General features: G+C 71.2%; 209 protein-coding genes, 3 tRNA genes, 2 rRNA genes and 1 pseudogene (2 of these 215 running past the window's edge). 151 read left to right on the top strand and 64 right to left on the bottom strand.

Going from position 1 to position 228,043, the window contains the following annotated elements; genetic code table 11:
* Together K8F61_RS01850 and rrf are read left to right on the top strand one after the other, a co-directional pair.
* Positions 1-1,489 (top strand): 23S ribosomal RNA (locus tag K8F61_RS01850) (it extends 1,614 nt beyond the left edge of the window).
* Between the two features lie 108 nt (positions 1,490-1,597).
* Positions 1,598-1,714 (top strand): 5S ribosomal RNA (rrf, locus tag K8F61_RS01855).
* A gap of 48 nt (positions 1,715-1,762) precedes the next feature.
* Here rrf and K8F61_RS01860 read toward each other — a convergent pair.
* Positions 1,763-2,602, bottom strand: coding sequence for a hypothetical protein (locus tag K8F61_RS01860; protein ID WP_231820495.1), 840 nt, complete (start codon positions 2,600-2,602; stop codon positions 1,763-1,765).
* Positions 2,603-2,608: 6 nt separating this feature from the next.
* On the opposite strand from K8F61_RS01860, the gene K8F61_RS01865 reads away from it, so the two are divergent.
* The 19 genes from K8F61_RS01865 to K8F61_RS01955 all read left to right on the top strand — a co-directional run bounded on the left by K8F61_RS01865 (position 2,609) and on the right by K8F61_RS01955 (position 21,550).
* A complete protein-coding gene (locus K8F61_RS01865; RefSeq protein ID WP_231820496.1) occupies positions 2,609-3,337 on the top strand; it encodes a tetratricopeptide repeat protein in 729 nt (242 codons plus the stop codon).
* A complete protein-coding gene (locus K8F61_RS01870; RefSeq protein ID WP_067243661.1) occupies positions 3,334-4,365 on the top strand; it encodes an HAD-IIA family hydrolase in 1,032 nt (343 codons plus the stop codon). The genes K8F61_RS01865 and K8F61_RS01870 overlap by 4 nt, the downstream gene beginning before the upstream one ends.
* A 62-nt stretch (positions 4,366-4,427) precedes the next feature.
* Positions 4,428-4,616: a hypothetical protein gene (locus tag K8F61_RS01875; RefSeq protein WP_067243663.1), complete on the top strand. Its 189-nt coding sequence runs from the start codon at positions 4,428-4,430 to the stop codon at positions 4,614-4,616.
* A complete protein-coding gene (locus tag K8F61_RS01880) occupies positions 4,613-5,413 on the top strand; it encodes a TlyA family RNA methyltransferase (protein ID WP_231820497.1) in 801 nt (266 codons plus the stop codon). The genes K8F61_RS01875 and K8F61_RS01880 overlap by 4 nt, the downstream gene beginning before the upstream one ends.
* Positions 5,414-5,513: 100 nt before the next feature.
* Complete coding sequence (locus tag K8F61_RS01885; RefSeq protein WP_231820498.1) at positions 5,514-6,422, top strand: NAD kinase; 909 nt, start codon at positions 5,514-5,516, stop codon at positions 6,420-6,422.
* On the top strand, positions 6,419-8,101 hold the full coding sequence (recN, locus tag K8F61_RS01890; RefSeq protein ID WP_219086337.1) for a DNA repair protein RecN: 1,683 nt from the start codon (positions 6,419-6,421) through the stop codon (positions 8,099-8,101). The genes K8F61_RS01885 and recN overlap by 4 nt, the downstream gene beginning before the upstream one ends.
* 82 nt (positions 8,102-8,183) lie before the next feature.
* Entirely contained in the window at positions 8,184-9,104 is a 921-nt protein-coding gene (locus K8F61_RS01895; RefSeq protein WP_231820499.1) for a PfkB family carbohydrate kinase, read from the top strand.
* Positions 9,105-9,121: 17 nt separating this feature from the next.
* Positions 9,122-10,825 (top strand): CTP synthase, encoded by a 1,704-nt coding sequence (locus K8F61_RS01900; protein ID WP_219086336.1) that lies wholly within the window; start codon positions 9,122-9,124, stop codon positions 10,823-10,825.
* A gap of 4 nt (positions 10,826-10,829) precedes the next feature.
* Positions 10,830-11,447, top strand: coding sequence for an NUDIX domain-containing protein (locus K8F61_RS01905; protein WP_067243674.1), 618 nt, complete (start codon positions 10,830-10,832; stop codon positions 11,445-11,447).
* A gap of 1 nt (position 11,448) precedes the next feature.
* Complete coding sequence (gene xerD, locus K8F61_RS01910; RefSeq protein WP_231820500.1) at positions 11,449-12,351, top strand: site-specific tyrosine recombinase XerD; 903 nt, start codon at positions 11,449-11,451, stop codon at positions 12,349-12,351.
* 78 nt (positions 12,352-12,429) lie between these two features.
* A complete protein-coding gene (locus K8F61_RS01915; protein WP_157517908.1) occupies positions 12,430-13,293 on the top strand; it encodes a ParA family protein in 864 nt (287 codons plus the stop codon).
* Positions 13,277-14,149, top strand: a complete 873-nt coding sequence (locus K8F61_RS01920) for a segregation and condensation protein A (RefSeq protein WP_271062411.1) — start codon at positions 13,277-13,279, stop codon at positions 14,147-14,149. The genes K8F61_RS01915 and K8F61_RS01920 overlap by 17 nt, the downstream gene beginning before the upstream one ends.
* Before the next feature lie 67 nt (positions 14,150-14,216).
* On the top strand, positions 14,217-14,828 hold the full coding sequence (gene scpB, locus K8F61_RS01925) for an SMC-Scp complex subunit ScpB (protein WP_231821497.1): 612 nt from the start codon (positions 14,217-14,219) through the stop codon (positions 14,826-14,828).
* Positions 14,828-15,667: a pseudouridine synthase gene (locus K8F61_RS01930; protein ID WP_231820501.1), complete on the top strand. Its 840-nt coding sequence runs from the start codon at positions 14,828-14,830 to the stop codon at positions 15,665-15,667. The genes scpB and K8F61_RS01930 overlap by 1 nt, the downstream gene beginning before the upstream one ends.
* A gap of 4 nt (positions 15,668-15,671) precedes the next feature.
* A complete protein-coding gene (locus tag K8F61_RS01935; RefSeq protein ID WP_219086325.1) occupies positions 15,672-16,775 on the top strand; it encodes a prephenate dehydrogenase in 1,104 nt (367 codons plus the stop codon).
* The gene (gene cmk, locus K8F61_RS01940; RefSeq protein WP_231820502.1) at positions 16,768-17,475 is read left to right on the top strand and encodes a (d)CMP kinase; all 708 of its coding nucleotides are present in this window, start codon (positions 16,768-16,770) and stop codon (positions 17,473-17,475) included. The genes K8F61_RS01935 and cmk overlap by 8 nt, the downstream gene beginning before the upstream one ends.
* Entirely contained in the window at positions 17,468-19,006 is a 1,539-nt protein-coding gene (gene der, locus K8F61_RS01945; RefSeq protein WP_067243686.1) for a ribosome biogenesis GTPase Der, read from the top strand. The genes cmk and der overlap by 8 nt, the downstream gene beginning before the upstream one ends.
* A gap of 131 nt (positions 19,007-19,137) precedes the next feature.
* Positions 19,138-20,205: a Glu/Leu/Phe/Val dehydrogenase family protein gene (locus K8F61_RS01950; RefSeq protein ID WP_231820503.1), complete on the top strand. Its 1,068-nt coding sequence runs from the start codon at positions 19,138-19,140 to the stop codon at positions 20,203-20,205.
* A gap of 280 nt (positions 20,206-20,485) precedes the next feature.
* The gene (locus K8F61_RS01955; protein ID WP_231820504.1) at positions 20,486-21,550 is read left to right on the top strand and encodes an NUDIX hydrolase; all 1,065 of its coding nucleotides are present in this window, start codon (positions 20,486-20,488) and stop codon (positions 21,548-21,550) included.
* A 165-nt stretch (positions 21,551-21,715) separates the two neighbouring features.
* Here K8F61_RS01955 and K8F61_RS01960 read toward each other — a convergent pair whose 3' ends face one another.
* Both K8F61_RS01960 and K8F61_RS01965 read right to left on the bottom strand, forming a co-directional pair.
* Positions 21,716-22,096, bottom strand: coding sequence for an RNA-binding S4 domain-containing protein (locus K8F61_RS01960; protein ID WP_067243694.1), 381 nt, complete (start codon positions 22,094-22,096; stop codon positions 21,716-21,718).
* Entirely contained in the window at positions 22,093-22,800 is a 708-nt protein-coding gene (locus K8F61_RS01965; RefSeq protein ID WP_231820505.1) for a lysoplasmalogenase family protein, read from the bottom strand. The genes K8F61_RS01960 and K8F61_RS01965 overlap by 4 nt, the downstream gene beginning before the upstream one ends.
* A 173-nt stretch (positions 22,801-22,973) precedes the next feature.
* On the opposite strand from K8F61_RS01965, the gene trpS reads away from it, so the two are divergent.
* Positions 22,974-24,041, top strand: a complete 1,068-nt coding sequence (gene trpS / locus K8F61_RS01970) for a tryptophan--tRNA ligase (protein ID WP_231820506.1) — start codon at positions 22,974-22,976, stop codon at positions 24,039-24,041.
* Positions 24,042-24,088: 47 nt separating this feature from the next.
* On the opposite strand, the gene K8F61_RS01975 is transcribed toward trpS, so the two are convergent.
* Positions 24,089-24,745: a pyridoxine/pyridoxamine 5'-phosphate oxidase gene (locus K8F61_RS01975; protein WP_231820507.1), complete on the bottom strand. Its 657-nt coding sequence runs from the start codon at positions 24,743-24,745 to the stop codon at positions 24,089-24,091.
* Between the two features lie 141 nt (positions 24,746-24,886).
* Between K8F61_RS01975 and K8F61_RS01980 the strand changes: the two genes are divergently transcribed.
* Positions 24,887-25,462 carry a GNAT family N-acetyltransferase gene (locus K8F61_RS01980; protein WP_231820508.1) on the top strand — a complete coding sequence of 192 codons (576 nt, stop codon included), beginning with the start codon at positions 24,887-24,889 and terminating at the stop codon, positions 25,460-25,462.
* A 13-nt stretch (positions 25,463-25,475) separates the two neighbouring features.
* Here K8F61_RS01980 and K8F61_RS01985 read toward each other — a convergent pair whose 3' ends face one another.
* Entirely contained in the window at positions 25,476-26,057 is a 582-nt protein-coding gene (locus K8F61_RS01985; protein WP_231820509.1) for a GNAT family N-acetyltransferase, read from the bottom strand.
* A 168-nt stretch (positions 26,058-26,225) separates the two neighbouring features.
* Between K8F61_RS01985 and K8F61_RS01990 the strand changes: the two genes are divergently transcribed.
* A tRNA-Pro gene (locus K8F61_RS01990) sits at positions 26,226-26,299 on the top strand.
* Positions 26,300-26,539: 240 nt separating this feature from the next.
* A complete protein-coding gene (locus tag K8F61_RS01995; protein ID WP_231820510.1) occupies positions 26,540-27,151 on the top strand; it encodes a DUF1444 domain-containing protein in 612 nt (203 codons plus the stop codon).
* A gap of 100 nt (positions 27,152-27,251) precedes the next feature.
* Here K8F61_RS01995 and K8F61_RS02000 read toward each other — a convergent pair whose 3' ends face one another.
* The 7 genes from K8F61_RS02000 to K8F61_RS02030 form a co-directional block, all read right to left on the bottom strand.
* Positions 27,252-28,559, bottom strand: a complete 1,308-nt coding sequence (locus tag K8F61_RS02000) for a hypothetical protein (RefSeq protein ID WP_231820511.1) — start codon at positions 28,557-28,559, stop codon at positions 27,252-27,254.
* 729 nt (positions 28,560-29,288) lie between these two features.
* Positions 29,289-30,275: a glycoside hydrolase family 130 protein gene (locus K8F61_RS02005; RefSeq protein WP_231820512.1), complete on the bottom strand. Its 987-nt coding sequence runs from the start codon at positions 30,273-30,275 to the stop codon at positions 29,289-29,291.
* A 15-nt stretch (positions 30,276-30,290) separates the two neighbouring features.
* A complete protein-coding gene (locus K8F61_RS02010; protein WP_231821498.1) occupies positions 30,291-31,133 on the bottom strand; it encodes a carbohydrate ABC transporter permease in 843 nt (280 codons plus the stop codon).
* Positions 31,133-32,029, bottom strand: coding sequence for a carbohydrate ABC transporter permease (locus tag K8F61_RS02015; protein WP_231820513.1), 897 nt, complete (start codon positions 32,027-32,029; stop codon positions 31,133-31,135). Before K8F61_RS02015 ends, K8F61_RS02010 begins: the two co-directional genes overlap by 1 nt.
* 4 nt (positions 32,030-32,033) lie before the next feature.
* Positions 32,034-33,299 (bottom strand): extracellular solute-binding protein, encoded by a 1,266-nt coding sequence (locus K8F61_RS02020; protein ID WP_231820514.1) that lies wholly within the window; start codon positions 33,297-33,299, stop codon positions 32,034-32,036.
* A 33-nt stretch (positions 33,300-33,332) separates the two neighbouring features.
* Positions 33,333-34,325, bottom strand: coding sequence for a LacI family DNA-binding transcriptional regulator (locus K8F61_RS02025; protein ID WP_231820515.1), 993 nt, complete (start codon positions 34,323-34,325; stop codon positions 33,333-33,335).
* Positions 34,326-34,454: 129 nt separating this feature from the next.
* A complete protein-coding gene (locus K8F61_RS02030) occupies positions 34,455-35,906 on the bottom strand; it encodes a helix-turn-helix domain-containing protein (RefSeq protein WP_231820516.1) in 1,452 nt (483 codons plus the stop codon).
* A gap of 148 nt (positions 35,907-36,054) precedes the next feature.
* Here K8F61_RS02030 and fepB point away from each other — a divergent pair, with 148 nt between their 5' ends.
* From fepB to K8F61_RS02060, 6 genes are all read left to right on the top strand, one after another.
* Positions 36,055-37,050, top strand: coding sequence for a Fe2+-enterobactin ABC transporter substrate-binding protein (gene fepB / locus K8F61_RS02035; RefSeq protein WP_231820517.1), 996 nt, complete (start codon positions 36,055-36,057; stop codon positions 37,048-37,050).
* A 52-nt stretch (positions 37,051-37,102) separates the two neighbouring features.
* Positions 37,103-38,155 carry a FecCD family ABC transporter permease gene (locus K8F61_RS02040; protein WP_231820518.1) on the top strand — a complete coding sequence of 351 codons (1,053 nt, stop codon included), beginning with the start codon at positions 37,103-37,105 and terminating at the stop codon, positions 38,153-38,155.
* Positions 38,152-39,231, top strand: coding sequence for a FecCD family ABC transporter permease (locus K8F61_RS02045; RefSeq protein ID WP_231820519.1), 1,080 nt, complete (start codon positions 38,152-38,154; stop codon positions 39,229-39,231). Before K8F61_RS02040 ends, K8F61_RS02045 begins: the two co-directional genes overlap by 4 nt.
* Positions 39,231-40,043, top strand: a complete 813-nt coding sequence (locus K8F61_RS02050; protein WP_231820520.1) for an ABC transporter ATP-binding protein — start codon at positions 39,231-39,233, stop codon at positions 40,041-40,043. The genes K8F61_RS02045 and K8F61_RS02050 overlap by 1 nt, the downstream gene beginning before the upstream one ends.
* Positions 40,040-41,128, top strand: coding sequence for an LLM class flavin-dependent oxidoreductase (locus tag K8F61_RS02055; RefSeq protein WP_231820521.1), 1,089 nt, complete (start codon positions 40,040-40,042; stop codon positions 41,126-41,128). The genes K8F61_RS02050 and K8F61_RS02055 overlap by 4 nt, the downstream gene beginning before the upstream one ends.
* Before the next feature lie 134 nt (positions 41,129-41,262).
* Complete coding sequence (locus tag K8F61_RS02060; protein ID WP_217996176.1) at positions 41,263-41,541, top strand: GlsB/YeaQ/YmgE family stress response membrane protein; 279 nt, start codon at positions 41,263-41,265, stop codon at positions 41,539-41,541.
* A 148-nt stretch (positions 41,542-41,689) separates the two neighbouring features.
* Here K8F61_RS02060 and K8F61_RS02065 read toward each other — a convergent pair whose 3' ends face one another.
* The 7 genes and pseudogenes from K8F61_RS02065 to K8F61_RS02090 all read right to left on the bottom strand — a co-directional run bounded on the left by K8F61_RS02065 (position 41,690) and on the right by K8F61_RS02090 (position 48,296).
* Positions 41,690-42,718: a hypothetical protein gene (locus tag K8F61_RS02065; RefSeq protein ID WP_231820522.1), complete on the bottom strand. Its 1,029-nt coding sequence runs from the start codon at positions 42,716-42,718 to the stop codon at positions 41,690-41,692.
* Positions 42,719-42,757: 39 nt separating this feature from the next.
* Positions 42,758-43,501 (bottom strand): glucose 1-dehydrogenase, encoded by a 744-nt coding sequence (locus K8F61_RS02070; protein ID WP_231820523.1) that lies wholly within the window; start codon positions 43,499-43,501, stop codon positions 42,758-42,760.
* Between the two features lie 81 nt (positions 43,502-43,582).
* A complete protein-coding gene (locus tag K8F61_RS19180) occupies positions 43,583-44,245 on the bottom strand; it encodes a hypothetical protein (RefSeq protein ID WP_231820524.1) in 663 nt (220 codons plus the stop codon).
* Between the two features lie 241 nt (positions 44,246-44,486).
* Positions 44,487-45,137 (bottom strand): annotated as a pseudogene (locus K8F61_RS19120) (hypothetical protein); the annotation flags it as partial.
* Positions 45,138-45,444: 307 nt separating this feature from the next.
* A complete protein-coding gene (locus K8F61_RS02080) occupies positions 45,445-46,506 on the bottom strand; it encodes a phosphotriesterase family protein (protein ID WP_231820525.1) in 1,062 nt (353 codons plus the stop codon).
* Positions 46,499-47,506, bottom strand: coding sequence for a DMT family transporter (locus tag K8F61_RS02085; protein WP_231820526.1), 1,008 nt, complete (start codon positions 47,504-47,506; stop codon positions 46,499-46,501). The genes K8F61_RS02080 and K8F61_RS02085 overlap by 8 nt, the downstream gene beginning before the upstream one ends.
* 40 nt (positions 47,507-47,546) lie before the next feature.
* Positions 47,547-48,296, bottom strand: coding sequence for a glutamine amidotransferase (locus K8F61_RS02090; RefSeq protein ID WP_231820527.1), 750 nt, complete (start codon positions 48,294-48,296; stop codon positions 47,547-47,549).
* Between the two features lie 120 nt (positions 48,297-48,416).
* Here K8F61_RS02090 and K8F61_RS02095 point away from each other — a divergent pair, with 120 nt between their 5' ends.
* Entirely contained in the window at positions 48,417-49,403 is a 987-nt protein-coding gene (locus K8F61_RS02095; RefSeq protein WP_231820528.1) for a LacI family DNA-binding transcriptional regulator, read from the top strand.
* Positions 49,404-49,650: 247 nt separating this feature from the next.
* Here K8F61_RS02095 and K8F61_RS02100 read toward each other — a convergent pair whose 3' ends face one another.
* Positions 49,651-51,411: a sulfatase gene (locus K8F61_RS02100; RefSeq protein ID WP_231820529.1), complete on the bottom strand. Its 1,761-nt coding sequence runs from the start codon at positions 51,409-51,411 to the stop codon at positions 49,651-49,653.
* An 8-nt stretch (positions 51,412-51,419) separates the two neighbouring features.
* Positions 51,420-52,061 carry a PadR family transcriptional regulator gene (locus tag K8F61_RS02105; RefSeq protein WP_231820530.1) on the bottom strand — a complete coding sequence of 214 codons (642 nt, stop codon included), beginning with the start codon at positions 52,059-52,061 and terminating at the stop codon, positions 51,420-51,422.
* 224 nt (positions 52,062-52,285) lie between these two features.
* On the opposite strand from K8F61_RS02105, the gene K8F61_RS02110 reads away from it, so the two are divergent.
* Positions 52,286-53,614, top strand: coding sequence for an MFS transporter (locus K8F61_RS02110; RefSeq protein WP_231820531.1), 1,329 nt, complete (start codon positions 52,286-52,288; stop codon positions 53,612-53,614).
* A 31-nt stretch (positions 53,615-53,645) separates the two neighbouring features.
* On the opposite strand, the gene K8F61_RS02115 is transcribed toward K8F61_RS02110, so the two are convergent.
* Complete coding sequence (locus K8F61_RS02115) at positions 53,646-54,557, bottom strand: LysR family transcriptional regulator (RefSeq protein ID WP_231820532.1); 912 nt, start codon at positions 54,555-54,557, stop codon at positions 53,646-53,648.
* A 123-nt stretch (positions 54,558-54,680) separates the two neighbouring features.
* Here K8F61_RS02115 and K8F61_RS02120 point away from each other — a divergent pair, with 123 nt between their 5' ends.
* Positions 54,681-55,703: an MBL fold metallo-hydrolase gene (locus K8F61_RS02120; protein ID WP_231820533.1), complete on the top strand. Its 1,023-nt coding sequence runs from the start codon at positions 54,681-54,683 to the stop codon at positions 55,701-55,703.
* A gap of 109 nt (positions 55,704-55,812) precedes the next feature.
* On the top strand, positions 55,813-57,159 hold the full coding sequence (locus K8F61_RS02125) for an MFS transporter (RefSeq protein WP_231820534.1): 1,347 nt from the start codon (positions 55,813-55,815) through the stop codon (positions 57,157-57,159).
* On the opposite strand, the gene K8F61_RS02130 is transcribed toward K8F61_RS02125, so the two are convergent.
* Positions 57,154-58,584 carry an aminotransferase-like domain-containing protein gene (locus K8F61_RS02130; RefSeq protein WP_231820535.1) on the bottom strand — a complete coding sequence of 477 codons (1,431 nt, stop codon included), beginning with the start codon at positions 58,582-58,584 and terminating at the stop codon, positions 57,154-57,156. The genes K8F61_RS02125 and K8F61_RS02130 overlap by 6 nt on opposite strands.
* Here K8F61_RS02130 and K8F61_RS02135 point away from each other — a divergent pair.
* Positions 58,583-59,542: a DMT family transporter gene (locus tag K8F61_RS02135; protein ID WP_231820536.1), complete on the top strand. Its 960-nt coding sequence runs from the start codon at positions 58,583-58,585 to the stop codon at positions 59,540-59,542. The genes K8F61_RS02130 and K8F61_RS02135 overlap by 2 nt on opposite strands.
* Before the next feature lie 36 nt (positions 59,543-59,578).
* Here K8F61_RS02135 and K8F61_RS02140 read toward each other — a convergent pair whose 3' ends face one another.
* Positions 59,579-60,679, bottom strand: coding sequence for a serine hydrolase domain-containing protein (locus tag K8F61_RS02140; protein ID WP_231820537.1), 1,101 nt, complete (start codon positions 60,677-60,679; stop codon positions 59,579-59,581).
* A gap of 59 nt (positions 60,680-60,738) precedes the next feature.
* Entirely contained in the window at positions 60,739-61,398 is a 660-nt protein-coding gene (locus K8F61_RS02145; protein WP_231820538.1) for a TetR/AcrR family transcriptional regulator, read from the bottom strand.
* 79 nt (positions 61,399-61,477) lie between these two features.
* On the opposite strand from K8F61_RS02145, the gene K8F61_RS02150 reads away from it, so the two are divergent.
* The gene (locus K8F61_RS02150) at positions 61,478-62,845 is read left to right on the top strand and encodes an MFS transporter (protein ID WP_231820539.1); all 1,368 of its coding nucleotides are present in this window, start codon (positions 61,478-61,480) and stop codon (positions 62,843-62,845) included.
* Here K8F61_RS02150 and K8F61_RS02155 read toward each other — a convergent pair.
* Complete coding sequence (locus K8F61_RS02155) at positions 62,842-63,792, bottom strand: EamA family transporter (protein WP_231820540.1); 951 nt, start codon at positions 63,790-63,792, stop codon at positions 62,842-62,844. The two genes, K8F61_RS02150 and K8F61_RS02155, sit on opposite strands and share 4 nt — an antisense overlap.
* A gap of 78 nt (positions 63,793-63,870) precedes the next feature.
* On the opposite strand from K8F61_RS02155, the gene K8F61_RS02160 reads away from it, so the two are divergent.
* On the top strand, positions 63,871-64,740 hold the full coding sequence (locus K8F61_RS02160; RefSeq protein WP_231820541.1) for a LysR family transcriptional regulator: 870 nt from the start codon (positions 63,871-63,873) through the stop codon (positions 64,738-64,740).
* A 224-nt stretch (positions 64,741-64,964) separates the two neighbouring features.
* Here K8F61_RS02160 and K8F61_RS02165 read toward each other — a convergent pair whose 3' ends face one another.
* From K8F61_RS02165 to K8F61_RS02180, 4 genes are read right to left on the bottom strand one after another with little or no spacing between them, the layout of a single operon-like run.
* A complete protein-coding gene (locus K8F61_RS02165) occupies positions 64,965-65,897 on the bottom strand; it encodes a PfkB family carbohydrate kinase (protein ID WP_231820542.1) in 933 nt (310 codons plus the stop codon).
* Complete coding sequence (locus K8F61_RS02170; protein WP_231820543.1) at positions 65,894-67,375, bottom strand: purine-cytosine permease family protein; 1,482 nt, start codon at positions 67,373-67,375, stop codon at positions 65,894-65,896. Before K8F61_RS02170 ends, K8F61_RS02165 begins: the two co-directional genes overlap by 4 nt.
* Positions 67,376-67,433: 58 nt before the next feature.
* Positions 67,434-68,432 carry an ADP-ribosylglycohydrolase family protein gene (locus K8F61_RS02175; protein WP_269456631.1) on the bottom strand — a complete coding sequence of 333 codons (999 nt, stop codon included), beginning with the start codon at positions 68,430-68,432 and terminating at the stop codon, positions 67,434-67,436.
* Entirely contained in the window at positions 68,429-69,136 is a 708-nt protein-coding gene (locus K8F61_RS02180) for a GntR family transcriptional regulator (protein ID WP_231820544.1), read from the bottom strand. The genes K8F61_RS02175 and K8F61_RS02180 overlap by 4 nt, the downstream gene beginning before the upstream one ends.
* A gap of 318 nt (positions 69,137-69,454) precedes the next feature.
* Between K8F61_RS02180 and K8F61_RS02185 the strand changes: the two genes are divergently transcribed.
* The 11 genes from K8F61_RS02185 (at position 69,455) to K8F61_RS02235 (ending at position 81,364) form a co-directional block, all read left to right on the top strand.
* A complete protein-coding gene (locus K8F61_RS02185; protein ID WP_231820545.1) occupies positions 69,455-70,738 on the top strand; it encodes a SufS family cysteine desulfurase in 1,284 nt (427 codons plus the stop codon).
* Complete coding sequence (gene sufU, locus K8F61_RS02190) at positions 70,735-71,178, top strand: Fe-S cluster assembly sulfur transfer protein SufU (protein ID WP_067243446.1); 444 nt, start codon at positions 70,735-70,737, stop codon at positions 71,176-71,178. The genes K8F61_RS02185 and sufU overlap by 4 nt, the downstream gene beginning before the upstream one ends.
* Positions 71,179-71,383: 205 nt before the next feature.
* Positions 71,384-72,751: an MFS transporter gene (locus tag K8F61_RS02195; protein WP_231820546.1), complete on the top strand. Its 1,368-nt coding sequence runs from the start codon at positions 71,384-71,386 to the stop codon at positions 72,749-72,751.
* A complete protein-coding gene (locus tag K8F61_RS02200) occupies positions 72,748-74,001 on the top strand; it encodes an alpha/beta fold hydrolase (RefSeq protein ID WP_231820547.1) in 1,254 nt (417 codons plus the stop codon). The genes K8F61_RS02195 and K8F61_RS02200 overlap by 4 nt, the downstream gene beginning before the upstream one ends.
* Positions 73,994-75,487, top strand: a complete 1,494-nt coding sequence (locus K8F61_RS02205; RefSeq protein ID WP_231820548.1) for an aldehyde dehydrogenase — start codon at positions 73,994-73,996, stop codon at positions 75,485-75,487. Before K8F61_RS02200 ends, K8F61_RS02205 begins: the two co-directional genes overlap by 8 nt.
* Before the next feature lie 22 nt (positions 75,488-75,509).
* Positions 75,510-76,412, top strand: a complete 903-nt coding sequence (locus tag K8F61_RS02210; RefSeq protein WP_231820549.1) for an NAD(P)-dependent oxidoreductase — start codon at positions 75,510-75,512, stop codon at positions 76,410-76,412.
* Positions 76,409-77,203, top strand: coding sequence for an N-acyl homoserine lactonase family protein (locus K8F61_RS02215; protein WP_231820550.1), 795 nt, complete (start codon positions 76,409-76,411; stop codon positions 77,201-77,203). Before K8F61_RS02210 ends, K8F61_RS02215 begins: the two co-directional genes overlap by 4 nt.
* A gap of 88 nt (positions 77,204-77,291) precedes the next feature.
* Positions 77,292-78,770: an FAD-dependent tricarballylate dehydrogenase TcuA gene (gene tcuA / locus K8F61_RS02220; RefSeq protein ID WP_219086789.1), complete on the top strand. Its 1,479-nt coding sequence runs from the start codon at positions 77,292-77,294 to the stop codon at positions 78,768-78,770.
* Between the two features lie 68 nt (positions 78,771-78,838).
* Complete coding sequence (locus tag K8F61_RS02225; RefSeq protein ID WP_231820551.1) at positions 78,839-79,468, top strand: GntR family transcriptional regulator; 630 nt, start codon at positions 78,839-78,841, stop codon at positions 79,466-79,468.
* Positions 79,469-79,613: 145 nt separating this feature from the next.
* Positions 79,614-81,206 (top strand): sodium-dependent transporter, encoded by a 1,593-nt coding sequence (locus tag K8F61_RS02230; RefSeq protein WP_231820552.1) that lies wholly within the window; start codon positions 79,614-79,616, stop codon positions 81,204-81,206.
* Entirely contained in the window at positions 81,203-81,364 is a 162-nt protein-coding gene (locus tag K8F61_RS02235; protein ID WP_157517896.1) for a methionine/alanine import family NSS transporter small subunit, read from the top strand. The genes K8F61_RS02230 and K8F61_RS02235 overlap by 4 nt, the downstream gene beginning before the upstream one ends.
* A gap of 54 nt (positions 81,365-81,418) precedes the next feature.
* On the opposite strand, the gene K8F61_RS02240 is transcribed toward K8F61_RS02235, so the two are convergent.
* The gene (locus tag K8F61_RS02240; protein WP_231820553.1) at positions 81,419-82,198 is read right to left on the bottom strand and encodes an alpha/beta fold hydrolase; all 780 of its coding nucleotides are present in this window, start codon (positions 82,196-82,198) and stop codon (positions 81,419-81,421) included.
* 102 nt (positions 82,199-82,300) lie between these two features.
* Positions 82,301-82,942: a TetR/AcrR family transcriptional regulator gene (locus K8F61_RS02245; RefSeq protein ID WP_231820554.1), complete on the bottom strand. Its 642-nt coding sequence runs from the start codon at positions 82,940-82,942 to the stop codon at positions 82,301-82,303.
* A gap of 161 nt (positions 82,943-83,103) precedes the next feature.
* Here K8F61_RS02245 and K8F61_RS02250 point away from each other — a divergent pair, with 161 nt between their 5' ends.
* The 4 genes from K8F61_RS02250 (at position 83,104) to K8F61_RS02265 (ending at position 88,355) form a co-directional block, all read left to right on the top strand.
* The gene (locus tag K8F61_RS02250) at positions 83,104-84,006 is read left to right on the top strand and encodes an IS982 family transposase (RefSeq protein ID WP_231820555.1); all 903 of its coding nucleotides are present in this window, start codon (positions 83,104-83,106) and stop codon (positions 84,004-84,006) included.
* 1,621 nt (positions 84,007-85,627) lie between these two features.
* Complete coding sequence (locus tag K8F61_RS02255; protein WP_231820556.1) at positions 85,628-86,833, top strand: sensor histidine kinase; 1,206 nt, start codon at positions 85,628-85,630, stop codon at positions 86,831-86,833.
* Positions 86,830-87,456, top strand: a complete 627-nt coding sequence (locus K8F61_RS02260) for a response regulator (protein WP_231820557.1) — start codon at positions 86,830-86,832, stop codon at positions 87,454-87,456. Before K8F61_RS02255 ends, K8F61_RS02260 begins: the two co-directional genes overlap by 4 nt.
* Positions 87,457-87,608: 152 nt before the next feature.
* Positions 87,609-88,355 carry a DUF4822 domain-containing protein gene (locus K8F61_RS02265; RefSeq protein ID WP_231820558.1) on the top strand — a complete coding sequence of 249 codons (747 nt, stop codon included), beginning with the start codon at positions 87,609-87,611 and terminating at the stop codon, positions 88,353-88,355.
* Between the two features lie 51 nt (positions 88,356-88,406).
* Here K8F61_RS02265 and K8F61_RS02270 read toward each other — a convergent pair whose 3' ends face one another.
* Both K8F61_RS02270 and K8F61_RS02275 read right to left on the bottom strand, forming a co-directional pair.
* On the bottom strand, positions 88,407-88,670 hold the full coding sequence (locus tag K8F61_RS02270) for a hypothetical protein (RefSeq protein ID WP_231820559.1): 264 nt from the start codon (positions 88,668-88,670) through the stop codon (positions 88,407-88,409).
* A 219-nt stretch (positions 88,671-88,889) separates the two neighbouring features.
* Positions 88,890-89,111 carry a hypothetical protein gene (locus K8F61_RS02275; RefSeq protein WP_231820560.1) on the bottom strand — a complete coding sequence of 74 codons (222 nt, stop codon included), beginning with the start codon at positions 89,109-89,111 and terminating at the stop codon, positions 88,890-88,892.
* A 233-nt stretch (positions 89,112-89,344) separates the two neighbouring features.
* Here K8F61_RS02275 and K8F61_RS02280 point away from each other — a divergent pair, with 233 nt between their 5' ends.
* The gene (locus tag K8F61_RS02280; RefSeq protein WP_067243461.1) at positions 89,345-89,854 is read left to right on the top strand and encodes a flavin reductase family protein; all 510 of its coding nucleotides are present in this window, start codon (positions 89,345-89,347) and stop codon (positions 89,852-89,854) included.
* 58 nt (positions 89,855-89,912) lie between these two features.
* The gene (locus tag K8F61_RS02285; RefSeq protein WP_231820561.1) at positions 89,913-90,335 is read left to right on the top strand and encodes a hypothetical protein; all 423 of its coding nucleotides are present in this window, start codon (positions 89,913-89,915) and stop codon (positions 90,333-90,335) included.
* Positions 90,336-90,365: 30 nt separating this feature from the next.
* Here K8F61_RS02285 and K8F61_RS02290 read toward each other — a convergent pair whose 3' ends face one another.
* From K8F61_RS02290 to K8F61_RS02300, 3 genes are read right to left on the bottom strand one after another with little or no spacing between them, the layout of a single operon-like run.
* Entirely contained in the window at positions 90,366-93,764 is a 3,399-nt protein-coding gene (locus K8F61_RS02290) for an error-prone DNA polymerase (protein ID WP_231820562.1), read from the bottom strand.
* Positions 93,764-95,311 carry a Y-family DNA polymerase gene (locus K8F61_RS02295; protein WP_231820563.1) on the bottom strand — a complete coding sequence of 516 codons (1,548 nt, stop codon included), beginning with the start codon at positions 95,309-95,311 and terminating at the stop codon, positions 93,764-93,766. Before K8F61_RS02295 ends, K8F61_RS02290 begins: the two co-directional genes overlap by 1 nt.
* Positions 95,308-96,129, bottom strand: coding sequence for a hypothetical protein (locus K8F61_RS02300; RefSeq protein WP_231820564.1), 822 nt, complete (start codon positions 96,127-96,129; stop codon positions 95,308-95,310). Before K8F61_RS02300 ends, K8F61_RS02295 begins: the two co-directional genes overlap by 4 nt.
* A gap of 124 nt (positions 96,130-96,253) precedes the next feature.
* Here K8F61_RS02300 and K8F61_RS02305 point away from each other — a divergent pair, with 124 nt between their 5' ends.
* Together K8F61_RS02305 and K8F61_RS02310 are read left to right on the top strand one after the other, a co-directional pair.
* The gene (locus tag K8F61_RS02305; RefSeq protein WP_067243465.1) at positions 96,254-96,544 is read left to right on the top strand and encodes a DUF1905 domain-containing protein; all 291 of its coding nucleotides are present in this window, start codon (positions 96,254-96,256) and stop codon (positions 96,542-96,544) included.
* A 48-nt stretch (positions 96,545-96,592) separates the two neighbouring features.
* Positions 96,593-97,240: a UdgX family uracil-DNA binding protein gene (locus K8F61_RS02310; RefSeq protein WP_231820565.1), complete on the top strand. Its 648-nt coding sequence runs from the start codon at positions 96,593-96,595 to the stop codon at positions 97,238-97,240.
* Between the two features lie 13 nt (positions 97,241-97,253).
* Here K8F61_RS02310 and K8F61_RS02315 read toward each other — a convergent pair whose 3' ends face one another.
* The gene (locus K8F61_RS02315; protein ID WP_231820566.1) at positions 97,254-98,141 is read right to left on the bottom strand and encodes a DUF72 domain-containing protein; all 888 of its coding nucleotides are present in this window, start codon (positions 98,139-98,141) and stop codon (positions 97,254-97,256) included.
* A gap of 136 nt (positions 98,142-98,277) precedes the next feature.
* Between K8F61_RS02315 and K8F61_RS02320 the strand changes: the two genes are divergently transcribed.
* The 6 genes from K8F61_RS02320 (at position 98,278) to K8F61_RS02345 (ending at position 102,767) form a co-directional block, all read left to right on the top strand.
* On the top strand, positions 98,278-98,745 hold the full coding sequence (locus tag K8F61_RS02320; RefSeq protein ID WP_231820567.1) for a prepilin peptidase: 468 nt from the start codon (positions 98,278-98,280) through the stop codon (positions 98,743-98,745).
* A gap of 145 nt (positions 98,746-98,890) precedes the next feature.
* Positions 98,891-99,106 carry a response regulator gene (locus K8F61_RS02325; protein WP_067243469.1) on the top strand — a complete coding sequence of 72 codons (216 nt, stop codon included), beginning with the start codon at positions 98,891-98,893 and terminating at the stop codon, positions 99,104-99,106.
* Positions 99,099-99,713 carry a CYTH domain-containing protein gene (locus K8F61_RS02330; RefSeq protein ID WP_067243470.1) on the top strand — a complete coding sequence of 205 codons (615 nt, stop codon included), beginning with the start codon at positions 99,099-99,101 and terminating at the stop codon, positions 99,711-99,713. Before K8F61_RS02325 ends, K8F61_RS02330 begins: the two co-directional genes overlap by 8 nt.
* 55 nt (positions 99,714-99,768) lie before the next feature.
* Positions 99,769-100,932: a type III polyketide synthase gene (locus K8F61_RS02335; protein WP_231820568.1), complete on the top strand. Its 1,164-nt coding sequence runs from the start codon at positions 99,769-99,771 to the stop codon at positions 100,930-100,932.
* The gene (locus tag K8F61_RS02340) at positions 100,922-101,644 is read left to right on the top strand and encodes a methyltransferase domain-containing protein (protein ID WP_231820569.1); all 723 of its coding nucleotides are present in this window, start codon (positions 100,922-100,924) and stop codon (positions 101,642-101,644) included. Before K8F61_RS02335 ends, K8F61_RS02340 begins: the two co-directional genes overlap by 11 nt.
* Entirely contained in the window at positions 101,634-102,767 is a 1,134-nt protein-coding gene (locus tag K8F61_RS02345; protein ID WP_231820570.1) for an FAD-dependent oxidoreductase, read from the top strand. The genes K8F61_RS02340 and K8F61_RS02345 overlap by 11 nt, the downstream gene beginning before the upstream one ends.
* 112 nt (positions 102,768-102,879) lie before the next feature.
* Here K8F61_RS02345 and lpdA read toward each other — a convergent pair whose 3' ends face one another.
* Positions 102,880-104,277 (bottom strand): dihydrolipoyl dehydrogenase, encoded by a 1,398-nt coding sequence (gene lpdA / locus K8F61_RS02350; RefSeq protein WP_231820571.1) that lies wholly within the window; start codon positions 104,275-104,277, stop codon positions 102,880-102,882.
* 92 nt (positions 104,278-104,369) lie between these two features.
* On the opposite strand from lpdA, the gene K8F61_RS02355 reads away from it, so the two are divergent.
* The 3 genes from K8F61_RS02355 to K8F61_RS02365 all read left to right on the top strand — a co-directional run bounded on the left by K8F61_RS02355 (position 104,370) and on the right by K8F61_RS02365 (position 106,186).
* Positions 104,370-104,852 carry an FHA domain-containing protein gene (locus tag K8F61_RS02355; protein ID WP_084344371.1) on the top strand — a complete coding sequence of 161 codons (483 nt, stop codon included), beginning with the start codon at positions 104,370-104,372 and terminating at the stop codon, positions 104,850-104,852.
* On the top strand, positions 104,852-105,538 hold the full coding sequence (gene ftsR, locus K8F61_RS02360; protein WP_219084537.1) for a transcriptional regulator FtsR: 687 nt from the start codon (positions 104,852-104,854) through the stop codon (positions 105,536-105,538). Before K8F61_RS02355 ends, ftsR begins: the two co-directional genes overlap by 1 nt.
* Positions 105,539-105,640: 102 nt before the next feature.
* On the top strand, positions 105,641-106,186 hold the full coding sequence (locus K8F61_RS02365) for a MerR family transcriptional regulator (RefSeq protein WP_067243478.1): 546 nt from the start codon (positions 105,641-105,643) through the stop codon (positions 106,184-106,186).
* 77 nt (positions 106,187-106,263) lie between these two features.
* Here the strand turns inward: K8F61_RS02365 and K8F61_RS02370 are convergent, their stop codons facing one another.
* Positions 106,264-107,073, bottom strand: a complete 810-nt coding sequence (locus tag K8F61_RS02370; protein ID WP_067243479.1) for a ParA family protein — start codon at positions 107,071-107,073, stop codon at positions 106,264-106,266.
* A gap of 92 nt (positions 107,074-107,165) precedes the next feature.
* Here K8F61_RS02370 and K8F61_RS02375 point away from each other — a divergent pair, with 92 nt between their 5' ends.
* Genes K8F61_RS02375 through def form a run of 3 tightly spaced genes read left to right on the top strand, consistent with a single transcriptional unit; the run spans position 107,166 to position 113,288 of the window.
* Complete coding sequence (locus tag K8F61_RS02375) at positions 107,166-110,573, top strand: pyruvate carboxylase (protein WP_231820572.1); 3,408 nt, start codon at positions 107,166-107,168, stop codon at positions 110,571-110,573.
* A gap of 49 nt (positions 110,574-110,622) precedes the next feature.
* Positions 110,623-112,797 carry a MinD/ParA family ATP-binding protein gene (locus tag K8F61_RS19125; RefSeq protein WP_418888066.1) on the top strand — a complete coding sequence of 725 codons (2,175 nt, stop codon included), beginning with the start codon at positions 110,623-110,625 and terminating at the stop codon, positions 112,795-112,797.
* Entirely contained in the window at positions 112,797-113,288 is a 492-nt protein-coding gene (gene def, locus K8F61_RS02385; protein WP_067250501.1) for a peptide deformylase, read from the top strand. The genes K8F61_RS19125 and def overlap by 1 nt, the downstream gene beginning before the upstream one ends.
* A 76-nt stretch (positions 113,289-113,364) precedes the next feature.
* Here the strand turns inward: def and K8F61_RS02390 are convergent, their stop codons facing one another.
* Positions 113,365-115,191, bottom strand: a complete 1,827-nt coding sequence (locus K8F61_RS02390; protein ID WP_219084540.1) for an AMP-dependent synthetase/ligase — start codon at positions 115,189-115,191, stop codon at positions 113,365-113,367.
* A 158-nt stretch (positions 115,192-115,349) separates the two neighbouring features.
* On the opposite strand from K8F61_RS02390, the gene K8F61_RS02395 reads away from it, so the two are divergent.
* Together K8F61_RS02395 and K8F61_RS02400 are read left to right on the top strand one after the other, a co-directional pair.
* A complete protein-coding gene (locus K8F61_RS02395; RefSeq protein ID WP_067250494.1) occupies positions 115,350-116,048 on the top strand; it encodes a lysophospholipid acyltransferase family protein in 699 nt (232 codons plus the stop codon).
* Between the two features lie 38 nt (positions 116,049-116,086).
* Positions 116,087-117,424: a class II 3-deoxy-7-phosphoheptulonate synthase gene (locus tag K8F61_RS02400; RefSeq protein WP_067250490.1), complete on the top strand. Its 1,338-nt coding sequence runs from the start codon at positions 116,087-116,089 to the stop codon at positions 117,422-117,424.
* A 225-nt stretch (positions 117,425-117,649) separates the two neighbouring features.
* Here the strand turns inward: K8F61_RS02400 and K8F61_RS02405 are convergent, their stop codons facing one another.
* The 3 genes from K8F61_RS02405 to K8F61_RS02415 form a co-directional block, all read right to left on the bottom strand.
* Positions 117,650-120,250 (bottom strand): esterase-like activity of phytase family protein, encoded by a 2,601-nt coding sequence (locus K8F61_RS02405; protein ID WP_231820573.1) that lies wholly within the window; start codon positions 120,248-120,250, stop codon positions 117,650-117,652.
* 127 nt (positions 120,251-120,377) lie between these two features.
* Complete coding sequence (gene pknB / locus K8F61_RS02410) at positions 120,378-122,318, bottom strand: Stk1 family PASTA domain-containing Ser/Thr kinase (RefSeq protein ID WP_219084542.1); 1,941 nt, start codon at positions 122,316-122,318, stop codon at positions 120,378-120,380.
* 104 nt (positions 122,319-122,422) lie between these two features.
* Positions 122,423-123,559, bottom strand: coding sequence for a LysM peptidoglycan-binding domain-containing protein (locus tag K8F61_RS02415; RefSeq protein WP_231820574.1), 1,137 nt, complete (start codon positions 123,557-123,559; stop codon positions 122,423-122,425).
* Positions 123,560-123,751: 192 nt separating this feature from the next.
* On the opposite strand from K8F61_RS02415, the gene K8F61_RS02420 reads away from it, so the two are divergent.
* Entirely contained in the window at positions 123,752-124,102 is a 351-nt protein-coding gene (locus tag K8F61_RS02420; RefSeq protein ID WP_231820575.1) for an Rv2175c family DNA-binding protein, read from the top strand.
* A gap of 277 nt (positions 124,103-124,379) precedes the next feature.
* Here K8F61_RS02420 and K8F61_RS02425 read toward each other — a convergent pair whose 3' ends face one another.
* Positions 124,380-125,468, bottom strand: coding sequence for a polyprenyl synthetase family protein (locus tag K8F61_RS02425; protein ID WP_418888067.1), 1,089 nt, complete (start codon positions 125,466-125,468; stop codon positions 124,380-124,382).
* A gap of 89 nt (positions 125,469-125,557) precedes the next feature.
* Between K8F61_RS02425 and K8F61_RS02430 the strand changes: the two genes are divergently transcribed.
* The 27 genes from K8F61_RS02430 (at position 125,558) to K8F61_RS02560 (ending at position 154,457) form a co-directional block, all read left to right on the top strand.
* Positions 125,558-125,932 (top strand): DUF3040 domain-containing protein, encoded by a 375-nt coding sequence (locus K8F61_RS02430; protein WP_231820577.1) that lies wholly within the window; start codon positions 125,558-125,560, stop codon positions 125,930-125,932.
* A 267-nt stretch (positions 125,933-126,199) separates the two neighbouring features.
* Entirely contained in the window at positions 126,200-126,631 is a 432-nt protein-coding gene (gene mraZ / locus K8F61_RS02435; RefSeq protein WP_067249391.1) for a division/cell wall cluster transcriptional repressor MraZ, read from the top strand.
* A 98-nt stretch (positions 126,632-126,729) separates the two neighbouring features.
* Positions 126,730-127,716, top strand: a complete 987-nt coding sequence (gene rsmH / locus K8F61_RS02440; RefSeq protein WP_157518314.1) for a 16S rRNA (cytosine(1402)-N(4))-methyltransferase RsmH — start codon at positions 126,730-126,732, stop codon at positions 127,714-127,716.
* Positions 127,713-128,288 (top strand): cell division protein FtsL, encoded by a 576-nt coding sequence (ftsL, locus tag K8F61_RS02445; protein ID WP_231820578.1) that lies wholly within the window; start codon positions 127,713-127,715, stop codon positions 128,286-128,288. Before rsmH ends, ftsL begins: the two co-directional genes overlap by 4 nt.
* A gap of 79 nt (positions 128,289-128,367) precedes the next feature.
* The gene (locus K8F61_RS02450) at positions 128,368-130,152 is read left to right on the top strand and encodes a peptidoglycan D,D-transpeptidase FtsI family protein (protein ID WP_067249400.1); all 1,785 of its coding nucleotides are present in this window, start codon (positions 128,368-128,370) and stop codon (positions 130,150-130,152) included.
* A 34-nt stretch (positions 130,153-130,186) separates the two neighbouring features.
* Positions 130,187-131,611: a UDP-N-acetylmuramoyl-tripeptide--D-alanyl-D-alanine ligase gene (locus K8F61_RS02455; RefSeq protein WP_231820579.1), complete on the top strand. Its 1,425-nt coding sequence runs from the start codon at positions 130,187-130,189 to the stop codon at positions 131,609-131,611.
* On the top strand, positions 131,608-132,717 hold the full coding sequence (gene mraY, locus K8F61_RS02460; RefSeq protein WP_067244259.1) for a phospho-N-acetylmuramoyl-pentapeptide-transferase: 1,110 nt from the start codon (positions 131,608-131,610) through the stop codon (positions 132,715-132,717). Before K8F61_RS02455 ends, mraY begins: the two co-directional genes overlap by 4 nt.
* Positions 132,714-134,261 (top strand): UDP-N-acetylmuramoyl-L-alanine--D-glutamate ligase, encoded by a 1,548-nt coding sequence (gene murD / locus K8F61_RS02465; RefSeq protein WP_231820580.1) that lies wholly within the window; start codon positions 132,714-132,716, stop codon positions 134,259-134,261. Before mraY ends, murD begins: the two co-directional genes overlap by 4 nt.
* Positions 134,215-135,483 carry a putative lipid II flippase FtsW gene (ftsW, locus tag K8F61_RS02470; RefSeq protein WP_067244254.1) on the top strand — a complete coding sequence of 423 codons (1,269 nt, stop codon included), beginning with the start codon at positions 134,215-134,217 and terminating at the stop codon, positions 135,481-135,483. The genes murD and ftsW overlap by 47 nt, the downstream gene beginning before the upstream one ends.
* Positions 135,480-136,553: a UDP-N-acetylglucosamine--N-acetylmuramyl-(pentapeptide) pyrophosphoryl-undecaprenol N-acetylglucosamine transferase gene (locus tag K8F61_RS02475; RefSeq protein WP_231820581.1), complete on the top strand. Its 1,074-nt coding sequence runs from the start codon at positions 135,480-135,482 to the stop codon at positions 136,551-136,553. The genes ftsW and K8F61_RS02475 overlap by 4 nt, the downstream gene beginning before the upstream one ends.
* A 98-nt stretch (positions 136,554-136,651) precedes the next feature.
* Positions 136,652-138,049, top strand: coding sequence for a UDP-N-acetylmuramate--L-alanine ligase (murC, locus tag K8F61_RS02480; protein ID WP_067244250.1), 1,398 nt, complete (start codon positions 136,652-136,654; stop codon positions 138,047-138,049).
* Between the two features lie 3 nt (positions 138,050-138,052).
* Positions 138,053-139,039, top strand: coding sequence for a cell division protein FtsQ/DivIB (locus K8F61_RS02485; protein WP_231820582.1), 987 nt, complete (start codon positions 138,053-138,055; stop codon positions 139,037-139,039).
* 200 nt (positions 139,040-139,239) lie between these two features.
* Positions 139,240-140,409, top strand: coding sequence for a cell division protein FtsZ (gene ftsZ / locus K8F61_RS02490; RefSeq protein WP_219084548.1), 1,170 nt, complete (start codon positions 139,240-139,242; stop codon positions 140,407-140,409).
* Positions 140,406-141,086 carry a YggS family pyridoxal phosphate-dependent enzyme gene (locus K8F61_RS02495; protein WP_067244242.1) on the top strand — a complete coding sequence of 227 codons (681 nt, stop codon included), beginning with the start codon at positions 140,406-140,408 and terminating at the stop codon, positions 141,084-141,086. The genes ftsZ and K8F61_RS02495 overlap by 4 nt, the downstream gene beginning before the upstream one ends.
* Before the next feature lie 42 nt (positions 141,087-141,128).
* The gene (locus K8F61_RS02500) at positions 141,129-141,623 is read left to right on the top strand and encodes a cell division protein SepF (RefSeq protein ID WP_067244239.1); all 495 of its coding nucleotides are present in this window, start codon (positions 141,129-141,131) and stop codon (positions 141,621-141,623) included.
* Positions 141,624-141,626: 3 nt separating this feature from the next.
* The gene (locus K8F61_RS02505; protein ID WP_067244236.1) at positions 141,627-141,929 is read left to right on the top strand and encodes a YggT family protein; all 303 of its coding nucleotides are present in this window, start codon (positions 141,627-141,629) and stop codon (positions 141,927-141,929) included.
* Positions 141,930-142,054: 125 nt separating this feature from the next.
* Entirely contained in the window at positions 142,055-142,639 is a 585-nt protein-coding gene (locus tag K8F61_RS02510; RefSeq protein WP_067244234.1) for a DivIVA domain-containing protein, read from the top strand.
* Positions 142,640-142,648: 9 nt separating this feature from the next.
* Complete coding sequence (lspA, locus tag K8F61_RS02515) at positions 142,649-143,221, top strand: signal peptidase II (RefSeq protein ID WP_418888068.1); 573 nt, start codon at positions 142,649-142,651, stop codon at positions 143,219-143,221.
* Position 143,222: 1 nt separating this feature from the next.
* Positions 143,223-144,143, top strand: coding sequence for an RluA family pseudouridine synthase (locus K8F61_RS02520; protein ID WP_219084549.1), 921 nt, complete (start codon positions 143,223-143,225; stop codon positions 144,141-144,143).
* A 36-nt stretch (positions 144,144-144,179) separates the two neighbouring features.
* The gene (locus tag K8F61_RS02525; RefSeq protein ID WP_067244227.1) at positions 144,180-144,752 is read left to right on the top strand and encodes a GNAT family N-acetyltransferase; all 573 of its coding nucleotides are present in this window, start codon (positions 144,180-144,182) and stop codon (positions 144,750-144,752) included.
* Between the two features lie 42 nt (positions 144,753-144,794).
* Positions 144,795-145,373, top strand: a complete 579-nt coding sequence (locus tag K8F61_RS02530) for an RNA polymerase sigma factor (RefSeq protein ID WP_231820583.1) — start codon at positions 144,795-144,797, stop codon at positions 145,371-145,373.
* The gene (locus K8F61_RS02535) at positions 145,357-146,493 is read left to right on the top strand and encodes a hypothetical protein (protein ID WP_231820584.1); all 1,137 of its coding nucleotides are present in this window, start codon (positions 145,357-145,359) and stop codon (positions 146,491-146,493) included. The genes K8F61_RS02530 and K8F61_RS02535 overlap by 17 nt, the downstream gene beginning before the upstream one ends.
* Before the next feature lie 43 nt (positions 146,494-146,536).
* A complete protein-coding gene (dnaE, locus tag K8F61_RS02540) occupies positions 146,537-150,055 on the top strand; it encodes a DNA polymerase III subunit alpha (RefSeq protein WP_067244224.1) in 3,519 nt (1,172 codons plus the stop codon).
* 142 nt (positions 150,056-150,197) lie between these two features.
* Positions 150,198-151,604, top strand: coding sequence for a prolipoprotein diacylglyceryl transferase (locus K8F61_RS02545; protein ID WP_231820585.1), 1,407 nt, complete (start codon positions 150,198-150,200; stop codon positions 151,602-151,604).
* Between the two features lie 6 nt (positions 151,605-151,610).
* On the top strand, positions 151,611-152,939 hold the full coding sequence (gene hisD / locus K8F61_RS02550; protein ID WP_231820586.1) for a histidinol dehydrogenase: 1,329 nt from the start codon (positions 151,611-151,613) through the stop codon (positions 152,937-152,939).
* An 11-nt stretch (positions 152,940-152,950) separates the two neighbouring features.
* The gene (nrdR, locus tag K8F61_RS02555) at positions 152,951-153,427 is read left to right on the top strand and encodes a transcriptional regulator NrdR (RefSeq protein WP_067244216.1); all 477 of its coding nucleotides are present in this window, start codon (positions 152,951-152,953) and stop codon (positions 153,425-153,427) included.
* Between the two features lie 10 nt (positions 153,428-153,437).
* Positions 153,438-154,457, top strand: a complete 1,020-nt coding sequence (locus K8F61_RS02560; protein WP_231820587.1) for a quinone-dependent dihydroorotate dehydrogenase — start codon at positions 153,438-153,440, stop codon at positions 154,455-154,457.
* A 64-nt stretch (positions 154,458-154,521) separates the two neighbouring features.
* Here K8F61_RS02560 and K8F61_RS02565 read toward each other — a convergent pair whose 3' ends face one another.
* Positions 154,522-155,088, bottom strand: a complete 567-nt coding sequence (locus tag K8F61_RS02565; protein ID WP_067244212.1) for a DUF3043 domain-containing protein — start codon at positions 155,086-155,088, stop codon at positions 154,522-154,524.
* Positions 155,089-155,134: 46 nt separating this feature from the next.
* Here K8F61_RS02565 and K8F61_RS02570 point away from each other — a divergent pair, with 46 nt between their 5' ends.
* The 5 genes from K8F61_RS02570 to K8F61_RS02590 all read left to right on the top strand — a co-directional run bounded on the left by K8F61_RS02570 (position 155,135) and on the right by K8F61_RS02590 (position 160,203).
* On the top strand, positions 155,135-156,550 hold the full coding sequence (locus K8F61_RS02570; protein ID WP_231820588.1) for a dipeptidase: 1,416 nt from the start codon (positions 155,135-155,137) through the stop codon (positions 156,548-156,550).
* Between the two features lie 91 nt (positions 156,551-156,641).
* The gene (erpA, locus tag K8F61_RS02575; protein WP_067244207.1) at positions 156,642-157,007 is read left to right on the top strand and encodes an iron-sulfur cluster insertion protein ErpA; all 366 of its coding nucleotides are present in this window, start codon (positions 156,642-156,644) and stop codon (positions 157,005-157,007) included.
* Positions 157,008-157,129: 122 nt separating this feature from the next.
* Positions 157,130-158,029 (top strand): aa3-type cytochrome oxidase subunit II, encoded by a 900-nt coding sequence (ctaC, locus tag K8F61_RS02580; RefSeq protein ID WP_067244205.1) that lies wholly within the window; start codon positions 157,130-157,132, stop codon positions 158,027-158,029.
* Positions 158,030-158,034: 5 nt separating this feature from the next.
* The gene (gene ctaD / locus K8F61_RS02585; RefSeq protein ID WP_067244203.1) at positions 158,035-159,765 is read left to right on the top strand and encodes an aa3-type cytochrome oxidase subunit I; all 1,731 of its coding nucleotides are present in this window, start codon (positions 158,035-158,037) and stop codon (positions 159,763-159,765) included.
* A 3-nt stretch (positions 159,766-159,768) separates the two neighbouring features.
* Positions 159,769-160,203: a cytochrome c oxidase subunit 4 gene (locus K8F61_RS02590; RefSeq protein ID WP_067244200.1), complete on the top strand. Its 435-nt coding sequence runs from the start codon at positions 159,769-159,771 to the stop codon at positions 160,201-160,203.
* Between the two features lie 70 nt (positions 160,204-160,273).
* Here the strand turns inward: K8F61_RS02590 and thrS are convergent, their stop codons facing one another.
* From thrS to ctaE, 6 genes are all read right to left on the bottom strand, one after another.
* On the bottom strand, positions 160,274-161,482 hold the full coding sequence (thrS, locus tag K8F61_RS02595; RefSeq protein WP_231820589.1) for a threonine--tRNA ligase: 1,209 nt from the start codon (positions 161,480-161,482) through the stop codon (positions 160,274-160,276).
* 199 nt (positions 161,483-161,681) lie between these two features.
* Positions 161,682-162,101: a rhodanese-like domain-containing protein gene (locus tag K8F61_RS02600; protein WP_067244195.1), complete on the bottom strand. Its 420-nt coding sequence runs from the start codon at positions 162,099-162,101 to the stop codon at positions 161,682-161,684.
* Positions 162,102-162,195: 94 nt separating this feature from the next.
* Positions 162,196-164,022, bottom strand: coding sequence for a cytochrome bc1 complex cytochrome b subunit (gene qcrB, locus K8F61_RS02605; RefSeq protein ID WP_067244192.1), 1,827 nt, complete (start codon positions 164,020-164,022; stop codon positions 162,196-162,198).
* On the bottom strand, positions 164,019-165,092 hold the full coding sequence (gene qcrA, locus K8F61_RS02610) for a cytochrome bc1 complex Rieske iron-sulfur subunit (protein WP_067244190.1): 1,074 nt from the start codon (positions 165,090-165,092) through the stop codon (positions 164,019-164,021). The genes qcrB and qcrA overlap by 4 nt, the downstream gene beginning before the upstream one ends.
* Before the next feature lie 33 nt (positions 165,093-165,125).
* Positions 165,126-165,926, bottom strand: a complete 801-nt coding sequence (qcrC, locus tag K8F61_RS02615) for a cytochrome bc1 complex diheme cytochrome c subunit (protein ID WP_067244188.1) — start codon at positions 165,924-165,926, stop codon at positions 165,126-165,128.
* 23 nt (positions 165,927-165,949) lie between these two features.
* The gene (gene ctaE / locus K8F61_RS02620; RefSeq protein WP_157517926.1) at positions 165,950-166,582 is read right to left on the bottom strand and encodes an aa3-type cytochrome oxidase subunit III; all 633 of its coding nucleotides are present in this window, start codon (positions 166,580-166,582) and stop codon (positions 165,950-165,952) included.
* A 180-nt stretch (positions 166,583-166,762) separates the two neighbouring features.
* Here ctaE and trpD point away from each other — a divergent pair, with 180 nt between their 5' ends.
* Both trpD and K8F61_RS02630 read left to right on the top strand, forming a co-directional pair.
* The gene (trpD, locus tag K8F61_RS02625) at positions 166,763-167,824 is read left to right on the top strand and encodes an anthranilate phosphoribosyltransferase (protein ID WP_219084556.1); all 1,062 of its coding nucleotides are present in this window, start codon (positions 166,763-166,765) and stop codon (positions 167,822-167,824) included.
* 9 nt (positions 167,825-167,833) lie between these two features.
* The gene (locus tag K8F61_RS02630) at positions 167,834-168,820 is read left to right on the top strand and encodes a PHP domain-containing protein (RefSeq protein ID WP_231820590.1); all 987 of its coding nucleotides are present in this window, start codon (positions 167,834-167,836) and stop codon (positions 168,818-168,820) included.
* Between the two features lies 1 nt (position 168,821).
* Here K8F61_RS02630 and K8F61_RS02635 read toward each other — a convergent pair whose 3' ends face one another.
* From K8F61_RS02635 to K8F61_RS02645, 3 genes are all read right to left on the bottom strand, one after another.
* On the bottom strand, positions 168,822-169,757 hold the full coding sequence (locus K8F61_RS02635) for a 5'-3' exonuclease (RefSeq protein ID WP_231820591.1): 936 nt from the start codon (positions 169,755-169,757) through the stop codon (positions 168,822-168,824).
* A gap of 38 nt (positions 169,758-169,795) precedes the next feature.
* Entirely contained in the window at positions 169,796-170,617 is an 822-nt protein-coding gene (locus tag K8F61_RS02640) for a hypothetical protein (protein ID WP_231820592.1), read from the bottom strand.
* A 65-nt stretch (positions 170,618-170,682) separates the two neighbouring features.
* Positions 170,683-171,240 (bottom strand): hypothetical protein, encoded by a 558-nt coding sequence (locus tag K8F61_RS02645; protein ID WP_231820593.1) that lies wholly within the window; start codon positions 171,238-171,240, stop codon positions 170,683-170,685.
* Positions 171,241-171,488: 248 nt separating this feature from the next.
* Here K8F61_RS02645 and rpsA point away from each other — a divergent pair, with 248 nt between their 5' ends.
* The 11 genes from rpsA to coaE all read left to right on the top strand — a co-directional run bounded on the left by rpsA (position 171,489) and on the right by coaE (position 183,415).
* Positions 171,489-172,943, top strand: a complete 1,455-nt coding sequence (gene rpsA, locus K8F61_RS02650) for a 30S ribosomal protein S1 (protein ID WP_067244173.1) — start codon at positions 171,489-171,491, stop codon at positions 172,941-172,943.
* 264 nt (positions 172,944-173,207) lie between these two features.
* A complete protein-coding gene (locus K8F61_RS02655; protein WP_231820594.1) occupies positions 173,208-174,857 on the top strand; it encodes a TIGR04028 family ABC transporter substrate-binding protein in 1,650 nt (549 codons plus the stop codon).
* Between the two features lie 19 nt (positions 174,858-174,876).
* The gene (locus K8F61_RS02660; protein ID WP_231820595.1) at positions 174,877-175,881 is read left to right on the top strand and encodes an ABC transporter permease; all 1,005 of its coding nucleotides are present in this window, start codon (positions 174,877-174,879) and stop codon (positions 175,879-175,881) included.
* Positions 175,878-176,747 (top strand): ABC transporter permease, encoded by an 870-nt coding sequence (locus K8F61_RS02665; protein WP_231820596.1) that lies wholly within the window; start codon positions 175,878-175,880, stop codon positions 176,745-176,747. Before K8F61_RS02660 ends, K8F61_RS02665 begins: the two co-directional genes overlap by 4 nt.
* The gene (locus K8F61_RS02670; protein ID WP_231820597.1) at positions 176,744-178,432 is read left to right on the top strand and encodes a dipeptide ABC transporter ATP-binding protein; all 1,689 of its coding nucleotides are present in this window, start codon (positions 176,744-176,746) and stop codon (positions 178,430-178,432) included. The genes K8F61_RS02665 and K8F61_RS02670 overlap by 4 nt, the downstream gene beginning before the upstream one ends.
* Positions 178,429-179,493, top strand: a complete 1,065-nt coding sequence (locus K8F61_RS02675; protein WP_231820598.1) for a putative FMN-dependent luciferase-like monooxygenase — start codon at positions 178,429-178,431, stop codon at positions 179,491-179,493. The genes K8F61_RS02670 and K8F61_RS02675 overlap by 4 nt, the downstream gene beginning before the upstream one ends.
* A complete protein-coding gene (locus tag K8F61_RS02680; RefSeq protein ID WP_231820599.1) occupies positions 179,490-180,113 on the top strand; it encodes a CMD domain protein in 624 nt (207 codons plus the stop codon). Before K8F61_RS02675 ends, K8F61_RS02680 begins: the two co-directional genes overlap by 4 nt.
* Positions 180,110-180,778 carry an alkylhydroperoxidase domain protein gene (locus K8F61_RS02685; RefSeq protein ID WP_067244159.1) on the top strand — a complete coding sequence of 223 codons (669 nt, stop codon included), beginning with the start codon at positions 180,110-180,112 and terminating at the stop codon, positions 180,776-180,778. The genes K8F61_RS02680 and K8F61_RS02685 overlap by 4 nt, the downstream gene beginning before the upstream one ends.
* A complete protein-coding gene (locus K8F61_RS02690) occupies positions 180,775-181,428 on the top strand; it encodes a VOC family protein (RefSeq protein WP_231820600.1) in 654 nt (217 codons plus the stop codon). Before K8F61_RS02685 ends, K8F61_RS02690 begins: the two co-directional genes overlap by 4 nt.
* Positions 181,425-182,774, top strand: a complete 1,350-nt coding sequence (locus K8F61_RS02695) for an amidohydrolase (RefSeq protein WP_231820601.1) — start codon at positions 181,425-181,427, stop codon at positions 182,772-182,774. Before K8F61_RS02690 ends, K8F61_RS02695 begins: the two co-directional genes overlap by 4 nt.
* A gap of 41 nt (positions 182,775-182,815) precedes the next feature.
* Positions 182,816-183,415, top strand: a complete 600-nt coding sequence (gene coaE / locus K8F61_RS02700) for a dephospho-CoA kinase (RefSeq protein WP_219084563.1) — start codon at positions 182,816-182,818, stop codon at positions 183,413-183,415.
* Here the strand turns inward: coaE and K8F61_RS02705 are convergent.
* On the bottom strand, positions 183,402-184,019 hold the full coding sequence (locus K8F61_RS02705; RefSeq protein WP_231820602.1) for a DUF4126 domain-containing protein: 618 nt from the start codon (positions 184,017-184,019) through the stop codon (positions 183,402-183,404). The genes coaE and K8F61_RS02705 overlap by 14 nt on opposite strands.
* A 99-nt stretch (positions 184,020-184,118) precedes the next feature.
* Here K8F61_RS02705 and uvrB point away from each other — a divergent pair, with 99 nt between their 5' ends.
* Both uvrB and K8F61_RS02715 read left to right on the top strand, forming a co-directional pair.
* Positions 184,119-186,200, top strand: coding sequence for an excinuclease ABC subunit UvrB (gene uvrB, locus K8F61_RS02710; RefSeq protein ID WP_067244153.1), 2,082 nt, complete (start codon positions 184,119-184,121; stop codon positions 186,198-186,200).
* Between the two features lie 28 nt (positions 186,201-186,228).
* A complete protein-coding gene (locus K8F61_RS02715) occupies positions 186,229-186,591 on the top strand; it encodes a TfoX/Sxy family protein (protein ID WP_067244151.1) in 363 nt (120 codons plus the stop codon).
* A gap of 15 nt (positions 186,592-186,606) precedes the next feature.
* Here K8F61_RS02715 and K8F61_RS02720 read toward each other — a convergent pair whose 3' ends face one another.
* Positions 186,607-186,864 carry a hypothetical protein gene (locus tag K8F61_RS02720; RefSeq protein WP_231820603.1) on the bottom strand — a complete coding sequence of 86 codons (258 nt, stop codon included), beginning with the start codon at positions 186,862-186,864 and terminating at the stop codon, positions 186,607-186,609.
* A gap of 46 nt (positions 186,865-186,910) precedes the next feature.
* On the opposite strand from K8F61_RS02720, the gene K8F61_RS02725 reads away from it, so the two are divergent.
* From K8F61_RS02725 to K8F61_RS02800, 16 genes are all read left to right on the top strand, one after another.
* On the top strand, positions 186,911-187,354 hold the full coding sequence (locus K8F61_RS02725) for a MarR family winged helix-turn-helix transcriptional regulator (protein ID WP_067244147.1): 444 nt from the start codon (positions 186,911-186,913) through the stop codon (positions 187,352-187,354).
* A gap of 75 nt (positions 187,355-187,429) precedes the next feature.
* Complete coding sequence (locus K8F61_RS02730) at positions 187,430-188,158, top strand: DUF4129 domain-containing protein (RefSeq protein ID WP_231820604.1); 729 nt, start codon at positions 187,430-187,432, stop codon at positions 188,156-188,158.
* Positions 188,155-188,664, top strand: coding sequence for a hypothetical protein (locus tag K8F61_RS02735; RefSeq protein WP_231820605.1), 510 nt, complete (start codon positions 188,155-188,157; stop codon positions 188,662-188,664). Before K8F61_RS02730 ends, K8F61_RS02735 begins: the two co-directional genes overlap by 4 nt.
* Positions 188,648-189,637 (top strand): AAA family ATPase, encoded by a 990-nt coding sequence (locus K8F61_RS02740; RefSeq protein ID WP_231820606.1) that lies wholly within the window; start codon positions 188,648-188,650, stop codon positions 189,635-189,637. Before K8F61_RS02735 ends, K8F61_RS02740 begins: the two co-directional genes overlap by 17 nt.
* A complete protein-coding gene (locus tag K8F61_RS02745; protein WP_231820607.1) occupies positions 189,634-191,004 on the top strand; it encodes a DUF58 domain-containing protein in 1,371 nt (456 codons plus the stop codon). Before K8F61_RS02740 ends, K8F61_RS02745 begins: the two co-directional genes overlap by 4 nt.
* Positions 191,001-191,546: a hypothetical protein gene (locus K8F61_RS02750; protein ID WP_231820608.1), complete on the top strand. Its 546-nt coding sequence runs from the start codon at positions 191,001-191,003 to the stop codon at positions 191,544-191,546. The genes K8F61_RS02745 and K8F61_RS02750 overlap by 4 nt, the downstream gene beginning before the upstream one ends.
* A gap of 9 nt (positions 191,547-191,555) precedes the next feature.
* Positions 191,556-194,495, top strand: coding sequence for an excinuclease ABC subunit UvrA (gene uvrA / locus K8F61_RS02755; protein ID WP_067244735.1), 2,940 nt, complete (start codon positions 191,556-191,558; stop codon positions 194,493-194,495).
* Complete coding sequence (gene uvrC / locus K8F61_RS02760; protein WP_219084570.1) at positions 194,495-196,522, top strand: excinuclease ABC subunit UvrC; 2,028 nt, start codon at positions 194,495-194,497, stop codon at positions 196,520-196,522. The genes uvrA and uvrC overlap by 1 nt, the downstream gene beginning before the upstream one ends.
* A 25-nt stretch (positions 196,523-196,547) precedes the next feature.
* Complete coding sequence (rapZ, locus tag K8F61_RS02765; protein WP_067244737.1) at positions 196,548-197,420, top strand: RNase adapter RapZ; 873 nt, start codon at positions 196,548-196,550, stop codon at positions 197,418-197,420.
* 97 nt (positions 197,421-197,517) lie between these two features.
* Complete coding sequence (whiA, locus tag K8F61_RS02770; RefSeq protein ID WP_067244740.1) at positions 197,518-198,495, top strand: DNA-binding protein WhiA; 978 nt, start codon at positions 197,518-197,520, stop codon at positions 198,493-198,495.
* 151 nt (positions 198,496-198,646) lie between these two features.
* Positions 198,647-199,273 carry a superoxide dismutase gene (locus tag K8F61_RS02775; protein ID WP_067244742.1) on the top strand — a complete coding sequence of 209 codons (627 nt, stop codon included), beginning with the start codon at positions 198,647-198,649 and terminating at the stop codon, positions 199,271-199,273.
* Between the two features lie 100 nt (positions 199,274-199,373).
* Positions 199,374-200,384 (top strand): type I glyceraldehyde-3-phosphate dehydrogenase, encoded by a 1,011-nt coding sequence (gene gap / locus K8F61_RS02780; RefSeq protein ID WP_067244744.1) that lies wholly within the window; start codon positions 199,374-199,376, stop codon positions 200,382-200,384.
* A 9-nt stretch (positions 200,385-200,393) separates the two neighbouring features.
* The gene (locus tag K8F61_RS02785; protein WP_231820609.1) at positions 200,394-201,620 is read left to right on the top strand and encodes a phosphoglycerate kinase; all 1,227 of its coding nucleotides are present in this window, start codon (positions 200,394-200,396) and stop codon (positions 201,618-201,620) included.
* Positions 201,611-202,402, top strand: a complete 792-nt coding sequence (gene tpiA, locus K8F61_RS02790) for a triose-phosphate isomerase (protein WP_231820610.1) — start codon at positions 201,611-201,613, stop codon at positions 202,400-202,402. Before K8F61_RS02785 ends, tpiA begins: the two co-directional genes overlap by 10 nt.
* Before the next feature lie 108 nt (positions 202,403-202,510).
* Complete coding sequence (secG, locus tag K8F61_RS02795; RefSeq protein WP_067244751.1) at positions 202,511-202,759, top strand: preprotein translocase subunit SecG; 249 nt, start codon at positions 202,511-202,513, stop codon at positions 202,757-202,759.
* Positions 202,759-203,115 carry an RNA polymerase-binding protein RbpA gene (locus tag K8F61_RS02800; protein ID WP_067244753.1) on the top strand — a complete coding sequence of 119 codons (357 nt, stop codon included), beginning with the start codon at positions 202,759-202,761 and terminating at the stop codon, positions 203,113-203,115. The genes secG and K8F61_RS02800 overlap by 1 nt, the downstream gene beginning before the upstream one ends.
* Positions 203,116-203,218: 103 nt before the next feature.
* On the opposite strand, the gene K8F61_RS02805 is transcribed toward K8F61_RS02800, so the two are convergent.
* Both K8F61_RS02805 and K8F61_RS02810 read right to left on the bottom strand, forming a co-directional pair.
* Positions 203,219-204,406, bottom strand: a complete 1,188-nt coding sequence (locus K8F61_RS02805) for a hypothetical protein (RefSeq protein WP_231820611.1) — start codon at positions 204,404-204,406, stop codon at positions 203,219-203,221.
* 68 nt (positions 204,407-204,474) lie between these two features.
* Positions 204,475-204,545, bottom strand: a tRNA-Gly gene (locus tag K8F61_RS02810).
* Between the two features lie 135 nt (positions 204,546-204,680).
* Here K8F61_RS02810 and K8F61_RS02815 point away from each other — a divergent pair.
* From K8F61_RS02815 to clpX, 10 genes are all read left to right on the top strand, one after another.
* A tRNA-Pro gene (locus K8F61_RS02815) sits at positions 204,681-204,754 on the top strand.
* Between the two features lie 68 nt (positions 204,755-204,822).
* On the top strand, positions 204,823-206,343 hold the full coding sequence (tig, locus tag K8F61_RS02820; protein ID WP_219084573.1) for a trigger factor: 1,521 nt from the start codon (positions 204,823-204,825) through the stop codon (positions 206,341-206,343).
* A gap of 69 nt (positions 206,344-206,412) precedes the next feature.
* A complete protein-coding gene (locus tag K8F61_RS02825; RefSeq protein ID WP_219084574.1) occupies positions 206,413-206,907 on the top strand; it encodes a tetratricopeptide repeat protein in 495 nt (164 codons plus the stop codon).
* Between the two features lie 80 nt (positions 206,908-206,987).
* Complete coding sequence (locus tag K8F61_RS02830) at positions 206,988-207,578, top strand: ATP-dependent Clp protease proteolytic subunit (protein WP_067244762.1); 591 nt, start codon at positions 206,988-206,990, stop codon at positions 207,576-207,578.
* 17 nt (positions 207,579-207,595) lie between these two features.
* Complete coding sequence (locus K8F61_RS02835) at positions 207,596-208,246, top strand: ATP-dependent Clp protease proteolytic subunit (RefSeq protein WP_231820612.1); 651 nt, start codon at positions 207,596-207,598, stop codon at positions 208,244-208,246.
* 138 nt (positions 208,247-208,384) lie between these two features.
* Entirely contained in the window at positions 208,385-209,338 is a 954-nt protein-coding gene (locus K8F61_RS02840) for a sugar-binding transcriptional regulator (protein ID WP_231820613.1), read from the top strand.
* Positions 209,339-209,367: 29 nt separating this feature from the next.
* Complete coding sequence (gene deoC / locus K8F61_RS02845) at positions 209,368-210,336, top strand: deoxyribose-phosphate aldolase (RefSeq protein ID WP_067244769.1); 969 nt, start codon at positions 209,368-209,370, stop codon at positions 210,334-210,336.
* 8 nt (positions 210,337-210,344) lie between these two features.
* Positions 210,345-211,787: an aldehyde dehydrogenase family protein gene (locus K8F61_RS02850; RefSeq protein ID WP_231820614.1), complete on the top strand. Its 1,443-nt coding sequence runs from the start codon at positions 210,345-210,347 to the stop codon at positions 211,785-211,787.
* A complete protein-coding gene (locus K8F61_RS02855) occupies positions 211,784-212,647 on the top strand; it encodes an aldehyde dehydrogenase family protein (protein ID WP_219084576.1) in 864 nt (287 codons plus the stop codon). Before K8F61_RS02850 ends, K8F61_RS02855 begins: the two co-directional genes overlap by 4 nt.
* Positions 212,648-212,870: 223 nt before the next feature.
* The gene (gene clpX / locus K8F61_RS02860) at positions 212,871-214,139 is read left to right on the top strand and encodes an ATP-dependent Clp protease ATP-binding subunit ClpX (protein WP_067244775.1); all 1,269 of its coding nucleotides are present in this window, start codon (positions 212,871-212,873) and stop codon (positions 214,137-214,139) included.
* 17 nt (positions 214,140-214,156) lie between these two features.
* Here clpX and K8F61_RS02865 read toward each other — a convergent pair whose 3' ends face one another.
* The 3 genes from K8F61_RS02865 to K8F61_RS02875 form a co-directional block, all read right to left on the bottom strand.
* Entirely contained in the window at positions 214,157-214,654 is a 498-nt protein-coding gene (locus K8F61_RS02865; protein WP_231820615.1) for a GyrI-like domain-containing protein, read from the bottom strand.
* Positions 214,655-214,739: 85 nt separating this feature from the next.
* Entirely contained in the window at positions 214,740-216,794 is a 2,055-nt protein-coding gene (locus tag K8F61_RS02870; RefSeq protein ID WP_231820616.1) for a M3 family metallopeptidase, read from the bottom strand.
* 39 nt (positions 216,795-216,833) lie between these two features.
* A complete protein-coding gene (locus tag K8F61_RS02875) occupies positions 216,834-217,739 on the bottom strand; it encodes a LysR family transcriptional regulator (protein WP_231820617.1) in 906 nt (301 codons plus the stop codon).
* Positions 217,740-217,842: 103 nt separating this feature from the next.
* On the opposite strand from K8F61_RS02875, the gene tdh reads away from it, so the two are divergent.
* Together tdh and K8F61_RS02885 are read left to right on the top strand one after the other, a co-directional pair.
* Entirely contained in the window at positions 217,843-218,886 is a 1,044-nt protein-coding gene (gene tdh, locus K8F61_RS02880; protein ID WP_231820618.1) for an L-threonine 3-dehydrogenase, read from the top strand.
* A gap of 23 nt (positions 218,887-218,909) precedes the next feature.
* Positions 218,910-220,088 carry a glycine C-acetyltransferase gene (locus K8F61_RS02885; protein WP_219084581.1) on the top strand — a complete coding sequence of 393 codons (1,179 nt, stop codon included), beginning with the start codon at positions 218,910-218,912 and terminating at the stop codon, positions 220,086-220,088.
* A gap of 133 nt (positions 220,089-220,221) precedes the next feature.
* Here K8F61_RS02885 and K8F61_RS02890 read toward each other — a convergent pair whose 3' ends face one another.
* Complete coding sequence (locus tag K8F61_RS02890; protein ID WP_271062558.1) at positions 220,222-220,485, bottom strand: hypothetical protein; 264 nt, start codon at positions 220,483-220,485, stop codon at positions 220,222-220,224.
* Positions 220,482-223,088: a valine--tRNA ligase gene (valS, locus tag K8F61_RS02895; RefSeq protein WP_231820619.1), complete on the bottom strand. Its 2,607-nt coding sequence runs from the start codon at positions 223,086-223,088 to the stop codon at positions 220,482-220,484. The genes K8F61_RS02890 and valS overlap by 4 nt, the downstream gene beginning before the upstream one ends.
* 217 nt (positions 223,089-223,305) lie before the next feature.
* Here valS and K8F61_RS02900 point away from each other — a divergent pair, with 217 nt between their 5' ends.
* The 4 genes in view from K8F61_RS02900 to K8F61_RS02915 are tightly spaced (at most 49 nt apart) and all read left to right on the top strand, a layout consistent with a single transcriptional unit that may run on beyond the window.
* Positions 223,306-224,922 (top strand): ABC transporter substrate-binding protein, encoded by a 1,617-nt coding sequence (locus K8F61_RS02900; protein WP_231820620.1) that lies wholly within the window; start codon positions 223,306-223,308, stop codon positions 224,920-224,922.
* 49 nt (positions 224,923-224,971) lie between these two features.
* On the top strand, positions 224,972-225,973 hold the full coding sequence (locus tag K8F61_RS02905; protein ID WP_231820621.1) for an ABC transporter permease: 1,002 nt from the start codon (positions 224,972-224,974) through the stop codon (positions 225,971-225,973).
* The gene (locus K8F61_RS02910) at positions 225,970-226,782 is read left to right on the top strand and encodes an ABC transporter permease (protein ID WP_231820622.1); all 813 of its coding nucleotides are present in this window, start codon (positions 225,970-225,972) and stop codon (positions 226,780-226,782) included. The genes K8F61_RS02905 and K8F61_RS02910 overlap by 4 nt, the downstream gene beginning before the upstream one ends.
* Positions 226,779-228,043 carry the 5' portion of an ATP-binding cassette domain-containing protein gene (locus K8F61_RS02915; RefSeq protein WP_231820623.1) on the top strand. It continues 292 nt past the right edge of the window, so the window shows 1,265 of its 1,557 coding nt (coding positions 1-1,265); the start codon lies at positions 226,779-226,781; the stop codon falls past the right edge of the window. Before K8F61_RS02910 ends, K8F61_RS02915 begins: the two co-directional genes overlap by 4 nt.

Here is a 228,043-nt window from a genome sequence, read left to right on the forward strand (position 1 = left end):
TGCTGGGGCGGCTAGCGTATTAACAGGTGTGACGCAGGAAGGTAGCCCAAGCCAGGCGATGGTTGTCCTGGTGCAAGTGCGTAGGCCGAGTCATAGGCAAATCCGTGACTCATTGAGGCTGAGACACGATGCGGATGAAAAGTGGGTGATCCTATGCTGCCGAGAAAAGCATCGACGCGAGGTTCTAGCTGCCCGTACCCCAAACCGACTCAGGTGGTCAGGTAGAGAATACCAAGGAGATCGAGAGAATCGTGGTTAAGGAACTCGGCAAAATGCCCCCGTAACTTCGGGAGAAGGGGGGCCATCCACTTATACCGCCTTGCGCGGGAAAGGGTGTGGTGGCCGCAGAGACTAGTGGGTAGCGACTGTTTACTAAAAACACAGGTCCGTGCGAAGTCGCAAGACGATGTATACGGACTGACGCCTGCCCGGTGCTGGAAGGTTAAGAGGACGGGTTAGCTTCGGCGAAGCTCAGAATTTAAGCCCCAGTAAACGGCGGTGGTAACTATAACCATCCTAAGGTAGCGAAATTCCTTGTCGGGTAAGTTCCGACCTGCACGAATGGCGTAACGACTTCCCAACTGTCTCAACCGCGAACTCGGCGAAATTGCATTACGAGTAAAGATGCTCGTTACGCGCAGCAGGACGGAAAGACCCCGTGACCTTTACTACAGCTTGGTATTGGTGTTCGGTGTGGCTTGTGTAGGATAGGTGGGAGACTGTGAAGCGGACACGCCAGTGTTCGTGGAGTCATTGTTGAAATACCACTCTGGTCACTCTGGATATCTAACTTCGAACCGTGATCCGGTTCAGGGACAGTGCCTGGTGGGTAGTTTAACTGGGGCGGTTGCCTCCCAAAGAGTAACGGAGGCGCCCAAAGGTTCCCTCAACCTGGTTGGCAATCAGGTGGCGAGTGTAAGTGCACAAGGGAGCTTGACTGTGAGACTGACAGGTCGAGCAGGGACGAAAGTCGGGACTAGTGATCCGGCAGTGGCTTGTGGAAGCGCTGTCGCTCAACGGATAAAAGGTACCTCGGGGATAACAGGCTGATCTTGCCCAAGAGTCCATATCGACGGCATGGTTTGGCACCTCGATGTCGGCTCGTCGCATCCTGGGGCTGGAGTAGGTCCCAAGGGTTGGGCTGTTCGCCCATTAAAGCGGTACGCGAGCTGGGTTTAGAACGTCGTGAGACAGTTCGGTCCCTATCCGCTGCGCGCGTAGGAAGTTTGAGAGGATCTGACCCTAGTACGAGAGGACCGGGTTGGACGAACCTCTGGTGTGCCAGTTGTTCCGCCAGGAGCACCGCTGGTTAGCTACGTTCGGGATGGATAACCGCTGAAAGCATCTAAGCGGGAAGCCGGCCTCAAGATGAGACTTCCATACCTTCGGGTGAGAGGCTCCCAGCTAGACTACTGGGTTGATAGGCCAGATGTGGAAGCACGGCAACGTGTGTAGCTGACTGGTACTAATAAGCCGATGACTTGATAACACACCGTTCTAGGTGTTCGCGTCCACTGAGTGGTTCTCGATGTACGGTCGAGAACCCCAAGAACATGACTCGTCATGTTCTTGGTTTTGATTGAAACATCAATAGTGTTTCGGCGGCCATAGCGTGAGGGAAACGCCCGGTTACATTCCGAACCCGGAAGCTAAGCCTCACAGCGCCGATGGTACTGCAGGGGGGACCCTGTGGGAGAGTAGGACACCGCCGGACTCCTTTTAGACGAAAGAGGCCACCCAACGCAGGGTGGCCTCTTTCGCGTTAACAGGACCACCGTGAGAGGATCGCGCCATGCCGGAAGAAGAAGACCGCCGTTCGGCGTCCCGAGACGCATCGCAGCGGCCCAACCGCCGCTTCGTCGACGGTGAGTCCCGACGCGGGTTCCGCGCTCCTCGGGATAACGGTGACCGACCCGCCGAGCGACCGCGCCCGGCGGGGAACGAACGCGGTACGCGCTCCGATTCCTCCTCCCGGGCGAATGCGCCTCGTCGTGAGGGTGATCGTCGTGAGGGCGGGTATCAGCGTCGTGACGGTGCTCCTCGTCGTGAGGGCGGGTATCAGCGTCGTGACGGTGCTCCTCGTCGTGAGGGTGATCGTCGTGAGGGCGGGTATCAGCGTCGCGAGGGTGCTCCTCGTCGTGAGGGTGATCGTCGTGAGGGCGGGTATCAGCGTCGCGAGGGTGCTCCTCGTCGTGAGGGCGATCGTCGTGAGGGCGGGTATCAGCGTCGCGAGGGTGCTCCTCGTCGTGAGGGCGATCGTCGTGAGGGCGGGTATCAGCGTCGTGACGGTGCTCCTCGTCGTGAGGGCGATCGTCGTGAGGGCGGGTATCAGCGTCGTGACGGTGCTCCTCGTCGTGAGGGCGACCGTCGGGACGGCGGCTTCTCGCGTCGTGACGGCGGACAGCGCGACGGCGGGCACCCCCGTCGGGACGGCGGCCGCACGCCGTATCGTTCCGAGCGGCCTCGGCGGGACCTGCGCGCTGCCGATCGGCCGCGGGACCCGGAGCTTCCCGACGAGGTCACCGCGAAGGATCTGCACCCGTCTGCGCGCAACGAGCTCAAGACCCTGAGCAAGGAGAATGCGGACGCCGTCGCCCGGCATCTGGCGATGTCGGCGATGCTGATCGACGAGGATCCCGCCCGCGCACACGAGCACGCCCTGGCGGCGTCGCGTCGCGCGGGCCGCGTCGCCGTCGTCCGGGAGTCCGTCGCGATCACCGCCTACGCCGTGGGCGATTTCGCGCTGGCGCTGCGGGAGCTGCGCACCTACCGCCGCATCTCCGGTCGCGACGATCAGATCGCGCTGATCGTCGACAGCGAGCGCGGGATGGGGCGTCCGGACCGTGCCCTGGAGGAGGGGCGGTCAGTGGATCGCGCTGCGCTGCCGACACCGGCGCGTGTCGCTCTGGCGATCGCGATGTCGGGCGCGCGCCTGGACCGCGGTGAGACGGAACTCGCTCTCGGCGAGCTCGAGATCCCCGAGCTCGACCCCGACCGGGCCTTCGAGTGGAGCCCTGCGCTCTTCAGCGCCCGGGCTGCGGTCCTCGAAGACCTCGGGCGCCACGAGGAGGCGGCCTTCTGGCAGCAGCGCGCCGACGTCGCCGCCGAGGCGCTCGGCCACGGCACCGACGACGAGCTGCTCATCGAGGACGCCCTCGTCGAGGACGCCGACGACGTCGATGGCGCGGAGGACGCGTCTCCTTCCGAGCCGGCAGAGCCTTCCGAGCCGGCAGAGCCTTCCGAGCCGGCAGAGCCTTCCGAGCCGGCAGAGCCGGCAGAGCCTTCCGTGCCCACGAAGCCGGCTGAGTCCGCCGAGCCCGGCGAGTCCTCGCTGTGAGCCTGTTCGGCCGGTCCCGGCGATCGCCGCTGACGGACGTGGATGTGGTCCTCGCCGACCTGGACGGGGTCGTCTACGCAGGACCCGGGGCGATCCCGCACGCGGTGGAGAGCCTCCGCGAGGTGGAGCGCACGCGCCGGATGGGGTACATCACGAACAACGCCTCGCGGACGGACGCCTCGGTCGCCGCGCACCTCACGTCCCTCGGGCTGCGCGTGTCCGCCGACGAGGTCGTGACGAGTCCCCAGGCGGCGATGCGTCTGCTCTCGACGATGGTCCCGGCGGGGGAGACGATCCTCGTGGTCGGCGGGGAAGGCCTCGTCGTCGAGGCGGAGAAGGCCGGCTACCGGGTCACGCGCAGCGCCGAGGACGCACCGCGCGCGGTGGTCCAGGGCTTCGCGCCCGAGGTGGGCTGGACGGATCTCGCCGAGGCCGCGTTCGCGCTCTCGCTCCCCGAGGAGGAGGGCGGCATCCCCTGGATCGCGACGAACACGGACTGGACCATCCCGCAGGCGCGGGGCATCGCTCCGGGCAACGGCACGCTCGTGTCCGCCGTGCACACCGCGGTCGGCCGCCTCGCGACCGTCGCAGGCAAGCCCGAGACGCCGATCTTCGAGGAGGCCGTCGCGCGGTTCGGCGCGACGAGCCCCCTGTTCCTGGGCGACCGGATGGACACCGACATCCTCGGCGCGAACCGGGCGGGGATCCCGTCGGCTCTGGTCCTCACCGGGATCGACCGGCCCAAGCATGTCCTCGCCGCGTCCGAGGGATCCCGCCCGACCTACCTGCTGAGTGATCTGCGAGAGCTTCACGAGCCGTACCCGGAGACCGTCGTCAAGGGCGACGTGACCTCCGTCCGCGACGCGGCGGTCCGCATCGACGGTCCCGATATCACCATCCTCCGGGAGGGGGACCGCCCCATCGACCTGCTGCGCGCCGGGGCGGCTGCGATCTGGGCGACGGGTCGTCAGATCTTCGGTTTTCGGGTGCCGGAGCGCCTGTACGCGGACCCGTTCCACCGGCCGTAGCGATTCCCGTTCCTCCGGCGTCGCTCTGCCGTCGTCCGGGGCGCCGCGTCTAGGCTGGATCCGTGAGCGACGAGAGCAGCGCGGAGCCCGCCGACGGGCTGTGGAGCAGACTGCGGCTGATCGAGGGACAGCCGCTGCAGAGTCGCGCCGAGGCGTATTCGGCCCTGCACGACGAGCTCTCCCGGCGCCTGGAGAGCGCTCCTCGCGACGACCAGGGCTCCCGTGCGCGGGACGCGTCCGAGCCCGGATGACCATGCGGCTGGACGCCGCCCTCGCCGCGCGAGGGCTCGCTCGGTCGCGCAGCCACGCGGCGACGCTCATCGCCGACGGCCTGGTGCGGGTCGACGGGAAGCCGGTCGTGAAGGCATCGACCCGGATCGAGGACGACGCCGACCTCGCCGTCGCGGAGGCCGACCACTATGTCGGACGCGCCGCGCACAAGCTGATCGCGGCGCTCGACGGGTTCGGCATCCCGGTCGACGGGCGCCTGGCGCTCGACATGGGCGCATCCACCGGGGGCTTCACGCAGGTCCTCCGCGAGCGCGGGGCCCGACGCGTCCTCGCCGTGGACGTCGGTCACGGACAGCTCGCCCCGGCGGTCGCCGCGGATCCCGGCGTCGCCGCCGTCGAGGGATACAACGTGCGGCACATGACCGCGGAGAGCCTGGCCGCTGCGACGGGCGAGCCGGACGCGCCCGATCTCATCGTCGGCGACCTCTCGTTCATCTCCCTGGAACTGGTGCTCCCGGCCGTCGCCACGGTCGCGCCCGAGGGCGCCGACGTCATCCTCCTCGTCAAACCGCAGTTCGAGGTCGGCCGGACCGCCGTGCGCGGCGGACTGGTCACAGACCCCGCGACCCGTGCGGACGCCGTGGCACGGGTCCTGTGGTCCGCGTGGGACCAGGGGTTCGGCGTGCTCGGGATCCTGCCCTCGCCGATCCTGGGCACGCACGGCAACGCGGAGTACCTGGCGCACCTCGCGCCCGGCCGCGGGACCAATCCGACAGAATGGTTGAGCACGATCGATCGGATCGCAGGAGGACGATGAACGAGCGCAGCCACGCGACGGCGCGGAACGCCGGACACGGCGTCCCCGACCGCCGGACCGCCGCCCCCTCGGCCGCCGACACCCGCGCGAGGGGGACCCGATGACGGAGCGCACGATCCTCGTCGTCGCCCATGCTCATCGCGACGACACCGTCGAGGCGGCGCGTCGCGTCATCGCCGCGCTGCGCGCGGCCGGCGCTCGTCCTGTGCTGTCCGCGGACGATCGGGTCGACCTCGCCGCGGTGGACCCGGCCTTCGCCGAGGTCCCCGTCCTGGGCGCCGACGCCTCCGAGCAGGAGCTCGAGCTGGCGATCGTGCTCGGCGGCGACGGGACGATCCTGCGTGCGGCCGAGCTCGTCCGTCCCGGATCCGCCCCTGTCCTCGGCATCAACATGGGGCACGTCGGCTTCCTCGCCGAGATCGAGCGCGACGACATGGACGCCGCCGTCGCCCGCATCATCGACCGGGACTACGACGTCGAGGAGCGCATGGCCCTGTCCGTCCGGGTGAAGGACGCGGCGGGCGCCGTCGTCTACGAGACCTGGGCGCTGAACGAGGCCACGGTCGAGAAGGCCAGCCGGGAGCGGATGATCGAGGTCGTCCTGGAGATCGACGGACGACCGCTGTCCACCTTCGGGTGCGACGGGATGGTCGTATCGACGCCCACGGGCTCGACCGCATACAACTTCTCCGCCGGAGGGCCGGTGATCTGGCCCGGGGTGGAGGCCATCGCCGTCGTGCCGCTGTCGGCGCACGCCCTGTTCGCGCGCCCGCTCGTCGTCGCGCCCGACGCACCCATCGCGATCGAGCTGCTGGAGCGCACGGACGGCACCGGGATCCTCTGGTGCGACGGACGTCGCTCGCACGAGCTCCCTCCCGGGGCGCGGGTGATCGTCCGCCGCTCGTCCCGTCCGGTGCGCCTGGCGCGGCTTCACCCGAGCGCGTTCACGGACCGGCTGGTGCGGAAGTTCCAGCTCCCCGTCGAGGGATGGCGGGGGGCGGCGTCGTGATCGAGGAGATGCGTCTGCGCGATCTCGGGGTGATCGCCGAGGCCGTGCTGCCGATCGGTCCGGGCTTCACCGCGATCACCGGTGAGACCGGCGCGGGCAAGACCATGGTGGTGACCGGGCTCGGGCTCCTGCTCGGCGCTCGCGCCGACTCCGGCGCCGTCCGAGCGGGGGCGTCCCAGGCGTCCGTGGCCGGGGTCTGGGTCGTGCCGAACACCGGCCGCGTGGCCGAGACGGTCGCCGACGCCGGCGGAGAGCTGGAGCCGCTCGACGATCGCCGCGGTGAGCTGTATCTCTCCCGAACGCTCACCGCGGAGGGGCGGAGCCGAGCCAGCGTCGGCGGTCGCGCCGCGCCGGCGGGCGTGCTCGCCGACCTCGCCGAGGAGCTGGTCGTCGTCCACGGCCAGTCCGAGCAGCTGCGGCTGCGCTCCGCGGCCGCCCAACGCGACGCGCTCGACCGGTTCGGCGGCTCCGCGATCGCGGAGGCCCGCTCGGCGTATGCGGAGGCATGGGAGCGGTGGCGCGCGCTCGACGCACAGTTGGAGGAGATCACCGCCAATCGCGAACGACGACAGGCCGAGGCGGAGGACCTGCGCGCCGCGCTGGCGCTCATCGAGGCGACGGACCCGCAGCCGGGGGAGGACGAGGCGCTCACGGAGCGCGCGGAGCGTCTCGCCAATGCGGAGGAGCTTCGCCTGGCGGCCTCTCTCGCCCGCGCCGCGTTGTCCGACGAGGAGGGCGAGAACGACATCTCCTCGCTCGCGGCGGAGGCCCGCCGTGCGCTGGAGCGCGCCGCGGACCCCCAGCTCGCCGCGCTCGCCGAGGGGATCGCGGAGCTCGGGTACCGGGCGACGGACATCGCCGGCCAGCTCTCCGCCTACCTCGCCGATCTCGACGAGTCGGGTCCGCACGAGCTCGCCGCGGTGGAGGAGCGACGGGCGGCGCTGGGCGCCCTGATCCGCGCGCACGGATCACTGGATGCGGCGCTCGAGCTCTGGAACACCGGATCGGCGCGCCTGGCCGAGCTGGACGACGACGGCGAACGCGTCGAGCGCCTGACGACGGAGCGCGACGAGGCGCGCGCGGCCCTGGACGAGGCCGCGACCGTGCTCACCCGGCGGCGGACCGACGCCGCCGAGCGACTGGGCGCCGCGGTGACCGAGGAGCTGCACGCCCTGGCCATGCCCGACGCCCGTCTGGAGGTGTCCGTCTCGCCCGGGGCCGAGAGCGCCCACGGGCGGGACGACGTCGCCATCCTGCTCGCGCCGCACCCGGGGGCCGAGCCCCGCTCCGTCTCGCGCGGCGCGTCCGGCGGCGAGCTGTCGCGGGTGATGCTCGCCATCGAGGTCGTCATCTCGGCGACCGATCCCGTCCCGACCTTCGTGTTCGACGAGGTCGACGCCGGCATCGGAGGCGCCGCGGCGATCGAGGTCGGGCGCCGCCTGGCGCGTCTGGCCCGCACGTCCCAGGTGATCGCGGTCACCCACCTCGCCCAGGTCGCGGCGTTCGCCGGCAACCACCTCACGGTCGTGAAATCGAACGACGGACAGGTCACCGCCTCGAGCGTGCGACGGCTGGAGGGCGCGGAGCGGGAGGCGGAGATGGCGCGCCTGCTGTCGGGACTGGCCGACTCCGACGCCGCGCTGGAGCACGCGCGGGAGCTTCTCGCCCTCGCCGACTGAGCGTCCCTGTTCCGGATCCCCGGCGTTCCTCGCGGAGCGCCGGGGAGATAGCGTGGGCACACCGAGACGAGGAGGATCCGCGATGCGCGGGACAGCGGTGATCGGCGAGGCGCTCGTCGACGTGGTGGGCGGCGAGGAGCATCCCGGGGGTTCGCCCATGAATGTCGCGGTCGGCCTGGCCCGACTCGGCGAGCCGGTGGTGCTGCACACCCTGTTGGGCGCCGACGCGCGGGGGGACCGGATCCGCGACCACCTCGACCGTGCCGGCGTCGTGCTGGGGCCGGAGTCGTCGGGCGACGGCGCGACGTGGACGGCCACGGCGACGCTCGACGACGAGGGGCGCGCGAGCTATCGGTTCGCGCTCGACGGCGTCATCCCCGTGCCCGCTCTCGACGGGCTGCGTCTCGCCCACGCCGGATCCATCGGCGCCCTGAGGGCGCAGGAGGCGGGCGCGGTGCGCGCGGCGTTCCAGGGCGCCGACGCGGCGACCCTGCGCAGCCTCGACCCGAACATCCGCGCCGACGTCATGGGGGAGCACGTGAGAGAGCGCATGCTCGCGCTGGCTCGTGCGTGCCACGTCGTGAAGCTCAGCGACGAGGACGCCCTCGCCCTCTTCCCGGGAGCGACCGTGCGCGAGGCCGCCGACCGGATCGCGGAGGCAGGGGCCCGGCTCGTCGTGGTGACGCGGGGCGGAGAAGGCTGCGCGGCGCTCGCCGACGGCGTCTGGTCCGAGCGCCGGGCCGCGCCCGTGACCGTGGTCGACACGATCGGTGCGGGGGACGCGTTCATGTCGGGGCTGCTGTTCGCTCTCCTCCGGGACGGCACGGACCGCCTGCTGGTCGACGGCTCCGCCCTTCCGGCAGCCGCGGTGGAATCCGCCCTCACGACGGCGTCGGCCAGCGCCTCCATCGCCGTGTCCCGCGCCGGGGCGAACCCGCCCGACGCGGCGGAGCTCGACGCCGCGCTCGGAGCGTCGCTCGGTGACGCCACGGAGACGGGCTGATAGGATCGAAGTCCGTGATGCAGACTTCAGGCGCGCGGGCAGCGGACGACACCAACCGGACTCCTTTCACCACGAAGCACATCTTCGTGACGGGCGGTGTCGTTTCTTCGTTGGGCAAGGGACTCACCGCGGCGAGCCTGGGGAACCTCCTCACGGCGCGCGGACTGCGCGTGGTCATGCAGAAGCTGGATCCGTATCTGAACGTCGATCCCGGCACCATGAACCCCTTCCAGCACGGCGAGGTGTTCGTGACCGACGACGGGGCCGAGACCGACCTCGACATCGGGCACTACGAGCGCTTCCTGGACATCGAGCTGAGCCAGGCCGCCAACGTCACGACCGGCCAGATCTACTCCCAGGTGATCGCCAAGGAGCGGCGCGGCGAGTACCTCGGCGACACCGTGCAGGTCATCCCGCACATCACGGACGAGATCAAGCGGCGCATGCGCCTGCAGGCGGACGAGACGCCGCAGCCGGACGTCATCATCACCGAGATCGGCGGCACCGTCGGCGACATCGAGTCGCAGCCGTTCATCGAGTCGGCCCGGCAGATCCGCCACGAGCTCGGCCGTAAGAACGTCTTCTTCGTGCACGTCTCGCTCGTGCCGTTCATGGGGGCGTCCGGGGAGCAGAAGACCAAGCCGACCCAGCACTCCGTCGCGGCCCTGCGCTCCATCGGCATCCAACCGGACGCCCTGGTGCTGCGCAGCGACCGGCCCGTCACCGAGTCCAACAAGCGCAAGATCGCCCTGATGTGCGACGTGGACGAGGATGCGGTCGTCAACGCCGTGGATGTCCCGAGCATCTACGACATCCCGACGATGCTGCACGATCAGGGCCTGGACGACTACATCGTCGAGGCGCTGGGCATGGAGCGCGCGGCGGACGTGGACTGGTCCCGCTGGCAGAAGGTCCTCCAGGCCGTGCACAACCCGAAGCACGAGGTGACGATCGGCCTCGTCGGCAAGTACATCGATCTGCCGGACGCCTACCTCTCGGTCACCGAGGCGCTCAAGGCGGGCGGCTTCGCGCACGAGGTCGCGGTGAAGATCCGCTGGATCCCCTCGGACTCCTGCGAGACACCCGAGGGCGCGGCCAAGGCGCTGGCCGACGTGGACGGCATCTGCGTGCCCGGAGGCTTCGGCATCCGCGGCATCGAGGGCAAGCTCGGCGCGCTGCGCTTCGCCCGCGAGCAGGGCATCCCTGCGCTCGGGCTGTGCCTGGGTCTGCAGTGCATGGTGATCGAGTACGCGCGGCACGTCGCGGGCATCGAGGGCGCGTCCTCGAGCGAGTTCGACCCGGAGACCCCGGAGCCGGTGATCGCGACGATGGCCGAGCAGGTCGAGATCCTCGACGGCGGGGACCTCGGCGGGACCATGCGTCTGGGCCTCTATAAGGCCGCGCTCGGCGAGGGCACCCTCGCGGCGGAGCTGTACGGCGCCGACGAGGCCTCCGAGCGCCACCGCCACCGGTACGAGGTGAACAACGCCTACCGCGACCGGCTGGCCGAGGCCGGGCTGGTGTTCTCGGGCCTGAACCCGGAGCTGGACCTGGTCGAGTACGTCGAGCTGCCGCGGGACGTGCACCCGTTCTACATCGCCACGCAGGCGCACCCCGAGCTGCGGTCGCGCCCGACCGCCCCGCACCCCCTGTTCCGGGGGCTCGTCGGCGCCGCGATCGAGCGTCACCGCGCGAGCGAGCTGTTCGACGACGAGGCCTGAGGCCATGACCGAGCCCCGGACGGACCCGTCGGGCACGGCGGAGGTCTCGGACCTGCGCGACGAGCCGTTCCGCCCCGAGGTGGTCTCCAGCGAGGAGGTCTACCGCGGGGCGGTCTGGAGCATCCGCGAGGACCGTGTCCGCTACGGTGACGGCGAGATCGTGCGGCAGTACACGGACCACACCGGCGCCGTGGCGGTGGTCGCGCTGGACGACGAGGGCCGCGTCCTGCTGATCCAGCAGTACCGGCACCCGATCCGGCACCGCGACTGGGAGCTTCCGGCGGGACTGCTCGACGTGGAGGGTGAGGACCCGCTGGCCGCCGCACGTCGCGAGCTCGCCGAGGAGGCGGACCTGGTCGCCTCCGGCTGGGAGCCGCTCGTGAGCACGTTCGTCACCCCCGGCGGCAGCGACGAGGTGATCCACCTGTTCTTGGCGACGGAGCTCTCCGCGGCGCCGCATCCGCACCCCCGCGAGGACGAGGAGGCCGACATCCGACTCGCCTGGGTGCCGCTGGCGGAGGCGGCCGACGCCGTGCTCGAGGGCCGGTTCCGCAACGCGATCCTCGCCGTCGGCGTGCTGGCGGCCGAGCGTCGGGTCCGGAGCGGGGACGAACGGCGCTGACGTGCAGGTGGACCGTGCTCTGGACGCGTACCTGCGGCACGTGACGGTCGAGCGCGGGCTCGCCGCGCACACCCTCGCCGCGTACCGCCGCGACCTCGGCGGCTACGTGTCGTGGCTGACCGCGCAGGGGATCTCCGACACGGACGACATCGACCCGGCCGCGGTGGGACGGTTCGTCGCCGACCGTGCGGCCGCGGATCCGCCGCCCGCGGCCAGCAGCCTCGCCCGTCTCCAGTCCTCGGTGCGCGGCTGGCACCGCTTCCTGGCGCGGGAGGGGATCGCGACGGACGACCCGGCGGCGCGGCTGCGGCCGCCGAAACTGGGGCGCCGCCTCCCCAAGGCCCTGACGATCGACCAGGTCGAGCGCCTCCTGGCCGCGCCGTCGGCGGACGAGCCCCTGGGGATCCGCGACCGGGCCCTGCTCGAGCTGCTCTATGCGACCGGCGCCCGCGTCTCGGAGGCGACCGCGCTCGACGTGGACGACCTCTCGCACGGCGAGGTGCTGCGCCTGCGGGGCAAGGGATCCAAAGAGCGGATCGTTCCGGTGGGCTCCTACGCCCGGCGGGCCGTGGACGCCTACCTCACCCGCGTCCGTCCCGCCCTGGCGGCGCACGGGCGGGCCTCGGCGCGCCTGTTCCTCGGCGCGCGCGGGGCTCCGCTGTCCCGCCAGAGCGCGTGGCTGATCATCCGCGCGGCCGCCGAGCGCGCGCAGCTGGGCGTCGAGGTCTCGCCGCACACCCTGCGGCACTCGTTCGCCACCCATCTGCTGCAGGGCGGCGCGGACGTGCGCGTCGTGCAGGAGCTCCTCGGGCACGCCTCCGTCGCCACGACGCAGATCTACACGCACGTCTCGGCCGACGCCCTGCGCGACGTGTACATCACCGCGCACCCGCGCGCCCGCTGAGTCCGGCATCGCCGCGCGCCGGGGCCGGGCACGCCCGCCCTGCCGCTACAATCGAGCGAGCACGAGGAAGCAGGAGAACTGGTGGCGAAGACGAAGGACGACACACCGATCGGACCGACCGGGCGTCCCTATCAGGGGTTCGCCATCCCCAAACCGCTCGCCTCGCACGGGCCCGCCCGCATCATCGCCCTGTGCAACCAGAAGGGCGGCGTGGGAAAGACCACGACGTCGATCAACCTCGCCGCGTCACTCGCGGAGTACGGGCGCAAGGTGCTCGCGGTCGACTTCGACCCGCAGGGCGCGCTGTCGGCGGGTCTGGGGATCGCGACGCACGACATCCCCACGATCTACGACCTCCTGTTGGACACGAAGCGCGACGTCCACGAGGTCATCATCCCGTCCGCCGTCGACGGCCTCGACGTCCTCCCCGCGAACATCGACCTGTCCGCCGCCGAGGTGCACCTCGTCAACGAGGTCGCGCGCGAGACGATCCTCTCCCGCGTGCTCCGTCAGGTCTCGGGGGAGTACGACGTCATCCTCATCGACTGCCAGCCGTCGCTGGGCCTGCTCACGGTGAACGCCCTCACGGCGGCGCACGGCGTGCTGATCCCCCTGGAGTGCGAGTTCTTCGCCCTGCGCGGCGTGGCCCTGCTCATCGAGACCATCGACAAGGTGCGCGACCGGCTGAACCCCTCGATCACGCTCGACGGCCTGCTCGCCACGATGTACGACGCGCGCACGCTCCACTCGCGCGAGGTGCTGGAGCGGGTCGTGGAGGCGTTCGGCGACGACGTGCTGGAGACCGTCATCGGACGCACCGTGAAGTTCCCCGACGCGTCGGTGTCGGGGGTCCCGATCACCGAGTTCGCGCCGGAGCACCCCGCCGCACAGGCGTACCTGCGACTGGCCCGGGAGCTGGTCGCCCGTGGCGCCGTCGCCTGATTCCGAGCAGTCCACCGCCCCGGAGACGGCGACCGGGCCCGTGCCCGATGCGGGCGCCCCGGTCGTCGAGGCCGGCGAGGGCTTCCGGGTGTCCCTGTCGAACTTCGACGGCCCGTTCGATCTGCTGCTGACGCTGATCTCCAAGCACGAGCTCGACATCACCGAGGTGTCGCTGAGCCGCGTCACGGACGAGTTCATCTCGTACCTCCGCGAGCTCGGGCCCGAGGAGGATCTCGACGAGGCCTCGGAGTTCCTCGTCGTGGCCGCGACGCTGTTGGACATGAAGGTCGCCGGACTCCTCCCGCAGGGCGAGCTCGTGGACGCGGAGGCCGTCGCGCTGCTGGAGGCGCGCGACCTCCTGTTCGCCCGGCTGCTGCAGTACCGCGCCTTCAAGGAGGTCTCGGTCTGGTTCGCCCGCAGCCTCCAGTACGAGGACCGTCGGCACGCCCGGGCGGTGCGGCTCGACGAGAAGCACCGCGCGCGCACCCCCGAGCTCGTGTGGACGCTGAGCGCCGACGACTTCGCCGCGCTGGCCCTGCTCGCGTTCGCACCGAAGGAGATCCCCACGGTCGGGCTGGACCACCTGCACGCGCCGCTGGTGAGCATCCGGGAGCAGGCCGCCATCGTGGTCACCCTGCTGCGCGGCGCCGAGTCGGTGTCGTTCCGGGAGCTGGTGGCCGGCGTCTCCGAGCCGGGGATCGTGGTGGCGCGGTTCCTGTCCGTGCTGGAGCTGTACCGCCACGCGGCGCTGTCCTTCGAGCAGCTCGAGCCGCTGGGCGAGCTGACGCTGCGTTGGTCGGCGGAGAGCTGGTCCGACGAGATGCTGGCGACGCTGGGAGCCGACTATGACCGCTGAGCCCGACCCGACCCCGCCCCGCGTATCCGAGGCGATGCCGTACGCCGACCCGAACCCGAAGGACGACATGACCGAACCCGCGACCGAGGAGCAGGAGCCGCGGCCCGTCGGCGCGCCCGTGCCGGAGGGGCCGCTGACCGAGCGGCTGGAAGCGATCCTGCTCATCATCGAGGAGCCGCACAGCCTGGTGTCGCTCGCCGCGGCCGTCGGCGCGCCCGTGCCGGCCGTCCGCCAGGCGATCGAGACGCTCGTGGAGGAGTACGAGGGACGGGGCAAGGGACCGCGCCGCGGGTTCGAGCTGCGCGAGATCGGCGGCGGCTGGCGTCTGTACGTGCGGGAGGAGTACGACGACCTCGTCGCGGACTTCGTCGGCGGACAGGCCCCCTCCCGGCTCTCGCAGGCGGCGTTGGAGACCCTGGCCGTGATCGCGTACAAGCAGCCGGTCACGCGCAGCCAGGTCGCCTCGATCCGCGCGGTCAACGTCGACTCGGTCGTGCGGACCCTGCTGGCCCGCGGACTCATCACGGAGCTGTTCCAGGACTCCGAGACCGGCGCCATCAACTACGGCACGACGGATGCGCTCCTGCAGAACCTCGGCATCAACTCGCTCGACGAGCTGCCGCCGATCTCCCCGCTGCTGGACGACGGCGCCGACGGCTTCGACGAGAGGACGATCTGATGACCGCGCCCACCGAACGGGACAACGGCGCCGCGCCGGTGAGCGAGGGCGTGCGGCTGCAGAAGGTGCTCGCGAACGCGGGCGTCGCGTCGCGCCGGGTGATCGAGCAGTACATCGTCGAGGGACGGATCCGCGTCAACGGCGTGACCGTGACCGAGCTGGGATCCCGGATCGATCCCGAGCACGACAAGGTCGACGTCGACGGCACGGCGGTGCAGCTCGACGCCACCAAGCGGTACGTGATGCTCAACAAGCCCACCGGCGTCGTGAGCTCCATGAAGGACGAGCGCGGGCGCCCTGACCTCCGCCGCTACACGAAGGACTGGCCCGAGCGGCTGTACAACGTCGGCAGGCTCGACGCCGAGACCAGCGGCCTGCTCGTCCTCACCAACGACGGCGAACTGGCGCACGTGCTGGCTCACCCCTCGTTCGGCGTGACGAAGGTGTACATCGCCAAGGTGGAGGGACGGGTGACGCCGCAGACGATCGCGCGTCTCACGCGGGGGATCGAGCTGGAGGACGGCCCGATCGCCGCCGACCGGGCCCGGCTGCTGGACACCTCGTCCGCCTCCCGCTCCCGGGGCGCGGAGAAGGGCGGATCCAGTCTGGTCGAGCTCACGCTGCACTCGGGGCGCAACCGGATCGTGCGGCGGATGATGGCCGCCGTGGGGCATCCGGTGACCGAGCTCGTCCGTCGCCAGTTCGGCCCGCTGCACCTGGGCACGCTCCCGGTGGGGCAGGCCCGGGAACTCAGTAGAATCGAACTCGGCGCGCTGCTGACTCTCGCGCGCCAGGACGCCTCCGCGGAGGACCGATCGGACTCAGACCAGCAGGGGTGACGCAGTGAATGAGACCGTTGCCGTGCGGCTTTCGGGCACGGTCCGCATCGTCGGCGCCGGCCTCCTCGGGGCCAGCATCGGCCACGCGCTGACCGCCAAGGGCGTCGACGTGGCGCTCGCCGACACCTCCCCGGCCCAGCTCCGCCTGGCCGTGGACTACGGCGCAGGGCGGCTCGCCGCCGACGACGATCGGCCTGTCCTCGTCGTCGTCGCCGTCCCGCCGGACGTGACGGCGGACGTCGTCCAGGCCGAGCTCGCCCGGCACCCCGAGGCCGTGGTCACCGACGTCGCGAGCGTGAAGCTCGAGCCCTATCGGACGCTGCGCGACCGAGGCGTCGACCTCACCCGCTACATCGGCTCGCATCCGCTCGCCGGCCGTGAGCGCGGGGGCGCCATCTCCGCCCGCGCCGACATCTTCATCGGCCGCCCGTGGGTCGTGTGCCGCGACGCCGAGACCCGTCCCGCCGACCTCGCGCTCGTCGAGTCCCTCGCGCTGGAGCTCGGGGCCATGCCCCTGGAGATGACGCCCGAGGAGCACGACCGGGCCGTCGCGCTGACCTCGCACGTGCCGCAGGTCGTCGCCAGCCTCCTCGCCGGGCGTCTCGCCGACGCCGACGACGGCGCGCTGCGCCTCGCCGGGCAGGGGGTGCGCGACACCACCCGCATCGCCGCCTCCGCGCCCGAGCTGTGGGTGCAGATCCTCGGCGCCAACGCCGCCCCGGTCGTGGAGGTGCTGGATGCGCTCGCCGCGGATCTCGCCCAGGTCGCCGACGCGCTGCGGGATCCGGACAGGATGGGGGCCCGTCGCGTCATGGCGGAGGCGATCCGCCACGGCAACGAGGGCGTCGAGCGCCTGCCAGGCAAGCACGGCCAGAACCGGCGCTTCGAACAGTTCGTCGTCATGGTCGACGACACCGCGGGGCAGCTCGGGCGCCTGTTCGGCGAGCTCGGCGAGCTCGGCGTCAACGTGGAGGACCTGCGCCTGGAGCATTCGCCCGGCGCGCAGTTCGGTCTCGCCGAGATCAGCGTCGCTCCGGCGACCCTGCGCGGCGCGATCGAGGGGCTGGAGGCCAGGGGATGGCGGATTGCGAGCACGACCAATGACTGACGCCTCGACGGTTCCGTTCATCATCGCCGTGGACGGCCCGGCCGGATCCGGCAAGTCCAGCGTGTCCAAGGCGGTCGCCCGGCGCCGCGGCTACGGCTACCTCGACACCGGCGCCGCGTATCGCGCGCTCGCCTGGCACGTGCTCGAACGCGGCGCGGACACGGCCGACGAGGCCGCCGTGCTCGCGGCGGCCGCGGACTTCGCGCTGCGTCAGGGGCTCGACGCCGACGATCGGCGGGTGTTCGTCGGGGACGCCGACGTCACCGACGCGATCCGCGAGCCCCGGGTCTCCGGTGCCGTCAGCGGCGTCGCGCGCGTGCTTCCCGTGCGGGCGCAGGTGAACGACATGTTCCGCCGGATCGTGGCCGAGTCCGGGTATCCGGCGGTGGTGGTCGAGGGGCGCGACATCACGACGGTGGTCGCCCCCGATGCACCGGTGCGCATCCTGCTGACCGCCGCCCCCGAGGTGCGGGCGGCCCGCCGGGCGGGCGAGCTCGCGGGCGAGGACGCCGCCGCGGTCGCCGCGGCCCTGCACTCGCGCGATGCCAAGGACAGCGCCGTGGTGGACTTCCTCACCGCGGCACCCGGGGTCGAGGTGGTGGACTCCACCGCCCTGGACTTCGATCAGACCATCGACGCCGTTCTCGCGGTGATCGACCGACGCGCGTCCGACGTGCAGCGAGGAGCCGACCATGGCTGACGACGACTACGACCCCTCGACCGGCTCCGGGATCGGCGACGACCGTCTCGCGGAGAAGCTGGAGGCGCTGGACGACGAGCTCGTCGAGGCGCGTGCGGCCGCCCTGCGCGCCAGCCTCGACGACTACGAGCTGGACGAGGAGGACACCGGCCTGCTCGCCGGCGTCGAGGTCGGCGAGGACGGCATCGAGTACCTCCCGGCGCTGCCCGTCGTCGCGATCGTCGGTCGTCCGAACGTCGGCAAGTCGGCGCTCGTGAACCGCATCCTCGGCCGTCGCGAGGCCGTGGTGGAGGACACCCCCGGCGTCACGCGCGACCGGGTGACGTACAAGGCCGAGTGGATGGAGCGCCGCTTCTCGCTCGTGGACACGGGCGGCTGGGAGCCGGACGCCAAGGGCATCGACCGCTCCGTCGCCGCACAGGCGGAGGTGGCGATCGACCTCTCCGACGTCGTGCTGTTCGTCGTCGACGCCATGGTCGGCGCGACCTCGACCGACGAGCACGTCGTGCGCCTGCTGCGCAAGAGCGGCAAGCCGGTGTTCCTCGTCGCGAACAAGATCGACGACGCGCGGCAGGAGCCCGAGGCCGCGGCACTGTGGAACCTGGGCCTGGGCGAGCCGCACACCGTGTCCGCGATCCACGGCCGCGGCGTGGCCGACCTCCTCGACACCGTGGTGAAGGCGCTCCCGGAGGTCTCCGCCGTCGCCAAGCACGAGATCGGCGGGCCTCGCCGCGTCGCGATCCTCGGCCGGCCGAACGTCGGCAAGTCCTCGCTGCTGAACAAGGCCGCGGGGGAGGAGCGCGTCGTCGTGAACGACCTCGCCGGCACGACGCGGGATCCGGTGGACGAGATCGTCGAGCTCGGCGGGAAGCTCTGGCGCTTCGTCGACACGGCGGGCATCCGCCGGCGCGTCCACCTCCAGCAGGGGGCCGACTTCTACGCGTCGCTGCGGACCTCCGCGGCGTTGGAGAAGAGCGAGGTCGCGGTGGTGGTGCTGGACGTGACCCAGCCCATCAGCGTGCAGGATCTCAACATCATCGACCTGGTGCTGGAATCCGGTCGCGCGCTCGTCCTGGCGTTCAACAAGTGGGACCGCCTCAGCGACGACGATCTGGAGAACCAGGACCGCCGCCGGTACCTGGAGCGTGAGATCGAGAAGGACCTCGCGCACGTCGCCTGGGCGCCGCGCGTGAACATCTCCGCGCGGACCGGACGCCACCTGGACAAGCTCGTCCCGGCGCTGGAGCTGGCGCTGGAGAACTGGGACCGCCGGATCCCGACCGGGAAGTTCAACGCCTTCCTCACCGAGCTCGTGGCCGCCCACCCGCACCCGCTGCGGGGCGGCAAGCAGCCGCGCATCCTGTTCGGCACCCAGGCGTCGACGCGTCCGCCCACTTTCGTGCTGTTCACGACCGGGTTCCTCGACCCGGGCTACCGGCGCTTCATCCAGCGCCGGCTGCGCGAGCTGTACGACTTCGAGGGCACTCCGATCGTCATCAACATGCGGGTCAGGGAGCGCCGCCAGAGGTAGTCCGCTGCCCGGTCCGGGGAGGGCGCCGCTCCTCGCCCGGCGCGGGGACGTGCGGCAGAATGGTCTCGTCCGCCGCACAGCCGCGGCGGACGCAGAGCACAGCCCACAAGGCTTCGCCGAAAGAGGACCCGATGAACCGTCTGCCCCTGCCCGAATTCGCCCACGAGCGCGTGGAGGTGGTGAGCGGCCGGCGAAGCGGGCTGTTCATCGCCGTCGCCCTGCACTCGTCCGTGCTCGGATCCGCCCTCGGCGGCGCACGGCTGTGGACCTATCCGCACTGGAGCGACGCCCTCGGCGACGCGCTGCGGTTGTCCGCCGCGATGACGCTGAAGAACGCCGCAGCCGGTCTGGACGCGGGCGGCGGGAAGTCCGTGATCGCCCTGATGCCCGGTGAGGAGCTGGACGCCGGGCGACGCCGGGATGCGTTCCTCGACCTCGGCGACGCCGTGGAGAGCCTCGGCGGCCTGTACCGGACGGCGGAGGACGTCGGCAGCACCACCGACGACATGCTCGTGGTCAGCGAGCGGACGGCGCACGTCGTCGGGCTCCCGGACGCCGTCGGCGGGTCGGGGGAGCCTGCCGGGCCGACGAGCCTGGGCGTCTACTCGTCGCTGCGCGCGGTGCTGGAGCGGATCGCGGGCTCGCCGGACGTGGCCGGCCGGCGCATCACCGTGTCGGGACTGGGGCAGGTCGGCGGACGCCTCGCCCGCCGGCTGGCGGCGGAGGGCGCGGTCCTCACCGTCACCGACGTCGTCCCCGCGCGTCGCGAGCTCGTCGAGGACCTGGGTGCCGCCTGGGCGGAGCCGGGCACCGAGCACCTCGTCGACGCGGACGTCTTCGTGCCCGCGGGAATCGGCGGCGTCCTCACCGACGAGGTGATCGACGCGCTCACGGCCCGCGCCGTCTGCGGCCCGGCGAACAACCCCCTCGCGGACCACTCCGGCGCCGAGCGGCTCGCCGGACGCGGCATCCTGTACGCGCCCGACTTCGTCGTGAACGCCGGCGGCGTGATCTACCTCGACCTGGAGGCCAAGCGGATCGGGAGCAGCGACGAGATCATGGCGCGCGTCGCGGGCATCGGCGACACCGTGCGACGAATCCTGGATGACGCGGAGCGTCGCGGGATCACGCCGCTCGCGGCCGCCGAGGAGCTCGCCGCCGCCCGGCTCGCCGGCGGGGTCGCGCAGGCCCGGTCCTGACACCCGTGGTGAATCTCGGTCGTTGAGCGAGGAGCGAGGCACCGAGACGAAACGTGGTGACCTGATGCGCCTGTTGGGTCCGGGCAGGTCTCCGTGGGTCGGGCCGCGGGTCGGGTCTCGGTCGTTGAGCGAGGAGCGGAGCACCGAGACGAAACGCGGTGACGTGATGCGCTTGTTCGGTTCGGGCAGGTCGTGGGTCGGGACGCGGATCGGGCCGGAGTTGTTGCGGATCGGGTCGGGGACGGCGCGCGGGGTCGGTGAGCTGTGAAAGGCTGAACGGGTGACGATCGTCCCGCCCGAACCCGGTGAACCGCGCCGCCCCCTGGGCCCGCTGGACAGCGGTGACGCCTGGGTGATCGCGCCCACCGGGGAGCGGTACTGGGGGCCGTACGGGGCCGCGGGGCTCCTCGCGTACGACGCCGCGCGCGGGGTGCTGCTGCAGCATCGGGTCGGATGGAGCCACTTCGGCGGGACCTGGGCGCTGCCCGGCGGCGCCCTGCACGAGGGCGAGTCGGCGATCGCGGGGGCCCGTCGAGAGGCGCAGGAAGAGGCCGGCGTGCCCGACGGCGCGGTCCGAGCCCGCTTCGCGAGCGTGTTCGACCTCGGCTACTGGTCCTACACGACGGTCGTCGCGGATGTGAGCGTGCCCTTCTCGCCGGTGATCAGCGACCCGGAGAGCGTCGCCCTGGAATGGGTGCCCGTGGACGAGGTCGGCGAGCGGCCGCTGCATCCGGGCTTCGCCGCGGCCTGGCCCGCGCTCCGCGAGCTGCTCACCGTGCGTCCCGTCGTCGTGGTGGACGCCGCGAACGTCGTGGGCTCGGTGCCCGACGGCTGGTGGAAGGACCGCGCCGGTGCCGCAGGACGGCTGCGGGACCGCCTCGACGCCTGGCGCGCCAGCGGTGTGCCGGGCGCAGCTCTGGGCGTCGCCGGAAGCGAGTGGCACGGGGACGACGGGGGACAGGGCGGCGCCCCTGAGGTCTCCGACACCGCGCATGACGACCGGACCCGCATCGTGTGGTTCCCCGAGATCGATCTCGTGGTGGAGGGCGCGGCGCGGGACGTCGCGGAGCGGAGCGAACCGGCGGGTGGCGGGGACCCGTTCCCCCGCACGGAACCGCTGGCCGACGCGGGGGTGGAGGCCGGCAGGACAGGCGCGGTCGGCGTCTCCGTGGTCCGCGCGGCCGGCCATGGCGACGATGCGATCGTCGAGCGGGTCGCGGAACGGGTGGCGTCCGGGGCGCTGGTCACCGCGGTGACGAGCGACCGAGAACTCCGCGAGAGGGTCGAGACGGAGGGCGCATCCGTCCTGTCGGCCGGACGACTCCGCGCACTCCTCGACGCCTAGCCCGAGGGGAGGTGCGACACCCGGACGGGGTCGTGGGCAGCGACGGTGACCGATCGCGAGACGGGTGAGCACGTTTCGGCTCGCTGCGCTCGCTCAACGACCGGGGGTGTGCGCGGAGGGCGGGGGCGTTTCGGCTCGCTGCGCTCGCTCAACGACCAGCGGGGGTCAGTGCTCGTCGCGGCCGCGGAGGCGGTCGATCTCGCGACGCTCGCGCTTCGTCGGCCGCCCGGCGCCGCGGTCCCGGAGCCCCGCCGCTGCCACGGGTTCGCGGGGCGGCGTGCGATCCTCTGCGGCCGCTGCGGCGAGCGGGGCGCCGACGCGCTTCGAGATCGGTTGGCGGACGACGAGGATCCGATCGAAGCCCGAGATCCGCACGCGCAGCTCGTCCCCGACCCGCAGCGTCTGCGCGGCCTTGACGCGCTCCCCGTTGACGCGGACGTGACCGGCGCGGCACGCGGTGGTGGCGGCCGAGCGCGTCTTGTACACGCGGACGGCCCAGAGCCAGCTGTCCACGCGGACGGTTCTCGTCGGATCGACCTCGCTCATCGGACGACCTCCTCGGAGGCGGCGGCCGGGTTCGAGGAGGGGGAGACGCGCAGAACCCTCAGGGCGCCCCACACGAGCAGCCCCTGGCCGAGGGTGTAGGTCAGCATCACGGCGGGGCTCGTCCAGGCCGGCATGGCGTCGGGCAGGAAGAGGCGGAAGGCGAGGATCGAGTCGCTGAGCAGGAAGAACGCTCCGCCCAGGGCGATGATCGGGGTGCAGCGCGCGGCCGTCGCCGCGGTTCCCGCGAGGACGAGGCCGTACGCGCCGACGCCGACGAGGAGCGGTCCGGTGTGCGGGCCGAGCGTCACCAGCATCAGCATCCACCAGACGGCGTACACGACCGTCCAGAAGGGCAGTCGGCGCACCCGGAGGAACAGGACGATGTACGCCACGTGTGCGATGCCGAAGAAGCCGAGCATGAGCGGCAGTTCCGGCGCGAACGGGAAGAAGAGCCCCGCTTCGTCGCCCAGCCAGGAGAAGAACAGCGCGCCGAGCAGGAGCATCACCGGCGTGCGGGAGCGAAGGGCGATGATCCGGCGGGCGTCGAGGATCACGGGGACCGCGAGGAGCGGCATGAGGAGCGCTTTCGTCGGCACCGCCAGGGGGCTCTCGGCCGCGAGTGCCGCCACGTGAACGATCGAGACCACCACGAACGGCAGGAACGCGCCCAGGGTGCGCATGCGGGTCGACGGCGGGGTCTGCATCCGTCCATCGTATTCAGCGCGGACGAGTAGAGTCGTGGGCATGTTCTCGTCGTCTTCCGCCGGGTGGTGGCTGCTCTCGCAGCCGTAGACGACGTGTCTCGTCGGGGGCTGCATGGTGCAGCCCCGCCGCGGGAGCGATCCGTGCAGTCCCTTCGTTCAGAAGGGAATCGGAGATGGACTCATTCGAGGCGACCCGGGCGCGCATGCCCGAGCTGGAGCGACGGATCGATCAGGATCCCGGGGCGTTCCGCGTGCTCACGGGGGAGCGGCCGACCGGGCCGCTGCACCTCGGGCACTACTTCGGCACGCTGCGCGAGCGCGTGCGGCTGCAGGAGCGGGGGATCGAGACGTTCGTCGTGCTCGCGGACTACCAGGTCATCACGGATCGCGAGGTCGCCGGAGACGTCGGCCGGTTCGTGCGCGAGGCGGTACTCGACTATCTGGCGACCGGATTGGATCCCGAGCGCACGACGATCTTCACGCACTCGGCCGTTCCCGAGCTGAACCAGCTCCTGCTGCCGTTCCTGAGCCTCGTGTCGGAGGCCGAGCTGCACCGGAACCCGACGGTCAAGGCGGAGCTCGCGGCCTCGGGGCGGGCGCTCAGCGGACTCCTGCTCACGTACCCCGTGCACCAGGCCGCGGACATCCTGTTCTGCAAGGGGAATCTCGTGCCGGTGGGCAAGGACAACCTGCCGCACGTGGAGATCACCCGGACGATCGCGCGGCGCTTCGCCGAGCGGTACGGAACGTTGTTCCCGGAGCCCGAGGGCCTGGTGACCGACGCGCCCGAGCTGCCGGGACTCGACGGCGGCAAGATGTCGAAGAGCCGCGGCAACGCGATCGCGCTCTCGATGACGGCCGACGAGACGGCCGCGCTGATCCGTCGTGCGCGGACCGACAGCACGCGAACGATCACGTTCGACCCCGTCTCGCGCCCGGAGGTGTCCGGACTGCTCTCCGTGGCCGCCGTGTGCTGCGGCCGGGTGCCGGAGGATCTCGCGGCGGACATCGGGTCGGCGGGCGGCGCGGCGTTGAAGGCGACGGTGACCGAGGCGGTGAACGAGTTCCTCGCTCCGTTCCGCGCGCGTCGGGCGGAGCTGGCGGCGGATCCGCGGATCGTCGACGACGTCCTCGCCGCGGGGAACGACCGTGCGCGAGCGATCGCGGCCGAGACTCTGCGGGAGGTCCGTGAGGCGATGGGGATGGGATACGCGAATCCGCCGCGGGGGTTCGCGGCCTGAGGGCTGGTGCGGGTGGCGGGTCGGCCCGGAGGCGCGCGGGCCCCGCGCTAGGCCCAGAGGCGTTCGCGGATCCAGGCGTCGGCGTCGCGACGGTAGCGGAGCCGCTGGTGCGCTCGGTCCGGGGACCCCTGCCAGAACTCGACCCACTCCGGACGGATCCGCCAGACGGTCCACTCGGGCGAGACCGTGGCGGCATCCTGCTCCAGCCGTGCGGCGGACGCGGCGATGAGCGCCGCCGGATCCTCGTCGTCGCAGATCACGTCGCCCTGGCGTCCGAGGAGGGCGATGGCCTTGGCGCCCGCGGCACGGGCGCGGAAGTCGGCGGCGGACTCCTCCGGTGACGCCGTCATGGCGACGCCCCGGATCCGGATGGCGCGGGCGAGCGGGGTCCAGTAGAAGGAGAGCGCGCAGGCCGGGTTGGCGGTCAACTGTGCGCCCTTGGCGGACTCGCCGCCCGAGGCGATCTCGAAGGAGCCGTCGGCCGTCACGTCCTTGAGAGTGAGGACCCGGGCGTCCGGCGACCCGGCGGCATCGACCGTCGAGAGCGTCGCGGCGTGCGGCTCGGGAACGCCGGCCGTGATCGCGGCGTCGAGCCAGTCGAGGAACAGGCGGTGCGGATCCGCCGGTGCCGAGGCCGGGTCGAACGGCGGGGGAGAGCCGACGATCGCGGGCAGGGCGCGGAGACGGTCGCGGATGCTCGGCATGGCTCCAGTATCCCGTGGGGGTGGGACAGGCGCCCTCGGATGGGGTGGGACCTCGGACGGGATGCGGCAGGCAGGTCCGTGCGGTCTGGCGGATCCGGGATCTGCGATGCGGATCAGCGGGCCGGGACGCATACTGGTGACGTGGAACCGGTGCGGCGAATCGAGGTGCCCGAGATCGTGGGCGCGACCGTGACGCTTCGTCGGTTCGCGCTGACGGACGTCGACGCGGTCCTGGACGCGTCGACGGATCCGATGATCCCTCTCGTCACGACGGTTCCGGCTGTGGCGGACCGGGCGCTCGCCGCGGCGTTCATCGCGCGTCAGCACGATCGTGCGGCCGCGGGCGCCGGCTACTCCTTCGCGATCGATGCCGAATCGGGCTGCGTCGGCCAGATCGGCCTCTGGCTCCGCGACATCGACCGAGGCCGCGCGACGATCGGCTACTGGATCCGGCCCGGTGCTCGTCGGCGCGGTTACGCGTCCGCCGCGCTGGCCACCCTGGTCGACTGGGCGTTCACGAAGCAGGAGATCCCGCGGCTTCAGCTGTACGTGGAGCCGAACAACGTCGGTTCTTGTCGGACCGCTGAGCGGGCGGGCTTCGAGCGGGAGGGACTGCTTCGCTCCTGGGAGCTCGTCGGCGAGGAGCGGCGCGACATGTACTCCTACGGACTCACGCGTGCACGGTGGTCGAGCGCGACGCGGGGTCCGGTGTCGTAGCCGGACGACTCGGTTAGCCCGCGGTGGACAGCGTCACGAGGGGTCGGCCGGGCTTGAGCTCTCCGGTGGCGGAGAATCCCGCGGCGAGGAACGTCGAGAGGGCGCCGTGGAAGAGGTCGTTGGAGCGGACGTTGCCGCCGGACGTGTCGATGGGGTAGCCCTCGATGACCCGGGCGCCGGCCTCGCGGGCGTAGATGACCGCGGCGTCTAGGAGCACGCGGTTGATCCCCATCCCGCGGAACTCCCGGCGCACGCTGAAGCAGCTCACCGCCCAGACGCTCTCGTCGTCCAGCGGCTCCGCCGTCGCCGCCTTGATCGCGCGAGTCCGTCCGAGGCGCTGCTGCGCCGGTCGCGGGCCGATCCGGATCCACCCCGCCGCCTCGTCGTCGACGTACGCCACGATGCCCGGCGGAGGACCCTCCAACTCGGCGCGCAGCATGTCTCGGCGGGTCTCCACGGTCGTGGACTCCCACTCCTTGTTGCTGATCATGGGCCAGATGCACTGGCAGCTGCGTCCGTCGCCGCCGCCGGAGAGCGCGCTCTGCACGTCCTCCCATTGCGCGGGCGTCGCCAGGGCCGTGGTGATGGTGGGCATGCCCGCACGTTACGCCGCACCTCCGACATCGGCAACGGTTCCCGGGATTGGTGGTGTGCTCGGCTGGGGGATCGGGGACTGCGGCGCGCCCGGTGCCCCGTTGGTTCGCGGTGCCCTCGCCGGTCGGCTACGATGGGGGAGTTGCCCGCGCTTCGGCGCGGTCGTCCACGGGCTGTGGCGCAGCTTGGTAGCGCACTTGACTGGGGGTCAAGGGGTCGCAGGTTCAAATCCTGTCAGCCCGACGGAGAACGCCCTGATGAGGAACCTCTCATCAGGGCTTCGTCGTGTTGCGGTGCTGAGCGACACGAGCGCATGGCTGCAACCGATTGGGACCCCTGCACGGCACGAGGTATGTCGCTCAGATCACTACGATGACGGGAGGCGGACGTACGTCCTCGAGACGAGGGGCGGGGCACGCGTACCCCGGCTGGTGCGTTCGCGGCGCTCCCAGCACGCCCCGTGGCGCGGCAGAAGGAGATCAGTTGAAGCGCTTGTTTTCCCGGAACAAGAAGACTCAGCCTGCGCCGCACCTGACGGCGGAGACGGACATCGTCGTGCCACTACTCTCCGGCCAGGCGTGGGTGGACGCGAACGCGGAGAAGCTGGCGCGGATCCCGGACTTCCCACCCGGGAACCACCCGTTCAGCCGCCAGATCGCAGAGGGGCTGTACGCGGCCTACGCCGTGGATCCGGGACCCAGCTGGGAGATCGTCGACATGGACTCCGTCGAGCGCTTCGGCGGCGCCGACGCACTGCACCGCGTCGCTCTGACGAACCTGCGACGGCGCGGCGACATCCGGCTCGAAGGCGAGAACGGGCGGTACGCGCTCACGGTGCCCGACAACCTGGATCTGACCGCATCGATCCTGCTGGACCCCGCCCGATGGCGCGCGGCCATCCCCACCGCGGGAGACCTCGTGGTCGCTGCCCCGACCCGCCTCTCCGTGTGGGTGTGCAGCATCGACGATCGTGACTCCGTCGAGAAGCTCGTCTCTGCGGCGGCCCACGGATTCGAGAACGGCGAGGGGAAGCCGGTCTCACCGGACTTGTTCCGCCTCTCCGACACGTCGTTGTCCCGATACGCCGTCGCGTAGGTCCTCGGACCCCACGCCAAGCGTCGCGGGGCCGAGGCGCCGGGCGCCCGCCCGACTCACCGCGTCCGGCACGACCCCAACGTACCCACCGCCCCGCACGTCACCCGCGGGTGATGGAGAACCCTCCGCGGCGGACGCGGACCCGCCCGCCCTGGGCGGCCTGCCCGCGCTGCGAGCCGTCGCCCGCGTACGTCCGGCCGGATCCGGGCGCCAGGGGATCGACGCGGACGTCGGCGTCCGTGGCGTTGGCGTAGAGGACGGCGGATCCGGTCGTCGTCGCATAGACGGCCGTCGCCACGCGCGGCTGGATCAGGAGGGCGTCCAGCCGGACGTCGCCCCGACTCGTGCACCGCACGGTCACCGGACCGTCGGGCAGGTCTCCGCCGAGCCGCTCGGGGACCAACATGCCGTCCGCCTCCGTGAGCCCGCGGTCGCCCGCGCCACCGGCCGCGGTGCGCGTGCTCCAGACCAGACGATCGCCCGCGAAGACCTCCCACTCGGCCTCGCCCGCATCCGCGGCCTGCCGCCAGACCAGTCCGTGCAGGATGCCGCCCGGCTCCGTCACGTCGAACTCCACGCTCTCCCCGGCCGGGACCTGTACGTAGGCGCCGCCGGACAGGTTGCCCTCGCCGGTCCACGCTCCGCCGTCCGGCCGGACCACCGCGCAGCCGGGGGAGAGGCGGGCGGACTCGGCGTCGATCGCCCGCAGCCCGGAGAAGGCGCGCAGCCCCGTGATCGACGTGGCGAGCTCCGCGATGTCGGGGTGAGCGTCGAGCAACTGCATCGTCAGCAGGCCGTGGATCGTCGACTCCGCTCCGGAGTTGCGGTTGACCCGCCCGTCGGTCTCCACGCCGTCGAAGGTCACACCGGTCGCGGGGTCGTACACGGGGATGCCGGCGGTGTTCGCGCCGAAGAACCACCCCGCGGCGAGCCCCGCCAGCACCCGGAACCCCTCTCCGGCGACGGCGGCGGCCTGCACGGCCCCGGCGACGCGACCGTGCGCACCGTAGGCGATCTGCGCCTCGGCGGGGAGCGGCGCCCAGGCGTTGTGCGGACCGCCCGAGGCCAGCACCTGCGGCGTGAAGCGCCCGGCATCGGCGACGGAGGCCGCGATCCAGTCCTGTCGTCCGAGCACGGCGCCCGCGCGACCGAGCGCCTCGGGAGCGGCGGCGCCCCAGGCATGCCAGAACCCCCGCGACCCGGTCCACGGCAGCACCGCGCCGAACGGCCAGCCCTGACCGGGATCCGTCGCCATCGCCGCGACCGCCTCGCCGTACGTCTCCAGCGCCGCGCGGCTGCGGACGTCGCCGGCCTCGGCCGCCGCGGTGAGGCCGAGCATCGCCTCGGCCGTGGCATCCGCCCCGCCGGCGATGAGCCACGCGGGGAGGTCCCGACCGTCGCTGCGCACCCACTGCCCGGCGCGGAGAGCGACTCGCGGCCGAGGGCGTCGAGGGCGAGATGCAGCCGGTCGAGCAGGAACGATGCGAAGCCCGGATCCGCCTCGCGGAAGACCGCATAGCCCTCGCCGAACGCCCACACGGAACGGGCGAGCCAGTACGACTCGCCCGAGTCGGACGGATCGGGCAGCTCCACGGGGATCGCGCTCGGGTTCAGCGCGCCGTCCTCCTGCTGCCACAGCACCACGCGTCCGGCGTTCTCCCCGGACGTCGTCTGGAGGTAGGCCAGGGCGCGGAGCACGTCGCGGGCGTCGTCCCGGCTCTGCGGGTCTCCCGTCGCGACCGCGTCCCGCAGGAACACGACCGCGGCACGTGCGATGTCGTCGGCGTTGTACGCGCCCTGGCTCCAGTGCCCGGTGGCGGCGTCCCGGGTCCCTCCGCCGACCCGGCGGTAGCCGCCCGCGCCGTCGGCATCCGCGTAGGTCCACGGCGCCCGGACGACCGCACGCGCACCGATCTCGTACGTCGTGTGCGCGGACGTCTCCGCGACCGGCACGTCGGCGAGCAGGAACCGCAGGTGGGCGAGGTTCGTCAGCCGGGCGCCGGGGGCCGCGGACCCCGCGCGGACGGCGCCGGAGAGCGCCGGCGTCCGGGCCTGCGCGGCCTCCGCAGGCATCAGCGCGAGCGCGGAGGCCCCGGCGGCGAGCAGAAGGAACGAGCGGCGGGTGGTGTCCATGGCGTCACCGCTCCTCGTCGGCGACGCGCAGCGCGCGTCCCCACGGCTGCGCGGGGTCGTGGATCGCGACGGCCAGTGTGGTGTCGGACTGCCCGTAGTAGGCGAACCACTTGCCCCGGAACTTCACCAGCCCCTCCACGAAGGTGACGTTCGACACGAGCCCGTTGAGGTCCTCGAAGGTCTGCGGGCGCAGCCACGGCTCCTGCATGCGGGCGATCACGGTCGTCGGGTCGTCCGGATCGATCGCGATCTGGCCGCACCGGTAGTCCACGTCGACCGTGCCGTCCTCGTGCACCTCCCGGGTGGCGCCGTTCGTGAGCATGACGAGCAGGCCGTTGTCGGTGACGACGGGGGAGGTTCCGATCTCCACGAGCGCCTCGTCCCAGGTCCCCGGGGTCGGCGCGTACATCGGCTCGGTGTCCGGCGCGCCCGGCGTCCAGTGGAGGAGGTCGTCGCTGGTCGCCCAGTAGATCCCGCCCTCGCCGAAGTACATCCACCACTTCCCGTGCATCCTCTGCGGCACGATGACTCCCGCCTTCGACCAGTTGAAGCCGCGCGGATCCATGGTCTTGAACGTGTCGAAGTCCTCGAAGAGGGGGCCGTGCTTGGTCCAGGTGCGAAGGTCGGGGGAGGTGGCCAGACACAGCTGCGCGCTCCGGCGATCCCACCCCGTGTACGTGAGGTAGTAGGTGCCGTCGATCAGCGCGATCCGCGGATCCTCGCAGCCGTAGCGCTCGTAGTCCTCGGAGGGGGAGAGGATCGGCGCGTCCTCGCGCGTGAACGTCACGCCGTCCCGAGAGCGGGCGAGCCCGATGTGCGACACGATGTCATCGGCGTGCGCGCGGTAGAGGAGCACGACCTCGTCGCCGTCGACCAGCGCCGCCGGGTTGTACAGATTCGCCGACTCCCAGCTGTCGCCGCGAGGACGCAGGATCGGGTTGCCCTCGTACGGAGTGAACGGACCGAGGGGGAAGGATGCTCCGGTGAACATGGATGCCCTTTCTGGCTAGCCCTTGACGGCCGCGCCGAGGTCGGTGGCGGTGAAGAAGCGCTGGAACACGATGAACAGGATGACGACGGGGAACGCGAGCGCCGTCGCGCCCGCGAGGATCGCGCCGTTGGGGTTCGCCGTCGACTGCGCCACGTTGGAGATGTAGTTGGCGAGGGAGACGGCCAGCGGCTGCAGGCTCGCGTCCTTGGTGATGAGGAACGGCCAGAGGAACTCGTTCCACGGCCCGATGAAGGTCACGAGCACGACGGTGACGAGCACCGGCCGGATCAGCGGCAGCGCGACCGAGGTGAGCAGGCGGATCTCTCCGGCGCCGTCGATCCGAGCCGCCTCGAAGATCTCCGCCGGGAGCGCCTTGAAGAACTGCGTGAAGATGAACACCGCCGTGGTGTTGATGAGGAACGGCAGGATCATCCCGAGGTACGAGTCGCCGAGGCCGTAGTTGCGGGTGATCTGGACGTACAGCGGGATCATCAGCAGCTGGAACGGCACCATCTGCACGAGCAGCATGAGCACCCAGATCACCCCGCGCCCGCGGAAGTCGAGACGGGCCATCGCGTATCCGGCGAGCAGCCCGAACACGACCGTCCCCAGCAGCACGCCGGCGGTGAAGACGAGCGAGTTCAGCAGGGAGCCGACGAGGTCGATCCGCGCGTCGATGGCGGCGAAGTTGTCGAGCGTCCACCCGGTGGTCGGCACCAGCGACGCGGGGGAGTTGGTCGGGCTCTTCTGGAAGGCCCCGACCACCATGAAGTAGAACGGGAAGGCGAAGGCGATCGCCGCAAGGGACAGCAGGATGGTGCTGAGGATGCGCGGCAGCGGCCGGCGTCGGCGGGTCATCATCGCTCCCTCGTGGCGCGGTTGGCGAACAGCGACAGCAGCCCCACGAGCACGACGAGGACCATGCCGATCGCCGCCGCGGTGTCGGGGTTCTGCTGCTGGATGCCCAGCTGGTAGATGAGCAGGACCGGGGTCGTGGACGCTCCGTCCGGACCGCCGCCGTTCGTGAGCAGGTAGGGCTCGGTGAAGAGGTTCGCCCCGGTGATGATCGACAGGATGAGCACGAGCGTGGTCGCGCTGCGCACCCCGGGCACGGTGACGTTCCAGAAGCGGGCGAGGGCGCCCGCGCCGTCGGTCTCCGCCGACTCGTAGAGCTCCTTCGGGACGTTCTGCAGCGCGGCGAGGTACAGCAGGATGTAGAACCCGAGCTGCTTCCACGTCACGTACAGGGCGATCATCGGCATGGCGAGGCCGCTGTTCACCAGCCACGACGGATCCGGGGCGAGCGGGCCGAGGATCGTGTTCACGAGCCCGCCGCGCGAGAACAGCAGCATCCACACGCCCACCAGCGAGACGCTCGCGGTCAGGTACGGCACGTAGAACGCGACGCGGTAGGCGGACGCCCAGCGGATGCCGGTGTTCAGCGCCGCCGCGAGCACCAGCGCCAGGACGGCGGTCAGGGGCACGTTGATCACGAGGAACACGAGCGTGTTGCGGAACGAGCCGAGCACCCGCGGATCCGTGAGCACGGTGACGAAGTTCTCGAAGCCGACGAACGGTCGGTCGACCACCGCGCCCGGCGCGGTGAAGAAGTAGTCGTGGAAGGCGATGTAGACCGCGAATCCGAGCGGATAGGCGAAGATCGCCAGCACGAAGACGAAGTACGGCAGCGCGAAGAGGCCGCCGATCGGTTGCGCACCCAGCAGGCGGGCGCGCAACCGTCGGTTCTCGGTCATGGCGTCACTCGGCGACGAGCTCGTCGATCTTCTTCGCGGTGGAGGCGAGGAAGTCGTCGATCGAGGTCTTCCCGAAGATCACCGCCGACGAGTAGCCGTCACGGAACGCCTGCCAGGCCTCGACGGAGTTCGGGATGCTCGGCACGTCCGCCGTCGCCTCCGCCTGCGTCGCGAACGCGACGTAGTCCGGGTTCGCCGCGAAGTAGTCCGCGTACGTGCTCTCCAGGTCCGTCCGCATCGGCATCTGGCCGGTCTCCTCGAGGAGCTGCCCGTCGCTGTCGACGCTGGTGGAGTACTTCAAGAACTCCCACGCCGTGCCCTGGTTCTTGCAGGCCGTGAACATCGACACGCTCTTCGAGTCGGCGAAGGTCGTCGGGTTCTCACGCCCGTCCTTCGTCGGCACCGGCATGAAGCCGACGTCGACGGTGTCGGCGTAGGAGGGGATGGCCCACGGGCCGGCGAGCTGCATCGCCGTGGTGCCCGCCGACATCGCATCGTCGGTCGACGCCTCGTTGGGGGCGAGCCTGTCGTCGTACACCGTCTTCCAGAACTCGGCCACCGTACGACCGGCGTCCGAGTCGAACGTGGCCTTGCCGTCCTCGACGAGCATCGTGCCGTCGGTCTCGGCGAGGTAGAGCGGATAGAAGTCGAACCAGGGCTGGTAGAACTCGCTGGTCGGCGCCGGCCAGATCGCGCTCTGCACGCCGGAGGCCACGATCTTGCGCGAGCCGTCCAGGAACGCGTCGTACGTGTTCATCTGCGGGTTCTCGGGATCGAGGCCTGCCGCCTGGAAGAGCTTCTTGTTGTACATCACCATGACCGGGTTCGACTTCCACGGGAGCTGGTAGAAGTCGCCGTCGGTCGCATAGGCGTCCACGTCGCCGCCGCGCTCGCCGATGTAGTCGGCGCCGCCGTCGATCCCGCTGAGGTTCACGAGACCGCCCTGCTTGACCCAGCCGGACACCGCGGCAGGGGCGACGTTGTAGACGAGGCACGGTGCCGTCCCCGCGGTGATCGCGGCGGTGATGGCCTCCTCGGACGAGGAGCCGGCGGGGATCTCCTGCGCGGTGACCTTCTCGTCGGGGTGCTCCTTGTTCCAGGCCTCGACCACGGCGGTGCCCCAGGCGAGCTCCTGCTCGTTGTTCGAGAGCCAGATCTTGATCGGCCCGGTCTGGTCGGCGGATCCGGAGGCGCCTCCTCCGCCTCCTGCGCATCCGGTCGCGGCGATCGCGACGAGGCCGATGACTGCTGTTGCGGCGATCTTCTTCATGGTGTCCTCCTCGACACGATGGGGGCGGTGACCTCAGGCCGACGTGCTCTCACGGAAGTGCACGACGTTGCAGTCGACGACCTCGGTGCGCGGCTCCGCACCGCCGACGGCGGCCTGCAGGAGCCGTGCGGCGGCCCGTCCGCGGGCGGCGGGGTCCGTCGAGACGCTGCTGAGCGCCGGGGTCAAGTGCGCGGAGAGGTGGTCGTCGTCGAACCCGGAGATGGCGAGGTCGGCGGGGATCGACAGCCCCTGCGCGCGGGCGAACGACAGCCCCGCGATGGCCATCGTGTCGTTGGAGTAGACGATGGCGGTAGGGCGCTCCGGCAGGGCGAGGAGCTCGGCGGTGAGGGCGCGCCCGCTCGCCGCGGTGAAGTCGCCCTCGCGCAGCAGCGCGTCGTCGCCGATCTCGGCGACGTACGCGTCCGCACGGGCGCGCGAGTGCACGTACCGGAGGGGCCCGGACACGTGCGCGATGCGCTCGTGCCCGGCGTCGCGCAGGTGCGCGATGATCTCGCGGATGGGCGCGGCGTCGTCCGTCCGCACGCACGAGAACGGATGGGGCCCGTCGTAGGCGCCGACCAGCACGGTCGGCAGGTCCAGCTCTTCCAGGAACGGCACGCGCCAGTCGTCGTCGCGCAGGTCGAGCAGGAGGGCGCCGTCGGCGCGGCCGTGGGCGAGGGAGCGATAGGCCCGCTCCTCGGCATCGCGGTCGGGGACCACCTGGAGCAGCAGCGCCGTCTCGGTCTCCGCGAGCACGGACTCGACTCCGGCGATGAAGGCGGGGAAGAACGAGTCGTTCGCGATGACGTCGGGGTTTCGGGCCAGGACGACGGCGATCGCGTTCGCGCGGCGGTTGGCGAGCGCCCGCGCGTTCTGGCTCGGCACCCATCCGAGCCGCTCGGCGGCCGCGAGGACCTTCGCGCGCGTCTCCTCGGAGATGGGCCGATTGCCGGTCAGCGCGTGCGACACCGTCGCCTTCGCCACGCCGGCCTCGCGGGCCACGTCGGCGATCGTCGTGCGGCTCATCGTCACCTCCTCGTCACCTCGTCGTGCACCGGCGCACGGCGTGAACCGGTTTGACGAGATCAATGTAAACCGGTTTGACGAGAGGTGTCAAGGGGTGGGCGCCACGGGTGCTCCGCATCCGGATCGGCCTCACGGCGTGCGGTGAGACTGGGCCGCGAGGAATCGGCTGGGGGAATGGCCGTGAGCGCGGCGGAAGGCTCGGCTGAAGGCAGCGGCATCGGCGTATCCGACGCGTCGCGCGACCTGGGACGGATGCAGGCCGTCGCGCAGCAGCCGTCGGGCCCAGGTCATCCGTGTGCGTGCGCGCCAGGTCGCCAGCGTCGTGCCGGTGAGCGCCTCCACGGCATCGCGCAGCTCCGCCGGCGTCAGAGCGGACTGGGTCGCGAGCTCCGCCGATGATCGCCCGTCCTCGGGGTGCTCCGCCAGGCGTTCCAGGAGCACGTAGACGGCGTCGGCGACGGAACCGCGCACGCCGCCGGGCTCCCGGAGGCCGAGGATCCCCTGCAGCGCGGTGCGCGGGTCGCCCCCGCTGACGGGCTCGACGCCCCCGTACGCCCAGGCGGCGAGGCGCAGCAGCGGGGTGCGCAGCTCGTCGTCCGCCCGCGCGATGAGCCCGGCCGGGACGTCCATGCCGCCGGGAAGCCAGCCCAGCGGAAGCGCGGCCGCCTCGGGGCCGGCGCGGAACCCCGTCGAGGTCCCTGCCGGGAGACAGGCCAGATCGCCGGCGCGCAGCGTGATCGCCTGTCCGTCGATCCCGAGGACGGCGTCGCCCGCGGCGACCCAGACCACGATGTGGTACCCGTTGCACTGCGGACCGAGCTCGTCGCCTCGGTGACCACCGGCGGCCGTCGTCATCGTCTCCCCGCTTGCGAGGGTCGACGGCGCCACGCCCCACTCCCGGCGGAACGCGCGGGCGAACGCCTGGGGGCTGCCGTACCCGGCGTCGGCGGCGACGCCCGAGACTCCGCGACCGGCGCGGAGCCCCTCGGCAGCGCGGCCGAGCACGTGCCGGGTGCGCCACCGCACCGGGGTCCAGCCGGTCTCGGCGCGGAACCGTCTCGCGAGGACGCTGTGACCCAGCCCGTGTGCCGCGCCCACGACTGACGGCGCGCGGGCGGGGTCTGCCAGAAGCGCCTCCGCGACGCGGCGCAGGTCGGGCGAGGACGGCATCGGCGGGGTTGCGATCGCGGCCGCCGGATGCCCGATGCCGCCGAGGAGGGCCGCGGCGCGGACCCCTCCGCCGTGCAGCACGCCGAGGCTGCGCGTGAAGGCCGCGAGAAGCAGGGGGACCGCGTCTGAGGGCGGGGAGGCGACGAACGGCGCCGACGGGCCGGCCGCGCGGTCCTCGTCGCGGATCCGGATCGGCAGCGCCGCCGACTCGGCAGACCCTCGCAGCAGAGCTCCGTGCCCGCCTGGGATCCACAGCGCCTGCCCCGGGCCGAGCGACCACCGCGACGAGCCGAGCGTCACCGTCATGCGCCCGGCGATCACCCACACCAGCACCGGCGCACCGGCGCGGATCTCGGCGCGTGTCGACGAGGAGGGGATGCGCCGGGGGTCGAACGGAGGGGGAGAGGACAAGGATGCGCCGATCTGGGTGCAATGACTGAGGTAAGGCAATCCTAATCTCGATCGAGGAGCGCCCGAGCTCCGCGCCGACGTCGACGCACGTACCCGCACCCGCGGACGACTGCCCCACGGCCACCGGCCCGGGGCCACGGAAGGAATCATGACCATCTACGCATCCGCGCGCCGCCGCGCGACCGCCCTGATCGGCCTCGCCGTGGCGAGCGCCCTCGCTCTCGTCGGCTGCGCCGGCGCCGCCGAGAAGCCCGCCGCCGAGGAGGCCGCCGCGACCACGGCGGCCGCCGAGTGGCCTCGTGTCTTCGAGAACGCCGACGGCACGACCACCGAGATCCCGGAGCAGCCCGAGCGGATCCTGTCGACGGCGGTCTCCGTGACCGGGACCCTGCTGGCGATCGACGCCCCGGTCGTGGCCAGCGGGTCGCAGGTGGGCGGCGTCTGGTTCGACCAGTGGGCCGACATCGCCGACGAGCGGGACGTGACCAACCTCTGGAGCGTCGGGGAGTTCGACCTCGAGGCGGTCATGGCGAACGAGCCCGATCTGATCGTGGTCGCCACCAGCGGACGGGATGCCCTGACCGATCAGGTCGCCGACCTGCAGTCGATCGCGCCGACGATCGTCGTGGACTACGGAGCGCAGACCTGGCAGGATCTGGCGGTCGAGCTCGGCGAGGCGACCGGTCTCGAGGAGCAGGCGGAGAAGACGATCTCCGACTTCGACGCCCTGGTGCGCGAGACGGCCGGCGCGATCATCGTTCCGAAGGGCACCGCCGACGTCATCTCGTTCAACGGGCCCGGTCAGGACAACCCGATCGCCCGCGTCGGCGGGTCCCACGCAAACCTGCTGGAGGCGCTCGGCTTCACGGTCGAGGACCCGGACCCCGCGTGGCATACGCAGGCACAGGAGCGCGCCGACTTCGTGTGGGCGACGTACGAGAACCTGCTGCAGCTGACCAGCGAGACGACGTTCATCCTGTCCGCCGACGACGAGAAGGCCCAGGGATTCGCTCAGGATCCGGTACTTGCGAACCTCCCCTCCGTCGCGGCGGGACAGGTGTACGGCCTGGGAGTGAACTCGTTCCGGATGGACCTCTACAGCTCGACCGAGATCGTCGAGCACATCAAGGACCTGTTCTCCTGAGACGGTTCGACCGGCCGCGCGGGGGAGCGCGGCCGGTCGATCGGGGACCATCATGATCGACACCACCTCGACGCCCGTCGAGGCGCCGGACGCTCCGCCGCGCATCGGCCGCGGGCGTCTGCTCCTCGTCCTCGGCGGCACCACCGTCGTCGTCGCCGCCCTCGTCGTGACCAGCGCGATCGTCGGCACGCGCATGCTCGCCCCCGCCGACCTGTGGGACGCGGTGCTGGCCTACGACCCGTCCGACGACGCGCACCTGCTCCTGAGGAACCGCCGTCTGCCGAGGGCTGCGCTCGCGCTCCTCGTAGGCGCGGCGCTCGGGGCCGCGGGGGTCGTGATGCAGTCGCTCACTCGCAATCCCATCGCAGAGCCGGGCCTCCTCGGCGTGAACGCGGGGGCGGCGGTCGCGGTCGCCGTGGCGGTCGCCGTGGCCGGGATCGTGGCTCCGATCGCCTACTTCGGGGCCGCCCTCATCGGGGCTGCGGTCGCCGGCGGGCTCGTCATGCTCCTGGGCGGCGTGCGCCGGGGATCGGATCCGGTGCGCCTCGTCCTCGCCGGGGCGGCCCTCTCCGTCGTCCTCGGCGCTTTGGCGCAGATCGTGATCGTGAACGGCGACGACCTGGTCTTCGACCAGTATCGCGCGTGGGCGGTCGGGTCCCTCGCCGGCCGCGACGGGGACGTGCTCCCGCCCGCGGCGCTGCTGATCGGGATCGGACTGACCCTCGCGCTCCTGCTCTCTCGTGCGCTGGACGCGGCCTCCCTCGGCCCCGAGACCGCGCGCGCACTGGGTGTGCGTCCCGCCGTCGTCTGGGCCGTGGCGGGGCTCGCGGTCGTCGTCCTCGCCGGAGGCGCCACCGCGGCCGCCGGCCCGATCGCGTTCGTCGGACTCACCGCGCCTCACGTGGCGCGGCTGATGGTCGGCTCCGATCACCGTCGGATGCTGCCGACCGCGATGGCGCTGGGCGCCGCTCTCGTCCTCGTCGCGGACGTGCTGGGGCGCGTGGTCGCACCCCCGGGCGAGGTGGGAGTCGGCATCATGGTCGCGATCCTCGGCGGCCCGTTCTTCGTCGCTCTCGTCCGCCGTCGTCGACTGGCACCGCTGTGACCCGCGTGACGGCCACGGACGCGCCGGGCGGCCGGCGGGTGCTGCGGATGGGACGCCTCGCCCTCCTCGTGCGGCCCCGGACGATCGCGGTCACGGTCGTGCTCACCGTTGTCGCGCTGATCGCGGGAGCCGTCGCGATGACGGTCGGCAGCCTGCCGGTGCCGCTGCACGCCGTTCCCGGCGCCGTGCTGGGCATCGCCGACGACCCGACCGCGATCCGCGCCGTCCAGGGGGTGCGTCTGCCGCGGGTGCTGAGCGCGATCGGCGCGGGGGCGGCGCTGGGCGTGTCCGGATCCGTCTTCCAGTCGCTCGCCCGAAACGCGCTCGGATCCCCGGACGTGATCGGATTCACCACGGGAGCCGCCACCGGCGCCCTCGTCCAGATCGTCCTCCTCGGCGCGCAGCCGACGCAGGTGGCGCTCGGCACCATCCTCGGCGGACTCGTCACGGCGGGGACGGTGCTCCTCCTGGCCCGGCGCGGGGGAGGGATCGCGGGGCGCCAGCTCATCCTCGTCGGCATCGGCGTCGGCGCGATCGCCTCGGCCCTCAACGGCCTGCTGCTGGTGCGCGGCACCATCGACGCATCGAGCCAGGCCAACCTCTGGCTGTCCGGCTCGCTGGACGCGCGCCAGTGGAGCCACGCGCTGCCGGTCCTCGCCGGAGTCGCCATCGTGATCCCCCTCGTGCTCGTGCTGTCGCGCCGGGCGGGTCTGATGGAGCTCGGCGACGACATCGCGCAGCAGCTGGGGGTGCGGGTCGAGCGCACCCGGCTCCTGCTCGTGGCGTGCGCGGTGGCACTGGCGGCGCTCGCGACGGCCGCGGTCGGACCGATCGCGTTCGTCGCGCTGGCGGCACCGCAACTGGTGCGGCGACTGCTGCGCGCCGACGCCCCTCCGATCGTCGGCGCCGCGGCGATGGGGGCGGCGCTGCTGGTCGTCGCCGACCTCGTGACCCAACTGCTCCCGGTGACCTTCGCCGTCCCCGTGGGCAGGATGACCGGCGTGGTGGGGGGACTGTACCTGTTGTGGCTGCTGTTGCCGAGCCGAGGCTCGACCGAAGGAAAGGGGTGGCGCTGATGCCGGACACGCTCGTCGCGGAGGGGCTGACGCTGCGGTATGACGACCGCACGATCCTGGAGGACCTGCATGCGACGCTTCCCGAGGGGCGGATCACCGTGATCCTGGGAGCGAACGCCTGCGGGAAGTCGACGCTGCTGCGGGGGCTGGCCCGTCTGCTCGCCCCGGCGTCGGGGCGGGTTCTGCTGGGCGGCGAGGACGTCCGCTCCCTGGGGCCGAAGGCTCTCGCGCGCCGGGTCGGGTTCCTTCCGCAGGCGGCGACCGCTCCCGGCGGGGTGACGGTCGCCGAGCTCGTCGCCCGCGGCCGGTACCCGCACCAGCGGCTGCTCCAGCAGTGGTCGCCGGAGGACGCGGACGCGGTGAACCGCGCGATGCGGTCGACCGGAGTGGCGCCCCTTGCCGGCAGATCCGTCGACGAGCTCTCGGGCGGGCAGCGGCAACGCGCCTGGATCGCGATGCTCCTGGCGCAGGAGACCAGGGTGATGCTGCTCGACGAACCGACGACGTACCTGGACGTCGCCCATCAGCTGGAGGTCCTGGAGCTGTGCCGGCGTCTCAACCGGGAAGAGGGGCGCACGGTCGTGCTCGTGCTGCACGATCTCGATCAGGCCTGCCGCTATGCCGACCATCTCGTGGTCATGCGAGAGGGGCGGGTGCTGGCCACCGGCGCACCGGAGGCGGTGATGACGGCCGAGCTGATCGCCGTGGCCTTCGGGCTGGAGGCACTGGTCCAGCCGCACCCGGTCACGGGCACGCCGATGATCGTCCCGATCGCGCCGCTGGCGCCCGTCGGCGACGAGGTGGTCGCATGACGCTGACGACCGGGTTCTCGATCGCCCCGACCTGGCTGCGGGGACAGGCATGGCGACGGGAGGACTCGCGGGCCGAGGAGATCCTGTCCGGAGGCCCGATCGTCGACGCGGTCGTCCGGGCCGAGAGCGCCGGGTTCGATCTGGCCTTCCGGCCGGATGCGCTCACACTGCCGATGGGAACGATCGGGCGCGATCCCGCCCATCTGGGCCTGGACCCCCTGGTGCAGGCCGCGCAGTTGGCCGGGGCGACCCGGCGGATCGGGCTGGTCGTGACGGTGTCGGCCACGTTCACCGAACCGTATCCGGTCGCCCGGCAGCTCGCGTCGCTGGAGCACCTGGCTCCGGGGCGCGTCGGATGGAACGTGGTGACGTCGCGCTCGGGGGACGAGCAGTTCTCGGTCGATCGGCTGCCGGACTCGTCGGCGCGCTGGCGCCGGGCCGAGGAGCTCGTCGACGTCGTCGAGTCCCTGCGCGCCGGCTTCCCCGCCGCCGCGATGCGTGTCGACCGGGGAGCGGGCGTGTTCGTGGACGTCGAGAGGGTGCGTCGCAGCGACCACGCGGGGGAGAACTTCCGGGTGGCGGGTCCGCTGCCGCTCCCGGCGCCGACCCCGGGACGCCTGCCGCTCATGGTCGCGGGCGGGGGCGCGGCGACGGTGTCCCTGGCCGGGCGACGCGCCGACGCGATGTTCGCCTCCGCGATCGAGGCCGACGCGGGCACGCAGCAGCGGGCCGCGATCAGGGCCGCTGCGGCGGAGGCCGGCCGGGAGGAACCGCCGCTGCTGCTCCCGGGGCTGTCGCTTCTGCTGGCCGACACCCGGGCGGAAGCGGCGGCGATCGAACAGGCGACCTATCCTCCGTCCCTGGGGTGGCGGCGCACCGGGCCGCACTGGTCGGTCGTGGGGACGCCGGACGACGCCGTGGCGGCGATCGCGGCCCGCGCCGACGCCGGTGCCCTCGACGGCTTCATCGCGTTCCCGGTGGGATCCTGGCGTTCCGTCGAGCTGCTGTGCGACGAGGTCATGCCGCGGCTACGCGCCCTCCGCCTCGTCGGGGATCCGGGGGGAGGGTGGTCGAGCGGACGCTGACGCGGCGTGCCGGGGCGCGATGACCCTCCCATACCAGTCCGGAGGCCTCCGGCCAACCCCTCTGGTGAAGCGGCCTTCGTATGGGAACAATGTCGAGAGCACGGCAACGTGTCTCTCGTATGAAGGAGTTCAGCATGGTTGTCATCGGATGGATCATCGTCGGCCTTCTCGCCGGCGCACTGGCGAAGCTCATTCTGCCCGGCAAGCAGGAGGGCGGCTGGTTCAGCACCCTTCTCCTCGGCCTGATCGGCGCGTTCGCCGGCGGCCTCCTGTTCGGCCTGATCGGCGGCAAGGGCATCGGCGCGGTGTTCAGCGATCCCTGGTCGTGGGGCTCCTTCTTCATCGCGGTCATCGGCGCCCTCGTCTTCTCGTTCGTCTGGGGGCTCATCACGAAGAACCGGGCCCGCGACTGAGTCGGCATTCCGACTCACGGTCGCCCGGCGGCGGGATCGCACAGGATCCCGCCGCCGGGTCCGTCTGGGCAAGAGGACGCTGCCCCGCGGCCCGGTGAGGGCGGCGGGGCAGCGTCACGTCCGGATGTCTCGACCATCGGCCGTGCGGTCAGTGCCAGGAGAGCTCCAGATCCAGGCGTCCGACGCGAAGGCGCAGGACCGTCCTCTTTCCGCCGGGCGCCGAACCGGGGGTGTGCTGGCGGAGGTAATCGTCGGCCCTCGTCAGGACCCGTTGCATCCGCGCATCCTCTTCGACGACCACCGCTCGGGCCTGCTCGGCCTGCCGGATCGCGTCGCGTGCGTCGATGAGCGCGCGGCGATTGACGCGATGCCAGAGACGTGCGCGGTTACCGCGTGCGACACCGTAGAGGGCCGTGACGAGCGCGCCGATCCCGATCATGATGCCGCTGGCGAGGAGGGGCGCCCACGGATTCCGGGTCTCGAAGTCTGCGAAGGCGAAGGCGTACCACAGGACCCCGATGCAGAACACCGTCAGCCCCAGCGTCGGCCATCCGAAGCGGAACGGAAACCGCGAAAGCGCGGCCACGTACACGCGGAACGAGGGCCAGATCGACCGGACGCCGGTCGCGTCCGCGGCGCGATCCAGCGCCTCGGTCAGACGATGTGACTCGACATTGGCCGACACGTTGAGGGACCGCGCCGGGATCTGCGCCGCCCACTCCGCGAGTTGCGTCGTCAGGACCGGCGGCGTCAAGAGCGCTTCGCGAGGTTGAGTGACGTACTCGTCGGCGGCAGCGCGGATGGTGAAGGGGTCCTTCGCGAGCGCTGCCGGCTCGCCCACCCCCTTGAGAGCGGAGCGAAGGGTCAGCGCAAGCGCGACGGCCCCCGCGATGAACGTCAGCCCTCCTGCCGCTTGCCGCCAGTCCTCCGTCTCCCGGGTGAAACCCTCATAGAAGAAGGACGCGGAGATGCTGATGAAAAGGCCGGAGAGGAGCGCGCCCATCGCGGGAGCCACAATGGTCTGGAACTGCGTTTCGGCGAGCCTGATATACGTGAATGTGCGCCGCTCCGGAGCTCGGATGATGCGGACGGTGGCGAATTCCACGAGGCTGAGGACCAGGCACGCGACCACGCTGAGTCCGCCGAATCCGATCAGTATCGTCGTGAGGTCTTCCATGGCGCTCCTCTCCGGGGCCCGCTTCGCGTCGCGGACGTCTCAGCCGTACACCTTCCCGGCACTGATGCCGCCGTCGATCACGAACTCCGCACCGGTCGCGAACGAGGACTCGTCGCTGGCGAGGAAGACGACGACCGCGGACACCTCCGCGGGATCCGCCGCGCGGGTCAGGAGATTGGTGTCCTCGTCCTCCGCCGTCAGCATCGCCGCCGTCATCGGGGTACGGATGTTCCCCGGATGCACCGAGTTGACCCGCACGCCCTGCCCCGCCAGTTCGAGCGCGGCCGACTTCGTGACGCCGCGCACGGCGAACTTGCTGGCGGTGTAGGCGTGCATGCCCGCGATCCCCTCGAGGCCGGCGACCGAGGAGATGTTGATGATCGATGCGGGCGTCGCCCGCTTGAGCGCGGGCAGGGCGGCACGCATCCCCAGGAAGACGCTCTTCGCGTTCACCGCCATCACGGTGTCCCAGGACTGCTCGGTGGTCTCCTCCAGCGGCGCTCCCGTGAGGATCCCGGCATTGTTGACGAGGACGTTCAGGGAGCCGAAGGCGGACTCCGTCGCCGCGACCGCGTCCTTCCATTGAGCGGCGTCCGTCACGTCCAGGTGGAGGGAGATCGCCCGCGGGCCCAGCTCCGCGGCCAGGTCGGCAGCCGCCTCGTCGGAGATGTCCGCGAGGGCCACCCTGCCTCCCTCCGCGACGATCGCGCGTGCGTGTGCGGCGCCCATGCCGGATGCGCCCCCTGTGACGAGGGCGACCTTGCCCTCGAGTCGTCGTCCCATGACGGTGAACCTCTCTCATAGATGCCTGACGCATTTGTGACGTCAGTAACCCGCACTATAGCTGCCTCGACGCGAGGCGCGTCAAGAGCGACTCAGCGGTCCGTGCAGACGGTCCCGTCCGCGGGCAGCTCCCCGCGGATGAGGTAGGCGAGCGCCGCTCTGGTGGAGCACGTCGACTGCGACAGGACGGAGGTGTGGCCGTCCGGCCTCGACGCCGAGGAGGACCGCGTCGAGCTGGTCTGCGAGCGTCGCGGCATCGGTGAACGGCGTGGCGGGATCCTGTGTCGTCGACGTCACGAGGAAGCGGCCGGAGCCCGACGCGGCGATCTCCGGATCCAGATGCGCCGGGCGGCCGGTCTCGCAGGTCAGCGCCTCCGCGGCATCCGCTGCGGCGTTCCCCGAATCGCGGATGAAGAAGTAGTCGTCGCCGTGCAGCGGTTCCAGGTCTGCGCGATCCAGCGGGGTGGTCGCCTCCGGCATCGCGCACAGGACGGCGTGCGCGAAGCCGCCGGAGATCGCGGTGTCCCCGGCCTCCTCCTCGCGGGGCGCGGCCGCACGGGGCGCGGCGCTCTGCCCATCGGCCGGCGTTGCGGACGGCGGCGCAGGCAGGGAAGCGGAAGCGAACGCCTCCGAGAGCCACGTGGCGGTACGCGGCCAGGATGACCGTGGCTGATACATCGCCGAGAGGAGTTCCCCGGTCATCCGGGCGCCGTCGAGCGTGATCTCGATGCCGTCGACCGGCACCTGCTGCGGATGCGCCGTCAGCGCGCTGCGCAGCTCGATGAGTTGAGCCTTCGCCGCAGCGCCCGTCGCCGGACATGGGGCAGGGGCCGAGCTCGCCGGCCAGGCAGGCGTCGATGAAGCGGTCCAGGCTCTCCTCGAACGCGATGGACTGACGCTCCGTCCCCAGCGCGGTGAACCCGATCGACGGGGCGGCGCCGTCGAGGACGAGCCGTCGCGCCTGCGCCGGGAAGAGCGTGGCGTAGACGCCGCCGACGTAGGTGCCGTAGGAGTAGGCGACGGCGTCGAGCGGCGTGTCGCCGAGGGCGCGGCGCAAGGCCTCGAGGTCCAGCGCGACGTCCGTGGTGCTCGCGAAGCGGGCGAGCTCGTCCGACGGCGTGCAGCCGTCGGCGGACCCAGGGCAGGCCAGGGGAGCGTCTGCGCCCTGCAGGCCCCAGACCCCCCGCGGATCGAAGCCGACGAGCGTGAACCCCTCCCTCAGGGACGGCACCCGCTCAACCGTGTCGTGGACGAGCTCGGTGCCGGAGCCCCCGGGACCACCCTGGATGACGAAGAGGGTGGGAGCCTCGTCCTCCGTCGAGGGATAGCGGCGTACCGGGATCTCGATCGTCGCGTCGGCGGGATCAGCCCAGTTCCGGGGAACGGCGAGGCGCCCGCACTCGGCGTCGGCGTCGTCCTCGCACGCGGTCCACGAGAGGGAATCCTCGCCGCTCTCGCTCCACGCATCGACCCAGGCCTGCGCCGTCTCGGGACGTACCTGGGCCGGGGCGATCGACTCGTCCGACGTGCTTCCGGGCACGGAGCCGCAGCCGGCGAGCAACGCCGTGCCGAGCGCGAGGACGGACAGGACGGAGCTTGCGCGTCGGGGGAGCAGCGATCGACGATCCGGGGTCATGCGACGGACGATATCCGCCTCGCGTCGGGTCGCCGTGTGCGGCCGCGCAAGGACGCGGCACGTCGGGCCGCGGCGCCTACGGGGTTCCCCGCAATCCCGGAAGCCGAGGCGTTTCGTCTCGCTGCGCTCGCTCAACGACCGGAGCGTGGGGTTGGCGGCGTTTCGTCTCGCTTCGCTCGCTCAACGAGCGGGGGTGACGGTTCTCGGTCGTTGAGCGAGGAGCGCAGCGACGAGACGAAACGCGGTGACCCGGGATTGGGGGCGTTTCGTCTCGCTGGGCTCGCTCAACGACCGGGGTGGAGGGCGGTCATGCGGCGGACGGTGCGGCGAGATCCTCCCCGCTGAGCCAGCGGGCGGGATTCGCCACCATCAGGCGGTGCAGCGCGGCGTCGTCCACGCCGCGCGCGCGAAGAAGATCGGCGAAGACCGAGACCACGAAGCTGAGGCCGTTGCCTCCGTTGCGGCGCCACATCTGCTTGAGGAACAGATCCTGTGACAGCATCAGCTGCGCGCCGTAGCCGTCGGCGATCAGCGCGGCGACGGCATCCGCAGTCTCATGCGGCGAGGGAGAGGCGCCCTCGCCGGGGAAGGAGATGTCCAGCCCGATCATGTCGAACTCCAGGATCGCGCCCCGATCCAGGAGCGCGCGCTGATAGTCCGGATCCGATCCCGACGGGTCGCTGTGGGCGAGGGCGATCCGGTCCGGTGCCACGCCGAGCTCCTCGGTGAGGACATCGAGAACCTCGTGTCCCCGGCGCTGCCAGCCGGGCATGTGGATGTTCATCGGCACGTGCGGGACCTCGCGCTGCGCGAGCCCGGCGGCACGAAGGGCGGCGCGCTCGGCGGGCGTGAACTCCGGGGAGACGCCGACCTCGCCGATGACGCCCGCGCGGATCCGACCGGATCCGATGCCCTCCGTGAGGTCGTGGAGGATGTCGGCGACCTGGGCGTCGACGGAGCGCGCCGTGAGGCGTTCGCCCTCGAGCTTCTGCAGGTACGTGCCGGTGCTCATGACGACGTTCGCGCCGGTCGCCCTCGCGACGGCGGCGAGCCCGTCCGGGTCGCGTCCGATCGCGGGACTCCCCGTCGCATCCACGATGGTTCCTCCGCCGCGGCGCCGGAACTCGGCGACCTCGACCACGACGTCGTCGATCGGCTTGGCCGCGAGGTTGTCCGGGCAGCAGTAGGGGTCCTCGCGGAGGAGGAATTGCCACTCGGGCGCGACGTCCTGCGCAGCGAGCGCGCGGGTCGACGGATACGCCGCCGGCGCGAGAACGGCCGACAGATCGTTGAAGAGGTGCTCGTGGGGGAGGACGATGCCGAGGTCCGTCGCGGCGACCGGTCCGAGCACGGTCTGGACGTCAGGCATCGTTTCGCCCCGATGGTTCCGGTTCGGGCACCACCGCGCGACGCGAGGGGATCATCGCGATCGCGGCGGCGGCGAGGGCGACGAGTGCGCCGATCACCGTCACGGCATGGAGCGTGACGCCGTGCGAGGGGACGGCGACCTCGATGAGGATGGACCCGATCAGCTGACCGGCGGTGGAGGCGAGGCCGAGGAGCAGGAGTCCCAGTCCCCGCACGAGAAGCGCCATCAGCGCGATCGAGAGCAGCCCGAGGGGGCCGCCGAGGTACATCCACCATGTGTCCGGGAGCGCGAAGTGCGCGCCGGTGGCGGCCATGCGGACGAGGTAGACGATGCCCAGCGCCACGAACCCGACGAGGAAGTTCCAGGTGATCGAGACGAGCATCGAGCCCGAGAGGCGACCGATCTCGGAGTTCCCCGCGGGCTGCCAGCCGGCGAGGAGGCCGCCGACGAAGGGCATGATCGCCAGCGCGATCATGTGCGGGGCGGACCAGCTCGGGGAGACGACGAGAAGGGTGGCAGCGATCGCCAGGACGGCGCCGATCGCACGCTGGGCCGTGACGGCCTGCTTGATCCGCACGCCGATGCCGAGGCGATCGCAGAGCACGCCGGAGATCACGAGACCGGAGATGAGCGAGGTCTGGAAGACGGCGACGCCGAGGAACCCGACGGTCACGCCCTCGGACAGCACGATCACCGCGCCGCACAGGCCGGCGAAGAAGTTCCATCGCGGAAGCTCCCCTCGCACGAGCTGGCCGGGCAGCGCGAGGAACGCGCGCCGTGTCTTCTCGCGGGCGAACACCACCACGAGCATCAGGACGAGACCCGTCCCGAAGGAGATCAGTGCCGCGGCGTGCCCGTCGCCGAGCTCCGAGCCGAGGCGGCCGTTCACCAGGGCCTGGAGCGGGCCGAGCATGCCGGCGAAGACGGTCGCCAGGGTCAGCACGGCGACCGAGGCGGAGCGTGCGGTCGCGGGGCGGGCGGTCGACGTCGTTGTCATCATGTTCTTCTGTCTTTCCCTATTGTCGCGGCGAAGCCGCAGGTCAGTCGAGTTCGCCGGCCAGCCAGCGGAGAGAGCGGGCGAACAACGGGCCGTAGCCCTCCCAGGACATGAATTCCTCGGGAGCCCAGTGCGGGGACACGTCGGACATGAACGCGAGGGTGCGACCAGCGCCGACCGTGCGGATCGCGAGCAGCGGGTCGGCCCCGATGGCGGCGAGCACCGTGGCGTCGGGACGAGCCTGTGCTCGCTGATAACCGAGCAGGATCGGCCAGTCGCGGTCGAGCCCGGAGGTGATCGGGTGCTCAGCGACCAGGGAGCCGCTCACGCCCTCGGGAGTCTCCACCCGGTCGTCGTAGGGCGTCAGCGAGACGGGGAGGACCTCTTCGACCGCGGTCCCGTGATAGCGCGCCTTCGCCTCGAAGCCCTGGAAGCTGAGGTAGCCGCCGGCCATCATGAGCCCGCCGCCGCCCCGGACCCAGTCCTTGAGCAGCGTGAGACGGTTCGGGGTGGGCCGGCCCAGGCTGAACGTGTCGGGGTGGAGGAGGAGCGAGTTCGAGCCGATGTCCGACAGGAGGACGGCATCATACTCAGCGAGCTGCTCCGCGGTCTGCGGGAAGCGCTCGGCGACGTCGTGCGACCGCAGGTGGACGACATCCAGCCCCTCTGCCGTGAGCGCCTCGAGAAGACGGGCGCACCCGATCTCGACGCGCGTGTGCGCGAAGGGGTCGTATCCCTTGTGATCGATCGTGGCGCTCACCCACGACTCGCCCGCCAGCAGAACCTTCACCATCATCGACTCCTTCGCGCGTCTCCGCACTGTCCGGCTCATCCGTTGCGCACTGTTGCGCAACGCACACATCAAACTAGGATGAGAGTCCGGTCGTGTCAACTCGCCCAGGGGGAACGTGCGATGTCGCTCAGTCAGATAGCGCAGCAGGTCGGCGTCTCGACCTCGACGGTGACCCGATACGTGCGCGGCGAGCTCAAGGTCGCCCCTGCGACGGCACGCAGGATCGATCGCGCGCTGGCGGAGAACGGTCATCCCGCTGCCGCACGGACGACGACGGTCAGCACGATCGGGCTCGTCGTGCGCTCGCTCGACAATCCGTACTTCTCGAGCCTCGCGGACGCCGTCGTCGACGCCGCGGTCGAGGACGGGATCGACGTCCTCACCTCGCTCACCGGGTCCTCGGCGGCCCGGGAGCGCAAGAGCGTCGAACGCCTCGCTCAGCTGCCGCACCTGGGCGGGATCATCTACCTCGGCATGCACAGCACGAACGAGGCGTTCACGGGGCGCGTCGGCGGGGACCTGCCCGTCGTCCTGCTCGACGAGTACGTGAACTCGCGCGGCACGAATGTCGCGCAGGTCACCGCGGACAGCTTCGGCGGTGCGTATCAGGCCACCGCGCACCTGATCGGCCTCGGTCACACGGCGATCGCCCACCTCGGCGGACCGCGTGGACTGCACACCGCGGACCAGCGCGAGGCGGGGTATCGCGCCGCCCTGGCGGACCGCGGGATCGAACCGGACGAGCGTCTGATCGTGCGGGGGACTTTCACCTCCGACTTCGGCAGCAACGTGTTCGCGCACCTCAGCGCGGCGGGGCGGCAGCCGACCGCGGTGTTCTGCGCCAGCGACATCATCGCCATCGGCGTGCTCGAGGCCGCCCGTCAGGCGGGGATCGCCGTTCCCGAGACCCTGTCGGTGATCGGCTGCGACGGGATCACCGTGGGGGAGTGGCTGACGCCCCGGCTCACGACGGTCGCCCAGCCGACGACGATGCTGGCGCGGCAGGCCGTCGACGAGCTGGTCGGCATCGCCACCGGGGCGGCGCCGACCACGCGGACACTGCCGATGACCCTCAAGCTGCGCGCTTCGACCGCTCCGCCCGCCTGACGCGCGGTGGGCGTTTCGTCTCGCTTCGCTCGCTCAACGACCAGGGCCGCTTCCGGCCGTTGAGCGAGGAGCGCAGCGACGAGACGAAACGCAGTGACCCGGGGCTGGGGCGTTTCGTCTCGCTTCGCTCGCTCAACGACCGGGGCCGCTTCCGGCCGTTGAGCGAGGAGCGCAGCGACGAGACGAAACGTGGTGACCCGGAGCGTTTCGTCTTGCTGCGCTCGCTCAACGACCGGTGGCGCCGGGATCAGATCCGGGCGAGGTCGGCGGCGAGACGGTCGAGCGTCGTCGGTCCGAGCGGGATCACCGCGGCGAGCTGATGGAGGCTCGTGTCGCCGAGCATCCCCAGCATCTCCGAGTGCAGGAGCATCGGCAGGTGCGCGGCGACGACCTCGCGCGTCGGCGCGTGGGCGAGGAGCTCGTGCACCGAGGTGCCGAGCCCGAAGTCGCCGGAGGGGAACGCGTCCAGCGGGGTCAGGGGCGCGGCGGCCTCGGTGGCGAGATGGCGCTGCGCGGCGACGAGCAGGTGCTCCGGCCCCGGCTCTGCGTCCACCGGGATCCCGAGCCGCTCGTACTGCGACGCAGGAGCCTCGTTCTCGCGCAGCAGCCGCGCGAGCAGGCGCAGCATCCGCAGCTCGACGTCCGGGTCGTCGAGCGGGCGCTCCTGACGCGGATCCGCCTCCAGATCGAACAGGAGCGTCCCGAACAGGTACGGGTTCATCATCGCGCGCCCCGTGAGTCGCAGCGGGCGGACGCCCTTCGTGAACGAGAACGGCTCGGCGAGCTCGGCGCCCGCGAACTCCGCCGGCGCGAAGCGCCCGCGCATGTGCGTGGGCATGAGCGTGTACTCCTCCAGAGGGGTGTTCTCCGGCGTCGCACAGGCGCGCATGTACACGTAGCGGCCGTCTGTGACGTTCACGTGCCCGCCGTGGATGCCGAACAGCGCGGCCTCGCGCGACGGGGATCCCTCGGGCGTGGGCCCCCGTCCGTCGGCGCGCATCGGGATCCCGAGCATGTCGTCGGTGCGGTCGAGGCCGAAGAAGTCGAGCAGCGTCGGCGCGATGTCGATCGTCTGCACGAGCCCGCGGTGGCGGCGGCCGGCGTCGCCCGACCTCGGGTCCCAGAGGAACGCCGGGAGCCGCACGAGCTCGTTGAACCAGGGCTGGACGCTCTTGGCCCACCAGCCGTGCTCGCCGAGAAGGAATCCGTGGTCGGTGTTCACGAGGAGGAGGGTGTCCTCCCACATGTCGTGCTCGTCCATGAAGTCCAGGACGCGGCCGAGCGAACGGTCGCACATCGACGCGAGCGCCTTGTACTCGTATCGCGCGTGCTCGACCTTCGACTCCTCCTCGGTCACCTTGGCGTACGGCGGCCAGTCGAACTCCGGACCGTCGTACTCGTGCGGGTAGAGGCGACGGTACTCCTCGTTGGTGAAGAAGGGCTCGTGAGGATCGAAGCACTCGATCTGCAGGAACCAGTTGTCGGCGTCCGCGTTCGTGGACAGGAACTCCAGTCCCGCGTCGAAGGTCCGTGTCTGCGGATGCTCCGCCTCGCGCCGCAGGTAGCCGCGGTTGATCGCGTCCTGCCGGCGGATGGCGCCCTTGAAGCCGGTCTCCGGCGCCTCGCCGGGCTTCGCGGCGTGCCCCTTCCACGGGTCGCCCTCCTGACCGCGGAAGAACTCCCAGGTCGTGTAGCGCGGGTGGTAGGTCGCGCCGCCGTCCTCCCAGTAGTGCGGATGGTCGCTCGCGAGGTGGGTGTGGATCCCGGCTCGTCCCAGCATCTCCGGCATGGAGTCGTCCCAGGGCTCCAAAGGACCCCAGGAGCGGTGCAGGAAGTTGTACCGACCGGTGTGGATCTCGCGCCGGGCGGGCATGCACGGCATCGATCCGGCGTAGAAGTTGTCGAACGTGACGGTCCGCTCGGCCAGCCGGGTGAAGTTCGGCGCGTGGATCTCGTCCGAGCCGTAGGGCGGCAGCATATGCCGGTTCATGCTGTCGAACATGACCATGATCGCCCTCATCGGTCCGCTCCCTGGACCGTGGCGGCCTCGGCGTCGTCCGGGATCACGATCGTCCGGGCGAGCTCGGCGTTGGTGCGTTCGAGCGCGTCGTCGAGGATGTCCGTGCGCAGGCTCTCGAGCGTGCGGATGTAGTCGTCCAGATCGCGGGCGCCGTTGTAGTGGAGCCGGTCGGAGAGCGCGCGGGCGAACGGCTCGTCCGCGCCCTCGGGCAGCGGTCCGAGCCGGCGGTCGCGGAACCGGTACTTGACGCGCTGGGCATACCGGGCGTTCAGCTCCGTCTCGATCAGCTCCAGGACGTCCTCCTTCGACATGAGGCCGATGCCGAGACTGAGCCGTGCGCCGAAGTCCGGGTCCTGGAAGCGGCTCGGCGGCGCGTACGGACTGCGCAGCCAGCCGATGAAGACGGTGCGCCCCTCGGGGGTGAGGCGGTAGACCTTCGCGTCCTGCGCGCCGGGCCGCTCGTCCACGGAGAACGCGACCCAGCCGCGCTCGGCCATCCGCGACAGGGACCGGTACACCTGGCTCATCGTGGTGTTTGAGCGGAGGAACCGCCCGTGCGTGTCCAGGTACTTCATGATCTCGTAGCCGGTCGAGGGGCCGCGGGCGATGAGTCCGAGGAGCAGGTGCTCGAGCTTCATGGAGGTGGGTCCGTTCTCTCGTCGTCGAGTCAGGTGCGATGACCATTCCACAAGTGGAATCAGCTTGTCAAATCCACTCCGACGTGTCGATTCGCGACGTCGTGCTTGACAGAAGCATCCCATAAGTGGAATATCGACACCACTCCACTTGTGTCATGGGTTGCTCGGACTGCTCTACCCGATCCGCGCCCGAGACCCGTTCGCTTCAACGACGAAGGAATCGCATGAACACGTCACTCCCGGCCGCCGCCGAGCAGGTACCGACCGTCCCCGTGAAGGGAGGGGTGCGGGGTCGCTGGCGCAATCTGTCCACACTCGTCGGCGTCACCGTCGTCGAGAGCGGGGAGGGCAGTCTGACCACCACGCTGTTCCCCGCCATCGCCAAGAGCCTGAACCTCGGCAACTCCGAGCTGGGCATCCTGTCCACCCTGGGCCGTCTGGTCGGCGTCCCGTTCGGGCCGCTGTGGGTCTGGTACGCGAACCGCACCAGTCGCCGCCAGGCGATCGTGGTCAGCACCGTGCTGAGCGGCCTGCTCGCCTTCGCCTCGGGATTCGCGGAGAACTTCGTCGTCCTCCTCCTGCTGCAGACGCTCCAAGCCGGTGCCGTGATCGGTCTCACCCCGATCACGAACGCCGTCATCGCCGACAGCTTCGACGACCAGTCCCGGGGGCGTGCGACCGGGATCCTCTACGGCTTCTCCGCGATCCTCGGATCGTTCATCGGCCCGCTCGTGGGCCTGCTCTCGCTCTGGGACTCCGGCTGGCGGTGGGGATTCTTCGGGGTCGGCGCGCTGCTCGTGGTCTCGGGGCTGCTCGTGCTGGTGCTGTTCCGCGAGCCCGCCGTCGGCGGAGCGGACTACGGCGAGGCGGCGAGCCGGATCGCGTACGAACGCCCGCGCCTGAAGGACTCCGTCACCCTGTTCAAGATCCCGACGTTCAGCGTCATGATGCTCTCGAGGCTGCTGTCCGGTCACCTCCTGATCGCGGTGTTCGGCATCCAGTTCCTCGTCACCGAGCGCGGGTTCGACAACGCCGTGGCCGCGATCGTGGCGCTGCCGTTCGGGATCGGCTACTTCCTCGGGACGGTCGGCGGCGGCTTCGTGGTCTCGGCGCTCGATCGCCGCGTCGGCTCGCAGGGTCGCGTCGCGTTCCTGCAGCTGGCCCAGGTCCTGTTCGCGGTGGTCGCCTTCTTCGCCACGCAGTTCGACGTGACCTCCATCGGCTACTACGTCGTGTTCTGGGGGCTCATGGGGATGACGCAGGGGCTGAACCCCGGCATCAACCGACCCATCCTCATGTCGGTCATGCGGCCGGAGCTCCGAGGCCAGGGCTTCGTGATCTATCTGACCATCTTCGAGGTGATCGGGTGGGCCGCGTTCACCTTCGTGGCCGGGATCCTCGCCGACGCCTTCAGCCTCCAGGCGGTGTTCCTCTGGATCCTCGTCATCATGATGATCGTCAACGCGGCCGTGCTCACCGTGCTCTACGCGGTGTACCCGCGGGACCGGAAGCGGGTGGACGACGTCATCACGGAGCGCATCACGACGATCTAGTCCTGATCGCGGCGAGGTGGGGCGCGCGGGATCAGCCCAGCGCGTCCTGCAGCGCCGGCTCGGCGAGGAGCTCGACCAGCATGTCGAGCCGGGCGGTGCGTCGCTGCCCGGACGCCATCGCCAGCACCACGTCGTTGGGCGCCACCCGGTCGCGGACGCGCACGTACGCGACATGTCGCCCGTCGAAGCTCTGCGTGCCGGGCGGGCGTCCGCTGAACACCGAGTAGCCCAGGCCTCGAGCGACCATGGCCCGGACGGTCTCGGGGTTGGTGAACGCCCAGCCCGCCTGCGGCACGATCCCGGCCTCCTCGATGAGCGACTCGATCACGCCGCGGGACCCGGCGGGCTGCACGAGGATCAGCCGCTCGCCTGCCAGCTCGGCGAGCGAGACGTCGTCCGCGCCCGCCAAGGGATGGCCCTCGGGAAGGACGGCATAGGGATCGATCGAGCGGATCGTGCGCACATCGAACCCGGGCACGAGCTGGCGTCGGTAGAGCAGGGCGGCGTCGACGGCGCCGCCGCGGAGCAGATCCTGCACCTCGGCGGCCAGGCCGTCCACGAGGTCGAGCTCGACCCGGGGGTGCCGCGTGGTCACCGCGTCCGCCAACGGCGGCAGGAGGCGCGGGGACAGCGCGACCGTGCACGCGATCCGCAGCGGTCCCGCGATGTCGTCGTGCTCGACGCCGGCGAGCTGGGCGAGCTCGGCGGCATCGTCGAGGATGCGTCGCGCGACCGGGAGCATCCGTTCCCCGCTGCGCGTGAGGGCGACGCCCTTGGCGGGGCGACGGACCAGCAGCTGGAGCCGGAGCGCGCGCTCCAGCTCGCCCAGGGCGGTGGAGACGGCTGCGGGGGAGGCAGAGCAGCGCTCTGCGGCGGCGCTCACCGTGCCGAGTTCCGCGGCGGCGGCGAAGTACTCGAGCTGGCGCAGGGTGACGCCGTTCATCTCTGCGTCGCCGCCGTCGTCGCATCCATCGATTCTCCTTAACAAGACCTTCGATAAGTTCCGCTGTACAGAACAATATTCCGGACCGACGATGGGTGAAAAGCACGCCGAAGGAGACAGCAGATGAGCGAACCCCGCATCGTCACCCTGGGAACCGCAGGAGGTCCGCGCTGGTGGACGCCGCTGGACGCGTCCTCGCGGTTCGGCATCTCCACGGCGGTCGTCGTGGGCGACAGGGTCTATCTGGTCGACGCCGGGCTCGGCGCCGGACGGCAGTTCGCTCGCGCCGGATTCGCCATGGAACGGCTCGGCGGGATCTTCCTCACGCATCTGCACTCCGATCACACCACGGACCTGATGAACCTGGCCCTCTTCGGGATGTTCGGGCTCACCGGTGAGGGGCCGCGGATCCCGATCATCGGGCCCGGCGACCGCGGTCTGCTCCCGCCGGTCTCGCCCCGCGCCGTCACCGCCCCGATGCCGGTGGCGCCCGCGCTCCCGACGCCCGGCACGGCCGACATGTTCCGTCTCCTGATGGAGTCGCAGGCGACGGATCTCAACGACCGCGTCCTCGACGCCTTGCGCCCCTCGCCCCTCGACCTGTTCCACGCGCAGGACATCACGCTTCCCGACGGCATCGGGTACGACGCGAACGCCATGCCGACGCCGGACATGACCCCGTTCCGCGTCTTCGAGGACGACCGGGTGCGCGTGGACGCGATCCTCGTACAGCACCCGCCGATCGCGCCCGCCTTCGGCTTCCGCTTCACCACCGCGGACGGCTCCGTCGCGATCTCGGGTGACACCGCCCCCTGCGCCAACATGGTGCGCCTGGCGGAGGATGTCGATCTGCTCCTGCACGAGGCGATCAGCTTCGAGTGGGTGGCCGCCATGTACGGAGGCCGTGACGACGCGACGTCGCAGGCGTCGATCGACCATCACCGCCGGTCGCACACGAGCGTCGGCGAGGCGATCGCCGTCGCGCGCGATGCCGGTGCCGCACGACTGGCCCTGCATCACCTCGTACCCGGGCACATCCCGACGACGGAGTGGCTGCGCTCCGCCGCCGGTGCCGACCTGGACGTGCTCGTCCCCGACGACCTCGAGACGATCTCGTTCGCCCGTCGGCCGGCGCTCACGACCTGAACCCCGGCGCCCCGGGGCGGCGCCGTCCCGGGCGGCACCGTCCCCGCTTCATCCGTTCCCGATCCACCGATCCGTTCCCCGATCCGTCCCGCTTCCAGAGAGGTCGACGATGACCCCGCACCCCACCACCGCCGCGCAGGAGGCGAGCGCCACCGCCGCCGCCGACGGCACCCAGCTCTCGATGACCACGCGCGACATGCGCCGCGTGATCGCGTCCAGCTTCATGGGCAGCATGATCGAGTTCTACGACTTCATCCTCTACGCGACGGCGGCGAGCCTCGTGTTCGGCCAGGTCTTCTTCGCCGGGCTCGGTCCCGGTTTCGCGACCTTCGCGTCGTTCGCGACCTTCGCGGTCGGATATCTCGCGCGCCCCCTCGGCGGGATCGTGTTCGGACACTTCGGCGACACCCGAGGGCGCAAGCGCGTGCTGGTGCTGTCCATGGTGCTCATGGGCGTGGCCTCCACGATCATGGGGCTGCTCCCGCCGACCGCGACCGTCGGGATCATCGCGCCGATCCTCCTCGTCCTGCTGAGGGTGGTGCAGGGCGTCGCCGTGGGCGGCGAATGGGGCGGCGCGATCCTCGTGGCCCTGGAGCACGCACCGCGTGAGCACCGCGGTCTCGCGGCGAGCTTCGCGAACGCCGGCGGCCCGGTCGGCGCCGTGCTGGCGACGCTGATGCTGAGCCTGTTCTCCCTGCTGCCGCAGGACCAGTTCCTGAGCTGGGGATGGCGCGTGCCGTTCCTCTTCAGTGTGGCGCTGCTGGCCGTCGGCCTGGTCATCCGGCTGCGCGTCGCCGAGACGCCGATGTTCCAGAGGCTCGAGGAGATCGGTGCCCGCCGACGCGTGCCGATCCTCGAGGTCCTGCGCCACCACTGGCGGGCTCTGCTCATCGCGTTCGTCGCTGCCCTCGCCTTCACCACGTCTCAGGGGCTGATGACGGTGTGGGGCGTCTCGGAAGCGGTCGCGGCGGGAGCGGAGAGCACCGGCGTCCTGAACTGGAAGGCGGTCGCGGCCGTCACGACAGTCCTGATCTCGATCCTCGCGGCCCGGGTCAGCGACCGCGTAGGCCGGCGGACCGTGGTCGTCGCCGGATGCGCCGTGGGCATCCTCCTCGCCCTTCCGATCATCGGCCTGCTGCAGACGGGCACAGTCTGGGGCTTCGCCCTGGCGATCGTCCTGGGGAACGGCCTCGTGCAGGGGATGGTCTATGGACCGATCGCCGCCTTCGTGGCCGAGCAGTTCCCGACGGCCCTGCGCTTCTCCGGGGCATCGGCGGCGTACCAGTCGGCGTCCACCATCGGGGCGGGGTTCTCGCCGCTCATCGCGACGAGCCTCGTCATGACGTTCGGAGCGACGTGGCCGGTCGCGGTGTTCTGGATGATCGTCCTCGCCGCCAGCGCGCTGGCGGTGCTGCTCGCGCGTGAGAGCCGGGGCGCCGACATCCACGGATCATGAAGGGTGATGGGGACTCGGTCGCTGCTCCGCGAGGGCCTCGGCGACGAGTCGGATCCCGGCGTCGAAGGCGCCGGGGTCCGGACCCGCGTAGTTGAGGCGGACGTAGGCTCCGGTGGGCTCCGCGGGAAACCACTCGCGACCGGAGGCGATCACGACCCCGCGCGCCTCGCCATCGGCCGACAGCCGCGCCAGGTCCACGCCGTCGGGGAGACGGACCCAGAGGTTCAGTCCGCCCGCCGGAATCGTCTCGATCGTGGCGTCGGGGAGGTGCGCGCGCACGGCGTCGAGCATCAGATCCCGCCGGACGCGCAGCCGGGCCCGGATCCCGCGCACGTGGGTGCGCCATGCGGGCTGGGCCACGACGTCGAGCGCCGCGGCCTGGAGCGCCCCGCTCACGTACACGGACTGCGCCTGGAGGTCGGCGAGCACTCGGTCGCGGACCGGGCCGCGTGCGATGACGGCGGCGACCCGGATCGCGGGCGACACGCTCTTGGTCAGCGATCTCAGGTAGACGATGTGACCGTCCTCATCGCGGGCGGCGAGGGGGACGGCGTCCGCGTCGATCCCGAAGTCATGTGCCCAGTCGTCCTCGATGAGGAATGCGCCATGCCGCCGGAGGAGGTCGCGCACGGCGTCCGCGGCCGCAGGCGTCCACCGGGCCCCGGTCGGGTTGGCGAAGGACGGCTGTGCGTAGAAGCCGCGGGCGCCCGTCTGTGCGAGGGTGCGGTCGAGCGCCGCGAGGTCCGGGCCCTCGGCGCCCGCGGGCACGGGGACCAGGGACACGCCCACCTGGGCGGCGGCGAGGATCGCGCCCCAGTACGTGGGTGACTCCGTCAGGAGGACGGCGCCCGCCCCGGCGACCGCGCGGAACACGGATCCGAGCGCGATCTGGCTCCCCGGCGTCACGAGCACGTCGCCGGGGGCGGGCGGCGCGAATCCGGCCGGTGTCTGGGCGCCGAGCTCGGCCGCGAACCACGATCGTAGCTCCGGCAGCCCCTCCGACGGGGGACGTGACACGGCGGCGTCGCTCCGCGCCGCGCGGATGAGGGCGGCGCGGACCAATCGCTCCGGCAGCAGATCGCGGTCCGGATACCCGGAGTGCAGGGCGATCACGTCGGGGGACGGGGAGCGCAGCGCCGTCGAGGCCATCAGGGGGACGCCGGCGCTGGCTCCCAGCGCCGCGGTCTGCCAGGAGTAGTCGTGCGCCCGGCCGTGATGCGCGGCCCGGACGAAGGCGCCCACGCCTGGTCGGGTCTCGATGAGTCCCTGTGCCGCCAGCAGGCGCAGCGCCTTCTGGACGGTCACGGGACTGGCGCCATGGCGTGCGGTGAGCTCTCGGGTCGACGGCAGCCGCGAACCCGGCGCGGCACCGGCGACCCACGTACGGAGATCGGCGGCGAGTCGATCACTGCTACCCTGATTCATGAAAGACCACAGTAGCGCTACTATCCGCGAGGCTCACCCGCTATCCATCTCTCGGGCGGGGCTGACCTGGGGATTCCTCGGTGTCCTGGCCTTCTCGTTCACCGTCCCGATGACGCGGGTCGCCGTCGGCGCCGAGCAGATGTCACCGCTCTTCGTCGGCAGCGGACGAGCGGTCGTCGCCGCGCTGCTCGCCGCCGCCGCCCTGGCCGTGACCCGTCAGCGCCGGCCTCGCGGGCGCGAATGGCTGAGCGTCGCCGTCGTCGGCGCGGGAGCGGTGGTCGGGTTCCCGCTGCTGACCTCCTTCGCGCTCACCGAAGCACCGGCCCGCCATGGCGCGGTGGTGGTCGCGCTGCTGCCCGCCGCGACCGCCGTCGTCGCCGTGCTGCGCACGCGGGAGCGCCCTGGCCGGGCGTTCTGGGCGGCGGCCGTGATCGGCGCGATCGCGGCTGTGTCGTTCGCCGCGCTCCAGAGCGGAGGCGTCAGCGGGATGCGTCCTTCCGACGGGCTGCTGTTCGCGGCCGTGGCGGTGTGCGCGATCGCGTACGCCGAGGGCGGCGTCCTGTCCCGCACGCTCGGCTCGTGGCAGACGATCTCGTGGGCGCTGGTGGCGGCGTCTCCCGTGATGACGATCCTGACGGGCGCCGCCGTCGCTGCGCAGCCGCCGTCGGGATCCGTGACGGCCTGGCTCGCCTTCGCCTACCTCGGGGTGGTCAGCATGTTCCTCGGGTTCTTCGCCTGGTACCGGGGCCTCGCGATCGGTCCGCTGGCGCAGGTCAGCCAGGTGCAGCTGGCCCAGCCGGTGCTGAGCATCGCGTGGGCGGCCCTTCTGCTGCGCGAGCCGATCACCGTGGCGACCGCGCTCGGCGGCGGAGCGGTGATCGGCGCCGCGCTGCTCGCGGTCCGTTCCCGTGCCCAGCGGCCGCAGGGATCCGAGGGGGACGCGGAGCGCCTGCGGTGACGGGATGAGCTTTCGCCGCGCTCGCGGGGGGATGTTTCAGCCCGCCGTGGCGCCCTGGAGGTCGCCGAGCATCCCGAGGACACGCTCGTCCATATCGACCTGCGCCATGACGACGCAGACGGTGCCGTCCGGGTCGGCGAAGAAGTCCGTCCCGAGCCCGCCGGACCAGCCGAAGCGCCCTCGGTGTTCCCCCTCCGTCACGATCGAGACGCCGTAGCCCCATCCCGTGCCCTCCCAGAACCCGGGGAAGAAGCTGTCCGGCGCCTTGGCCGACGGCGGGACCTGATCGCGCCTCAGTTCTGCGAGCAGGTCCGCATCGACGAGGCGCCCGTCCAGGAGGGCGTGCAGGAACGCGCGGTAGTCGGAGACGGTCGACACGAGCTCGGAATGACTGACGTCGAACGGCGGGGCGACCGAGAACCCCGCTCCCGCGGGCTCCGTCTCGACGAATCCGTCCTCCGAGCGCCGGAAGGCCGCGACCAGGCGGTGCTCCTGCCCCGGCCGCACCGTGAAGCCGGTGTCGACCATCCCGGACGGGGAGAAGACCGTGGTCGCCAGGACCTCTTCGGTGGAGCCGCGTCCCAGGCGCCCGAGCAGGATGCCGAGGACGCCGAACGAGTGGTGATAGCGCCATCCCTCCCCGGGGTCGAACGCGAGGGGGAGCGTGCTCAGCGTGTCGAGCCAGTCCTGCGCCCCGCGCGTCACGGGCTCGGGGCCGGCCTCCATCCCGGTGTCGACCATCGCCCGCCGCAGCGGGGAGTCCGTCGTCATCATGCCGTAGCCGGACGTGTGGGTGAGCAGGTGGTGGACGGTGATCGGCCGGCTCGCCGGACGGGCCTCGGCCAACGGCGCGTCGGGGTGGGGGAGGGCGCGCAGGCCGCGCAGCTCCGGGAGCCACGCGTCGACGGGCTCGTGCAGCGCGAGCGCGCCCTCCTGGACCAGGCGCAGGGCGGCGACGGCGGTCACGGCCTTGGTCATGGACTGAATCCGGAAGATCGCGTCCGCGCGCAGGGGGGCGCCCTCAGGGGCGTCGAGGCCGACGGATACGGGGTGACCGTCGCCGAGGACGCCGACGGCGCCGGGCACCGTGCCGGCTGCGACGTGGCGGGTGAGGAGGTCGGAGAGGGGCTCGGACACGCGGGGCCTTTCGTCGCCGGAGGGTACGGCGCTCATCGTATTGAGGCCGCCCTCCCGCGTCATCCTCCGATGGTCCCATCCTGTTCGCTGTTGAAAGCGACCCAGTCCTCCCAGGAGAGCGCCGTTCCTCGCTGCGTCGCCGCTCCCCGCGCCAGCTGACGCAGGCCCGCGAGGTACAGGTCGAGCTGCCGCAGATGCAGGGCGGTGGCGCGTTCCGGGGAGATCGCGAGGTGCGGGCGCAGGTGGGCGACCGCCATCATGATCTCCCCGGCCGTGTAGTCGGGCGGGACGAGCCCGCGCTCACGGTCCTGGGTGATCAGCCGGTCCAGCGCGTCGCGCAGCCGTTCCGCCGCACGGTCGATCTCGGGAGTGGTCGGCAGGCGCCGGCCGAAGGTGGTGACGAGGGGGCTCGACGCCTCCTCGAGATGCCGGGTGAGGAATCGCGCGACCGCGGACTCCGTCTCCTCCTCAGCGACCTCCGTCGCGATGCGGGTCACGTCCTCCAGCGCGAGCAGTCGCAGCGCGTGGACGAGCTCGTCCTTCGATCCGTACCTGCGGTACACGGACGCGACGCCGACGCCAGCGCGCGCGGCGATCTCCGACGTGGGCGCGTCGAAGCCGCGCTCGGCGAACACGTCGCGCGCCGCCTCCAGCACGGCGCGGTCGTTCGCGCGCGCCTCCTTCGCCCGTCCGCGGTCGGGTCGAGTCTCAGGGTCCACGTTCTCAGGGTAGCGATCCGGCGGAGGAGGGCGTACGTTAATCGGAACGGAATCATCCGTTCCGATTAGAAGGAAAGCCATGACCGCTCCCGTCCCCGTCATCCCGTCCGCGTCCCGCACGAGCCGCGGACTGCTCCCCGCGTTGTTGTGCGCGGTCCTGTCGTACTCGCTCATGCAGACGCTGCTCGTTCCCGCCCTGCCGTCTCTCGTCGACGGACTCCGCCTGGACGCGGCCGGGGGCGGGTGGGTGCTCACGTCCTATCTCGTCAGCGGTGCGATCGCCGCGCCCGTGCTCGGGGCCCTCGGCGACCGCTTCGGACACCGGCGGGTGCTCCTGGCCGCCATGGGCCTCTTTGTCGCCGGAAGCGTCCTGTGCGTCGTGGCGCCCGTCTATCCGCCGTTCCTGCTCGGCCGGGTGCTGCAGGGAGCCTCCACCGCCTCGTTCCCGCTCGCTCTGGCGATCGTGCGGCGCCACGTCGCCGCCGATGAGCAGCCGGCCGCCGTGGGCTGGCTCAGCGGGACGCTGGGCCTGGGTGCCGGCGCCGCACTGGTAATCGGCGGGTTCATCGCCGAGGCGCTGAGCTGGCCGTGGCTCTTCGCCGTCGGAGCGCTGCTGGGCGTGCTGAGCATCGTCCTCGTGGCGACGCTGGTCCCGCATGCGGTGCGCGCGGAGCCGTCCGGCTCGCTGGACGCGGCGGGCGCCGCGCTGCTCGGCGGGGGACTGGTCGCCCTGCTCCTCGCCGTCGCGCAGGGGTCGACATGGGGATGGGGCAGCCCGGCCGTCCTCGCGCTCGCCGGGTGCGCAGCGGTCTGTCTGGTCAGCCTCTGGGCGGTGGAGAAGCGGGTGTCCCGTCCGCTCGTGGACGTCCGCGTGCTCTCACGCCCCGCGCTGGCGTCGGTGAACCTGCTGACGCTGCTGCTGGGCTTCACCCCCTATCTGTTCTACGTCGGCCTGCCGGTCCTGTTCCAGGCGGCTCATCCCGCCGGCTTCGGGATGGACGTCGCCCAGACCGGATTCGCGATGCTCCCCGGCGCCGTCCTCGTGTTCCTCGGCGGCCGGCTGGCTCCCTGGCTCCTCGCGCGGATCCGTCCCGCCGCGGTCGCCGTGCTCGCGATGCTGGCCATGGGGCTCGGAAGTGCGGGTGCCATGCTCCTTCCCGCCTCCCTGCCCGCGATCGTCTCGCTGTTCGCGCTCGTCGGGCTCGGCAACGGCATCGGCTTCGCGCTGGCCGCGGATCTGGTCTCGCGGCTCGTCCCGCGGAACGAGATCGCCGCGGCCGTCGGCGTGAACGGCGTGCTGCGGACCGTCGGCTCCGCCTTCGGAACGCCGATCACGATGCTCATCGTGGCGGGCGGCGCCGCTCCCAGCGCCTTCGTGCTCCTGTTCGGCGTGGCGGCGGCCGTCTCGGTGGTCGGCGTGGTGCTGGGGGCGACCGTCCGGGTCTAGCGGATCGACGGTTCCGTCGCGCGTCGCCGGCCCTGGACGACAGCGCGACCGGAGCCGGCGAGCTGTCCGCCGAGGATCGCAGCGAGAGCGAGGGCGAAGCCGAGCAGCTGCAGAGGGCGAAGGTCCTGGCCGAGCACGATCCATCCGAGCGCGGCCGCCACGATCGGGGAGAGGAGCCCCAGCAGCGCCGTCGAGGTCACGGGGAGCGCACCGACCCCGCGGAACCACAGCAGGTACGCCGCGAGGCCGCCGACCAGCCCCAGCCACGCGTATCCGCCGGCCGCGGCCGCGTCGATCGCCGGGGGCGGGCCTTCCAGGACGACCGTGAGAGGGACCAGGACCAGGCCGCCGGCGGTGAGGAGCCAGCTCACCAGCACGGGCGAGCTCACGCCCTCAGGGCGACCCCAGCGGCGGGTCAGCACGACGCCGACGGCCATCGACAGCGCCCCCGCGGCGCCGGCGAGCAGCCCCACGACGTCGACCTGTGCGCCGGGTCCGAGCACGACGAGGGCCACGCCGGAGACGCCGAGCAGCGCCCAGACGACCTTGGCGGCGGTGGGGCGTTCGCCCAGCAGCGGCAGGGCGAGCGCGAGGACGAGGAGCGGCTGGATCGCGCCCACCGTCGCGGCCACGCCGCCGGGCAGGCGCTCGGCGGAGGCGAACAGCAGAGGGAAGAAGAAGCCGATGTTGAGGGCGCCGAGGACGAGCGAGCGCCACCACCACACGCCGTGGGGGAGCCGGCGGAACACGAGGAGGAGGATCAGACCTGCGGGCAGGGCGCGGAGAAGGCCTGCGAAGAGGGGGTGCCCGGGCGGGAGGAACTCGGTGGTGACGAGGTAGGTGGTCCCCCAGACGACCGGGGCGGCCGCGGTCAGGGCGGTGAGGCCGACGGTTCCGCGGAGTCCGGTGGCGCGCGGCGCCGTCGCGGCGAGGTCTGTCGTGGTCATGACCTCAGTCTCCGCGCGATGGATTCATGAGTCCAACGCATGCTTGTCATCTGATTGATCGTGAATCACGATTGATCCGTGGAACTCCAGCAGATGAGGTACGTCCTCGCGGTCGCCGAGCACGCCAGCTTCACCCGCGCCGCCCAGGCGTGCTTCGTCGTGCAGTCGGCGCTGAGCCATCAGATCGCCCGACTGGAGGAGGAACTCGGCGTCCGCCTGTTCCACCGGACGAGCCGGCACGTGCGGCTGAGCCCGGCGGGCGAGGCCTTCCTCCCGGTCGCGCGGCAGTGCCTGGAGGCCGCGGACCGCGCGGCGGCGGAGGCCGTCGCCGCGGAGGGGGAGATCCGCGGGCCCCTGAGGATCGGTGTCATCCCGACCGTCGCGGCCGTGGACGTCCCGTCGGCGCTGCAGGCCTTCCGCGCGCGGCATCCGCAGGTCGCGGTGCGGCTGGCCGCGGGCAACAGCGACGACCTCATCCGTCAGGTGGCGGACGGGGCGCTGGATCTCGCGTTCCTCGGTCTGCCCGACGGGTTCCCGCTCTCGGGAGTGGGCGGGCGCCGGCTCGCGCGAGACCGGCATCGCGCGTTCGTGGCGCCGGATCACCGCCTCGCATCCCGTCGACGGCTGGGTCTGGAACGGCTCGCCGAGGAGCCGCTCATCGACTTCCCCGCGGGGACGACCGGACGGCGACAGACGGACCTCGCCTTCGCGGCCGCCGGCCTCCGGCACGAGGTCGCATACGAGACGGCGGACATGTTGCTCATGCAGCGCCTCGTGCGCGCCGGTCTCGGCGTCGCGCTCCTCGCCTCGACGTTCGCCACCCAGATGCCGGATCTCGTCGCGATCCCTGTCGCCCACGCGCCGGTGCGCACGGAGCACGTGATCTGGGGTCCGTTCGGCCCGCCGCCCGCGGCCGCGGAGTTCCTCGCGGGGCTCGACCCGCGCTGACACCCGTCCGTCCCCTCCTCCTCCGTCCCCATCCTCGTCCTCCAGTGCCGCCGAAACCCCCTCCTGCCGCCGAGACCCCCTCGGAGATACGTGTTTCCGAGGGGGTCTCGGCGGGGAGAGGGGGTTTCGCGTGCAGTTCGGCGGGACCGCGCCGGGAATCGGAAGGGGGCGGGCAGAAGAAGGCGGCGGGCAGAAGAAGCCGGCGGGGAGTCGGGAGGGGGCGGTCAGAGGAGGGCGTCGATCTCCGCGCTCGTCGGCGAGGTGGCCGGGCCTCGCTGGGTGACCGCGACGGCCGCCGCCACGTTCGCGCGTCGCACGGCCTCCTCCAGTCCGCGACCGGTGGCGAGACCCGCGCAGAGCACGCCGGTGTGGGCGTCGCCCGCCCCGTTCGTGTCGATCGCCTCCACCGGGTGCGGCGGGACGCGCAGCGGCTCTCGGCCGACCCCTGCGACGACCGCGCCGTCGCGGTTCGCGCGGACGATCACCGTCGCGTCCAGCCGCCGGGCCAGCGCGTCGGCGAGCTCGGCGACCGTCGGCGAGGGCGCCGGCTGACCGAGGCGGGCGGCGAGCGTGCGAGCCTCGGACTCGTTGGCGGTCCAGATGTTCGCGCGGGCGGCGACGGCGCGGAGGCGCTCCTCGGGGATCTCGCCCACGAGCGGAGACGGGTCCACGACGACGGACGTGTCCTCGGGCAGGGTCGGGAGCCACTCGAGGAGGACCCGTCCGTTGCCCTCATGGAAGAGGGAGTAGCCGCTGAGGTAGACGACGTCCGCTCCCGTCGTGGCGACGGCGTCCAGATCCGCTCGCGAGAGCCGTCCTTCGGCGCCGAGCGTCGACACGAAGGTCCGCTCAGCGTCGTCGTCGACGATCGCGACGCTGAAGCCGGTGTCGAGGTCGGTCGTCGGCTCCTGCGTCACCTCGACGCCCTCCGCGGACATCGCCTCACGCACGATGTCCCCGAAACGACCGGTGCCGTGCCCGCCCGGGTACACGACCGCCGCGCCGTCCCTGCGCGCCGCGGCCATCACGTTGAAGCCTCCGCCCGCGGTGATCTCGTGCGAGGTGGCGAAGACGTCTCCGCCGGCCGACGGGAGCGCCGGGACGGTCAGCACCAGGTCGACGATCGCCTGGCCGGTGTGGATGACCCGGCCCGTCACGCCGCATCCGTTCGGCCGGACCGCGACCCGGCGCCGCGCGCGCCGCCGAGGGCGAGGTAGAGCAGACCCGCCAGCACGAAGGCGACGACCCAGCCGAGGCCGTTCTGGCCGATCCACGTGTCGTAGAGCGGTCCGGTGAACCACACCTCGTCGGCGGACACCTGGGCCCGGGTGAAGAGGTATCCGACGACGAGCCCGACCGCCCAGGACCCCAGCGCGCGCCACTCGACGCCGCCGCGGTACCAGTACGAGGAGGAACGGCCCAGATCCATCAGCCCCTCGGGGTCGTACGACGAGCGTCGCGCGAGGTCCACCAGGAACACGGCCACCCAGGCCGTGATCGGCACCGACAACAGGGAGATGAACGTGATGAACGGGCCGTAGAAGCTCGACGCGAACAGCATGAAGTAGATCGACCCGGCCGTGGTGACGACGACGTCCACGATCACGGCGTAGACCCGCTTGATCCGCACTCCCAGGGTGAGCGTGGTGAGTCCAGCCGAGTAGACCGAGAGGTGGTTCGAGAGCAGGAGCCCGCCGAACGCGGCGATCAGGTAGGGGATCGCGACCCACTCGGGGAGGATCGCGCGGATCGCGGCGACCGGGTCGCCCGCGGAGGCCAACGACGGGTCCCCGGCGGACAGCAGGCTGCCGAGCCCGATGAGCAGCACCAGGGGGATCCCTGCTCCGGCGGCCGCGGAGGCGACGAGCTGTCCGGCGCGGACGCCGGGGGATTGGTACCGCGACATGTCCGCCCCGGCGTTCGCCCACCCGATCCCGGTGCCGCCCGCGATGATCCCGACGCCGACGACCATGGCCGCGACGGGGCCGGCGGGGGCGGCGCCGACGGCGGCCCAGTCGACCGTGGCGACGAGGAAGATCGCGACGAACACGTTGAGAGCCCCGAAGACCCACGTGGCGTACTTCTGCACGGTCACGAGGAACGCGTGGCCCATGCCGGAGACCGCGACGGTCAGCGCCACGAAGACGAGGATGCAGACGATCGCGAGCGCGGGTACCGCGTGCGCATCGGAGGCCGTGCCGAAGAGCAGGGCGGACAGGGAGAGCAGGGCGAACGCGGCGGTCGTCGTGTTGACCGTCTCCCAGCCGAGCCGGGACAGGAGCGAGACCAGGGTCGGGAGGGCGTTACCGCGCACGCCGAAGACCGCGCGGCTCAGCGTGAGGCTGGGCGCTCCGCCCCGCCGTCCCGCGATGGAGATGAGCCCGACGAGAGCGAACGATCCGAAGGCGCCGACGGCCGCGACGGCGATCGCCTGCCAGAGGTTCAGGCCGAGGGCCACGAGGGTCGCGCCCAGCGGGATCCCGAGGATCGAGATGTTCGCGGCGAACCACACCCAGAACAGCTGCAGCGGGTGGCCTGTCCGTTCCTCGACGGGGACGGGTTCGATGCCCCGCTGCTCGAGCGAGGACAGCGCCCCGGTCGAGGTGCGGGTCGCGGCGGAGGTCTGTGCGGGCATGGGGATGCTCCTTTGCATTCGGAAAGGTGGTGGGTGCGACGGGGTGGGGCGATCCGGGTCAGCGGGCGAGGTGCCGGTCGCGGAGGGCGAGGAGGGCATCGGCGGTGGTGTCGAACGCCGGCGCGGAGACCGCGGCGATCCGGGCGACCACGTCCCCGGGGGCCGGGTCGGCGTCCGAGGTCGCGCCGAGCAGCGCACCCGCGATCGCGGCGACCGTGTCGGTGTCCCCGCCGAGCGTCGCCGCCGTGCAGAGGGCGGTGAACGGATCCTCCTCGTGGCGGCGGGCGAGGACGATCGCGGCCACGACCGACTCCTGACTGCTCACCGAGGTGCCGATGACGTCGACGACGAAGTCGGCGGTAGCGGTCGCGTCGAGCCCTGCCGACTGGGCCAGCGCCCAGCGCGCCTTGGCGGGGACGGACGCCCCGGCGGCCCAGTGCCCGAGACGTTCGGCGCGGTCCGCGAGGCGCAGCCCGAACTCCAGGGCGTCGGGCAGCGCGGCGCCGTCGATGCCCGCGCTGACCGTCCCGGCGACGACCGCCGCGGCGGACAGCGCCAGCCCCGTGTTGTGGGTCGGGCGGCTCGCCGTGACCACGGCGTCCAGGAGTGCCTTCTCGTCCGATGCCGGGACCGCGATCCCGACCGGCGCGATCCGCATGGCCGCACCGTTCGTCGTTCCGTGGCGGCCGCTCTCCTCGGGCGAGACCCCGGCCGCCAGGGCGTCGAGCGCGGCCTTCGTGGAGGGACCGAGGAGGTCGAGCGACCCGCGGGCACGCATGTCGTCCTCCCATGCCTGCAGCGCCCTGGCCAGGGCGAGAGCGTCGATCCGCCCGTCGTCCGCGATCAGCAGGTCGGCGAGCAGGAACGCCTGCTCGGTGTCGTCGGTGATCGAGCCCGCGGGCATCCCGGGGGCGATCGGCTGGTCCGCCACGGCGTCGCGCAACCGGTCGATCGGACCGTAACGGAGCGCGATGTCGGTGCGGCTCATGCTCTGCGTGGGCATTCCGAGGGCGTCCCCCGCGGCCAGTCCGACGAGGGTGTTGCGGGCGCGGGTCATGCGGATTCTCCGAAGGTGATGTGCAGGCGGAAGTGGGCGGGGTCGAGGAACGAGACGACGTGCTCCACGACGTCGCCGGCGCGGGTGTACGAGGTGCGCATCGAGCGGAGGAACGGCGTCCCCTCGCCGCGGCGCAGCACCGCGGCATCCGCGGCGTCGAGGGGTTCGACGCCGACCTGCTGCTCGCCGTGCGCCGCCCGCAGGCCCGCGGCGGCGAGGGTGGCGGTCAGCGAGGCGTCGACCAGGCCCTGCGTGGGCAGCTCCCGCAGCGGCCCGCGAGCGGGCACAACGGCGTTCTCCACGGAGACGGGGGATCCGTCGGGGAGCCGTCGCAGTCGTCGGACCAGGATCGCGTCGGCCAGGTCGGCGGGGGCGGCGAGGGCGGCGAGCGTCGGGGGCGCGGCGTGCGCGATGGCCAGGATCTCGACGTCGAGCGGCGTGCCGCCCACGGCCAGCGCATGCGCCCACCCGCGCGGGGTGTCCAGCGCGACGCCGTCGAAGGTCACGAACGATCCGACGCCCATCTGGGTGCTCACGAGGCGCCGCCGGTGCAGCTCCCCGATGGCCTGTCGCACCGTTCCGCGGCTCACCTGGAGGTCCCTGGCCAACTCGGACTCCCCGGGGAGGCGCTGCCCGTCGGCGAGATCGCCGTCCCGGATCCGCTGCTCGATAAGCGAGGCGACGCGCTGGTACTTGGCGTTCATGCTCGACTCCCTACCTGTCTTCACCGACTGTACCTGTCCATACCTGTCCATGCCAGCTTTTCGTCTGATCCCACCGTCGCCCCGTTCCGGCACACCGTTCCGGCACATCGTTCCGGATCCGTCCTCCTCGTCGTCCAATGCCGCCGAGACCCCCTCCCGCCGCCGAGACCCCCTCGGAGATACGTGTTTGCGAGGGGGTTTCGGCGGGCAGAGGGGGTTTCGGCTGCAGGTGACGCTGCAGGAGGGGGTGTCCGGGGTGGCGCGTCACAACCCGGTGACGACGGCGCCGGAGGCGTCCGGCTGCCGTAGCGTGGAGGGGTGAGCACGACCGCAGCGCCCTTCGACGTCACGAGCGTCCGCGCCGACTTCCCGATCCTCTCCGAGAGCGTGAACGGGCAGCCGCTCGCGTACCTCGACTCGGCGGCCACGAGCCAGAAGCCGCGCGTGGTCCTCGACGCCGAACGGTCGTTCCTCGAGCGCGCGAACGCCGCCGTCCACCGCGGCGCCCACACCCTCGCCGCCGAGGCGACGGAGCTGTACGAGGACGCGCGGGCCACCGTGGCCGCCTTCGTCGGCGCCCGCCCCGACGAGCTCGTCTGGACCAGCGGCGCCACGGCGGGGCTCAACCTCGTCGCCTACGCCCTCGGCAACGCGGGCCTCGGGCGGGGGAGTGAAGCGAGCGCCGCGATCGCCGTGCGCGAGGGCGACGAGATCGTCGTCACCGAGGCCGAGCACCACGCGAACATCGTCCCGTGGCAGGAGCTGGCCGCACGCACCGGTGCGGTGCTGCGGGTGATCCGGATCCGTGACGACGGCTCCCTCGACCTGGACCACGCCGCGGAGGTCATCGGCGCGCGCACAAAGGTCGTGGCCTTCGCGCACGTCACCAACGTCCTCGGTATCGTCAACCCGGTGGCCGAGCTCGTCGCCCGCGCGCGCGATGTCGGGGCGCTGACGGTCCTGGACGCGTGCCAGTCCGCGCCGCACCTTCCCCTGGACCTGCCCGCGCTCGGCGTCGATCTCGCCGTGTTCTCGGGGCACAAGATGCAGGGACCGTATGGGATCGGTGCGCTGTACGGACGGGCGGAGGTCCTCGACGCCCTGCCGCCGTTCCTCACCGGCGGGTCCATGATCGAGAGCGTCTCGTTCGAGCAGACCCGCTACCTGCCGCCCCCGCAGCGTTTCGAAGCGGGCACCCAGCCGGTCTCGCAGGCCATCGCGCTCGCCGCGGCCGCGCGCTACCTCGACGGCATCGGCATGTCCGCGATCCACGCGCACGAGGCACGGCTGGAACGGCGGATGCACGAGGGGCTGAGCGGGATCGACGGGATCCGGCTGCTGGGCGATGCACCGGGCGCGGACCGGGTCGCGCTGTGGTCGTTCGTCGTGGACGGCGTGCACGCCCACGACGTCGGGCAGTTCCTCGACGCGCGCGGCGTCGCGGTACGGGTGGGGCACCACTGCGCGGAGCCGGTGCACCGCCGGCTGGGCGTCGCCGCCTCGGTGCGCGCCTCCGCGGCCCTGTACACCACGGAGGAGGACGTGGACCGCTTCCTCGACGCCGTCTCCGGGGTGCGCGCGTTCTTCGGGGTCGGCGCATGAGCGATCTCGAGGCGCTGTATCAGGAGCTCGTGCTCGATCACTCGAAGCGGCCGCAGGGCAAGGGCCTCGTCGGGGACGAGGGGGCCGAGGGGACCGCGGACTCGCATCAGCGCAACCCGATCTGCGGCGACGAGATCACGCTGCGGGTCCGCCTCGACGGCGAGCGCATCGCCGAGGTCTCCTGGGACGGCGCCGGATGCTCGATCTCGCAGGCGTCCGCCTCGATGCTCACGGACCTCGTCGTCGGGCGGACGACGGAGGAGGCCGCGGAGCTCGTCGACGGGTTCCGCGAGGCGCTGCGCTCCCGGGGCGCGATCGAGCTCGACGAGGAGGTCTACGGCGACGCGGCGGCATTGACCGGCGTCTCGCGTTACGTCGCCCGCGTCAAGTGCGCGATGCTCGCCTGGGTCGCGCTGGAGGACGCCGCCCGCCGCGCCTGATCCGCAGCCCGGCCGCCCGAGGGGCTCGCCCGAGGTGCTCCGCGCCGGGATGGCCGCGGCGCGTGCCTGCACGCGGGGCCGCGCCATCGGCGGTGCTTTGCCGTGCCCGTTGCGCGGGGCCCTGCACGGGCGTCTTGTGCTTCGGCATCCATATGTATACAGTGGCATTCCGTGCGGCGCCCGCCGCGGGAACGAGAGGCATTCGATGGCGAATGACAACGCGGTCGTCAGCACCGCGACAGGACAGGGATACTCCCGGCAGATGACCCGGAAGGTCATCCTCGCCTCGTTCGTCGGAACGGCGATCGAGTGGTACGACTTCTACCTCTACGGCACGGCCGCCGCGCTCGTGTTCAACCGTCTGTTCTTCCCCGACTTCGATCCGCTGGTCGGGACCCTTGCGGCGTTCGGCACGTTCGCCGCCGGCTTCCTCGCCCGCCCGATCGGCGGCGTGGTGTTCGGGCACTTCGGCGACCGGCTCGGGCGCAAGAAGATGCTCGTCTACTCGCTTCTCGGCATGGGCATCGCGACCTTCCTCGTGGGCCTGCTGCCCACGTACGCCGCGATCGGCGTCGCCGCACCGATCCTCCTGCTGCTGCTCCGCCTGGTGCAGGGCTTCGCGGTGGGCGGCGAGTGGGGCGGGGCCGTCCTGATGTCGGTGGAGCACGAGGAGAAGGGCAGGCGCGGCCTGGCGGGGAGCTGGACCCAGGCGGGGAGCCCCGCCGGCCTCGTGCTGTCGACCATCGTGTTCGCGCTCGTCACCCTGATGCCCGAGGAGGCGTTCCTCGACTGGGGATGGCGCATCCCGTTCCTGTTCAGCGCGGTGCTCGTCGCGGTCGGCCTGTTCATCCGGCTCAGCGTCATCGAGAGCCCCGAGTTCGCAGAGCTCGCCGCGACGTCCGAGCCGGCGAAGCTCCCGGCTCTCGAGGCGATCCGCAAGCACCCGGTCAACATCCTCCTCGCCATCGCGATGTGCCTGGCGCCGTTCGTCTGCTTCTACTTCTTCGCCACGTTCGTGCTGACGTGGGCGACCACGACGCTGGGGATGGAGCGGCAGAGCGTGCTGTGGATCGTCGCGGCCGCGGGCTTCATCGAGCTGTTCACGATCCCGCTCGCCGCCGCCCTGAGCGACCGGGTCGGACGAGGCAGGGTGTTCCTCTGGGGGACCGTCCTGTTCGCCGCCTACGCCTACCCGTTCTTCCTCGTCAACGACGCCCTGCCGAGCACGGGGATGCTCCTGGTGACGGTGATCATCGGCCTCGGGTTCATCCACCCGCTGATGTACGGTCCCATGGCGACGCTGTTCGCCGAGCTCTTCCCGCCGCGCGTGCGCTACTCCGGGGCGTCGCTGGGCTACTCGATCGGTGCGATCTTCGGCGGAGGCTTCGCGCCGCTCATCTTCACCGCCCTCCTCGGGCTGGGACTCGGCGCCATCGTCGCGATCCCGCCGTACATGATCCTCGTGTCGGTCCTGACCTTCGTCGCCGTCTACATCGGGACCCGCCCGGGGCGTCGCTACGAGGACGAGGGACTCGCCGAAACCGGTCGGAGCCGGCGGGTGTCCGGCCGATGAGCGGGGCAGGTCTGCGCGGTCTCGTCGCCCGGATCGGGCCGTGGATCGCCGCGGCGCAGCAGGATCCCGACCTGGGCGTCTTCCGACGCACCGCCGACCTCTGCGTCGAACTGAGCGATGGCGACGCCCGCGTGCGGGTGACCGTCACCGCGGAGACGGTGTGCGAAGGCGGCAGCGACCCGATCGTGCTCGTCGCACCGCCGGACGCGTGGTCGGAGCTGCTGTCGCGGGATCCGCGCCCGACCATGAACCACTTCCTGGCTCTGCGGATGCGGGTGGAAGGCACGCGGATCGAGGGCGACGAGCTCGTCTTCGCCCAGCACGCGCCCGTCGTGCGTCGGCTCCTCGAACTCGCTCGCGAGACCGTGGACGCACCGGTCGCCCGAGCCGCGGACCCCGTGCTCGACCGCTCCGGGATCGTCGGCGGCTACGCGACCGTGATGGTGGACGACGCACCCCTCGACCTCTACGTCGAGCGCGCGGGGGACGGTGCGGGCGCCCCGCTGCTCGTGCCGCACACGGCCGGCGCGGACAGCCGGCAGGCGCATCCGCTCATGTCGGACCCGCGGGTGACGGCGAGCCGCGAGATCGTCGCCTTCGACATGCCGGGGCACGGCCGGTCCTCGGCGCTGCCCGAGCCCATCGGCGCCTGGTCCCTGACGCCGGATCGGTACGCCGAGACGATCCTCGCCGTGATCGACGCGCTCGGTCTCGATCGCCCCATCCTCGTCGGCGCCTCGATGGCGGGGCAGGCGTGCCTGATGATGGCGCACCGGGTGCCGGACCGCCTCGGCGGGGTCATCGCCTGCGAGGCGTCGGACCACGTCCCCGGTCGCACCACGCCGTGGGCGGGGCACCTGCGAGTGAACGAGGCGACCTTCGTCCCCGAGTGGATCGACGGGCTGATCGCCCCGTCCGCGCCGGCGTCGCTGCGCGAGCTGATCCTCCGCACCTACGCGCAGGGCGGGCACCGCACCTTCGCGGGTGACATCGACTTCTACTCCGGAGGCTGGGACGGTCGTGACATCGTGGGGGACATCGACACCGCACGCTGCCCCGTCGTCATGATGACCGGCGAGTACGACTACTCCTGCACGCCGGCGATGTCGGAGGCCACGGCGGCGAAGATCCCCGGCGCCCGCTTCTGGACGATGCCCGGGCTCGGGCACTTCCCGATCTGCGAGCACCCGGAGGCCTTCGCCCCGCACCTGGACCGCGCCCTCGAAGAGATCGGAGACCCCCGTGGCTGACGCCCGGCTCACCCTGCCCGACACCCGCATGCTCATCGGCGGTCGGCGCATCCCTCTGGACCCGGAGCGCACCCTGCCCGTGCATGGCCCCCTCACCGGCGAGACGCTCGCGGTGGTCGCGGACGCATCGGCCGCGCAGACCGCGCAGGCCATCGGAGCCGCCGAGGAGGCTTTCCGGTCGTGGCGGAGGACGAGCGGCGCCGAACGCGCCCGGCTGCTCCACCGTCTCGCCGACCTCCTGGACCGGGACGCCGAAAGCCTCGCCCGGCTGGAGAGCGCCGACAACGGCAAGCTCCTTCGCGAGACCACCACCCAGGCGCGTTTCGCCGCCCGGAACTACCGCTTCTTCGCCGGGGCCGCGGACAAGATCTACGGGCACACGATCCCGCTCGACGCGTGGGAGACGTTCGACTACACCGTGCGGGAGCCGGTCGGCGTCGCCGTGCTCATCACGGCGTGGAACTCGCCGATGCAGCTCCTCGCGAACAAGCTCGCGCCCGCGCTCGCCGCCGGCTGCACCGTCGTCATCAAGCCGAGCGAGATCGCACCGTTGACCACGCTGGCTCTCGCCGACACGGTGGCCGAGGCCGGGTTCCCGGCCGGCGTGATCAACATCGTCACCGGCGGACGCGAGGCGGGCGTCGCCCTGACGACGGATCCGAGGGTCGGACGGATCAGCTTCACCGGATCGGTGCCGACGGGGCAGGCGATCGCCCGCGCGGCGGCGGACGTCCTCGTGCCGGTGACCCTCGAGCTGGGCGGGAAGAGTGCGAACATCGTCTTCGACGACGCGGACCTCGACCGCGCCGTCCCCGGCGCCGTCGCGGGCATCTTCGCCGCGGGCGGGCAGACCTGCATCGCGGGGAGCCGTCTGCTCGTGCAGGAGAGGATCGCCGAGGAGGTCGTCGCGCGGGTGGCCGAGGTCGCCCGCGGGATCCGGCTCGGCGACCCGTCGGACGAGGCCACGCAGATGGGGCCGGTGGCCTCGGTGCTCCAGCGGGAGCGGATCCTCGCGATGATCGGCGAGGCGAAGGCGGACGGCGCCCGTCTGGTCACGGGTGGCGGGACCCCCTCGGACGAGTCCCTCGCGGCAGGGGCGTTCGTCGAGCCGACGATCTTCGCGGACGTGTCGACCGAGTCTCGCCTGGCCCAGCAGGAGGTGTTCGGGCCCGTTCTCGCGGTCACCGCGTTCCGGGACGAGGAGGAGGCGATCGCTCTCGCCAACGGCACGGACTTCGGGCTCGCCGCCGGGATCTGGACGACCGACGTCTCCCGCGCCCACCGCGTCGCCCGGGAGCTGGTGGCGGGGACGGTGTGGGTCAACACCTACCGCTACTCGGCGGCGCAGGCGCCGTTCGGCGGCGTCAAGCGCTCTGGCTACGGGCGCGAACGCGGCCTGGAGGCGCTGGACGAGTACCTGCGGACGAAGAACGTGCTGCTCGACCTCTCGGACGACATCCGCGACCCCTTCGCCATCAAGGCCTGAGCACCGACGGAAAGGAACGCGCATGACGGATCGCATCGGACTGGTCGGCCTCGGCCAGATGGGACTGCCGATCGCCGGGAGGATCTCCGGCGCTTTCGACCTCGTCGCCTACGATCTCTCCGCGCAACGGCGCGCGCTCGCCGCGGATCTGCCGCGGACGACCGTGACGGAGGACCTCGCGGACGTCGCCGACGCGCGACGGATCGTCCTGTCGCTGCCGACCCCGGCGATCTCCCGGCAGGTGCTCGGCGACCTCGTTCCGCGGCTGGCCGCCGGCACCGTCGTCGTGGAGACGAGCACCGTGCTCCCGGACGATGTCCGCGATGCCCGGCGGATCCTGGAACCGGCGGGTGTCGGCATCGTCGACGCCGCCGTGCTGTCCGGCGTGGCGCAGATGGCCCAGGGGGCTGCGACGCTGCTGGTCGGCGGCGAGGACGAGGACGTCTCCCGGACCGAGGATCTTCTGGCCGTGATCGGCGGAGGGGGCGTGCTGCGGTTGGGCGCCCTCGGCTCCGGGATGGCGGCCAAGGTCGTCAACAACGGCGTCGCCCACGCCGTCATGGTCGTGCTGGTCGAGGCGTTCGCGATGGCGCGCGCCGAGGGCGTGGCGCTGGAGGACGTGGCCGCGATGCTCCGGCGGGAGGACGGCGGGCTCCAGCGTCCGCTCAACCACCGGATCATGCAGCGCGTCGCGGGCGGCGACTTCGAGGGCGGGATGCCGCTGGACGCAGCGCGCAAGGACTCCACCCTCGCCCTGGCCATGGCTCAGCGCAGCGGCATCCCGCTGTTCGCGACGCAGGCGGCGCAGACCGTGTACGACCTCGCCGTGTCGGCCGGGCTGGGCAGGGAGGACTACTCCGCGATCGCGCAGCTCTGGGAGGAGTGGTCGGGGAGGGATCTCCGGTTCGGGGACGGCGGACGATGACCGCCCCCGACGGCGTCTACGCGCTCCGCTACGCCTTCCGCACGGAGTCCTTCAAAGGAGAGCACTTCCACGGCTACTCCGCGGACTGCCACGACCGCTGGCCCATCGACTACTACGCCTGGGTGATCGTGCGCGAGGGGCGGCCGTGGGTGTTCGACACCGGCTTCACGCGGGAGGAGGCGTCCCTGCGCGGGGCGCGCACCTACCTCGGATCACCGATCGAGCTGCTGGCAGGACTGGGTTTCGCGCCCGAGGAGGTGCCCGTCGTCGTGCTCTCCCATCTGCACTACGACCACACCGGACACATCGCCGACTACCCGCGGGCCCGCGTGGTGCTGCAGCGCCGCGAGTGGGAGTTCTGGACGGGGCCGCTGTCCGAGCGCGGCGTCTACGCGCACTTCCGGCCCGAGGCGGACCTCGCGCTGCTGCGGAGGCTCGTGGACGACGGGCGCGTGGACCTCGTGGACGGCGACACGGACATCGGCCCGGGGATGACCGCGCATCTCGTCGGAGGGCACACCGCGGGCACCCAGGTGATGCGGGTCGCGACGGAGGACGGGCCGATCGTCCTGGCCTCCGACGCCTCGCACTTCTACGCGAACGTCGAGGAGGACCGGCCGTACGGAGCGGTCCACCACCTGGACGAGATGTACACGGCGTTCGATGCGCTGCGGATGCTCGCGGGCCCGGACGGCGTCGTCGTCCCGGGTCACGACCCGCGGGTCCGGGACCGCCACGAGACGCTCGCGGACGACCGGATCGTGCGGCTGCGGGTGCGGCCGGGACGCTGAGGCGTCATCCTGCGGGTGCGCGGGATCCGACTATCGCATACATATGTATACAATTAGCGCATGCACTGTGCTCTCGAGGGGGAATGACATGACCACACCCACCTATGACGTCGTCGTCGTCGGCGGCGGCAACGCCGGCTTCGCCGCGGCCCATGCGGCCGCCGAGCGAGGGCGCTCCGTCCTCCTGCTCGAACGGGGCCTGCCGGACATGGCCGGAGGCAACAGCTTTTACACCGCGGGGGCGACGAGGATCAGCCACGGCGGGCTCGACGATCTGCGCGACATCGTGGTGGCCGACGAGCGGCACGCCGTGACCGAGGTGCCGGCCTACACGCCCGAGGAGTACCTGGCCGACCTCGTCAAGGTCACGGACGGGCGCACGGATCTCGCCATGGCGGACGTGCTCGTCCACGAGTCCGCAGACGCCGTCCGGTGGCTCAGCGCGCTCGGGCTCCGGTATCGGCTGATGTACGAGCGTCAGGCGTACGACCGGCCGGACGGCACCTATCTGTTCTGGGGCGGTCTGCACATCGGCAACGTGGGCGGCGGAGAAGGCCTCATGGCGGACCACACCGCCGTGGCCGAGCGACTGGGAACGACCGTCCGCTACGGTGCCAGGGCGCGCTCCCTCGTGGTCGAGGACGGACGGGTCGTCGGAGTGCGGTTCACCGACGAGGCCGAGGGTGCGGCGGTCGCGCACGAGGTCCGCGCGGAGAGCGTGATCCTCGCCGCCGGGGGCTTCGAGTCCTCTCCGCAGTGGCGCGAGGAGCACCTCGGGGCCGGATGGGCCCACGCGAAGGTGCGGGGAACGCCGTACAACGTCGGCGACATGCTCCGCGCCGCCCGGGAGATCGGCGCGGCCCGCGGCGGGGACTGGTCCTCCTGCCATTCGGTGCAGTGGGACGCCGAGGCCGAGCACAACGAGTCGAACCGCGAGCTCACGAACCGCCTCACGCGGCAGAGCTACCCGCTGGGGATCATCGTGAATCGCGACGGCGCGCGATTCCTGGACGAGGGCGCGGACTTCCGCAACTACACCTATGCCAAGTACGGGCGCGAGATCCTCGCCCAGCCCGGATCGATCGCGTGGCAGGTGTTCGACGCCTCCCTGCGTCCGATGCTGCGGACCGAGGAGTACGACATGCCGGGGATCGGCGTGCACGTGGCCGACTCGATCGAGGAGCTGGCCGAGCGCGCCGGGATCGACGCCGCGGGCCTCGCGCGCACCGTGGCCGCCTTCAACGCCGCGATCGACCGCGACGTGCCGTTCGACCCGACCATCAAGGACGGGCGGCGGGCGGAGGTCGTGCCGCCCAAGTCGAACTGGGCGTCGCCGATCGAGACGGGTCCGTTCTACGCCTACCCCGTCACGTGCGGCATCACCTTCACCTTCGGCGGGCTCCGCGGCGACCTCGACGGGCGCGTGCTCCGTGAGGACGGTTCGCCGATCGACGGGCTGTTCGCGTGCGGTGAGATGCTCGGCGGGCTGTTCGCGGGGAACTACCCGGGCGGGTCCGGCCTGGCGGCGGGAATGGTCTTCGGGCGCCGCGCCGGCGCGGCCGCCTGAGCCGGACCGGGTGCGGCCACGGGCCGCACCCGGTCGTCGGGTACATTCGACTCACGGGAGGTGCACCGATGGCGACGAGTGTGTACGAGCGGATCCGGGATGCGATCGTCGAGGGGCGGATCGCGCCCGGTGCGCCTCTGAGCGAGAACGGGCTCGCCAAGGACTTCGGCACGTCGCGGACCCCGGTCCGGGAGGCGCTGCACCGTCTGGAGATCGAGGCGCTCGTCGAGCGGCTCCCGCGCGGCGTGCAGGTGCGGGAGACCTCCCCGGAGGAGATCATCGACATCTACGACGTCCGGATCACGCTCGAGGGCGCGGCTGCCCGCGCCGCGGCCGAGCGCGCCACGGAGTTCGATCAGCGCCGGCTCCGAGCCGCCCAGGAGGCGATGCGGGCGGCGGGCGCCGACCCGCGCGCCCGGGCCCGGGCCAACCGGCAGTTCCACGAGGCGGTGTGGTCGGCCAGCCATTCGCCCACCCTCGTTGACCTCCTCCACCGCCTGAACGTGCACCTCGTGCGGTACCCCACGACGACGCTGGAGGGCGATGACCGCTGGGCGGCAGCGCTCGACGAGCACGAGGCGATGCTGGACGCGATCGAGGCGCGCGACGCGGCGCGGGCACGGGAGATCGCGGAGGCGCACATGACCGCCGCCCGCGAGGTGCGGATGCGGATGTACGCGCAGGCCCCGGCCCGCTGATCGCGGCCGTTCGCCGCCTCGCCGGTCGTCGGGCTGACACGGCGGACGATTGTCGTTACCCTCGCGGGAGGCCCTTTCGGGCGCGGTGCGCGGCGGATCCTGCCACCGCGTCGCGACGACACGACCGACGAAGGAGCACAGGGACGTGACTCAGACGAAGTCCGCAGAGGCCGGGGCCGCCCCTCGACGCGCGGAATGGACCGGCCAGGTCGGGTTCATCCTGTCCGCGGTCGGATCGGCGGTGGGACTCGGGAACATCTGGCGCTTCCCCGGGGTCGCCTACGAGAACGGCGGGGGAGCGTTCCTGATCCCGTATGTCGTCGCACTGCTGACGGCGGGCATCCCGATCCTCTTCCTCGACTACGCGATCGGGCACCGGTTCCGGGGCTCGGCGCCGCTGGCGCTGCGGCGCCTCGCCGGTCGGCTGGGCGAGGGCATCGGGTGGTTCCAGGTGATGATCTGCGTCTTCATCGCGATCTACTACACCGCCGTCCTGGCGTGGGCGGTCAGCTACTTCGTCTTCTCCTTCGACCTGCGCTGGGGAGCGGACGCGGCGGGGTTCTTCTCGGGCGAGTATCTGCAGGTCGCCGAGGCGCCGTTCACCCTCGACTTCGTGCCGTCCGTGCTCATCCCGCTGGTGCTCATGTGGGTCGTCGCGCTCGCGATCCTCGGCGCGGGTGTGGTGCGAGGCGTGCAGCTGCTCAACGTCGTGGCGGTGCCGCTGCTGGTCGTCGGCTTCCTCATCCTCGTCATCAGGGCGCTGTTCCTCCCGGGCGCGCTCGACGGGCTGAACGCCCTGTTCACGCCCGACTTCGCCGCCCTCGCGAACCCCGGCGTGTGGGTCGCCGCGTACGGTCAGGTGTTCTTCTCGCTCTCCGTCGCGTTCGGCATCATGATCACCTATGCGTCGTACCGGCGCCGGAAGTCGAACCTGACCACGCCGGGCCTCGTCGTGGCGTTCGGCAACTCGTCGTTCGAGGTGCTGGCCGGGATCGGCGTGTTCGCGACGCTCGGGTTCTTCGCCTCGCAGCAGGGGGTGGCCGTGGGGGAGCTGGAGGGACTCACGGGCGTCGGCCTGGCGTTCGTGACCTTCCCGGCCATCGTCGCGCAGATGCCCGGCGGCCCCTTCTTCGGCATCCTCTTCTTCGGGGCGCTGACTCTCGCGGGGCTCACCTCGCTCATCTCGGTGATGGAGGTCATCCTGGCCGGTGTGATGGACAAGTTCGGCCTGAGCCGCGCCAAGGCCGTGTATGGCCTCGGCGGCGTCATCGCGATCGTGTCCGTCATCCTGTTCGGGACGACTTCCGGACTCACCGCCCTGGACACGATCGACAACTGGGCGAACAACATCGGCATCGTCGGGTCCGCGGTCGCCATGACCGTCACGGTCCTGTGGATCCGTCGCGCAGGCACGCAGCTCAGCGGCCACCTGAGCGCCCTGTCGACCTTCCGGGTCGGGCGGGTCTGGCTCTTCCTCGTCTCCGTGCTCGGCCCGATCGTGCTCGGCTACATGCTGATCGCGACGATCGTGAACCTCATCGCCGAGCCCTACAGCGGCTATGCGCCCGGCTACCTGCTCGTCGTCGGCTGGGGATCCGTCGTCATCATGATCGTCGCGTCGATCGCGTTGACCCTCAGTCCGTGGCGCCAGGATCCCGACCGGTTCACGCTGTGGCCACCGGTCCCTGCGGACCGTGCCTCGGTCGTTCGGACCGTGACCGAAGGAGACCGCTCATGACCGGCATCGCCGTCCTCTTCCTCGCCGTCGCCGTGGTCATCATCTGGGGCGGTCTGGTCACCGGGACCGTGATGCTCGCGCGGCGTCCCGAGATCGAGCGCTATCCCGACGGGGGAGACGCGGTGGAGGCGGAGGACCACCGGGGGCCGGCCGTCTGAGCCCTGCGGGTTCTGCTCAGCTCCGTGCGGCCGCGTCCTGCGCGACCCGTGCGGTCAGGGACGGTCGAGCTCGTCGAGGAAGACGCGCATCTCCGCGAGGAAGGCGTCGTGCGCCTCGAGCTGGGCCCAGTGGCCGCAGCCGGGCGGGATGACGGCCCGGGCGTGCGGCATCCGCGCGGCCGCACGGAGCGAGTCCTGCGGGTCGACGAGCGGGTCCTCCGCACCGTGGAAGAACAGCGTGGGCAGGGTCAGCTCGTGGATGCGCCCGCTCAGGTCGTTCGTCATCCGATCGCGTCCGATCGAGGCCTGGTTGTACCGGGTGTAGCCCAGGGCTCCACGCGGGTGGCGTGCCAGCCGGACGAACTCGTCCACGACCTCGGGCGGGAGCGCGTCCGGCTCGGTGACCATCGCCCGCACCGCGGATCGCGCGAAGAGGTTCGCCAGACGGCCGAGCCGGAGCAGGATCGCGTCGGGCAGTCGACTTGCCCACCAGGCGAACGCGTGGGCGACGCGCCCACGGAACCGGGAGGCGAGACCGCCCGGGGCGATCGCGACGACGGCGCGCACGCCCGCGGAGTGGTCGAGCCCGAGAGTCAGCACGACGTCACCGCCCATGGACACCCCGACCACGACAGGCGGACGACGGCACGTCGCCGCGACGACCTCGGCGACGACCTCGGCGAGCGACGACGCGCCGCCGACGGGGGTGCGGTCGATGCTGCCGCCGAAGCCGGGGAGGTCGACGGCCCAGACCTCGCGATCCGCCGCGAGCGGCGCCATCGCGCGGTACCAGGAGACGGACGCGGCGTCGCTGCCGCCTCCGTGGACGAGCACGACGGGGGTCCGCGGTCCGGGTTCCCCCGCGTGCAGCAGGCGCAGCGTTCCCGCGGGTGTCCACGGAGCGGACGTCGGCGCCCGGCGGCACGAGCCCGGCTGTCATGCGCCCAGCTCCGCCGCCAGGCCATCGACGAAACGGGCCAGACACCGCGTTCCGGGCGTGGTGTCGGCCACGTCGGCGTCCACGGCGCGGTGCAACAGCTCCGCCATCCCGTGCACGAGGCGGGCCGGGTCCGGATGCGGAGCGGAGAGGGCCACTCCCATGTTCCACACGGCGAGCGTGGCGGCGAGCGTCTCGGGATCGACGTCGCCCGCGATCATCCGCTCCTCCTGCAGGGCCCGGATGAAGTCCGCGCCGAGCACGGCGCGGCGGCGGAACCTTTCCGGATCGCCCTCGCCGACGAGGCGCGCGAGCAGGCCCGGCTCGTCGCGATAGGCGTGGAGGACCACGGCGTTGTCGTGCATGGCGGTGACGGCATGTACGAAGACCCGGGACAGCAGGCCCCCGCGGGGATCGGCCTCGGCGAGCCGCGCGGTGCGGCGCGCCGTGCGGACGATCTCCCTGCGAAGCAGTGCGACCAGCAGGGCGTCCTTGTCGTCGAACCGGAGGTACAGAACCCCCTTGGCCGCCCCCGCGCGCTTCGCCACGGCGTCCATCCGGACCCCCGCGAACCCGCGCTCCGCGACGAGGTCCGCCGCGGCGTCCAGGATGACCGACGTCTCGACTCCGGGTCTCGCCACGGCGCCTCCTTAATGACCAGAATAATGATTCTGGTCATTAACGTTAGCAGCGGATCCGTTCCGAGGGGCGTTCACCTCCGCGCCACGGGAGAGTCATCCGGGGCGCCTAGATGAGTGAGTCCGATTGGCTCGTGCGGTGTGGAGGCTGTTAAGCCCAATATGTGAAAACCGACCTCAACACCCTCCTTGTCACACTCTATGTCCATCTCGATGACCGGATCCTGCCCGCGATCGGGTTCAGCCGGGATCATCGTCCGGGGCGTAAGCCCGCACTCAACGATGTCGAGCTGCTGTGCCTGCTCGTCGCGCAGCACCTGCTCGGCATCGCGTCGGATCGCAAGTGGATCCGCCATGCTCGGAAGCATCTGATGGGCATGTTCCCGAACCTGCCCGGCCAGTCCGGGTGGGGCAAACGCGTCCGCCAGTCCACCGGGCTGCTGTCCGCGGTGATCACCGAACTCGCCCGGGACAACCCCTCGTGGAACGAGGTCACCCGCCTGGTGGACTCCACCCCGCTGCCATGCGCGGCATCCCGGGAGACGGTGAAACGCTCCGACCTGGCAGGGCACGCCAGCTGCGGGTACTGCGCTTCTCATTCCCGGTTCTTCTGGGGATTCCGCCGCTACCTGCTGTGCACTCCCGATGGAATGCCGGTGATCTGGAGACTCGCGAACCCGAAGATCGGGGAACGAGAGGTCACGGAAACACTCCTGCGCCACGACCGGCATCTCATCGCTCCCGGGCAGGTAATCGTCGGTGACAAACGCTTCGCCGGGAAAGAGCTCGAGACGTTCATCACCGACGACCTCGGCGCACACCTTGTCCGCCCCGACCGCAAGGACGAGAACCCAAGGTTCGGGAAGCTCAGCGGCATCCGGCAATGGGTCGAGTCCGTCTTCGACACCCTCAAAGGGCAACTCACCCTCGAAGAGCACGGCGGCAGGACCACCGCCGGGGTCCACTCCCGCGTCGCCGCACGCCTCCTCGCCCTCGCCGCCGGCATCTGGCACAACTGGCTCACCGACGCACCCGCCAAACGATCCCTCACCGCCTACGACCACTGAGAACGAACGGACACACTCATCTAGGGGGTCCAGATGTATACGACACCCTCGACATCTTCAGTTGCAGTGTAATTATGGAATGTACTGACGGACAGCCATGCCACTACGTTTGCAATACTCACGCTAAACTCTCCGGCCTTACCACAAGACGTCCCCCAGTCCTTTGGTGACGCATACACGAGAAGACAGGGTTCGCCGGACTCGTTCTTGCCTACGAAGTACTCGTGGGACTGTGTGTCCTTTCCAACCTTTCTGATCGTCTCCTCGACAATGTCGGTTCCATTGACTCCCGCAGGTGCGACGTCTTCAGCGCTGGGAGAGCGTTCGAGCAATTCCGTTAGTGGGTCCGAACTAACCGTAGAGCATCCAGATATTAGGAGCGCAGCGATGATCGCCGGAATCGCCGTTAGGCGCGCGTTTCTCCTAGGAGTAGTAGTTGCATAGGGCATTAAGCGAACTCCAGTTTCCGGGGGTCCAGGGCGTCCACCAGCAAAGCGAGAAGTAGTTCGAGACAGGCGAATGGACCATATCGGCGGCTTGCCCCGATGTCGTCGTAGTCTGCTTGATTGCTCCATATATGTTCTCAGTGCGAATATTGTAGTAATGCCCGACGGTGTTGAAATTCGCATACCCACCTGAAATTGAAGGTTTTGTCCCCGAACTTGCCTTGACATTGGGGTCTAGCGTACCCATCTTGTAGGTGTACGTCGCGGCGGAAGCCTGTTCGGCGGACTGTGGGGGTGGCGACACTGAGAACGAGACTGCGAAGCCCAGAATGGCAAGGGCGACGGAAATTCGGGCGGAACCACGCAATCTATTCACCCTCCTCGCCCTAGTTGTGTGAGATTTCTGCCACTGTATGACTTGTGCGGTTGGGTGTCTGTCCCCCGTTCGGGGGACAGGTTGCGTGAGTCCACTTGCTGTTAACTCTCGCGGCTCATGCGACAGCGGGATTTCGCGCCCAACCTGGTTCGTGGAGGAAACGGTCAGCGTGGCCTCAATTGAGGATGAACTGGCCGCCCGGAACGTGCCCGGGATTCAAAGAAGACATAGGGTTGGTAGCCGTGGTTCGCGACATGCTCTCGGAGACTGGCGAGACGGGGCATGTCAGCGCGAACTGCGGATCGTGATGTCCCGTCATAGAGGAAGTCGAAGGCCATCTCGAGTTCCCACTTCTGGACCAGCGCGGGATTCAACGACCTCCACGGCGCCGGAGGCTGCGGCGGTCTCACATCTGTGACATCCCGCCGCTAGGAGAGCGAGCGGCGCTCAGTTGGCGCGCGTATGGTGCGCGGCGGAAGTCCTGAGGTGGCGGCGTTCTTCACGAACCTCGAGGCGCTGGAACCTTCCGATCCCAATGTTGGAGCGGATGATGGAGTGCATGGGCTAGCGTCGGCAAGGCTGGGCCTCCGGAGATAGATCCAGGCGCTGCGCGACTTTTGTTTCCAGAGGGGCGATACGGCGTCACGGGCTCAACGTGATAGAGGATAGACGACGGACGGCCGCCTGAGGCAGGTTCCGGGCCAGGTTTGGGGGCCCTGGCGCCCGCAGGGCTGACGACCGGCGGTCCGGGCCGCCGCCTCCCGTCGTCCGGGCTCCGGCGCCGGATACTGGAGGGGACATGAGCACCGACTCCCTCCGCGTTCCGGCGCGACGCCTTCCGATCCCCGACCATGCCGTCGACATCGGCTTCGCCGTCCTGCTGCTCGTGTGCGGGTGGCGATACTTCACCCGCCACCCGCTGGACGGCCTGGGCGTCGTGGTGCTCGTGCTCGCCGTGGGCGTCGGCCTGGCCTACGCGCTCGCGGTGATCGGGCGGCCTCCGGGCAGAGGGCGAGAGTCGGCGAACGGATCGGATCCGGTCGGCTCGCGACAGGGGATCGGTCTGCTCGTCGCGACGGCGTTCTGGCTCCCGCTCGTGGTGCTCGCGCCGTCCTTCGGCTGGTGCGGCTTCGCGCTGTTCTTCGCCGTGCACCGCGTCATCCGGGGGCGTCTGGCGTTCGCGCTGTCCGCGGCGATCGTCGTGGCCGTGAGCGTCGGGCTGTTCCTCATGTCCCGCGGGGACGACTGGGGGCTGGTGCTCGGTCCTTTCGTCGGCGGGCTCGTCCTCGCCTCCGCGTTCGCGGCGCTGGACCGGGCGCATGACGCGCAGCAACGGCTCATCGACGATCTCATCGACACCCGGGAGCAGCTCGCGCGCTCGGAGCGGGACGCGGGCGCGGCAGCGGAGCGCGGTCGCGTCGCCAGCGAGCTGCATGACACGGTCGTGCAGCGCACCGCGAGCGCGCTCCTGCTCCTGGAATCCGCCGAGCTGCGCCCCGGCGGCTCGGCGCCCGCGATCCAGGAGGCGCGCGAGGCGCTCCGGGAGGCGCTGGTCGAGACCCGCCAGCTCCTGCACGGTCTGGCGGATCCCCGGGACGGCGCGGCGTCCCTGAGCTCCCTGCTGCGGGCCCAGGCGCAGGCGGAGGGGGCGGGGTTCTCGGTCGTGGGACGGGAACGGGCGGTCCCGGAGACGGTCGCCCATGCGCTGCAGCGCGTCGTGCAGGAGGCGCTGCTCAACGCCCGCAAGCACGCGCAGGCGGCGACGACGCGGGTCACGCTGACCTATTTCGACCGCGAGGTGGGCGTCGACGTCGTGGACGACGGCATCGGCCTGGAGGCGACGAGGAGCGACGAGCCGACGGGGGGTTTCGGGATCCGTGCGATGACCTGGCGGATCGAGACCCTCGGCGGCGAGCTCACCGTCGAGTCGGAGCCGGGCCAGGGCACGGTGGTCGCCGCGATCGTTCCCGACGCGTCGTCGAGTGCGACGGAGGCGACGCCGTGATCCGGATCCTGCTGCTGGACGATCACCCGGTGCTCCGCCACGGCGTGCGAGCCGTGCTCGACACGCAGCCCGACCTCGAGGTCGTGGCCGAGGCCGGATCCGCGGCGGAGGCCGAGGCCGCGGCGGCCAGCCACGATCTCGACGTCGCGCTGGTCGACCTCGATCTCGGCGCCGGGCGGCCGGACGGCATCGAGGCGACCCGCGCCATCCGGCGGGCGAGCCCCCGCACGGAGGTGCTCGTCTTCACCGCCTACGACTCCGATGCCGACATCGTGCGGGCCCTCGACGCCGGGGCGGCCGGATACCTGGTGAAGGACAGCAGACCCGCGGAGCTCTTCCAGGCGATCCGCTCCGCCGCCTCCGGGGGCACACCGCTGACCGGACCGATCGGGGCTCGGCTGATGCGACGCGTCGAGCGTCCGGACGAGACGCTCACCCCGCGCGAGCTCGACGTGCTCACACGGGCGGCGGCGGGGCTCTCCAACCGCGACCTCGCTCGCGAGCTCCATGTCAGCGAGGCGACGGTGAAGACCCATCTGCACCACGCCTTCACCAAGCTCGGCGCCGACAACCGCCAGGCCGCGATCGCCGCGGCCGTCAAGCGGGGCATCATCCGGCTCTGAGCGGTCCGGCTCTGAGCGGGATGCCCAGGTTCCTGACAGGCGGGTTCAACCGATCGGTTGATGTCCGGCCTCCCTCGCGTTCCTAGCGTGGAACGTGTCCGCTCCGGCGACCCGAGCCGGGGCGGACACCCCACATCAGGAACGAGGAGAAGATGAACATTCGCACCGCCCCGCGCCGGGGAACCAGGATCGTCGCGACGACGCTGGCCGCCGCCGCCCTCTGCCTCGCCCCGGCCGCCGGGGCCTTCGCCGTCGAGCCGGTCGCGCCGGTCTCCGCGGTCACGGCGACGACGCAGAGCCCGTCGGACGTGCTCGCCTCGACGCCGTGGGAGACCACGGGGGCGGTAGATCAGGACGGGAACGCGGTGGCGTTGTCGGATGAGGCCGTGGCGAACTTCGTGGGTTGGGCGTACTACAAGACGGACGGCACGTTCACGATGTACAACCTCGACGATTCGCCGAAGATGCAGGGCGACTGGTCGGTGTCGGCGGACGGGTCGGAGCGGACGCTGGTCGCGAAGGACGCGGACGGGAAGGTGCTGTTCGAGCGTGGGGTGCCGATCGTGACGCTGACGGCGGGGGAGTTCACGTACCGGGTGATCCCGGATGCGGCGAACCCGGGGGTGTACTACGACATCGTGCACACCCCGACCGACCACCCCGAGCCCGGCGCGACCGCTCCCGGTGACGGCGACGCCGCCGCGACGGATGACGGCGCTCCCGCGCCCGGCACGGAGGCCGCCGACCCCGAGGGCGGCGCCGTGGAGGACGGGGATCAGCTCGCCGTGACGGGAGAGGCGGCACCCGTCGTCGCCGTCGCCGCCGGGGCCGTGGCGCTGCTCGGCGGAGGCGCGGTGCTTCTGACACGCGTCCTGCGCCGGGGACGCGCCACGAACTGACCTCGCGCGAGAGGCCCTGCGGACGCACGACGCCCGCGGGGCCTCTGCGTGTCAGCCGACGGGCTTGCCTCGGACCGCCGACCACACCTCGTCGAGGGCGACGTTGGCGGTGAGGGTCCAGCCGAGCTCTTCCATCCGCTGCCAGATGCTGTCCCGGTTGATGTCCGTGCGGTTCCCCTTGGGGTAGGCGATCCAGACGGCGCGGGCCTCCCGAAGCCGCGGCAGCGCCACGTCGAGTCGGCTGTCCAGCGTGGCTCGGTCCGGGGCGAAGAGCACCGCCACGTCGGCGGGGACGCCGAAGCCGTCGGTGAGCACGACGGCATCAGGCAGGGGGGAGGAGGAGGCTCTGCTCCTCCTCGCCCGCGCTCATCACGAACAGCGTGTTCCCCGGCTTGATGAGCAGCTTCTCGGCGGTGGTCTTGGTCATCGTCGTCACTCTCTTCGGCTCTGCTTCTGCTTCTGCGGCTTCTGCGGCTTCTGCGGCGCTGCGGCTCTGGGGCCTCCGGCTTCGGCGGTCGTGAGCCCGGCCGGCGGTCAGCGGTCGGCGTTCCGCGGATGCGCGCGGGCCGTGCGTTCGTTGCCGCGCCGGTAGTTCCCCGTGATCCGCGCCATGAGCAGCTGAGGATCGCCGTCGGCGACGTCCGCCAGGAAGTCCTCCGCGCGCCGTCCGCGGAGCACGGCCGCCCGCTTCCCGTGGTGGGTGATCACCACGTCGGCGCCGTGCCTGTCGAAGGAGAACCCGTTCGCCGTGCCCATGGGACGACGCTACCGCGACCGTCGCGGAGACGCGATGCGGGCGACGCCGTTCGTGAGGTCGGCGTTCGCGAGGTCGGCGCGTCCTCGGCGTAAGCCGAAGACACACGACTCGCTCCGGTGGGGCGTTTCGGGAAGGATTCGACGGGAGGATCGGTTGATCCCCGTGGGATGAGCGGCCGGGGTGGCGGCGCCGGAAGGACGGCGTCGGCTGCGGTCGCGGAGGAGTGAGCAGGATGACAGGACCCGGCACGGATCTCACCGAGGACTTCAAGGCGGTGTTCCGGCACCTCGCCTCCGGCGTGTCTCTCGTCTCCGCCACCACCGCGGAGGGGCCGGTCGGCCTCACCCTTTCCAGCGTCGCCTCGGTGAGCGCGGACCCGGCCGTCCTCGTCTTCTCCGTCACCAAGGCGACCGGGAGCGCGGGCGGGATCCTCGCGGCTCCCAGCATGGTGGTCCACTTCCTGCGCGTGGGCCAGGAGGGGATCGCCGATGCGTTCGCCCGCACGGGACAACCGCGTTTCACTCCGGAGCAGGGCTGGCAGACTCTTCCGACCGGGGAGCCGTATCTTCCGGACACCCGCGGCGCGCTGCGCTGCACGATCCGGCAGACCGTGTCGGTCGGGCCGTCCGCTCTCGTGCTCGCGGACGTGCACGAGGTCCTTCCCGGCGGCGAGGGCGAGCCGCTGCTGTACCACGATCGCCACTACGACCGGCTCGCCCCGGCGCACATCGACGCCTCCTGATCTCGGCCCGAGGCGGACGGGGCTTGTCCGGACGCCCGGAGTGGGCGAGGGTGGATCCATGATGGTGACCGTCTCCCTTCCGCTTGCTCTCGGCCTCCCGGTCGGACGCGTCGTGGCGTTCGAGGCGGAGGGGGCGGGCGGCCCGCGGATCCTGCGTGACGTCGTGACCGGGATCCGCTACGTGCTCCCCGCCGGGGTGCTCCCTGACGCCGATACGGTGCCGGGCCAGGCCCGTGTCGACAGCTGCACGGTGATCGCCGGGGAAGTCGGGATCGCCGGGGAGGTCGGGATCGCCGGGGAGACGAGCGTGCGGACCGAGCTGGTCCTGGATCCGGTGCCGGTCCCGGACGCCTCGCGGCGGACGGGAACGGCGGCGGCGTTGTCCGGCGCCGAGCAGGCGGCGGCGTCGGCGACCGGTGAGGCCGTCTGGTGGGGCGGCGGGGAGAGGACGCCCAAGGAGGAACCCGAGCGGTTCTGGTGACCCCGACGCGGGCCATCGGTCGGAGGGCCGTCATTGGAAGTCCCGTGACCGATGGACCACGCCGACACGGAGATCCTCGAAGGCGTCCGCGAGCACGTTGATCACTCCCTCCGGGGAACGCTCCAGGATTCCTCGGACGATGAGGGCCGGGGACTCCCGGGCGATGCGTCGGTACCGCGTCCACACGCCCTGGGAGCAGATGACGTTGACGAGTCCGTGCTCGTCCTCGAGGTTCAGGAAGGTCATCCCGCCCGCGGTCGCCGGTCGCTGACGGTGGGTGACCAGCCCCGCCACCTCGATGCGACGGCCCGTCTCGTGGGTGCGGAGCTGGTCGGAGGAGAGCACACCGCGCTCGTCGAGCCCGACCCGGAAATGCGCCATCGGATGATCGTCGGTGGACACCCCGGTCGCCCAGAGGTCGGCGGCCAGGATCTCATGGCTGGTCTGATCCGGGAACAGGGGCGGCTGCACCGCCACGGAGCTGCCGGGAAGATAGCGCGCCCGGTCCTGGGCCGCGGAGCCGGCCATCCAGATCGCCTCGCGCCGCGTCAGCCCCAGCCCCTCGACGGCGCCCGCCGTGGCCAGCGCCTCCACCTGGGCCGCCGTCACGTCCGTCCGGCGCACCAGATCGTTCAGGTCCCGGAACGGGCCGTGCGCGTCGCGGTCGGCGACGATGCGCTCGGCGGTCTTGGCGCCGATCCCGGTGATGCCCGACAGGCCGAGCCTCACCGCGAACGCCCCGTCACGGCGGTGGGCGGCGCTGTCGTCGGGGAGGGAGCGGTCGAAGGTCTGCGCGGGAGCCGGCTGCCTCCGGTGCGTGCACTCCTCACGGCCGGTCGGCCCGAGGGGCGCGCGAGCCTCGTCCTCCCGCGGTTCCAGCGTCTCCGTCGCCGCGGAGCGGTGCAGATCCGGGCGGCGGACCTCGACGCCGTGCCGCCGGGCGTCCGCGGTGAGGGTGGACGCGGAGTAGAAGCCCATCGGCTGCGAGCGGAGCAGCCCCGCCAGGAACGCCGCGGGGTAGTGCAGCTTGATCCAGGAGCTGGCGTAGACGAGCAGCGCGAAGGACAGGGAGTGCGACTCCGCGAACCCGAAGTTCGAGAAGGCCTGGATCTGGGCGTAGATGCGATCCGCGCTCTGCGGGTCCAGCCCATGCGCGCGCATCCCCTCGTACAGGCTCTCGCGGATGCTGTCGATCCGCTCCAGCCCCCGCTTGGAGCCCATCGCCCGGCGCAGGGTGTCCGCCTCGTCCGCCGTGCAGTTGCCCAGTGTGGTCGCCATCTGGATGAGCTGCTCCTGGAAGACGGGGATGCCCAGGGTGCGCTCCAGCACGGGCTTCAGCAGCGGGTGCGGGTAGGTGACCGGATCCTGCCCCAGCTTGCGGCGGACGAAGGGGTGCACGGCGCCGCCCTGGATGGGACCGGGGCGGATGAGGGCGATCTGGATCGCGAGGTCGTAGAACGCCCGCGGCTGCAGTCGCGGCAGCAGCCCCATCTGCGCACGGGACTCCACCTGGAAGACCCCGATCGTGTCGGCGCGGCACAGCATGTCGTAGACGGCCGCCTCCTCCTTGGGGAGGGTCTCCAGGGACCACCTCTCCCCGGTGGCGTCGGCGATCAGATCGAAGCAGTGCTGCAGGGCGGCGAGCATGCCGAGGCCCAGCAGGTCGAACTTGACCAGCCCCATCCACGCCGCGTCGTCCTTGTCCCACTGGATGACGGTGCGGTTCTCCATGCGGGCGTGCTCGACCGGGACGACCTCGCCCACGGGCCGCTGGGTGAGCACCATGCCTCCGGAGTGGATGCCCAGATGACGGGGGGCCTTGAGCAGCTCGGCGGCGTAGTCCACCACGGCCTCGGGGATGTCGTGGTCGTCGACGGGGGAGAGCTCCAGGCCCCAGCGCTCCACCTGACGGGACCAGGCGTCCTGCTGCCCGGGGGAGTAGCCCAGGGCCCGCGCCATGTCACGCACGGCGTTCTTGGGACGGTACTGGATGACGTTCGCCACCTGCGCGGCGCTCTCACGGCCGTACTCCTCGTACACCCACTGGATGATCTCCTCCCGGCGGCGGGCGTCGAAGTCCACGTCGATGTCGGGCTCCTCCGTGCGCGTCGTGGCGAGGAAGCGCTCGAAGGGGAGCCCGTAGCCGATGGGGTCCACCGCGGTGATGCCGAGGAGGTAGCAGACCGCGCTCGCCGCCGCGGACCCGCGTCCCTGGCAGAGGATGCCGCGTCTCTTGGCCTCCGTCACGATGCCGTGCACGATGAGGAAGTAGCCCGGGAAGTCCTTCTCCTCGATGACGTCGAGCTCGCGCTCGATCCGCCGGCGGCCGGCGTCCGTCAGGTCCGGATACTTGTGCGGCACGGCCTTCCAGACGAGCTCTCGCAGATGGCTCATGGGCGTGTGGCCCGCCGGGACCCTCATCGTGGGCAGGGCGGGCTTCGCGCGGCGCAGCGGGAAGGCGCACTCCTCGGCGATCTCCAGACCCCGCGCGATCGCCCCCGGGTAGCGGGCGAAGCGTGCGGTCATCTCCGCCCCGGAGCGCAGATGCGCCGATCCGTGGGAGGGAAGCCACCCCTCCAGGTCCCGCATGCTGCGCGTGGCGCGCACCGCGGCGACCGCCTCCGCCAGCCGGGCGCGGTCGGGCACGGCGTAGTGGACGTTGTTCGTGGCCACGGTGGCGAGCCCGTGCTCGACCGCGAGCGTCGCCAGGGCGTCGTTGCGGCGCGTGTCCTGCGGATCGCCGTGGTCGATGAGCTCGACCACCACGCGATCGCTCCCGAACAGGTCGACGAGCCGGCGCAGCCCGCGTCGGGCCCCGTCGACCCCCTCCTGCTCCCATCCGCGTCGGACGGCGCCCTTGCGGCATCCGGTGAGCACCGTCCAGTGACCGCTCGAGGAGGCGACGAGGTCCTCCCATTCGTACCGGGGGCGGCCCTTCTGACCGCCGCGGAGCTGCGCCCGGGTGATCGCCGCGGAGAGCCGGTGGTATCCCTCCTCTCCGCGGGCGAGGACCAGCAGATGCTCGCCGGCCGGATCCGGCTCGCCGTTCTGGGGCGACGGCAGCCCCAGGGACAGCTCCGCGCCGAAGACCGTCTGCACGCTCGTGAGCTCCGCCGCCTCGGCGAACCGCGCCGCACCGTAGAAGCCGTCGTGGTCCGTGATCGCGAGGGCGGTGAGGCCCAGTCGTTCCGCCTCGGCGATGAGCTCGGCGGGCGACGACGCGCCGTCGAGGAACGAGAAGGAGGAGTGCGCGTGCAGCTCGGCGTAGGGCACCGCGTCGGTCGGGCGGACGATGTCGCCCAGGGAGACGGCGCCGCGCTTGTGCGTGCGGATCGGGGCGTCCGCGACGAGGGTGTCGCGCAGGGCGGGCTTGCCGCTGAGCGTCCGCTCCAACTCGCTCCACGACATCTCCGGGTTGTGCCAGCCCATCAGTGGTACCTCCCCTCGGCCCACCAGCCGTCGTCCGTGTGCAGCACGAGCCACGCGCGCTCGTGCTCGTCCACCAGCTGGAACCGCTCGCCGCGGACGCCGTCGGGCTGCCCTCGTCGGTCGCGGACCGGCCAGGGGCCCGCCCAGGACCGCACGGCATCCGCCTCGATCCGCGCGGGCGCCGCGCTCAGATTCCCGCGTTCGTCGACCCGGATCGCCGCTCCCGTCGTGTCCGCGACCGTGATCGGGCGGAGAGGGACGAACACCTCGGCGGGGAGGGGGTCGGGCAGGGTTCCGGGCCATGGCTGGTCCGGATCCCGTGCGAGCACGACCCGTTCGCCCCAGGGGGTGAGCTGCTGGCGGTCGGCGAGGCGTCGTCCGCCCGCCACCGCGGCGGTCAGCACTCCGTCGTGACCGAGGAGCGTCTGCACGCGGGACACCGCGTGGTGCAACCGCTCGTCGGTCCCGGAACCGAAGAGTCCTGGCTGATGGTGCGCGGCGTCGTCGACGGCGATCGGGGTGATCCGGACACGGGCGATCCCGCGGAACAGACGGGTGTCCTCGGCGGTTGCGGGCGGGGCGTCGCCGGTGAGCGCCTCCAGCTGCCAGCGCACGCGGTCCACGAGGTCGGGTGCTTCGAAGCAGGTGGGGTGCAGCCAGGTGCGGGAGTGGACGCCGTCGTCGTCATCGGTCAGATCGATCCGCACCTCCGTGCTCACGAGCGAGGCCTCGGCCAGGGCGAGGATCACCTCGTCGGCGGTGCGACGGATCGCGAAGGCGATCTGATCGGACTGGGTCAGCGGCGTCTCGAACTCGGTCTCCGCGGCGAGCTCGGGATCCGGGGCGCGGGAGACGACCGGACGGGAGTCGGCTCCGCGGGCCAGCGCGTGCAGCCGTGCGCCGTGCTCGCCGAACCGATCGCGCACGTCGAGGGGGCCGAGGGTCGCGAAGTCGCCGAGCGTGCGCACTCCGAGTCGTCCCAGCAGCATCACCAGATCGGGGTCGGGGAGGACACGGGCGGAGAGGGGCGCGAGGAAGGCGGCGGAGGCCCCCGGCGGGACGAGGAGGTGCCCGGGAGGGGACGGCGCCCGGCGCGCAGCGTGCTCCGCGGTGAACGGCCCGTCGGCGATGCCGATCCGCACCTCGCCGAACCCCTTCGTCGCCAGCGCCGCGGAGAGCGCGCTCGCCGCGGCCTCCTCTCCGCCGTGGTAGCGGGCGACCCCCCGGGAGCGCAGCACCGCGATGCCGGGGCGCAGCATCTGGACGCCGGGGGCCTGCTCCTCGATCGCCCGCAGCACGGGGAGGAAGGCGCGTTCGTCCCGCTCCGGATCTGCGGGGATCAGCCGCAGGGCGGGGTCGAGCCCCTGGGCCTCCCTGCGCCGCTGCCCCGCGCGCACCCCCTGCGCCCGGGCCGGGGCGGTGCAGGCGAGCACGGCACCGGCGCGAAGGATCGCGGCGGACGGATGCGGAGGGGCGCCCAGAGCGGCGCGCAGCGGCCAGTCGGGGAACCACAGCACGAGCACGCGGGCGGGGGAGGCGGCGTTCATCCGGCCTCCGCCCAGTGCTCCGGAGCGAGGGGGACGTCGTGCGCGGACCCGGCCGGCACGGGGGCCTCGGCCGCGGGACGGCCCCGGTGCGGCGGGCGGGGCATCGGCACCGGCGTGGGGAGGGTCCCGTGCGCGGGGAGGGTCTCGACGGTCTCGATGGTGCCGTGCGCGCCCGGAAGCCGCACGCGGACGCTCTGCGGCACGGGGGAGCGGCGGGTCTGCGCGGTGATCGTGACCTCGCAGTCCTCCAGCAGACCCCACCCCTCGCCGAGGCCGTGCCATCGGGGATCCTGGACCCGGATGCTGCCCTCGCTCTGCGGCCAGGGCGTCGAGGACACGACGAGGAGGGTGCACCCGCGATCGCGCAGGCGGGCCGTGAGCCGGGAGACCTCGGCCTCGCGCACCCGCGAGGCCGGGCGGACCGCGATGAGGGGGACGACCTCGGAGAGGGCGGAGGCGACGGTGAGCCAGCGGGGGCCCGGGTCGGGGACGAGGAGCAGCCGGTCGAGGTCCACGCCGTGCCGGGCCAGAGCCTCCACACCCAGCGTGGGCATGCCGACGGCCGCGCACCAGGAGCCGCGGCCGGAGGCGGTCGAGAGCAGGGCGGCGACGAGGCCGGGGGAGGAGGACAGGGTGTACGTCGTTCCCACCTGGAGCCCGCCCTCCGGCAGCAGGGGCTGCAGGGCGGAGGGGACGGGGATCAGGGGGAGGTCGCTGCGGCGACGCTGCATCCGGCTGATCTCGCGCTGCAGGCGCAGGATCTCTCCGGCACGGGAGTCCGTGGCCGGTCCGATCGCGGTGCGCAGTGCGTTCCCCATGCATCCATCCTCGAAAATCTCTTCGAATATTTCAAGCCGTGAAGGAGACGGTAACTCGTACATCGGACATCGGCCCGTGCGCCGCGGAACCGGCCCTGTCCGAGGCCGTGGCTACTCTGAGCGGATGCGGATCGAGTTCGAGAGCGATGTCCTGCGGTGGAGCGCACGGGTGGATTCGTGGTACTTCGCGACCGTCCCGGAGGAGCTGTCCGCAGACATTCGCGAGCTCCCCGCGCCGTCGCGCGGCTTCGGCTCGCTCCGGGTGCACGCACGGATCGGCGCGACGAGCTGGCGGACCTCGATCTTCTTCTCCGGCGGTTCCTACTCCCTGCCGATCAAGCGCGCGGTCCGCGACGCGGAGGGCGTGGCGGAGGGGGACACGGTCCTGGTCGACCTGGAGATCCTGGATCTCTGACGTGTCGAGGGCGTTGACCGCGTGTCCTCCCGGGAGTAGACAACCGGGATGCGGCAGGCGGACAGGGACGGGAACGGCGGTGCCCGGCGGTGGGTTCCCGAGGGCGGCGGCATCGATGAGCTGCGGCGGGAGGCGCCGGGCTGTCGCGGCTGCGAGCTGTGGCGGGATGCGACGCAGGTCGTCTTCTCGCGCGGCTCGGCCCGTGCGCGGCTGATGTTGGTGGGAGAACAGCCGGGGGACCGGGAGGATCTCGCTGGCGAGCCCTTCGTCGGGCCCGCCGGCCGGGTTCTGGACGACGCGATCGAGGAGGCCGGGATCGACTCGCGGTCTCTCTACCTCACGAACGCGGTCAAGCACTTCCGGTTCGAGCGCCGCGGCAAGCGCCGGATCCACGAGAAGCCCGCCGTCGGGCACATCACGGCCTGCCGCCCCTGGCTGGAGGCGGAGATCGCCGCCGTCCGGCCATCGGCGATCCTCGCGCTCGGCGCCACCGGGGCCAGGGCGGTGCTGGGACGCAGCGTCCGCATCGGAGAGGTCCGCGGCCAGGTCCTGGAAGCTGCGGACGACCCGGCGATCCCCGTGGTGGTGACGGTGCACCCGGCGAGCCTCCTGCGCCGCAGGGACGCCGAGGAGCGTCGGGCGGCCTTCCGCTCCTTCGTGGCCGACCTGCGCAGGGCGGACGAGCTCGCGGATTGACCCCTGCCGCCGGTCACCGGGTCGTGTCGGCAGGCTCCGGTCGATCGCCCACGAGCCGGGCCAGAGCGAGCGCGTCGTGCGGTGCGTGGCCCCGCGCGTCGTTGTCGAAGTAGACGAAGACCTCGCGTCCGCCCTCGCCCGCGCCTCCGGCCCACCCTTGCGTGAGGTCGGCCCACTCCCGAAGCTCGGCATCCCGATACCCGCTGTGGTAGAGCTCGCGGGCGCCGTGCAGTCGGACGTAGCCGAAGTCGGCCGTGAGGGCGTCGAAGCGCGGCCAGCGCCCCGCGGTGTCGGCGAGGGCGAAGGCGACGCCATGGCGGCGCAGCAGATCGGCGCAGCGCGGGTCGTGGAAGCTGGGCGAGCGCGGTTCGAGCGCGTGGCGCAGCGGTGCGTCGGGGACCGTGCCCAGCCAGGTCCGCCCGTCGAGGCGGGCGTCGTGCCGCCGGGCGAGGGCGACGGCCTCGTGCGTGCTGCGCGGCAGCGCGCGCAGGAACGCATCGAGGATCTCGGGGTCGAAGACCTGCCGTTGCGGAAGCTGCCAGAGGAACGGGCCGAGCCGTTCCCCCAGTGCCAGCGGTCCGGAGGCGAAGAAGTTGGCCAGAGCCGTATCGGCGTCCCGGAGACGCAGCATGTGGGTGATGTAGCGCGACCCCTTGACGGCGAAGAGGAAACCCTCCGGCACGCTGTCGCGCCACCGCAGATAGCTGTCGGGGCGCTGCAGCGAGTAGAACGACCCGTTCAGCTCGACGGTGGAGAAGCGCTCGCCGATGTAGGCCAGCTCCCGGCGCTGAGGCATCCCCGCCGGATAGAAGTCGCCCCGCCACCGCGGATACCGCCAGCCGGAGACGCCCACGCGGATGCGCCCGGCCGCATGCGGTCCGCCCCGTCCGGTGTCCGTCATTCCGCCCCTTCCTCCCGGCGACGCTAAGGGCTCCGCATCCCGGCGAGCAGTGGATTGACCTTCCCGCACCGGGGCGCTAGCGGGAGTTCTCCACAGGGCCGCCGCGTCGCTGCGGCGGTTCTCCTAGCCTGCACGGATGGACTCCCACGCCCTGATCGTCGTCCTCGTGCACCTTGCGCTGCTCGGCGTCGCCGCGCGCCTGCTCGTCGTGGACATCCAGGAGCATCGGCTGCCCGACCGCCTCGTGCTGCCGACGTTGGCCGGTGTGCTCGCGGCAGTGATCCTCGAGGCGGTACTGACGCCCGAGGCGCGGGCGGAGCGGGCCGCGGCCGGGATGCTCCTGCTGGGCGGGTTCTACGGTGCGCTGCGGATACTGAGCCGCGAGGGCATGGGCGGGGGCGATGTGAAGCTCGGCGCCGTCATCGGGCTGGTCCTCGGCTGGCACGGCTGGGACGCGCTGGTCGTCGGCGGCGCCGCGGCCTTCGTGCTCGGGGCCGGGCATGCGCTGGTCCTGATGGCGAGCGGCCGGGCCGACCGCTCCACCCACATCGCCTTCGGCCCCTGGATGATCCTCGGCGCCGTCCTGGGCATCGGCGTCGGATGAGGCGCAGCCCGTTCCGCGGTGAACGTCGGTCGTGAGGGGGACTTCGACCTACGGCGCTCGCCCAGTGCGGTCGCCGGCGAGCCGAAACGCGCGGATCCGTCCAGAGGAGGTCATACATGTCGAGGAGGAGGGCTATGGTGAGCAGATGGCACTCGCACGACTCCACGGCGGCCCGCTCGACGGGCAGATCCTCCCGCTCGACGACGTCGAACGGGATGCGTTGATCGTCCCCTACAGCGAGACGCAGATCATTTACCGGCGCGGTTCCGAGCCGACCCACACCGGCCAGGGCGACGGCCCCACCGAGGTCGGCTTCTGGTACACCGAGTCCGAGGGCGACATCTCGCCCGGCGATGACTGAGCCGCAGCGCACGGTCGAGGTCGAGCGGACCTACGACGTCGACGCGGACACGCCCCTGCCGGACTGGTCCGGGGTGCCCGGTGTCCTCGAGGTGGGCGCCGGTGAGCGCCGGGCCCTGGATGCGCGCTACCTGGACACGGCCGACGCCGCCCTCGCGCGGGCCGGAGTCGCCGTGCGCCGCCGGACCGGCGGCCCCGACGAGGGATGGCATGTCAAGGGTCCCCGCGACGGCGACGCGCGGATCGAGCTCGGCTGGCCGCTCGGCGAGAACGAGGAGCCGCCGTCCGCGGTCCGCGAGGCGCTGACCCGGTGGACGTCCGAGCCCCTTCTGCCCTTCGCCCGGATCGAGAACAGCCGGACCGCCTACCAGCTCCGTGGCGCGGAGGGCGTGGTGGCCGAGTTCGTCGACGATCGCGTCCGCGCGACGGACGTCCGCGGCGGCGTCGAGCGCTCCTGGCGTGAGTGGGAGGTCGAGCTGGGACCGGCCGGCCCGACGGACCCGGCCGCGCGCACGGCCTTCTTTGCCGCCGTCGAGCGCGCCGTGCATGCGGCGGGCGGACGAGCGGCGTCCTCGGATTCGAAGCTCGCACGCGCGTTGGGCCACTGAGCCCGGTTCCGCAACCCCCCTGTCGCGGCCCCCGCGGGCGTGCTTGAGTGTCCCCATGAGCCGCCCCGCCGTGCTGCGTTCCCTGCGGACGATCGTGCCGCACACGATCCTGAAGCAAGAGGAGGTCCGGGACGTCTTCGCCGCCCAACCCGACGTGAGCCGACTCGCGAAGCGAATCGTGACGGCGTCGTTCGACGGGTCCGGGATCGAGACCCGGCACACCGTGCTCGACGAGCTGTCGACGGAGAGCGGAGAGCCGACGCCGCTCTTCTACGACCGGGCGTCGGGCGCGCTCCTGTCGCCGGGGACGATGGTTCGCAACGACATCTACGCGCGCGAGGCGCGCGTGCTCTTCGTCGCGGCCGCGCAGGCCGCGCTGGATGCGGACCCGGACATTGAGGCGGGGGACGTGACGCACGTGGTCACCGTGTCCTGCACCGGGTTCCACGCACCCGGCCCGGACTACGAGATCGTCCGGGCCCTGGGACTGGGGGATCACGTCCAGCGCTATCACCTCGGGTTCATGGGCTGCTATGCATCCATTCCGGCGCTGCGCGCGGCGGCCCAGTTCTGTGCGGCGGACCCGGAGGCGGTCGTGCTCGTGGTCAGCGTCGAGCTGTGCACCCTGCATCTGCGCTCCTCGTCGGATCCCGACACGATCGTCGCCTCGTCGCTGTTCGCCGACGGTGCGGCGGCAGGCATCGTGACCGCGCGCCCCTCGGAGGCCGGTCTGGCGGGGTTCCGGGTGGACGGATTCCATACCGCCCTGGTCCCGGAAGGCAAGAAGGACATGGCCTGGACGATCGGGGACACCGGGTTCGAGATGGTCCTCTCCACCGCCGTCCCGCAGCTCATCGGCGAGAACATCGAAGCGGCGCTGCGCCCGCTGTGGGCGAGGGACGCGGCGGTGGCCGAGGCCGCGGAACGAGATGGACTCGGGGCAGCGGTCACGCACTGGGCGATCCATCCGGGCGGGCGCAGCATCCTGGACCGGGTGCAGGAGCGGATGCGTCTGAGCGACCGCCAGCTCGGGCCCGCGAGGGAGACCCTCCGGCGCTACGGGAACATGTCCAGCGCGACTGTGCTGTTCGTCCTCCGTCGCATCCTGGAGGAGGAGGGCGCGCGAGACGGAGAGCGGACGATGGCGATGGCCTTCGGGCCGGGGCTGACGGCCGAGAGCGCCCTGTTCACGGTGGTCGCCGGCGCGCATGGGGCCTGACCTGTCCCGGCGTGCGATCGACGTGCGGGAGCGGATGGACGACCCGCACGCCGATCCGCGGGCTCTGGAGCGCACGTACGCGCTGTTCCCGCTCGTGAACGCCGTCGTGTCCGGGTGGCGGGGGCTCCATCGCCGCGAGATCCAGCCCCGCGCACGACGGGGGCCGATCCGCATCCTCGACGTCGGGTCCGGGGGCGGCGACCGGTGCCGCGCGATCGCGGCGCGCTTGCGTCGGGAGGGACTCGCGGCCGTCGTCACGGCTCTCGACCCGGACAGCCGGGCCACGGCCTGGGCGTCCGCGCACGACGACGGCGCCGGCGTGCAGTACCGCTGCGGCACGACCCGCGATCTCGTGCGGGAGGGGGACGCCTACGACGTGGTGCTGTCGAATCACCTCCTGCACCACCTCTCGACCGACGAGGTGCAGGATCTCCTCAACGACTCCCGACACCTGATCCGCGGCGGCGGCGTGGCGCTCCACCATGACATCGCCCGCAGTCGGGCCGCGTACGCGCTGTTCGCCGCCGCGACGCGTCCTCTGGAGGGCGGCGTCCTGTCGGGATCGTTCATCCGGGAGGACGGGCTTCTGAGCATCCGACGCTCCTACACGGCGGCCGAGCTGCGGGCGGTGGTCCCTCCCGGGTGGCACGTGCGGCGACGCCTCCCCGCCCGCCTGGAGCTGCGCACCGAGGCGGGACCCCGTGACCCATGACGTGATCGTCGTCGGGGCCGGGCCGGTGGGGCTTCTCCTGGCCCGGCTGCTCGCGCGCGACGGGGCGGACGTGCTCGTGTGCGAGCGCAGGCGCGGACCCGACGCCCGTTCCCGCGCGATCGGGATCCATCCTCCCGGCCTCGCCGCGTTGGACGCGGCGGGGTGCGGAGACGCCGTGCGGGCCGAGGCGCTCGCGTTGGACCGGGGCGAGGTGCACTCGCGCGGGCGGGTGCTCGCCGCGGTGTCGTTCGGCGGGCACCGGTCCGTGCTGACCCTGGCCCAGGAGCGCACCGACGCGGTGCTGCGCGATGGTCTGGCGTCGAGCGGCGTCGGGCTGCGCGAGGGATGCGAAGTGACCGCGGTGGCGGACACCGGCGCCGACGTCCGCGTGCGGCTGACCGATGCGGCGGGGGAGCGAGAGGAGTCCGCGGCGTTCCTGGTGGCCGCGGACGGGGTCCGCAGCGCCATCAGGGACGCGATGGGGACGAGGTGGCGACCACGGCGGGGCCGGGCCTGGTACGCGATGGTGGACGTGGCGGATCCGGCGCCGGACCGCGTGGCGCGGCTGCACTGCGAACCCGGAGGGCTCGTCGAGTCCTTCCCGCTTCCGGGCGGCCGTCGCCGCTGGGTCCTCCGGAGCCGCGGGGATCGGCCGGGGCCCACGGCCGCGTCGTTCCGGGACGAGGTCGCGCGCCGCCTCGGTGCGGCCCCGGCGATCCCGGAGGACGCCCGCCCCGCGGTGTTCCTGGCGGCTCAGCATCGCGCCGATCCGCTGTGGTCCGGTCGGATCGTCCTCCTGGGCGACGCCGCGCACGAGACGAGCCCGATCGGAGGGCAGGGGATGAACCTGGGCTGGGCCGACGCTCGCGCGCTCGCCCCCGTGCTTCTCGCCGCGCGGAGGCGCGGAACGGAGGACGCACGCCCGGCCGAGGGGCTCCGGGAGTACGCCCGGGCCCGGCAGCGGGCTGCGGTCCGGGCGCAGCGCCGCGCCGCGTTCTACATGGCCATGGGACGCCCGGTCTCCGGGATCGCCGTTCCCGCGCGGGAGACTCTTCTCCGGGTGCTCGGCTCGCCGCCGCTGCGTGAGCGGACGGCGGACCTCGTCACCATGCGCGGCGCCTGACCGATACCTCGCTCGACGCGAAACCCCCTTCCACCGACGAGACCCCCTCTCCGCCGCGCGTCCCAGAGGGGGTTTCGGCGGGGAGAGGGGGTCTCGAGTACCCGGCGGGAGCTCAGAGGTTGATCATGTGCCCGGCGAGGCCGTGGAACGCCTCCTGCAGCGCCTCCGACAGCGTCGGGTGCGTGTGCACGTTGCGGGCCGCCTCGAGCGCGGTCAGGTCCCACTTCTGGGCCAGGGTCAGCTCGGGCAGGAGCTCGGAGACGTCCGGCCCGATGAGGTGGCCGCCGATGAGCTCGAGGTGCTCGGCGTCGGCGATCAGCTTGACGAAGCCGACGGGCTCGCCGAGGCCGTTGGCCTTGCCGTTCGCGCTGAACGGGAACTTCGCGACCTTGATCTCGCGGCCTTCGGCCTTCGCCTGCTCCTCGGTGAGGCCGAAGCTGGCGACCTGGGGCTGGCAGAAGGTGGCGCGGGGCATCATGCGGTAGTCGCCGAGCGTCATGGTCTCGGCCTTGCCGATGGTCTCGGCGGCGACGACGGCCTGGGCCTCGGCCACGTGGGCCAGCTGCAGCTTCGCGGTCACGTCGCCGATGGCGTAGATGCCCTCGACGTTGGTGCGCATGTGGTCGTCGATGTCGATCGCCCCGCGCTCGGTCAGCGTCACGCCGGTGTTCTCCAGGCCGTAGCCCTCCACCCGCGGCGCGAACCCGACGGACATGAGCACCTTGCCGGCGGTGATCTCGCCGGGCTGGCCGTCGCGCGTCTCGTAGGTGACGTGCACCGAGGAGCCGTTGTCGGTGACGGTCTTCACCGCGGTCGAGGTGAGGATCTCGATGCCCAGCTTCTTGTACTGCTTCTGGATCTCCTTGGAGACCTCGGCGTCCTCGTTGGGGAGGGCGCGGTCGAGGAACTCGATGATCGTGACCTTCACGCCGTAGTTCGCCAGCACGTAGCCGAACTCCATGCCGATGGCGCCGGCGCCGACGATGACGATCGACTCGGGCAGGTCGCGCGTGAGGATCTGCTCCTCGAAGGTGACGACGTTGTCGCTGAGCTGGACGCCGGGCAGCAGGCGGACCGTCGAGCCGGTCGCGATGATGACGTTGTCGAACGTGACCTCTTCGGTCGTGCCGTCCGCCTTGGCGACCGAGATCGCCTTCGGGCCGGTGAAGGTGCCGCGTCCCTCGTACTCGGTGACCTTGTTCTTCTTCATCAGGAAGTGGATGCCCTTGACGTGCGTCTCCGCCACCTTCCGGCTGCGGTCGAACGCGGCGCCGAAGTCGAAGTGCACATCGCCGGAGATGCCGAAGAACTCGGCCTTGTGCGTGAAGGTGTGCGCGATCTCCGCGTTCTTCAGGAGCGACTTCGAGGGGATGCAGCCGACGTTGAGGCAGACACCGCCCCAGTACTTCTCCTCGATGATGGCGGTGGACAGTCCGAGCTGAGCGCTGCGGACGGCGGCGACGTAGCCGCCAGGGCCCGCGCCGAGGATGACGACATCGTAATGTGGCATGGCTCCAGCCTATCGCGGTGTCCCTCGCGCGGATCCGCCTCCCGCAGCGCCCTTCGCATCCGATAGTCTGGGGAGCCAGAGGGAGGACGATCGTGTCACAGAACGAGATCCCGGACGGCGCATCCGCCATCCGACGCGGTGCCGACGGACAGAACGACACCACGCAGACGTTCGGGCACGATTCCGATCTCTCCTTCGTGCCCTTCGCCGCCGAGCTGACCGAGGTCGAGCAGTCCGCGATCGCCGCGCTCCCTTCGGGGTCGGCGCTGCTGCTGGTCCGCTCGGGAGCCCTCGCCGGCGCCCGCTACCTCCTCGACACCGACGTGACGACGATCGGCCGTCACCCCGAGGCGGACATCTTCTTCGACGACGTCACGGTCTCGCGCCGTCACGCGGAGGTCATCCGCACGGGCACGGCGTTCGAGATCGTCGACCAGCGCTCCCTCAACGGGACCTATGTCAACGGGGAACGGGTCGATCGCAGCCCGCTCGGGAACGGCTTCGAGCTGCGCGTCGGCAAGTTCCGTCTGAACTTCTTCCTCTCGCCCGTCGACGTCGCGGTGGCGAACGACTGATGGCGTCGTCGTCCGCCCGTGAGCGCTCCGCGCCCACGGGCCTGCTGAGCATTGGTCAGGTGCTCGCACGGCTCGCCCCCGAGTTCCCGAAGCTGACCGCCAGCAAGCTGCGCTACCTCGAGAGCGAGGGCATCGTGTCCCCGGCCCGCACGGAGTCGGGCTACCGGAAGTTCTCGCCGTCGGATCTGGAGCGGCTGCGGCTGGCGCTCACGCTGCAGCGCGACCGCTACCTGCCGCTGGACGTCATCCGTGAGCACCTCGATGCGATGGACGCGGGCGGTGCGGCCTCCGGCGCCGAGCTGCCGGTCTCGATCGTGGCGAGTCCGCGCCGCTATCGCCGTGAGGAGCTCCTCGCGGCGACCGGCGCATCGACGCAGCTCCTCAATGACGCCATCTCCGGCGGCATGATCGCGCCGGCCGACACGTTCCCCGAGAACGCGGTGGCGCTGCTGCGAGCGCTCGTCGCCCTGGACCGCCACGGAATCGAGCCGCGTCATCTCCGGCCTCTCCGTCAGAGCGCGGAACGCGACGTCGCTCTCGTGCAGTCCGCGCTGACGACGCTGCTGCGTCGCACGGACGCCGCCTCGCGCGGAAAAGCGGGGGAGATCGCCCCCGAGTTGGCGGCCAGACTCGACGACGTCCGCACGATCCTCGTCAAGGACGCGCTGGCGCGGTTGCTGTCGTAACGAACTGGTTGCGACACACCTTCGCGCTGCGCCGGATGTCATTGTCCGGGGTCGGGCACTGCTCTAGCGTGGAGGTATCGACTTCTTGAGGAGGGGATGGGCATGAGCGCCGACGAGCGTCGTGACGATCCGTCATTCGGGGACGAGCTCCTCTTCACCGACGGTCTTCCCGCCATGGACGACGAGGTGGGCTACCGCGGCGCCGTCGCCGCGCGGGCGGCGGGGATCACCTACCGCCAGCTGGACTACTGGGCGCGCACGGAGCTCGTCGTCCCCACCGTCCGCAGCGCGAGCGGGTCCGGCTCGCAGCGCCTGTACGGCTTCCGGGACATCCTGGTGCTCAAGCTCGTGAAGAGCCTGCTGGACACCGGGATCTCGCTGCAGCAGATCCGCACGGCGGTGGAGCAGCTGCGCGCCGCGGGCATCCGCAACCTCTCCGGCACCACGCTCATGAGCGACGGTGCCTCGGTGTATCTCTGCACCTCGAACGACGAGGTGATCGACCTCGTCAGCCGCGGGCAGGGCGTCTTCGGCATCGCCGTCGGCAAGGTGCTGCGCGAGGTCGAGTCCACACTCGTGGCCTTCGATCCGGCGGTTCCCGATGCGGTCGACGAGCTCGCCGCGCGCCGCGCGCGCCGTACGGCCTGACCTCGGTCCTACTCCCGACGAGAAGAGCCGGTCCCGCGGGACCGGCTCTTCTGTGTTCCTGGCGGCGTTCGCGCCGGTCAGGGGCGCGTCGTCTCGGGCACGGGGATCCGGCCCGTACGGATGATGCGGTCCAGCAGCGTGTCGAAGTCCGCGGCGAGCTCCTGCGCCGAGTCGCCGGGCCAGATGTGCAGCGGCTTGGCCGCGCCCTGCGCCTGCTGCAGCGAGGTGCGCTCGGGAAGCTGGGGGCTGAGCACGAGGGGGCCGAACATGTCGCGCAGCTCCTTGATGCGGAACTGGTGCTCGATGGACTGCGGACGCACGCGGTTCACGACGATGCCCAGCGGCTGCAGCCGGGGGGAGAGCCCTCGCCGGATCTCCTCGATCGCGCGCAGGGCGCGGTCCGCGGCGGCCACCGAGAACAGACCCGGCTCGGTGACGACCATGACCCGGTCGCTCGCGGCCCAGGCGGTGCGGGTCAGCGCGTTCAGCGACGGGGCGCAGTCGATGAGCACGAGGTCGTAGTCGGCCTCGACGGACGCGAGGGCCTCCTCGAGCTTCCACACGTCGCGCACGCTCGGGTGCGGACCGTCGTAGTTGATCGCCGAGGGGCTCCCGATGAGGACGTCGATGGTCCCCGGGTGCACCTTCGCCCATCCGCTGGACGTGATCGCCTGGCGGACGACCTTCTCCTTGGGGTTGGCCAGGACGTCGGCGATGTTGAGCCGGCCGGCGACCTGGATGTCCATCCCGGTGGACACGTCGGACTGCGGGTCGAGGTCGACGACGAGGGTGCGGATGCCGCGGGCGAAGGCCGCCGAGGCGAGTCCGAGGGTCACCGTCGTCTTGCCGACGCCTCCCTTGAGAGAGCTGACGCTGAGTACGTGCACGGAGACCACGTTACCGTCCCCTAGGCTGGGGAAACACTCAGCCCCGCCCATGCGCGCGCTTTCCGCGCGCGCATCGAGCACACGAGGTGCGTATGTTCCAGAAGATCCTTGTGGCCAATCGCGGTGAGATCGCGATCCGGGCCTTCCGAGCGGCATTCGAAGCGGGGGCGCGCACGGTCGCGGTGTTCCCGCACGAGGACCGCGGATCCCTCCACCGGCTGAAGGCCGACGAGGCGTATGAGATCGGGGAGCGCGGGCACCCGGTCCGTGCCTACCTCGACGTGGACGAGATCATCCGCGTGGCCGTGGAGAGCGGAGCGGACGCGATCTACCCCGGCTACGGGTTCCTGTCGGAGAACCCCGATCTCGCGGCGAAGGCCGCGGACAACGGCATCGTGTTCATCGGCCCGCCCGCCGCCGTCCTGGAGATGGCGGGGAACAAGGTCGAGGCGAAGCGGCACGCGATCGAGGCCGGGGTTCCGGTGCTGCGCTCGACCGAGGCGTCGGACGACGTCGAGGCCCTCGTGGCGCAGGCCGAGGGGATCGGCTTCCCGCTGTTCGCGAAGGCGGTCGCGGGCGGGGGCGGGCGCGGCATGCGGCGCGTCGAGACCATGGGGGAGCTGGCACCGGCCCTGGCCGAGGCGATGCGCGAGGCCGAGAGCGCCTTCGGAGACCCGCGGATGTTCCTGGAGCAGGCCGTCGTGCGCCCTCGCCACATCGAGGTGCAGGTGCTGGCGGACAAGACCGGTGAGACCGTCCATCTGTTCGAGCGGGACTGCTCGGTGCAGCGACGCCATCAGAAGGTCGTCGAGATCGCTCCGGCGCCGAACCTCGACGACGAGACCCGCTCCGCCCTGCACGGCTACGCGGTCGCCTTCGCCCGCTCGATCGGATACGAGAACGCGGGGACCGTGGAGTTCCTGCTGGAGACCGCCGGCGACCGGGCGGGCGAGGTCGTCTTCATCGAGATGAACCCGCGCATCCAGGTCGAGCACACCGTCACGGAGGAGATCACCGACGTCGACCTCGTGCAGACCCAGCTCCGCATCGCCGCGGGGGAGACTCTCGCCGGCCTCGGGCTGCGACAGGACGAGATCCGCCAGCGCGGCGCCGCGCTGCAGTGCCGCATCACGACGGAGGACCCCACGCAGGGGTTCCGCCCCGACACGGGCAAGATCACGACCTACCGTTCGCCCGGCGGCGCGGGGATCCGTCTCGACGGCGGCACGGTGCACCAGGGCGCGCAGATCAGCCCGCACTTCGACTCCATGCTCTCCAAGCTGACCTGCCGGGGCCGGGACTTCCCCGCCGCCGTGGCCCGGGCACGCCGCGCGCTGGCCGAGTTCCGCATCCGCGGCGTGTCGACCAACATCCCGTTCCTGCAGGCGCTCCTGGACGACCCCTCGTTCGTCGCGGGGGACATCAGCACCTCTTTCATCGACGAGCGCCCGGAGCTGCTGCAGGGCCGGGTGTCGAAGGACCGCGGCACCAAGATCCTCAACTGGCTCGTCGACGTCACCGTCAACAAGCCGAACGGCGAGCACCCCGGTCACGCGGACCCGCGCCTGAAGCTCCCCGAGATCGATCTGGCGGCCGAACCCGCGCCGGGATCGCGCCAGCGTCTGCTCGAGCTCGGCCCGGAAGGGTTCGCCCGGGCGCTGCGTGCGCAGAGCGGCGTGGCGGTCACGGATACGACCTTCCGCGACGCGCACCAGTCCCTGCTCGCGACGCGTGTGCGCACGCGCGACCTCGTCGCGGCGGCGCCCTACCTGGCACGGCTGACGCCAGAGCTGCTGTCGGTCGAGGCGTGGGGCGGGGCGACGTACGACGTGGCGCTGCGCTTCCTCGGCGAGGACCCGTGGGAGCGTCTGGACAAGCTCCGCGCGGCGCTGCCGAACGTGGCGATCCAGATGCTGCTGCGCGGCCGCAACACCGTCGGGTACACCCCCTACCCGACGGCTGTGACCGAGGCGTTCGTCCAGGAGGCCGCGGCATCGGGGATCGACGTGTTCCGCATCTTCGACGCGCTCAACGACGTCTCCCAGATGCGGCCCGCGATCGATGCCGTCCGTGCCACCGGGACCACGGTCGCCGAGGTCGCCCTCTGCTACACCGGCGATCTGATGGACCCCGCCGAGAGCCTCTACACGCTGGACTACTACCTGCGCCTCGCGGACGACATCGTCGAGGCCGGCGCCCACGTGCTCGCGATCAAGGACATGGCGGGACTCCTGCGGCCGGCGGCGGCTGCGCGCCTGGTCTCCGCGCTGCGCGACCGCTTCGAGCTACCGGTGCACCTGCATACGCACGACACCCCTGGTGGCCAGCTCGCGACGCTCCTGGCCGCCAGCGCGGCCGGCGTCGACGCCGTGGACGCCGCGTCCGCTCCGCTGTCCGGCACGACCAGTCAGCCCTCGCTGTCCGCCCTCGTCGCGGCGCTCGCGCACACGGAGCGGGACACGGGACTGTCGCTCGCGGCCGTGTCGGATCTGGAGCCGTACTGGGAGGCGGTCCGGCACCAGTACGCCCCGTTCGAGGCGGGCCTGCCCGGCCCGACCGGGCGCGTGTATCACCACGAGATCCCCGGCGGCCAGCTCTCCAATCTGCGTCAGCAGGCCAAGGCGCTCGGGCTCGAGAACGACTTCGAGCTGATCGAGGACATGTACGCGGCGGCCGATGCGATCCTCGGCCGCGTCCCGAAGGTGACGCCGTCGTCCAAGGTCGTGGGCGATCTGGCACTGCATCTCGCGGCGGTGCGCGCGGATCCGGCCGACTTCGCCGCCAACCCGGAGCGCTACGACGTGCCCGACTCGGTCGTCGGCTTCATGGCCGGCGAGCTCGGTGACCTGCCGGGCGGGTGGCCCGAGCCCTTCCGCACGAAGGTCCTCGCCGGTCGCACCGTGCCGGTCGGCATCACCGACATCTCGGACGAGGACGCGGCGGCGCTGGGCGCGGACGCCACGACCCGGCGCCAGACGCTCAACCGGCTGCTCTTCCCCGCGCCGACCCGTGACCTCGCCCAGGTGCGGGAGCTGTTCGGGGACCTGTCCGTCCTGGACACCGCGGACTACCTGTACGGCCTGGTCCCCGGTCAGGAGCATCTCGTCGAGATCGACAAGGGCGTGCAGCTCTACGTCGGCCTGGAGGCGATCGGCGAGGCGGACGAGAAGGGGATGCGCACCGTCATGACGACGCTCAACGGGCAGCTGCGCCCCGTGTTCGTCCGGGACCGGTCGATCGTCGTGGACGCGCACGAGGTCGAGAAGGCGGACACCTCGGTCCCCGGGCAGGTGGCGGCCCCGTTCTCCGGCGTGGTCACCGTCAAGTGCGAGACTGGGGCGACCGTGCGGGCGGGGGAGCCCGTCGCCTCCATCGAGGCCATGAAGATGGAGGCGGCCATCACCGCCCCCGTCGAGGGCGTCGTGGAGCGGATCGCGATCGCGCAGACCCAGCAGGTGGAGGCGGGCGACCTTTTGGTCGTCATCCGACCCGCGCACTAACCTTGTGCGGGCGACACGCTCGCACAAGACTTTCCGGGGAGCACCTACCATGACCACAGATCGCAGAACGCCGAAGAAGGATGACGAGGACGACGTCCTCGGCGTCCTCGACGACGCGGGCGCGGTCGACACGACCGCCATCGGGATCCTGGGCGTCACCGCCCAGGTCCCGGTGAACCTTCCGGTGGACGAGGACGACGACCTCGCCGACGACGACGTCGTCGACGACGACCCGTACGTCGAGCTCCTGATCGAGGAGGACCCGGCGGCCCTGGTGCCCGAGCCGGGCGCCATCGGACGCATCCACGAGGACTCCGACATCGCAGACATCGTGATCGAGCTCCCCGCCGAGGCGGTGCCGGTCGTGGAGACGGCCGACGAGGCGGAGGACGCCACGGCCGAGGTCGAGGAGGTCGTCGAGGGCGAGGCCCTGACGGAGGAGGAGCCCGCGCACGGGGCCCCGGCCGACGAGGAGCCCGCGGACGAGGTCGTGGCGGAGGAGGAGACCCCGGCGAACGAGGACTCCGAGAGCGAGGTCCTGGCCGAAGAGGGGCCTGAGGACGAGGTCGCCGCGGTCGAGCCCATCGCGGACGACGCGCAGGGGGAGTCGGTCGCACCGGCTGGAGCCGACGACGCCGAGGACGATGCCGAGGCAGAGCCGCTCGCCGACCTCGAGGCGGACGCCGTGGACGAGGCGGACGTGAGGGCGGAGGAGGACGCCGCCGACGCCGACGCCGACGCGGCGACGCCCCAGGACGCGGAGGCGGATCCGGAACCGGTCGAGGATCCGGAAAGCGCCGCCGAGGAGTCCGCCCTCCTGGCCGCGGCGACGGATGCGCATCCGGACGCCCCGCCCCCACTCGCGGCGCCGGAGGAGACGGTGGACCTCGAGGCCGAGGCCGAGGCCGAGCCGGAGACCGTCGTCGCCGAGACGGACGAGCCGGACGCCGAGGCCGAGGTGGACGTCGAGGCCGCGCCCGAGTCCGACACCGCGCCCGCGTCTGAGCCCGTCGCGGAGTCCGAGGCGATCGCGGAACCGGTCGAGGCGGAGCCGACACCGACACCCGCCGAGCCCGCCGTTCCCGCCCCGCCCGCTCCGGCGCGGCGTGCCCGGTCGGCCGCCCCGGCCGTCGCCGCTCCGGCGACGACCCCGAGCGAGGAGGAGCCGCCGGTGTCCACCCCCGAGGAGGAACCCGTATCGCCGTCCGCGGCCGGACGTGCGCCGCAGCACGGCGGGGCCGCACCGACGTCGAAGCGCCTGGGCGAGCTCGGCGAGCAGAAGCGTGAGAGCGCCGACCTGCTGACCGCGGACCGCCTGCTGGACCCCCACCAGATCGCGAAGCCGGAGCCCGAAGGGGCGTGGAACCACTTCGTGTACCGCGTCTCCGGCAAGCTCATCAACCTCGGCGACGGCCGCCGGGCGCGCGAGCGCAAGGCGCTGTCCGCACGCATCTCCGCGCCGCTGTCCGGCGGCGCCCGCTTCGTGCCGGTGCTGTCGCGGAAGGGCGGGGTCGGGAAGACCACCGTCACGGCGCTGCTCGGCATGGCGCTGGCCGACGCCCGGGACGACCGGGTGATCGCCGTCGACGCCAACCCCGATCGCGGCACGCTCGCGGACCGGATCGCCCGCACCAACGGCAAGACGGTGCGCGACCTCGTGCGGATCCACGACCGCGTGACCGGGTACCACGACATCTCGGCGGTCGTCTCCCGCGACGAGACCCGCCTGGACGTGCTCGCGTCCGACACCGACCCGCGGGTGTCCGAGGCGTTCAGCGACACCGACTACGAACAGGTCGCCTCGGTCGCGGCCCACTACTACTCGCTGGTGCTGACCGACACCGGGACCGGCATCGTCCACTCGGTGATGGGGGCGACGCTGGACCACGCCGACACCCTCGTCGTCGTCGCCGGGCTCAGCGTCGACGAGGCACGACTCGCCTCCGAGACCCTCACGTGGCTGGAGACGAACGGCTATGCGGACAAGGTCCGCGACGCCGTGGTCGTCCTCAACCAATCGACGCCCGGCGCGCCGCTGGTGCGCCTGGAGGAGCTGGAGTCCCACTTCGGCACGCGGGTGCGGCACGTCGTCCGCATCCCGTACGACCCGCAGATCGCCTCGGGGAGCGCCATCAACTACGGCGGGCTCCAGCCGCAGACGCGGCAGGCCGCGCGCGAGCTGGCCGCGCTGGTCGTCGAGGGCCTCCGGGCGCAGGTCGCCTGATGGCCGTCCGTGAGATCCGCCTGTTCGGCGACCCCGTCCTGCGCACCGTGTGCGCGCCGATCGAGCAGATCGACGACGGCGTGCGCGCCCTCGTCGCGGATCTGGTCGACACGGTGCAGCTTCCGGGGCGGGCCGGCGTCGCCGCACCCCAGATCGGGGTGGCGCTGCGCGCCTTCAGCTACAACATCGACGGCGACGTCGGGTACGTCCTGAACCCGGTGCTCGTCGAGGTGCGCGGCGAGCCGGTGCCCACCGGCGAGGGGTGCCTGTCGGTCCCGGGGCTGTGGCACGACGCCCTGCGCCACCCGTGGGCGCGGGTGGAGGGCATCGACCTCGACGGCGAGCCGGTCGTGCTCGAGGGGGAGGGGCTGCTCGCCCAGGCACTGCAGCACGAGACCGACCACCTGGACGGACGCGTGTACGTCTCGCGACTCGACCCGGACACCCGACGCCTCGCGATGCGCCAGATCCGCGAGAGCTCCTGGTTCTGACCGCCGCTGCGCACGAAGACGCCGAAGGCCCCGATCGCTCGGGGCCTTCGGCGTCTCGGGGCGTCGGTCCGGGGCGTCAGCCCAGCGGAACGGTGGTGGTCGCCGTCGGCTCGTCGTAGATGGCGGCGATGTCGTCGGCGAAGTCCTTCAGGATGATGTTCCGCTTGATGGACAGCTTGGGGGTGAGGTGCCCGCTGGCCTCGGTCCACTCGGACGGGAGGATCGTGAACTTCCGGATGGACTCGGCCCGCGAGACTCGCGTGTTCGCGTGGTCGATCGCGCGCTGCACCTCGGCACGGACGGCGTCGTTGCGCGCGGCCTCGGCCAGGGGCATGTCCGCGGACAGGCCGTTGTTGGCGAGCCAGGCCGGGAGCATCTCCGGGTCCAGCGTGACCAGGGCGGAGATGAACGGCTTCTGGTCTCCGACGACCACGACCTGGCCGACGATCGGGTTCGCCCGGATCGGGTCCTCGAGCGCCGCAGGGGAGACGTTCTTGCCGCCGGCGGTGACGATGATCTCCTTCTTGCGCCCGGTGATCGTGAGGAAGCCCTCGTCGTCGAAGGAGCCGATGTCGCCGGTGCGGAACCAGCCGTCGTCGAACGCCTCGGCGGTCGCGTCCGGGTTGTTCCAGTACTCCTTGAAGACGTTGATTCCGCGCACCTCGATCTCGCCGTCCTCGGCGAGCCGGATCCCGACGCCGGGAAGGGCGGGACCGACGGTGCCGATCTTGGACTTGTCGGCGAGGTTGACCGTGGCGGGCGCCGTGGTCTCGGTGAGCCCGTATCCCTCGAGGATCACGACGCCGAGGCTGTGGAAGAAGTGCCCGAGGCGCGCGCCGAGCGGCGCGGAGCCGGAGATGGCGTACACGACGTTGCCGCCCATCGCCTCCCGCAGCTTGCTGTAGACGAGCCGGTCGAACAGCGCGAACTTGATGCGCAGGCCCAGGGGGATCTTCGCTCCCTCCTCCTGGAGCCGCGAGTGCTCGACCGCGGCCGCGGCGGCGGCGCGGAAGATCTTGCCCTTGCCCCCGGCCTCCGCCTTCTGCTCCGCGGAGTTGTAGACCTTCTCGAACACGCGTGGCACGGCCAGCAGGAACGTCGGCTTGAACGAGCCGAGCGCGGGGAGGAGCTGTTTCGTGTCGGGCTGGTGCCCGGTGCGCACCCCGGCGTGCACGTCGAGGATCGAGATGAACCGGGCGAAGACGTGCGCGGTGGTGATGAACAGCACGGTCGAGGCCCCCGGCGTGGAGACGACGTCGTCGAGCGCCTTGGCCGCGTTGCGGGCGAGCTCGACGAAGTTGCTGTGGGTCAGCACGCAGCCCTTCGGGCGCCCCGTGGAGCCGGACGTGTAGATGAGGGTGGCGATGTCCGCGGCGTTCGCGATCGTGCGGCGGCGCTCGACCTCCTCGTCGGTGATCTCGGCGCCCTGCGCGGTGAGCGCGTCGAGCGCGCCGAGGTGCATCTGCCAGACCTCGCGGACGAGGGGCAGGTCGCCGCGGACCTCGTCGAGGCGGGAGAAGTGCTCCGCCGACTCGACCATCACGGCGATGGCTCCCGAGTCCTCCAGGATCCACTGGATCTGCGAGGGGGAGCTGGTCTCGTAGATCGGCACCATGACGGCGCCCGCGTAGAACAGCGCGAAGTCCACGAGCGTCCACTCGTACGTCGTGCGCGCGAGGAAGCCGACCTTCTCGCCCGGCTGGATGCCGGCGGCGACGAAGCCCTTCGCCAGGGCGATGACGGCGCGCTGGAACTCGGCGGCGGAGACGTCGCGCCAGCCGGCGCCGTCGGGAACGGAGAACAGTGCGAGGTTCGGCGTCTTCTCGACGCGCTGCACCAGGAGATCGGTGATGTTCGCCTCGGGGTCGGCGGGGACGATCGCGGGGACTTCGAACTGGACCACGGCAACTCCTTCGGTACCGGACGGGTGGCGGCCTTTTCAGGAGTCTAGGCCACGCGGGGGCGGTTGCGCGGCGGATCACGATGAGATCGAGTCGCAGATCCTCTGGGACCGGGTACCGCACTCGTCCGTCGGGGCCGCCGGCGGTAGACTGCACGACGATGATCTACTGGATCCTGAAGTACGTCGTGATCGGCCCGGTGGTCAAGGCCGTGTTCCGGCCCTGGATCGTCGGGCGCGCGAACGTCCCGGCGAAGGGCGCCGCCATCCTGGCGAGCAATCACCTGTCCTTCTCCGACTCCATCTTCCTGCCGCTGATGCTGGACCGCCCGGTGTCCTTCCTCGCGAAGAGCGACTACTTCACCGGCCGAGGGCTCAAGGGCTGGGCGACCCGGATGTTCATGAAGGGGACCGGTCAGCTTCCCATCGACCGCTCCGGCGGGAAGGCATCGGAGGCGTCGCTGAACACCGGCCTCAGCGTTCTCGGCCGGGGAGACCTCCTGGGGATCTATCCGGAGGGGACCCGCAGTCCCGACGGTAAGCTCTACCGCGGGCGCACGGGCATCGCCCGGATGGCGCTCGAGGCGCGGGTGCCCGTGATCCCCGTGGTCATGGTCGACACGGACGTGGCGATGCCGACCGGGCAGCGCATCCCCAACGTCATGCGGGTCGGGATGGTCATCGGCGAGCCCCTCGACTTCTCCCGGTACGCCGGGATGGAGAACGATCGCTACATCCTCCGATCCGTCACGGACGAGATCATGGTGGCCCTGCAGCGCCTCGGCCAGCAGCAGTACGAGGACGTCTACGCGTCGGCCGTCAAGGAGCGCCTGAGCGCGGCCGTCACACAGGCCTCCTGACGCGCGATCGCCCCGCGGGAGCCCCGTAGGATGGGGGGATGCTTCAGCACCTCGATGGAATCGACGCGTGGCGCTCCCTCCCGATCAAGCAGCAGCCCCAGTGGCCCGATGCCGCCCGCGTCGCCGAGGTCTCCACGCAGATCGCCGCCCTGCCCCCGCTCGTGTTCGCCGGTGAGGTGGACAACCTGCGCGACCGTCTCGCCCGCGCCGCCTCCGGACAGGCGTTCCTGCTCCAGGGCGGCGACTGCGCCGAGACGTTCGCCGGGGCCACGGCGGACCAGATCCGCAACCGCATCAAGACGGTGCTGCAGATGGCCGTGGTGCTCACCTACGGCGCCTCGATGCCGGTCGTGAAGATGGGCCGCATGGCCGGCCAGTTCGCCAAGCCGCGCTCCAGCGACACCGAGACGCGCGGCGACGTGACGCTTCCCGCCTACCGCGGCGACATCGTCAACGGCTACGACTTCACCGAGGGATCCCGCGAGGCCAACCCTGCACGGCTGCTGCAGGGCTACCACACCGCCGCCTCGACGCTGAACCTCATCCGGGCCTTCACCCAGGGCGGGTTCGCGGACCTGCGCGAGGTGCACTCGTGGAACAAGGGCTTCGCCCAGAACCCCGCCAACCAGCGCTACGAGCGGATGGCCGCGGAGATCGACCGAGCGATCAAGTTCATGGAGGCCGCGGGCGCGGACTTCGACGAGCTCAAGCGCGTCGAGTTCTTCACCGGTCATGAGGGGCTGCTCATGGACTACGAGCGGCCGATGACCCGGATCGACTCCCGGACGAACACGCCGTACAACACCTCCGCCCACTTCCTGTGGATCGGGGAGCGCACGCGCGACCTGGACGGCGCGCACGTCGACTACTTCTCGCGGATCCGCAACCCCATCGGCGTGAAGCTGGGCCCGACCACGACGCCCGAGACGGCGCTGGCCCTGATCGACAAGCTGGACCCGAACCGCGAGCCCGGCCGGCTGACGTTCATCACGCGGATGGGGGCGGGGAAGATCCGCGACGCCCTGCCTCCGCTGCTCGAGGCGGTCAAGGACTCCGGCGCGACGCCGCTGTGGGTCACCGACCCGATGCACGGCAACGGGATCACGTCGGCCACCGGGTACAAGACCCGGCGCTTCGACGACGTGGTCGACGAGGTGCGCGGCTTCTTCGAGGCCCACCGCGCCGTCGGCACGTTCCCGGGCGGCATCCACGTCGAGCTCACCGGCGACGACGTCACCGAGTGCCTGGGCGGATCCGAGCAGATCGACGAAGAGGGTCTGGCGACCCGCTACGAGTCCCTGTGCGACCCGCGCCTGAACCACATGCAGTCGCTGGAGCTGGCGTTCCTCGTGGCCGAGGAGCTCGAGAAGCGCTGACGGACGCACGCGCGAAGGGCGCATCCCCGATCGGGGATGCGCCCTTCGCGCGTGCGTGGTCCCGCGCCGCGTTTCGTCTCGCTTCGCTCGCTCAACGACCGGTGACGCTTCGGTCGTTGAGCGAGGAGCGCAGCGACGAGACGAAACGCGGCGACCCCGGTGACGCTTCGGTCGTTGAGCGAGGAGCGCAGCGACGAGACGTAACGCGGTGACCCGGCGCCGGGATCAACCGCGGCGGGCTCGACGCACCAGCACCAGGGACCCGCCGACGGCGAGCAGCCCGGCTGCGCCCAGCGCGAGCGGCAGCAGGCGCGCGGCGTCCGCGCCCGTGGCGGGCAGCGCGCCCGGGTCGCTCGGGGTCGGAGCACCGGTCGGAGGGGCCGTCGGCTGCGGCGTCGTGCTGGGCTCCGGTGTCGGCTCGGGCGTCGTGCTGGGCTCCGGAGTCGGCTCGGGCGTGGGCGTCGGCTCCGGGGTCGGCTGAGGGGTCGGCCCGACGGCGGGGAACGCCTCCTCGGCGGTGCCCAGGCGCAGGAACACCGTCTCACCGGTGGCGTCCTTGAGACCGTCGTTGTCGGTGACCGCGTAGAGCGCGCCGTCGGCGGCGACCGCGAAGCCCTCCAGCTTCTCCTGCGTCCAGCCGTTCGTCGCTTGCAGCGCGGGGAGGACGTCGATCGCGGTGCTCTTCTCCAGCACGGTCAGCCCCTCCGCCGACGGCGCGATCTCCGGGACGTCGACGCGCGTGACGCGCTTGACGGCCGCCGCAGGGCCGTTGAGCTTGTCCCGCTCGATGATCGCCAGCGTCGTGTCGTCGATCGCGGTGATCTCGGACAGGCCGATCCAGTCGCCGGCGGTCTGCGTGGCGTCGAGGCGGTAGCCGAACCAGTCCCACGTTCCGCTCGCCGGGTCCAGGCGTCCGATGCGCGTCACGTCGTCGCCGTCCACGGTCCCGGCCTCGGTATCGGTCGGGTCGTTCCACAGCGGCCGCTGGAGCACGGTCCACACGCGCAGGTCGGCTCCGGTGCCGGTCGTGGTCACGCCCTCCAGCCCCCACTTGCCCACGTGCGCGGCGATGTCCTCCGGGAGGGGGAACCGCGCGGTCACCGCTCCGTCCGCGTTCGTGCGCACGACGGCGTTCTCAGGACCCGTCGCGCCCTCGACGGCGAGCCAGAAGCCGCCGTCCTCGGCCACGGCGAGGCCTTCCACGTCCAAGGCGGCGGGAGCGCCGGCCTCGGTGACGGCGAGGGAACCGGTGATGCGCGCGGGTGCCGTGCTGACGTCCACGGTGAAGACCGTGGCGGGGGAGAGCACCGCGTCGCTGGCCGCGTAGACCACGCCGGGGTCGACGGGGTCCCCCGCGAGAGCGCCGAGCGCGGACCAGCCGAGCGGGCTCCCCTCGACGGTGTCGGCGACGATGCTGGGCTGGGCGGGGGCGCCCGGTCCGAAGGAGTAGACGTTCACCGCGGCGCGAACCCCGTTCTCGGCCTCGTCCGTCTCGCTGGAGACGATGAGCAGGTCGCGCTCCGGCACCGGCAGGACACCCTCGGGCCCGTTCGTGGTGAAGAGCACCTGGCGGAACTGCGGGGAGCGGGGGTCGGTCATGTCGTAGACCGCCACGAAGTTGGAGCGCTCGCTCGCGATGAAGGCGTACGGCGTGCCGCCGAAGGTCGCGAAGGCCAATCCCTCGGGCTCCGCCCCCTTCTTCTCCGCGCGCGACTCGGCGTGCAGGCCGTGCTGCACGGCGAGATGTTCGAACGAGGAACCGGCGTCCCAGACGACCGTGCCGTCGGCGGCGTCGAAGACCGTCCAGCCCCGGGTGCCGCCCTTCCAGTCGCCCTCGTTCGCGGTGGCGACCAGTCCGTCGCCCACCCAGGCGATCGCGTCGGGCTCGCGCGGCGCCGCCGGGAGCGATCCGGTCAGGTCGATCCGGCCGTCCTTCACGGTGTCTACGCCGGAGAGCGCGACCGACCCGGCGGAGAAGGCGCTCTCAATCTCACGGGTCGCGAGGTCGATGACCGCGACGCCGTTGTTCTCCTGCAGGGTGACGGCGAGCTTGTTGCGCTCGTCGATCGTCACGTACTCCGGCTCGGGGTCCTCCGGGGTGTCCCATCCCGCGGCCGCGACGACGGGCACGGGTGCGCCGTCCGCATCGAGGAAGGAGACCGCGTCCGTGGTCCACCGCGCGGGGTCGTCGCCGAGGGAGAGGATCTGGACGAAGCCGGCGGGGAGCTGGGGGAGGTCCCCCTCCTCGCCGCCGTCGGGGGTGGCCTCCTCGTCGCGCTGGTTCTCCATCGCGATCGCCGCGAACGCGCCGTCGGGGGAGACCGCGATCGAGTCCGGCTGGCCGCCGAGGTCGATCGAGCGCACGAGCGAGCGGTCGGCGGCCCGGAGGACGTCGAGGCGGCCCCGGGGTGCGGTGAAGTCGCCACCCGTCTCATCCACGACCACGAGCAGGTACTCGCCGTATGCCGTCACCGACGTCGGCTGGTCGTCGGCGTGGCCGAGATCGGCGAGGTCCACGGTCCCCGTCCCGATCGGCGCCGTGGGATCGGTCACGTCGAGGAAGCCGATGCGCTTGCCCGCGGCGTCGGTGTAGACGACCGTGCCGTCCTCGGTAATCGTGGAGATCTCGGCCACGGTCGGAGCGGACGGATCCACCCCTTCGGGGACGTTCTGGAAGACGGGATAGGTGGCGGTGCGCTGGAAGAACGCGGCACCGGCCTCGGCCGGGGCCGCGGACTCCGCGGCCGCGGGGAGGGCGGCGGCGCCGACGACGCCGCCGGCGAGGCAGGCCGTCAGGACGGCGGCGGACAGAGGACGAAGGCGCATGGGGACTCCACGGACATCGGGGATCAGGGATGATGCCAGCGTGGAGACGCGGGGAGGCCGGACGGTGCCGGGCAGATGGACGGGAGGTGAACTCCCGGTGGCCGGATGACGCCGGCGTGCCGGCACGTCAGAGCGAGACGGTGATCGTCAGCGTCACCCGTGTCCCCAGCGGTACCATCTCCCCGGTGCCGGGCTTCTGCGCGGTCACCTCGGTCGCGCTGTCGATGATGGCGTTCCACACGGGGGCGTAGTCCGCGGTGAAGCCGGCGTCTTCGAGCGCCGCCTTCGCCTCGTCCCGGGTCATGCCTCGCACATCGGGGATGGGGAACAGCTCGGGACCGTCGGAGACGACCAGCGTGATCGTGTCCCCGGGACGCCAGTTGCCGCCTCCGTCGCGCTCCGAGGTGCTGATGACCCGGCCCTTCTCGACGTCGTCACTGAACTGGTGCTGCGTCTCGCCGAGCACGAGCTTCTTCTCCTGGAGGGCCGCGACGGCGTCGTCGAGCTTCATCCCCACGACGTCGGGGAAGGCGCCGAGAGAGGTGAACAGCGAGACGGTGTCGCCCTCGTGCACGGTGCAGCCCTCGCCGCACTCGAACGACTCGCCGCCGTCGCGCGGCGTGACCAGGGCGTTGATCACGAGCCCGGCGTCGGCATCCGCGTAGGTCGCGGTCGACGCGCCGACGACGAGGTTCAGCTTCTTCAGCGCATCGGTGGCCGCGGTCTCCGACAGATCGTTGAGTCGCGGCACCTGCTTCTCGGCGGGGCCCTGGGAGATGATCACCGTCACCTGCGCGCCCTTGTCCAGTCGCTCGCCGGCTCCCGGATCCGTGCCGATCGCTGTGCCGGCGGGGACCTCGAGGGACGTCGCCGCGCCCTGCACCGGTACGAACTCCAGTGCGGACAGCTCCGCGGACGCCTCTTCGAAGCTGCTTCCGGCGACGTCGGGGACGGCCACCCGGGAGCCCGGACCGGAGCCGAACCACCAGCCGACGCCCGCCGCCGCGGAGGCCAGCAGGAGCACGAGCACCAGCAGGAACGCACCGCGCGAGCGGCGACGGGCCACGCGCCGTCGCAGGATCGTGGCGTTGTCGACCGGAGCCTGCTCCGCCGTGGCGGCGGTCGCGGGCGGGGCGCCGGGCATCACCAGTGTCAGCTCGCCGGAGTCCCGCATCGGCGCGGCCGAGGAGGACGCCTTGGTCGCCGTGACCGCCGGGGTGATGCCGAGTTCCCGCTCGATGGCGCGGAGACGGTCGAGCATCTCCTGCGCATCCGCGGGTCGTTCGTCGGGCGTCTTCTCGGTCGCCCACAGGACCAGCTCGTCCAGCTGCTCGGGCACCCCGGGGTTGCGGACGCTCGGGCGCGGGACCGACTCGGTCGCGTGCTGGAAGGCGATCTGCATCGGCTGTTCGCCCTTGTACGGCTGCTCGCCGGTCAGCATCTCGTACAGCATGATGCCGAGGGCGTAGATGTCGCTGCGTGCATCGGCCGTCCCGCGGGTGACGAGCTCGGGCGCGAGGTACGCGATCGTGCCCATGAGCTGGGCGCCGGAGGCGGTGTTTGCCGTCGTGGCGCGCGCAAGCCCGAAATCGCCGATCTTGATGCGGCCGTCCTCCGCGAGCAGGACGTTCTCCGGCTTGACGTCGCGGTGGACGATGCCGGCGCGGTGCGCGGCGGCGAGGCCCGCGAGCACCGCGTCCATGATCGTGATCGTCTGGGGCACGGTCAGCCGCTTCTGCTCGCGCATGAGCTCGCGCAGCGTGATGCCCGGGAGGTACTCCATGACGAGGTAGGCGAGCTCGCCGTCCTGGCCCTGGTCGAACACGTTGACGACGTGCGGATCCGCGAGGCGGGCGGCGGCGCGGGCCTCCTGGATGAAGCGGCTCTGGAAGACGGAGTCGTCGCTGAGGTGGCCGTGCATCACCTTCAGCGCGATCCGCCGCTCGAGCCGGAGATCCGTGGCGACGTAGACCGTGGCCATACCGCCGCGCGCGATCCTGGCCCGGACCCGGTACCGGCCGTCGACGAGCCGCCCGATGAGCGGGTCGGTCTGCTGGCTGGTCGTCACGTCAGAAGTCTAGAGAGGCCTTGCTGAAAGCCCCGGCAACGGCTCGCGCTTGCCCGGGAACGAGCGAGGCCCGGGGCGCTTGCCCGGGCCTCGCTCACGCACGGTCAGCCGAGCTCGGCGACCCAGACGTCCGTCTGCGGCTGCCAGAGCCCGTAGCGGTTCGGGAACGCCGAGATCTGCACGGCCTGGGCGGCCTCGGTGAACGGCATCTCCTCCCAGCCCTCGATGTCGAGCAGGCCCCGAGTGGTGTCGCCGTTCGGATCCGACGGTCCCCCGTAGAAGGCGCGGATGCTCCGGTCGCGGTCGTGGATCTGCTCCGGGGTTCCCCAGCCGGTGCTCGGACGCTGCTGGAACAGTCCGATCGAGTCCCGGTCCCCACCGGGCAGGTGGCGCATGTTGGATTCCACCATCGCGGTGGCGAGGGCGATGCTGATCCCGTGGTCGGAGACGCCGAGCTCGCGTCCGATCGCGACGATGAGCCGTCCGTTGTCCCGCTGCTCGTCGTCGAGGACCGTGGGCGGCGCCTGATACGGGTCGGGCGCGGGCGTCGGAGCCGGCGCGGGGTCACCGGACGGCGCGGGGTCGGCGGCGGGGGCGGCGTCGAGGGTCGGCAGGGCCGCCTCGGCCACGACCCGCAGCACCTGCTGCGGGTAGATGATCGAGTCCGGGCCCAGGCCGTTCAACGCATAGAGCGAGGCGACCGTGGTCTGGAACCGCTCGGCGATGGCCCACAGGGTGTCACCCGGCTGGACCGTGTACGTCGAACCGGCCTCGTCCGCGGGGCCCGCGTCGGCCGTCCCCGGATCCGAGGCGGGGGCGGGCGCGGCGGCAGGGGTGTCGGGCGGGGTGAGCCGGAGCACGTCCCCGGGGTAGATGATCGACGCGGCGGTCAGACCGTTCCACGAGAGCAGCTCGGAGACGGAGATCTCGAACCGAGTGGCGATGTCGTACGGGGTGTCGCCGGCGATCACGGTGTAGGCGGCCGGGGCCGCCATCGCGCCGACGCCGTCGGCCGGGGCCTCCGCCGTCGTCGAAGTCATGCCCGCGTGGGTCACGCCCGCGAGCCCGCGCAGGAATGCGGAGGCGTCGCGCTCCGGGCCTCGATTCTCGCGGGGGAGGGGCTCGGGCTCCGCCGCCGCGGCGGGCAGGGCCGCCAGTGCCCCGGCGACGGTGGTCAGAAAGGCGGCGGGCAGAGTCCAGCCGGTGATGGTCGCGCGTCGTCGCGCCGTGTCGGGTGCCAAGGCGTCCCCCCTTGTTCGGTCCCGAGGGGCGGTTCTCCCCGGGGCGTTCCCGGCCGAATCGGCCTCTACGACCGTGTCACGAATTGATAAACGAGTCAACTGGTGTAATGAGAAGTGGCCAGTGTGACTGTTGTGATCCTGACCAAGGAGGTCGCAGCCGATCAGGCGCCGGGCGGATGAGAGCATGGAGGGGTGTCTGCGACTGAACCCGCCTCCGTGCCCACCGCCTGGCTGACGCTGCCCGAGCTCGTGGAGCGTCTCGGGGAACCCCTCGGGCGCGTCCGGCGCCTGCTCGACGAGCAGCATCTGATCGCCTCGCGCCGCGGCGGCGCCCCCGCCGTGCCCGAGGTCTTCCTCCAGGGCGACCACCCGCTGCCTTCGCTGCGCGGCACCGTCATCGTCCTCAAGGACGCCGGCTTCTCCGACGATGAGGCGATCGACTGGCTGCTCGCTCCCGATGACACCATCGGTCGCGCGCCGATCGAGGCTCTGCGCGACGGGCACAAGAGCGAGGTGCGTCGCGTCGCCCGGACGCTCGCCTGACGCCTGACGCCTGACGCCTGACGCCGTCTCGTCTTCGCGCACGTCCGCACGAGGGCCTGCCAGTTCAGGCGTTCGCGTGGGATCAGGCAGGATCTGCCTGTGGGCGCCTGATCTGGCGCGTTGGCCTGTTCTGGCGTGCTTGAGCGGGATCAGGCCCCGCGTCCACGTGGTGACGCCGGGTCAGGCGTTCGCGTGGGATCAGGCAGGATTCGCCTGTGGGTGCCTGATCTGGCGTGTTGGCCGGTTCTGGCGTGGGCCGGGATGAGGGCGAGCGGGATCAGGCCGAGCGCACCGTCGCGGCGTCGGCGAGGGCGCGCAGCTCGGTCGTGGCCTCCGCATCGAGACGTGCGCCGCGCAACGCCTCCTCGGCCTCCGTCCCGTACCGCGCGATGAGCTCCTCCACCCGTGCGAGCGCCCCGGACTCGACGATGGTCGCCTGCAGGGACTCGATCTGATCCCGGGTCAGGGCGGGATCGCCGAGGAGCTCGTCCACGATCCGTCGGCCCGGTGCTGCCAACGCCTCGCGCGTCCACGCGATGAGGAGGGTCCGCTTGCCCTCGCGGAGGTCGTCGCCGGAGGGCTTGCCGGTCACGCGTTCGTCGCCGAAGACCCCCAGGACATCGTCGCGGAGCTGGAAGGCCATGCCGATCGGATGGCCGAAGCCGCGCAGAGCCTCGCGCTGCGCGGCATCGGCGCCGGCGAGCGCCCCGCCCATGAGCAGAGGCTGCTCGACGCTGTAGCGCGCGGCCTTGAGCGAGACGATGCGCAGTGCCCGGGTGGCGTGCTCGGCGTCGTCGTTCACGCTCCAGGCGGACTCCTCGGCGATGTCGAGGTACTGACCGAGGGTCACGTCACGTCGCATGCGCGCGTACTCGGCGCGCACGGCAGCGGCGGCGGAGTGCCCGGCCAGGCCGTGCTCCAGCAGGTCGTCGCTCCAGGCCACGAGGAGGTCGCCGAGGAGCAATGCGGCGGAGCGGCCGAATCCGGCGGCGGGACCGGACCATCCGGCGGCGACGTGCTCCGCCTCGAACGCGCGGTGCGCGGACGGGCGGCCGCGGCGGGTGTCGGAATTGTCGACGAGGTCGTCGTGCACCAGGGCGGCGGCCTGGAACACCTCGAGCGAGGCGCACACGTCCCACACGGCGTCGTTCTCGGTGGCCTGCGGATCCGCGGCGCGGGCGACCGCGGCCCACGCGGTCCGGCAGAAGCGCGCCCGCAAGCCCTTGCCCCCCTCGAGGGTCCGCGCGGCGGCCTCGACGAACGCCGCAGCGTCCGGACCGTCGCCGGCGGTCTCGGTGCGCATGCGCGCGATTAAAGCGTCGACGCGGGCCGTGACGGCCGCCAGAACGGGAGACGGATTCGGCACGCTTACAGCCTACTGAGCGTACGGCGAACATCTAGCTTCGCGGGAGCGCGCGAGCGTAGACTGGAGGGAACTCAACCCGAGGGGGACGAATGCCACTCTCAGAACAGGAGCAGCGTCTGCTCGACGAGATGGAACGCCATCTCATGCAGAACGACGCCGATGTCGTCAGCGCGCCCGCAGGCGACCGCACACTGAGCTATCGCAATCTCGTGTACGGCGCGGTCCTCCTGCTCGCCGGCGTCGGCGCCCTCGTCGCGGGAGTCGCCATCGGCGACGTCCTGGGAATCGTCATCGGCGTCGTGGGCTTCGCCGCGATGCTCGGTGGCGTCATGCTGGCCGTGACCCCCGTGCGCAGGACGGCTCCGCCGGCCGCGCGCCCCGATCACGGCACCAAGGCACCGGCCGGTCCCTCTTTCATGGATCGGATGAACGATCGCTGGGACCGTCGTCACGAGGAACGATGATCCCGTGACGGGCTGACCGTCACTCCTTCGAAGGGCCCGGGTGCTTCCGCATCCGGGCCCTTCGTCGTTTCCTCCACCGGCCCTCCACCTGCACTCCACTTCCCTCCACCGGCCCTCGTCCCCGTGATTACGCGGGACGAGGGCTTTTTTGCGTCCGCGAACCTGGGAATCCGCGGCATTGCCGTAGGAAAGTGGAGGAGAGTGGAGTAAAGTGGAGGAAGCGGGTCAGCAGGGCGCGACGGGCGGCAAGAACGGGGGTGAGGGCCGATGCTGTTGGGCACCCATTCCCCCAAGCTCGACGACAAGGGCCGCGTCATCCTCCCGGCCAAGTTCCGTGAGGATCTGGCAGGCGGCGTGGTCGTCACCCGTGGCCAGGACCGGTGCCTCTACGTCTTCAGCACCGCGGAGTTCGAGACCGTGCACGAGCGGATCCGGCAGGCGCCGCTGAGCAACAAGGAGGCCCGCGCGTTCCTGCGCATGTTCCTCTCCGGCGCCAGCGCCGAGATGCCGGACAGCCAGAACCGCATCACCATCCCCGCCCACCTCCGGACCTACGCGGGGCTGGAGAAGGAGCTCGTCGTCACCGGTGTCGGCGCCCACGCCGAGATCTGGGACGCCGCCGCGTGGAACGCCTACGCGGAGGGCAACGAGGACGCATACGCAGACATGGAAGAGGAGGTGATCCCGGGACTGTTCTGACCTGGGTCGTGACTCCCAGCCGCTCCCACCCGGCGCACCTTCCCCGGTGCCGGGCCGAGCGGATGGGGATCAGGATCCAGGATCGGGCCCCGCACATCATGGGCATCCGCGACATCCACACCCCGGTCCTCCTCGACCGCTGCGTCGAGCTGCTGGCCCCGGCCCTGCAGCACGACGGCGCGATCCTCGTCGACGCCACGCTGGGCATGGGCGGGCACTCCGAGGCGTTCCTGGAGCGTCTCCCGAACATCCGCCTGATCGGCCTCGACCGCGACACGGACGCCCTGCGGATCGCGGGGGAGCGCCTCGCGCGCTTCGGCGACCGGGTGACTCTGGTGCACACGGTCTACGACGCGATCGGCGAGCACGCCGACGGCGCCTCCGGGATCCTCTTCGACCTGGGTGTGTCCTCCCTCCAGCTCGACGAGGCCGACCGCGGTTTCGCCTACGCGAAGGATGCGCCGCTGGACATGCGGATGGATCAGACTTCCGGCATCACCGCCGCCGAGGTCGTCGCCACCTACTCCGAGGGGAATCTGCGGCGCATCTTCGAGCGGTACGGCGAGGAGAAGCTCGCGGCCCGCTATGCGCGGGCGATCCTCCACGCTCGCGAGCAGGCCCCGCTGACGCGATCGGGCGACCTCGTCGACGTGCTGGTCGCGGCGACCCCCGCCGCGGCGCAGCGCGCAGGCCACCCCGCCAAGCGGGTCTTCCAGGCGTTGCGGATCGAGGTCAACCGCGAGCTCAGCGTCCTGGCCGACGCGATCCCCGCCGCCATGGACGCCCTCGAGGTCGGCGGGCGCATCGTCGTGATGTCGTACCAGTCCCTCGAGGACCGCCTGGTCAAGCAGGCCTTCGCCGCGGCCTCGTCGTCGACGGCGCCGGCGGGCCTGCCGATGGAGCTCCCGGAGCACGCGCCGCGGTTCCGCACGCTCACCAAGGGCGCCGAGCAGGCGTCCGAGGCCGAACGCGCGACCAACCCGCGCGCGATCCCGGTCCGTCTCCGCGCCGCCGAGCGCATCCGTCCCGCCCTGACCCCGCCGGCCGAAGCGCGCCGCCGCGAACAGAGGAGCACATCCGCATGAGCCTCGCCGCCGAACCCCTGCTGCTGCCGGGAACCGAGGAGCCGGGCCGTGAGCGCCGACTCCGCCCGCTCGAGCGACCGGCGTCCCGTCGCCGCCCCAAGCTCGTCTACGCCATCGTGGCGCTGGCCGGCGCCGTGCTCATCGGCATCGCACAGATCGCGCTCTCGATCGCGACGACGCAGGACTCTTTCACCGTGGCCCAGCTGACGCAGCAGAACAAGGAGCTGACCTGGCAGGGTCAGGCCGCCGCCGAGGAGCTCGCCGGGCTCAGCTCGCCGCAGTCCCTCGCTGCGGCGGCCGCGGACCTGGGGCTCGTCGTGGGCGGCAGCGCCAACTACATCCGTCTCAGCGACGGCGCGCTCATCGGGGCGGGGGAGGGCGCGGGGTACGCCTCGACGGTGGACCCGCGCGGCTCCGGCGCGGTGCCGAACGCACTGGTCTCCGACACGCCGGAGGAGGCGGGCGGTGCACCGGTGTCCGAGGGCGTAGAACCGGTTACGGAGACACCGGACACGAACGTCCCGCCGCAGGCCGAGGGCCTGCCGACCCCGTCCTTCGGCGGCACGGAATAGACGACGGACGGGACGGACGACACCGGCGGACGGGCGTCCGGCACACGACAGCGACGGAAGACGACCGGACGGAGACCCGATGACGACGCGCGCGACCCGCAGCCCTCGCCGACGGACGGTGGTCGCCCTGGCGGTGATCCTCGCGGTGGTGGTCGGCTTCGTCGTCCGGCTCGTCGACATCCAGGTCGTCAACGCCGCCGCCCACGTCGAGGACTCGATCGAGACGGGCAACCTCGGACTGACCCAGCCGATCGACGGCGTCCGCGGATCCATCGTCGACGCCAACGGATCGGTCCTGGCGCAGAGCGTGCTCGTCTACGACGTCGAGCTCAACCCGAAGACGATCATGACGCTGGAGCAGGACGAGGAGAACCCCCCGAAACTGCCCTGGGCGGAGGCCTCGGAGAAGATCGCCGCGATCATCGGCGAGTCCGCGGAGGAGGTGCGCGGCGTCGTCTCCGACGCCCTCGCGGAGAATCCCGACAACCAGTACGCGCTGCTGAAGCGGGGAGCGACCACCGACCAGTTCCTCAAGCTGCGCGAGCTGAAGCTCCCGTACCTCTTCTCCCCGCCGCGCGACGTGCGGCAGTATCCCAACGGCGCGGTCGCGGGGAACCTCGTCGGCTTCGTGACGGGGGACGGGGAGACGAAGACCGGCATGGAGGAGCTCCAGGACTCCTGTCTCGCGGCCACGCCCGGCGAGGAGACGTACCTGCGCGGAGAGGACGGGGTGATCATCCCCGGCAGTCACCGCGAGAAGCCGGCCGTGGACGGCGGCACCGTGAAGCTGACGATCGACAGCGAGCTGCAGTGGTATCTGCAGCAGATGATCGCCGAGGAGACGCAGAGCAAGGGCGCGCAGACCGGTTCGGTCACCGTCGTGGAGGTCGCCACCGGGAAGATCCGGGCCGCCGCGGAGTACCCCTCGGTCGATCCCAACGACCCGGGCGCGTCCGATCCCGAGGACCGCGGCAACCGCATCTTCACGACCACCTTCGAACCGGGATCCACCTTCAAGGCGATCACCGCCGCGTCGGTCATGGAGCATGCCGGGGCGACCTGGGAGACGAGCGTCGTCGCCGGCAGCCACGAGGAGTTCCCGAACGGCGCGGTCGTCAACGACGCGGTCGGGCACGACACGTACGAGTACACGCTCGCCGGCGCGCTCATCGACTCGTCCAACGTGGCCATGTCCAAGTACGGGGACATGGTCACGGATCAGCAACGATATGACGACTTCCGGAAGTTCGGAGTGGGCTCGGAGACGGCCGTCGGGTTCCCCGGCGAAGAGCCCGGACTGCTCCACCCCGTGTCCGACTGGGACAACCAGTCGCACTACACGACGACCTTCGGCCAGTACTTCACCGTGACCGCTCCGCAGGTCGCGAGCGCGTATCAGGCGATCGCCAACAAGGGCGTCAAGGTGCCGCTGTCGCTCGTCGAGTCCTGCACCTCCTCCGACGGTGAGGACAAGGCGATCGCCGCCCCCAAGCCCGAGCGCGTGCTGCCCGAGGCGACGGCCGCGGAGCTGTCGCGGATGATCGAGAACGTCGCCGTCCAGGGCGGCCTGGCGGACGACATCGCGGTGCCCGGCTACCGCATCGCGGCCAAGACGGGGACCGCGGAGAAGCCCGGGGAGAACGGCGCCTACAAGGCGGGCATCTACTTCACCAGCATGGTCGGTTACGCCCCCGTGGACGACCCGCAGTACGTGGTCATCGTCACCCTCGACGAGCCCACTACGGTAACCTCGTCTGCGGCCACGGCTTCTGCGTTCCAGAAGGCGATGACGCAGGTTCTGAAGACGTTCCGTGTGCTCCCCTCGTCCGTCCCCATGGACGAGCTGCTTCCCAAGTACAAGTGATCGGCGCTCCGCGCGCCCGGAGGATCCCGACGTCATGATCGCCCTGTCCCTCGGTGAGATCGCCGCCCTCGTCGGCGGTGAGCTGCATCCCGCGGCCGACGCGACCCCGGAGACCGTCGTCTCCGGCGCGGTCGACACGGACTCGCGACAGATCGTCGAGGGCGGGATCTTCGTCGCCAAGCCCGGCGAGGTGACCGACGGGCACCGGTTCGTCGGCGCGGCGCGCGAGCGCGGCGCCGTGCTGGCCCTCGTCGAGCGGCGGGTCGACGAGCCGATCTCCCAGATCGTCGTTCCCGACGTCGTCGACGCGATCGCGGAGCTGGCGCGGGCGGTCGTCGCCAGGGTCCGTGCGGCGGGAGACCTCCGCATCGTGGGCGTCACCGGCTCGAACGGCAAGACCACGACCAAGAACTTCCTCGCCAGGATCCTCTCCGACGAGGGCGAGACCGTCGCGCCCGTCGCCTCGTTCAACAACGAGGTCGGCGCTCCGCTCACGATGCTTCGGGTGACGCCCACGACCCGCTTCCTCGTCTGCGAGTTCGGCGCCAGCGCGCCCGGGGAGATCGCGCGTCTGGCGGGCCTGGTCGAGCCGGACGTCGTCATCGTGCTCATGGTCGGCCTCGCTCACGCCGGCGGGTTCGGCGGGATCGAGGAGACGGCGCGCGCGAAGGCCGAGCTGGTCGCCGCGGCGCGCCGCGGCGGGACCGCCGTCCTCAACCTGGACGACGCTCGCGTCGCCGCGATGCGCGGTGCCGCCCGGGAGCGCGGGCTGACCGTCCGCGGCTTCGGCACGGGGCCGGGCGCCGACGTGCGCGCGGTCGACGTGGACGTCGACGCGAGCGGGACGACGTGCACCGTCGTCCTCGCCGGAGACGACGGCGAACAGCGCCTTCCGCTGCGCCTGCAGGTCCTCGGCGCCCACCACGTCGGCAACGCCCTCGCCGCGATCACCGCCGCTGCCGCGCTCGGGGTGGTCCCGGGCGACGCGGTCCGCCGTCTCGAGACGGTCGAGATCGCCGAGCGGTGGCGGATGCAGCCGATGGGCAATGACGAGGTCCGCATCATCAACGACGCGTACAACGCCAGCCCGGACTCCATGGCCGCCGCCCTGCGCACACTGGCGCAGATCACGCGGCCGGGGGAGCGCACCGTCGCGGTTCTCGGCGCCATGAGCGAGCTGGGGGAGGCCGCCGGCGACGAGCACGACCGCATCGGCCTGCTCGCCGTGCGTCTGAACATCCAGCGCATCGTCGTTGTCGGCGCCGGTGCCCGCAGGCTGTACCTCGCCGCGGTCGGCGAGGGGTCGTGGGACGGGGAGGCCGTGCACCTGCCGGATGCGGACGCCGCGTACGACTACCTCCGTGAGGAGCTGCGCCCCGGCGACCGCGTCCTGGTCAAGTCGTCCAACTCCGCCGGGCTCCGGTTCCTCGGCGACCGTCTGGGAGAATCGTTCTCGTGAGGTCCCTGCTTACCGCGGCGGCAATTTCGCTCGCCTTCACCCTCTTCCTGACGCCGGTCTTCCTCCGGCTGTTCCGGAAGTGGGGCTGGGCGCAGGTGATCCGCACCCCCGAGGCGATCGAGAACCCCAGCCACCACGCCAAGCGCGGCACGACCACGATGGGCGGCACGATCTTCATCGTCGGCACGATCGTCGGCTACACGATCGGCACGCTCACCGGCGGCAGCTCTCCGACCGCGTCGGGGTGGCTCGTGATCTGGATGATGGTGGGCTTCGGGATCGTGGGCTTCATCGACGACTTCATGAAGGTCCGCAGCCAGCGCAGCGCCGGTCTCTCCGGATGGCGGAAGATCATCGGTCAGATCCTCGTCGTGATCCCCTTCGGCATCGTCGCGCTCACCACGACGAACCAGTGGGGAAACACCCCCGCGAGCGGCTTCATCTCGCTCTTCCGGGACATCCCCGTCCTCTGGCTCTTCGCGCTCGGGCCGATCGTCGGCTGGGCGCTGTACCTCATCTGGCTGTCGCTGATCGGGATCGCCGCATCGAACGGGGCGAACCTCACCGACGGGCTCGACGGGCTGGCCGCCGGCGCCGGGGTCTTCGTGATCGGCGCCTACAGCCTGATCTCGTTCTGGCAGTTCAAGCAGTCCTGTGTGGCCCCGGCGCTGGAGTCCTCGGTCCAGGGCGGCTGCTACGACGTGGCCAACCCGTTCGACCTCGCGGTGATCTCGGCCTCCTTCGTCGGAGCGCTCGTGGGCTTCCTCTGGTGGAACGCGCCGAAGGCGAAGGTCTTCATGGGCGACGTCGGATCCATGGCGATCGGCGGCGTCATCGCGGCGATGGCGATCCTCACCCGCACCGAGCTGCTGCTCGTTCTCCTTGCGGGCGTCTTCGTGATCGCGCCGGGCTCGGTGATCGTCCAGCTCACCTACTTCAAGCTCACCCGCGGCAAGCGACTGTTCCTGCAGAGCCCGTTCCACCACCATCTCGAGATGCGAGGTTGGCCGGAGAGCACGATCGTCGTGCGGATGTGGATCATCGCGGGGCTCCTTGCGGTGTCGGCCGTCGGCCTCTTCTACGTCGAGTGGCTCACCCGGTCATGACCCGCGACCTCGACGCGCTGACGAGCTGGCACGCGGACTGGAAGGGCCTGCGCGTGGCCGTGCTCGGCCTGTCGGTCACCGGCTTCTCGGCCGCGGACACGCTCACGGAACTCGGCGCGGAGGTGCTCGTGCTCTCGGAGACGGCCTCCGAGGACTATCGTCGCCTGGTCCCCGTCATCGGCGCGGGCCTGCACCTCGGACCGCTGGACGAGGTGCCCGAGGCTCTCGCGGCGTTCGCCCCCGAGGTCGTGATCGCGTCCCCGGGCTTCGCGCCGTCCCATCCGGTCATCCGCTGGGTCCGGGACAACGGGATCGCGCTGTGGGGGGACATCGAGCTGGCCTGGCGCGTGCGGGACAAGGTGCTCCGTGCCGACGGCACGCCGGCGGAGTGGACGCTGATCACCGGGACGAACGGCAAGACGACGACCACCCGGCTCGCGGCCTCGATGCTCGTCGAGGGCGGGCTGCGCGCGGCCCCCTGCGGGAACATCGGCGTCCCCGTGCTGGACGCCGTCCGCGACCCCGATGGGTTCGACGTCCTCGTCGTCGAGCTGTCCAGCCACCAGCTCTGGTACCTCGGCCTCAGCGCACCCGCGGGGCAGATCGTGCCGCGGTCGTCGGTCTGCCTGAACCTGGCCGACGACCACCTCGTGTGGCACGGCAGTGCTGCCGCCTATCGGGACGCGAAGGCCGTCGTCTACCGCAACACGACCACGGCCTGCGTCTACAACAAGGCGGACGAGGCGACGCGCCGCATGGTCGAGGAGGCGGACGTCGTCGAGGGCGCCCGCGCGATCGGCTTCGATCTCGGCATCCCCGGCCCCAGCGATCTCGGCGTCGTCGAGGGGATCCTCGTCGATCGTGCGTTCCTGGAGGAGCGCCGGAGCAGCGCCCTGGAGCTCACGACGGTCGCCGCCCTCGCCGAGCGCGGTCTCTCCGCCCCGCACATCGTGCAGAACATCCTCGCGGCGGCGGCCATCGCGCGTTCCTTCGGCGCCGCGCCGGAGGCCGTCCGGGACGCCCTGGAGGCCTTCCGGCTCGACCCGCATCGCATCGAGGTCGTGGCCCGTTCGGGCGGTGTCACCTGGATCGACGACTCGAAGGCGACCAACCCGCACGCGGCGCAGTCCTCGCTCCGTGCCTTCCCCGGGGCGATCTGGGTCGTCGGCGGCGATCTGAAGGGCGTCGACCTCTCCGAGCTCGTCGCCGGAGCCGGGGCGACCGCACGCGCCGCGATCGTGATCGGCGCGGACCGCGGCGAGGTGCTCGCGGTGTTCGAGCGACACGCGCCGGCGGTCCCGGTGATCGAGGTCGTCCCCGGCGAGACTGAAGGGGTCATGAACCGCGTCGTGGAACTGGCGGCCGGGATCGCGCATGACGGCGACACCGTGCTCCTCGCACCCGCCGCAGCATCCTTCGACCAGTTCGACAGCTACGCGGATCGAGGCCACCGCTTCGCCGAGGCGGTGCGGCAGTGGATCAGTCGGGGGAGCGCGCATGACGCAGATGACTCGCCCCGCGATGACGACCCGCGGGGCGGCTGACGGCGGCGGGCGCGGGCTGGCCGCTCGCGTCTCCCTGGGCCGCATCTTCACCCCGGTGTCGTCCGAGTTCGTGATCATCGCCTCCACAGCGCTGCTGCTGACCGCGTTCGGGCTCGTGATGGTCCTGTCCGCCACCAGCGCGACCGCGGTGGACCGGGGGGAGGGGCCCTACGACGTCGTCCTGAAGCAGGGGGTCTTCGCGCTCGTCGGCGTCCCGTTGATGTTCCTGCTCAGTCGCCTTCCCGTGGAGTTCTGGAAGCGGATCGCCTGGCCCGCGCTGATCCTGACGACGCTTCTGCAGCTCCTCGTGTTCGTTCCCGGTCTCGGTGTGGAGAACGACGGGAACCGGAACTGGATCCTCGTCGCGGGACAGAACATCCAGCCCTCGGAGTTCCTGAAGCTGTCGCTGGCGCTGTGGGCAGGACTGATCCTCTATCGCAAGCAGAAGCTGCTGCGGCTGTGGAAACACGTCTTCATCCCGCTGATCCCGGTGTCCGCGCTCGTGATCGGGACGGTCATGGGCGGGCACGATCTCGGCACGGCCATGATCCTGTTCCTCGTCCTGCTCGGGGCGCTGTTCTTCTCCGGCGTGCGTCTGCGGATCTTCCTGCTGCCCTTGCTGCTGTCGCTGGTCGCGGTGGCCGTGCTCGCCCTCACGAGCAAGCGCCGGATGAGCCAGATCATGAGCCTGTTCAACCCCGACACGATCGACTGCTACTACACGGACTGTTATCAGCAGCTGCACGCCGTCTGGGGGATGGCGAACGGGGGGATCTTCGGTCTCGGGCTGGGCAACTCGCAGGAGAAGTACGGGTGGCTCCCCGCGGCGTCGAACGACTACATCTTCGCCATCGTCGGCGAGGAGCTGGGGCTGATCGGCTGCGCGATCGTCCTGGGCCTGTTCGCGATGTTCGCAGTCGGGGTCTTCCACATCATCCGAAAGACGGCCGATCCGTTCGTGCGCATCGTCTCCGGCGGCATCGTCGTATGGGTGATCGGGCAGGCCCTCATCAACATCGGCGTCGTGCTGCGGATCTTCCCGGTCCTGGGCGTCCCGCTGCCGTTCATGTCGCAGGGAGGCACCTCGCTCGTGTCGGTGCTGATCGCGTGCGGTGTGCTGCTCTCCTTCGCCCGATCGCTGCCGGCGGGTGCGTCCGCCGGCGCCCTTCGCGGGCCGGCGCTCCGGGAGGGGCCGGCAAACCGGGGTAGGGTCGCTCGGTGACCACCTATCTTCTGGCCGGCGGCGGCACCGCCGGCCATGTCAACCCGCTGCTCGCCGTCGCGGACGGGCTCGTCGCCCGCGATCCCGACGCCTCGGTCCTCGTTCTCGGCACCAAGGAGGGGCTGGAGGCACGCCTGGTGCCCCAGCGAGGCTACGAGCTGCTGACGGTGGACAAGGTGCCGTTCCCGCGGCGGCCGAACGGCGCGGCTCTCGCCTTCCCCGTGCGATTCCCCCGGGCCGTTCGCCAGGTGCGCGACCACCTGACGGGTCGGGGGGTGGATGTCCTGGTGGGATTCGGCGGCTATGCGTCGGCCCCGGCCTATGTCGCGGCGCGCCGCGAGGGGGTCCCGTCCGTGGTGCACGAGGCGAACGCGCGCCCGGGGCTCGCGAACGTGCTCGGCGCGCGCTCCGCGGCCGGAGTCGGGGTGGCTTTCGAGGGCACGCCGCTGCGCGGCTCCACCCTCGTCGGGATGCCTCTGCGGCGCGAGGTCGTCGAGCTCGACCGTGCCGCGCGGCGGCTCGAGGCGGCGGCGGAGTTCGGTCTCGACCCGGCGCGACCGGTGCTGCTGGTGTTCGGAGGATCCCTCGGCGCGCAGCGGATCAACGAAGCCATCGCCGGATCGTGGCAGGACATCCTGGGCACCGGATGGCAGCTCCTGCACGTCACCGGAGAGCGGTCGGATCTCGCCGACCCGGGTGCCGCCGGCTACACGATGCGCCGCTACGTCGACCGCATGGATCTCGCGTTCGCCCTCGCGGACCTGATCGTGTCGCGCTCCGGCGCCGCGACCGTCAGCGAGGTCAGCGCCCTCGGCATCCCCGCCGTCTACGTCCCCTACGCCGTCGGCAACGGCGAGCAGCGCCTGAACGCCGCCTCTGCGGTGGCGGCAGGAGCGGCCCTCGTGGAGGACGACGCAACGTTCACGCCCGAGCGCGTCCGCGCCGTCGTCGTGCCGCTGCTGCATGACGCCGGGCGCCGTGAGGCCATGGCACGTGCCGCGGAGGACGTCGGCTCGCGGCGAGGCACCGAGGACCTCATCGCCCTGATCGATCGCGCGCTCGAGCGCTGACCGAGCACCTCGGCCGGGCAGCTCGAAGGGCACCGGGCATCGCCGGCCGGCGCGCCCCGGAGCCCGCTCCGAGCCGGGCGACTTAGGATGAGGGAGCCATGATCAGACCCGACCTCTCCCTCCCGATCCCGGACGAGATCCGCTCCGCCCACTTCATCGGCATCGGCGGATCCGGCATGAGCGGGCTCGCTCGGATGTTCCTCGACGCGGGCATCCGCGTCTCCGGTTCGGACCGCGCGGACAGCGCCGCCCTGCGGGCTCTCGCCGAGCGGGGGGCCACCGTCCACGTCGGACACGACGCCGCCCATCTGGGCGATGCGGACACGGTGGTCCACACCGGCGCGATCTGGCCGGAGAACCCCGAGTACGTGACGGCCAAGCAGCGCGGGCTGCACGTGATCCACCGCTCGCAGGCGCTGTACTGGCTGATCGGCGCTCGACGCCTCGTATCGGTGGCGGGAGCACACGGGAAGACCACCTCGACGGGCATGATCGTGACGGCGCTTCAGGCGCTCGGGGAGGACCCGAACTTCGTCAACGGCGGCGTGATCGAGCAGCTCGGCGTCTCCAGCTCCTCCGGTGCGGACGACCTCTTCGTCATCGAGGCGGACGAGTCGGACGGGACCTTCCTCCTCTACGACACGGCGGTCGCGCTCATCACGAACGTGGACCCGGACCACCTCGACCACTTCGGCTCCGACGAGGCCTTCCACGATGCCTTCGTCCGCTTCGGGAACGAGGCCTCCGAGGCCGTCGTGATCTCGAGCGACGACCCCGGTGCGCTGCGGGTCCGTGCGGGGCTCACGCACCCGACCGTCGTGACGTTCGGACAGGCGGATGACGCCGACGTCCGTCTGACGGACATCGCCACCGACGGTCCGGTCGCCGCCACGATCGAGCACGCGGGCGAGAGCGCACGCATGCAGCTCGCCGTTCCCGGCGTCCACAACGCCGTCAACGCCGCCGGCGCGGTCGCGGTGCTGCTCACACTGGGCCACCGTCTCGCCGAGGCCGTCCATGCGGTGGAGGGGTTCGCCGGCACCGTGCGGCGCCTCGAGCTGCATGGCACGGAGCGTGGTGTGAGCGTGTACGACGACTACTCGCACCACCCGACCGAGGTCCGCGCGGCGCTCGAGGCGATGCGGACGATCTCCGGTCCCGGGCGGATCATCGCGATCCAGCAGCCGCACACGTACTCGCGCACCCAGCACATGTACCGGGAGTTCGCCGAGGTCCTCGAGCGCTTCGCCGACCACACGGTGATGCTCGACGTGTACGGGGCGCGGGAGGACCCGGTGCCCGGGGTGACCGGCGAGCTCGTCAGCGGCGCCTTCGCGGATCCCTCCCACGTGCACTTCGTGGCGGACTGGCAGGAGGCGGCGGACTACACCGCCTCCGTCGCCCGCGAGGGGGACCACGTCATCACGCTCGGCTGCGGGAACGTCTACCAGATCATCCCTCAGGTCCTCGAGGCGCTGCGGCGCACCGGGGCGTGACCGGTGCGGCGGCCCGCCCCGATCCCTCGGCCGGCTGAACCGGTCGAGCCCGCGCCGCCCGCTCGGCCCGCGGACGTCGAGCGTCCTCCCTCCGGGGCGACGGCGGAGGATCTGCAGGAGACCGCGCCGATCGCCCCGCTGCTGCCGGGCCTGATCCGTCCGTCGTCGTCCCCGCAGCCCGCGCCCTCGCCCGCGGATCGGGAGGGACCCGCAGAACCGGGGGTCTCCGACGGCCGGCTGAGCCCGCGCGACGTGTGGCGCGCCGCCAAGGCGCGGCGCCGGACGCTGCGGGCCGAGATCCGCCGCTTCACGCAGCGCTCGCGCCGGCGCCGCCTCGCCTGGATCGGGGGGATCGCGGCGGTGCTCGCCATCGTGCTCGGAAGTGCGGCGACCGCGTACAGCCCCCTGTTCGCGCTGGAGAAGATCACCGTGGTGGGCACGCACGCGCTCAACCCCGAGGAGGTGGCGGAGGCGCTCTCGGGACAGAAGGGCACGCCGTTGGCGTTGATCAGCTCGAGCGAGGTGAAGGAGGCGCTCGTCGCTTTCCCGCTCATCGAGACCTATCAGCTCGAGGCGAAGCCACCCCACGAGCTGACGGTGCGCATCGTCGAGCGGACGCCGGTCGGTGTGGTCTCGTCCGAGGCGGGCTTCACGGTCGTCGACGGCGCCGGCATCGCCCTTTCGACGACCACCGAGCGCCCCCCGGGATACGCCCTGATCGAGGTCGAGGGCGGAACGGGGTCGAAGCCGTTCACGGCGGCCGGCACGGTCATGCGCGCGCTGCCCGAGGAACTGCGCGGGCAGGTCGAGAAGGTGACCGCGAGCTCGGTGGACGACGTCACCCTCGCGCTCTCGTCGGGAGCGACGGTCGTGTGGGGGAGCGCGGAGGATTCCGGTCGGAAGGCGCTGATCCTGAGCAAGCTGATGGCGGCGCAGCCGGAGCGGGCGCTGTACGACGTCTCCTCGCCGGACGCGGCCGTCGTGGGCTGAGTCGCGAAACCGCCCCGGGCGGGAAGGCCGCGCCGCGGGGGAGTTTCGGCTCGTTAACGCCGACACGCGCGTGTCCTTGCGATCGCAGGGCCCCGGTGCCGCTTACCTTCGATTCGAGAGAACGCAATACCGGGAAATACTTTAACCCTCTCGTTGAGGTTTAAGGTTCCCGACTCAAGGCTCGACAATCGGAGGCCGGGATGAGCCAGAACCAGAACTACCTCGCCGTGATCAAGGTCGTCGGCGTCGGCGGTGGCGGCGTCAACGCCGTCAACCGCATGATCGAGCTCGGGCTGCGCGGTGTCGAGTTCATCGCCGTCAACACCGACGCGCAGGCGCTGCTGATGAGCGACGCGGACGTCAAGCTCGACGTCGGCCGGGAGCTGACCCGGGGTCTCGGCGCGGGCGCCGACCCGGAGGTCGGGCGCCGGGCGGCCGAGGACCACGCGGAGGAGATCGAGCAGGCGCTCACCGGTGCGGACATGGTCTTCGTGACCGCCGGCGAGGGCGGCGGCACGGGCACCGGCGGCGCGCCGGTCGTCGCGCGGATCGCGAAGTCCATCGGCGCGCTGACGATCGGCGTCGTGACCAAGCCGTTCTCCTTCGAGGGGCGCCGTCGCCAGAGCCAGGCCGAAGCCGGTGTCGCCAAGCTGAAGGAAGAGGTCGACACGCTGATCGTCGTGCCGAACGACCGGCTGCTGGAGATCAGCGATCGGGGCATCTCGATGATCGAGGCCTTCGCGACCGCCGACCAGGTGCTGCTCGCCGGTGTTCAGGGCATCACGGACCTCATCACCACCCCCGGCCTCATCAACCTCGACTTCGCCGACGTGAAGTCGGTCATGCAGGGCGCGGGCTCCGCGCTCATGGGCATCGGATCCGCGCGCGGCGCGGACCGGGCGATCAAGGCCGCCGAGCTCGCGGTGGAGTCGCCGCTGCTGGAGGCCTCGATCGAGGGCGCGCACGGCGTGCTGCTGTCGATCCAGGGCGGGTCGAACCTCGGCATCTTCGAGATCCACGACGCGGCGGACCTCGTCAAGGAGGCCGCGCACCCCGAGGCGAACATCATCTTCGGCACGGTCATCGACGACACGCTCGGCGACGAGGTGCGCGTCACGGTGATCGCCGCGGGCTTCGACGGCGGAGAGCCGTCGCTGCGGCTGGACCCGATGGTCGTCTCCCGGCCGGCCGCCCCGGTGCAGGAGATCGGGCTGGCCGACGACGAGTCCGAGACCACGGCGACGGAGTCCGCCGATGCCCCGGCGCCGACCGCTGCGACCCCTGCCTCGCCCGTGCTCCCGGTCGTGGCGACCAGCCTCGAGCCGGCGTTCGCCGACGACGACATCGACATCCCCGAGTTCTTGAAGTGACGCTGGCGGAGCGGCTGTCCGCGATCGACGAGGCGATCGCGGACGCCGCGCGTCGGGCCGGGCGAGACCCCGCGGAGCTCACGCGCATCGTGGTGACCAAGTTCCACCCGGCGTCGCTGGTCCGTGAGCTGCACGGTCTCGGCGTGCGCGACGTGGGGGAGAACCGGCAACAGGAGATCACCGCGAAGACGGGCGAGCTGCAGGACCTCGACGATCTGCGCTGGCATTTCATCGGACAGGCGCAGACCAAGAAGGCGGCGGCGATCCGCCGCGCCGCGCACACCGTGCACTCCGTGGACCGCGAGCGGCTCGCGGACGCCCTCGAGCGAGCGGCGGAGGATGATCGCGCCCTCGACGTGCTGATCCAGGTGAACCTCACGGACGATCCGTCCCGAGGCGGGGTGAACCCCGACGGCCTCGAGGCGCTCGCGGAGCACGTGCAGAGCCTGTCGACCCTCACGCTGCGCGGACTGATGGCGGTCGCTCCGCTGGACGAGGAGCCGGCCTCCGCGTTCGCGCGGCTGCACGGATACGCTGCGCGCCTGCGGGCGGTCGCGCCCGACGCGTCCTGGATCTCCGCGGGCATGACCGCAGACTTCGCGGAGGCGATCGCCGCCGGCGCGACACACCTGCGGATCGGCTCCGCAATCACGGGTCCCCGCCCTGCCCAGGGCTAGCCTCGAAGGAAGAACACACCCCACACACTTCCGGAGGACACGATGGGGAACCCGCTGAAGAAGACCATGGTGTACCTGGGCCTCGCCGATGAGGAAGAGGTCTACGAGGAGGAGGCTCAGGCCTCCGCCGCTCCGGTGCGCCGTGAGCGCGACGTCGAGCGCGAGCGCGAGCGTGAGCGCGAGGACCTGAAGCCCGCCGCTCCGGTGACGCCCCTGCGGCGTCCCACCGCCGTGCGTCAGCCGGCCTCCGGTGCGGTCAACGAGATCCTCACCGTGCACCCGAAGCAGTACCGTGACGCCCAGGTGATCGCGGAGAGCTTCCGTGACGGGATCCCCGTGATCATCAACCTCTCGCAGATGAGCGACGCCGACGCGCGCCGGCTCATCGACTTCGCGAGCGGCCTGTCGCTGGGCCTCTACGGGCGCATCGAGCGGGTGACCAGCAAGGTCTTCCTGCTCTCCCCGGAGAGCATCGCGGTGTCGGGTCAGGGCGGGATCGCCGGGGCGGACCCGGACACCGCGCTCGCGCACTCCTGACGCGTGTCACCGATCCCGCTGATCGCGGCCATCCTCAACGGGGTGCTGCTGATCTACTTCATCGTGCTGCTCGCGCGCCTCGTGCTCGAGTACATCCCGATGTTCAACCGCGAGTGGCGTCCCAAGGGCGCCGGGCTCGTCGTCGCCGAGATCGTCTTCACGGTCACCGATCCGCCGATCAAGCTGTTCCGCCGCCTCATTCCTCCGCTGAGGGTCGGACCGGTCGCGATCGACTTCGGATTCGCCCTGACGATGCTCGTCGTGCTCATCCTGATGTCCGTCACGCGCGTGATCGCCCAGTCCTGAACGCGGGGCGACCCCGTCCCGCGCAAACCCGGCCGGGGCGACTATGCTTTCCCAGAGGTGCGCGCCCCGGGTACGCGCCAACAGTCCACCTGGCCGCCGAGAACTCATCGAAAGAGGAGCCACCAATGGCATTGACCCCGGATGACGTCGTCACCAAGCAGTTCCAGCACGTCCGTTTCAAGGACGGGTTCGACCCGGACGAGGTGGACGACTTCCTCGACGAGATCGTCATCGAGTGGCGCAAGGCCCTCGAGGAGAACGCCGAGCTGAAGGCCAAGCTGGCCGCGTACGAGTCCGGCGAGAAGGCCCCGGCCGCCGCCGAGACGCCCGCGCCGGCCCCCGTCGCCGCTCCGGCGCCCACTCCCGAGCCCTCCTCGGGCGCGGCCCCGGCGGGCATCATCGAGCTGGCCCAGCGTCTGCACGACGAGCACGTCGCCGAGGGCAAGTCCCAGCGCGACCAGCTCATCGCGGACGCCAAGGCGCAGGCGGCGAAGATCCTCGCCGACGCCGAGGCGCAGCAGCGCGAGCAGACCGCTCGTCTCGAGCGCGAGCGCAACGTGCTGGAGAGCCGGATCACCGAGCTGCACGACTTCGAGCGCTCCTACCGCTCGCAGCTGCGCAGCTACATCGAGAACCAGCTCCGCGACCTCGACTCCCAGTCGGGTCCCTCGGGCTCCTCGGACAGCCCGGTCTCGCAGGCCGGTCGCTAGGTCGGCCTGTTGCCAGGGCGTCGACCTCTGCATCGTTCGGCGGCCGGCGCGATCGTCGCGATTCTCGCGGCGGTCGTGCTGGCCGCCGATCAGTTCGTGAAGTACCTCACGATCGAGTACCTGCCGCTGCACCAGCCGGTCCCGGTCCTCGGCGAGTTCCTGCAGCTGTACTCCGTGCGCAACCCGGGCGCCGCGTTCTCCCTCGGCGAGAACGTCACGTGGATCTTCACGATCGCGCTCGCGGTGGTCGCGGGCGTCATCGTGTGGAAGGCGCTGGGGGTCCGCTCGCGGCTGTGGGCCGTGGTGCTCGGCGCGCTCCTGGGCGGGGTGCTCGGGAACCTGACGGACCGCCTGTTCCGAGAGCCGGGATTTCCCGTCGGCCACGTCGTGGACATGATCTCGATGCCGTGGATGATGCCGGCGATCTTCAACGTCGCGGACATCTTCATCGTCACGGGCATGATCTCCGTCGCCCTTCTCGTGGTGGTGGGCCTGCGTCTGGACGGCACGCGCGAACGGGATGCGGCGCCCGCGTCCGCGGGCGAGTCGACCGGTGACGGCCAGGACCGCGCGGACGTCTGACGTGGAGACCCGTTCCCTTCCGGTCCCGGACGGTCTCGACGGCGCCCGCGTCGACGCCGCGCTCGCGAAGATGCTGGGCTTCTCGCGGACCTTCGCTGCGGAGGTGGCCGAGGCGGGCGGGGTGTCCCAGGACGGTGCCGTGCTCGGCAAGTCCGACCGGCTGCGCGGAGGCGGGTGGCTCGACGTCTCCTGGCAGCCCCGCCAGGAGCCGCGGATCGAGCCGATCGCCGTCCCGGAGCTCGGGATCGTCCACGACGACGACGAGATCGTCGTCGTCGACAAGCCCACCGGGGTCGCCGCCCATCCCTCGCTCGGCTGGGAGGGGCCGACCGTGGTCGGAGCCCTCGCGGCCGCCGGCTTCCGCATCGCGACCAGCGGCGCACCGGAGCGGCAAGGGGTGGTGCACCGGCTGGACGTGGGAACGAGCGGGCTCATGGTCGTCGCCAAGACCGAGCGTGCGTACACCGCGCTCAAGCGCGCGTTCAAGGAGCGCACCGTCGAGAAGGTGTACCACGCGGTCGTGCAGGGACACCCGGATCCGCTCGTCGGGACCATCGACGCGCCCATCGGCAGACACCCGAACCACTCGTGGAAGTTCGCCGTCACCCCGGACGGTAAACCCTCGGTCACGCACTACGAGACGCTCGAGGCCTTTCCCGGGGCATCCCTGCTGGAGATCCACCTGGAGACCGGGCGCACGCATCAGATCAGGGTGCACATGGCGGCGCATCGCCACCCCTGTGTGGGGGATCCGCTCTACGGCGCCGACCCCACGCTGTCGGCCCGGCTCGGCCTCACCCGGCAGTGGCTGCACGCGCATCGACTCGGCTTCTCCCACCCGGGCTCGGGGGACTGGGTGGAGTTCGAGTCCCCGTATCCCGCGGACTTCCGGCACGCGCTGGAGATCCTCCGCGGGGAATGACGCGCGGATGTCGGTGCGGGGCGCCAGACTGGGCCCATGACCATCGTCGTCCGGCCCGCGACCGTGTTCGAGGACGTCGCCACCCTCGTGGGGCCGAAGAACCCGGCCTCGAACGTGTGCTTCTGCCTGAGCTACCGGATCGGGAACAAGGAGAACGTCGCCCTGCGCGGAGCGGCGCGCGCCGACCGCGTCCGTGAACTGTGTCATCAGGACCCGCCTCCCGGCGTGATCGCCTACCGGGACGGCGAGCCGGTGGGCTGGGCGGCGCTGCATCCGCGACGGGACACGAGCTTCGCGCGCAATCGGCTCATCCCGCACGTCGACGACCTGGACGTCTGGGCGCTCTGGTGCTTCCGCGTCCGTCCCGGCCACCGCAAGCAGGGCGTCTCGCACGCCCTGATCGAGGGAGCCGTCGCCTACGCGCGAGAGCGCGGGGCCCCGGCCATCGAGGGGTACCCCGTCGACAACGCGGGGGAGAAGGTCAACCTGACCATGGCGTACGTGGGCACACGCGCCCTGTTCGAGTCGGCGGGATTCGAGAAGGCCGCGGAGACCCGTTCGGTGCTGGACGGCTTTCCTCGCGTGCTGATGCGCCTCGACCTCCGCTGAGTTATCCGTGAACCGAACTCGCGCTTTCAGGCAATACACAGTGTGAGCACAGACAGCGAGATCATGCGGCGATCGCTCGATCACCCGTCGGCGTTCGCGGAGGTGTTCGATCGGCATGCCCGCGCGATCGGGGCCTACGCAGCCCGCCGCGTCGGTCCCGATGCCGCGGAAGACGTCCTCAGCGAGACCTTCCTCGTCGCTTTCCGGCGAAGGGCGGCCTTCGACCGCAACGCGGAATCCGCCCTTCCCTGGCTGTTCGGCATCGCCTCGCGGCTGGTCCGCACGCACCGTGCTCGCGAAGCGCGGCAGTGGCGTACCTACGAGGCCTCGGTATCGCGGAGCGAGCACGTGCAGGCGGATGAGACGGAGGAACTCCACTCTCGTCTCGACGCCGAGGCGGAGGTGCATCGGCTTGCGGGACGAATCGCCGCTCTGTCGACACAGGACCGGGACACCCTCCTGCTGCACGCCTGGGGGGATCTGACGTATGAGCAGATCGCCGAGGCGCTCCGCGTGCCCGTGGGGACGGTCCGTTCGCGATTGAACCGAGTACGACGGCGGTTGGATGACAGCCGCAGCACTCGCATCCGTAGGGAGGACGTCGATGGACGACTGGCGTGAGGTACGCACGATCGGCGAGAACGTGCGGATCGATGAGGCGCGTCTGCGCAGCGCCCGTGAGCGACTGCTCTCGGGCATCGAGGCCGAGCCCGGACGCCGCGCGTCCCTTCGACGGCGTCTGGCCTGGGGAGCCGGGGGGATCATCGCCACCGCGGCCGCGACCACGGTGGCGGTGATCGTGGCCTCGCAGGGCGTTCCCCGCCCGGAGCTTCCCGTCGCCGTTCCGGCGACGAGCCGACCCGAGACGCCGCCGGCGACTCCGCTTCCCTCGCCGTCGGCGCCCTCCGTGCCGACGCCGACGCCGGCGCCCGAGACAGCGCCCGACGTCCTGAGGGCCGCGGCGAACGCCGCGCTCACGACGCCCTCGGCCCCGGGTGCCGGCCAGTACGTGAAGTACCAGGCCACCAGTGAGTACCTCTGGGCCGGAGACGGCACCGACTTCTCTCCGATCGGCCGAGGATTCTCGCGGGAGATGGCGACCAGGGCCTGGATCATCACGGGGACCTCGACGATGTACATCCCGGCCGACGTCCTCGGGGACTGGGTGGTCGCACCGAGCGACCCCTCGGCGATCTCGTGGTCACTGGTCGACGACCCGACCAGTGAGGAGAGGATCGAGGCCGAGCTCGCCGCGTCCGCGTCAGCGGGCGAGGGGACGTATCCCGGAGGCACCGTGATTCCGGAGAGTGCCGGCGAACGGGTCGGCGAGCTGCTCGCACGGCTTCCTGCCGACCCCGGAGCCATCCGGGAATGGGCGGAAAGCGAGTACCCCGGCGAGAACCCGTCCGCGGAGGACAGCCTCGGAAGCCTCCTCGTCCTCCTGCTCGGTTACAACGCGGGGTCGCCGCAGCTCCGTTCGGCGATGTTCCTCGCGCTCAGCGACCTCCCGGCGTCGTCGATCGTCGCGGAGTCCGGCACCACCCGGACGATCGCGTTCGCGGCCGCGGTGGGCGGCGAGGGGCGCCCCTGGCGGATGACGGTGACCATGGACGTGGAGTCCGGTCTCGTGTCCGAGATCACACGGACCTGGGCGCATGGACCGAACGCGGTCCCGGACGACATCCCCGACGAGAGGATCCGGATCGCAACCTCCATCGTCGACGCGCCGCCGGAGGGGTAGGGGCCGACGCCGGGCGTCGGAGGCGGTCCGTAGACTCGGAGGCATGGCATCCGACTCCTTCGTCCACCTCCACGTGCACAGCGAGTACTCGATGCTGGACGGTGCCGCACGCATCGGCCCGCTCGTGCAGGAGGCGGTGAAACAGGGGATGCCCGCGGTGGCGGTGACCGACCACGGCAACACCTTCGCGGCGTTCGAGTTCTACAAGGCCGCGAAGGACGCCGGGGTCAAGCCCATCATCGGCATCGAGGCCTACGTCACGCCGGGCACGCACCGCAGCGACAAGAGCCGGGTGCGGTGGGGATCCCCCGAGCAGCAGCGCGATGACGTCTCCGGATCCGGCGCCTACACCCACATGACTCTCCTGTCCGAGACGACGGAGGGCATGCACAACCTGTTCCGGCTGTCCTCGACGGCGAGCATCGAGGGGTACTACTTCAAGCCCCGCATGGATCGGGAGATCCTGCAGAAGTACAGCAAGGGCCTGATCGCCACGACGGGGTGCCCGTCGGGGGAGATCCAGACCCGGCTCCGCCTCGGCCAGTATGACGCCGCCCGCGCGGCCGCCGCGGAGTTCCAGGACATCTTCGGCAAGGAGAACTACTTCGCCGAGATCATGGATCACGGGCTCGAGATCGAGCGCCGAGTCACCGGGGACCTCCTCAAGATCGCGAAGGACCTCGGCATCCCCCTGGTGGGGACCAACGATCTGCACTACACCCACCAGCACGACGCCAAGAGCCACGCGGCACTGCTGTGCGTGCAGTCGGGGTCGACCCTCGACGACCCGAACCGGTTCAAGTTCGACGGCGACGGCTACTACGTGAAGTCCGCTGCGGAGATGCGCCAGGTGTTCCGAGACCACCCGGTCGCCTGCGACAACACGCTGCTGATCGCCGAGCGCTGCGACGTCTCGTTCAACACCAGCGCCAACTTCATGCCGCGCTTCCCGGTCCCGCAGGGCGAGACGGAGGAGAGCTGGTTCATCAAGGAGGTGGAGAAGGGGCTGCACTACCGCTACCCGAACGGCATCCCGGATGCGGTGCGCAAGCAGGCCGACTACGAGGTCGAGGTCATCTCGTCCATGGGCTTCCCCGGCTACTTCCTCGTCGTCGCCGACTTCATCAACTGGGCCAAGGACAACGGCGTGCGCGTCGGTCCGGGACGAGGCTCCGGAGCGGGGTCGATGGCGGCCTACGCGATGCGGATCACCGACCTCGACCCGCTCGAGCACGGTCTCATCTTCGAGCGCTTCCTGAACCCGGACCGCGTCTCCATGCCCGACTTCGACGTCGACTTCGACGACCGTCGTCGCGGCGAGGTGATCCAGTACGTCACCGAGAAGTACGGCGACGAGCGCGTGGCCCAGATCGTCACCTACGGCACCATCAAGGCGAAGCAGGCCCTCAAGGACGCCGGGCGCGTGCTCGGGTTCCCGTTCAGCATGGGGGAGAAGCTCACCAAGGCGATGCCGCCGGCGGTGATGGGCAAGGACATGCCCCTGGACGGCATGTTCGACAAGGACCACCCGCGATACAAGGAGGCGTCGGAGTTCCGCACCGTCATCGAGACGGATCCCGAGGCCAAGACGGTCTTCGACACCGCACTGGGACTGGAGAACCTGAAGCGCCAGTGGGGCGTGCACGCCGCCGGCGTGATCATGTCCTCGCACCCGTTGATCGACATCATCCCGATCATGCGACGGGAGCAGGACGGACAGATCGTCACGCAGTTCGACTACCCGTCCTGCGAGTCCCTCGGGCTCATCAAGATGGACTTCCTCGGCCTGCGGAACCTGACGATCATCTCCGACGCCCTCGCGAACATCAAGATGAACCGCGACGAGGACCTCGTGCTGGAGGATCTGGCGCTGGACGACCGCGCCGCGTACGACCTGCTGGCCCGCGGCGACTCGCTCGGGGTCTTCCAGCTCGACGGCGGACCGATGCGCTCCCTCATGCGTCTGATGAAGCCCGACAACTTCGGCGACATCTCGGCGCTGATCGCCCTGTACCGTCCGGGGCCGATGGGGGCGAACTCGCACACGAACTACGCGCTGCGCAAGAACGGCCTGCAGGAGATCACGCCGATCCACCCGGAGTTCACCGAGTCGCTGGCCGACATCCTCGAGGAGTCCTACGGCCTGATCATCTACCAGGAGCAGGTGATGGCGATCGCCCAGCGGGTGGCCGGTTTCTCCCTGGGCCAAGCGGACATCCTGCGGCGAGCGATGGGCAAGAAGAAGAAGTCCGAGCTGGACAAGCAGTACGAGGGGTTCCACGCGGGCATGCGGGCCAACGGGTACTCCGACGGCGCGGTCCAGGCGCTCTGGGAGATCCTGCTGCCGTTCTCCGACTACGCGTTCAACAAAGCGCATTCCGCCGCCTACGGCGTGATCTCGTACTGGACCGCCTACCTCAAGGCGCACTACCCCGCCGAGTACATGGCGGCGCTGCTCACGAGCGTCGGCGACTCCAAGGACAAGATGGCGCTGTACCTCAACGAGTGCCGACGGATGGGGATCAAGGTCCTCCCGCCGGACGTGCGCGAGTCGATCAACTTCTTCGCGGCCGTCGGGGAGGACATCCGCTTCGGTCTCGGCGCCGTCCGCAACGTCGGCAGCAACGTCGTGGACGGGATCGTGCAGGCGAGGGAGAAGGAGAACTTCACCTCCTTCCACGACTTCCTCAAGAAGGTCCCGATGCACGTCTCGAACAAGCGGACCATCGAGTCGCTGATCAAGGCGGGTGCCTTCGACTCGATGGGGGACACGCGCCGCGCGCTGGTGGAGATCCACGAGGACGCGGTGGAGGCTGCCGTCGGCCAGAAGCGCAACGAGGCCCAGGGGGCGATCGGCTTCGACTTCGACAGCCTCTACGACGACCTGGAGGAGGCGGCTCCGGCGAAGGTCCCCGAGCGCCCGGAATGGACGAAGAAGGACAAGCTCGCCTTTGAGCGCGAGATGCTGGGGCTGTATGTCTCCGACCATCCTCTCGCGGGCCTGGAGGTGCCGCTGGCGAAGCACGCGTCCATCGCGATCAACAGCCTGCTGGAGTCGGAGGACCTGCAGGACGGCGACCAGGTGACCATCGCTGGTCTCATCACGAGCGTCCAGCACCGCGTCGCGAAGGCCAGCGGAAACCCCTACGGAATGATCACGGTCGAGGACTTCCACGGCGAGATCACCGTCATGTTCATGGGCAAGACCTATCTCGAGTTCCAGGGCATGCTGCAGTCGGACGCCATCATCGCGGTCCGAGGGCGGGTGTCGCGACGCGACGACGGGATGAACCTGCACGCCCAGGCGGCCTTCACGCCGGACGTCGGCTCCTTCGACGCGGCAGGACCGCTGACGCTCGTGGTCCCCGAGCAGCGGGCGACGGAACGGGTGATCGAGGACCTCGCGGACGTCCTGCGCCGCCACGCGGGGGAGACCGAGGTCATGCTGACCATGCACCGGGGAGGGCGGGCGAAGGTCTTCGAGGTCCCGATGCCGGTCTCGGTCACGGCCGACCTGTTCGGGGACCTCAAGTCGCTCCTCGGTCCGCAGTGCCTGGGCTGACACCGTTCGGAGTCGGGGGCGACGCGCACGACGTCGCCCCCGTCACGTGCACGTTCCGCTCAGGGACGATCCGCGGCGCGCGGGTAGGATCTGATCGCGTCGGAGACGCCGGGCACGGCCGCTCTCACGCGAAAGGACCCTCATGACGAACGAGAATCCCTCCGTCCCCTCGGCGCCTGGGGACGACGCGAACGACGACGCCCTGCCCACGCCCGACGCGCCGTCCGCCGCCGCGCCGGTGGCGGAGACGGCCCGCGTCACCGACGACGGGGAGCCCGCGGCCACGTCGCGAACGACCGACCCGGCGGATGCCGTCCCGGTCGTGGAGGGCGTCGACGCGACCGCCGAGGCCGACGTCATCGTCGAGGCCGCGCCGCAGGAGGGCATCCTGGGCTTCACCCTGCGCGAGCTCCTGATCGTCGGCGCGTGGCTGGTCGGATTCGTGCTGTCGTTCGTGCCGGCCTTCGGCTTCCCGTTCGCCGACGGCGTGTCGCTCTGGGGCCCTGACCTGCAATGGCTGCTCCCGATGGGCGTCCCCACCGTGGCCACCTTCCTGATCGTGCTGCGCCGGTTCTCGCCGGAGGGCATCCGTCGGGTGGGGTCCCTGGGGATCGACCAGTTCGCCTCGGTGGCGTTCTCGGTCGCCGCTGTCAGCTGGGCCGCGCTGCTGTGGCAGCAGATCCGTCTGTCGTTCGCCACGGCGCACCCGGGCGCCGGGAGCTGGGCCGTCTGGCTGGAGCTCCTCCTCGCGCTCGCACTCGTGGTCCTCACGGTGTTCGCCCCGCTCGTCCCGCGCCTGCGCGACGACTTCGAGGGGCGTCAGGAGACGCTCGCGCACCGCAACGCCAACCCGGTGCGCCCGGTGATCGCTCGTCCGCGCCCCATCCCGCAGCCGGACTCGCCCCCCGCACCCGCCGCCGAGGAGGCAGCGGCGCCGACGGATGACTCGGCGACGGGCGCGACCGACGCCCCGCCGCAGTTCTCCTCCCGTGCGCACGCCGCCGGTGCCGAGCCCGGCACCAGCTCCGTCGACCCCGCCGGCGACGCCTACGCTCCCGCCTACTCGCGCCGTTCCGCGGTGGAGGACGACGCCGTCGACACGCGGGACCGCGCCGATGCGCGCCGGCACGAGACCGGCACCGGCACGGACGCCGTCACGGACACGGACGCCGCGCAGCCCGCCGAGGAGCACGACGAGGTCATGCCCGACGCCCTCACCGAGGTGTTCGCTCCGCTGGTGGAGACGGACACGGATCTGCGCCTCTCGGGTGAGGAGCCCGGCCCCGTGCCGGAGGACGACGACGTCGAGGACACGCGGACGCGTGCGGTCTCGACGGTCGACGAGCCGGCGGCTTCCGTCGCACAGCCCTTCTGGGCGCTGGCGCCCGAGCGGCGACCGGTGCACGATGAGCGGGGATCCGTCATCTTCGAGATCGGGCCCGACGCGTGGATCCTCGTCCTCGAGGACCGCGGCGGCGCCTATGTGGTCCGCCACGACGACGGGCGGGTGGGCTACCTGCACGACACGACCGACATGACCCGAGGCTGAGGACGCATGCAGACGATCGACCTGAGGGGACGCACCCTCACCACCGCCGAGATGCTCGCGGCGGTCCCGCGCGCCACCGCGGCCCGTGCCGAGGCCCTGGCGACCGCGGCCGCCCTCGTCGAGGAGGTGCGCGTGCGCGGCGAGAGCGCGCTGCGCGAGCAGGCCGAGCGCTTCGACCGCGTCGTCGATCACGCGATCCGGGTGCCGAAGCAGCACATCGACGACGCCGTGGCCGCGCTGGAGCCGAGGATCCGCTCCGCGATCGAGGAGTCGATCCGTCGGGTGCGTGCGGCCTCCGAGGCGCAGGTGCCGGCTCCCGCGGTCACCGAGCTGGGAGCGGGCGCACGGATCCGCCAACGGTGGCAGCCGGTCGGCCGCGTCGGGGTGTACATCCCCGGCGGCAAGGCCGTCTACCCCTCCAGCGTGATCATGAACGTCGTCCCGGCACAGGTGGCGGGCGTCTCCGAGATCGCGCTCGCCTCGCCGGCGCAGGCGGACCAGGACGGCCGGGTGCACCCGACGATCCTCGCCGCGGCGGGCCTGCTCGGCGTCGACGAGGTCTACGCGATGGGCGGCGCGGGAGCGATCGGCGCGTTCGCCTACGGCGTGGACGCGCTCGGCCTCGACCCGGTCGACGTCCTCTCCGGTCCCGGCAACAACTTCGTCGCCTCCGCCAAGCGGGCCGTGGCCGGCGTCGTCGGAACCGACTCGGAGGCGGGCGCGACGGAGATCCTGATCGTCGCCGACGAGACGGCGGACCCGATCCTTGTGGCGGCCGACCTCGTCAGCCAGGCCGAGCACGACGAACAGGCGTCGGCCGTGCTCGTGACCGATTCGGCCGAGCTCGCCGCCCGTGTCGCCGAGCGGGTGGAGCAGCTCGCGGCGGCCACCCGTCACGCGGATCGGGTCGCCGCGGCGCTGTCCGGGCCGCAGTCCGCCCTCGTGCTCGTGGACGGACGCGAGGCAGCTGTGGCCTTCAGCAACGCGTACGCGCCCGAGCACCTCGAGCTGCACCTCGCCGATGCGGCCGAGGCGGCAGCGTCCTTCACGAGCGCCGGAGCCGTGTTCGTCGGCGAGGACAGCCCGGTGAGCCTGGGTGACTACCTCGCGGGCAGCAACCACGTCCTGCCGACCGGCGGGCAGGCGCGCTATGCGCCGGGCCTCGGCGCCTACACGTTCCTGCGTCCGCAGCAGGTGATCGAGTACGACCGCGCGGCGCTGTCGGAGGTCCGCGAGGCGATCGTCGCCCTTGCGGACACCGAGGTCCTTCCCGCGCACGGCGAGGCCATCGAGGCGCGGTTCGTCGGTGCGCCGGTGGTCACGGCGGAGGCGTAGTCTTACTCACCATGCACTGCCCCTTCTGCCGTCACCCCGATTCGCGCGTGATCGACTCCCGCACGAGCGATGACGGTCTCTCGATCCGCCGCCGTCGTCAGTGCCCCGAATGCGGGGGACGTTTCTCGACCACGGAGACGGCGAGCCTCAACGTCATCAAGCGTTCCGGCGTCATGGAGCCGTTCAGCCGCGAGAAGGTGATCTCGGGCGTCCGGAAGGCGTGCCAGGGCCGTCCGGTGACGGAGGCGGATCTTGCCATCCTCGCTCAGCGCGTGGAGGAGGCGGTCCGTCAGACCGGTGTCTCGCAGCTGGACACGAACGAGATCGGGCTCGCGATCCTCGGGCCGCTGCGCGATCTCGACGAGGTCGCCTACCTCCGGTTCGCGAGCGTCTACCAGGCGTTCGACTCGCTGGAGGACTTCGAGTCCGCGATCGCCGATCTCCGTGCCGACCACGCCTCGTCCGAGCCGGAGCCCGCCGACCGGTAGCCTGGCAGGGATGTACGCGCTCCTCTTCCGCCACGTCCTGTCGCGACTGGATCCCGAGTTCGCCCACCACGCGGCGATGCTCGTCATCCGCATCCTGGGGGTGCCGCCGTTCTCGTGGGTCGCCCGAGCGCTGACCCGCTCGCCCGAGGGCGACAGGGTGACCGCGCTCGGCCTCACGTTCCCGACGCCGTTCGGCGTCGCGGCCGGGTTCGACAAGAACGCCGTCGGCGTCCGCGGGCTGGACGCCCTCGGGTTCGGCCACGTCGAGGTGGGCACCATCACGGCGCTCGCGCAGCCGGGAAACCCCAAGCCCCGGCTGTTCCGGCTCGTGCCCGACCGCGCGGTGATCAACCGCATGGGGTTCAACAACGCGGGAGCGGAGGCGGTGGAGCCCCGTCTGCGCCGGCTGCGTCGACGTCATCCGCGCGCCGTCGTCGGCGTCAACATCGGCAAGAGCCGAGTGGTCGCCGTGGAGGATGCGATCGCCGATTACGTCTCCTCGGCGACGCGCCTGGCGCCGCTGGCGGACTACCTCGCGATCAACGTCTCCTCGCCGAACACCCCGGGGCTGCGCGGGCTGCAGGCGGTCGAGACGCTCGCGCCCCTGCTCCGCGAGGTGAAGACGGCCGCCGGGGCCGCACCGTTGCTGGTGAAGATCGCGCCGGACCTGCCGGACGACGAGGTCGAGGCGATCGCCCGCCTCGCCGTCGCCGAGGGGCTCGACGGGATCATCGCGACGAACACGACGATCGGGCGGGAGGGGCTGCGCACCGCCGCCAGCGTGGTGGAGGCCGCCGGCGCCGGGGGACTGTCGGGCGCGCCCCTGCGCGCGCGGTCGCTCGAGGTGCTGCGCATCGTGCGCTCGGCGGTCCCGGAGGACTTCTGCGTGATCTCGGTCGGGGGAGTGGAGACGGGCGCCGACGTCCGCGAGCGACTGGACGCCGGCGCGACCCTGGTCCAGGGGTACACGGCCTTCCTCTACCGCGGGCCGCTCTGGGCGCGTCAGATCTCCCGGGGCCTTCCGCGCTGAACCCGATGACGAGACCCCTCGTCCTCCGCGGAGGACGAGGGGTCTCGTCGGGCCGGTGACCGCGTCAGACCGGGTACTGACCGCGCTTGACCTGCGGCTTCGGCAAGCGCATGAAACGCATCTGCAGGGAGCGCATGGCCGCGTACCAGCCGAGGCCCTTCTCGCGGCGATCCTCGCCGAACTTCGCCGCGGCCTTGCGCTTGATCCGGACGCTGAGGATCACCATGTCCGCGATGGCGAGGATGATGTAGCCCCACAGCACCACGAACGCCCAGTAGGCCACGGCCATGTTCGGGATGAGCGAGGCGATGATCACGAGCACCATCAGCGCCATCACGAACTCGCTGAGATGCCAGCCGGCGTCGACGTAGTCGCGGACCCAGCGGCGCTGCGGACCCTTGTCCCGGGCGGGGAGGTACTTGTCCTCGCCGTTCGCCATCCCGATGCGGGCCCGCTCGCGGCGCTCCTGCAGCTCGGCCTTGGCCTTGGCCCGCGCCTCCTTGGTGTCCGCCACGAGCGGTCGGCGGCGCGCAGCCTCCTGCTCGGCGCGGCTCGGCGTGGGCCGGCCCTTGCCGACCGTGGGCGCTGCGGACTCGTCGTTCGAGGCGGGGCTTGCGGGGGTATCGGCCACGAAGGCTCCTGACGTGCGTGGAAGGGGTCGCCTTAAGATTACTCGCATGACTTCTCCCTCACCTTCGGTCACCGCGTCCGCCGACCTAGAGGCGGCCCTGCGCGAGTCCGTCGCCGGCGCCGTCCCCTCCGCTCTCGCCGATCTCGGCGACCTCGTGCGCATTCCCGGCATCGCCTGGCCCGCGTTCGACCAGGAGCAGCTCGTGCGCAGCGCGGACGCCGTGGCGGCCCTGGCGACCGACACCGGGGTGTTCGACAGCGTGCGCGTGCTGCGCGCCGCGATCCCCGGGACGGACGAGCTCGGCCAGCCCGCCGTCCTGGCCACGCGCGCCGCGCGCAACGGCCGGCCGACGATCCTGCTGTACGCCCATCACGACGTGCAGCCCCCCGGAGACGACGCGCTGTGGGAGACCCCGCCGTTCGAGCCGACGGTCCGCGACGGGCGCCTCTACGGCCGCGGCGCGGCGGACGACAAGGCCGGCATCATGACCCACATCGCCGCCCTGCGCGCGGTCGCCGAGACGCTCGGCGACGATCTGGACCTCGGTATCGCCCTCTTCGTGGAGGGGGAGGAGGAGTACGGATCGCGCTCCTTCGCGCAGTTCCTCCGCGACAACGAGGACGCGCTGCGGGCCGATGCGATCGTGGTGGCGGACTCCGGAAACTGGGACTCGGAGACCCCGGGCCTGACGGTCTCCCTCCGCGGTGCGGCGCGGTTCACCATGACGGTGCGCACGCTGGACCACTCCTCGCACTCCGGGATGTTCGGGGGCGCCGTGCCGGACGCGATGATGGCCACCGTGCGCCTCCTCGACACGCTGTGGGACGAGAACGGCTCCGTCGCGGTCGAAGGGCTCCGCGTGCGGGACGCGGAGACGCCCGAGTACGGGGAGAACACGCTTCGCGCCGAGACCGGACTGCTCCCCGGGGTGAGCCCGATCGGCGAGGGGACGATCCTCGGCCGGATCTGGAACAAGCCGTCCGTGACGATCATCGGGATCGACGCCACCTCGGTCGAAGAGGCGTCGAACACGTTGGCCGCGCAGACCCGCGTCGTCCTGAGCTGCCGGGTCGCCCCGGGCCAGTCCGCGACAGAGGCGTACGAGGCGCTGACGGCGCATCTGCGCGCGCATGCGCCGTTCGGTGCGCAGCTGGAGTTCTCCGACGAGGACCTCGGGAACCCCTTCCTTGTGGACACGGCGGGATGGGCGGTGGGCCTCGCCCGTGCGGCGATGGCCGACGGATACGGCAAGGATCCGGTCGACGTCGGCATCGGCGGGTCGATCCCCTTCATCGCCGACCTCGTCGAGACGTTCCCCGCCGCACAGATCCTCGTGACCGGGGTGGAGGACCCGCACTCGCGTGCGCACAGCCCGAACGAGTCGCTGCACCTGGACACGTTCCGCCACTCGATCGCCACCGAGGCGCTGCTGCTGGCGCGGATGAACGAGATCCAGCAGTGAGCCCTGCCGCCGGCTCCGCCCCGGGCGGCGGGGCCGGCGGTAGAATTCGGGGGAGAGCCCGTGCCCTGCCAGGGCCTTCCGAAGGAGCGACATGAGCGACACCACCCTGACGACCCCGGAGACCACCCACGCCCACGGCGTGAGCCTCACCGACGCCGCTGCGCAGAAGGTGAAGAGCCTGCTGGAACAGGAAGGCCGTGACGACCTGCGTCTGCGGGTGGCGGTCCAGCCCGGCGGCTGCTCCGGTCTCATCTACCAGCTCTACTTCGACGAGCGCTATCTCGAGGGCGACGAGACCGTCGACTTCGACGGCGTCGAGGTCATCGTCGACAACATGAGCGTGCCGTACCTCGACGGCGCGTCGATCGACTTCAAGGACACGATCTCGGAGCAGGGGTTCACGATCGACAACCCCAACGCGCAGGGTTCCTGCGCCTGCGGCGACAGCTTCCACTGACCCCTCGGCAACCACCCGGAAACGCCGTCGCGACCTCGCTGAACCTGCGTGGTTGGCATGAATCGGGTGTGAGGTTGCCCTAGACTTGGGTACGCCCCTGTCCGAGATCTGAAAGGTGCACCGTGCCTTCGAAACGCCGCCTTCGTTGGGCTGCGCTCCCTCTGGGAGTCGCGGCAGCTGTGGCCCTGGCGGGATGCTCTCCCACCGAGCTCCACGGCTTCCTCCCGGGCTTCGTCGAGGATGGCACTCCTGCCACCAACCACACGGACCGCGTCGCCGCCCTCTGGGTGAACTCCTGGATCGTCCTGCTCGCCGTCGGCGTGATCACGTGGGGCCTGATGGCCTGGGCCGCGATCGCGTACCGCCGTCGCAAGGGCCAGACCGGCCTGCCGGTGCAGCTGCGCTACAACATGCCGATCGAGATCTTCTACACGATCGTGCCGCTGATCCTCGTGGCCGGCATGTTCGCCTTCACCGCGCGTGACCAGACGATCATCGAGACTCAGTACGAGGACCCGGACGTCTCGATCACCGCGATCGGCAAGCAGTGGTCCTGGGACTTCCAGTACGACGGCGAGGACGAGGACAACTCGGACGCCGTCTGGAGCATGGGGATCCAGGCGCAGCCGGACAAGGACGGCAACGTCGACCAGGAGGCCCTGCCGACGCTGTACCTGCCGGTGGACCAGAAGGTCCGCATCGAGCTGCAGTCCCGCGACGTCATCCACTCGTTCTGGATCATCGACTTCCTGTACAAGAAGGACATGTACGTCGGCAAGGACAACTCCTGGTCCTTCACCCCGACGCGCATCGGCGAGTACCAGGGCAAGTGCGCCGAGCTCTGCGGCGAGTACCACTCGATGATGCTCTTCAACGTCAAGGTGGTCAGCCAGGCCGACTACGACGCCTACCTCGAGACGCTGCGCGACGAGGGCAACACCGGCGACATCACCGACGCATACGACCGGCTCGCGAACCTTCCGGGCACGGGCGCGCCGACCTCCGAGGAAGAAGGGAAGTAACCAGGATGACCTCCACTCTCCCGGGAACCTCCGAAGCGGGCGCACGCCCGACGACGATCCCGCCGCGTCAGGCGGCGCTGCTCACCACCACCCGCGTGGAGCAGAAGGGCAACATCGTCGTCAAGTGGCTGACGTCGACGGACCACAAGACCATCGGGTACATGTACCTGATCGCCTCGGTGCTGTTCTTCCTCCTGGGCGGCGTGATGGCGCTGATCATCCGTGCGGAGCTGTTCGCTCCCGGGATGCAGATCATCCCGACCAAGGAGCAGTACAACCAGCTGTTCACGATGCACGGCACGATCATGCTGCTGATGTTCGCGACGCCGCTGTTCGCGGGCTTCGCGAACGCGATCCTGCCGCTGCAGCTGGGCGCGCCGGACGTCGCCTTCCCGCGTCTGAACGCGTTCGCCTTCTGGATCTTCCTGTTCGGCTCGACGATCGCGGTCGCCGGCTTCCTGACCCCGCAGGGTGCGGCCTCCTTCGGGTGGTTCGCCTACCAGCCGCTCGCGAACGCCTCGTTCTCTCCGGGCGCCGGAGGCAACCTCTGGATGCTGGGCCTGGGTCTGTCCGGTTTCGGCACGATCCTCGGCGCGGTGAACTTCATCACCACCGTGATCACGATGCGCGCTCCCGGAATGACCATGTGGCGCATGCCGATCTTCTCCTGGAACACGCTCATCACGAGCCTGCTGATCCTGATGGCGTTCCCGGTGCTCGCCGCGGCGATGCTCGCGGCGGCGGCCGACCGCGTCCTCGGCGCGCACATCTACGACCCGGCCAACGGCGGCGTCCTGCTGTGGCAGCACCTGTTCTGGTTCTTCGGCCACCCCGAGGTGTACATCATCGCGCTGCCGTTCTTCGGCATCGTGTCCGAGATCTTCCCGGTCTTCAGCCGGAAGCCGATCTTCGGGTACAAGACCCTGGTCTACGCGACGATCGCCATCGCGGCGCTGTCCGTAGCCGTGTGGGCGCACCACATGTACGTCACCGGATCGGTCCTGCTGCCGTTCTTCGCCCTCATGACGATGCTCATCGCCGTGCCGACGGGTGTGAAGATCTTCAACTGGATCGGCACGATGTGGCGCGGCTCCGTGACCTTCGAGACGCCGATGGTGTTCGCCCTCGGCTTCCTGGTCTCGTTCGTCTTCGGCGGTCTGACCGGCGTCATCCTCGCCTCGCCGCCGCTGGACTTCTTCCTGTCCGACTCGTACTTCGTCGTCGCGCACTTCCACTACGTCGTGTTCGGCACGGTCGTGTTCGCGATGTTCGCGGGCTTCTACTTCTGGTGGCCCAAGTGGACGGGACGGATGCTCAACGAGCGCCTCGGCTATGTGCACTTCTGGATGCTGTTCATCGGCTTCCACATGACGTTCCTCATCCAGCACTGGCTGGGCGTGGACGGCATGCCTCGCCGGTACGCGGACTACTCCTCGTTCGACAACTGGACGTGGGGCAACCAGGTCTCCACGATCGGCGCGATCATCCTCGGCGCCTCGATGCTGCCGTTCTTCCTGAACGTCTGGATCACGGCCCGCAAGGCGCCGAAGGTCACCGTGAACGACCCGTGGGGCTACGGCGCCTCCCTCGAGTGGGCGACCTCCTGCCCGCCGCCGCGGCACAACTTCACGTCGATCCCGCGCATCCGCAGCGAGCGTCCTGCGTTCGACCTCAACCACCCCGAGGCCGCGGAGCACCCGGTCGCGGCGGGCGTCGCCGAAGGAGAGGCCAAGTAAGCCATGCGCGACAACGTCATCCTGTGGTGGATCCTGACCGCGTTCTTCGCCCTCGTCGGGGTCGTCTACACCGGCTGGAACATCCTCGCTCACCCGGACCGTGAGCTCGTCACGGCGATCGAGTGGGTCGGGACCGTGGCCCTGTTCTTCACCGCGTTCATGTCCGCCATGATCGCCTTCTACCTGGACCGCACGCACCGCGCGCAGGGCGGCCAGCTCCCCGAGGACATCCTCACCGCCGACATCGACGACGGGGACCCGGAGCTCGGCGAGTTCAGCCCGTGGTCGTGGTGGCCCATCGTGCTCGCAGGCTCCGCGGCCCTCGGCATGATCGGCCTGGCCGTGGGACAGTTCCTGTTCCCGATCTCCATCGCGATCTTCGTCGTGGCGATCGTCGGCTGGGTCTACGAGTACTACCGCGGGAACTTCGCCCGCTGAGCGGGAGAGCGCCTCGAGATCGGGCCCCGGGACCATCGGTCCCGGGGCCCGATCTCGCCGTGCGGCGGAACTAGACCAGGAAGACCGATGAGCGTCGGCGGATCTCCTCCTGCATCCCGGTGATGAGGTCATCGACCGCGACGGCCTTCCCGTTCACGCTGAGGAGGTCCTCGGCGGCCTCGCGGTCGCCCAGGACCGCCACGCGGGGCACGCGGCGTTCCTGCAGGCCGCGCACGCGCGAGCCGAGGGAGCCGCGGCGCGCGACCTCGACGCGGATCCCGGCCGCGCGGAAGCGCTCGGCCACGGCGTCCGCCTGGGTCCCGTGCCGATCGACGCGGACGGGCGCGAGCGCGAGCGGCACGGGCGCGAGCCAGGTCGGGAAGCGCCCCTCGTAGCGCTCGATCAGCAGCGCGACGAGCCTCTCCATCGATCCGATGAGTCCGCGATGCACCATGACCGGACGCGCGACGCGTCCGTGCGCGTCGGTGTAGCGGAGATCGAATCGTGCGGGCAGCACGCGATCGACCTGGACGGTCGAGAGGGTCAGCTCCCGCCCGGCGGCATCGATCACCTGGACGTCGATCTTGGGCCCGTAGAAGGCCGCCTCCCCATCGGCTCGGCGATGCGGCAGCCCCCGCCGGTCGAGAGCGTCCAGGAGGTCCTGCTCGGACGCTCGCCAGTCCTCGTCGGATCCCGCGTACGCCGACGCCTCTCGCAGGTCGCGTCCGGAGAGGCGGATGTACGAGATCTCGATGTCGAGGACGTCGTAGGCCCGGAGGATCGCGTCGACCGCGGTGACGACTTCCTCCACGACCTGGTCGGGCCGACAGAAGACGTGCGCATCGTCCAGGCTGATCTGCCGGACGCGGCTCAGACCGCCGAGGACGCCGGTGAGCTCGCTGCGGAACATCGCCGCCGACTCGGTGAGGCGGACGGGGAGGTCCCGCCAGCTGTGCGGTTCGGCCGCGTAGACCTGGACGTGGCTCGGGCAGTTCGCCGGCCGGAGGACGAGCTCGTCTCCGCCGACGCGCATGGCGGGGAACATGTCGGCGGAGAACTTGTCCCAGTGGCCGCTCCGCTCGAACAGGGAGCGCCGTGCGAGCACGGGGGTGTAGACACGTCGGCACCCGGTCTCCTGGGCGATCTCGGCGGCGAACTGCTCCAGGGAGGCGCGGACGGCCGCGCCGTGCGGGAGCCACAGGGGGAGACCGGCGCCGATGTCGGCGCTGGTCTCGAAGAGGCCGAGTCTTCGGCCGAGTACGCGGTGATCGTTGTCCATCTGTCCTTCTCCAGGGTGAGTGCGCGGAGAGGACACCGGAGACGACGAAGCCCGGGGTGTCTCCCCGGGCTGTGCGTCATGCGTGGAGTCGCTAGAGGTCGCGCCGGAGAGGAACCGGCGTCGTCGTGACCTGCAGCATTCGCATGCGCCGACGATAGCACGTCAGGCGATCCGGGGACGACGGCTGGGACGACCTCGGTCAGGCGCGATGACGGACGCGAGGGATGCCGGTGAGAGGATCCACCGGACGGCGGTGCACGCCGTCCGCATCCTCCACGGGGTAGCCTTCCCGGGCCCAGTACTCGAAGCCTCCGATCATCTCGCGCACGCGGTATCCGAGCTTCGCGAACTCCAGGGCGCCCTTGGCGCCCGCGTTGCAGCCCGGGCTCCAGCAGTAGACGACGACGTCCGCATCGGCGGGGATCTCGGTCGACGCCCGCTCGGCGATCTCGCGGTAGGGCATGTGGACGGCGTCCGGGACCCGTCCCTGCGCCCAGGCCTCCTCGGAGCGCACGTCGACCACCACGACGGGGTCGCCGGCGGAGCGTGCGGCGTGAAGATCGCTGGCATCGGTCTCGAAGGCGAGCTTGGCGGCGAAGTAGTCCTGGCGGTCGATCATGATCTCAGCGTACGCGGGCGTGCCCTGGACCGGGGGAGCATGACAGAGCCCCGTCCGGTGACCCGGACGGGGCTCTGTCATGGGGGAGGGAGGACTACTTCTCTCCGTCCTCCGGCTTCTTGCGCGGCTTCTTGACCGGCTCCGTCGCGACGACCGAGCTGGGAGTGTTCGGCGTCTCGCCGATGTGTCCCTCGTCGGTCGGCTCGATCTGGTCCTCGGAGACCCCGGCGCGGGCGTGGGCACCCAGGATCTCCTCGTGAGCCGTTTCGTCGACGTCATGCAGCGCGTGGCTCTGGTGAGCGTCGGCCGCAGCGATCTCCGTCTGGGTGAGCGGCTGCAGGCGATCCTCGAAGAACCAGCGCGACAGTGCCGAGCGGAAGTTCTCGGTCCACGGGATCCGGCCCTTGGCGTTCGGACGGACCACGAGCGGCTCGTAGGTGTCGACGTCGATGAGCTTCCACCGGTCGTAGACGTCCACGGGCTTGTGCACCTCGATGAACTCGCCACCGGGGAGGCGGACGATGCGTCCGGACTCGTAGCCGTGCAGCACGATCTCGCGGTCCTTCTTCTGCAGTGCGATGCAGATCCGCTTCGTGATGAAGTACCCGAGCACGGGGCCGAGGATCAGCAGTGCCTGCAGCGTGTGGATGACACCCTCCATCGTGACCATGAAGTGCGTCGCGATGAGGTCGGAGGACGCGGCGGCCCAGAGCACGGCGTAGAAGATCACGCCGGCGACGCCGATGCCCGTGCGGGTGGCGGCGTTGCGCGGGCGCTGGGCGATGTGGTGCTCGCGCTTGTCCCCGGTGATCCATCCCTCGATGAACGGGTAGATCGCGACCAGGACGATGAAGATGCCGAGGACGGCGACCGGCAGCAGGATGCCGAACGACCAGGTGTGGCCGAGGAACACGACGTCGAGGTTCGACGGAGCCAGACGCAGCGCGCCGTCCGCGAAGCCGATGTACCAGTCCGGCTGCGTACCCGCCGACACGGGGGACGGGTCGTACGGGCCGTAGTTCCAGACCGGGTTGATCTGGAAGAGGGAGGCGATCAGCACGATCGTGCCGAAGACGATGAACAGGTAGCCGCCCATCTTGGACATGTACACCGGCATCATCGGGTAGCCCACGACGTTGTCGTTCGTCCGGCCGGGGCCGGCGAACTGCGTGTGCTTGTTGATCACCATGAGCATCAGGTGCAGCACCACGAACGCGAGGACGAGGGCCGGCAGCAGCAGGATGTGCAGGGTGTACAGGCGGCCCACGATGTCGGTGCCGGGGAACTCGCCGCCGAACAGCAGGAACGAGGTCCACGTTCCGATCAGCGGGATGCCCTTGATCATGCCGTCGATGATCCGCAGGCCGTTGCCGGAGAGCAGGTCGTCCGGCAGCGAGTACCCGGTGAAGCCCTCGGCCATCGCGAGGATGAACAGCACGAAGCCGATCACCCAGTTCAGCTCACGCGGCTTGCGGAAGGCGCCCGTGAAGAAGATGCGCAGCATGTGCACGCCGATGCCGGCGACGAACACCAGCGCGGCCCAGTGGTGGATCTGCCGGACGAGGAGTCCGCCGCGCAGGTCGAACGAGATCCGCAGGGTGGACTCCAGAGCCGCGGACATCTCGATGCCGCGCATCGGGGCGTAAGCGCCCGTGTAGTGCGTCGGAACCATCGACGCCTGGAAGAAGAACGTCAGGAAGGTGCCCGAGAGGAGCACCACGACGAAGCTCCACAGGGCGATCTCGCCGAGCATGAACGACCAGTGATCCGGGAAGATCTTCCGGCCGAGCTCCTTGACGAAACCGGACAGGCTCGTACGCTCGTCGAGGTAGTTCGCCGTGGCGCCGACGAAACGGCCGCCGAGCGGCTTCTCGTCCTTCTTGTCGCCCTTCGTCTCGGGGGTGACGGTTGCGGTGCTCAATGGCGCTCCCAGAAGCTCGGACCGACGGGTTCGGTGAAGTCGCTCTGCGCGACGAGGTAGCCCTCGTCATCGACGGTGATGGGCAGCTGCGGCAGCGGCCGGGCGGCCGGGCCGAAGATGACCTTGGCGTGCTCGGTCACATCGAACTGCGACTGGTGGCAGGGGCAGAGCAGGTGGTGGGTCTGCTGCTCGTAGAGCGCGACCGGGCAGCCGACGTGCGTGCAGACCTTGGAGTAGGCGACGATGCCGTCGTACGACCAGTCCTTGCGCTCCTCGGACTCGATGAGCTGCTCGGGCAGCAGGCGCATGAGGAGGACGATGGCCTTCGCCTTCTCCTCCAGGTACCCGCCGTCGTGGCCGAGCTCGGTGAGGCTCTCGGGGATGACGTGCACGGCGGAGCCGAGGGTGACGTCCGCGGCGCGGATCGGGGTGCCGTCGGGGTCGCGCGCCAGGCGCACGCCCTTCTCCCACATCGTGTGCTTGAGCAGCTGGACCGGGTCGCCCGCGATCGGGTTCTCCGGGGTGCTGTGGGGGGCGAGACCGCGGAAGAGCGTCACGCCGGGGATGATCGAGGCGACGAGCGCGGCGAAGAGCGAGTTGCGGATCATCGTGCGGCGCCCGAACCCGGACTCCTCGTTCGCGTCCGCGAACGCCTTGACGGCGGCGGCGCGCGTCGAGTCGCGACCACGGGTGGGGTGGCGCGACTCCACGAACTCCTTGTCGTTCATCACGGCCTTGGACCAGTGGATGGCGCCGATGCCGAGTGCGAGGAGCGCGAGGGCGATGCCGAGTCCGATGAAGAGGTTGTTGTAGCGCACGTCGATGAGCGCGCCGCTCTCGATCGGGAACAGCATGTAGGCGGCGACCGCCCACAGGCTGCCCGCGAGGGACAGGTAGAAGAGCGTGTAGACCGTGCGGACGGCCGTCTTCATCGCCTTCGGGTCCTTGTCCGTGATCCGCTCACGGTGCGGCGGAAGACCCGGGTTCTCCGCGGGATCGCTGACTGCGACGCTCAGCCCGGGGGAGGGCTGATAGGCCCTGTCGAGAGCCTGCGAGTCGTCGTGTGCCATGGTGCTCCTCGTACGTTCTTCGATATGCAAGCGTCAGTTGGACTTCGCCGTGATCCACACGGTGATGGCGACCAGCGCGCCGATCCCGAAGATCCAGACGAAAAGGCCCTCGGAGACGGGGCCGAGCGAGCCCAGCGTGAAGCCGCCCACCTGAACCGCCTCCTGCTGGAACAGCAGGGCGGAGATGATGTCGCGCTTGTCCTCGGCGGACAGGTTCATGTCGCCGAAGACCGGCATGTTCTGCGGACCGGTGACCATGGCCGCGTACATGTGCAGGGCGCTCGTGCTCGTCAGCGGGGGCGCGTACTTGCCCTCGGTCAGCGCACCGCCGGCGGCGGCGACGTTGTGGCACATCGCGCAGTTGATGCGGAACAGCTCGGCACCGTGCGAGACGTCGCCCTTTCCGTCCAGCACCTCGGCCTCGGGGTAGGTCGGACCGGGCGCGACGGACTGCACCCACGCGGCCATCGACTTGATCTGCTCGTCGGTGAACTGCGGGTGCTTCTGCGGCGCCTGCGGCCCCTGCATCTGCAGCGGCATGCGGCCCGTCGCGACCTGGAACTCCACCGCGAGCTCGCCGACGCCGAACAGGCTCGGCCCGTTCTCGGTGCCCTGGAGGTTCATGCCGTGGCAGGTGGCGCAGTTCGCCTGGAAGAGCTTCTCGCCCTCCTCCACGGACACCTGCGCGGTGGCGGCGGTCGGCTCGCTGGCGGCGAACGCAGCGGATGCGCCGGCGTAGATGCCGCCGGTGATCATGAGGCCGGCGCCGATGAGGGCGGCGGCGGCCAGGGGGCTGCGGCGACCGCCGGAACGGCGCTTCTTCTCTCGTGCCATGTCGGGAATCCGCTCCGTTTTCTTTACTTCAGGAAATAGATGACGAAGAACAGGGCGATCCAGACCACGTCGACGAAGTGCCAGTAGTAGGACACGACGATCGAGGAGGTCGCCTCCTTGTGCGTGAAGTTCTTCACCGCGTAGGCGCGCCCGATGACGAGGAGGAACGCGACGAGGCCGCCGGTCACGTGCAGGGCGTGGAAGCCCGTCGTGATGTAGAAGGCCGAGGCGTAGGAGTCGGCCGAGATCGGCATGCCCTCGGCGACGAGCTGGGCGTACTCCCAGACCTGGCCGGAGACGAACACGGCGCCCAGGATGAACGTGAGCCAGAACCACTCGACCATGCCCCAGCGCTTGCGGCCCTTGTCGTTGCGGGCCGTGTACGGCTGCAGGCGCTCGGCGGCGAAGACGCCCATCTGGCAGGTGACCGACGACAGCACCAGGATGATGGTGTTCACCGTGGCGTACGGCACGTTCAGCAGCTCGGTGCGGGAGGCCCACAGCTCGGGCGAGGTGCTGCGCAGGGTGAAGTAGATCGCGAACAGGCCCGCGAAGAACATCACCTCGCTGCCGAGCCAGACAATGGTTCCGACGGCCACGGGGTTGGGCCGCTTGATCGTTCTCGCCGCCGGGGCATACGTCGCTGAGGTCGTCACCCCTCCATTATGGCCGATCCGCGACGGCGATTCTTGCACCCCCGGGGGCCGTTTCGCCTTCCGGGCACTTAGGGAGACCTAAGAAGTCGCCGGGAATCCGCTGTGTGTCCAGGGCCTCCTCGCCGCGGCGGACGAGGTCACGACCCGGTCACGAACCGGGCCCGTCGATAGGATTCCCCCATGGCGGATGCGTTGACCTGGCCCGATGTCCTCTCCACTCTCCTCGCACGGCGCGACCTCAGCGTGTACGAGTCGACGTGGGCGATGCGTCAGGTCATGCGCGGCCAGGCGACCCCGGCGCAGCTGGCGGGCTTCCTCATCGGGCTGCGCGCCAAGGGCGAGACCATCGACGAGATCGTCGGCTTCCGCGACGCGATCCTGGAGGCGGCGGTCCCGCTGCCGGTGTCGTCGGACGTGCTCGACATCGTCGGCACGGGAGGCGACCGGGTCGGGACCGTGAACGTCTCCACGACGGCGGCGATCGTGATCGGCGCGATGGGCGTGCCGGTCGTCAAGCACGGCAACCGCGCGGCGAGCTCGGCCTCCGGCGCGTCGGATGTGCTCGGCGCCCTGGGGCTGGATCTCACGCTGGATCCGCAGGCCGTCGCCGACATCCTCGACCGCACGGGCATCACGTTCGCGTGGGCGGGCGCCTTCCACCCGGGGTTCAAGCACGCCGGCGGGGTGCGCGCGGAGCTCGGCGTGCCGACCGTCTTCAACATGCTGGGACCGCTGTGCAACCCCGCGCGGGCGGAGGCGAACGCGGTGGGCGTCGCCCAGCTCGAGCGCGTGCCGTTGATCACCGGCGTCTTCCGCACCCGCGGCGCGACCGCGCTCGTCTTCCGCGGCGACGACGGCCTCGACGAGCTGACCACGACGGGGCACAGCCGCATCTGGGAGGTCACGCGCGGCGACATCCACGAGCACGACCTGGACCCGCGCGACCTCGGGATCCCGCTGGCGGAGCTCTCGGACCTGATCGGCGGCTCTCCCGAGCACAACGCGGAGGTCCTGCGCCGCACCCTCGCGGGCGAGGCCGGTGCGGTCCGGGACATCGTCCTCCTCAACGCCGCGGCCGGGGTCGTCGCCTACGAGCTCTCGCACGACGCCGCCCAGGCGCAGCGGCCGATCCTGGAGCGGCTCGCCGACGCCCTGGCGCGCGCGTCCGCCGCGATCGACGACGGGCGCGCCCTCGCCAAGCTGGACGAGTGGATCTCCGCCTCCCGGGACTTCGCCGCGTAGGGACCGGACATGGATCCCGTCGACGCGCTGCTCGAGATCGCCCGGCTGCTGGAGCGCGAGCGGGCGTCGCGGTACCGGGCGCGCGCGTTCCGGCAGGCCGCCGCGGCGTTCGGCGACCTGGACGAGGCGTCGCGCGCCGATCCCGCCCGGATCCGCGCGACGAAGGGCATCGGCGCGTCCACGTCGGAGGTGATCCTCGAGGCTCTCGAGGGGAAGGTGCCGCACTACCTCGTCGAGCTCCGCGGCGAGGTCGAGCCCGAGCGCCGTTCGGAGCTGCGTGCGCGGCTGCGCGGAGACCTTCACGCCCACACCGACTGGTCCGACGGGACGACCCCGATCGCCGTGATGGCCGATGCGGCGCGGGCGCTGGGGCACGACTACCTCGCGATCACGGACCATTCGCCGCGGCTCCGGGTCGCCCGCGGGCTGTCGGCGGAGCGGCTGCGCGAGCAGATCCCGCTCGTGCGCGGTGCGAGCGGGGACGGTCTCACCGTGCTCGCGGGAATCGAGGTCGACATCCTGGAGGACGGTGCGCTCGATCAGGAGGACGCGCTTCTCGCGGAGCTGGACGTCGTGGTGGCGTCCGTGCACTCGAAGCTGCGGATGGATGCCGGGCCGATGACCCGGCGGATCGTCCGCGCGGTGAGTCATCCGCACGTCTCGGTGCTGGGCCACGTCACCGGGCGCCTCGTGCAGGGGGAGCGCGGCACCCGCCCGCCGTCCGACTTCGACGCCCGCGCGGTCTTCGAGGCGTGCGCGGAGCACGGGGTGGCGGTGGAGATCAACTCCCGACCGGAGCGCCAGGATCCGCCGGACGAACTCCTGACCCTGGCCGTGGAGATCGGCTGTCTCTTCTCGATCGACTCCGACGCCCACGCGCCGGGGCAGCTCTCGTTGCTGGACCACGGCGCGGAGAGGGCGGAGCGTCTCGGCGTGCCGCCGGAGCGGATCGTGACGACCTGGGGACTGGAGCGGCTCCGCCGCTGGGCGGGATAGGTCAGCCGAGGCGGTCGAGGGCCTCGATCGCCCGTCCCATGGACGTGCCGAGGTTCCACCGTTCGGCCAGCGCCACCGCCGCCGCCCGGGCGACGTTGTCGAGCGGGTGCAGGGGAGCGGCCGGCGCGGCGACATCGAGCGTCGTTGCGACCCGCACCACCGTGGGGGCGACGTCGAGGTAGGCCGAGGCGGCGAGGATCTTCTTCGCCACACCCGCGGACATCCCTTCCCCGCGCTCCGCCGCCGCGCGGATCCCGTCCAGGTCCCCGTGCGCGGCGAGGAGCGCGGCGGCCGTCTTCTCGCCGACGCCGGGGACGCCGGGGAGGCCGTCCGACGCGTCGCCGCGCATCGTCGCGAAGTCCGCGTACTGCGAGGGGAGGACCCCGTATTTCGCGACCACCGAGGCGTCGGTCAGGTCCTCCAGGTTGCTCATGCCCCGCGCGGTGTAGACCACCCGGACGCCGCGGGCGTCGTCGACGAGCTGGAAGAGGTCGCGGTCACCGGTGACGATGTCGACGGGCATCCCCGCCGTGTGCGCCAGGGTGCCGATGACGTCGTCGGCCTCGTGCGCGGGCGCCCCGATCACGGTGAGGTCGAGGGCGGCGAGCGATTCCCGGATGACGGGGATCTGCGCCTCGAGAGGATCGGGCACCTCTTCCACGTCGGCACCTCCCGGGACGACCTCGACGACGCGGTGCGCCTTGTAGCTGGGGATCAGGTCGACCCGCCACTGGGGACGCCAGTCGTCGTCCCAGCAGGCGACGAGGTGCGTCGGCTCGTACGCCGTGACGAGCTTGGCGACCATGTCGAGCAGCCCCCGCGCGGCGTTCACCGACGTGCCGTCCGGCGCCTTGACGGTGTCGGGCACGCCGTAGAAGGCCCGGAAGTAGAGAGAGGCGGTGTCGAGCAGCATGAGCTTCGGGGCGCGCGCGGTCATGGGCTCAGTCTGCCAGGCGGCTGCGGGCGCACGCGGAGTCACGGGCACCCCGGTGCGCCGGGCCTCTCCTCGCAGGTGCCGTCCACCAGCGCCGAGCGTGCCTCGAACACGCGCACCGTCTGCGTCGCGGGCGCCGCGGCGATCTCGCCCATGGGGATCCACCCCAGGCCGTAGTCCAGGTCGGCGGCGTAGCGGACGACGACGGTGGCGGCGTATTCGCCTCTCGCGCCGTACACGTGGCTCGTCGCCGTGGGGGTGAAGTCGGCTTGGCCGAGGGCGGCCCACGACGCGCCGGGGTCCGCGGTCGACCGAGTCGCGCCGTCGCCGTACGCGAAGTCGAAGCCGACGGGCGTGAACCGCACCGTGACGGAGCGTCCCAGAAGATCCGCGGAGGTGGTCTGCGCGGTCGCGTCGCTGACGAAGTTGGCGGGAAGCCCCACGACGCCGACGTTGCCGGGCTCCGCGGACACCGTCGTGCCGGTCGGGACGAAGCGGACGAGATCGGCGAGGGTGATCGGACGGGGCGCCGGCTCCGCCGGGTCCTCGGGGCCGGCGTCCACCTGGGGCGGGCGCGCCCCGAAGCACAGGCGGGCGTCCTGCAGGCGTTCGAGACAGCGCTGGAGCTCCTCCGGGTCCGTGACGTGCTCGCGGGGCGGATCACCGGGGAGGGAACCATCGCCCTCACGGTCTTCCCCCGGGGCGACGGGGCCGGGACCTCCCGGCTGGTCACCGGCCCCGGGCGGGACGTCGATCTCATCCCAGACATCGATGCCGTCGCCGTCATTGGAAGTGCCGGGCTCGGGACACCCGGTAGTGCGTCGATCCCACTCCGAGCACTGTGCAGAGATCTGATGGTCCATCCCGTAGCTGCTAAGTGAGGCGTGATCAAAGCTGGTTGCGGCGCTAAGGATGAGCGAAAGCGCTATTACTCCGAGCATGAAGGATCCGAAAAAGGGGTGGTCGTAGCTATCAGTAGGGACTGCTTCGGGGCAGGAACAGTCGTGAACTCAATGGCAATCCGAGGGGGCCGGGTGGGTGAGACCAAGGACGCGCCGCTAGCATCGACCACGGTGATTCTGCTGACGTCTTCGCAGATCTGAGCGCGCACGAATCCGTCCGTGGATGCCTCCAGACCTCTGAACCAAACCACGGTGACATTGCCGTTCTGGACTGCGCCTGCGGCGCGCATCTCACTGAAGGACTTCCGTTCATCGGACTGAACTGTTCCTGTGGTCACTTCGGCGACGGCCTGGAAGCTGTCGGGGTTCGTAATCTCTAATGACGATGCCGCGTCGATGTACGCGCGGTAGGTCGCTTCGGCGGCGGCGAACGCCTCCTCCTCGGACGCGAACAGGGGCGTCGGCGTCGGGTCGGGCGCGGGCGTCGGGGCGCAGCCGCCGAGGGCCATGGCGCCGCCGACAGCCATCGCGACGAGGGCGACGCGGGCGCGGCGCCGACGGGAGGAGAGGTGCTCAGGGGTCACCGTTTCACGCTATCCGCGCGACGAAGCGTCGTCCGGGTTATCCACAGGCGCGAGGGCGTCGAGCGCGGGCGAAAGGGGCGTCGCCCATGGAGGGTTCCGATCTGATAGCCTGAAGTGTCACCCGTGGGGATCCGTCCGCATGTGCGTGACGCGCAATCCCATAACCATCCGCTTCGGAGCGATCTTCCGTCATGCATGTCGACGGAGCCCCGGGGCCCGATCATCCATCTACAAGGACTACCCACTACATGACTACCGCAACGACCGCCACGGCCGCCAAGCAGGTCGCGATCAACGACATCGGATCTGCCGAGGACTTCCTGGCCGCGGTCGAGAAGACCCTGAAGTTCTTCAACGACGGCGACATTATCGAGGGCACGATCGTCAAGATCGACCGCGACGAGGTCCTGCTCGACGTCGGCTACAAGACCGAGGGCGTCATCCCCTCGCGCGAGCTCTCCATCAAGCACGACGTCGACCCCAACGAGGTCGTCGCCGTCGGCGACCAGGTCGAGGCCCTCGTTCTCCAGAAGGAGGACAAGGAAGGCCGCCTGATCCTGTCCAAGAAGCGCGCCCAGTACGAGCGCGCCTGGGGCGACGTGGAGAAGATCAAGGAGAACGACGGGGTCGTCACCGGCCAGGTGATCGAGGTCGTCAAGGGCGGCCTCATCGTCGACATCGGCCTGCGCGGCTTCCTCCCGGCCTCGCTCATCGAGCTGCGCCGCGTCCGCGACCTCACGCCGTACCTCGGCCAGGAGCTGGAGGCCAAGATCCTCGAGCTCGACAAGAACCGCAACAACGTCGTGCTCTCGCGCCGCGCTCTGCTCGAGCAGACGCAGTCCGAGTCGCGCACCACGTTCCTCAACAACCTGCACAAGGGTCAGGTCCGCAAGGGCGTCGTCTCCTCGATCGTCAACTTCGGTGCGTTCGTGGACCTCGGCGGCGTGGACGGCCTCGTGCACGTCTCCGAGCTGTCCTGGAAGCACATCGAGCACGCCTCCGAGGTCGTCGAGGTGGGCCAGGAGGTCACCGTCGAGATCCTCGAGGTCGACCTCGACCGCGAGCGGGTCTCCCTGTCGCTGAAGGCGACGCAGGAGGACCCGTGGCAGGTCTTCGCCCGCACCCACGCCATCGGCCAGGTCACCCCGGGCAAGGTCACCAAGCTCGTCCCGTTCGGCGCGTTCGTCCGCGTCGCGGACGGCATCGAGGGCCTCGTGCACATCTCCGAGCTCTCCAGCAAGCACGTCGAGCTGGCGGAGCAGGTCGTCTCGGTGGGCGAGGAGGTGTTCGTCAAGGTCATCGACATCGACCTCGACCGTCGCCGCATCTCGCTGTCGCTGAAGCAGGCCAACGAGTCGGTCGACCCCTACGGCACCGAGTTCGACCCGGCGCTGTACGGCATGCTCGCCGAGTACGACGAGAACGGCGAGTACAAGTACCCGGAGGGCTTCGACGCCGAGACCGGTGCGTGGAAGGAAGGCTTCGACGCCCAGCGCGAGGCTTGGGAGCAGGAGTACGCCGCCGCGCAGGCGCGCTGGGAGGCGCACAAGGCCCAGGTGCTCAAGGCCGCCGAGGCCGAGGCCGCCGCGGGCGACGACTTCGGGGGACAGACGTTCTCCAGCGAGTCGACCGGCGCCGGCACGCTCGCCGACGACGAGGCTCTCGCGGCTCTCCGCGAGAAGCTCTCGGGCGGCAACGCGTAACACCGACCGCTTCGGTTCCGAACGGGCCGTCACCCCGCCTCACGGCGCGGGTGGCGGCCCGTTCCGCGTCTCCGACGCGACCGACGACCGGGCCGTGAACGTCTTTTGGACGGGGCCCCGCCGGCGACATATGACGCCGTGGATGACGTCCGATGACGCTGTGTGAAGCGGCGTGACGGTATGTGACCGCCCCGCCGACGGAGGGGGCCGCAGCGTGGTGGACTGTCGCTCTCACCCGGCACGTCCATCCCCAGAGGAGACCCCATGTCCCGTCCCGCCCGCGTACTCCGCTCGCTCGCAGCGCTCGCCGTGGTCGCCACGCTCATGGCCGGGTGCTCCAGCGGTTCCGCAGGCTCCGGCGGCAGCGAGGAACCGGGCGCGGGCGGCACCCTCACGTATCTGGAGCCGCAGACCTGGACCACTCTGTACCCGCCGGCGGCGGGCTTCTACCCGAACGGTGGAGTCGTCAACAACATCACCGACCGGCTGCTGTACCAGAACCCGGAGACGCTGGAGCTGGAGCCGTGGATCGCCACGGCCCTGCCCGAGGTGAACGCCGACTCCACGGAGTACACGTTCACGATCCGCGACGACGTCACCTACTCCGACGGCACCCCGCTCGACGCGGAGAACGTCGTGCGCAACCTCGACCTGTTCGGCAAGGGCGACCCGACCCGCGCCCTCACGGTGTCCGAGGCGATCAACAACTACGACCGCGGCGAGGTCGTGGACGAGCACACCGTCCGGTTCCACTTCACGGCTCCTGCGCCGGGCTTCGCGCAGGCCGTCTCGACGATCAACTCCGGTCTGCTGTCGAACGCGACCCTGGACAAGACGAACGAGGAGTTCGGCCCGGGAAACGCCACGACGGTGATCGGCTCGGGACCGTTCGTCGTCGCCGACGAGAAGATCGGCACTGAGCTCACTCTCACGGCCCGTGAGGACTACGACTGGGCTCCGCCGTCGCTCGCGCACCAGGGCCGCGCCCTCCTCGACGGCGTGCACGTCGTCGTCGCGGGGGAGAGCAGTGTCCGCGTGGGCACGGTCGTCGCAGGGCAGGCCGACGTCGCCCGACAGATCGACGCGCCGGACGAGGCGCAGTTCGCGGCCGACGGCCTGAGCCTGCACGCCGCCACCACGAACGGCGTGAACAACGGGTTCAGCTTCCGCTTCCGCAACCCCGTGCTCTCCGACATCCGCGTGCGCCAGGCGATCATCGCGGGCGTCGACCGCGAGGCGATCGTGGAGACGCTGTTCACGGACAGCTACCCGCTCGCGACCGGGGCCCTGGCCCGGACGGCCCTGGGGTACGTCGACACCTCCGAGTACTACGCGTACGACCCGAAGCGCGCTGCGGCCCTCCTCGACGAGGCCGGGTGGAAGGCCGGAGCCGACGGGGTACGCGTGAAAGACGGCGTCCGCCTGAGCCTGACCTTCAACGAGGCGCTGCCGCAGCCGCGTTCCAAGGAGGTCGTGACGCTCGTCCAGGAGCAGCTGGGCGAGCTCGGGATCGACGTCCAGCTCTTCGCCGGCGACCAGGCGGCGCAGACCGAGGCGTCCCTGTCCGCCGACACGATCCAGGTGTACCACTCGATGGTCGGACGCGCGGACTTCGACGTGCTCAAGTCGCAGTTCTTCAGCGGGAACCGAAACACGCTCCTGAACCGGGACAACACGGACGACTCGATCGGCGACCCGGAGCTCGACGCGCTCCTGTCCGCGATCGCGTCCGCTCCCACGGTGGAGGCGCGCCAGGCCGCGTCGGAGGCGGCGCAGAAGCGCATCGCCGAGCAGGCGTACTTCCTGCCGATCTTCGAGGAGCCCCAGGTGTTCGGTCTGAGGGCCGGCGTGCAGGACTTCGCCACCGAGTCGGTCGGCCGCCCGTCGTTCTACTCGACGTGGCTCGACCGCTGACCGCGGGCAGGCGCGGCACATGGCGTACATCCTGAGGCGGATCGGGCAGGCGCTGCTCGTCCTCGCTCTCACCTACACGCTGGCGTACCTCCTGCTCGCCGCCCTGCCGGGGGATGCCGTGCTCGCACGGTACGGCTCTCCGGAACTGGGGCTCTCCGCGGAGCAGCTCGCCGAGATCCGGGCCGCATACGGCGCGGATCGCAGCCTGGTCGAGCGCTTCGCGGAGTCGACGCTGGGATTCCTCCGCGGCGAGTTCGGCTTCTCGGTGCAGAGCGGGGCGTCCGTGGCGGCGCTGCTCGCGACGGCACTGCCGTTCACGCTCGTCCTCGCCGTGGCCGGGCTGGCGACGGCGGTGTTCCTGGCGGTGACCATCGCGTTCACGGCGACGTACGGAGGCTCACGGTGGCTGCGGCGGATCTTCCACGCGATCCCGCCGCTGCTGGTGTCCCTTCCGGTGTTCTGGGTCGGGATCGTCCTCGTGCAGATCTTCTCGTTCCGTCTCGGCCTCGTCCCGGTGATCGGCGCGAACCCGGTCCAGGCGCTCATCCTGCCGGTGGCGACGCTGGCGATCCCCATCGCCGCCCCGCTCGCCCAGGTCCTGATGCGCAGCATCGAGGACGTGCGCGACCAGCCCTTCGTCACCGTCGTGCGCGCCCGCGGAGCGAGCACGTCCTGGCTGCTGTGGCGGACGGTCGCACGCAACGCCCTCCTCCCCACGCTCACCATGGCGGGTCTGCTCTTCGGCGAGCTGGTGGGCGGCGCGGTCGTGACCGAGACCGTGTTCGGACGCGCCGGGGTCGGCCAGCTCACCGCCCAGGCGGTCGCGAACCGCGACACCCCGGTCCTGCTCGCGGTGGTGGTGCTCTCCACGGTCGTCTTCGTCGTCATCAACCTCGTCGTGGATCTCCTCTATCCGTTGCTGGACCCGCGCCTGCGCACGAGCCGACCCGGTCGGTCGCGCCTCGCACGTCCGGTTCCGACATCGCCGGCTGAGGCCGTTCCCGAGACGGAGGTCGTCCGATGACATCCGCACCCGTCACGACCGTCGACCGGGGGACCGGTCGCCCCGGCAGGCGCGACGCGGCGACGCGGCCCGCGGTGCTGCGCCCCGGCGTCATCCTGCCCGTGCTGGTCCTCCTCGTCGCCCTCGCCTGGGCGCTCCTGCCGGGGGTCTTCGCGCCCGGGAGCCCGACGGCGTCGGTCGGCCCGGCGCTGCAGCCGCCCGGCCTGGAGCACCTGTTCGGGACCGACGCCACCGGACGAGACCTCTTCACCCGCGTCGTGCACGGCGCGTCCGCGTCGATCGTGGGCGCGGTCGTCGCGGTCCTGGTCGGACTCGTCGCCGGCACGGCCATCGGCGTGGCGGCCGGTGCGGTCGGCGGAGCGCTGGAGGACGTGCTCATGCGGTTCGTGGACGTCCTGCTCGCGATCCCCGGCCTTCTGCTCTCGCTGAGCGTCGTCATCCTGCTCGGCTTCGGCACCACGAACGCCGCGATCGCCGTCGGCGTCACCTCCATCGCGGTGTTCGCCCGTCTCGCGCGTTCGCAGGTCGTGAGCGTGCGCGGAGCCGAGTTCGTGGAGGCCGCATACGGATCCGGAGGGAGCTTCGGATCCGTGCTCGTCCGCCACATCCTGCCGAACTCGCTCACGCCTGTCATCGCGCTCGCGGCGCTGCAGCTCGGCTCCGCGATCCTCCAGATCTCGACCCTCGGCTTCCTCGGCTACGGTGCGCCGCCGCCCACGCCCGAGTGGGGGCTGCTGATCGCGGAGGGACGGGACTACGTCGCGACCGCCTGGTGGCTGACGGTGCTGCCCGGCGCGGTCGTCGCCCTCGTCGTGCTCGCCACCAACCGGCTCAGCGCCGTCATCCGAGGAGGTCGAGAAGCATGACCCGCGCACTGTTGGAGATCCGGGACCTTGCGGTGGCCTACCGCACAGGACGAGGGGAGTTCACGGCCGTCGACGGCGTCTCCTTCGACGTCGAGGCGGGCCGGACGACCGCGCTCGTGGGCGAGTCGGGGTCGGGCAAGTCCACGGTCGCCCAGTCGGTGATCGGACTGCTCGCCGGGAACGGGCGGATCACCGCCGGGAGCATCGCGCTCAACGAGCGCACCGACGGCCTCACCCAGCTCGTCGGTCTCCCCGAGCGACGGTGGCGGCATCTGCGCGGCCGCTGCGTGGCGCTCATCCCGCAGGACCCGGGGACCTCGCTGAACCCGGTCGCCACGATCGGGGCGAGCGTGGCCGAGGCGCTGCGGATCCACGGCTGGAAGGACGGGGCGCGGATCCGCGCCCGGGTGATCGAGCTGCTGGACAAGGTGGGCATCGACGACCCGGAGCGGCGCGCGCGGCAGTATCCGCACGAGCTGTCCGGCGGCATGCGTCAGCGCGTGCTGATCGCCGCGGCGCTCGGACTCGAACCGGAGCTGATCATCGCCGACGAGCCCACGAGCGCTCTGGACGTCACCGTGCAGCGCAAAGTGCTGGACCTGATCGACCGGCTGCGTCGGGAATCCGGCAGCGGCGTGCTGTTCATCACGCACGACCTCGCGGTCGCCGCCGACCACTCCGACTCCCTCGTCGTCATGCGGCAGGGCCGGATCGAGGAGAAGGGCGTCTCGCGCGTCGTCCTCGGGCAGCCCCGGGCGGAGTACACCCGGACCCTCCTCGCCGACGCGCCCTCGCTCGCCAGGGTCGTGGAACGGCGCGCCCACCAGCCTGCGCCGGGCGAACCGCCGCTCGTCGAGGTTCGCGGACTCCGTCAGGATTACCGTTCCGGGCGCGGGGAGCCCTTCGTCGCCGTGGATGACGTGTCCTTCACGGTGGCACGCGGGACCACGCACGCCCTCGTGGGCGAGTCGGGCTCGGGGAAGACGACGACCGGCCGCAGCATCGCGGGGCTCAACCGGCCGTCCGCCGGGAGCATCCTCGTCGGCGGGACGGAGGTCACGGCCCTGGGGTCGGCGCGTGGCGCCCGGCGGGCCTTCCGCCGCGTCGCCCAGCTCGTCTACCAGAACCCCTATGCGTCCCTGGACCCGCGTCGCCCGATCGGCCGCACGCTGGCGGAGCCGCTGGAGAACTTCGGGATCGGAAATCGCGCGGACCGCGAGGAGCGCGTGGCCCACCATCTCGAGCTCGTCGCGCTTCCGGCCGAGATCGCGGCGCGTCGCCCGTCCGAGCTGTCCGGAGGACAGCGGCAGCGGGTCGCGATCGCGCGGGCGCTGATCCTGGAGCCCGAGCTGGTCGTGCTCGACGAGGCCGTCTCGGCCCTCGACGTCACGGTCCAGGCGCAGATCCTCCGGCTCCTCGCGCGCCTTCAGGACGAGCTCGCCCTCACGTACGTCTTCATCTCGCACGACCTCGCCGTCGTCCGTCAGATCGCGGACACCGTTTCCGTCCTGCAGCGCGGGCGACAGGTCGAGCACGGACCGACCGCGCGGGTCTTCGATCGCCCGGAGCACGCATACACGCGCCGTCTCATCGACGCGATCCCCGGCGCCGCCCTCCGTCCCGAGGCGCCGTCCGCGCCGCCCGTCCTTTCCGCCGCCAACCTGTTCGTCAAGGAGGATGCATGACCACGCCCCGTCTGGGCTTCTTCACCCGTCTGCTGGAGGACGCCGACGCCGCCGACCGGTACCGGTTCGCCCTGGAGCAGATCGAGCTCGCCGAGCGGCACGGCTTCGCCTCCGCCTGGCTCGCGCAGCACCACTTCGGCGCGGACGAGGGCGGGCTCCCGTCGCCGTTCGTGCTCCTTGCCGCCGCGGCGCAGCGCACGTCCCGGATCGGCCTGGCCACCGGTGTGCTGACCCTCCCGATCGACGACCCCCTCCGGGCGGCGGAGGACGCGAGCGTGCTCGACGCCCTGAGCGGCGGGCGGGTGCAGCTGGGGATCGCCTCCGGGGGCACGCCGTCGTCGTTCGCGCCGTTCGGGCGCGACTCCGCGCAGCGGCGGGAGATCTTCGCGGACCACGCAGCCGTCTTCCGGGACGCGCTGGCCGGCCGCGGCGTCCGCGGGACGGACGCACGGATCTATCCGGCCGCCGACGGGCTCGACCGCCGGATCTGGCAGGCCACGTTCTCCGTCGAGGGCGGTGTCCGGGCAGGGACCGACGGCGACGGGCTGCTCCTGTCGCGGACGCAGCCCCGGCCGGGGGACGCCGCCGACCTCCCGCTGCACGAGCTGCAGCTGCCCATCATCGAGGCCTACCGCGACAGCCTCCCGGCGGGGGCGCCGTTCCGGGTGCTCGCCTCGCGCACCGCCGTCGTGGTGGACGAGGCGGACAGGACGCGGGTGCGGGAGCACGCCGCGCCGCGGCTGCGGCGGCTGGCGATCACCCTCCACGGCGTGGACGCGGACGAGCTCGGCATCGACGAGCTGATCCGGATCACCGACACCCACATCGGCACCGTCGACGAGGTCGTGGCCTCCCTCGAGGCGGACCAGGCCATCGGGGCCTCGACGGACGTGTCGTTCCAGGTGCACTCGGTCGACCCCGGCCACGAGCTGACGCTGCGCTCGCTGGAACTGCTGGCGAGCGAGGTCGCGCCCCGCCTCGGCTACGCCGTCGGGGACACCGCCGCGCAGGACCTCCGCGGCCTCCATCTCGCCGCGGCGACCCGAGGCGGTGACGCATGAGCGCCGACATCATCGACCTCCTCGCGGGCGTGACCCCGGGAAGCGCGCTCGACGAACTGCGCGGACGACGTCCCCAGGCGCGGGAGAACGCGCAGCGCAGCTTCGAGGCGCTGCTGGAACCGGCCGAGCCCGGGACCTTCCCGCTCGCCGAGCGCTATGCGGTGGCGGCATTCGTGGCGCGCCTGCACGGCTTCGGGTCGGCAGCGGAGTTCTACGCGGATCTGCTCGGCGACGAGGCCCCGGATCTGGTCACCGCGATCGCGGCTGCGGCGGACGGCGCCGGCGGACGCGGACCGGTCGGCGTGTACCGGGAGCCGGTGCTGAGGGGAGAGGACGAGCCGGTCGATCCGTGGACCGCGGCGCCGGAGTTCGGCGTCCGGCTCGCCGCGGCACTGACGCACGCGCACCTGCTCGTCCTGCGTCCGCGCGAGGCCGGCGCGCCGGCTCTGCAGGCGCTCGTCGAAGCGGGATGGAGCGCCGACGACATCGTCACCCTGTCACAGCTCGTCGCCTTCCTGAGCTTCCAGCTCCGGCTGGCCTGGGGGATCCGCGCGGTGCGCGAGCACCCGGCGGGCGCCGCCGGAGACGTCGTCCCCTCGTTCGAAGGAGCACAGCGATGACCGACACCGCCGCCGGCGCACAGGACCCCGGCACCCTCGTCACGGAGTATCCCGAGCTCAGGCGACCCCATGGCTTCACCCAGGAGGGCCTCGGATGGGTGCCCTGGCTCGCCCCGGTCCCGGAGGCCGACCTCACCGACGTCCAGCGCGACGCCCTCATCGAGCCCCGGCGCGCCTCGATGCCCTACTTCCGGCTGCTCGCGCGGGACCCCGGGGCGCTCAAGGCGCGGACGCTCACCGATCTCGACATCTTCTACAACACGGACGGCGGGATCGGCCGTGCGGAGCGGGAGCTCGCGGCCGCTGCGACGTCGCGCCGCAACGGGTGCGTCTTCTGCGCATCCGTGCATGCCGCCGCGGCGACCCGCGAGTCCGACCGGGGCGCCGATGTGCAGCGCCTTCTCGACGAGGGCGTGGCCGCGGACCTGGGGGACGAGCGGTGGAACGCGGTCGTCGCCGCGTCCGTGACGCTGGCCGGGACGCCGCTCGACTTCGGCGCGCCGGACCTCGCGCGGCTGCGCGATGCCGGGCTCGACGACGCCGACATCCTCGACGTGATCGGCGGCGCCGCCTTCTTCAATTGGGCCAACCGCCTCATGCTCTCCCTCGGCGAACCCGAGGTCCCCGCCCGCCGGAACACCCCTGAGAAGGAGGAGACGCCGTGAGCATCCCCGCGCAGCTGGATCACATCGTCATCGCCGGCCCCGACCTCGCCGGTCTCGTCTCCTGGTTCGCCGAGCGCACCGGCGTCGCCGCGGCGCCCGGCGGGGCACACCCCACGGGAACCGCCAACGCGCTCGTGGCGCTCACCGTCGAGGGGCGCCGCGCCCCGCACTACATCGAGCTGATCGGGCCGGATCCGTCGCTCGACCACCCCGCGCCCCCGACGACGTTCGGCATCGACGCGCTGAGCGGGCCGGCCGTCGTGACGTACGCGGTCCATCCGGAGGACATCGACGCGACGGTGGAGGGCGCCCGTGCGCGCGGCTTCGATCCCGGCGAGATCTGGGAGCTGTCCCGGCGCCGGCCCGACGGGGAACTGCTGGAGTGGCGGCTGACCCGGGGCGGAGGCGCGGGCGGGTACGCGTCCCCGTTCCTCATCGACTGGGGGAGCACCGAGCAGCCGGGCCTCAGCGACATCCCGACGATCGAGGTCGTCTCGTTCGAGCGGGTGGAGCCGGACCCCGCGCCCCTGCAGGCGATCCACGAGGCACTGGGGCTCGAAGACGGGGCGCTCGCCGAGGTCGTCGAGGGGCGGCCCGCCGGCTTCCGGCTGACCCTGCGCACGCCGGACGGCCGGACGGTCGCGCTGTGACGGCCGGGGTCGAGGGCGATCTGACCGCCTACCTGGAATGGCAGCAGCGCCACGTCGTGGCCCCCGTCGTCCCCGAGCCCGTTGCCGAGACCTCGTCGTTCGCCGGCGCGGGCGACGAGGTGCACGCGGAGCTCGGTCGCTCGGTGGCGGACCTCGCCCCGGATCTCCGCGCGCTCGCTACGGCGCTCTTCGAGGATCCCGAGATCGGATTCGAGGAGCAACGGTCGGTCGCGAGGATCGCCGAGCTCGTGGAGAGCCACGGCCGTGCGGTCGAGGTCGGCGCGTTCGGCGTGCCCACCGCATTCCTGGCGACCGTCGGCGGGGGTTCGGGTCCGCACTTCGCGGTGATCGCCGAGTACGACGCCTTGCCCGGCGTGGGCCATGCGTGCGGTCACAACATCATCGCCGCGGCGGCGGTCGGGGCGTTCCTCGCTGCCGCGCCCGTGGCGGAGCGCCTGGGTGCGCGCCTGTCGCTCGTCGGCGCTCCCGCGGAGGAGAACGGGGGCGGCAAGGAGCTCGTCCTGCGCGCGGGCGGCTTCGACGCGGTGGACGCCGCGGGCATGGTGCATCCCGCCGCGGGAGCACGCACGTCGCCGGTCCTCGGCCCGAGGACGACGGGCGTGCGCCGGGTCGCGGTCACGTACCGGGGGCGGGCCGCGCACGCGGCGGGCGCACCGTGGCTGGGGCGCAACGCCCTCGATGCGGTCGTGACGGCGTACCAGGGCGTCGCGCAGCTGCGTCAGCACATCCTCCCCACGGATCGGCTGCACGGCATCATCACCGACGGCGGCGCCGTCCCGAACGTCGTGCCGGAGCGCGCCTCGGCGCTCTTCTACGTGCGCTCGGCGGAGATCGAGACGCTGCGCGTCCTCACGGACCGCGTCGTGGCCGTGCTGGAGGCGGCCGGGCTCGCGACCGGGACCCACGCGGACATCGAGGTGGACCCGGTTCCTCCGTACCTCCCGCTGCAGCCCAACCTGGCGCTGACGCGACGATGGGCGGACGCCGTGCGCCGCCGCGGTCGGGAGGTGCCGCCGTCTCCGCCCGTCGCCGCGCAGGGCGGACCGTCCACGGACATGGGCAACGTCAGTCGCTACGTTCCCTCGCTGCACCCCTCGATCGGTCTCGGCGGCCCGGACGACGTCCATCCCCACAACGCCGCCTTCGCCGCCCAGACGATCCGGGAGCCGGCCTTCGCCGCCCTCGCCGATGCCGCGGTCGGTCTGGCCGCGACAGCGGCGGACTACCTGGCGGACGCGGAGCTGCGCGACGCCGTGGCCGCCGAGTTCGCCGCGGCGGGCGGGCGATTCCGGTGGGAGGACGCGCGGGAGGGCGCGTCGCGCTGACCACGGCCGGACGGTCCCGCACGCTGTGGAAGACTGGCGGGATGCCGCTCATCGCGCTCACCGGCGGGATCGCCTCGGGGAAGTCCACGATCGCCGCTCGTCTGGCCGAGCACGGCGCCGTCGTCGTCGACGCCGATGCGATCGTCCGGGAGGTCCAAGCCCCCGGCTCGCCCGTGCTCGCCCGCATCGCCGAGAGGTTCGGTCAGGAGGTCATCGCCGCCGACGGCTCGCTCGACCGCGCTGCGCTCGGAGCGATGGTCTTCGACGACCCCGCGGCGCTCTCCGACCTGAACGCGATCGTGCACCCCGCGGTCCGCGACGAGTCGCACCGCCGGTTCGAGCGGGCCCTCGCCGCGGATCCGGGCGCGCTCGTCGTCTACGACGTGCCGCTGCTCGTGGAGGCCAGGGCGAACGATCCCTGGGACCTGATCGTGGTCGCCGACGCCCCCGCGGAAGTGCGGGAGGAGCGTCTCGTCACCGAGCGGGGGATGACGAGAGAGGCCGCCCGGTCCCGGATCGCGGCGCAGGTCTCGGACGAGGCGCGCCGCGCGATCGCGGACGTGCGGATCGACACGACCGGCTCCCTGGACGACACCCGTCGTCAGGCCGATCGCCTGTGGGAGCGCCTCAGGCGGGCGTGACCGGCGGCGCCGCGTCCGCGGACCGCCGTCGGCGGCGTGCGGCGCGTCGGACGAGGACGACGGCGCCGACGATCAGGCCGATCAGCAGCAGGGCGGCGAGGAGAGGAACGACGATCGCCGCGGCGGCGAGCGCGAAGGAGGCGGCGTCCTCCGAGGTGCTGAGCACGGGGGCCGCGATCCCGGCGGTCGCCGTGTTCGCGGCGACCCGGGTGGTGGCCTTGACCGCGTGCACGACGAGGGCGATGGCGATGCCGGCCAAGATGGGCACCCACGCGTTGGTCGAGAAGAACGTCGAGGGGTCGTCGACGGCGACGGTCTGCGCGTTCGACCCGGCGCCGAAGGCGATGCCTCCCGCCGCGGGGCGGACGATGCTCTGCAGGACGTCGTTCGCGGAGTCGAGGGCCGGGATCTTGTCGGCCACGATCTCCACGAGCAGCAGCGCGCCGATGACCCAGAGCGCGATGTCGCTGGACAGCCAGGTCCATCCTGCGGGCAGAGCGACCGCGGGCAGGAGGCGGTCGGCGAGACCGAGCAGGAACAGCGGCATCCAGGCGTTGAGGCCCGCTGCCGCGGCCAGGCTGGAGCCGATCACGAACTCGATCACGCCCTCACTCTAGGCCGCGACGGCGGCGGACGCCCGACCGCTGTGCGGATGAACGGCCGTCCGGCCCGCGTGTCGGTGGCCCCGCCTACGCTGGTAGTCATGCAACCCACCCGCAGCGTCCGGCCCTTCGAGGTCGTCAGCGAGTACGCGCCCTCCGGCGACCAGCCGCAGGCGATCGCGGAGCTCGCCGCCCGGATCAACGCCGGCGAGACGGACGTGGTCCTGCTCGGCGCCACCGGCACGGGAAAGTCCGCGACGACCGCGTGGCTGATCGAGCAGGTCCAGCGCCCGACGCTGATCCTCGCGCACAACAAGACCCTGGCGGCCCAGCTCGCGAACGAGTTCCGCGAGCTGATGCCGCACAACGCGGTCGAGTACTTCGTGTCGTACTACGACTACTACCAGCCCGAGGCCTACGTCCCGCAGACGGACACCTTCATCGAGAAGGACTCCTCGATCAACGCCGAGGTGGAGCGGCTGCGGCACTCGACGACGAACTCCCTGCTGTCGCGGCGCGACGTGGTGGTCGTGTCGACGGTGTCCTGCATCTACGGACTGGGTGCGCCCGAGGAGTATCTCCGCGCGATGGTGGCGCTTCAGGTGGGGGAGCGATACGACCGCGATGCGCTGATCCGCCAGTTCATCTCGATGCAGTACAACCGCAACGACGTGGACTTCTCCCGGGGGAACTTCCGGGTGCGCGGCGACACCATCGAGATCATCCCGGTGTACGAGGAGCACGCCATCCGGATCGAGCTCTTCGGCGACGAGATCGAGGCGCTGTACTCGCTGCACCCGCTCACCGGCGAGATCATCGAGCGGCTCGACGCCGTGCCGATCTTCCCCGCGTCCCACTACGTGGCCGGCACCGATGTCGTACAGCGGGCGATCGGCTCGATCGAGGAGGAGCTCGCCGAGCGGCTCGCGGAGCTCGAGCGACAGGGCAAGCTGCTGGAGGCGCAGCGACTGCGGATGCGGACGACCTTCGACCTGGAGATGCTGCAGCAGCTCGGCTTCTGCTCCGGGATCGAGAACTACTCGCGCCATATGGACGGTCGCGAGCCGGGCGAGCCGCCGCACACGCTGCTGGACTTCTTCCCCGACGACTTCCTCCTGGTCATCGACGAGTCGCACGTGACCGTGCCGCAGATCGGCGCGATGTACGAGGGGGACGCCTCGCGCAAGCGCACCCTGGTGGATCACGGCTTCCGCCTTCCCAGCGCCCTGGACAACCGCCCGCTGCGGTGGGACGAGTTCACGCAGCGGATCGGCCAGACGGTGTACCTCTCGGCGACGCCGGGCAAGTACGAGATGGGCGTCGCCGACGGCGTCGTGGAGCAGATCATCCGCCCGACGGGGCTCGTGGACCCGCAGATCGTGGTGAAGCCCTCCAAGGGCCAGATCGACGATCTTCTGGAGGAGATCCGCCTGCGGGTGGAGCGTGACGAGCGCGTGCTCGTGACGACCCTGACGAAGAAGATGGCCGAGGAGCTCACCGACTTCCTCGGCGAGCACGGCGTGAAGGTGCGCTACCTGCACTCCGACGTCGACACGCTGCGTCGCGTCGAGCTGCTGACCGAGCTGCGCGCCGGGGTGTACGACGTGCTGGTCGGCATCAACCTCCTGCGGGAGGGGCTGGATCTGCCCGAGGTGTCGCTGGTGGCGATCCTGGACGCCGACAAGGAGGGTTTCCTCCGTTCGGGCACGTCGCTCATCCAGACCATCGGCCGTGCCGCCCGAAACGTGTCGGGCGAGGTGCACATGTACGCCGACAACATGACCGATTCCATGCGCAACGCGATCGAGGAGACCGAGCGGCGCCGCGAGAAGCAGATCGCGTACAACACGGCCCACGGCATCGATCCGCAGCCGCTGCGCAAGCGCATCGCCGACATCACGGAGGTGCTGGCCCGCGAGGGAGCGGACACCGCCGAGATGCTGTCCGGGCGCGGCGGGCGGGCGGGCCGGAGCGGGAAGGGCAAGTCGCCCACTCCGAACCTGCGTCGCGAGGGGATCGCCGCGGAGGGGGCGGAGCAGCTCGAGGCGACCATCGCCGACCTGTCGGACCAGATGCTCGCGGCGGCGTCGGAACTGAAGTTCGAGCTGGCTGCCCGGCTTCGCGACGAGGTGCAGGACCTGAAGAAGGAGCTGCGGGCCATGGAACGGGCAGGACACGCCTGAACCGGCGATCGAGCGACGGGAGCACGGCATGGATGAGGCGGGGACCGAGCTTGCGGATCGCGTGCGGGCGCTGCTGGCCGACGAGCCGACGCTCGAGGAGAAGCGGATGTTCGGAAGCCGCGTCTTCATGGTCAACGACCGGATCCTGGTCGGCGCGCGCCGCGGGGGCGTCCTCCTGGTCCGGCTGAGCGACGAGCACGGGGAGGAGCTCGTCACGCGTCCGGAGGCTCGCGTGGCGGTGATGGGCGCGCGCAGCATGGGGACCCGGTGGCTCGACGTCGACACCACCGGGTTCGGGGACGCGGAGCTGATGTTCTGGATCGACGCCGCGCGTGAGGACAACGCGGCGCCCTCGCGCGGGCCCGACGGCAGTGACGACGGCGAGGGGTGAGGAGACGGGGGCCGGTCAGGGGCAGTGCATCAGCGGCTTGGGTCCCGATCGGTCGATCTCGTGTGAGGTCATCGGAGCGCCGCACAGCGGGCAGGCGCGCTGTGCCCTCTCCGCGTCGGACGGAGGAGGCGTCGCCTCGTACGGGCCGACCGACGCCGGGCCGGCGAACCGGATGAGGTTCGTGTTGAACCACGCGTAGAGGCCGCCTGCCTCGCGGATCCTCGTCCGCAGCGGCGGACGAGGGGCTGGGCTCGGATCCGGGGTGTTGTTCATACTGCTTAGTGTACTAATGATTTGTGTGCGAGGTATCATCGACGCCATGGAGGAACCGACGCCGGAAGAGATGCTGCGACTGGAGAACCAGCTGTGCTTCGCCCTGGTCACCGCCGCGCGCAACGTCGTGGCCATCTACCGACCGATCCTCGAGCCGCTGGGCCTGACGCACCCGCAGTACCTCGTCATGCTCGCGCTGTGGGAGCAGGCGCCGAGGACGCTGCGCGAGCTGGCCACCGAGCTCGCGATGGATCCGGCCACGGCGTCCCCGCTCGTCAAGCGTCTGGAGGCGGACGGACTGGTGGAGCGCGTCCGGAGCTCCGCGGACGAGCGGCGCCTCGACATCGGCCTCACGGCCGCCGGCCGGGCACTGCGCGAGCGGGCGCTGGCGGTCCCGGGTCAGGTCCTCGCTCGGCTGGGCATCTCCGCCCACGACGCCGCCGCCGTCCGCGACGGTCTGGCGCCGTATGCCGGTGCCGTGACGCTCTGAGCCCGCGGTATCCGTCTCCGGGCGTCGCCTGTGGAGAACCGGGGGTGAGAGCGGCGGTGACCTAGGGTGGGGCGTATGCGCCGCGACGACACGCGACCCACGAGGGGAATCGAGGCGCGTCGCACGGTCGCCGGCGGATCGGCGTTGGTGGTGCTGATCCTGGTGCTGATGGCCTTCGCGGCACTGCAGGGGCGGCCGGTCTTCGGTCAGCTGCTGTTCGAGGGCGCCGGCGCGGTCACGCCCTCTCCGCCGCCCTCGATCGATGCCGGGACCGCGCCGCCGGACGTCCGCGATCAGGATCCCGCGGCGCTGGCCTGGCTCGGCGTCGTCCTCGGGATCCTCGTCGCGATCGCCCTCGCCGCTCTGCTGATCTCCGGGCTCGTCGTCCTCCTCCGACGACTATGGCGCGATCGCCCCTTGCGCGTTCGGGCGGGGGTGCAGCTGCAGGACGCCATGCCCGCCCCCGACGCGTCCGATCCGGCGGCCGACGCCCCCGTGGTGCGCGCCGGGATCGCCGGAGCCCTGGACGCCATTACGGCGATCGGACGCCCCCACGACGCGATCGTCGCCGCGTGGGTCGGGCTGGAGCAGACGGCTGCACGGGCGGGGCAGTCCCGTGGTGCGTCCGAGACCGCGGGAGAGCTGGCGGTGCGGATCCTCTCGCGGCATCGCGCATCGGCTGCCGAGGTGACCGCCTTGCTCCGGCTGTACGAGGACGTTCGCTTCGGCGGGGCGACGGCATCGGAGCGCGATCGCGCGGAGGCCGCGCGGCTGCTCCGCCGTATCGAGGAGGCGTGGCGATGAGAGCCCGGATCGGGCCCGTGCTGATCGGCGTCGCCCTTGCGATCCCGGTGCTGGCGGTGCTCGTCACGCTGGGCGCGCCGTGGGGATTCTCGATCGCGTGGCTCCTGCTCGTCGCCGCGGGGGTCGTCGTCGCCCGGCGGACGGTCTTCGACGACACCGCGACGTGGCCTCCCGCCGAACCCGAACGGCCGGTCGTCGGTTCTGACGTGTCCCGGCTCGCGTGGTCCATCAATCCCCGTACGGGAGTCGCGGGACACGCGATCGTGCGCCGCGTCCAGAGGGTCGTCCGTCGGCGGCTGTCCCGCCGGGGCCTCGATCTGGACGATCCGGCCTCGGCGGCCCGGATCGACGCCCTGCTGGGGCAGGACCTGCGGACGGCCCTCACCGCCAAGGAGGTCCGTCGCGACGATCTGCGTCGGATCCTCGACGCGGTCGACCGGCTCGCGCCGGCCTCCGCAGACGCACGACACGACCGAGAGGACGATGGACATGACCGATCACGATGAGACACCCGCGCCGGACGTGGACGAGGTCGCGGAGGTCGGGCGGCGCGTGCTCGCCGGCGTGCGGACCGCCGTCGTGGGGATGGACGAGCCCCTGTCCGTCGCGCTCGCGACGATCCTCGCCGGCGGGCACGTGCTGTTCGAGGACGTGCCCGGTCTCGGCAAGACCCTCGCCGCGCGAAGCCTCGCGGCCGCGCTCGGACTGGACTTCCGCCGTCTCCAGTGCACGCCCGACATGCTGCCCGGCGACGTCACGGGATCCTTCGTGTACGTCCCGGGCTCGACGGACTTCGAGTTCCGTCCGGGCCCGATCTTCACGGGCATGCTGCTCGCCGACGAGATCAACCGCACGACGCCCAAGACGCAGTCGGCGATGCTCGAGGCCATGGCCGAGCGTCAGGTCACGGTCGAGGGGCGGCGGTTCCCGCTGGCGGAGCCGTTCCACGTCATCGCCACCGCGAACCCCGTCGAGTACGAGGGGACCTACGCGCTGCCCGAGGCGCAGCTGGACCGGTTCATGGTGCGATTGTCGGTCGGGTATCCGACGCCCGACGCCGAGACGGACATCATCCTGGAGCGGGTCCGTCGAGGACGCCCGGACACCGTCGTGGAGCCCGTGATCGACGGCGCGGGGCTCCGTCGGATCCAGGAGGCCGTCGAACGGATCCACGTCGATCCGGACGTGGTCCGGTACGGCGTCGCACTCACACGCGCGACGCGCGAGGCGGCCCCGGTCGCCGTCGGCTCCTCCCCGCGCGGGTCACAGGCGCTCGTGCTCCTCGGACGCGCCCTCGCCGCGCTCGACGGACGGGGATACGTCCGCCCCGACGACATCAAGCGCATCGCGGTCCCGGTGCTCGCTCACCGCCTCACGCTGACGCCCCAGGCATGGGCGCAGGGCACGGACCCCGCATCGGTCGTGACCGCGGCGCTCGCGCAGACCCCGGTGCCTCCGACCGTGGGCGCCGCGCCGTGACCGGTCTCCGCCGCGGCCCGCGGACGGCGCAGGGCGCTTCCCCCGACCCGGCCGAGTCGTCCGGCCCCGCCGAACGCGTCGCCGTCCGCGTGCCCCTGCGCTGGCGGCAGACACCGGTCGTGCCCCTCGGGATCATCGGCGCGGTGCTGCTCGCCGCGGTGGGGCTCGCCGCCTCACGGGCGGACGTCGTCGCGCTCTCGACGCCGCTCGCGCTCGCGACGGCCTGGGCGCTGTGGCGGCGGCCGGCGGCGGGCCGGATCGACGTCGGCATCAGCGCCCGCGCCGGGGACGCGGCCGAGGTGCACGTCGCCGTCGACGTACGGGCCGACGCGGAGGCCGTCCAGTTCGCCGTGGATCAGGACCGGCGCAGGAGCGGAACCGTCGACGTGGCGCCCGGCAGCGGCGTGCTGCGGTCGCGGAGCCGGCTGAGCCACTCCGGTCCGATCGAGCTGCTCCGCCTGACCGCACGCGCGGTCGCGGCCGACGGCGCGTGGGTGAGCGAGGTCGTCCCGGCCGGGAGCCTGACCTGGAAGGCGGCGCCGCGGACGCGACGGCTCGACCGGCTCCCGACCTCCGTCCGGCTGACAGGGCTCCATGGTGCGCACGAAGGGTCGCGGATCGGTCAGGGCGGCGAGTTCCGGGACATCCACCCGTTCGCGCCCGGGGACGAGCTCCGCCGCGTGGACTGGCGTGCGACGGCCCGGGCCGCCCGAAGGCCGGGGGACCTGCTCGTCCGCCGCACGCAGGCGCTGAGCGACAGCGCCGTCGTGATCGCGATGGACACCGCCGACGATCTGGGAGCGGTCGTCGCCTCCTGGGGCACGCCGGACCGGGAGCGCAGCGGTGTCACGTCCCTGGACCTCGCCCGTGAGGCCGCCCTGTCACTGGCGACGTGCGCGGTCGAGACCGGCGACCGGGTCGCCTTCCACGTCCTGGCCCCGGGCGGGCGGGCCGTCCGCAGCGGTTCCGGCGCCCGTCATCTCGCGCGCCTCCGCGGTGTGATCGCCGGGACGGGGGCGAGCGGGGACGGGTCACGGTTCCGGCGCACGCCCCCGATCGGGAGCGGATCGATCGTCTTCGTGCTGTCGACGTTCTTCGACGGGGCGGCCGCGGAGATCGCCACGCGCTGGCGCGCGGGCGGCCACGCGGTGGTCGCCGTGGACGTCCTCCCCGAGCCGGACACGGCGCGGCTGACCGCCGAGCAGACGGTCGCGGTGCGCACGCTGCTCGCCGAGCGTCAGGACGTGATGGCGGACCTGCGCGGCGCGGGGGTCGAGGTCGTGGCGTGGAACGACGACGGTGCCGACGCCGCCCTGCGGGCCGTCGCCGCGCACGGTCGCGCCGGGGCCGGGCGGGGGCGACGATGAAGAGACGGGCGCACGAACTGCGCGTCCCGCGCGGCATTCCCGGGATCGTTCCTCGGCTGCTGGTGCTCCTGGTCACGACGGCGGGGGTCCTCGCCCTCACCCCGTTCATCGTCTGGCAGGTGGTGGCCGTCGCGGCAGCGTCCGTGTCGGTGGTTCTTCCGCGTTCGTTCGCTGCGTGGGCGGGCGCGGCCTGCCTTCCGATCGGCGTGCTGCTGACCGCGCCGTCGCCGGGCCGCACGGCGCTCGCGGTCCTGCTCGTCCACGCGATCCACGTGCTGGCAGCACTGTCGCTGACGATCCCCGCCGGTTCACGGATCGCGCCGGGCCTGCTCCGGCCCGTGCTGCGGCGCTTCGTCGTGATCCAGGCGATCGCGCAGCCCGTCGCGGCCACGGCGGCGCTGCTCCCGCAGGCCGGTGCGGCGGACACGGCCTGGCTCGCGCCGCTCGGGGCCGCGCTGCTGCTGGTCGTCGCGACGGCGACGACGCAGCTGATGCGCCGGGGTTCCGCCGCTCGCGGAGCCGATGTCGGTGGCCCCTCCTAAACTTGTCGGGTGCCCATTGTTCCCGTCGCCAGCCCAGGAAAACTCAGTGTCCGCGGTGCCCGCGTGCACAACCTCAAGAACGTCGACCTCGAGATCCCGCGGGACTCGCTCGTGGTCTTCACCGGTCTCTCCGGATCAGGCAAGTCCAGCCTCGCGTTCGACACGATCTTCGCCGAGGGCCAGCGTCGCTACGTCGAGTCGCTGAGCGCCTACGCCCGTCAGTTCCTCGGGCAGGTGGACCGCCCCGACGTCGACTTCATCGAGGGGCTCAGCCCGGCGGTGTCGATCGACCAGAAGTCGACGAACCGCAACCCTCGCTCGACGGTCGGCACCATCACCGAGATCTACGACTACATGCGTCTGCTGTGGGCGCGCATCGGCGTCCCGCACTGCCCGGAGTGCGGCGAGCGGATCCAGCGTCAGACGGTGCAGCAGATCGCCGATCAGCTCATGGAGCTGCCTGAGCGCACCCGCTATCAGATCGTCGCGCCGGTGGTCTCGCAGAAGAAGGGCGAGTTCGTCGACCTCTTCCGCGAGCTCGGCGCCAAGGGCTACGCCCGCGCCATCGTCGACGGCGAGATGATCCAGCTCTCCGAGCCGCCGACGCTCAAGAAGAGCTACAAGCACGACATCGCGGTCGTGGTCGACCGCCTCGTGGCCTCGGGGGACATCCTCGGGCGTGTCACGGACTCGGTCGAGACCGCGCTGTCTCTGGCGGGCGGCGTCATGCAGGTCAACTTCGTCGACGAGAGCGGCGACGCCGCATGGCAGTCGTTCTCGGAGAAGCTGGCCTGTCCGAACGGCCACGCGATCACGCTCACCGAGATCGAGCCGCGCACGTTCTCGTTCAACGCCCCGTTCGGCGCCTGCCCGGCATGCTCGGGTCTCGGCACACGGATGTCCGTGGACGTCGATCTCATGCTCGGTGACGAGGAGCTCTCGATCCGCGAGGGCGTCATCCTGCCCTGGACCACGCAGGGCAAGGGCCTCTTCCAGTACTACGAGCGGCTCCTGGAGGGTCTCGCCCGCGACCTCGACTTCTCGCTCGACACGCCGTGGCGCGAGCTCCACTCCGATGTCAAGGAGGCGGTGCTGCGCGGCGACAACTACAAGGTGACCGTCAAGTGGAAGAACCGCTACGGGCGGGAGATGCGGTACTCCTCGGGCTTCGAGGGCGTGGTGCCGTACATCGAGCGGCAGTATCTGCAGGCCGAGAGCGACACGCAGCGCGGTCGGTGGGGTGAGTACCTCCGTGAGGTCCCGTGCCCGGTCTGCAACGGCGACCGGCTCAAGCCCGAGGTCCTGGCGGTCCAGGTGCACGGGCACTCGATCGCGGAGGTCTCGCACCTCAGCCTCGCGGAGGCGCAGCAGTTCATGCAGCGGCTCGAGCTCACGCCGAGAGAGGCGAAGATCGCCGCCCAGGTGCTGCGGGAGATCCGTCTGCGGCTGGACTTCCTGCTCCAGGTCGGTCTGTCCTACCTGAACCTCAGTCGGTCGGCGGGCTCGCTCTCCGGCGGCGAGGCTCAGCGCATCCGCCTGGCGACCCAGATCGGCTCCGGGCTCACCGGCGTGCTCTACGTGCTGGACGAGCCCTCGATCGGGCTGCACCAGCGCGACAACCGCCGTCTGATCGAGACGCTGCTCACCCTCCGCGACCTGGGCAACACGCTGATCGTGGTGGAGCACGACGAAGAGACGATCGAGGCGGCCGACTGGGTCGTCGACATCGGTCCCGGCGCGGGCGTCGGCGGCGGGGTCGTCGTCCATTCCGGGCCCTACGAGGCACTGCTCGGCGACACCGACTCCATGACCGGTGACTACCTGGCGGGGCGCCGTGAGATCCCGACGCCGGCCAAGCGGCGTCGGATCGACCGCAAGCGGATGCTCAGCGTGGTCGGTGCGCGCGAGAACAACCTGCGCGGCGTCACGGCGGACTTCCCGCTCGGAGTGCTCACGGCGGTCACCGGCGTCAGCGGATCCGGCAAGTCGTCGCTCGTGAACGACATCCTCTATCAGGTCCTCGCGGCGCGTCTCAACGGAGCGCGCACCGTGCCCGGCAAGCACACCCGCGTGACCGGGCTGGACAATCTCGACAAGGTGGTCCACGTCGACCAGGCCCCGATCGGGCGCACGCCGCGGTCCAATCCGGCGACGTACACCGGCGTGTTCGACCGGATCCGCACCCTCTTCAGCGAGACGCCCGAGGCGAAGGTGCGCGGGTACCTCCCCGGCCGCTTCAGCTTCAACGTCAAGGGCGGTCGCTGCGAGGCCTGCTCGGGCGACGGCACCATCAAGATCGAGATGAACTTCCTCCCCGACGTGTACGTCGACTGCGAGGTCTGCCACGGCAAGCGCTACAACCGGGACACTCTTGCCGTCCACTACAAGGGGAAGAACATCGCCGAGGTCCTGGAGATGCCGATCGAGGAGGCCGCGGAGTTCTTCGAGCCCATCCAGGCGATCCACCGGTACCTGCGCACCCTCGTGGACGTCGGTCTCGGCTACGTGCGTCTGGGCCAGTCGGCGACCACGCTCTCCGGCGGCGAGGCGCAGCGGGTCAAGCTCGCCACGGAGCTGCAGCGCCGGAGCAACGGCCGCAGCATCTACGTGCTCGACGAGCCGACGACGGGTCTGCACTTCGAGGACGTGCGCAAGCTCCTCGAGGTGCTCAACGGGCTGGTGGACAAGGGCAACACCGTGATCGTGATCGAGCACAACCTCGATGTGATCAAGTCCGCCGACTGGGTGATCGACCTCGGCCCCGAGGGCGGCTCCGGCGGCGGGCAGATCATCGCCACCGGCACGCCCGAGCAGGTCGCGAAGGTGGACGAGAGCCACACCGGTCGCTTCCTGGCGGAGATCCTGCAGCCCGAAGGGCGCGCGGGCCGCGCATCGGCACCGCGGGCGGTGAAGCGCAGGGAGCCGGTGTCCGAGCGCAAGGCGAGCTGATGGCGCAAGAGCTCCCGTACAAGCCGCGGGCGGGGGAGATCCCGACCGATCCCGGTGTGTACCGCTTCCGCGACGCCCAGGGGCGCGTGCTGTACGTCGGTAAGGCGAAGAACCTCCGTCAACGGCTGTCGAACTACTTCGCGCCGCTGCGGACGCTGCACGAACGCACCCGGCGGATGGTCACCACGGCCACCTCTGTCGAGTGGACGGTCGTGCCCACGGACGTGGATTCGCTGCAACTCGAGTACATGTGGATCAAGGAGTTCGATCCGCCCTTCAACGTCCGGTACAAGGACGACAAGTCCTATCCGTTCATGGCGGTCACGCTCGGTGACGAGGCCCCGCGGGTCCTGGTCACCCGCAACCGTCGGATCCCCGGTGCGCGGTACTTCGGCCCGTATCCGAAGGTGTGGGCCGTCCACGAGACCATCGACCTCATGATCAAGGCGTTCCCGATCCGCACGTGCAGCGACGCCAGTTACCGCCGGGCGATGCAGACGGGGCGGCCCTGCTTCCCCGGGCAGATCGGAAAATGCGGCGGGCCGTGCTCGATGACGGTCACGATCGAGGAGCACCGGGCGATGGTGGACGACTTCATCGCGTTCATGGAGGGCGGTGACGAGCGCTTCACCCGGGAGCTCACCCGGCGCATGCGCGAGGCGTCGGCGGCGATGGACTACGAGAACGCCGCGCGGTACCGGGACAAGCTCGCCTCGATCGAGGCCGTGCTCGGCAAGAGCGCCCTCGTGCTTCCCCAGGACGAGGACGCGGACCTGTTCGGGATCGCGGAGGACGAGCTCTCCGCGGCGGTGCAGCACTTCGTGATCCGTGGCGGCCGGGTCCGCGGCGTCCGCGCCTCGACGGTGGAGAAGGAGATCGACATCAGCGGCGGGGACCTGGTGGATCAGGTCCTGCAGCGTGCCTACGGCGAGGCGGAGGGGGACGCCGTGCCGCGCCGTGTCCTCGTGCCTTCCCTCCCGGACGACGTCTCGGAGCTCGAGCAGTGGCTGCGCGATCGCCGCGGTCGGAAGGTGGAGATCGCGGTCGCGCAGCGCGGCCAGCGCGCCGAGCTCATGCGCAATGCCACCGTCAACGCCCAGCAGGCCCTTCTGCGACACAAGATGAAGCGGTCCAGCGACTACGTCACGCGCACCCAGGCGCTCACCGACCTGCAGGAGGCGCTGGGACTGGCCGAGGCGCCGTTGCGGATCGAGTGCTACGACATCTCCCATCTGAGCGGGACCAACGTCGTCGGCTCCATGGTGGTCTTCGAGGACGGGCTCCCGCGCAAGGACCAGTACCGATCCTTCGGCATCCCCGAGACGACGGACGACACCGATTCGATCTACCAGGTGCTGCGCCGTCGGCTCGCCCATCTGGACGCCCCGGAGGGCGAGCCGCTCGCCCCCGGCGCGCCCCCGGCCGATGCTCTGGAGACCGCGGACGCCGCGGAGGCCGAGGCGCCGCAGGGGAAACGGCGGCCGCGCTTCGCGTATCCGCCGCAACTTCTCCTCGTGGACGGCGGACGGCCGCAGGTGGAAGCCGCGGCACGGGCGCTGCGCGACGCCGGGCACACCGAGATCGGGCTGGCCGGCATCGCCAAGCGGCTCGAGGAGATCTGGCTCCCGGGCGACGAGTACCCGGTGATCCTGCCGCGGACCAGCGAGGCGCTGTACCTGCTGCAGCGCCTGCGGGACGAGGCGCACCGGTTCGCGATCACGCACCAGCGCAAGAAGCGCAAGCGCGACATCACCACGGTCCTGGCGGAGGTGCCCGGCCTCGGCGCCGCCCGCATCCGCGCGCTGCTGCGGCATTTCGGGTCAGTGGCCGCTCTGCGTCGCGCGGAACCGTCGCAGATCCAGGAGGTCACCGGCATCGGTCCCGCGCTGGCGCAGAGCATCCACACGCATCTCGCCACGACGCGGACGGCGCCTGCCGATCCGTCGCCGGAGGACGCCGAGGCCCCTCCGGCGGCGCTCGCGCCGGCCCCGGAGCCTCCGGCGCCGAGCATGCCCGCGGATCGGTAGGCTGGTCAGGAGCGAAGGGGGAGACATGAGCGCCGCCGACCAGGGCGAGTTCCTGATCGTCACCGGTATGTCGGGCGCGGGCCGTTCCACGGTCGCGAACGCCCTGGAGGACCTCGGCTGGTACGTCGTCGACAACCTCCCTCCGCAGATGCTCCGTCCTCTCCTCGACCTGGCGAATCTCGGCGGCGCCGCGCTGCCGCGGGTCGCTGCGGTCGTCGACGTGCGAGGTCGCAACCTCTTCGACGACTTCCCCGGCGTCGCACGGGCGCTCCGACAGCACGGCTCCGTGCGGGTGCTCTTCCTCGACGCCTCCGACGACGTGCTCGTGCGCCGGTTCGAATCGGTGCGGCGACCGCATCCGCTGCAGGGCGACGGCACGCTCCTCGACGGGATCCGGATCGAGCGGGCACGGGTGGCGCCGCTGCGCGAGGCCGCGGACATCGTGATCGACACCTCCGCGTTCAACATCCATCAGCTCGCGACCACGGTCACGGATCTGTTCGCCGAGGAGGGGGCGGCCCGGCACCGCCTCACCATCATGAGCTTCGGCTTCAAGTACGGTCTCCCGTCCGACGCGGATCTCGTGGCCGACATGAGGTTCCTGCCCAATCCGTTCTGGATCGACGAGCTGCGGGACTCCACCGGGAAGGATGCGCCCGTCAGCGAGTTCGTCCTGTCCCGAGAGGGCGCGGAGGAGTTCCTCGATGCGTACACCGCGGCGCTGAAGCCGGTGCTCGAGGGCTACCAGCGCGAGAACAAGAGCCATTCCACGGTGGCCGTGGGCTGCACGGGAGGCCGCCATCGTTCGGTGGCGGTGGCCGAGGAACTGGCCCGACGGCTCGCGTCGGTGCCGGGCGTGGCCGTCACGGTCCGTCACCGCGATCTCGGTCGGGAGTGACGCGCGCGGCCGCACCGGTCGGGTCGATGCGGGGTGCGGGAGCCGAGTAGGCTATTCCCTTGCGCCGCGACCCGGCGCGGTAACGCGAAGGAGACCCGTGGCACTCACCACCGACGTCAAGGCAGAGCTCGTCAGCATCCGGAACGCACCGCCGACGGTGCGGGTCGCGGAGGTGACCGCGGTGCTGAGGTTCGCCGGCGGTCTGCACTCCATCGCCAACCGGGTCGCCGTGGAGGCCGAAGTGGACGCCGAGCTGCTGGCTCGTCGCGTCGCCCGGGATCTCGCCGAGCTCTTCGGGGTCCGTCCGGAGATCGCGCAGATCCAGGGTGCCTCGGGCACGGACGGCGCGCGCTACGCCGTCCGCGTCATCGGCGCGGGGGAGACCCTCGCCCGCCAGACCGGTCTGCTCGACCAGCGTCGCCGTCCGGTCCGCGGTCTGCCGAACCGCCTCACCACCGGCTCCCGCGAGGAGCTCGCCGGCCTGTGGCGCGGCGCCTTCCTCGCCGCCGGCGCGCTGAGCGAGCCCGGCCGCTCGGCGGTCCTCGAGGTCGCCTGCCCGTCGTCCGAGGCGGCGATGGCGCTCGTGGGCGCCGCCCATCGGCTCGGCATCGCGGCGAAGGCCCGCGAGGTCCGCGGTCTCCCGCGCGTCGTGGTGCGCGAGGGCGAGGCGATCCGCGCCCTGCTCACCGTCATGGGCGCGGTTCGAACGGCGGCGGCGTGGGAGGAGATGCGTCAGCGCCGGGAGGTCCGCGCGGGCGTGAACCGCCTGGTCAACTTCGACGACGCCAACCTGCGCCGTTCCGCCCAGGCTGCCGTCGCCGCGTGCGCACGGGTCGAGCGCGCGCTGGAGATCCTCGGTGACGACGTTCCCGATCACCTCCGCACGGCGGGCGAGCTGCGACTCGCGCACCGCGACGCCAGCCTCGACGAGCTGGGGCACCACGCCGACCCGCCCATGACGAAGGATGCCGTCGCCGGCCGTATCCGGCGCCTCCTGGCGATGGCGGACAAGCGCGCGCAGGCCGAGGGCATCCCGGGCACCGAGTCCGCGGTGCCCGCCGGCATCGACGTCTGAGCCGGGTGACGCGGATCGCCGTCATCCGGGAAGGTTCCGGTTCCGCGGAACGTTCCCGTCGATAGGATGGATATCGTCCGCCTCGTCCCGCGTTCCGGCGGGGTGGGGAACCGGTGAGCGCCGCGAGCGCGGCGCGGATTGGATGAATTCGATGGCGATCTACACGCTCCCCGACCTCCCGTACGATTTCGCGGCTCTCGAGCCCCACATCAGCGGGAAGATCATGGAGCTGCACCATGACAAGCACCACGCCGCGTACGTGGCCGGCGCCAACACCGCGCTGGAGCAGCTCGCCGAGGCCCGCGAGTCGGGCAACCTCGGTGCGGTGAACAAGCTCGAGAAGGACCTCGCGTTCAACCTCGGCGGTCACGTCAACCACTCCATCTTCTGGACCAACCTCTCGCCGAACGGCGGCGGTCAGCCCGAGGGTGAGCTGAAGGCCGCGATCGAGGAGTTCTTCGGCTCGTTCGAGAAGTTCCAGGCGCACTTCACCGCCGCGGCGACGGGCATCCAGGGTTCCGGCTGGGCGGTGCTGAGCTGGGACCCGATCGGTCAGCAGCTCATCATCCAGCAGCTGTTCGACCAGCAGGCGAACACCGCGCAGGGCACGGTGCCGATCTTCCAGCTCGACATGTGGGAGCACGCCTTCTACCTCGACTACCTCAACGTCAAGGCGGACTACGTCAAGGCCGTGTGGAACATCGCCAACTGGGAGAACGTCGCCCAGCGACTGCAGGTGGCCCGCGAGCAGACGAACGGACTGCTGGTACTGTCGTAAAAGATGGGCGTCCTGATGGGCGAAAAGCCCATCAGGACGCCGTTGTCCGGGTCATTTGCAAGAATCACGCAATCCCTCGAGTAAGAACCAGGAGACTTTCGTGTCTGTCAAGATCGGTATCAACGGCTTCGGCCGGATCGGACGTAATTACCTCCGCGCGGCTCTCGCGCAGGGCGCGGACATCGACATCGTCGCAGTCAACGACCTCACCGACAACAAGACGCTGGCGCATCTGCTGAAGTACGACTCGGTCGGAGGCGTGCTCGACGCCGAGATCAGCTACGACGAGGACAGCATCACCGTCAACGGCAAGGAGATCAAGGCGTTCGCGGAGCGCGACCCCGCGAAGCTGCCCTGGGGCGAGCTGGGCGTCGACATCGTGATCGAGTCGACCGGCTTCTTCACCAAGGCCGAGGACGCGCGCAAGCACATCGAGGCCGGCGCCAAGAAGGTCCTCATCTCCGCGCCGGCGACCGGCGACGACCGCACCATCGTCATGGGCGTCAACGAGGAGACCTACAACCCGGAGACCGACCACATCATCTCCAACGCCTCCTGCACGACGAACTGCCTGGCCCCCCTGGCCAAGGTGTTCAACGACGAGTTCGGCATCGTCCGCGGCTTCATGATGACCGCGCACGCCTACACCGCCGACCAGAACCTGCAGGACGGCCCGCACAAGGACCTGCGCCGTGCGCGCGCGGCGGCGATCAACATCGTCCCCGCGTCGACCGGTGCCGCCAAGGCGATCGGCCTCGTCCTTCCCGAGCTGAACGGCAAGCTCAGCGGCTCCTCCTACCGCGTGCCGGTGCCGACCGGCTCGATCGTCGACCTCACGCTCATCACCGAGCGCGACGACCTGACGGCCGACGAGGTCAACGCGGCCTACAAGAAGGCCGCGGACGAGGGGCGCCTGGCCGGCTACCTCCAGTACAACGAGGACGCCATCGTCTCCAGCGACATCGTCCACAACCCGCACTCGTCGATCTACGACTCGACGCTGACGAACGTCAGCGGCAACCTCGTGAAGGTGTCGAGCTGGTACGACAACGAGTGGGGCTACTCGAACCGTCTCGTCGACCTGACCGAGTACGTGGCCGAGCGGATCTGACCTCACGCCATGACCCTGCGTACCCTCGACTCCCTCCGGGAGACGGTCGGTTCGCTCGACGGCACGCGCGTCATCGTCCGTTGTGACCTCAACGTCCCCCTGCGGGACGGGGTCATCACGGACGATGGCCGCGTGCGTGCGTCGTTGCCGACCCTGAACGCCCTCATCGACGCCGGCGCCCGCGTCATCGTCGTCTCGCACCTGGGACGCCCGGATGGCGCCCCGGATCCGCAGTACAGCCTGGCGCCCGTGGCCACCCGTCTGTCCGAGCTCCTCGGCAGGTCCGTGGCGTTCGCGTCCGACACGGTGGGCGCGTCCGCGCGCGAGACCGTCGACGCGCTCGGCGCCGGCGAGGTCGCCGTGCTCGAGAACCTGCGCTTCAACCCGGGGGAGACCGCGAAGGACGAGGGGGAACGCACGGCCTTCGCCGAGCAGCTCGCCGCCCTCGGCGACGCGCTGGTCTCGGACGGCTTCGGCGTCGTGCACCGCAAGCAGGCGAGCGTCTACGAGCTCGCGAAGATCCTGCCTTCCGCGGCGGGCCTGCTCATCGCGGCCGAGCTCGACGTCCTGGACCGGCTCACCGAGAAGCCCGAGCGTCCGTACACGGTCGTGCTGGGCGGGTCGAAGGTCAGCGACAAGCTCGGGGTGATCTCGCACCTGCTGCCGCGCGTCGACCGGCTCCTGGTTGGGGGCGGCATGCTGTTCACCTTCCTCGCGGCGGAGGGCCATCCGGTCGCGTCGAGCCTCCTGGAGAAGGACCAGCTCGAGACGGTCCGCGGCTACATCGCCGATGCGAAGGAGCGCGGCGTCGAGCTCGTGCTGCCCACGGACGTCGTGGTGGCGGCGTCGTTCGCGGCGGACGCCCCGCACGAGGTCGCCGCGGCCGACGCGATCGAGGACACGGCCTTCGGCGCGTCCGGGATCGGTCTGGACATCGGGCCCGAGACGGCGACCCGTTTCGCGGAGGCGATCCGCGGATCCCGCACGGTGTTCTGGAACGGCCCGATGGGCGTGTTCGAGTTCCCGGCGTTCGCCGCGGGGACCAAGGCCGTCGCGGAGGCGCTGACGGAGGTCGACGGACTCAGCGTGGTCGGCGGCGGCGACTCCGCCGCGGCGGTGCGGCAGCTCGGTTTCGCCGACGACCGGTTCGGGCACATCTCGACCGGCGGCGGCGCCAGCCTCGAGTTCCTCGAGGGCAAGAAACTACCCGGCCTGGAGGTGCTCGGATGGGCGTAACGGCTCGTACCCCGCTGATCGCGGGCAACTGGAAGATGAACCTGGACCACCTGCAGGCGGTGGCGTTCGTGCAGAAGCTGCACTGGACGCTGAAGGACGCCAAGCACGAGGACGGGTCGGTCGATGTGGCCGTGTTCCCGCCGTTCACGGATCTGCGCAGCGTCCAGACCCTGATCGATGCCGACAAGATCCCGTTCGCCCTCGGCGCGCAGGATCTGTCGATGCACGACTCCGGGGCCTACACCGGTGAGGTGTCCGGCGCCTTCCTCGCGAAGCTCGACGCGAAGTACGTGATCATCGGGCACTCCGAACGGCGCGAGTACCACGCCGAGACGGACGAGGTGGTCGCCGCGAAGGTGAAGGCGGCGCTGAAGCACGGGCTCGTCCCGGTGATCTGCGTCGGCGAGACCGCCGAGGACCTGGAGAAGTTCGGGGCCAGCGCGGTTCCCGCCGGGCAGCTGGAGGCGGCGCTCCAGGGCGTTCCCGCATCGGCGGACATCGTCGTGGCGTACGAGCCGGTCTGGGCGATCGGGTCCGGGCAGGCCGCGACGCCGCAGCAGGCGCAGGACGTCTGCGCGGCCCTGCGCGGCGTGCTCGCGAAGGCTCTCGACCCGGACGCGGCGGCACGCACGAGGATCCTCTACGGCGGATCGGTGAAGGCGGCGAACATCGCCAGCTTCATGCGCGAGCCCGACGTGGACGGCGCCCTGGTCGGCGGCGCGAGCCTGGTCGTGGACGAGTTCGCGTCGATCGTCCGATTCCAGAAGCACGTCGGGGTGTGAGCCGAGGGGGCGTCGCCCCTTCGACGTATACTTGACCGTTACGCGGGTCCTCTTCCGCCGAGGGAACTCGGCCTCCTGACAGACGGGACCCGACCGAAAGGCCAATCCGTGGATATTCTCCAGTTCGTCCTGCAGGTGCTGCTGGGCATCACCAGCGTCCTGCTGACGCTCCTCATCCTGCTCCACAAGGGTCGTGGCGGCGGTCTGTCCGACATGTTCGGCGGCGGCATGACCTCGGCCGTGGGCTCGTCGGGGCTGGCGGAGCGCAACCTCAACCGCTTCACGATCGTCCTCGCCCTCGTGTGGTTCGTCGCGATCGTGGCGCTGGGGCTCATCACGAAGTTCGAGGTGATCTGATGGCGTCCGGTGGAAACGCGATCCGGGGGACGCGTGTCGGCTCCGGCCCGATGGGGGAGCAGGACCACGGCTACCACGCCGACCGCATCGCGGTGTCGTACTGGGACGGTCTCGGCAACGAGACGGTGCGCTACTTCGCCGCCGGGCTCCCCGACGAGGAGATCCCCGAGGTGATCGACCACCCGCACAGCGGCCTGCCTGCGGGACGGGACAAGGACAATCCGCCGGCGATCGCCAAGACCGAGCCGTACAAGACGCACCTCGCCTATGTGAAGGAGCGGCGTACCGACGAGGAGGCCGAGCAGCTCCTCGAGGACGCGCTCCAGCAGCTGCGCGAGCGCCGCGGACAGCGCTGACGCACGACGGAGAGGGCCCCCACCGCCGGTGGGGGCCCTCTCCGTGCCCGCGGGCGGTGCGGTCCCGGCGCTGGGGACTCAGGACGGCCGGACAACGGAACGGTCAGCGACAGGCCGCGGCGGCGGCGATCATCTCCTCCGGCGGCGGCCCGTACGCCGAGGTCCCGTTGGCCGGATCGTGGAAGCCCATGCTGATCGCCCACGCCGTGGCCCAGGCCTCGGTGGCATCCGGATCCGTCGTGTCGTACATCGAGAAGCAGCGCACGGTGATCGCATGCCCGACCTCGTGCGCGACGAGGGCCCGGCTGGCGTCGGACGGCCACTGCTCGGCGATGGAGTCCGACAGCTCGATCGTCGCGTAGCCGCCGTCCGCGTACCACCACCAGGTGAGCCCGGACAGCCAGCCGTCCACACCCAGTCCGTTGACGAGGACGGCCCAGTCGAAGTCCATCAGGACGCCGGGTGCGAGGGACCGCGCGAACGCCTCCACCTCGAGGCGCGCTGCGGACAACGGCCCGTCCTTCTCGGCGAGCTCGGCCGCCGCGGAGGCGCGCAGGTCCTGCACCTCGGCCGCGAGCGTGCGGAACGCCGCCGGACCGTCCACCCGCACGACGGCCGGATCGGCGAGGACCCGATCCAGATCGGAGATCGCGTTCCGCAGGGCGATGACGTCCTCATTGCGTGCGGACACGTTCTCCGCCTCCGCCGCGCGGGCGGCGTCCACGGAGACGGCGAGGGCCGCCACCGATCGGTCCTCGAGGTCATCCGCGGTGGTGGAGAGCCTCTTCTCGATCGAACGCAGGTCGCCCGCGTGCTCCTCCGCCGCCGTGGCGGCGTCCTGCAAGGCGTCCGCCGCGCCCCACGCCTCCCACGCCCAGAAGGGCTTGCGAGGCGGAGGAGGAGTCGCGTCGTCGCGAGCGTCGGCCGCCTCGGCGAGTGACGCATCGAGGTCGGTGCCGATCCGCTCCACCTCGATGCGCGCGTCCTCGGGGACGAGTCCGGCGGGGTCGTCCCCGAGGGCGAGGGAGAGGTCGCGGGCGTCCTGCGCGATGCGGACCTGCGCGTCGAGCGACTGCTCGGCAACGCCGGCGCCGCGCGCCGCCGCGGCGAACCCGTCGCGCGCGTCGTCGTATCCGAGCTGCGCCGCCGTGTGGACGCCGATTCCCGCGGAAAGCGCGACGAGCGCGCCGCCGGTCAGCAGCAGGGCGCGCACCCCGCGACGCCGTCGGGTACGCGGGGGAGCGCTGGAGAAGCGCGGCGGCAGCGCGTGGGATCCGGTGGGGCTGGTCATCTCCCGAAGTCTCGCACGCGCGGACCCGGGAAAAGGAGAAGGCCCCGCACCGGCGGGGCCTTTCGCTGAGGGGGCGACGGGAATCGAACCCGCACAACCAGTTTGGAAGACTGGGACTCTACCATTGAGCTACGCCCCCGGGCCCGTCGCCGAGCTCCGGGTCCGTGCGGCCCGGCGAACCGGAACCGACTCGAAAGAGCATACCGGACGTTCGGGTGCAGTCCTGTCCGTTAGACTTCTCGGGGCCGTTCCCGCGTGCGCGGGCACAATCACCCGGGGCGTAGCTCAGCTTGGTAGAGCGCCCGCTTTGGGAGCGGGAGGTCGCAGGTTCAAATCCTGTCGCCCCGACGTCGGTTCGCACGACGTCGCAGCCGCGCCGGAGATGCGCGGGACATTCACAAGGAGAACACACCAGCATGGCGAACAGCACCGTCGAGAAGCTGGCCCCGACCCGGGTCAAGCTCCACATCACGGTCACCCCCGAAGACCTGAAGCCCAGCATCGACCACGCGTACGAGCACATCGCGCAGGACGTGCAGATCCCCGGCTTCCGCAAGGGCAAGGTGCCCGCCCCCATCATCGACCAGCGCATCGGGCGCGGCGCCGTCATCGAGCACGCCGTGAACGAGGGCCTGGACCGCTTCTTCCAGGAGGCCGTGGTCGAGCAGAAGCTCCGCATCGTCGGCCGCCCCTCCGCGGACGTGACCGAGTGGCCGAACGAGAAGGACTTCTCCGGCGACCTCAAGGTCGAGATCGAGGTGGATGTCCGTCCGGAGATCGAGACCCCGTCGCTGGAGGGCATCACCCTCACCGTGGACGCGGTGGAGACCGACGAGGCGGCGCTCGACGCCGAGCTCGACCGTCTCCGCGCCCGGTTCGGCACGCTCGTCCCGGTGGACCGCCCGGTCGCGACCGGCGACTTCGTCGAGCTCGACCTCGTCGCGACGATCGACGGCGCCGAGATCGACCGTGCCGAGGGCGTCTCCTACGAGGTCGGCTCGGGCGAGCTGCTGGAGGGGATCGACGACGCGATCGAGTCGCTGACCGCCGGCGAGGACACGACGTTCCGCTCGACGCTCGTCGGCGGCGACCACGCCGGTGAGGAGGCCGAGGTCTCCGTCACGGTCAAGGCGGTCAAGGAGCGCGAGCTCCCCGAGGCCGACGACGACTTCGCGCAGATCGCCAGCGAGTTCGACACCATCGCGGAGCTCCGCGACAGCCTGCGCGAGAACGTCCAGCAGCAGGGCGTGTTCGCCCAGGCCTCCGCCGCGCGCGACAAGCTCGTGGAGACGCTGCTCGAGAAGATCGAGATCCCTGTGCCGCCGCAGCTCATCGAGGACGAGGTGCACAACCACCTCGAGTCCGAGGGGCGTCTCGAGGACGACGAGCACCGTGCCGAGGTGACCGAGGCCAGCGAGAAGCAGTTCCGCACCCAGGTCCTGCTGGACGCGATCGCCGAGGACGCCAACGTCCAGGTCTCGCAGGAGGAGCTCAGCCAGTACCTCATCCAGTCCGCCGCGCAGTACGGCATGGCCCCGCAGGAGTTCGTCGAGGCGCTGCAGTCCGCGAACCAGCTGCCGGTCCTGGTCGGCGAGGTCGCGCGCAACAAGGCGCTGGCGATCGCCCTGGGCAAGGTCACGGTCGTCGACTCCAACGGCAAGGCCGTCGACATGACCGGCTTCGTCGCGACCGAGGACGACGCCGAGGGCGACGGCGAGGCCGCGGAGGAGAAGCCGGCTGCGAAGAAGGCCCCGGCGAAGAAGGCCGCTGCGAAGGACGACGCGGACAAGCCGGCCGCCAAGAAGGCTCCGGCCAAGAAGGCTCCGGCCAAGAAGGACGCGGACGCGGCCGAGGAGAAGCCCGCCGCGAAGAAGGCCCCGGCCAAGAAGCCGGCGACGCGCAAGGCCGCCAAGGAGGCGGCCGAGAAGGCCGAGTGATCGCGTAGCGACTCCGGAGGGGCGGGTGCTGCGGCATCCGCCCCTTCGTCATCCCGGGAAGGAGCAGTCGTGACGAGGTGGGACGACCGGATCGACGCCGTCTGGGAGGCCGCATCGGGCGGTCTCGTGGACGACGAGGTGATCGCGCGGATCGACGCCCTCGCGGCCGAACGCGGCACCGACGATGCGCGGGCCGAGTTCGAGAGGGCGGGGGCCAGGGACTCGGCGGGCCGCCCCGAGGAGGCGGTGCCGCTGTACCGGCGCGCGCTGGCGTTGGGCCTGGACGCGGAGCACCGACCCCAGGCGGTCATCCAGCTGGCGAGCTCGCTGCGCAACCTCGGCGCGGTCGACGAGGCTCTCGCCCTGCTCACGGAGGAGCAGGAGCGGGAGCCGGACTCGCCCTATCGCGACGCGGTCGCCGCCTTCCGCGCCCTGGCGCTCGCGAGTGCCGGCCGCCCGGCGGAGGGGCTGTCGGTGGCCCTGCTCGCGCTCGTCCCGCACCTGCCGCGCTACCACCGGTCGTTGACCGCCTACGCGCGCGAGGTGGCCCGCGACGACGCCTGATATGCCGACGGCGAACACGGCCGGGCCGTCGCGTTGACGCCGGTAGATTCGAATCACCGAACACGGAAACAGGAGCGGAAATGGCTGAACCCCTGGTCGCGACGAGTGTCTTCGACAGGCTGCTGAAGGATCGCATCATCTGGCTCGGGTCCGAGGTGCGGGACGAGAACGCGAACGAGATCTGCGCGAAGATCCTCCTTCTCGCCGCCGAGGATCCCGAGAAGGACATCTACCTCTACATCAACTCCCCGGGCGGATCGATCACGGCCGGCATGGCGATCTACGACACGATGCAGTTCGTGCCGAACGACATCGTCACCGTCGGGATCGGGATGGCGGCCTCCATGGGCCAGCTGCTGCTGACCAGCGGCACCAAGGGCAAGCGCTACATCACCCCGAACGCTCGCGTGCTCCTCCACCAGCCCCACGGCGGCTTCGGCGGGACGGCGAGCGACATCCAGACGCAGGCGCAGCTCATCCTGTCGATGAAGAAGCGCCTGGCCGAGATCACCGCCGCGCAGACCGGCAAGACCGTCGAGCAGATCGACGCCGACGGCGACCGCGACCGCTGGTTCACGGCGGACGAGGCGCTGGAGTACGGCTTCGTCGACCACATCCGCGAGCACGCCAGCGACGTGCACGGCGGCGGCGGAACCGGCGCGGACAAGTAAGGCGGGAGAGGACCCACATGTACACACCCACGTTCCGCTCCGCCGGAAACCTGCCCTCCAGCCGCTACGTGCTCCCTCAGTTCGAGGAGCGCACGGCGTACGGGTTCAAGCGCCAGGACCCGTACAACAAGCTGTTCGAGGATCGAGTGATCTTCCTCGGCGTGCAGGTGGACGACGCCTCGGCCGACGACGTGATGGCTCAGCTCCTCGTCCTGGAGAGCCAGGACTCCGAGCGCGACATCACGATGTACATCAACTCGCCCGGTGGCTCCTTCACCGCGATGACGGCGATCTACGACACGATGCAGTACGTCGCGCCGCAGATCCAGACCGTGGTGCTGGGCCAGGCGGCGTCGGCGGCATCCGTGCTCCTGGCGGCCGGTGCGCCCGGGAAGCGCCTCGCCCTCCCGAACGCGCGCGTGCTCATGCACCAGCCCGCGATGGGCGAGGCTGGGCACGGTCAGGCGTCGGACATCGAGATCCAGGCGGCGGAGATCCTGCGGATGCGCACCTGGCTGGAGGAGACGATGGCCCGCCACACCGGCAAGAGCCCCGAGCAGGTGAACCGCGACATCGATCGCGACAAGATCCTGTCGGCGGAGGAGGCCAAGGACTACGGCATCGTGGACCAGGTCCTCACGAGCCGGAAGCGCCAGGCGCTGGGCTGACGAGACGACGTCGAAGGGGCGGGGCCGGGAATCCGGTTCCGCCCCTTCGTCGTCCCGCGATTGCGCAGGCGCCGGGAGCTCTCTGCGCATATGAGCAAAGGCGTGCGCGAGTGTGGGAACACGCGTATCCTCGGGAGGGTGACCCCCACCCCGGCCCCGGACGATGAGCTGCTCGCCGTGCGCGTGGCCGAGCTGTACTACGACGAGGACCGCACCCAGGACGAGATCGGCTCGCTGCTCGGCATCTCTCGATGGAAGGTGGGCCGGCTCCTGGCCCAGGCCCGCAGCGACGGCATCGTCCGGATCGAGATCATCCATCCGCGTGCCCGTCGCCTCGGCGTCGAGCGGACGCTGCGCGAGCGGTTCGGCCTCGCGGACGCGGTCGTCGTCCCGGCCGTCGCGGACGAGGCGGACCTGCTCGATCGCGTCGCGCAGGCCGCGGCCGACCACCTCGCGGCCCTTCGGCCGGTACCGCGCACGCTCGGGGTGAGCTGGGGGCGTACGCTCACGGCGGTCTCCGAACATCTTCCCCAGGGCTGGGCGCACGGCGTGACCGTGGTGCAGATGAACGGCGGCGTGAGCGTCAACCGGCGTCCCGGCGGAGCGGCGACGCTGGCGTCGACGATCGCCCAGCGTGCCTCCGGCCGTGTCGCGCTCCTGCCGAGCCCGGCGATCCTCGAGAGGCTCGAGACGAAGCAGGCGATCGAGGCGGACCGCACCGTCGCCGGCGTCCTCGATCTCGCCGCCGCGGCCGACACCTATCTGTTCACGGCAGGGGCGTGCGACCACCGGTCCGCGCACGTCGAGAACGGATACCTCGAACCCGGCGACATCGACGAGCTGGCCCGTCGCGGCGCGGTGGGAGACGTCCTCGGACGCTACATCGACGCCGACGGGAACACCGTCGACCCCGAGCTGGACGCCCGCACCGTCGGCCTGCCGCTGGAACGCTTGCGCGCGGCGGAGACGGCCGTCTTCGTCACGGCCGGAACCGCCAAGCACGACATCGCGCGGACCGTCGTCGCGGCGGGCCTGTGCACCGCGGTGGTCACCGATGAGGAGACCGCCCTGACCCTCCTGGAGGACAAGTGACCACACGCGAACTCACCCGCAGGACAGCCGTGGAGGTGCTGGGCGCAGAGCCCGACGACCTCACGCTGCGCCGCTTCCTGCACGGCCTCCCGGGGGTGGACGCCGTCGGTCTCGAGCAGCGCGCCGCGGGCCTGGCGACGCGGTCGATCAAGACCTCGTCCAAGGCGTGGGCGCTGGATCGGATCATCTCGCTGATCGATCTCACGACCCTCGAAGGCGCGGACACGCCGGGCAAGGTGCGCTCGCTCGTCGCGAAGGCGAGGACCCCCGACGCCGCGGACCCGTCCACTCCGCGGGTCGCGGCGGTGTGCGTCTACGGGGACATGGTCCCGCACGCCGTGGAAGCGCTCGGCGCGATGCACGGGGATCCCGACGACGGTCTCATCTCGGTGGCCGCGGTCGCCACGGCCTTCCCCTCCGGTCGCGCCTCGCTGGACATCAAGCTCGCCGACACGGCGGACGCCGTGGCGGCCGGTGCCGACGAGATCGACATGGTGATCGACCGCGGCGCGTTCCTGGCGGGGCGCTACGGCCAGGTGTTCGACCAGATCGCCCGGGTGAAGGAGGCCTGCCGCCGTGAGGACGGCAGCTACGCCTCTCTCAAGGTGATCCTGGAGACCGGCGAGCTCAACACCTACGACAACATCAAGCGCGCGTCGTGGCTCGGCATCCTTGCGGGCGGGGACTTCATCAAGACCTCGACCGGCAAGGTCCAGCCCGCAGCGACGCTGCCGACGACGCTGCTCATGCTGGAGACGGTGCGCGACTGGCATCGGGCGACGGGGGAGCGGATCGGCGTGAAGCCGGCCGGCGGGATCCGTTCGTCCAAGGATGCGGTCCGGTACCTCGTCACGGTCGCGGAGACGGCCGGGGAGGACTGGCTGCAGCCGCACCTGTTCCGCTTCGGCGCGTCGAGCCTGCTCAACGACGTCCTGCTGCAGCGGCAGAAGCTCACCTCCGGCCACTACTCCGGCCCCGACTACGTCACGATCGACTAGGAGCACGCATGTCATTCCTGGAATACGCTCCGGCGCCGGAGTCTACGGCGATCCTGAACCTGCGTGACAGCTACGGGCTGTTCATCGACGGCGAGTTCGTCGACGGCGCGGGCCCGAGCTTCGTCACCATCTCCCCGTCCGACGAGTCCCGCATCGCGGAGATCGCGTCGGCGGATGAACAGGACGTCGACCGCGCGGTCGCCGCAGCACGACGCGCTTATGAGAAGACCTGGTCGCGCATGAGCGGTCGCGACCGCGGCAAGTACCTGTTCCGCATCGCCCGCCTCGTGCAGGAGCGCGCGCGCGAGCTCGCCGTGGCGGAGAGCCTCGACAACGGCAAGCCGATCAAGGAGAGCCGCGATGTCGACGTGCCGCTCGTCGCGGCCTGGTTCTTCTACTACGCGGGGTGGGCGGACAAGCTGGATCACGCCGGCCTCGGGGCCAATCCGGCGTCGCTCGGCGTCGCCGGACAGGTCATCCCCTGGAACTTCCCGTTGCTGATGCTCGCCTGGAAGCTCGCCCCGGCGCTCGCGGCGGGCAACACGGTCGTGCTCAAGCCGGCCGAGACGACGCCCCTCACCGCCCTGCTCTTCGCCGAGATCCTGCAGCAGGCGGATCTGCCGCCGGGCGTCGTCAACATCGTCACCGGTGCCGGGGCGACCGGCGCCGCCCTTGTCCGGCACCCCGACGTCGACAAGGTCGCGTTCACCGGGTCGACGGCGGTGGGCCGGGACATCGCGAAGGCCGTCGCAGGCACCCCCAAGAAGCTGACGCTGGAGCTGGGCGGCAAGGCCGCGAACATCGTGTTCGACGACGCGCCGATCGACCAGGCCGTGGAGGGCATCGTCAACGGCATCTTCTTCAACCAGGGCCACGTCTGCTGCGCCGGCAGCCGGCTGCTCGTGCAGGAATCGATCCAGGACGAGGTGCTCGACCGTCTGAAGAGCCGGCTCTCGACCCTCCGGCTCGGCGACCCGCTCGACAAGAACACCGACATCGGCGCGATCAACTCCGCCGCCCAGCTGGCCCGCATCCGCGAGCTCAGTGACATCGGCGAGGCCGAGGGCGCCGAGCGATGGACCGCGGACTGCGTGATCCCCGACAAGGGCTTCTGGTTCGCCCCGACCATCTTCACCGGCGTCGAGGCGTCGCACCGCATCGCCCGGGAGGAGGTCTTCGGGCCCGTGCTGTCTGTGCTGACCTTCCGGACTCCGGCCGAGGCGATCGCGAAGGCGAACAACACCCCTTACGGCCTCTCCGCGGGGATCTGGAGCGACAAGGGCTCGCGGATCCTCGCCGTCGCCGACCGCCTGCGCGCCGGGGTCGTGTGGGCGAACACCTTCAACCGCTTCGACCCCTCCAGCCCGTTCGGCGGATACAAGGAGTCCGGATACGGCCGCGAGGGCGGACGACACGGGCTGACGGCCTACCTGAAGGGAGCAGCGGCGTGAGCAAGCGGCTGACGGTACCCAAGACGTACAAGCTGGCCATCGGCGGCGCCTTCCCGCGCAGCGAGTCCGGACGCACCTACGAGGTGCAGTCGGCGAAGGGCGCCTTCCTGGCGAACGCCGCGAAGGCCTCGCGCAAGGACGCGAGGGACGCGGTCGTCGCGGCGAGGGCGGCCGTGAAGGGCTGGTCCGGCGCCACGGCGTACAACCGCGGTCAGGTCCTCTACCGCGTCGCCGAGATCCTCGAGGGCCGGCGCGCGCAGTTCATCGACGAGATCGCCGCCCAGGAGGGGGTCTCCGCCGCGGCGGCCGGCGCGCAGGTGGACGCCGCGATCGACCTGTGGGTCTGGTACGCGGGCTGGTGCGACAAGTACGCCCAGGTCGCGGGCAACGCCAATCCCGTCGCCGGGCCGTACTTCAACATCTCCGTCCCCGAGCCGACCGGAGTGGTCGTCGTCGTGGCCCCGCAGGACTCGGCGCTGCTCGGGCTGGTGTCGGTGCTCGCGCCCGCGCTGGTCACGGGCAACGCCGTCGTGGCGGTGGCGAGCGAGCGCTACCCGCTGTCCGCGATCAGCCTCGCGGAGGTTCTCGCCACGAGCGATGTCCCCGGCGGGGTGGTGAACGTGCTGACCGGGTCGCCGGCCGAGATCGCCCCGTGGCTGGCCTCGCACGCCGACGTCAACGCGCTGGATCTCGCCGGCGCGGGCGAGCTCGACTGGGTCGATCTGCAGATCGCCGCCGCCGAGACGCTGAAGCGCGTGCTGCCGCCGGTGTCCGGCACGGCGGCGGTCGACCCGTCCCTGGAGAGGATCACCGCGTTCGTGGAGACGAAGACCGTCTGGCACACGAAGAGCATGGTCTGAGCCGGGATCCGGACCGAGCCGCGGAGGCGAGGGCCCGCACCGCCGTCTGACGGTGCGGGTCCTCGCCGTGTTCCTGCGCGATCCCGGGTGAGCCGGGCGGCAGCGGAAGACGGGCGGTCGCCGCGCGGATGCGATCCGACGCGATGCGCGCCGCTCCGCGCCGCTGTCGGATGCACCGGTTAGGCTCGAAGGACGATCTCAGGGAGCCTGGAGGAGGCCGCGAATGGCACGAATCGGTGAGAGCGCCGACCTGTTCAAGTGCTCTTTCTGCGGAAAGAGCCAGAAGCAGGTGCAGCAGCTGATCGCCGGCCCCGGCGTCTACATCTGCGACGAATGCGTCGAGCTCTGCAACGAGATCATCGAGGAGCGGATGGCGGAGTCGGCCGGCGGGGCGGTGGCGGACTTCGAACTGCCCAAGCCGCGCGAGATCTTCTCCTTCCTCGAGGAGTACGTCGTCGGTCAGGAGCCGGCGAAGAAGGCGCTGGCCGTGGCCGTCTACAACCACTACAAGCGCGTGCGCGCTCACGGGACGCTGCAGCCCGCCGAGCAGAAGGCGGACGAAGTCGAGATCGCGAAGAGCAACATCCTGCTCATCGGGCCGACCGGGTGCGGCAAGACCTATCTCGCCCAGACGCTCGCGAAGCGTCTGAACGTGCCGTTCGCGGTGGCGGACGCGACCGCGCTCACCGAGGCGGGCTACGTCGGCGAGGACGTGGAGAACATCCTCCTCAAGCTGATCCAGGCCGCCGACTACGACGTCAAGCGCGCGGAGCAGGGCATCATCTACATCGACGAGGTCGACAAGATCGCCCGTAAGGCGGAGAACCCGTCGATCACCCGGGACGTGTCCGGTGAGGGCGTGCAGCAGGCCCTCCTGAAGATCCTCGAGGGCACGGTGGCCTCGGTCCCGCCACAGGGCGGACGCAAGCACCCGCACCAGGAGTTCCTGCAGATCGACACGACGAACGTGCTCTTCATCGTCGCGGGCGCCTTCGCCGGGCTGGAGGACATCATCTCCTCCCGTGTCGGCAAGCACGGGGTCGGTTTCGGCGCTCCGCTGCACGACAAGGGGAAGGACCTGGACCTCTTCAGCGAGGTCCTGCCGGAGGACCTGCACAAGTTCGGTCTGATCCCGGAGTTCATCGGTCGTCTGCCCGTCGTCGCCTCGGTGTCCCCGCTCGACCAGGCCGCCCTCATCGACATCCTCACCGGCCCGCGCAACGCCCTCGTCAAGCAGTACGAACGGATGTTCCAGCTGGACGGCGTGGAGCTGGAGTTCGAGGAGGAGGCGCTGCGCTCCATCGCCGACCTGGCCGTGGAGCGCAAGACCGGCGCGCGCGGACTCCGGGCGATCCTGGAGGACGTGCTCGGCCCGATCATGTTCGAGATCCCGTCGAGCGAAGACGTGTCCAAGGTCGTCGTCACGCGCGCAGCCGTCGACGAGGGCGCTCCGCCCACGCTCGTGCTGAACCGCAAGCGCAAGAGCGCCTGAACCGGCCCCGCGGCGTTTCAGGCGAGGGGGAGGATCAGGTCGGTGCGCAGATCGGCGGGATTCGTCCCCGGATCAGAGACGTACACCTCGATCCAGATCCCGCGCGGGCGACCGCCGTCGGCCGCCGCGCGTTCGGCCAGGGTCATCCAACCCGCGCCGAGATTCTCGTAGGACCCGTGGACGGTGGTCGCCACTGCCGGGCCGGTCGGCAACGCCGACGCGATGATCCGTGCTCCGGACGCGGTGGGGATCGGTTCCGTCGGCGACTCCGCGACCGGGAACCCGAGCTCCAGGTCGAACGTCTCGCGGGGGTCGCCGAAGTACGCCGCGATGGCTGGCCCGGTCGGGACCAGCTCACCCGTGGCGAAGGCCGCGCCGATCTCGGCGTAGCCGGTGTCGAACACGTCGCGCAGGTCGGCGATGCGGAGCCCCTCGTGCCGGATCACCGCCAGCGGGACGTCGTCGAGCGTGAGGGCATCGGCGGGGCCGAAGGGCTGTTCGGGGAACGCGGTCATGGATCCTCCGGGTTCGAGAGTGGGATCGCCTCCGGGGCTCCCATGGCCAGGATAGGCCCTGCACGACGGACGCGGGGCGCCACGGTCAGGCGTCCAGGCCGCGCCGCTTCAGGAGGGGGTCGATCTCCGCGTCCCGCCCACGGAAGTCGCGGTACGCCTCCCGCGGGTCCTTCGAACCTCCGACGCCCAGAAGGCGGCGCCGGAACCGCTCGCCGTTCTCCCGGGTGAGGCCGCCGTTCTCCCGGAACCACTCGACCGTGTCGGCATCGAGGACCTCGCTCCAGATGTAGGAGTAGTACCCCGCGCTGTATCCGCCGGAGAAGACGTGCGCGAAATACGCGGCCGAGTACCGCGGGGGCACCGCGGGATCGTCGAGCCCGATCTCGGCCAGCGCCGCGGCCTCGAACCCGCCGATGTCGTCCAGGCTGTCGCCGGGGCCGATCCGGTGGATCGCCTGATCCAGCCAGGCGGCGGCGAGATACTCGCTCGTGGCGAAGCCCTGACCGAAGGCCTCCGTCGCCCTCAAGGTCTCGACGAGATGCGCGGGAAGGGGCTCGCCCGTCTCGTGGTGGCGCGCGTACCGCGCGACGACCTCCGGCCAGAGGATCCACATCTCGTTGACCTGACTCGGGAACTCCACGAAGTCCCGGAAGACGTTCGTCCCCGAGAAGTGCGGGTACGTCACCCGGGCGAGCAGGCCGTGCAGCGCGTGCCCGAACTCGTGGAACAGGGTCGTGACCTCGTCGAGCGTCAGCAGGGTCGCCTCGCCGTCGCCGGGACGCGCGACGTTGAGGTTGTTCGCCACGACGGGGAGGGTGCCGCGCAGCGCCGACTGGGAGACGATCGGGTTCATCCACGCGCCGCCGCGCTTGCTGTCGCGGGTGTAGAGGTCGAGGACGTACAGCCCGAGCGGCGACCCGTCCTCCTCGAACACCTCGAAGACCCGCGCGTCACGGTGGTAGGCCGGCAGGTCGGGTCGCTCGGCGAACGTGATGCCGTACAGGTCCGTGGCCGCGGCGAAGACACCGTCGTGGAGGACCCGCTCGGCCTCGAACCAGGGCCGCAGGGCCGCCGAGTCGATGTCGTAGCGCTGCGTGCGCAGTCTCTCCGTGTAGAAGGCCCAGTCGTGGGCCTCGATCCGGAAGGGCTCCGGCTCCGTGTCGTCGACGATGCGTTGGAGCGCGGCCTTCTCCGCCGCGGCGTTGCGTGCCGCCGGACGCGCCAGGTCCTTCAGCATGCGCTCGACCGCCTCGGGGGTGCCGGCGGTCTCGTCCGCGGTCACGGTGGCGGCATGCGAGCCGTGGCCGAGCAGCTGCGCGCGCTCGGCGCGGAGGACGGCGATCTCGGCCAGTACCCCGCGGTTGTCGTGGGGCCCGCCTCGCGAGGCCCGGGACCGCGAGGCCGCCATGATCCTCCGCCGGCTCTCGCGATGACGCAGGGCGGACAGGTACGGGTGCCCGGTGAACAGCGGCAGGGTCACGAGGTAGCGTCCGTCGAGACCGCGCTCCGCGGCGGCACGCGCGGCGGCCGAGAGCTCCCCGGCGCTGAGACCGGCGAGCTCGTCGGCGTCCTCGAAGACGACCGCGAGGTCGTTCGTCTCGGCGAGCAGGTTCTTCTCGAAGGCCGTCCCGAGCGCGGACAGCCGCTGGTTCAGCGCCGTCAGTCTCGCCTTCGACTCGGCGTCCAGTCCGGCCCCCGACAGCAGCATCTCGCGGTGCCGGCGATGCGTCAGGTAGCGCTGTTCCGCGGTGAGATCGGACCGCTGCCCGAGCTGGTCGTTCACCGCCGTGACGCGGGCGAAGAGGGCGGGATCGAGGCTGATGGCGTCCTGGTGCGCGGACATGAGGGGCGCCAGCTCCTCGTCGATCGCCTGGATGTCCTCGGTGGCGTCCGCCGAACTGACCGTGTAGAACGCATGGGCGACGCGATCCAGCAGCTCTCCGCTGTGCTCGAGGGCCTCGATCGTGTTCTCGAACGTCGGCGCCGCCGGGTCGTCCGCGATGGCGCGGACCTCGGCACGCTGCTGCGCGAACCCCGCGTGGAAGGCGGGAAGGTAGTGCTCGGGGCGGATGACGGAGTAGTCGGGGAGCGCGTAGGGCAGCGGCGAGGGCGCAAGCAACGGGTTCGCGTCGGCGGTCATCCTCCGAGCCTAGGGGCGGGCTCGCGGACAGCGGTCGCGTCACGCCGTGAGCGTCGCCATCACCCGCTCCAAGGCCTCGGCGACGAGGCGCACCGACCGGCGCCGCAGGTTCTCCGGCCGTGCGAGGAGGTCGATCATGCGGTTGGTGCTCACCCCCGTGAGCGGACGACGCACGACGCCCGTGGCGTCGGCCACCACCGAGGTGTAGCGCGGCAGCATCCCGACGACATCCCCGGCGGCGATGACGGAGGCCGCGACCCCGTAGTCGTTGATCCGATGCACCACGTCGACCGGGCGGTTCGTGACCGCGGCGATCGCGCGCAGCACGTCGTCGGGGGAGTACCCGGCGCGGCTGGTGACCCACCGCTCGCCGACGACCTCCTCGGGTGCGAGCCGCGTCCGCGCGGCGAGCGCGTGCGTCGGCGAGAGCGCGACGTCGAGCGGCTCCGCGGCGAGAGGCACCACGCGGATGCCGCTGCGGGGCCAGGGCGGACTGTGCTCCATGCGATGGGCGAGCACGAGGTCGTACCGCGCAGTGAGCCCGGGGAACTCGCTCTGTGCGACGTCTTCGTCCGTGAACCGCACCGTCGGCGCGTCGCCGCCGCCCAGCTCGCGGATGAGCGGGCCGAACAGCGCCTGCGCGGCACTGAGGAATCCGCTCACGGTCACGATCCCGGCGGGCGAGGCCTCGAACCGGTCCACCGCGTTGCGCGCCGCCGCCATGGCATCGAGCGCCGTGGCTCCGGCCTCGGCGAGAACCTCGCCCGCCGCGGTGAGCACGAGCGTGCGCCCCTGCCGCCGGGTGAGCGGGGTCGCCACGCCGCGCTGGAGCGCGGCGAGCTGCTGCGAGACGGCGGAGGGGGACACGTGCAGCGCCTCGGCGACAGCGGTCACGCTCCCGAGCGCTCCGAGCTCCCGGAGGATCTGGAGCTGGTGCAGGTGCATCGGTCCATCCAAGCACGGATTCCGCATCGGATGAAGCATGACTGAATCGTCGATCCAGGAACTGGTCATTGATCTTCAACGAGCGTCGGGGTGTGATCGGAGCATGAAGGCTCTGTACAAGGACGGCCCGCACGAGGGCCTGGCGCTCGTGGATCGCCCGGATCCGGTGGCGGGACCGGACGAGGTGGTCATCCGCGTGCTGCGGACCGGCATCTGCGGCACCGATCTGCACATCCGCCGGTGGGACGACTGGGCGGCTTCCGAGATCCGTGCCCCGCTCATCCCCGGGCACGAGTTCTACGGAGAGGTCGTGGAGGTCGGAGCCCTCGCCCACGACATCCAGGTCGGCGACCGGGTATCCGGGGAGGGGCACATCGTGTGCGGGATGTGCCGCAACTGCCGGGCGGGCCGACGCCAGATGTGCATCCGCACGATCGGACTCGGCCTGCACCGCGACGGCGCGTTCGCCGAGTACCTTGCCCTGCCCGCGGCGAACGTCTGGGTGCACAACCCCGACGTTCAACCGGAGCTCGGCGCGATCTTCGACCCGCTCGGCAACGCCGTGCACACCGCGCTCGCGTTCCCCGTCATCGGGGAGGACGTCCTGGTCACCGGCTGCGGCCCGATCGGGCTCATGGCGATCGCCGTCGCCCGCCACGCCGGGGCGCGATTCATCACCGCCACGGACATCAGCGCCCCGCGGCTGGAGCTGGCACGGGCGATGGGCGCCGACGAGGTCGTGGACGTGTCGCGCTCCGACGTGCGCGACGCCCAGAAGGCCCTCGGAATGAAGGAGGGCTTCGACGTGGGCTTCGAGATGAGCGGGGCGCCTGCGGCGTTGCCGACCATGATCGAGAACATGAACCACGGCGGTCGCATCGCGATGCTGGGGCTGCCCAGCGCGCCCTTCGGCGTGGACTGGGGCAAGATCGTGACGCACATGCTGACGATCAAGGGCATCTACGGGCGCGAGATGTTCGAGACCTGGAACGCCATGGGGGCGATGCTCCATACGAGCCCGGCGCTGCGCGACGCCATCGGCCGGATCATCGCCGATGTCATCCCGGCCTCGGACTGGGAGCGTGGATTCGACGCCGCCGCATCGGCAGGGACCGGGAAGATCATCCTCGACTGGACGCGGCTCTGAGCCGCACGACAAGGAGAAACCACATGTACGGGGCATTCCAGGCGCACGTCGCCGCGGAGCTGGACGGGATCGAGCAGGCCGGGCTGACGAAGCACGAGCGCGGCATCCGCGGCCCGCAGAGCGCCGAGATCATCGCGGATGGCGCGGAGGTGCTGAACTTCTGCGCGAACAACTACCTGGGCCTGGCCGACGACGAGCGGATCCGTGAGGCCGCCAAGTCGGCTCTGGACGACTGGGGCTACGGCCTGGCCAGCGTGCGCTTCATCTGCGGCACGCAGGAGCAGCATCTCGAGCTCGAACGGCGCCTGGCCGCGTTCCTCGGAACCGACGACGCGATCCTCTTCTCTTCGTGCTTCGATGCGAACGGCGGTGTCTTCGAGACGCTGTTCTCGGCCGAGGACGCGATCATCTCGGACGAGCTCAACCACGCCTCGATCATCGACGGCATCCGGCTCTCCAAGGCGCGGAGGCTGCGATACCGCAACCGTGACATGGCGGATCTGGAGGAGCAGCTCCGGGCCTCTCAGGACGCGCGGTTCCGCGTGATCGTGACCGACGGGGTGTTCTCCATGGACGGGTACATCGCTCCGCTGGCGGAGATCTGCGACCTCGCGGAGCGGTACGACGCGCTGGTCTTCGTGGACGACTCGCACGCGGTGGGGTTCGTCGGCGAGCACGGGCGGGGAACGCCCGAGCTGTGCGGCGTCGAGGGCCGGGTCGACATCTACACGGGGACGTTCGGCAAGGCGCTGGGCGGGGCCTCGGGCGGGTACGTCGCCGCCCACGAGGACATCGTCGCGCTGCTGCGTCAGCGTGCGCGCCCGTACCTGTTCTCCAACACGCTGGCCCCTTCGATCGTGGCGGGCACGCTCACGGCGCTCGATCTCGTCGAGGGGTCTGGCGCTCTTCGCGCACGGCTGCGCGACAACGCGGCACTGTTCCGCGCGCGTATGACCGAGGAGGGGTTCGACCTCCTTCCCGGCGAGCACCCGATCGTGCCGGTCATGTTCGGCGATGCCGCGCTCACGGCGCGGATCGCGGCGGAGATGCAGCGGCAGGGCGTCTACGTGACCGCCTTCAGCTTCCCGGTGGTCCCGCGTGAGAAGGCGCGGATCCGGGTGCAGCTGTCCGCCGCGCACACGCCGGAGCAGGTCGAGCGCTGCGTCGCGGCCTTCGTCGCCGCGCGGGCCGCGGTGGCCTGACCCGGGTCGGCGTCGCGCCGGGCGATCCGTTCCGTCGAGACCCCCTCGCACCGCCGAGACCCCCTCTGAAAGACGTATCTCAGAGGGGGTCTCGGTGCGGAGAGGGGGTCTCGGCGGAGGAGAGCCGACCGGGTCAGTCCTCGAACGGACGGACGACGACCTCGCCGGTCGCGGTGCGCTGGACCTCCCAGCCCGTGTCGAGCTCGGCGATCGGCCGTCCCTCGAGCCAGGTGAGCGTCCACGTGCCCCGCAGGACGTTGAGGGGGCCGGTCGCGAGGCTCAGCGTGCCGTCGGCGACGCTGCGCGCCTCGGCCTCCGCGATCGCGGGGCGCAGCGCCGCCGGAACGGACGCCGGCGGCTCGGATCCCGCGGCCCATCGCGTCCCCAGCTGCATCATGACGACGCCTCCACGGGGGCCAGCTCGATGTCGGTGACCCTCAGTTCCTCGCCCTCTGCGAGATCGAGCCGGGCGATGCGCCCGACGGCGCGGAGGTCGTCGGCGGCGGCGCGCAGCGCCTCCAGGCGATCCGCCGGCGCCGAGACGGTCGCGTGCGACACCGGCGTCTTCTGCGAGGCCTTCGCCTCGGTCTTGGCCCGTCGGATGCCGATCAGCGCCTCACTCGCGGTCGCCAGCACCGCAGGGTCGCCGTCCGTGCCCAGCGGCGCCGGCCACGCGGCGGTGTGGATCGAGCCCTCCTCGAACCAGGACCACGCCTCCTCGGTCGCGAACGACACGATCGGGGCGAGCAGGCGCAGCAGCGTGGACAGCGCCAGCCGGAGCGCGAGCGCCGCGGAGGCCTGGCCGACGTCCGTCCGGTCGTACGCGCGCTCCTTCACGAGCTCCAGATAGTCGTCGCAGAAGGTCCAGAAGAACGCCTCGGTGATCTCCAGCGCGCGCGCCTGGTCGTAGTTCTCGTAGGCGGCGGTCGCCTCGACCACGACGCGGTCGAGGGCGGCGAGCATCGACGCGTCCAAGGCATGCGTGACCTGCGCGCCCTCGGGCACGGGGAACGAGAGGACGAACTTCGCGGCGTTGAGGATCTTGATCGCCAGGCGGCGGCCGATCTTCACCTGCGTCGGGTTCTGCGGGTCGAAGGCCGCATCCATGCCGAGCCGGCTCGACGCTGACCAGTAGCGCACCGCGTCGGATCCGTGGGCGTCGAGGATGTCGGCCGGGGTGACCACGTTGCCCTTCGACTTGGACATCTTCTTGCGGTCGGGGTCCACGATGAACCCGGAGATCGCTGCGTTGCGCCACGGCGAGCGGCCGTCCTCCAGGGTGGATCTGAGCATCGTCGAGAAGAGCCAGGTGCGGATGATGTCCTGCCCCTGCGGTCGCAGGTCGAACGGCGCGACCAGATCCCACAGCTCCTGATCGCGCTGCCAGCCTCCCGCGAGCTGCGGGGTGAGGGAGGAGGTCGCCCAGGTGTCCAGGATGTCCTTCTCCGCGTCGAACCCGCCCGGCACTCCGCGCTGGTCCTCGCGGTACCCGGGCGGGACGTCGGTGGTGGGGTCGACGGGCAGGGAGGCGAGGTCCGGGGTCAGGACGCGGTCGTAGTCGCGCTCGCCGTTCTCGTCCAGCGCGTACCAGATCGGGATCGGGACGCCGAAGAACCGCTGGCGCGACACCAGCCAGTCGCCCGTGAGGCCGCCGGTCCAGTTCTCGTAGCGCACGCGCATGAAGTCCGGGTGCCAGGTCAGCTCCTTGCCGTGGGCGAGGAGCTGGTCGCGAAGCGTCTCGTCCCGCGCGCCGTTGCGGATGTACCACTGCCGCGTCGACACGATCTCCAGCGGTCGGTCGCCCTTCTCGAAGAACTTCACCGCGTGCTGGAAGGGCTTGCCGACGGCCGTCATGGCGCCGGTCTCCTGCAGTTTCTCCACGAGCGCCTTGCGCGCGCTGAACACGGTCTTGCCCGCCATGTTCTCGGCGTACCAGGCGCGGGCGTCGTCGTCGGCGACGGCGACGGGCGCCTCGGCGAGGAACCGGCCGTCCAGTCCGATCGTGGTCATGTTCGGCAGGGACTCGTCCGCGGCCGTGCGCAGCTCCCGCCACCACACGATGTCGGTCACGTCGCCGAAGGTGCAGACCATCGCCGCGCCCGTCCCCTTGTCGGGCTGCGCGAGGTGGTGCCCGTGGATCTCGATCTCGGCGCCGAAGAACGGCGTCCGCACTCGGGTGCCGATGAGGTGCTTGTGGGGTCCCTCGGGGTGCGTCACGATCGCGATGCACGCGGGGAGCAGCTCCGGGCGCGTCGTGTCGATCGCGATCGACCCGGATCCGTCCGCGAAGGGGAACTCGATCGTGTGGTAGGCGGCGGGCTGCTCGCGATCCTCGAGCTCGGCCTGCGCGATCGCGGACCGGAAGTCGATGTCCCACAGCGTCGGCGCGAGCGACTGGTAGGCCTCGCCGCGCTCCAGGTTGCGCAGGAACGCGAGCTGGCTCTGCCGGATCGTGTCGTCGGAGATCGTGCGGTAGGTCTGCGTCCAGTCCACGCTCAGCCCGAGCTGGCGGAACAGCGCCTCGAACTGCTTCTCGTCCTCGACCGTGAGCCGCTCGCACAGCTCGATGAAGTTGCGTCGGCTGATGGGGAGCTGATCGGCGGCGCGGCTGGACTTGTTGTCGCCGCCCTCGAACGGGGGAGTGAAGTCGGGGTCGTACGGCAGGGACGGGTCGCAGCGCACGCCGTAGTAGTTCTGCACGCGGCGCTCGGTGGGAAGCCCGTTGTCGTCCCAGCCCATGGGGTAGAACACGGTCTTGCCGCGCATGCGCTCGAAGCGTGCCTTGATGTCGGTGTGCGTGTACGAGAACACGTGGCCGATGTGCAGGCTCCCCGATGCCGTCGGGGGAGGGGTGTCGATCGAGTACACGCCGTCGCGACCGGCCTCGGCGGCGCGGAGGCGGTCGAACAGGTACGTCCCCTGGTCCGACCAGGTCTGGCCCCACTTCGCTTCGAGTCCTTCGAGGGCGGGCTTGTCGGGGATCGGGCTGGTCGCGGACATCAAGGTCTCCTCGAGCGATGTATGCGGCACCGTGTGAGCGTGCCTGAGTGTGGATTGCGCCCAGTCTAGCCGCGGGCCGGCGACCGGGCGCGCGACGCCGGGCGACAGCCGGGTGCCGAAGGGTGCGCGGCATAGATCGATCCGGTCCAACAATGCGCCCCTAGACTGGGAGGACCCGTCATCGGACGGTTCCGTCCGCTCTTCCCGAGGACTCTTCATGCGCATCTCGCTCCGGCGTCGCCTCCTGCCCCTCCTGGCCGTGTCCGCGGCCGCCGCCCTCGCGCTCAGCTCCTGCGCCGCTCCGTCCGACGCCGGCGACGGCGCCGGCGAGGTCGTCTGGGGCGTGGACGGCAGTCTGCTGTCCTCCGGGCACATGGATCCGCAGACGAGCCAGCTGGACATCTCGGCCATGGTGCAGCGCGCGGTGCTCGACTCGCTCGTGTTCCAGAAGCCCGACGGCTCGTTCGTGCCGTGGCTCGCGACCGAGTGGACGGTCTCGGACGACAGCACCGAGTACACGTTCCGGCTGCGTGACGACGTCGTGTTCCACGACGGCGAGCCGTTCGACGCCGAAGCCGTCAAGGCGAACTTCGACCGCATCGCCGACCCCGCCACGGAGTCCGCGCAGGCCGCGAACATGCTCGGCGGGGAGTTCTACGCGGGCACCGACGTGGTCGACGCGCACACCGTGACGGTGCGGTTCTCGCAGCCGTACGCCCCGTTCCTCCAGGCGGCCAGCACCGCTCAGCTCGGGTTCTACTCGCCCAAGGTCCTGGCCTCCTCCGCCGACGACCTGAAGGCCGGGGGCCCGGGGATCACGGTGGGCACGGGACCGTTCGAGCTCACCGACTACACGCCGGACCAGGAGATCGTCTACACGCGCAACGCCGACTACGCCTGGGCGCCGGAGGGCGCCGAGGCCCCCGGGTTCGAGACGCTGCGCGTGCAGATCCTCCCCGAGCCGTCCGTGCGCGTCGGGGTGGTGTCGTCCGGTGAGGCCGATCTCGTGAGCCAGATCCCGCCGAACCTCGTGTCCGAGGTCGGCGGCGGCGTGACCGTCGAGGCGCAGGAGGAGCCGGGCCTGCCCTACTCGCTCTACCTGAACGAGAAGCACGGCGTGTTCGCGGACCAGCGGGTCCGTCAGGCCTTCTCGCGGGCCATCGACATCGACGCGTCCGTCGAGAAGATCTTCTTCGGCGAGTACCCGCGGGCCTGGAGCATCCTCGGTCCGACGACGCCCGGCTACGACGCTGACCTCGAGGGAACCTGGCCGATGGATCGCGAGCTGGCGAACCGCCTGCTGGACGAGGCGGGCTGGACCCAGCGCGACGCCGACGGCATCCGGATGAAGGACGGCGCCCGCCTCTCCGCCCGGTGGATCGCGTGGACGCCGGTGCCCGACGACCGGGCGGCGCTGGCCAACGCCATCCAGTCCGATCTCGCCGAGGTGGGCTTCGAGATCCAGCTCGAGAAGCTGGAGCCCGGCGCCTACAACGAGCAGTACGGGCCGAAGACGTTCGACCTCACGGACTGGAGCTTCTCCGGGGTCGACGCCGATCTGCTCCGGAGCCACCTGCACAGCGAGGGGTTCCAGAACGCGTCCCAGGTCTCGGACCCGCAGATCGACGCCCAGCTCGAGGCGGCCGTCGCCACGACGGACGCCTCGGCCCGGGCCGAGATCTACCGGGGTCTTCAGGAGTGGAACGCGGACCACGTGGCGATCGTGCCGCTCTACGTCCCGTCCAGCGTGACGGCGGTGGGGGAGCGCGTCCAGGGGCTGGGCTACGACCTCTACGGACGCCCGCTCTTCTTCGGCGTCCGTGTGGCCGACTGACCCGCGCCGAGGCGGGATGCGTGCTCGGGGGCGGAAGGCGCGCGGCGCCGTGCGACGACGCCTGATCCGGGTCGCCGAGGCGATCGGCTCCGTCGTCTTCGTGCTGTGGGCCGCGGCGACCCTCGCCTTCCTCGCGTTCCGGGTCATCCCCGGCGACCCCGTCGAGGTCATGCTCGGCCCCCAGGCGCAGGTGGGCGAGGCGGTGAAGGAGCGGATCCGCGCGGAGCTCGGTCTGGACCGCCCGCCGCTGGAGCAGTACGTCGCCTACCTCGGCCAGCTGCTGCGCGGCGACCTGGGCGAGTCCTACCAGCTCCGGATGCCGGTCGCCGAGGTGATCGGTCGGCAGCTCGGCGCGACCGTCCAGCTCACGGCACTGGCTCTGCTCATCGCGGTCGTGCTCGCCGTGTCCGTCGCGCTCCTCGTCCGCGGCTCGGCGGCCCGCGGGATCACGGCCGCCGTCGAGCTCGTCGTCCTCTCCTCCCCGGTGTTCTGGATCGGGCTCCTCCTGCTCAGCGTCTTCGCCTTCGGGCTCGGATGGTTCCCGGTCTCGGGCGCGCGCAACCCCGCGACCCTCGTCCTCCCCGCCCTGACGCTCGCGCTGCCGGTGGCCGCCCTGCTCGGGCAGGTGCTGCGCGACGGGGTGGAGGCCGCGGAGCGCCAGCCGTTCGCCCTGACGGTGCGGGCGCGGGGAGCCGGGCCGGTGCGTCTGGCCGCGCACCATACCCTCCGGCACGGCGCCGCCGGCGCGGTCACGCTCGCCGCGTACCTCGTCGGCTCCCTCCTGGGCGGCGCGGTGCTCGTCGAGACCGTCTTCGCCCGACCCGGTCTGGGACGGGTCACCCTGTCCGCCATCACCAACCGGGACCTGCCGGTGATCGGGGGCGTCATCCTGTTGAGCGCCGCCGTGTTCGTGGTCGTGAACCTGCTCGTGGACCTCCTCCAGCCCGTGATCGACCCGAGGCTGAGATCACCGGGGCCGGCATCGCCGACGAGGTCCCGGCGCGTGGATCCGGGCCGCGGAGCCGGGCACGCGACGGGAGGAGCGTCATGAGCCTCGGGCGGCGCATCCTGCTCGTCGCGGCTCTCGCGGTCCTCGCCGTGGTGGCCGTGGCCGCTCTCGCCCCGCAGCTGCTGACCGCGCACGACCCGCTGCAGACAGACGTCCGCTCGGCGCTTCAGCCGCCCGGGCCGGCCCACCCGTTCGGCACCGACCAGAGCGGCCGGGACGTGTTCTCCCGGGTCGTCCACGGCGCGGCACGCTCGGTCGGCATCGGCCTTCTCGCCACTGCGGCGGCCCTCGCGGTCGGATTGGTCGTCGGAGTGCTGTCGGGCGTCGCGCCGAGACTCGTCGACGCCGCGGCGATGCGGGTGACGGACGTGCTCCTCGCCTTCCCGGAGTTCCTCGTCGCACTCGTCGTCGTCGCGGTCCTCGGTCCGGGAGCGGCGAACGTCGCGGTCGCGGTGACCCTCGCCGCCGTCCCGGTGTACGTGCGGCTGGGGCGCGTGCAGACCCGCGCCCTCGCGGCCGCGGAGCACGTCGAGGCCGCACGGATCCTCGGGATCGGTCCCGTGCGCACCTTCGCCCGCCACGTGGTCCCCGGCGTCCTCGGCGCCCTGAGCGTCCTCGCGACCATCGGGATCGGGTCGAGCATCCTCGCCGCGGCCGGGCTGAGCTTTCTCGGGCTCGGTCCCGCGGAGCCGCAGCCGGAATGGGGGCTGATGCTCGCCGGCGGCCGCAACGTCCTCGGACAGGCCTGGTGGATCTCCGTCTTCCCCGGCGCGGCCATCACGCTGACCGTCGTCGCTGCGACGGTCGTCGGCAGACTCCTTCGGGCCAGAGCAGAGGGGAGGACGGCATGACCGGTGCCCAGGAGCCCGCTCTGCGCGTGCGGAACCTCTCGGTGCGCCTGGGCGGCGCACGGCTCGTGGACGGAGTGTCCTTCGACGTCGCGCCCGGTGAGTGCGTGGCGATCGTCGGGGAGTCCGGCGCAGGAAAGTCGCTGACCGCCGCCGCGCTGCTCGGGCTGACCCCGTCAGGCGCCCGGGTCGAGTGCGACGAGCTGCGGATCGCGGGCCGGGACGCCCGAGGCGCCTCCGAGCGGTCCTGGCGTCGGTTCCGCGGCGATACCATCGCGCTGGTCTCGCAGGACGCGCTCGTCTCGCTGGATCCGCTGCGCACCGTCGGCGCCGAGGTCGCCGAGCCCCTGGCGATCCACACCCGGCTCTCCCGGGCGGGCCGAAGCGCCCGCGCCGTCGACCTGCTCGCCGACGTCGCCGTGCCCGATCCCGCGCGCCGTGCCCGCCAGCGACCGCACGAGCTCTCCGGAGGGCTGCGACAGCGCGCCCTCATCGCCTCCGCGCTCGCCGCAGACCCCCGCGTGCTCGTCGCCGACGAGCCGACGACCGCCCTGGACGCGACAGTCCAGGCGCGCGTCCTGGGGCTTCTGCGGCACCTCGCGGACTCCGGGCGAGCCATCGTGTTCATCAGCCACGACTTCGCTGCCGTGGAGCGGGTCGCCGACCGCGTGCTGGTGCTCAGCGGAGGGCGGGTGATCGAGCGGGGCGAGGTCGCCGCTGTGATGCGGGACCCCCAGCACGACCAGACGCGCGCGCTCGTCGCCGCGAGCCGGCACCGGCCCCGCCCATCGGTGCCGTCCGGCGCCGACGCCGAGGTCGTCGTGTCGGCGGTGGGTGCATCGAAGTCCTACGGAGGGGTGCCCGCCGTGCTCGACGTGCATCTTCGGGTCGTGCGCGGTCGGACCCTCGGGCTGGTGGGGGAGTCGGGATCGGGCAAGACGACGCTCGCCCGGATGATCGTCGGCGCCGAGTCCGCCGACACGGGGCTCATCCGGGTCGCGGACGAGTCCGTCTCCGGCGGCGGGCGGCCGCAGCTCGTGCATCAGAACCCGCGGGGCGCCCTCGACCCCCGATGGAGCGTCGGCCGCTCGATCCGCGAGGCGCTGGAGGCCGCGGGAGTCCCGCGTGCGCACCGGGCGGGACGGGCGCGTCGGCTCCTCGCGGAGGTGGGCCTGGGCCCGGATCTCGCCCGGCGGCGTCCCTCCGCCCTGTCGGGAGGCCAGCGCCAGCGCGTCGCCATCGCCCGGGCCCTGGCTGCAGACCC

Origin of the sequence: Microbacterium resistens (assembly GCF_021172025.1) — a bacterium.
Taxonomy (GTDB): Bacteria; Actinomycetota; Actinomycetes; order Actinomycetales; family Microbacteriaceae; genus Microbacterium; species Microbacterium resistens.

What these genes read in the sequence shown, in the direction of transcription:
- K8F61_RS01860 (WP_231820495.1), bottom strand. Translation starts at nt 2,602, where the DNA reads ATGCCGGGCGACGGCGTCCGCATTCTCCTTGCTCAGGGTCTTGAGCTC.
- K8F61_RS01865 (WP_231820496.1), top strand. Translation starts at nt 2,609, where the DNA reads ATGTCGGCGATGCTGATCGACGAGGATCCCGCCCGCGCACACGAGCAC.
- K8F61_RS01880 (WP_231820497.1), top strand. Translation starts at nt 4,613, where the DNA reads ATGACCATGCGGCTGGACGCCGCCCTCGCCGCGCGAGGGCTCGCTCGG.
- K8F61_RS01885 (WP_231820498.1), top strand. Translation starts at nt 5,514, where the DNA reads ATGACGGAGCGCACGATCCTCGTCGTCGCCCATGCTCATCGCGACGAC.
- K8F61_RS01895 (WP_231820499.1), top strand. Translation starts at nt 8,184, where the DNA reads ATGCGCGGGACAGCGGTGATCGGCGAGGCGCTCGTCGACGTGGTGGGC.
- K8F61_RS01900 (WP_219086336.1), top strand. Translation starts at nt 9,122, where the DNA reads ATGCAGACTTCAGGCGCGCGGGCAGCGGACGACACCAACCGGACTCCT.
- K8F61_RS01905 (WP_067243674.1), top strand. Translation starts at nt 10,830, where the DNA reads ATGACCGAGCCCCGGACGGACCCGTCGGGCACGGCGGAGGTCTCGGAC.
- scpB (WP_231821497.1), top strand. Translation starts at nt 14,217, where the DNA reads ATGACCGAACCCGCGACCGAGGAGCAGGAGCCGCGGCCCGTCGGCGCG.
- K8F61_RS01930 (WP_231820501.1), top strand. Translation starts at nt 14,828, where the DNA reads ATGACCGCGCCCACCGAACGGGACAACGGCGCCGCGCCGGTGAGCGAG.
- cmk (WP_231820502.1), top strand. Translation starts at nt 16,768, where the DNA reads ATGACTGACGCCTCGACGGTTCCGTTCATCATCGCCGTGGACGGCCCG.
- der (WP_067243686.1), top strand. Translation starts at nt 17,468, where the DNA reads ATGGCTGACGACGACTACGACCCCTCGACCGGCTCCGGGATCGGCGAC.
- K8F61_RS01950 (WP_231820503.1), top strand. Translation starts at nt 19,138, where the DNA reads ATGAACCGTCTGCCCCTGCCCGAATTCGCCCACGAGCGCGTGGAGGTG.
- K8F61_RS01960 (WP_067243694.1), bottom strand. Translation starts at nt 22,096, where the DNA reads ATGAGCGAGGTCGATCCGACGAGAACCGTCCGCGTGGACAGCTGGCTC.
- K8F61_RS01965 (WP_231820505.1), bottom strand. Translation starts at nt 22,800, where the DNA reads ATGCAGACCCCGCCGTCGACCCGCATGCGCACCCTGGGCGCGTTCCTG.
- trpS (WP_231820506.1), top strand. Translation starts at nt 22,974, where the DNA reads ATGGACTCATTCGAGGCGACCCGGGCGCGCATGCCCGAGCTGGAGCGA.
- K8F61_RS01975 (WP_231820507.1), bottom strand. Translation starts at nt 24,745, where the DNA reads ATGCCGAGCATCCGCGACCGTCTCCGCGCCCTGCCCGCGATCGTCGGC.
- K8F61_RS01985 (WP_231820509.1), bottom strand. Translation starts at nt 26,057, where the DNA reads ATGCCCACCATCACCACGGCCCTGGCGACGCCCGCGCAATGGGAGGAC.
- K8F61_RS02005 (WP_231820512.1), bottom strand. Translation starts at nt 30,275, where the DNA reads ATGTTCACCGGAGCATCCTTCCCCCTCGGTCCGTTCACTCCGTACGAG.
- K8F61_RS02010 (WP_231821498.1), bottom strand. Translation starts at nt 31,133, where the DNA reads ATGACCCGCCGACGCCGGCCGCTGCCGCGCATCCTCAGCACCATCCTG.
- K8F61_RS02015 (WP_231820513.1), bottom strand. Translation starts at nt 32,029, where the DNA reads ATGACCGAGAACCGACGGTTGCGCGCCCGCCTGCTGGGTGCGCAACCG.
- K8F61_RS02020 (WP_231820514.1), bottom strand. Translation starts at nt 33,299, where the DNA reads ATGAAGAAGATCGCCGCAACAGCAGTCATCGGCCTCGTCGCGATCGCC.
- K8F61_RS02025 (WP_231820515.1), bottom strand. Translation starts at nt 34,325, where the DNA reads ATGAGCCGCACGACGATCGCCGACGTGGCCCGCGAGGCCGGCGTGGCG.
- fepB (WP_231820517.1), top strand. Translation starts at nt 36,055, where the DNA reads ATGACCATCTACGCATCCGCGCGCCGCCGCGCGACCGCCCTGATCGGC.
- K8F61_RS02040 (WP_231820518.1), top strand. Translation starts at nt 37,103, where the DNA reads ATGATCGACACCACCTCGACGCCCGTCGAGGCGCCGGACGCTCCGCCG.
- K8F61_RS02050 (WP_231820520.1), top strand. Translation starts at nt 39,231, where the DNA reads ATGCCGGACACGCTCGTCGCGGAGGGGCTGACGCTGCGGTATGACGAC.
- K8F61_RS02055 (WP_231820521.1), top strand. Translation starts at nt 40,040, where the DNA reads ATGACGCTGACGACCGGGTTCTCGATCGCCCCGACCTGGCTGCGGGGA.
- K8F61_RS02060 (WP_217996176.1), top strand. Translation starts at nt 41,263, where the DNA reads ATGGTTGTCATCGGATGGATCATCGTCGGCCTTCTCGCCGGCGCACTG.
- K8F61_RS02065 (WP_231820522.1), bottom strand. Translation starts at nt 42,718, where the DNA reads ATGGAAGACCTCACGACGATACTGATCGGATTCGGCGGACTCAGCGTG.
- K8F61_RS02070 (WP_231820523.1), bottom strand. Translation starts at nt 43,501, where the DNA reads ATGGGACGACGACTCGAGGGCAAGGTCGCCCTCGTCACAGGGGGCGCA.
- K8F61_RS02080 (WP_231820525.1), bottom strand. Translation starts at nt 46,506, where the DNA reads ATGCCTGACGTCCAGACCGTGCTCGGACCGGTCGCCGCGACGGACCTC.
- K8F61_RS02085 (WP_231820526.1), bottom strand. Translation starts at nt 47,506, where the DNA reads ATGATGACAACGACGTCGACCGCCCGCCCCGCGACCGCACGCTCCGCC.
- K8F61_RS02090 (WP_231820527.1), bottom strand. Translation starts at nt 48,296, where the DNA reads ATGGTGAAGGTTCTGCTGGCGGGCGAGTCGTGGGTGAGCGCCACGATC.
- K8F61_RS02095 (WP_231820528.1), top strand. Translation starts at nt 48,417, where the DNA reads ATGTCGCTCAGTCAGATAGCGCAGCAGGTCGGCGTCTCGACCTCGACG.
- K8F61_RS02100 (WP_231820529.1), bottom strand. Translation starts at nt 51,411, where the DNA reads ATGGTCATGTTCGACAGCATGAACCGGCATATGCTGCCGCCCTACGGC.
- K8F61_RS02105 (WP_231820530.1), bottom strand. Translation starts at nt 52,061, where the DNA reads ATGAAGCTCGAGCACCTGCTCCTCGGACTCATCGCCCGCGGCCCCTCG.
- K8F61_RS02110 (WP_231820531.1), top strand. Translation starts at nt 52,286, where the DNA reads ATGAACACGTCACTCCCGGCCGCCGCCGAGCAGGTACCGACCGTCCCC.
- K8F61_RS02115 (WP_231820532.1), bottom strand. Translation starts at nt 54,557, where the DNA reads ATGAACGGCGTCACCCTGCGCCAGCTCGAGTACTTCGCCGCCGCCGCG.
- K8F61_RS02120 (WP_231820533.1), top strand. Translation starts at nt 54,681, where the DNA reads ATGAGCGAACCCCGCATCGTCACCCTGGGAACCGCAGGAGGTCCGCGC.
- K8F61_RS02125 (WP_231820534.1), top strand. Translation starts at nt 55,813, where the DNA reads ATGACCCCGCACCCCACCACCGCCGCGCAGGAGGCGAGCGCCACCGCC.
- K8F61_RS02135 (WP_231820536.1), top strand. Translation starts at nt 58,583, where the DNA reads ATGAAAGACCACAGTAGCGCTACTATCCGCGAGGCTCACCCGCTATCC.
- K8F61_RS02130 (WP_231820535.1), bottom strand. Translation starts at nt 58,584, where the DNA reads ATGAATCAGGGTAGCAGTGATCGACTCGCCGCCGATCTCCGTACGTGG.
- K8F61_RS02150 (WP_231820539.1), top strand. Translation starts at nt 61,478, where the DNA reads ATGACCGCTCCCGTCCCCGTCATCCCGTCCGCGTCCCGCACGAGCCGC.
- K8F61_RS02155 (WP_231820540.1), bottom strand. Translation starts at nt 63,792, where the DNA reads ATGACCACGACAGACCTCGCCGCGACGGCGCCGCGCGCCACCGGACTC.
- K8F61_RS02170 (WP_231820543.1), bottom strand. Translation starts at nt 67,375, where the DNA reads ATGCCCGCACAGACCTCCGCCGCGACCCGCACCTCGACCGGGGCGCTG.
- K8F61_RS02175 (WP_269456631.1), bottom strand. Translation starts at nt 68,432, where the DNA reads ATGACCCGCGCCCGCAACACCCTCGTCGGACTGGCCGCGGGGGACGCC.
- K8F61_RS02180 (WP_231820544.1), bottom strand. Translation starts at nt 69,136, where the DNA reads ATGAACGCCAAGTACCAGCGCGTCGCCTCGCTTATCGAGCAGCGGATC.
- sufU (WP_067243446.1), top strand. Translation starts at nt 70,735, where the DNA reads ATGAGCGATCTCGAGGCGCTGTATCAGGAGCTCGTGCTCGATCACTCG.
- K8F61_RS02195 (WP_231820546.1), top strand. Translation starts at nt 71,384, where the DNA reads ATGGCGAATGACAACGCGGTCGTCAGCACCGCGACAGGACAGGGATAC.
- K8F61_RS02200 (WP_231820547.1), top strand. Translation starts at nt 72,748, where the DNA reads ATGAGCGGGGCAGGTCTGCGCGGTCTCGTCGCCCGGATCGGGCCGTGG.
- K8F61_RS02210 (WP_231820549.1), top strand. Translation starts at nt 75,510, where the DNA reads ATGACGGATCGCATCGGACTGGTCGGCCTCGGCCAGATGGGACTGCCG.
- K8F61_RS02215 (WP_231820550.1), top strand. Translation starts at nt 76,409, where the DNA reads ATGACCGCCCCCGACGGCGTCTACGCGCTCCGCTACGCCTTCCGCACG.
- tcuA (WP_219086789.1), top strand. Translation starts at nt 77,292, where the DNA reads ATGACCACACCCACCTATGACGTCGTCGTCGTCGGCGGCGGCAACGCC.
- K8F61_RS02225 (WP_231820551.1), top strand. Translation starts at nt 78,839, where the DNA reads ATGGCGACGAGTGTGTACGAGCGGATCCGGGATGCGATCGTCGAGGGG.
- K8F61_RS02235 (WP_157517896.1), top strand. Translation starts at nt 81,203, where the DNA reads ATGACCGGCATCGCCGTCCTCTTCCTCGCCGTCGCCGTGGTCATCATC.
- K8F61_RS02255 (WP_231820556.1), top strand. Translation starts at nt 85,628, where the DNA reads ATGAGCACCGACTCCCTCCGCGTTCCGGCGCGACGCCTTCCGATCCCC.
- K8F61_RS02265 (WP_231820558.1), top strand. Translation starts at nt 87,609, where the DNA reads ATGAACATTCGCACCGCCCCGCGCCGGGGAACCAGGATCGTCGCGACG.
- K8F61_RS02275 (WP_231820560.1), bottom strand. Translation starts at nt 89,111, where the DNA reads ATGGGCACGGCGAACGGGTTCTCCTTCGACAGGCACGGCGCCGACGTG.
- K8F61_RS02280 (WP_067243461.1), top strand. Translation starts at nt 89,345, where the DNA reads ATGACAGGACCCGGCACGGATCTCACCGAGGACTTCAAGGCGGTGTTC.
- K8F61_RS02285 (WP_231820561.1), top strand. Translation starts at nt 89,913, where the DNA reads ATGATGGTGACCGTCTCCCTTCCGCTTGCTCTCGGCCTCCCGGTCGGA.
- K8F61_RS02290 (WP_231820562.1), bottom strand. Translation starts at nt 93,764, where the DNA reads ATGGGCTGGCACAACCCGGAGATGTCGTGGAGCGAGTTGGAGCGGACG.
- K8F61_RS02295 (WP_231820563.1), bottom strand. Translation starts at nt 95,311, where the DNA reads ATGAACGCCGCCTCCCCCGCCCGCGTGCTCGTGCTGTGGTTCCCCGAC.
- K8F61_RS02300 (WP_231820564.1), bottom strand. Translation starts at nt 96,129, where the DNA reads ATGGGGAACGCACTGCGCACCGCGATCGGACCGGCCACGGACTCCCGT.
- K8F61_RS02305 (WP_067243465.1), top strand. Translation starts at nt 96,254, where the DNA reads ATGCGGATCGAGTTCGAGAGCGATGTCCTGCGGTGGAGCGCACGGGTG.
- K8F61_RS02310 (WP_231820565.1), top strand. Translation starts at nt 96,593, where the DNA reads ATGCGGCAGGCGGACAGGGACGGGAACGGCGGTGCCCGGCGGTGGGTT.
- K8F61_RS02315 (WP_231820566.1), bottom strand. Translation starts at nt 98,141, where the DNA reads ATGACGGACACCGGACGGGGCGGACCGCATGCGGCCGGGCGCATCCGC.
- K8F61_RS02320 (WP_231820567.1), top strand. Translation starts at nt 98,278, where the DNA reads ATGGACTCCCACGCCCTGATCGTCGTCCTCGTGCACCTTGCGCTGCTC.
- K8F61_RS02325 (WP_067243469.1), top strand. Translation starts at nt 98,891, where the DNA reads ATGGCACTCGCACGACTCCACGGCGGCCCGCTCGACGGGCAGATCCTC.
- K8F61_RS02330 (WP_067243470.1), top strand. Translation starts at nt 99,099, where the DNA reads ATGACTGAGCCGCAGCGCACGGTCGAGGTCGAGCGGACCTACGACGTC.
- K8F61_RS02335 (WP_231820568.1), top strand. Translation starts at nt 99,769, where the DNA reads ATGAGCCGCCCCGCCGTGCTGCGTTCCCTGCGGACGATCGTGCCGCAC.
- K8F61_RS02340 (WP_231820569.1), top strand. Translation starts at nt 100,922, where the DNA reads ATGGGGCCTGACCTGTCCCGGCGTGCGATCGACGTGCGGGAGCGGATG.
- lpdA (WP_231820571.1), bottom strand. Translation starts at nt 104,277, where the DNA reads ATGCCACATTACGATGTCGTCATCCTCGGCGCGGGCCCTGGCGGCTAC.
- ftsR (WP_219084537.1), top strand. Translation starts at nt 104,852, where the DNA reads ATGGCGTCGTCGTCCGCCCGTGAGCGCTCCGCGCCCACGGGCCTGCTG.
- K8F61_RS02365 (WP_067243478.1), top strand. Translation starts at nt 105,641, where the DNA reads ATGAGCGCCGACGAGCGTCGTGACGATCCGTCATTCGGGGACGAGCTC.
- K8F61_RS02375 (WP_231820572.1), top strand. Translation starts at nt 107,166, where the DNA reads ATGTTCCAGAAGATCCTTGTGGCCAATCGCGGTGAGATCGCGATCCGG.
- K8F61_RS19125 (WP_418888066.1), top strand. Translation starts at nt 110,623, where the DNA reads ATGACCACAGATCGCAGAACGCCGAAGAAGGATGACGAGGACGACGTC.
- def (WP_067250501.1), top strand. Translation starts at nt 112,797, where the DNA reads ATGGCCGTCCGTGAGATCCGCCTGTTCGGCGACCCCGTCCTGCGCACC.
- K8F61_RS02395 (WP_067250494.1), top strand. Translation starts at nt 115,350, where the DNA reads ATGATCTACTGGATCCTGAAGTACGTCGTGATCGGCCCGGTGGTCAAG.
- K8F61_RS02400 (WP_067250490.1), top strand. Translation starts at nt 116,087, where the DNA reads ATGCTTCAGCACCTCGATGGAATCGACGCGTGGCGCTCCCTCCCGATC.
- K8F61_RS02405 (WP_231820573.1), bottom strand. Translation starts at nt 120,250, where the DNA reads ATGCGCCTTCGTCCTCTGTCCGCCGCCGTCCTGACGGCCTGCCTCGCC.
- K8F61_RS02430 (WP_231820577.1), top strand. Translation starts at nt 125,558, where the DNA reads ATGCCACTCTCAGAACAGGAGCAGCGTCTGCTCGACGAGATGGAACGC.
- mraZ (WP_067249391.1), top strand. Translation starts at nt 126,200, where the DNA reads ATGCTGTTGGGCACCCATTCCCCCAAGCTCGACGACAAGGGCCGCGTC.
- rsmH (WP_157518314.1), top strand. Translation starts at nt 126,730, where the DNA reads ATGGGCATCCGCGACATCCACACCCCGGTCCTCCTCGACCGCTGCGTC.
- ftsL (WP_231820578.1), top strand. Translation starts at nt 127,713, where the DNA reads ATGAGCCTCGCCGCCGAACCCCTGCTGCTGCCGGGAACCGAGGAGCCG.
- K8F61_RS02450 (WP_067249400.1), top strand. Translation starts at nt 128,368, where the DNA reads ATGACGACGCGCGCGACCCGCAGCCCTCGCCGACGGACGGTGGTCGCC.
- K8F61_RS02455 (WP_231820579.1), top strand. Translation starts at nt 130,187, where the DNA reads ATGATCGCCCTGTCCCTCGGTGAGATCGCCGCCCTCGTCGGCGGTGAG.
- murD (WP_231820580.1), top strand. Translation starts at nt 132,714, where the DNA reads ATGACCCGCGACCTCGACGCGCTGACGAGCTGGCACGCGGACTGGAAG.
- ftsW (WP_067244254.1), top strand. Translation starts at nt 134,215, where the DNA reads ATGACGCAGATGACTCGCCCCGCGATGACGACCCGCGGGGCGGCTGAC.
- murC (WP_067244250.1), top strand. Translation starts at nt 136,652, where the DNA reads ATGATCAGACCCGACCTCTCCCTCCCGATCCCGGACGAGATCCGCTCC.
- ftsZ (WP_219084548.1), top strand. Translation starts at nt 139,240, where the DNA reads ATGAGCCAGAACCAGAACTACCTCGCCGTGATCAAGGTCGTCGGCGTC.
- K8F61_RS02500 (WP_067244239.1), top strand. Translation starts at nt 141,129, where the DNA reads ATGGGGAACCCGCTGAAGAAGACCATGGTGTACCTGGGCCTCGCCGAT.
- K8F61_RS02510 (WP_067244234.1), top strand. Translation starts at nt 142,055, where the DNA reads ATGGCATTGACCCCGGATGACGTCGTCACCAAGCAGTTCCAGCACGTC.
- K8F61_RS02525 (WP_067244227.1), top strand. Translation starts at nt 144,180, where the DNA reads ATGACCATCGTCGTCCGGCCCGCGACCGTGTTCGAGGACGTCGCCACC.
- K8F61_RS02535 (WP_231820584.1), top strand. Translation starts at nt 145,357, where the DNA reads ATGGACGACTGGCGTGAGGTACGCACGATCGGCGAGAACGTGCGGATC.
- dnaE (WP_067244224.1), top strand. Translation starts at nt 146,537, where the DNA reads ATGGCATCCGACTCCTTCGTCCACCTCCACGTGCACAGCGAGTACTCG.
- K8F61_RS02545 (WP_231820585.1), top strand. Translation starts at nt 150,198, where the DNA reads ATGACGAACGAGAATCCCTCCGTCCCCTCGGCGCCTGGGGACGACGCG.
- hisD (WP_231820586.1), top strand. Translation starts at nt 151,611, where the DNA reads ATGCAGACGATCGACCTGAGGGGACGCACCCTCACCACCGCCGAGATG.
- nrdR (WP_067244216.1), top strand. Translation starts at nt 152,951, where the DNA reads ATGCACTGCCCCTTCTGCCGTCACCCCGATTCGCGCGTGATCGACTCC.
- K8F61_RS02560 (WP_231820587.1), top strand. Translation starts at nt 153,438, where the DNA reads ATGTACGCGCTCCTCTTCCGCCACGTCCTGTCGCGACTGGATCCCGAG.
- K8F61_RS02570 (WP_231820588.1), top strand. Translation starts at nt 155,135, where the DNA reads ATGACTTCTCCCTCACCTTCGGTCACCGCGTCCGCCGACCTAGAGGCG.
- erpA (WP_067244207.1), top strand. Translation starts at nt 156,642, where the DNA reads ATGAGCGACACCACCCTGACGACCCCGGAGACCACCCACGCCCACGGC.
- ctaD (WP_067244203.1), top strand. Translation starts at nt 158,035, where the DNA reads ATGACCTCCACTCTCCCGGGAACCTCCGAAGCGGGCGCACGCCCGACG.
- K8F61_RS02590 (WP_067244200.1), top strand. Translation starts at nt 159,769, where the DNA reads ATGCGCGACAACGTCATCCTGTGGTGGATCCTGACCGCGTTCTTCGCC.
- thrS (WP_231820589.1), bottom strand. Translation starts at nt 161,482, where the DNA reads ATGGACAACGATCACCGCGTACTCGGCCGAAGACTCGGCCTCTTCGAG.
- K8F61_RS02600 (WP_067244195.1), bottom strand. Translation starts at nt 162,101, where the DNA reads ATGATCGACCGCCAGGACTACTTCGCCGCCAAGCTCGCCTTCGAGACC.
- qcrA (WP_067244190.1), bottom strand. Translation starts at nt 165,092, where the DNA reads ATGGCACACGACGACTCGCAGGCTCTCGACAGGGCCTATCAGCCCTCC.
- qcrC (WP_067244188.1), bottom strand. Translation starts at nt 165,926, where the DNA reads ATGGCACGAGAGAAGAAGCGCCGTTCCGGCGGTCGCCGCAGCCCCCTG.
- trpD (WP_219084556.1), top strand. Translation starts at nt 166,763, where the DNA reads ATGGCGGATGCGTTGACCTGGCCCGATGTCCTCTCCACTCTCCTCGCA.
- K8F61_RS02630 (WP_231820590.1), top strand. Translation starts at nt 167,834, where the DNA reads ATGGATCCCGTCGACGCGCTGCTCGAGATCGCCCGGCTGCTGGAGCGC.
- K8F61_RS02635 (WP_231820591.1), bottom strand. Translation starts at nt 169,757, where the DNA reads ATGACCGCGCGCGCCCCGAAGCTCATGCTGCTCGACACCGCCTCTCTC.
- K8F61_RS02640 (WP_231820592.1), bottom strand. Translation starts at nt 170,617, where the DNA reads ATGGACCATCAGATCTCTGCACAGTGCTCGGAGTGGGATCGACGCACT.
- rpsA (WP_067244173.1), top strand. Translation starts at nt 171,489, where the DNA reads ATGACTACCGCAACGACCGCCACGGCCGCCAAGCAGGTCGCGATCAAC.
- K8F61_RS02655 (WP_231820594.1), top strand. Translation starts at nt 173,208, where the DNA reads ATGTCCCGTCCCGCCCGCGTACTCCGCTCGCTCGCAGCGCTCGCCGTG.
- K8F61_RS02660 (WP_231820595.1), top strand. Translation starts at nt 174,877, where the DNA reads ATGGCGTACATCCTGAGGCGGATCGGGCAGGCGCTGCTCGTCCTCGCT.
- K8F61_RS02665 (WP_231820596.1), top strand. Translation starts at nt 175,878, where the DNA reads ATGACATCCGCACCCGTCACGACCGTCGACCGGGGGACCGGTCGCCCC.
- K8F61_RS02670 (WP_231820597.1), top strand. Translation starts at nt 176,744, where the DNA reads ATGACCCGCGCACTGTTGGAGATCCGGGACCTTGCGGTGGCCTACCGC.
- K8F61_RS02675 (WP_231820598.1), top strand. Translation starts at nt 178,429, where the DNA reads ATGACCACGCCCCGTCTGGGCTTCTTCACCCGTCTGCTGGAGGACGCC.
- K8F61_RS02680 (WP_231820599.1), top strand. Translation starts at nt 179,490, where the DNA reads ATGAGCGCCGACATCATCGACCTCCTCGCGGGCGTGACCCCGGGAAGC.
- K8F61_RS02685 (WP_067244159.1), top strand. Translation starts at nt 180,110, where the DNA reads ATGACCGACACCGCCGCCGGCGCACAGGACCCCGGCACCCTCGTCACG.
- coaE (WP_219084563.1), top strand. Translation starts at nt 182,816, where the DNA reads ATGCCGCTCATCGCGCTCACCGGCGGGATCGCCTCGGGGAAGTCCACG.
- uvrB (WP_067244153.1), top strand. Translation starts at nt 184,119, where the DNA reads ATGCAACCCACCCGCAGCGTCCGGCCCTTCGAGGTCGTCAGCGAGTAC.
- K8F61_RS02715 (WP_067244151.1), top strand. Translation starts at nt 186,229, where the DNA reads ATGGATGAGGCGGGGACCGAGCTTGCGGATCGCGTGCGGGCGCTGCTG.
- K8F61_RS02720 (WP_231820603.1), bottom strand. Translation starts at nt 186,864, where the DNA reads ATGAACAACACCCCGGATCCGAGCCCAGCCCCTCGTCCGCCGCTGCGG.
- K8F61_RS02725 (WP_067244147.1), top strand. Translation starts at nt 186,911, where the DNA reads ATGGAGGAACCGACGCCGGAAGAGATGCTGCGACTGGAGAACCAGCTG.
- K8F61_RS02730 (WP_231820604.1), top strand. Translation starts at nt 187,430, where the DNA reads ATGCGCCGCGACGACACGCGACCCACGAGGGGAATCGAGGCGCGTCGC.
- K8F61_RS02735 (WP_231820605.1), top strand. Translation starts at nt 188,155, where the DNA reads ATGAGAGCCCGGATCGGGCCCGTGCTGATCGGCGTCGCCCTTGCGATC.
- K8F61_RS02740 (WP_231820606.1), top strand. Translation starts at nt 188,648, where the DNA reads ATGACCGATCACGATGAGACACCCGCGCCGGACGTGGACGAGGTCGCG.
- K8F61_RS02750 (WP_231820608.1), top strand. Translation starts at nt 191,001, where the DNA reads ATGAAGAGACGGGCGCACGAACTGCGCGTCCCGCGCGGCATTCCCGGG.
- uvrC (WP_219084570.1), top strand. Translation starts at nt 194,495, where the DNA reads ATGGCGCAAGAGCTCCCGTACAAGCCGCGGGCGGGGGAGATCCCGACC.
- rapZ (WP_067244737.1), top strand. Translation starts at nt 196,548, where the DNA reads ATGAGCGCCGCCGACCAGGGCGAGTTCCTGATCGTCACCGGTATGTCG.
- K8F61_RS02775 (WP_067244742.1), top strand. Translation starts at nt 198,647, where the DNA reads ATGGCGATCTACACGCTCCCCGACCTCCCGTACGATTTCGCGGCTCTC.
- K8F61_RS02785 (WP_231820609.1), top strand. Translation starts at nt 200,394, where the DNA reads ATGACCCTGCGTACCCTCGACTCCCTCCGGGAGACGGTCGGTTCGCTC.
- tpiA (WP_231820610.1), top strand. Translation starts at nt 201,611, where the DNA reads ATGGGCGTAACGGCTCGTACCCCGCTGATCGCGGGCAACTGGAAGATG.
- K8F61_RS02800 (WP_067244753.1), top strand. Translation starts at nt 202,759, where the DNA reads ATGGCGTCCGGTGGAAACGCGATCCGGGGGACGCGTGTCGGCTCCGGC.
- K8F61_RS02805 (WP_231820611.1), bottom strand. Translation starts at nt 204,406, where the DNA reads ATGACCAGCCCCACCGGATCCCACGCGCTGCCGCCGCGCTTCTCCAGC.
- tig (WP_219084573.1), top strand. Translation starts at nt 204,823, where the DNA reads ATGGCGAACAGCACCGTCGAGAAGCTGGCCCCGACCCGGGTCAAGCTC.
- K8F61_RS02830 (WP_067244762.1), top strand. Translation starts at nt 206,988, where the DNA reads ATGGCTGAACCCCTGGTCGCGACGAGTGTCTTCGACAGGCTGCTGAAG.
- K8F61_RS02835 (WP_231820612.1), top strand. Translation starts at nt 207,596, where the DNA reads ATGTACACACCCACGTTCCGCTCCGCCGGAAACCTGCCCTCCAGCCGC.
- K8F61_RS02850 (WP_231820614.1), top strand. Translation starts at nt 210,345, where the DNA reads ATGTCATTCCTGGAATACGCTCCGGCGCCGGAGTCTACGGCGATCCTG.
- clpX (WP_067244775.1), top strand. Translation starts at nt 212,871, where the DNA reads ATGGCACGAATCGGTGAGAGCGCCGACCTGTTCAAGTGCTCTTTCTGC.
- K8F61_RS02865 (WP_231820615.1), bottom strand. Translation starts at nt 214,654, where the DNA reads ATGACCGCGTTCCCCGAACAGCCCTTCGGCCCCGCCGATGCCCTCACG.
- K8F61_RS02870 (WP_231820616.1), bottom strand. Translation starts at nt 216,794, where the DNA reads ATGACCGCCGACGCGAACCCGTTGCTTGCGCCCTCGCCGCTGCCCTAC.
- K8F61_RS02875 (WP_231820617.1), bottom strand. Translation starts at nt 217,739, where the DNA reads ATGCACCTGCACCAGCTCCAGATCCTCCGGGAGCTCGGAGCGCTCGGG.
- tdh (WP_231820618.1), top strand. Translation starts at nt 217,843, where the DNA reads ATGAAGGCTCTGTACAAGGACGGCCCGCACGAGGGCCTGGCGCTCGTG.
- K8F61_RS02885 (WP_219084581.1), top strand. Translation starts at nt 218,910, where the DNA reads ATGTACGGGGCATTCCAGGCGCACGTCGCCGCGGAGCTGGACGGGATC.
- K8F61_RS02890 (WP_271062558.1), bottom strand. Translation starts at nt 220,485, where the DNA reads ATGATGCAGCTGGGGACGCGATGGGCCGCGGGATCCGAGCCGCCGGCG.
- valS (WP_231820619.1), bottom strand. Translation starts at nt 223,088, where the DNA reads ATGTCCGCGACCAGCCCGATCCCCGACAAGCCCGCCCTCGAAGGACTC.
- K8F61_RS02900 (WP_231820620.1), top strand. Translation starts at nt 223,306, where the DNA reads ATGCGCATCTCGCTCCGGCGTCGCCTCCTGCCCCTCCTGGCCGTGTCC.
- K8F61_RS02910 (WP_231820622.1), top strand. Translation starts at nt 225,970, where the DNA reads ATGAGCCTCGGGCGGCGCATCCTGCTCGTCGCGGCTCTCGCGGTCCTC.